Annotated in this window: 192 protein-coding genes, 3 tRNA genes and 1 pseudogene (1 of these 196 cut by a window edge); 114 read left to right on the top strand and 82 right to left on the bottom strand. The window is 71.7% G+C overall.

Annotated features, from left to right (window positions below; genetic code table 11):
- The 11 genes from AB4Z14_RS06545 to AB4Z14_RS06495 form a co-directional block, all read right to left on the bottom strand.
- Positions 1-4182, bottom strand: partial view of an FtsK/SpoIIIE domain-containing protein gene (locus AB4Z14_RS06545; RefSeq protein ID WP_442274504.1) — the 5' portion only. 219 nt of this gene lie to the left of the window's left edge; the window shows 4182 of its 4401 coding nt (coding positions 1-4182); it begins with the start codon at positions 4180-4182; its stop codon lies off the left edge, out of view.
- Positions 4179-6947 carry a transglutaminaseTgpA domain-containing protein gene (locus AB4Z14_RS06540; protein WP_442274503.1) on the bottom strand — a complete coding sequence of 923 codons (2769 nt, stop codon included), beginning with the start codon at positions 6945-6947 and terminating at the stop codon, positions 4179-4181. Before AB4Z14_RS06540 ends, AB4Z14_RS06545 begins: the two co-directional genes overlap by 4 nt.
- Positions 6944-8413, bottom strand: a complete 1470-nt coding sequence (locus AB4Z14_RS06535; RefSeq protein ID WP_442274502.1) for a DUF58 domain-containing protein — start codon at positions 8411-8413, stop codon at positions 6944-6946. Before AB4Z14_RS06535 ends, AB4Z14_RS06540 begins: the two co-directional genes overlap by 4 nt.
- Positions 8414-8444: 31 nt before the next feature.
- Positions 8445-9437 (bottom strand): AAA family ATPase, encoded by a 993-nt coding sequence (locus tag AB4Z14_RS06530; RefSeq protein ID WP_056779668.1) that lies wholly within the window; start codon positions 9435-9437, stop codon positions 8445-8447.
- A 93-nt stretch (positions 9438-9530) separates the two neighbouring features.
- Positions 9531-15851 carry an Ig-like domain-containing protein gene (locus tag AB4Z14_RS06525; protein ID WP_442274501.1) on the bottom strand — a complete coding sequence of 2107 codons (6321 nt, stop codon included), beginning with the start codon at positions 15849-15851 and terminating at the stop codon, positions 9531-9533.
- Positions 15848-16645 carry a hypothetical protein gene (locus tag AB4Z14_RS06520; RefSeq protein ID WP_442274500.1) on the bottom strand — a complete coding sequence of 266 codons (798 nt, stop codon included), beginning with the start codon at positions 16643-16645 and terminating at the stop codon, positions 15848-15850. The genes AB4Z14_RS06525 and AB4Z14_RS06520 overlap by 4 nt, the downstream gene beginning before the upstream one ends.
- 178 nt (positions 16646-16823) lie before the next feature.
- The gene (locus AB4Z14_RS06515; protein WP_442274499.1) at positions 16824-18524 is read right to left on the bottom strand and encodes a serine/threonine-protein kinase; all 1701 of its coding nucleotides are present in this window, start codon (positions 18522-18524) and stop codon (positions 16824-16826) included.
- A 46-nt stretch (positions 18525-18570) separates the two neighbouring features.
- Positions 18571-21219 (bottom strand): FHA domain-containing protein, encoded by a 2649-nt coding sequence (locus AB4Z14_RS06510; RefSeq protein ID WP_442274498.1) that lies wholly within the window; start codon positions 21217-21219, stop codon positions 18571-18573.
- A 68-nt stretch (positions 21220-21287) separates the two neighbouring features.
- Positions 21288-22100, bottom strand: coding sequence for a PP2C family protein-serine/threonine phosphatase (locus AB4Z14_RS06505; protein ID WP_442274497.1), 813 nt, complete (start codon positions 22098-22100; stop codon positions 21288-21290).
- A complete protein-coding gene (locus AB4Z14_RS06500; protein ID WP_442274496.1) occupies positions 22097-22648 on the bottom strand; it encodes a hypothetical protein in 552 nt (183 codons plus the stop codon). Before AB4Z14_RS06500 ends, AB4Z14_RS06505 begins: the two co-directional genes overlap by 4 nt.
- Positions 22649-22916: 268 nt before the next feature.
- On the bottom strand, positions 22917-24416 hold the full coding sequence (locus tag AB4Z14_RS06495; protein ID WP_442274495.1) for a CCA tRNA nucleotidyltransferase: 1500 nt from the start codon (positions 24414-24416) through the stop codon (positions 22917-22919).
- A 201-nt stretch (positions 24417-24617) separates the two neighbouring features.
- Between AB4Z14_RS06495 and AB4Z14_RS06490 the strand changes: the two genes are divergently transcribed.
- The 8 genes from AB4Z14_RS06490 (at position 24618) to AB4Z14_RS06455 (ending at position 34249) form a co-directional block, all read left to right on the top strand.
- Positions 24618-25103, top strand: coding sequence for an NUDIX hydrolase (locus tag AB4Z14_RS06490; RefSeq protein ID WP_020141640.1), 486 nt, complete (start codon positions 24618-24620; stop codon positions 25101-25103).
- 53 nt (positions 25104-25156) lie between these two features.
- Positions 25157-27541 carry a DUF6049 family protein gene (locus AB4Z14_RS06485; protein WP_442274494.1) on the top strand — a complete coding sequence of 795 codons (2385 nt, stop codon included), beginning with the start codon at positions 25157-25159 and terminating at the stop codon, positions 27539-27541.
- A gap of 55 nt (positions 27542-27596) precedes the next feature.
- Positions 27597-29555 carry a hypothetical protein gene (locus tag AB4Z14_RS06480; RefSeq protein WP_056823334.1) on the top strand — a complete coding sequence of 653 codons (1959 nt, stop codon included), beginning with the start codon at positions 27597-27599 and terminating at the stop codon, positions 29553-29555.
- Positions 29556-29557: 2 nt separating this feature from the next.
- Entirely contained in the window at positions 29558-30130 is a 573-nt protein-coding gene (gene sigM, locus AB4Z14_RS06475; RefSeq protein WP_442274493.1) for an RNA polymerase sigma factor SigM, read from the top strand.
- 210 nt (positions 30131-30340) lie between these two features.
- The gene (locus AB4Z14_RS06470; RefSeq protein ID WP_442274492.1) at positions 30341-31255 is read left to right on the top strand and encodes a hypothetical protein; all 915 of its coding nucleotides are present in this window, start codon (positions 30341-30343) and stop codon (positions 31253-31255) included.
- Between the two features lie 195 nt (positions 31256-31450).
- Entirely contained in the window at positions 31451-32497 is a 1047-nt protein-coding gene (trxB, locus tag AB4Z14_RS06465) for a thioredoxin-disulfide reductase (RefSeq protein WP_442274491.1), read from the top strand.
- A 70-nt stretch (positions 32498-32567) separates the two neighbouring features.
- Positions 32568-32891: a thioredoxin gene (gene trxA, locus AB4Z14_RS06460; RefSeq protein WP_020141635.1), complete on the top strand. Its 324-nt coding sequence runs from the start codon at positions 32568-32570 to the stop codon at positions 32889-32891.
- Positions 32892-33031: 140 nt separating this feature from the next.
- A complete protein-coding gene (locus AB4Z14_RS06455) occupies positions 33032-34249 on the top strand; it encodes an N-acetylmuramoyl-L-alanine amidase (RefSeq protein WP_056780418.1) in 1218 nt (405 codons plus the stop codon).
- Between the two features lie 23 nt (positions 34250-34272).
- Here the strand turns inward: AB4Z14_RS06455 and AB4Z14_RS06450 are convergent, their stop codons facing one another.
- Positions 34273-34929 (bottom strand): GNAT family N-acetyltransferase, encoded by a 657-nt coding sequence (locus AB4Z14_RS06450; RefSeq protein ID WP_442274490.1) that lies wholly within the window; start codon positions 34927-34929, stop codon positions 34273-34275.
- Positions 34930-35134: 205 nt separating this feature from the next.
- Between AB4Z14_RS06450 and AB4Z14_RS06445 the strand changes: the two genes are divergently transcribed.
- Positions 35135-36157 carry a glutathione S-transferase family protein gene (locus AB4Z14_RS06445; protein WP_442274489.1) on the top strand — a complete coding sequence of 341 codons (1023 nt, stop codon included), beginning with the start codon at positions 35135-35137 and terminating at the stop codon, positions 36155-36157.
- 68 nt (positions 36158-36225) lie between these two features.
- On the opposite strand, the gene AB4Z14_RS06440 is transcribed toward AB4Z14_RS06445, so the two are convergent.
- A complete protein-coding gene (locus tag AB4Z14_RS06440; RefSeq protein ID WP_442274488.1) occupies positions 36226-37029 on the bottom strand; it encodes an alpha/beta fold hydrolase in 804 nt (267 codons plus the stop codon).
- Positions 37030-37131: 102 nt separating this feature from the next.
- Positions 37132-38025 carry a metallophosphoesterase gene (locus tag AB4Z14_RS06435; protein WP_442274487.1) on the bottom strand — a complete coding sequence of 298 codons (894 nt, stop codon included), beginning with the start codon at positions 38023-38025 and terminating at the stop codon, positions 37132-37134.
- Between the two features lie 127 nt (positions 38026-38152).
- On the opposite strand from AB4Z14_RS06435, the gene AB4Z14_RS06430 reads away from it, so the two are divergent.
- The gene (locus AB4Z14_RS06430) at positions 38153-38554 is read left to right on the top strand and encodes a nitroreductase family deazaflavin-dependent oxidoreductase (protein WP_442274486.1); all 402 of its coding nucleotides are present in this window, start codon (positions 38153-38155) and stop codon (positions 38552-38554) included.
- A 12-nt stretch (positions 38555-38566) separates the two neighbouring features.
- Here the strand turns inward: AB4Z14_RS06430 and AB4Z14_RS06425 are convergent, their stop codons facing one another.
- Positions 38567-39427, bottom strand: a complete 861-nt coding sequence (locus AB4Z14_RS06425) for an Fpg/Nei family DNA glycosylase (RefSeq protein ID WP_442274485.1) — start codon at positions 39425-39427, stop codon at positions 38567-38569.
- Positions 39428-39614: 187 nt separating this feature from the next.
- Between AB4Z14_RS06425 and AB4Z14_RS06420 the strand changes: the two genes are divergently transcribed.
- A complete protein-coding gene (locus tag AB4Z14_RS06420; protein WP_442274484.1) occupies positions 39615-41054 on the top strand; it encodes a hypothetical protein in 1440 nt (479 codons plus the stop codon).
- 13 nt (positions 41055-41067) lie between these two features.
- Here AB4Z14_RS06420 and AB4Z14_RS06415 read toward each other — a convergent pair whose 3' ends face one another.
- From AB4Z14_RS06415 to rpmH, 8 genes are all read right to left on the bottom strand, one after another.
- Complete coding sequence (locus AB4Z14_RS06415; RefSeq protein ID WP_442274483.1) at positions 41068-42174, bottom strand: ParB/RepB/Spo0J family partition protein; 1107 nt, start codon at positions 42172-42174, stop codon at positions 41068-41070.
- A gap of 509 nt (positions 42175-42683) precedes the next feature.
- Positions 42684-43721, bottom strand: a complete 1038-nt coding sequence (locus AB4Z14_RS06410) for a ParA family protein (RefSeq protein ID WP_442274620.1) — start codon at positions 43719-43721, stop codon at positions 42684-42686.
- A 760-nt stretch (positions 43722-44481) separates the two neighbouring features.
- A complete protein-coding gene (gene rsmG, locus AB4Z14_RS06405; RefSeq protein WP_442274482.1) occupies positions 44482-45273 on the bottom strand; it encodes a 16S rRNA (guanine(527)-N(7))-methyltransferase RsmG in 792 nt (263 codons plus the stop codon).
- 72 nt (positions 45274-45345) lie between these two features.
- Complete coding sequence (locus AB4Z14_RS06400) at positions 45346-46083, bottom strand: Jag family protein (RefSeq protein WP_442274481.1); 738 nt, start codon at positions 46081-46083, stop codon at positions 45346-45348.
- A gap of 98 nt (positions 46084-46181) precedes the next feature.
- A complete protein-coding gene (gene yidC, locus AB4Z14_RS06395) occupies positions 46182-47174 on the bottom strand; it encodes a membrane protein insertase YidC (protein ID WP_020141622.1) in 993 nt (330 codons plus the stop codon).
- Between the two features lie 94 nt (positions 47175-47268).
- Positions 47269-47643: a membrane protein insertion efficiency factor YidD gene (gene yidD / locus AB4Z14_RS06390; protein ID WP_442274480.1), complete on the bottom strand. Its 375-nt coding sequence runs from the start codon at positions 47641-47643 to the stop codon at positions 47269-47271.
- A complete protein-coding gene (gene rnpA, locus AB4Z14_RS06385; RefSeq protein ID WP_442274479.1) occupies positions 47640-47990 on the bottom strand; it encodes a ribonuclease P protein component in 351 nt (116 codons plus the stop codon). Before rnpA ends, yidD begins: the two co-directional genes overlap by 4 nt.
- Before the next feature lie 18 nt (positions 47991-48008).
- Positions 48009-48146, bottom strand: a complete 138-nt coding sequence (gene rpmH, locus AB4Z14_RS06380; RefSeq protein WP_020141619.1) for a 50S ribosomal protein L34 — start codon at positions 48144-48146, stop codon at positions 48009-48011.
- A 541-nt stretch (positions 48147-48687) separates the two neighbouring features.
- Here rpmH and dnaA point away from each other — a divergent pair.
- Entirely contained in the window at positions 48688-50331 is a 1644-nt protein-coding gene (gene dnaA, locus AB4Z14_RS06375) for a chromosomal replication initiator protein DnaA (protein WP_442274478.1), read from the top strand.
- A 58-nt stretch (positions 50332-50389) separates the two neighbouring features.
- Here dnaA and AB4Z14_RS06370 read toward each other — a convergent pair whose 3' ends face one another.
- On the bottom strand, positions 50390-51385 hold the full coding sequence (locus AB4Z14_RS06370) for an NAD-dependent epimerase/dehydratase family protein (protein ID WP_442274477.1): 996 nt from the start codon (positions 51383-51385) through the stop codon (positions 50390-50392).
- A 118-nt stretch (positions 51386-51503) separates the two neighbouring features.
- Here AB4Z14_RS06370 and AB4Z14_RS06365 point away from each other — a divergent pair, with 118 nt between their 5' ends.
- The 5 genes from AB4Z14_RS06365 (at position 51504) to AB4Z14_RS06345 (ending at position 57238) form a co-directional block, all read left to right on the top strand.
- Positions 51504-52280, top strand: coding sequence for a TetR/AcrR family transcriptional regulator (locus AB4Z14_RS06365; protein ID WP_442274476.1), 777 nt, complete (start codon positions 51504-51506; stop codon positions 52278-52280).
- Positions 52281-52938: 658 nt separating this feature from the next.
- Positions 52939-54066, top strand: coding sequence for a DNA polymerase III subunit beta (gene dnaN / locus AB4Z14_RS06360; RefSeq protein WP_442274475.1), 1128 nt, complete (start codon positions 52939-52941; stop codon positions 54064-54066).
- 137 nt (positions 54067-54203) lie between these two features.
- Complete coding sequence (gnd, locus tag AB4Z14_RS06355) at positions 54204-55340, top strand: phosphogluconate dehydrogenase (NAD(+)-dependent, decarboxylating) (RefSeq protein ID WP_442274474.1); 1137 nt, start codon at positions 54204-54206, stop codon at positions 55338-55340.
- Between the two features lie 19 nt (positions 55341-55359).
- Positions 55360-56658 (top strand): DNA replication/repair protein RecF, encoded by a 1299-nt coding sequence (recF, locus tag AB4Z14_RS06350; RefSeq protein WP_442274473.1) that lies wholly within the window; start codon positions 55360-55362, stop codon positions 56656-56658.
- Positions 56651-57238 carry a DUF721 domain-containing protein gene (locus AB4Z14_RS06345; RefSeq protein ID WP_442274472.1) on the top strand — a complete coding sequence of 196 codons (588 nt, stop codon included), beginning with the start codon at positions 56651-56653 and terminating at the stop codon, positions 57236-57238. The genes recF and AB4Z14_RS06345 overlap by 8 nt, the downstream gene beginning before the upstream one ends.
- Positions 57239-57251: 13 nt before the next feature.
- Here the strand turns inward: AB4Z14_RS06345 and AB4Z14_RS06340 are convergent, their stop codons facing one another.
- Complete coding sequence (locus tag AB4Z14_RS06340; RefSeq protein WP_442274471.1) at positions 57252-57782, bottom strand: hypothetical protein; 531 nt, start codon at positions 57780-57782, stop codon at positions 57252-57254.
- A gap of 60 nt (positions 57783-57842) precedes the next feature.
- On the opposite strand from AB4Z14_RS06340, the gene AB4Z14_RS06335 reads away from it, so the two are divergent.
- Positions 57843-59321 carry a protealysin inhibitor emfourin gene (locus tag AB4Z14_RS06335; protein WP_442274470.1) on the top strand — a complete coding sequence of 493 codons (1479 nt, stop codon included), beginning with the start codon at positions 57843-57845 and terminating at the stop codon, positions 59319-59321.
- 8 nt (positions 59322-59329) lie between these two features.
- On the opposite strand, the gene AB4Z14_RS06330 is transcribed toward AB4Z14_RS06335, so the two are convergent.
- Positions 59330-60658, bottom strand: coding sequence for a hypothetical protein (locus AB4Z14_RS06330; RefSeq protein WP_442274469.1), 1329 nt, complete (start codon positions 60656-60658; stop codon positions 59330-59332).
- The gene (locus AB4Z14_RS06325) at positions 60655-61161 is read right to left on the bottom strand and encodes a SigE family RNA polymerase sigma factor (RefSeq protein ID WP_442274468.1); all 507 of its coding nucleotides are present in this window, start codon (positions 61159-61161) and stop codon (positions 60655-60657) included. The genes AB4Z14_RS06330 and AB4Z14_RS06325 overlap by 4 nt, the downstream gene beginning before the upstream one ends.
- A 272-nt stretch (positions 61162-61433) precedes the next feature.
- Here AB4Z14_RS06325 and AB4Z14_RS06320 point away from each other — a divergent pair, with 272 nt between their 5' ends.
- The 7 genes from AB4Z14_RS06320 (at position 61434) to AB4Z14_RS06290 (ending at position 69654) form a co-directional block, all read left to right on the top strand.
- Positions 61434-62855, top strand: a complete 1422-nt coding sequence (locus tag AB4Z14_RS06320; protein WP_442274467.1) for a M4 family metallopeptidase — start codon at positions 61434-61436, stop codon at positions 62853-62855.
- 404 nt (positions 62856-63259) lie between these two features.
- On the top strand, positions 63260-65488 hold the full coding sequence (gene gyrB, locus AB4Z14_RS06315) for a DNA topoisomerase (ATP-hydrolyzing) subunit B (RefSeq protein WP_442274466.1): 2229 nt from the start codon (positions 63260-63262) through the stop codon (positions 65486-65488).
- Between the two features lie 134 nt (positions 65489-65622).
- Positions 65623-68415 (top strand): DNA gyrase subunit A, encoded by a 2793-nt coding sequence (gene gyrA / locus AB4Z14_RS06310; RefSeq protein WP_442274465.1) that lies wholly within the window; start codon positions 65623-65625, stop codon positions 68413-68415.
- A complete protein-coding gene (locus AB4Z14_RS06305; RefSeq protein ID WP_442274464.1) occupies positions 68412-69077 on the top strand; it encodes a DUF3566 domain-containing protein in 666 nt (221 codons plus the stop codon). Before gyrA ends, AB4Z14_RS06305 begins: the two co-directional genes overlap by 4 nt.
- A 198-nt stretch (positions 69078-69275) precedes the next feature.
- Positions 69276-69352: transfer RNA gene (locus tag AB4Z14_RS06300), tRNA-Ile, on the top strand.
- Positions 69353-69381: 29 nt separating this feature from the next.
- A complete protein-coding gene (locus tag AB4Z14_RS06295) occupies positions 69382-69561 on the top strand; it encodes a DLW-39 family protein (protein WP_056780483.1) in 180 nt (59 codons plus the stop codon).
- 17 nt (positions 69562-69578) lie between these two features.
- Positions 69579-69654 (top strand) — tRNA-Ala (locus tag AB4Z14_RS06290).
- Positions 69655-69802: 148 nt separating this feature from the next.
- Here AB4Z14_RS06290 and AB4Z14_RS06285 read toward each other — a convergent pair.
- The 3 genes from AB4Z14_RS06285 to AB4Z14_RS06275 form a co-directional block, all read right to left on the bottom strand.
- Positions 69803-72196: a caspase family protein gene (locus tag AB4Z14_RS06285; protein ID WP_442274463.1), complete on the bottom strand. Its 2394-nt coding sequence runs from the start codon at positions 72194-72196 to the stop codon at positions 69803-69805.
- Positions 72193-72573 carry an effector-associated constant component EACC1 gene (locus AB4Z14_RS06280; protein ID WP_442274462.1) on the bottom strand — a complete coding sequence of 127 codons (381 nt, stop codon included), beginning with the start codon at positions 72571-72573 and terminating at the stop codon, positions 72193-72195. Before AB4Z14_RS06280 ends, AB4Z14_RS06285 begins: the two co-directional genes overlap by 4 nt.
- A gap of 122 nt (positions 72574-72695) precedes the next feature.
- Positions 72696-73136 (bottom strand): aromatic ring-opening dioxygenase LigA, encoded by a 441-nt coding sequence (locus AB4Z14_RS06275; protein WP_442274461.1) that lies wholly within the window; start codon positions 73134-73136, stop codon positions 72696-72698.
- Between the two features lie 274 nt (positions 73137-73410).
- Between AB4Z14_RS06275 and AB4Z14_RS06270 the strand changes: the two genes are divergently transcribed.
- Positions 73411-76158 (top strand): cation-translocating P-type ATPase, encoded by a 2748-nt coding sequence (locus AB4Z14_RS06270; protein WP_442274460.1) that lies wholly within the window; start codon positions 73411-73413, stop codon positions 76156-76158.
- Positions 76159-76853: 695 nt separating this feature from the next.
- On the opposite strand, the gene AB4Z14_RS06265 is transcribed toward AB4Z14_RS06270, so the two are convergent.
- Both AB4Z14_RS06265 and AB4Z14_RS06260 read right to left on the bottom strand, forming a co-directional pair.
- Positions 76854-78038, bottom strand: coding sequence for a hypothetical protein (locus tag AB4Z14_RS06265; protein WP_442274459.1), 1185 nt, complete (start codon positions 78036-78038; stop codon positions 76854-76856).
- Between the two features lie 125 nt (positions 78039-78163).
- Complete coding sequence (locus AB4Z14_RS06260; protein WP_442274458.1) at positions 78164-78829, bottom strand: antitoxin; 666 nt, start codon at positions 78827-78829, stop codon at positions 78164-78166.
- A gap of 133 nt (positions 78830-78962) precedes the next feature.
- Here AB4Z14_RS06260 and AB4Z14_RS06255 point away from each other — a divergent pair, with 133 nt between their 5' ends.
- The 3 genes from AB4Z14_RS06255 (at position 78963) to AB4Z14_RS06245 (ending at position 81103) form a co-directional block, all read left to right on the top strand.
- A complete protein-coding gene (locus AB4Z14_RS06255) occupies positions 78963-79481 on the top strand; it encodes a peptidylprolyl isomerase (RefSeq protein ID WP_435988039.1) in 519 nt (172 codons plus the stop codon).
- Positions 79482-79560: 79 nt separating this feature from the next.
- Positions 79561-80511: a rhomboid family intramembrane serine protease gene (locus tag AB4Z14_RS06250; RefSeq protein WP_442274457.1), complete on the top strand. Its 951-nt coding sequence runs from the start codon at positions 79561-79563 to the stop codon at positions 80509-80511.
- 7 nt (positions 80512-80518) lie between these two features.
- Entirely contained in the window at positions 80519-81103 is a 585-nt protein-coding gene (locus tag AB4Z14_RS06245) for a hypothetical protein (protein WP_442274456.1), read from the top strand.
- Positions 81104-81406: 303 nt separating this feature from the next.
- On the opposite strand, the gene AB4Z14_RS06240 is transcribed toward AB4Z14_RS06245, so the two are convergent.
- Both AB4Z14_RS06240 and AB4Z14_RS06235 read right to left on the bottom strand, forming a co-directional pair.
- Positions 81407-81658, bottom strand: coding sequence for a cell division protein CrgA (locus AB4Z14_RS06240; RefSeq protein WP_056780519.1), 252 nt, complete (start codon positions 81656-81658; stop codon positions 81407-81409).
- A 373-nt stretch (positions 81659-82031) separates the two neighbouring features.
- Positions 82032-82220: a hypothetical protein gene (locus AB4Z14_RS06235; RefSeq protein ID WP_442274455.1), complete on the bottom strand. Its 189-nt coding sequence runs from the start codon at positions 82218-82220 to the stop codon at positions 82032-82034.
- Between the two features lie 195 nt (positions 82221-82415).
- Between AB4Z14_RS06235 and AB4Z14_RS06230 the strand changes: the two genes are divergently transcribed.
- The gene (locus AB4Z14_RS06230) at positions 82416-83225 is read left to right on the top strand and encodes a DUF881 domain-containing protein (RefSeq protein WP_442274454.1); all 810 of its coding nucleotides are present in this window, start codon (positions 82416-82418) and stop codon (positions 83223-83225) included.
- A 31-nt stretch (positions 83226-83256) separates the two neighbouring features.
- Positions 83257-83895, top strand: a complete 639-nt coding sequence (locus AB4Z14_RS06225; RefSeq protein WP_442274453.1) for an aminodeoxychorismate/anthranilate synthase component II — start codon at positions 83257-83259, stop codon at positions 83893-83895.
- A 91-nt stretch (positions 83896-83986) separates the two neighbouring features.
- Here the strand turns inward: AB4Z14_RS06225 and pknB are convergent, their stop codons facing one another.
- From pknB to AB4Z14_RS06190, 7 genes are all read right to left on the bottom strand, one after another.
- On the bottom strand, positions 83987-85837 hold the full coding sequence (pknB, locus tag AB4Z14_RS06220) for a Stk1 family PASTA domain-containing Ser/Thr kinase (protein ID WP_442274452.1): 1851 nt from the start codon (positions 85835-85837) through the stop codon (positions 83987-83989).
- Positions 85838-85925: 88 nt separating this feature from the next.
- On the bottom strand, positions 85926-87290 hold the full coding sequence (locus tag AB4Z14_RS06215; protein ID WP_442274451.1) for a serine/threonine-protein kinase: 1365 nt from the start codon (positions 87288-87290) through the stop codon (positions 85926-85928).
- Entirely contained in the window at positions 87287-88747 is a 1461-nt protein-coding gene (locus tag AB4Z14_RS06210; protein ID WP_442274450.1) for a peptidoglycan D,D-transpeptidase FtsI family protein, read from the bottom strand. Before AB4Z14_RS06210 ends, AB4Z14_RS06215 begins: the two co-directional genes overlap by 4 nt.
- Positions 88744-90141, bottom strand: coding sequence for an FtsW/RodA/SpoVE family cell cycle protein (locus tag AB4Z14_RS06205; RefSeq protein WP_082622729.1), 1398 nt, complete (start codon positions 90139-90141; stop codon positions 88744-88746). The genes AB4Z14_RS06210 and AB4Z14_RS06205 overlap by 4 nt, the downstream gene beginning before the upstream one ends.
- Positions 90138-91574 carry a protein phosphatase 2C domain-containing protein gene (locus tag AB4Z14_RS06200; RefSeq protein ID WP_442274449.1) on the bottom strand — a complete coding sequence of 479 codons (1437 nt, stop codon included), beginning with the start codon at positions 91572-91574 and terminating at the stop codon, positions 90138-90140. Before AB4Z14_RS06200 ends, AB4Z14_RS06205 begins: the two co-directional genes overlap by 4 nt.
- Positions 91575-91578: 4 nt before the next feature.
- Positions 91579-92151 (bottom strand): FHA domain-containing protein FhaB/FipA, encoded by a 573-nt coding sequence (locus AB4Z14_RS06195; RefSeq protein ID WP_442274448.1) that lies wholly within the window; start codon positions 92149-92151, stop codon positions 91579-91581.
- Positions 92152-92200: 49 nt separating this feature from the next.
- On the bottom strand, positions 92201-92986 hold the full coding sequence (locus tag AB4Z14_RS06190) for an FhaA domain-containing protein (protein ID WP_442274447.1): 786 nt from the start codon (positions 92984-92986) through the stop codon (positions 92201-92203).
- A gap of 222 nt (positions 92987-93208) precedes the next feature.
- On the opposite strand from AB4Z14_RS06190, the gene AB4Z14_RS06185 reads away from it, so the two are divergent.
- Together AB4Z14_RS06185 and AB4Z14_RS06180 are read left to right on the top strand one after the other, a co-directional pair.
- Positions 93209-94804 (top strand): hypothetical protein, encoded by a 1596-nt coding sequence (locus AB4Z14_RS06185; protein WP_442274446.1) that lies wholly within the window; start codon positions 93209-93211, stop codon positions 94802-94804.
- 31 nt (positions 94805-94835) lie between these two features.
- Positions 94836-95660, top strand: a complete 825-nt coding sequence (locus tag AB4Z14_RS06180; protein WP_442274445.1) for an NAD-dependent epimerase/dehydratase family protein — start codon at positions 94836-94838, stop codon at positions 95658-95660.
- A 117-nt stretch (positions 95661-95777) separates the two neighbouring features.
- Here the strand turns inward: AB4Z14_RS06180 and AB4Z14_RS06175 are convergent, their stop codons facing one another.
- A complete protein-coding gene (locus AB4Z14_RS06175) occupies positions 95778-96251 on the bottom strand; it encodes a MarR family winged helix-turn-helix transcriptional regulator (RefSeq protein WP_442274444.1) in 474 nt (157 codons plus the stop codon).
- A 55-nt stretch (positions 96252-96306) separates the two neighbouring features.
- Here AB4Z14_RS06175 and AB4Z14_RS06170 point away from each other — a divergent pair, with 55 nt between their 5' ends.
- The 6 genes from AB4Z14_RS06170 to AB4Z14_RS06145 all read left to right on the top strand — a co-directional run bounded on the left by AB4Z14_RS06170 (position 96307) and on the right by AB4Z14_RS06145 (position 101368).
- A complete protein-coding gene (locus tag AB4Z14_RS06170) occupies positions 96307-97998 on the top strand; it encodes a DHA2 family efflux MFS transporter permease subunit (RefSeq protein ID WP_442274443.1) in 1692 nt (563 codons plus the stop codon).
- A gap of 63 nt (positions 97999-98061) precedes the next feature.
- Positions 98062-98144: transfer RNA gene (locus AB4Z14_RS06165), tRNA-Leu, on the top strand.
- A 317-nt stretch (positions 98145-98461) separates the two neighbouring features.
- Complete coding sequence (locus AB4Z14_RS06160; RefSeq protein ID WP_442274442.1) at positions 98462-98872, top strand: hypothetical protein; 411 nt, start codon at positions 98462-98464, stop codon at positions 98870-98872.
- 332 nt (positions 98873-99204) lie between these two features.
- Positions 99205-100206, top strand: a complete 1002-nt coding sequence (locus tag AB4Z14_RS06155; RefSeq protein ID WP_442274441.1) for a serine/threonine-protein kinase — start codon at positions 99205-99207, stop codon at positions 100204-100206.
- Between the two features lie 84 nt (positions 100207-100290).
- A complete protein-coding gene (locus tag AB4Z14_RS06150; RefSeq protein ID WP_442274440.1) occupies positions 100291-100941 on the top strand; it encodes an LON peptidase substrate-binding domain-containing protein in 651 nt (216 codons plus the stop codon).
- 52 nt (positions 100942-100993) lie between these two features.
- The gene (locus AB4Z14_RS06145; protein WP_442274439.1) at positions 100994-101368 is read left to right on the top strand and encodes a PH domain-containing protein; all 375 of its coding nucleotides are present in this window, start codon (positions 100994-100996) and stop codon (positions 101366-101368) included.
- Between the two features lie 213 nt (positions 101369-101581).
- Here AB4Z14_RS06145 and AB4Z14_RS06140 read toward each other — a convergent pair whose 3' ends face one another.
- Positions 101582-102289 (bottom strand): M50 family metallopeptidase, encoded by a 708-nt coding sequence (locus AB4Z14_RS06140; protein WP_442274438.1) that lies wholly within the window; start codon positions 102287-102289, stop codon positions 101582-101584.
- A 141-nt stretch (positions 102290-102430) separates the two neighbouring features.
- Between AB4Z14_RS06140 and AB4Z14_RS06135 the strand changes: the two genes are divergently transcribed.
- Positions 102431-103276, top strand: a complete 846-nt coding sequence (locus AB4Z14_RS06135) for a matrixin family metalloprotease (protein WP_442274437.1) — start codon at positions 102431-102433, stop codon at positions 103274-103276.
- A 57-nt stretch (positions 103277-103333) separates the two neighbouring features.
- On the opposite strand, the gene AB4Z14_RS06130 is transcribed toward AB4Z14_RS06135, so the two are convergent.
- Positions 103334-104269, bottom strand: a complete 936-nt coding sequence (locus AB4Z14_RS06130) for a 2-dehydropantoate 2-reductase (protein ID WP_442274436.1) — start codon at positions 104267-104269, stop codon at positions 103334-103336.
- Positions 104270-104420: 151 nt separating this feature from the next.
- Here AB4Z14_RS06130 and AB4Z14_RS06125 point away from each other — a divergent pair, with 151 nt between their 5' ends.
- Genes AB4Z14_RS06125 through AB4Z14_RS06115 form a run of 3 tightly spaced genes read left to right on the top strand, consistent with a single transcriptional unit; the run spans position 104421 to position 108441 of the window.
- Entirely contained in the window at positions 104421-107015 is a 2595-nt protein-coding gene (locus tag AB4Z14_RS06125; protein WP_442274435.1) for a molybdopterin-dependent oxidoreductase, read from the top strand.
- Complete coding sequence (locus AB4Z14_RS06120; protein ID WP_442274434.1) at positions 107012-107950, top strand: FAD binding domain-containing protein; 939 nt, start codon at positions 107012-107014, stop codon at positions 107948-107950. The genes AB4Z14_RS06125 and AB4Z14_RS06120 overlap by 4 nt, the downstream gene beginning before the upstream one ends.
- Positions 107947-108441, top strand: coding sequence for a metallophosphoesterase family protein (locus tag AB4Z14_RS06115; protein WP_442274433.1), 495 nt, complete (start codon positions 107947-107949; stop codon positions 108439-108441). The genes AB4Z14_RS06120 and AB4Z14_RS06115 overlap by 4 nt, the downstream gene beginning before the upstream one ends.
- 38 nt (positions 108442-108479) lie before the next feature.
- On the opposite strand, the gene AB4Z14_RS06110 is transcribed toward AB4Z14_RS06115, so the two are convergent.
- The 3 genes from AB4Z14_RS06110 to AB4Z14_RS06100 form a co-directional block, all read right to left on the bottom strand.
- Complete coding sequence (locus AB4Z14_RS06110) at positions 108480-108968, bottom strand: DUF1269 domain-containing protein (RefSeq protein WP_442274432.1); 489 nt, start codon at positions 108966-108968, stop codon at positions 108480-108482.
- A gap of 163 nt (positions 108969-109131) precedes the next feature.
- Positions 109132-109629: a DUF427 domain-containing protein gene (locus AB4Z14_RS06105; protein WP_442274431.1), complete on the bottom strand. Its 498-nt coding sequence runs from the start codon at positions 109627-109629 to the stop codon at positions 109132-109134.
- Positions 109626-110861, bottom strand: coding sequence for a cysteine desulfurase-like protein (locus tag AB4Z14_RS06100; protein WP_442274430.1), 1236 nt, complete (start codon positions 110859-110861; stop codon positions 109626-109628). The genes AB4Z14_RS06105 and AB4Z14_RS06100 overlap by 4 nt, the downstream gene beginning before the upstream one ends.
- A 124-nt stretch (positions 110862-110985) precedes the next feature.
- On the opposite strand from AB4Z14_RS06100, the gene AB4Z14_RS06095 reads away from it, so the two are divergent.
- Positions 110986-112773, top strand: coding sequence for an FAD-dependent oxidoreductase (locus AB4Z14_RS06095; protein ID WP_442274429.1), 1788 nt, complete (start codon positions 110986-110988; stop codon positions 112771-112773).
- Positions 112766-114145: an adenylate/guanylate cyclase domain-containing protein gene (locus AB4Z14_RS06090; RefSeq protein WP_442274428.1), complete on the top strand. Its 1380-nt coding sequence runs from the start codon at positions 112766-112768 to the stop codon at positions 114143-114145. Before AB4Z14_RS06095 ends, AB4Z14_RS06090 begins: the two co-directional genes overlap by 8 nt.
- A 70-nt stretch (positions 114146-114215) precedes the next feature.
- Here AB4Z14_RS06090 and AB4Z14_RS06085 read toward each other — a convergent pair whose 3' ends face one another.
- Entirely contained in the window at positions 114216-115631 is a 1416-nt protein-coding gene (locus AB4Z14_RS06085) for an FAD-binding oxidoreductase (RefSeq protein ID WP_442274427.1), read from the bottom strand.
- A 205-nt stretch (positions 115632-115836) separates the two neighbouring features.
- Here AB4Z14_RS06085 and AB4Z14_RS06080 point away from each other — a divergent pair.
- Positions 115837-116079, top strand: a pseudogene (locus AB4Z14_RS06080) (DinB family protein); the annotation flags it as partial.
- A gap of 29 nt (positions 116080-116108) precedes the next feature.
- On the top strand, positions 116109-116360 hold the full coding sequence (locus tag AB4Z14_RS06075; RefSeq protein ID WP_442274426.1) for a mycothiol transferase: 252 nt from the start codon (positions 116109-116111) through the stop codon (positions 116358-116360).
- Positions 116361-116369: 9 nt separating this feature from the next.
- Here the strand turns inward: AB4Z14_RS06075 and AB4Z14_RS06070 are convergent, their stop codons facing one another.
- A complete protein-coding gene (locus AB4Z14_RS06070) occupies positions 116370-117089 on the bottom strand; it encodes a hypothetical protein (RefSeq protein ID WP_442274425.1) in 720 nt (239 codons plus the stop codon).
- A 221-nt stretch (positions 117090-117310) separates the two neighbouring features.
- On the opposite strand from AB4Z14_RS06070, the gene AB4Z14_RS06065 reads away from it, so the two are divergent.
- Positions 117311-118135, top strand: coding sequence for a CPBP family intramembrane glutamic endopeptidase (locus AB4Z14_RS06065; RefSeq protein WP_442274424.1), 825 nt, complete (start codon positions 117311-117313; stop codon positions 118133-118135).
- 117 nt (positions 118136-118252) lie between these two features.
- Here the strand turns inward: AB4Z14_RS06065 and AB4Z14_RS06060 are convergent, their stop codons facing one another.
- Both AB4Z14_RS06060 and AB4Z14_RS06055 read right to left on the bottom strand, forming a co-directional pair.
- Positions 118253-118537, bottom strand: a complete 285-nt coding sequence (locus tag AB4Z14_RS06060; protein ID WP_442274423.1) for a hypothetical protein — start codon at positions 118535-118537, stop codon at positions 118253-118255.
- A 132-nt stretch (positions 118538-118669) separates the two neighbouring features.
- Positions 118670-119710 (bottom strand): LysR family transcriptional regulator, encoded by a 1041-nt coding sequence (locus AB4Z14_RS06055; protein ID WP_442274422.1) that lies wholly within the window; start codon positions 119708-119710, stop codon positions 118670-118672.
- Positions 119711-119947: 237 nt separating this feature from the next.
- On the opposite strand from AB4Z14_RS06055, the gene AB4Z14_RS06050 reads away from it, so the two are divergent.
- Genes AB4Z14_RS06050 through AB4Z14_RS06040 form a run of 3 tightly spaced genes read left to right on the top strand, consistent with a single transcriptional unit; the run spans position 119948 to position 122484 of the window.
- On the top strand, positions 119948-120748 hold the full coding sequence (locus AB4Z14_RS06050; protein ID WP_442274421.1) for an alpha/beta hydrolase: 801 nt from the start codon (positions 119948-119950) through the stop codon (positions 120746-120748).
- 2 nt (positions 120749-120750) lie between these two features.
- Complete coding sequence (locus tag AB4Z14_RS06045; RefSeq protein WP_442274420.1) at positions 120751-121536, top strand: SDR family NAD(P)-dependent oxidoreductase; 786 nt, start codon at positions 120751-120753, stop codon at positions 121534-121536.
- 24 nt (positions 121537-121560) lie between these two features.
- Entirely contained in the window at positions 121561-122484 is a 924-nt protein-coding gene (locus AB4Z14_RS06040; protein WP_442274419.1) for an alpha/beta hydrolase, read from the top strand.
- A gap of 65 nt (positions 122485-122549) precedes the next feature.
- Here AB4Z14_RS06040 and AB4Z14_RS06035 read toward each other — a convergent pair whose 3' ends face one another.
- Complete coding sequence (locus AB4Z14_RS06035) at positions 122550-123902, bottom strand: S53 family peptidase (RefSeq protein WP_442274418.1); 1353 nt, start codon at positions 123900-123902, stop codon at positions 122550-122552.
- Between the two features lie 149 nt (positions 123903-124051).
- Here AB4Z14_RS06035 and AB4Z14_RS06030 point away from each other — a divergent pair, with 149 nt between their 5' ends.
- Positions 124052-124567: a GNAT family N-acetyltransferase gene (locus tag AB4Z14_RS06030; protein WP_442274417.1), complete on the top strand. Its 516-nt coding sequence runs from the start codon at positions 124052-124054 to the stop codon at positions 124565-124567.
- On the opposite strand, the gene AB4Z14_RS06025 is transcribed toward AB4Z14_RS06030, so the two are convergent.
- Entirely contained in the window at positions 124534-125361 is an 828-nt protein-coding gene (locus tag AB4Z14_RS06025) for a hypothetical protein (RefSeq protein WP_442274416.1), read from the bottom strand. The two genes, AB4Z14_RS06030 and AB4Z14_RS06025, sit on opposite strands and share 34 nt — an antisense overlap.
- Before the next feature lie 233 nt (positions 125362-125594).
- Between AB4Z14_RS06025 and AB4Z14_RS06020 the strand changes: the two genes are divergently transcribed.
- Complete coding sequence (locus AB4Z14_RS06020; RefSeq protein ID WP_235509681.1) at positions 125595-125933, top strand: MmcQ/YjbR family DNA-binding protein; 339 nt, start codon at positions 125595-125597, stop codon at positions 125931-125933.
- Positions 125934-125942: 9 nt separating this feature from the next.
- On the opposite strand, the gene AB4Z14_RS06015 is transcribed toward AB4Z14_RS06020, so the two are convergent.
- Positions 125943-126518, bottom strand: coding sequence for a TetR/AcrR family transcriptional regulator (locus AB4Z14_RS06015; RefSeq protein WP_442274415.1), 576 nt, complete (start codon positions 126516-126518; stop codon positions 125943-125945).
- Between the two features lie 161 nt (positions 126519-126679).
- On the opposite strand from AB4Z14_RS06015, the gene AB4Z14_RS06010 reads away from it, so the two are divergent.
- The 5 genes from AB4Z14_RS06010 to AB4Z14_RS05990 all read left to right on the top strand — a co-directional run bounded on the left by AB4Z14_RS06010 (position 126680) and on the right by AB4Z14_RS05990 (position 130774).
- The gene (locus AB4Z14_RS06010) at positions 126680-127618 is read left to right on the top strand and encodes an alpha/beta hydrolase (protein WP_442274414.1); all 939 of its coding nucleotides are present in this window, start codon (positions 126680-126682) and stop codon (positions 127616-127618) included.
- 62 nt (positions 127619-127680) lie between these two features.
- Positions 127681-127956 carry a ferredoxin gene (locus tag AB4Z14_RS06005; RefSeq protein WP_442274413.1) on the top strand — a complete coding sequence of 92 codons (276 nt, stop codon included), beginning with the start codon at positions 127681-127683 and terminating at the stop codon, positions 127954-127956.
- 129 nt (positions 127957-128085) lie between these two features.
- The gene (locus tag AB4Z14_RS06000; RefSeq protein ID WP_442274619.1) at positions 128086-128991 is read left to right on the top strand and encodes an ROK family protein; all 906 of its coding nucleotides are present in this window, start codon (positions 128086-128088) and stop codon (positions 128989-128991) included.
- Complete coding sequence (locus AB4Z14_RS05995) at positions 128988-129944, top strand: 1-phosphofructokinase family hexose kinase (protein WP_442274412.1); 957 nt, start codon at positions 128988-128990, stop codon at positions 129942-129944. Before AB4Z14_RS06000 ends, AB4Z14_RS05995 begins: the two co-directional genes overlap by 4 nt.
- Complete coding sequence (locus AB4Z14_RS05990) at positions 129941-130774, top strand: class II fructose-bisphosphate aldolase (RefSeq protein WP_442274411.1); 834 nt, start codon at positions 129941-129943, stop codon at positions 130772-130774. Before AB4Z14_RS05995 ends, AB4Z14_RS05990 begins: the two co-directional genes overlap by 4 nt.
- Before the next feature lie 143 nt (positions 130775-130917).
- Here AB4Z14_RS05990 and AB4Z14_RS05985 read toward each other — a convergent pair whose 3' ends face one another.
- The gene (locus tag AB4Z14_RS05985; protein ID WP_056780888.1) at positions 130918-131817 is read right to left on the bottom strand and encodes an SIS domain-containing protein; all 900 of its coding nucleotides are present in this window, start codon (positions 131815-131817) and stop codon (positions 130918-130920) included.
- 130 nt (positions 131818-131947) lie between these two features.
- On the opposite strand from AB4Z14_RS05985, the gene AB4Z14_RS05980 reads away from it, so the two are divergent.
- From AB4Z14_RS05980 to AB4Z14_RS05965, 4 genes are all read left to right on the top strand, one after another.
- Positions 131948-132748 (top strand): DeoR/GlpR family DNA-binding transcription regulator, encoded by an 801-nt coding sequence (locus AB4Z14_RS05980; protein ID WP_442274410.1) that lies wholly within the window; start codon positions 131948-131950, stop codon positions 132746-132748.
- Between the two features lie 162 nt (positions 132749-132910).
- Positions 132911-134176, top strand: a complete 1266-nt coding sequence (locus tag AB4Z14_RS05975; protein WP_442274409.1) for an extracellular solute-binding protein — start codon at positions 132911-132913, stop codon at positions 134174-134176.
- Between the two features lie 13 nt (positions 134177-134189).
- Entirely contained in the window at positions 134190-135185 is a 996-nt protein-coding gene (locus AB4Z14_RS05970) for a carbohydrate ABC transporter permease (RefSeq protein WP_235508551.1), read from the top strand.
- Positions 135182-136084 carry a carbohydrate ABC transporter permease gene (locus AB4Z14_RS05965; RefSeq protein ID WP_442274408.1) on the top strand — a complete coding sequence of 301 codons (903 nt, stop codon included), beginning with the start codon at positions 135182-135184 and terminating at the stop codon, positions 136082-136084. The genes AB4Z14_RS05970 and AB4Z14_RS05965 overlap by 4 nt, the downstream gene beginning before the upstream one ends.
- Before the next feature lie 24 nt (positions 136085-136108).
- On the opposite strand, the gene AB4Z14_RS05960 is transcribed toward AB4Z14_RS05965, so the two are convergent.
- Complete coding sequence (locus tag AB4Z14_RS05960) at positions 136109-137536, bottom strand: hypothetical protein (RefSeq protein WP_442274407.1); 1428 nt, start codon at positions 137534-137536, stop codon at positions 136109-136111.
- Positions 137537-137816: 280 nt separating this feature from the next.
- On the opposite strand from AB4Z14_RS05960, the gene AB4Z14_RS05955 reads away from it, so the two are divergent.
- Positions 137817-139940, top strand: a complete 2124-nt coding sequence (locus AB4Z14_RS05955) for a hypothetical protein (RefSeq protein WP_442274406.1) — start codon at positions 137817-137819, stop codon at positions 139938-139940.
- Between the two features lie 98 nt (positions 139941-140038).
- On the opposite strand, the gene AB4Z14_RS05950 is transcribed toward AB4Z14_RS05955, so the two are convergent.
- Positions 140039-140938 carry a class I SAM-dependent methyltransferase gene (locus tag AB4Z14_RS05950; protein ID WP_442274405.1) on the bottom strand — a complete coding sequence of 300 codons (900 nt, stop codon included), beginning with the start codon at positions 140936-140938 and terminating at the stop codon, positions 140039-140041.
- Positions 140939-141150: 212 nt separating this feature from the next.
- Positions 141151-141507: a VOC family protein gene (locus tag AB4Z14_RS05945; RefSeq protein WP_442274404.1), complete on the bottom strand. Its 357-nt coding sequence runs from the start codon at positions 141505-141507 to the stop codon at positions 141151-141153.
- 191 nt (positions 141508-141698) lie between these two features.
- Here AB4Z14_RS05945 and AB4Z14_RS05940 point away from each other — a divergent pair, with 191 nt between their 5' ends.
- Entirely contained in the window at positions 141699-142382 is a 684-nt protein-coding gene (locus AB4Z14_RS05940) for an alpha/beta fold hydrolase (RefSeq protein WP_442274403.1), read from the top strand.
- 297 nt (positions 142383-142679) lie between these two features.
- The gene (locus AB4Z14_RS05935; RefSeq protein WP_442274402.1) at positions 142680-143150 is read left to right on the top strand and encodes an SRPBCC family protein; all 471 of its coding nucleotides are present in this window, start codon (positions 142680-142682) and stop codon (positions 143148-143150) included.
- 69 nt (positions 143151-143219) lie between these two features.
- Here AB4Z14_RS05935 and AB4Z14_RS05930 read toward each other — a convergent pair whose 3' ends face one another.
- Positions 143220-143633, bottom strand: coding sequence for a (R)-mandelonitrile lyase (locus AB4Z14_RS05930; protein ID WP_442274401.1), 414 nt, complete (start codon positions 143631-143633; stop codon positions 143220-143222).
- Positions 143617-144540, bottom strand: coding sequence for a helix-turn-helix transcriptional regulator (locus AB4Z14_RS05925; RefSeq protein ID WP_442274400.1), 924 nt, complete (start codon positions 144538-144540; stop codon positions 143617-143619). The genes AB4Z14_RS05930 and AB4Z14_RS05925 overlap by 17 nt, the downstream gene beginning before the upstream one ends.
- 171 nt (positions 144541-144711) lie before the next feature.
- Between AB4Z14_RS05925 and AB4Z14_RS05920 the strand changes: the two genes are divergently transcribed.
- The 7 genes from AB4Z14_RS05920 to AB4Z14_RS05890 all read left to right on the top strand — a co-directional run bounded on the left by AB4Z14_RS05920 (position 144712) and on the right by AB4Z14_RS05890 (position 153765).
- Positions 144712-145731, top strand: coding sequence for a zinc-dependent alcohol dehydrogenase family protein (locus tag AB4Z14_RS05920; RefSeq protein ID WP_442274399.1), 1020 nt, complete (start codon positions 144712-144714; stop codon positions 145729-145731).
- 203 nt (positions 145732-145934) lie between these two features.
- Positions 145935-146288 (top strand): cyclophilin-like fold protein, encoded by a 354-nt coding sequence (locus tag AB4Z14_RS05915; protein WP_442274398.1) that lies wholly within the window; start codon positions 145935-145937, stop codon positions 146286-146288.
- On the top strand, positions 146288-146869 hold the full coding sequence (locus AB4Z14_RS05910; RefSeq protein WP_442274397.1) for a DapH/DapD/GlmU-related protein: 582 nt from the start codon (positions 146288-146290) through the stop codon (positions 146867-146869). Before AB4Z14_RS05915 ends, AB4Z14_RS05910 begins: the two co-directional genes overlap by 1 nt.
- 179 nt (positions 146870-147048) lie before the next feature.
- Complete coding sequence (locus AB4Z14_RS05905; protein ID WP_442274396.1) at positions 147049-147300, top strand: hypothetical protein; 252 nt, start codon at positions 147049-147051, stop codon at positions 147298-147300.
- A gap of 385 nt (positions 147301-147685) precedes the next feature.
- Complete coding sequence (locus tag AB4Z14_RS05900; protein WP_442274395.1) at positions 147686-148348, top strand: HAD family hydrolase; 663 nt, start codon at positions 147686-147688, stop codon at positions 148346-148348.
- A gap of 576 nt (positions 148349-148924) precedes the next feature.
- Positions 148925-151585, top strand: a complete 2661-nt coding sequence (locus AB4Z14_RS05895) for a S8 family serine peptidase (protein ID WP_442274394.1) — start codon at positions 148925-148927, stop codon at positions 151583-151585.
- 272 nt (positions 151586-151857) lie between these two features.
- Positions 151858-153765, top strand: coding sequence for a CocE/NonD family hydrolase (locus AB4Z14_RS05890; protein WP_442274393.1), 1908 nt, complete (start codon positions 151858-151860; stop codon positions 153763-153765).
- A 143-nt stretch (positions 153766-153908) separates the two neighbouring features.
- Here the strand turns inward: AB4Z14_RS05890 and AB4Z14_RS05885 are convergent, their stop codons facing one another.
- The 4 genes from AB4Z14_RS05885 to AB4Z14_RS05870 form a co-directional block, all read right to left on the bottom strand.
- A complete protein-coding gene (locus AB4Z14_RS05885) occupies positions 153909-154340 on the bottom strand; it encodes a hypothetical protein (RefSeq protein ID WP_442274392.1) in 432 nt (143 codons plus the stop codon).
- Positions 154341-154472: 132 nt separating this feature from the next.
- Positions 154473-154694 carry a hypothetical protein gene (locus tag AB4Z14_RS05880; protein ID WP_442274391.1) on the bottom strand — a complete coding sequence of 74 codons (222 nt, stop codon included), beginning with the start codon at positions 154692-154694 and terminating at the stop codon, positions 154473-154475.
- The gene (locus tag AB4Z14_RS05875; RefSeq protein WP_442274390.1) at positions 154691-155017 is read right to left on the bottom strand and encodes a fibronectin type III-like domain-contianing protein; all 327 of its coding nucleotides are present in this window, start codon (positions 155015-155017) and stop codon (positions 154691-154693) included. Before AB4Z14_RS05875 ends, AB4Z14_RS05880 begins: the two co-directional genes overlap by 4 nt.
- Positions 155018-155291: 274 nt before the next feature.
- Entirely contained in the window at positions 155292-158756 is a 3465-nt protein-coding gene (locus AB4Z14_RS05870) for a GH36-type glycosyl hydrolase domain-containing protein (RefSeq protein ID WP_442274389.1), read from the bottom strand.
- A gap of 93 nt (positions 158757-158849) precedes the next feature.
- On the opposite strand from AB4Z14_RS05870, the gene AB4Z14_RS05865 reads away from it, so the two are divergent.
- The 4 genes from AB4Z14_RS05865 (at position 158850) to AB4Z14_RS05850 (ending at position 162660) form a co-directional block, all read left to right on the top strand.
- Complete coding sequence (locus AB4Z14_RS05865) at positions 158850-159326, top strand: hypothetical protein (RefSeq protein ID WP_442274388.1); 477 nt, start codon at positions 158850-158852, stop codon at positions 159324-159326.
- 153 nt (positions 159327-159479) lie between these two features.
- Positions 159480-160805, top strand: a complete 1326-nt coding sequence (locus AB4Z14_RS05860) for an ABC transporter substrate-binding protein (RefSeq protein ID WP_442274387.1) — start codon at positions 159480-159482, stop codon at positions 160803-160805.
- Positions 160806-161083: 278 nt separating this feature from the next.
- Complete coding sequence (locus tag AB4Z14_RS05855; RefSeq protein WP_082620056.1) at positions 161084-161809, top strand: carbohydrate ABC transporter permease; 726 nt, start codon at positions 161084-161086, stop codon at positions 161807-161809.
- Entirely contained in the window at positions 161809-162660 is an 852-nt protein-coding gene (locus AB4Z14_RS05850; protein ID WP_442274386.1) for a carbohydrate ABC transporter permease, read from the top strand. The genes AB4Z14_RS05855 and AB4Z14_RS05850 overlap by 1 nt, the downstream gene beginning before the upstream one ends.
- A gap of 88 nt (positions 162661-162748) precedes the next feature.
- Here AB4Z14_RS05850 and AB4Z14_RS05845 read toward each other — a convergent pair whose 3' ends face one another.
- The 3 genes from AB4Z14_RS05845 to AB4Z14_RS05835 all read right to left on the bottom strand — a co-directional run bounded on the left by AB4Z14_RS05845 (position 162749) and on the right by AB4Z14_RS05835 (position 164708).
- Complete coding sequence (locus AB4Z14_RS05845; RefSeq protein ID WP_056780721.1) at positions 162749-163081, bottom strand: cupin domain-containing protein; 333 nt, start codon at positions 163079-163081, stop codon at positions 162749-162751.
- Positions 163082-163163: 82 nt separating this feature from the next.
- A complete protein-coding gene (locus tag AB4Z14_RS05840; protein WP_442274385.1) occupies positions 163164-163553 on the bottom strand; it encodes a hypothetical protein in 390 nt (129 codons plus the stop codon).
- Positions 163554-163586: 33 nt separating this feature from the next.
- Positions 163587-164708, bottom strand: coding sequence for a carbohydrate kinase family protein (locus tag AB4Z14_RS05835; RefSeq protein ID WP_442274384.1), 1122 nt, complete (start codon positions 164706-164708; stop codon positions 163587-163589).
- 141 nt (positions 164709-164849) lie between these two features.
- On the opposite strand from AB4Z14_RS05835, the gene AB4Z14_RS05830 reads away from it, so the two are divergent.
- From AB4Z14_RS05830 to AB4Z14_RS05820, 3 genes are read left to right on the top strand one after another with little or no spacing between them, the layout of a single operon-like run.
- Positions 164850-166217, top strand: a complete 1368-nt coding sequence (locus AB4Z14_RS05830) for a 6-phospho-beta-glucosidase (protein WP_442274383.1) — start codon at positions 164850-164852, stop codon at positions 166215-166217.
- Between the two features lie 41 nt (positions 166218-166258).
- Entirely contained in the window at positions 166259-167017 is a 759-nt protein-coding gene (locus AB4Z14_RS05825) for a LamB/YcsF family protein (RefSeq protein ID WP_442274382.1), read from the top strand.
- Positions 167018-167040: 23 nt separating this feature from the next.
- A complete protein-coding gene (locus tag AB4Z14_RS05820) occupies positions 167041-168669 on the top strand; it encodes a carboxyltransferase domain-containing protein (protein WP_442274381.1) in 1629 nt (542 codons plus the stop codon).
- A gap of 4 nt (positions 168670-168673) precedes the next feature.
- Here the strand turns inward: AB4Z14_RS05820 and AB4Z14_RS05815 are convergent, their stop codons facing one another.
- Together AB4Z14_RS05815 and AB4Z14_RS05810 are read right to left on the bottom strand one after the other, a co-directional pair.
- Entirely contained in the window at positions 168674-169822 is a 1149-nt protein-coding gene (locus AB4Z14_RS05815) for a sensor histidine kinase (protein WP_442274380.1), read from the bottom strand.
- Positions 169822-170493: a response regulator transcription factor gene (locus AB4Z14_RS05810; protein ID WP_442274379.1), complete on the bottom strand. Its 672-nt coding sequence runs from the start codon at positions 170491-170493 to the stop codon at positions 169822-169824. Before AB4Z14_RS05810 ends, AB4Z14_RS05815 begins: the two co-directional genes overlap by 1 nt.
- Before the next feature lie 316 nt (positions 170494-170809).
- Here AB4Z14_RS05810 and AB4Z14_RS05805 point away from each other — a divergent pair, with 316 nt between their 5' ends.
- The 13 genes from AB4Z14_RS05805 to AB4Z14_RS05745 all read left to right on the top strand — a co-directional run bounded on the left by AB4Z14_RS05805 (position 170810) and on the right by AB4Z14_RS05745 (position 192477).
- Positions 170810-176278: an IPT/TIG domain-containing protein gene (locus tag AB4Z14_RS05805; protein WP_442274378.1), complete on the top strand. Its 5469-nt coding sequence runs from the start codon at positions 170810-170812 to the stop codon at positions 176276-176278.
- A gap of 117 nt (positions 176279-176395) precedes the next feature.
- The gene (locus tag AB4Z14_RS05800; protein WP_442274377.1) at positions 176396-177694 is read left to right on the top strand and encodes a multicopper oxidase domain-containing protein; all 1299 of its coding nucleotides are present in this window, start codon (positions 176396-176398) and stop codon (positions 177692-177694) included.
- A gap of 20 nt (positions 177695-177714) precedes the next feature.
- On the top strand, positions 177715-179064 hold the full coding sequence (locus tag AB4Z14_RS05795) for a multicopper oxidase domain-containing protein (RefSeq protein ID WP_442274376.1): 1350 nt from the start codon (positions 177715-177717) through the stop codon (positions 179062-179064).
- A gap of 11 nt (positions 179065-179075) precedes the next feature.
- Positions 179076-182231, top strand: a complete 3156-nt coding sequence (locus tag AB4Z14_RS05790; protein ID WP_442274375.1) for a multicopper oxidase domain-containing protein — start codon at positions 179076-179078, stop codon at positions 182229-182231.
- Between the two features lie 68 nt (positions 182232-182299).
- A complete protein-coding gene (locus AB4Z14_RS05785) occupies positions 182300-182824 on the top strand; it encodes a hypothetical protein (RefSeq protein ID WP_442274374.1) in 525 nt (174 codons plus the stop codon).
- A gap of 8 nt (positions 182825-182832) precedes the next feature.
- Positions 182833-184770: a copper resistance CopC/CopD family protein gene (locus AB4Z14_RS05780; protein ID WP_442274373.1), complete on the top strand. Its 1938-nt coding sequence runs from the start codon at positions 182833-182835 to the stop codon at positions 184768-184770.
- Between the two features lie 147 nt (positions 184771-184917).
- Entirely contained in the window at positions 184918-185874 is a 957-nt protein-coding gene (locus tag AB4Z14_RS05775; RefSeq protein ID WP_442274372.1) for a lytic transglycosylase domain-containing protein, read from the top strand.
- A 168-nt stretch (positions 185875-186042) separates the two neighbouring features.
- A complete protein-coding gene (locus AB4Z14_RS05770; RefSeq protein ID WP_442274371.1) occupies positions 186043-187767 on the top strand; it encodes a nitrite/sulfite reductase in 1725 nt (574 codons plus the stop codon).
- Positions 187764-188513, top strand: coding sequence for a phosphoadenylyl-sulfate reductase (locus AB4Z14_RS05765; protein ID WP_442274370.1), 750 nt, complete (start codon positions 187764-187766; stop codon positions 188511-188513). The genes AB4Z14_RS05770 and AB4Z14_RS05765 overlap by 4 nt, the downstream gene beginning before the upstream one ends.
- On the top strand, positions 188510-189502 hold the full coding sequence (cysD, locus tag AB4Z14_RS05760; RefSeq protein WP_442274369.1) for a sulfate adenylyltransferase subunit CysD: 993 nt from the start codon (positions 188510-188512) through the stop codon (positions 189500-189502). The genes AB4Z14_RS05765 and cysD overlap by 4 nt, the downstream gene beginning before the upstream one ends.
- Positions 189502-190878, top strand: coding sequence for a sulfate adenylyltransferase subunit 1 (locus tag AB4Z14_RS05755; RefSeq protein ID WP_442274368.1), 1377 nt, complete (start codon positions 189502-189504; stop codon positions 190876-190878). Before cysD ends, AB4Z14_RS05755 begins: the two co-directional genes overlap by 1 nt.
- Positions 190866-192089, top strand: coding sequence for a uroporphyrinogen-III C-methyltransferase (cobA, locus tag AB4Z14_RS05750; RefSeq protein ID WP_442274367.1), 1224 nt, complete (start codon positions 190866-190868; stop codon positions 192087-192089). Before AB4Z14_RS05755 ends, cobA begins: the two co-directional genes overlap by 13 nt.
- 214 nt (positions 192090-192303) lie before the next feature.
- Positions 192304-192477, top strand: a complete 174-nt coding sequence (locus tag AB4Z14_RS05745) for a hypothetical protein (protein ID WP_156415697.1) — start codon at positions 192304-192306, stop codon at positions 192475-192477.
- A gap of 26 nt (positions 192478-192503) precedes the next feature.
- Here the strand turns inward: AB4Z14_RS05745 and AB4Z14_RS05740 are convergent, their stop codons facing one another.
- A complete protein-coding gene (locus AB4Z14_RS05740) occupies positions 192504-193058 on the bottom strand; it encodes a hypothetical protein (protein WP_442274366.1) in 555 nt (184 codons plus the stop codon).
- Positions 193059-193156: 98 nt separating this feature from the next.
- Between AB4Z14_RS05740 and AB4Z14_RS05735 the strand changes: the two genes are divergently transcribed.
- Complete coding sequence (locus AB4Z14_RS05735) at positions 193157-196189, top strand: alpha-mannosidase (protein WP_442274365.1); 3033 nt, start codon at positions 193157-193159, stop codon at positions 196187-196189.
- A gap of 29 nt (positions 196190-196218) precedes the next feature.
- Here the strand turns inward: AB4Z14_RS05735 and AB4Z14_RS05730 are convergent, their stop codons facing one another.
- The 3 genes from AB4Z14_RS05730 to AB4Z14_RS05720 form a co-directional block, all read right to left on the bottom strand.
- The gene (locus AB4Z14_RS05730; RefSeq protein WP_442274364.1) at positions 196219-197172 is read right to left on the bottom strand and encodes a phosphotransferase enzyme family protein; all 954 of its coding nucleotides are present in this window, start codon (positions 197170-197172) and stop codon (positions 196219-196221) included.
- A gap of 30 nt (positions 197173-197202) precedes the next feature.
- The gene (locus AB4Z14_RS05725; protein ID WP_442274363.1) at positions 197203-197802 is read right to left on the bottom strand and encodes a hypothetical protein; all 600 of its coding nucleotides are present in this window, start codon (positions 197800-197802) and stop codon (positions 197203-197205) included.
- A 123-nt stretch (positions 197803-197925) separates the two neighbouring features.
- Positions 197926-198318 (bottom strand): YciI family protein, encoded by a 393-nt coding sequence (locus AB4Z14_RS05720; RefSeq protein WP_442274362.1) that lies wholly within the window; start codon positions 198316-198318, stop codon positions 197926-197928.
- Between the two features lie 167 nt (positions 198319-198485).
- Here AB4Z14_RS05720 and AB4Z14_RS05715 point away from each other — a divergent pair, with 167 nt between their 5' ends.
- Positions 198486-199019 carry an AAA family ATPase gene (locus tag AB4Z14_RS05715; protein WP_442274361.1) on the top strand — a complete coding sequence of 178 codons (534 nt, stop codon included), beginning with the start codon at positions 198486-198488 and terminating at the stop codon, positions 199017-199019.
- Positions 199020-199091: 72 nt separating this feature from the next.
- Here the strand turns inward: AB4Z14_RS05715 and AB4Z14_RS05710 are convergent, their stop codons facing one another.
- Positions 199092-200375 carry an MFS transporter gene (locus tag AB4Z14_RS05710; protein ID WP_442274360.1) on the bottom strand — a complete coding sequence of 428 codons (1284 nt, stop codon included), beginning with the start codon at positions 200373-200375 and terminating at the stop codon, positions 199092-199094.
- A 40-nt stretch (positions 200376-200415) separates the two neighbouring features.
- Positions 200416-201615, bottom strand: a complete 1200-nt coding sequence (gene argE / locus AB4Z14_RS05705; protein WP_442274359.1) for an acetylornithine deacetylase — start codon at positions 201613-201615, stop codon at positions 200416-200418.
- Positions 201616-201738: 123 nt separating this feature from the next.
- Between argE and AB4Z14_RS05700 the strand changes: the two genes are divergently transcribed.
- The gene (locus tag AB4Z14_RS05700) at positions 201739-202821 is read left to right on the top strand and encodes an Lrp/AsnC family transcriptional regulator (protein ID WP_442274358.1); all 1083 of its coding nucleotides are present in this window, start codon (positions 201739-201741) and stop codon (positions 202819-202821) included.
- 221 nt (positions 202822-203042) lie between these two features.
- Here AB4Z14_RS05700 and AB4Z14_RS05695 read toward each other — a convergent pair whose 3' ends face one another.
- Complete coding sequence (locus AB4Z14_RS05695; RefSeq protein WP_442274357.1) at positions 203043-204065, bottom strand: AAA family ATPase; 1023 nt, start codon at positions 204063-204065, stop codon at positions 203043-203045.
- Between the two features lie 215 nt (positions 204066-204280).
- Here AB4Z14_RS05695 and AB4Z14_RS05690 point away from each other — a divergent pair, with 215 nt between their 5' ends.
- Positions 204281-204760 carry a group II truncated hemoglobin gene (locus tag AB4Z14_RS05690; protein ID WP_442274356.1) on the top strand — a complete coding sequence of 160 codons (480 nt, stop codon included), beginning with the start codon at positions 204281-204283 and terminating at the stop codon, positions 204758-204760.
- Between the two features lie 120 nt (positions 204761-204880).
- Here AB4Z14_RS05690 and AB4Z14_RS05685 read toward each other — a convergent pair whose 3' ends face one another.
- The 4 genes from AB4Z14_RS05685 to AB4Z14_RS05670 form a co-directional block, all read right to left on the bottom strand.
- Positions 204881-205711, bottom strand: a complete 831-nt coding sequence (locus tag AB4Z14_RS05685; protein ID WP_442274355.1) for an anti-sigma factor — start codon at positions 205709-205711, stop codon at positions 204881-204883.
- Positions 205708-206319, bottom strand: coding sequence for an ECF RNA polymerase sigma factor SigK (sigK, locus tag AB4Z14_RS05680; RefSeq protein ID WP_442274354.1), 612 nt, complete (start codon positions 206317-206319; stop codon positions 205708-205710). The genes AB4Z14_RS05685 and sigK overlap by 4 nt, the downstream gene beginning before the upstream one ends.
- Positions 206320-206365: 46 nt before the next feature.
- On the bottom strand, positions 206366-207031 hold the full coding sequence (locus tag AB4Z14_RS05675) for a fasciclin domain-containing protein (RefSeq protein WP_442274353.1): 666 nt from the start codon (positions 207029-207031) through the stop codon (positions 206366-206368).
- A 111-nt stretch (positions 207032-207142) separates the two neighbouring features.
- Positions 207143-208711: a molybdopterin-dependent oxidoreductase gene (locus AB4Z14_RS05670; protein ID WP_442274352.1), complete on the bottom strand. Its 1569-nt coding sequence runs from the start codon at positions 208709-208711 to the stop codon at positions 207143-207145.
- A 104-nt stretch (positions 208712-208815) separates the two neighbouring features.
- Between AB4Z14_RS05670 and AB4Z14_RS05665 the strand changes: the two genes are divergently transcribed.
- Positions 208816-209832, top strand: coding sequence for an LLM class flavin-dependent oxidoreductase (locus AB4Z14_RS05665; RefSeq protein ID WP_442274351.1), 1017 nt, complete (start codon positions 208816-208818; stop codon positions 209830-209832).
- A gap of 113 nt (positions 209833-209945) precedes the next feature.
- On the opposite strand, the gene AB4Z14_RS05660 is transcribed toward AB4Z14_RS05665, so the two are convergent.
- Entirely contained in the window at positions 209946-210389 is a 444-nt protein-coding gene (locus AB4Z14_RS05660) for an SRPBCC family protein (RefSeq protein ID WP_442274350.1), read from the bottom strand.
- 100 nt (positions 210390-210489) lie between these two features.
- On the opposite strand from AB4Z14_RS05660, the gene AB4Z14_RS05655 reads away from it, so the two are divergent.
- The 5 genes from AB4Z14_RS05655 to AB4Z14_RS05635 all read left to right on the top strand — a co-directional run bounded on the left by AB4Z14_RS05655 (position 210490) and on the right by AB4Z14_RS05635 (position 214475).
- Positions 210490-211524, top strand: a complete 1035-nt coding sequence (locus AB4Z14_RS05655; protein ID WP_442274349.1) for an ABC transporter ATP-binding protein — start codon at positions 210490-210492, stop codon at positions 211522-211524.
- Positions 211521-212267 carry an ABC transporter permease gene (locus tag AB4Z14_RS05650; protein WP_056780814.1) on the top strand — a complete coding sequence of 249 codons (747 nt, stop codon included), beginning with the start codon at positions 211521-211523 and terminating at the stop codon, positions 212265-212267. Before AB4Z14_RS05655 ends, AB4Z14_RS05650 begins: the two co-directional genes overlap by 4 nt.
- Complete coding sequence (locus tag AB4Z14_RS05645) at positions 212264-213397, top strand: sensor histidine kinase (RefSeq protein ID WP_442274348.1); 1134 nt, start codon at positions 212264-212266, stop codon at positions 213395-213397. Before AB4Z14_RS05650 ends, AB4Z14_RS05645 begins: the two co-directional genes overlap by 4 nt.
- Positions 213394-214008, top strand: a complete 615-nt coding sequence (locus tag AB4Z14_RS05640) for a response regulator transcription factor (protein WP_442274347.1) — start codon at positions 213394-213396, stop codon at positions 214006-214008. Before AB4Z14_RS05645 ends, AB4Z14_RS05640 begins: the two co-directional genes overlap by 4 nt.
- Before the next feature lie 98 nt (positions 214009-214106).
- Entirely contained in the window at positions 214107-214475 is a 369-nt protein-coding gene (locus AB4Z14_RS05635) for a YciI family protein (RefSeq protein ID WP_082620062.1), read from the top strand.
- 85 nt (positions 214476-214560) lie between these two features.
- Here AB4Z14_RS05635 and AB4Z14_RS05630 read toward each other — a convergent pair whose 3' ends face one another.
- Entirely contained in the window at positions 214561-215229 is a 669-nt protein-coding gene (locus AB4Z14_RS05630) for an HdeD family acid-resistance protein (protein WP_442274346.1), read from the bottom strand.
- A gap of 161 nt (positions 215230-215390) precedes the next feature.
- Here AB4Z14_RS05630 and AB4Z14_RS05625 point away from each other — a divergent pair, with 161 nt between their 5' ends.
- The 12 genes from AB4Z14_RS05625 to AB4Z14_RS05570 all read left to right on the top strand — a co-directional run bounded on the left by AB4Z14_RS05625 (position 215391) and on the right by AB4Z14_RS05570 (position 230161).
- Positions 215391-216620: an ATP-grasp domain-containing protein gene (locus AB4Z14_RS05625; protein ID WP_442274345.1), complete on the top strand. Its 1230-nt coding sequence runs from the start codon at positions 215391-215393 to the stop codon at positions 216618-216620.
- A gap of 21 nt (positions 216621-216641) precedes the next feature.
- Positions 216642-217568 carry a hypothetical protein gene (locus tag AB4Z14_RS05620; RefSeq protein ID WP_442274344.1) on the top strand — a complete coding sequence of 309 codons (927 nt, stop codon included), beginning with the start codon at positions 216642-216644 and terminating at the stop codon, positions 217566-217568.
- Between the two features lie 5 nt (positions 217569-217573).
- Positions 217574-218716, top strand: coding sequence for an alpha/beta hydrolase-fold protein (locus AB4Z14_RS05615; protein WP_442274618.1), 1143 nt, complete (start codon positions 217574-217576; stop codon positions 218714-218716).
- Positions 218717-218744: 28 nt separating this feature from the next.
- Positions 218745-219473: an esterase family protein gene (locus tag AB4Z14_RS05610; protein ID WP_442274343.1), complete on the top strand. Its 729-nt coding sequence runs from the start codon at positions 218745-218747 to the stop codon at positions 219471-219473.
- Positions 219474-219575: 102 nt separating this feature from the next.
- Positions 219576-221978, top strand: coding sequence for an ATP-binding cassette domain-containing protein (locus AB4Z14_RS05605; RefSeq protein WP_442274342.1), 2403 nt, complete (start codon positions 219576-219578; stop codon positions 221976-221978).
- A 13-nt stretch (positions 221979-221991) separates the two neighbouring features.
- Entirely contained in the window at positions 221992-222993 is a 1002-nt protein-coding gene (locus tag AB4Z14_RS05600; protein WP_442274341.1) for a serine hydrolase domain-containing protein, read from the top strand.
- Positions 222994-223273: 280 nt separating this feature from the next.
- The gene (locus AB4Z14_RS05595) at positions 223274-224563 is read left to right on the top strand and encodes an ABC transporter substrate-binding protein (protein WP_442274340.1); all 1290 of its coding nucleotides are present in this window, start codon (positions 223274-223276) and stop codon (positions 224561-224563) included.
- Positions 224564-224565: 2 nt separating this feature from the next.
- Positions 224566-225606, top strand: coding sequence for a carbohydrate ABC transporter permease (locus AB4Z14_RS05590; protein ID WP_442274339.1), 1041 nt, complete (start codon positions 224566-224568; stop codon positions 225604-225606).
- Complete coding sequence (locus AB4Z14_RS05585; protein WP_056823666.1) at positions 225599-226462, top strand: carbohydrate ABC transporter permease; 864 nt, start codon at positions 225599-225601, stop codon at positions 226460-226462. The genes AB4Z14_RS05590 and AB4Z14_RS05585 overlap by 8 nt, the downstream gene beginning before the upstream one ends.
- A 38-nt stretch (positions 226463-226500) precedes the next feature.
- A complete protein-coding gene (locus AB4Z14_RS05580; RefSeq protein ID WP_442274338.1) occupies positions 226501-227730 on the top strand; it encodes a Gfo/Idh/MocA family protein in 1230 nt (409 codons plus the stop codon).
- Between the two features lie 81 nt (positions 227731-227811).
- On the top strand, positions 227812-228225 hold the full coding sequence (locus AB4Z14_RS05575) for a hypothetical protein (protein WP_442274337.1): 414 nt from the start codon (positions 227812-227814) through the stop codon (positions 228223-228225).
- 118 nt (positions 228226-228343) lie between these two features.
- Complete coding sequence (locus tag AB4Z14_RS05570) at positions 228344-230161, top strand: ABC transporter substrate-binding protein (RefSeq protein ID WP_442274336.1); 1818 nt, start codon at positions 228344-228346, stop codon at positions 230159-230161.
- Positions 230162-230686: the final 525 nt, after the last annotated feature.

Raw genomic sequence — 230686 nt, 5'->3', positions numbered from 1 at the left:
GACGAGCTGGTCGTTGTCGACGCAGGCCTTGGCGAGGGTCGTCAGCGAGTTCTCGGCGCCTGACGGCGCGAGGTCATCGATGCGTTCGACGAAGACGGCGATCGGCCTCGTGACGCGCCCCTCCTCGATCTCGGCAGCGAGCCGGCCCGCGAGAGCCGACGTGGCCTCGCCACCGACGGCGGTCTCGGCCCAGATGCCGAGGTCGAGCAGCTCGGACGTGCGACGCGGCGTCATGAGGTAGAGCGCCGAGCCGGAGCTGAAACGGAAGAGGCCGGCGGCGGTCGTCGCGACGGCGGTCGTGCGTCCCGACCCGGACGGCCCGGTGATGATGAACGTGCCCTTCGGGTCGAAGCCGATCGGCTCGAGCGTCGAGGACGCGACCCCGACGACTGGACGCCCAGTGAACTCCGACGGGAGGTCGCCGAGGGGGATGACCTCGGCGAGGCTCTCGATCGGCGGGGCCTGGCTGACGCCGGCCTTGCGGGTCGCGTCGGCGAAGGCCTCGATCGCAGCGGCCTGCACGGTGACGTCGGACGAGCCGCCGAGCACTGCGACCTGCACCTCGGACCCGGACATGAGCCCGCGCCCCGGGGGTGAGGCCATCGTCAGGACGTCACCCGGCACGCCGAAGACGGAGTAGTCGTCGACGTTGCTCATGCGCAGGATGATCCGGCCCTGCACGGCCGCAGCGAGGTTCGTCGGCAGGCCGGTGCGCTGGTCGGACGCGATGATGAAGTGGACCCCGACCGGTCGGCCGTCGGCGGCGAGGCCGGCGAGCAGGTCGAGCCACTGGAAGCGGCCGCCGACCTCGTAGGCCTGGCGGAACGCCGTCATGTTGTCGATGAGGACGATGACGCGCGGCTCGTCGGGGCGGCCGGCGAGGCGACGGTAGTCGGTGATCGTCGCGGCACTGACGGCCGAGTAGCGCGAGGCGCGCTCGTCGATCGTGGACCGGAGCGTGCGGAGGAGGCGGATGACGCGCTCGTGGTCGCCCCCGGGGATGATCGAGCCGACGTGCGGCAGGGCCTCGAGCATCGCGAGACCACGGTTGCCGAAGTCGAGTCCGTAGACGTGGCAGGGACCGCCGCGCACCGTGTAGCCGGCCGCGACCGCCATCGAGCGGAGGAAGACGGACTTGCCGGAGCCCGACGTGCCGTAGATCGCGATGTTGCCCTCCTTGTCGGGGCGGAACGCGATCTCGGGCTGGGCCTGGTTGTCGGGGTCGTCGGCGACGCCGAAGACGAGCTCGTCGTCGCGGCGCTGCGTCGGGAGGCTCGCGAGGTCGTAGACCGAGCGCATGTCCGGCAGCCACGGCTTGCGCGGCTTGGGCAGCTCGGCCACGCGGGCGGCCCGACCGAGCGTGCTGACGAGACGCTGGATGTCGGTGGGCCCGAGGTCCGCGGCGTCGTCGGCGCCCTCGACGCGCGGCGGCTCCCACTCGACGCCTCGGCCGAAGGTGAGCGTCTCGACCTTCATGTCGGGGGGCGGCGGGACGTCGGAGGTCCACCCACCGGCATACCCCGTCTGGAAGGGGACGAGCCGGCCGGGGCCGGTCTTGGACACGGCACGGCCGGGCAGCGCAGGGTCGAAGAAGGCGGCCTCCTTGGACCCGAGCACGTCGTCGGAGTCGTTCTCGTCGGCCATCCGCAGCGCCATGCGGAGGTTGGTGTTGGCGCGGAGGTTGTCCTTGATGACACCCGCGGGACGCTGCGTCGCGAGGATGAGGTGCAGGCCGAGCGACCGGCCGCGCTGCGCGACGTTGACGACGCCGTCGACGAACTCCGGCACCTCCTGGACGAGCGCGGCGAACTCGTCGACGACGAGGATGAGCGACGGCGGGGCGTCCACCTCTCCGCGACGCTCGAGCTCGAGGAGGTCCTTGGCCTTGTGCCGGGCGAGCAGGTGCTCGCGGTAGTGCAGCTCGGCCGCGAGCGAGGCGAGAGCACGACGGACGAGGTGCGGCGAGAGGTCGGTGACGAGACCGACGGTGTGCGGCAGCTTGACGCAGTCGCGGAAGGCCGAGCCACCCTTGTAGTCGACGAGCAGGAAGGTGACGCGCTGCGGCGAGTGGGCCGCGGCCATGCCGAGGATCCAGGCCTGGAGCAGCTCGGACTTGCCGGCACCGGTCGTGCCGCCGACGAGGGCGTGCGGGCCGTCGGAGCGGATGTCGACCGAGAAGGTGCCCTGGCTCGACTGGCCGACGATGGCGCGCAGGTTGCCGGGCTTGCGGGGCAGCACGGCGGGCGCGTAGGGACCGGTGAGGATCGAGCGCGACTCGCCCCACTTCTCGATGACGGCCTCCTCGGAGCTCGCGAGGTCGGTGCCGGCGAGGGTGAGGAGCGAGACGGCACGCGGCAGGTCGCTCGCGTCGTCGACGGGGACGCCGGCGTCGACGACCGGTGCGAGCTGGCGGGCGCAGGCCATGGCCTCGTCGTAGCCGATGCGGTCGACGGCGACGGGCTGGACCTCCTCGCCGGCGTGGACGTAGCCGGCGAGCGAGCTCTGGTCGTCGCTGACGACGAGGAAGGTGCGGCAGGCCGCCGGGAGCAGCTGCTGGGTCTCGGCGACCCAGAGCACGAGGACGCCCTGGTGGTGGCCGCGCTCGGCGATGGCGACGAGACGGCTGCGGTCGATGGGCGGGTCGCTCTCGACGAGCACGAGGACGGTCGGGCGCTCGGCGCTGGCCTGCTCGCGCTCCTTCGCGGCGCCCTTGGCCTCGATGATGTCCTCGAGGGCGTCGGCGAGCGCCGAGCAGGCCGGGGCGCTGGCGGCGAGGTGGTCGGTGCCGATCGGGCTGTGCGGCGACGTCGTGTGCGGCAGCCACTTGAGGAAGTCCCAGTCGCGGGCCGAGCTGCCCGAGGCGAAGGAGCAGACGGCGAGCTCGGCGGGCGAGTGCAGCGCCGCGGTCTGGAGCACGACCGAGCGCGCGGCACCGAGGGCGTTCGTGCGCTGCCCCGCGACACCGATGGCGCCGTCGGCGAGCGGGGTCGCGACGATCGGCACGTCGTGCACGACCTCGAGGCCGTGCAGCTGCTCGGAGACCTCGAGCCACGCCTCGGCCTTCGAGCGGCCGACGGCCGGCATCTTGATCGCCGAGCGGGACGGGCGGGTGCCGAGCCCGAGCCGGAGCTCGGCGTAGCCGTTGCCGTCGCGGCGACGGGTCCAGAGCAGGGCGCTCCGGTCGCGCACGGCGGTCAGGCAGTCGGTGCCGCTGGGGTGCTCACCGCGACGGGTGTGGCCCTCGACCTCGAGGGAGCCGCGGATGCGCTGCGAGAGGAGTGCGAGGTCCTCCGTGAAGTCCTCCATCGCCTGCGCGAAGTCCTTCTTCTGCTGGCGGCGGGCCTCGTAGTAGGTGCCCGCCATCATGACCGGCATCATGAGCATGAAGATGATCGAGAACGGGCTCTTCGTGATGGCGAAGAGCACCGCCCCCATGAGCAGCGGCACGATCATCGCGACGAGCGGCATCGGGTTGGGCTTGCCGCGCTCGGGCAGGTCCGGGACCTGGAACTCCTGGCCGGAGAAGAGCGGCGCCACGCGCGGAGAGCGCGAGAACGCCACGGTGCCGGCGTCGCCCGACAGCACGCCGCTGCCGGGTCGCGTCACCACGCCGTCGCCCTCGAGGTGCACCTCGAGCTCGGTGTCGCCGATGCGCACGACGTCACCGCTCTTGAGGTGGGCACGGGTGACCTGCTGCCCCCCGGCGGTGATGCCGTTGGCCGAGCCGAGGTCGACGACCTCGACGACCTCCTGGATGACGAGCTTGGCGTGCTTGCGCGAGACGGACTCGTCGGACAGCTGCACCTCGCTGCCGCGGCCGCGGCCGATGTATGCCGTCCCGCGGGCGAGCGGGAACTCGCGCCCGGCGTCGGGGCCCGTGCGGATGTAGGCGACGGCCGCGGGCCGGCCCCGGTCGACGAAGCCCTCACCGGCACGGGTCGTCGAGACGCGCATGCCGGACTGGAGGCCGCTCTCGGCGACGGTCGCACGGGGGTCGAGGCCACGCATGTCCTGGTCGACGAGGGCGAGCGTCATCGGGGCGTCGACGCCGAGCACGCTCGAGCGGTGCGGGTCGGCTGCCGCGAGGTAGGCGGCGAGGTCCCCGACCGTGGTGGCGGAGTCCGTCGTCGCGACGAGGTCGGTCTCACGGTCTCCCGACCGGAGGACGAACTTCAGCTTCACGCGTCACCCTTCGTGCTGTTCGAGGCGTTCGAGTTGTTCGGGCTCGATCCTGCTCCGCGCCGGCTGCCGCGACGTCCGGCGTCGCGGCCGGGCGCGCTCGTGCCGATCCCGGCCTTGGTGGTCTTGCCCCGTCGAACCGGCTGCTGCGGACCGCCGTGGCGGCGCGACGTCCGCGCGAGGGCAGGGCCGAGTCCGGCCCCGGTGGGCAGGTGGTCGCGGAAGGTGCGCAGCGACACGTCGCCCCGCAGCTTCTGCCAGAAGCCCTGCCCGCTGCGGATCCGCTTGCGCGCCGTCTCGACGTCGGCCCAGAAGGCCTCGACCTCCTCGGGCGTCGGCTCGGCGACGTCGAAGACGTGGCCGTTGGCGGCGGCCGCGAGCGGCACGAGCGCCAGGTTCGGCGCCGGGGCCCCGACCGGGGTCGCCCCCGTCTTCGAGGGCTCGCCGGGGCGGAGGGGCTCGGTGCGCCCCGGGTCGGCCGGCTCCGAGACCGAGGAGGTCACGCGGACCGGGGCGCCCATGAGGGCGCCGTCGACGACCGGGCTCGGCTTCTCGGGCGGCGGGCCGAAGACGTGCTCCTCGAGGGCGCGCGCCTGTTCGAGTCGAGTTCCCTTGACCGGCAGCGGCATCCGCAGGTCGCGGGCCGTGTCGACGACCTCGCGCCACCCGCCGCTGACACGGCTCGCGGTCTCGCCGGTCGTGCGCCGGCGACGCCGCCGCAGCCACTTGGCGAGTCGGATCGCGCCGTAGACGAGGAGCAGGACGAGCAGCGGCACGACGACGAAGAAGAAGAGCCACCGAAGCCAGTCCGGCCAGTTGTCGGGGTCGAGCGGGTTCTTGTCGTCCTTGGGCGGGTTCTTCAGCTGGGTCGCGTTCTGCGCCTGATCGGGACCCTGGAGGACGCTCGGCGGATTGTTGGCCGCGGGCGGGGGCACCTGGGCGCCGGTCTTCTTCTCCTCGGACTTCTGGATCAGCTGCTGCGGCTTCTTGTTGCGGTCTGGGACGAACTGCTTCCAGTAGATCGGCTGCCACGAGCCGTCGGTCTTGGCGATCTCGACCCAGGCGTGGACGTCCTTGCCCTTGATCGCGCCGGTGGCGTCGGGCTCGGCGCCGAGCACCACCCGGGCCGGCACGCCGAGGCGGTTGGCCGCGAGGGCGAGCGCCGACGCGTACTGCTCGTCGTTGCCGGCCAGCTGGGTGGCCTTCATGAACTGGGTCATCCGCCGGAGGCTGTGGCCGGGGAGGAAGACGTTCTGGTAGTCGCCCGGGGCGCCGCCGTCCGTGTAGGCGCCGTCCTGCATGGCCTTGGCCACGGCGACGACCTTCTGCCACTGGCCGTCGACGCGCTCGGTCCACGGCGAGATCTTGTCGTCGATGAAGGTGAGGTTCTGGCTGTCGACGACGGTGCCGTCGGCCACGTCGACGTCCTTGGGCAGCTGCGCGTCGACCTTCTGCGCCAGGGCGCTGACGGAGTACGTGTCGCCGGCCTGGAGCTTCTCGGGCAGGACGCCGGTGTCGGTGTCGACGTTGAAGCGCAGGTCGTCCGCAAGCTGGTCCCCCCGGGGTCCACCGAAGTCGAGACCCGTGACGGTGCCGAACGTCGGCAGCCAGACGTCGCTGTAGCCACCGGCCGGCACACCGACGGTCGCGGTGACCGGGTCACCGGCCCCCTCCGCGGCGATGTGGCTGCCGACCTTGCGGAAGCTCGTGCCCTCCGGGACCTCGCCCGTGCCGAGGTTGGCGTTGTTGCCCGCGCCCCACACGACGTCGTCGTAGGAGTCGAGCGCCGCGATGCGCACCGGGACACCGGGCGGCAGTCCCTTGACCGTGAGCAGCGTCTTGTCGAAGAGCTCGGAGCCGTTGGGCTCGGTGTACTGGCGGAAGCCGGCCAGCGGGGAGGCGTACTGCGTCACGTCGACTGGCGGCTGGAGGCCGGTGCGGAGCACCGTGCGGTCAGCGGGGTCGGCGCCCGGCAGCATCGGACCGACGAAGAAGCCACCCACGGTCGCGACGGCGAGCAGGGCCGCGGTGGTGACCGCGCGCGTCGCACGACCCGCGCCGTTCTGTAGCGCGGGTCGGTTGCGGTTGCTGCGCAACGCCGTCCACCCGATGGCGACGAGGGCGAAGAGGGCGCCCTGGAGCAGCACGCCTGCGGGCGTCAGCGTGCCGAGCACGATCGACGCGACAAGCAGCACCACCGGCGCGACGAGCGCCGTCACCGCGCCGGTCCACCGGCGCGCGACGCCGTAGGTCAGCGACCCACCGACGAGCGCGAAGAGGAACGGCAGGGCCATGTAGGGGCCCTCGGAGTCGACGGGCGGGAGCGCGGTGAGCAGCTCCTTCCAGCCTGGCACGGCCATGTGCACGAGGGTCGCGAACGTCTCGCCCGACGGGATGAACCCGGCGATGAGGTCCTCGCGGACCGCGAGCGGACCACCGAGGAGGAGGTATGCCGCCGCGACCGCGAGCAGCGTGAGCACCCCGGGTGCCCGGAAGGTCGCGGTCACGTGGGCGACGAGCACTCCGATGACGAGACCGGCGAGGCCGACCCAGAGCCAACCGAGGCCGAAGAACGTCGTGCGGAAGCCGACGAGGGCGAGGCCCACGAGCACGACGGTGAAGCCGGCGTCGACGAGGTGGGTGGTGGTGGGCAGCAGACGCGACAGCTGCGTGCGGACGCGCTCACCCGCGGACGGGGGCGTGACCAGTGCGGACGGGGGCGGTGCAGGGATCGAGCCGGCAGCGCCGGGAGACGTCGGAGAGCTCATCGGGCCACCCCTCCGACGAGAAGTGTGCGGAGGTCCTCGAGCGCGGCGAGCGTGAGGATGACGAGGCCACCGCCTCGACGGATGCCGTGGTCGGCCTGCGGGTCGAGGACGACGATGACGCGCGTCACCTCGGGCGGGAACTGCCCGGCCGCGCGCTGCAGCTCGATGAACGGCCGGTGCGGACCGGTGACGATGAAGCACGTGCTCGTGTCGGGCGCGAGGTCGGCGGCGTCGAGCGAGGTGGTGAAGAGGTCGACGGGCCCGGGCTCGACCCGGGACATCGCGTCGAGGCCGACCTGCGGCACCGACTTCGTGACCTTCTGCGACCCGCAGACGATGGTGCAGTCCTGCTCGTCGAGCATGACGCGGACCATGATCGAGGAGCCGACCGAGATGGCCGTCTCGACGTCGGCCTGGATCGCCGTCGGCGCGTTCGCCGCCATGACGTCCCGCTCGACGTCGCGGTCGCTCCGGCCGGTCTTGCCGTGACCCGAGCGGTACTGCTCCGGGTCGGGGTCCACGATGATCGTCACGTGCGACCGGCGCGTGTCGAGGAACTGGCGCACGAGGAGCTTGCCGGCCTTGGCCGAGCTGCGCCAGTGGATGTATCGGCGGTCGTCGCCGGGCTGGTACTCGCGCAACGCGTGGAAGGCGAGGTCGCTCATCGACACGTCCTCGGTGGTGCTGCCCTCGAGGTCGCGCAGCAGACCGGCGCCGAGCGACTCGAGCGCGACGGTGCGGGGGTGGACGAAGAGCTCGGTGCGCTCGGTCCACGTCAGGGTGCGGCGCATGAGACCCAGCGGGTCACCCTGGACCGTCGTGGCGGGCCCGACCTGGATGACGCCGCGGCGCGACGTCGGCACGACGAAGAGCTCCTCGTGGGCGTTGCCCGAGGTCAGGGCGGGGAGCACGAATCGCGCGGCCGACAGACCCACCGGCAGCTCGACGAGGATCGGCAGCATGGGGGTGCGGGCCTCGTTGGTGACGAGGATGCGCCCGGTCGCGGGGTCGCCGACGACGACACGGCGCGGGTCGACCTCGGCGAGGATGCGGACCTTGGTGCGACCGAGGGCGAGGACGAAGCAGATCGCGAAGAGGAGCAGGGCCGCCGCGGCCACCATGAGCAGCTCGGTCCAGCCCCAGCGGGCCCCCACGAACCAGCAGACGAGGCCGAGCGCGAGGATCGTCCAGCCGAGCGGTGAGATCCACCGGAGGATGCCGGCGACCGGGCGCCACACGCCCTCGGTCTGACCGGCCACCTGCTCGATGGATCGTGTGATCGGCGCGGTGATCTGGCGGATCCCACGGCTCGTCGTGCTGGTCACGGCCCGCGCCCGCGCGCCGGTGGCCGCCGTCGGGACGGGCGCCGCCACGGGGGCGCCGGCAGCCGGCGCTCCCCTGCGTGACGGCATACGGAAGCGGCCGCCGCGACGCGACGACGTGGCCCCCTGGTCCTGCTGGGTCATGCGGTCCCCTTGGTTGCTTCGACGGTCGGGGTCAGGCCGAGGCGCGCTCGGCCGGCGGCGCGATGTCGCCGAGGATCTGGTCGACGCACTGCTCGACGGTCGTTCCGGCGAACTGCGCCTCGGCGTTGAGCAGGAGGCGATGGCTGAGGATCGGCTCGGCGAGCAGCTTGATGTCGTCGGGCACGACGTAGGTGCGGCCCTGGCTCGCGGCCCACGTCTTGGCGCAGCGGACGTAGGCGAGGCAGCCACGGACCGAGAGGCCGAGCTTGAGCGACGGGTGACGGCGCGACTCCTCGGCGATCCGGCTGACGTAGCCGAGGATCGCCGGGTCGACGTGCACCTCGTCGGCGAGCTTGGACATCTCGACGATGACGTTGCTCGCGATGAGCGGGCTCAGCGTCTTGGCGCGGTCACGTGTCTTGGCGTCGGCGAGGACGGCGATCGTCGCCTCGTGGTCGGGGTAGCCGACGCTCGCCTTCATGAGGAAGCGGTCGAGCTGCGCCTCGGGCAGGCGGTAGGTGCCGGCCTGCTCGATGGGGTTCTGGGTCGCGATGACCATGAACGGCTCACCGACGGAGTGCGGCTTGCCGTCGATGGTGACCCGCCCCTCCTCCATGACCTCGAGCAGCGCCGACTGCGTCTTCGGCGAGGCGCGGTTGATCTCGTCGGCGAGCACGATGGTCGCGAAGATCGGGCCCGGGTGGAACTCGAAGCTCTGCTTCGTCGGCTCGTAGATCGTGACGCCCGTGACGTCGCTCGGGAGCAGGTCGGGCGTGAACTGGATGCGGCTGTGCGTGCCCTGCACCGTGGCCGAGAGGGCGCGGGCGAGCTGCGTCTTGCCGGTGCCCGGGAAGTCCTCGAGGAGCATGTGCCCCTCGGAGAGCAGGCAGGTCAGCGCGAGCCGCGTCACGTGCTGCTTGCCGAGGACGGCCTTCTCGATGTTGCCGACGAGCTGGTCGAAGGTGTGCGCGAACCAGGTGACCTGCTCCTGCGTGATGCGACCTGTGGTGGGGGTGGCCGTCATGGCTGTCGTTCTCCTGTCATGTGTTTCATCGATCGTGGGGTATGCCGTGTGGCTGGGTCGGGGCGCGGCAGGCTCCCTCGGGGGAGCGGGCCGTCACCCCCAGGGATTGCGTTGCGCGGAGTCGGACCCGTTCGACGACGAGCAGGTCACGCGGACCCAGCCGTTGGGGAACCCGAAGAACTTGTTGGAGTCGTTGCCGCCGTTGCTCGGGCGGTGCGACCCGCCGGAGCCGTTGTCGGGGTTGGACCAGCCGCCGTCGGAGCTGTCGACGGTGCAGCTGATGGCGCCGTTGTAGTTCGAGAGGTTGTAGCCGATGTGGTTGCAGTTGGAGCCGCACTGGGTGCCGTCCGGCTTGAGGCACCCGGTCGCGCCGCAGCCACTGCCCTTGTAGACCGAGTTCACCTTGGGCTTGGGCGCGGCGTTCGTCGTGCCCGAGATCGAGGTGTACGGACCCCAGCCCGAGTCGGTCGCGAAGGCGCGGACCCGGATGGTGCGGGTGTCGCTGTAGCCGAGGCCACCGATCGTCGTCGACTCCCGGCCGGCGCCGAACGTCTCGTTCTTGTCGCCGGTCACCTGGTACTGCGTGATCGGGCGGCCGTTGTTGGTCGGCGCGTTCCACGTGAACGTGATGCTGTTGTTGTCGTGGTTCTCGCCCGGGTTGCGGATCGCCCGGGTCGGACCGAAGGGGTGGTAGGTGACGCTGTTGGACCACGGCGAGCACCGCCCGGCGACGTTGCAGGCCTGGATCTCCATCGACTGCTGGTTGTTGCCGAGGTTGGACGCGGTGCCGCCCGAGCAGCCGCTGCCGCACGCCCACGAGCCGGTACGGCCCTCGTTGGTGCGCCAGTTGACCTTGTCGTAGCCTCGCGAGCGCGAGTCACCGAGGCTGAACGAGGCGTTCGCCGCGTAGTTCTCGGTCGGCGTCGTGACCGACGTGAGGTTGGGCGTCTCCGGGATGCCGTCGGCGGTGTAGCTGCTGAAGTTGGCCTTGTCGGAGGTCGCCGGTCCGCCGTTCGTCGCCGTGACGACGTACTGCACCGTCTGCCCCTGGTAGGGGATCGTGTCGCTCGCGACGCGCTGGTCACCCCCGGACACGGTGGCGATGAGGTTCCACGCGCCGCCACCGGTGCGACGGAAGACGTCGTACTTGGTGATGGGCGGCCCGTTCGGGTCGGTCGCGGACCACGCGATGGAGACCTGGGCGTTCGCCTCGCCGGGCACGGGCTCGCGCGGGCTCAGCGTCGGCGCCGGCACCGCGGCCGGCTTGCCGAACGACTGCGCCTTGACCTGCGCCCCGAAGGGACCCCAGCCGGCCTCGTTGTTGGCCTGGACCCGGACGTTGTAGGCGTCGTTGTTGATGAGGCCGCTGATGACCTTGGTCAGCCCCGGTGCGGCCACCTCGGCCTGGCCGGTCGCGCCCGCGCTGCCGCCGATGTTGACCCACTGGACGCGGTACTTGAGCACCTTGCTGCCCTCGTTGGGCGGCTCGCTCCAGCGCACCGTCAGCTTGCGGTCGCCCGGCGTGATGTCGGTGATCGACGTCGCCTTCGGCTTGGTGTCGGGCCGCACGGTGTTGCTCCGCGGGCTCTGGTCGGACCAGCCGACGGGGTTGCGGCTGCGGACCGTGAACGAGTAGTCCTGACCGTTGGTCAGCCCCGTGACGGTGCACGGGGAGGACGAGCAGGCCTTGGTGCCACCACCCGGTCCGATCGCGGTGACCTCGTAGGCCTGGATCGGCAGGCCGCCGTCGTAGGCCGGCGGCCGGAAGTCGACCCGCGCGCTGCTGCCGAGGATGCGGTCGGCGACCGCGGTCGGCGCGGCCATGGGGTCGGGCTTGCTGCGGACGCTGACGGAGACCTGGCCGAGCGCCGCGGGTCGACCGGGCGCGTCGACGGCCTGAACCGTGATGCGCGCGTCGCCACGGCCCTTGTCCGACGCGGACACCGTGATCTGGCAGCCGCTCTGTGTGACGCTCACTCCCGTGCCCGAGACGACCCGGGCCGACTGCACCTGGCAGCGGGGAGCGGACAGCGGGCTGTCGAGGTACTGCGACAGGTTGACGGTGCGGCTCGTCCCGGCGATGAGGCCCTCGACGCGAACGGGACGCAGCGTGGCTGCGGGTGGGGCGCTGACGACGCGGACCTTGATCTTGAAGGACTCCGCGCCGCCCTTGGCCTTGACGGTGACCTCACCGGTCGTGCCCTCCTGGGCGGCCGGCTGGGCCTTGAGGACGACCTGGCGCCCACCGGCACCGGTCTGGTTCAGGTCGACGCGGTCGATGGCGGGGTCCCACGTCGCTTCGTACTGCGCCGTGCTCGCATCCATCCCGGTGGGCAGCCAGGCGTGGCAGAGCCGCGGGATGTCGAAGGTGCGGGCCGGGCCGTCGGCGACGAGGCGGACCTCGTGGTCGGGGCAGCGGAGCACCGGCACGTCGGGTCCGATCTGGACCGGGATCGTGACGTACGCCTTCTGGGCCGCCTTGTCGGACGGGCCGGTCGCGTTCGTCACCTCGAGCATGAGGGCGGCCGGTCCGACGTAGCCGTTGGTGGAGGTGAGCTTGAGCTCGGTGCCGGACGAGAGGGCGGACTGGAGGTCCTCGTCGGGGGACGTCGAGATCGTCTCGGGCGACGTGACCGAGACCTTGCCGCCACGGGGGTCGACGACGTAGTCGGCGAGGCTGACGTCGACCGTCGAGTCGGCGCCCATCTTGATGGTCTTGCCGTCGACGACGTAGGGCGCACCGTTGGTGCCGGCCGGCACGTAGATGAGGGCCATGGCCGACGCGCCGTCGGCGTCCTCGATGAGGTAGGGCACGACGCGTGCCTGCGGACGCAGCTGGATGCGCAGCTTGCGACCCTCGCGGACGACGCCGTCGCCGATGAACTTCGTGATCTTGAGACTCGCCTGGTCACCGTCGAGGTCGCGGTCGTTGGCGAGCGCGTCGACGAGGATCGAGGTCTCGCCCTGCTTGGCGAGGCCGGTGTCGTCGACGGCGATCGGCGGGTTGTTGAAGTCCTTCTGGCCGCGGACGGTCAACGTCGACTTCGACGCGTCGAAGAGCCCGTCGGTGATGCCGTAGGTCAGCACCTTGGCCGGGCCGTCCTCGGGGGCGACGACCTTGAAGGTGTCGTCCTTCTGCTTCTGGAAGTCCTTGAGCACGTCGGCGTCGTTGAGCGTCGACAGGTCGACGAACGACACCGAGTCACCCGCGGCGATGAGGTCGTTGGACAGGACGTCGGCGTGGACCGTGCGCCCGGGGGCGGCGACGACGTCGTCCTCGACGGCGACCGGCGGCTGCGGGTCGCCCGGCTGGACGACGCCGACGCGCACGAAGCCCTCGCTCGTCAGGCCGAAGCGGTCGCGCAGCTGGTAGCGGATGACCTCCGTGCCGGCGCTGCGCGGGTAGGCCTCGTAGCGGATCGTCGCGGCACCGAAGCCGAGGACGCGACCGAGCTTGAGGTCGACGGCCTTGCCGTCCTCGCCGACGATCCCGCTGACGAAGGTGAGGTCACCGTCGGGGTCGACACCACTCGTCGGCACCGTGATGGCCAGGGTGTCACCGGCGGTCACGCTGGCCGAGAAGCTGCGCGCCGACGGGGGCTGGTTGGGGTACTTCACCGCATCGGGCAGCGGGTTGATCGTGACGTTGATGCGCCCCGTCACCGCCCGGGCGCGCAGGCCCTCGGGGTAGGTGGCGTACTCGAGGATGGCTGACTTCGGGCCCTTGAGGGTCTCCTGGTCGGGGACGTAGCGCACGACGGTGCCGGAGGCGAAGGCCTGACCGCCGCCGGAGAGCACCTTGACGCCGGCGGGGTCGAGCTTGAGCGGGATGCCCTCGCTCATGGAGTCGTTGTCCAGCGCCGGGATCGTCACGGCGTCACCGACGCGGACGGTCGCGACGTCGTCGACGACCGTCGGGAGCACCTTGTCCTTGGGCTCCGGCTTCTGCACGACCGACAGCTGTCCGACCGCGGTCTTCGTGCCGTCGCTGATCGTGTAGCCGACGGTGCCGCGGCGCGGCGTGTCACCGTCGAGCGGGGCCGTGGCCTCCGCGCGGACCCACCGGCCCTGCACGACCGAGACGCGCAGCCACGCGTCACCGGTGACGACGCGCTGGACCACGAGGACGTCGCTGCGCGGGCTGTAGTCGTTGGAGAGCACGTCGGCGATGACCGGCGTCTGACCACGGAGCACGGCGGCGTCCGGCGTCGCGACGGGCGGCAGGTCGACCGACGGGTTCGGCAGGATGTCGACGCGGATCCGGCCGACGCTGACGCCGGAACCGACCTGGGCGGCATACGTCACCGTCGAGGTGCCGGGGGTCTGCCCCGTGACGGTGAGGACGCTCGTGTCGAGGTTGGTGTCGAGCTTGAGCTGGCCCGGGCCCTTGACCGACTGCGCGAGGCGCATGCGGGCCTGCGGGTCGGTCGGGTCGGCGCCGGCGATGTCGTTGCCGAGCGGCTGGAGCTGCACCGGCTTGCCGACGACCGCGCGCACGACGTCGGGCTGCGTCTTCGGCGGGACGGCCTTGCTGTCCTGCTCGCTCAGCACGTCGAGCGTGACCGACGCCTTCTGGGTGCCGCCGCGGCCGTCGTCGACGACGTAGTCGACGACCTGGTCGCCCTTGTCGCCCTGCGCCTTGACCGTGAGCGCGCCGGAGCCGTCGACGCCCGTGGTGGTCGGGTCGACCGCCGAGACCTGGATCGGGTCGTTCTCGGCGTCGCGCCAGTCGGCGATGACGCCGATGCGCACCGAGCCGCTCGCGACGACGGGGTACTTCGCCTGGGCGAGCTTGGCCTGACCCGTACGGATCTTCGGCGGGGCGTTGGTGTCGGCGCCGACGATGCGGACGTTGACCTTGGCCGTGGCCCGGCCGTTCTTGGCGGTCGTGCCGTTGTTGACGGTGTAGTCGAAGGAGAACGAGCCGCTGGCCTCCTCCGGCACGGTCACCTGGACGGTCTGGCCGTCGGCCGAGGCGCTCGAGGAGATGCCCTCGACGCCGGGCTGGGTGACGTCCCCCGGCGAGATCGCGAGGATCGAGCCCTGCGAGTCGGAGTCGTTGTCGAGCACGTGCAGGGTCGAGGTGCGCCCCGCACGGACCTGCAGGTTGTCCGGCTGCGCCTTGGGCGGCGTGCGGCTCACCTCGTCGTCGACGAGGTTCTCGTCCTTCTTCTTGTTCTTGTCGTCGGTCTGCGGCGGCGGGATGACCGAGTTCCAGTTGTCGATCTTGACGCGGTTGCGGTCGATGTCCCAGACGTCACCGGAGTCGAGGTCGTTGAGGACGATGAGCCCACGGTTGACGCGCAGCTTGACGCCGTCGGTGCGCACGCCCTTCTTCATCGCTCCGAGGTCGACCGTGTCGGCGTCGGTGGGCGACCCGCAGTTGCGGCCGTAGTAGACGTTGGAGGCCCCGGCCCACGCCGCGTGGATGCAGCTCGCGAGACGCACGGGCGCGGAGAGGAAGAGCCGCTGGCCCGGAGCGCCCTGGCTCAGCTTCACGCCACCGGTCGTCGGGCTGTCGCCGGTCAGGGAGACCTGCCTCAGCTGCGCCTCGTCCTGGATGAGGACGGACGCCGCGTCGGGGCCAGGCTGCTGGAGGGCGGCGAAGGCGGGGTTGCCGGGCTCGGCGTTGCCGACCGAGAGCTGCTCCGGCTCGGTGAGCGCGTCGGAATAGAGCTTGCCGGTGGCGGAGTCCCAGACGATCCAGTGGCTGCCGACCGCCGTCACCTGCGCCGACTTCGACGTGAAGCCGAGCTTCGTCGTGACCGGCTTGGCGAAGGCGTTGCCCTCGGGCCTCAGCAGGGTGACCGTGCCCACCTCGGCGGACACGGCATACACCGTGCCGTCGACGCCGACGGCGACGGCGGAGTTGCCGCCCACCTTCGCGAGCGGCTTGGCCTGCGTCTGGAGGGCGTCGAGGCCCGTGATGCCGCTCCGGTCGTCGACCCGCTGCGCCCGCAGCTCGCCCTTGGCCGGGTCGATCATCGCGATCGTCCCGCCGCGCACGTCGACGAGCGGGGCGGTGAAGACGCGGTTGCCGGTGGCCGTGCTCGGCTTCGGCACGACGATCGACTGCTCAGGAGCGAGGGTGCCCTCGGCCGGGTTGATCGGGACGATCTGGTTGCTCGCCTTGGAGTAGCCGACGATCGCGGCGCCGTCCTGGAAGATGTCGAGACCCGAGCCGGTCGAGCCGTCGGACAGGACGCCGGCGTCGAGCTGCCCCGCCGGCTTGTTGATGCGGCCGTAGCGCGCCTGCTCGGAGTTGGTGACCCAGACGCCACCGTCGTTGAGGTCGGCCTTGCGCGCCACCTCGCCCTCGCTGCGGGTGGCGAGCCACACGAGCAGGCTCGCGACGAGGGCGACGACGACGGTGGAGATGACTCCGACCCGTCGCTTGGTAGCGGCGGTGCTCATGCGTTCCCCTGTTCGGCGACGACCATGCGGTCCTCGGCCCGGTTCTCTTCAGCTGGCGTGGTGTCGGTGCGGGCCGGGTCGTCGATGAGGGCGAGGTCGTCCTCGGTGACGAGCTTCGTCGAGAGCGCGTGCTCGACGAGTCGGGCCTTGCGGTTGGTCGCGAGCTTGCCGACGCCGCCGTGCAGGCCGCGCGTGCCCGCGTCGGCGAGCTTCTGGCAGACGTTGTCGAGCTTGCGGTTGAAACGGGTGATGGTCCAGCCGAGCCGGTCGGCGGCAGCTGCCGAGGAGGGTATCTGACTCGTACCCGCTTCCCGGCGGCGGAGGAACGGCTCGCAGAGCGCGACGATGAGCAGCTTCTGGTCGGGGGTGAACGAGACGCGCCCGACCGTGGCCGCGCCGACCTCCTCGTCGTCGGAGTCGGCGGGCGGGTCGGCGGGCGGGTCGGCCGTCACCGACGTGAAGGCGGGGCTCGCGACGTGGATCTCGAAGTCGTAGGTCGTGGGGCCGGCCGTGAACCAGACGATGAGCTGCTTCATCGCGAGCGGGATCTTCGCGCCCGGGTTGAGCCACGCCTGGAAGAGGCCCTGCTCGTCGGCGACCGTGGCGGTCAGCGTCGAGCCGGTGTTGCTCAGCCACCAGAAGCCGTTCTCGAAGGACACGACGAGGAAGGTGCGGTGCAGGTAGGGGTTGTCATCCACCTCGACGTCGCCGGTGCGACCGATGGTCAGGCCGGTGTCGGGTGACACGGAGTACTCCTCGCCGCAGAACACGACGGTCACCTTGCTGTGGATCACGATCAGGTCCCCTAATCCCTGTCGACACGCTCTCGCGCGGGTGCTCGCGGCCGACGATGTCCGGCCGCGCGGCGTTACGGACGTCTGTGGTGGTTTGGTGGTGTCTGCGTCGAGGTTGCCGGTCCGACCGTTTCGTGTCCACCCGCCGCCATACTCAGGCAGCTGGTGCCGGCCGCCCTCACTGCGCGGTCTCGCACTGGACATCGGCCCCCGGGGAGGCCTGGCCCGCGCGGGCCACGACGACGGTGGCACACACCTTGGTGCCCTTCGGTGCCTTGACGGTGTACGTCCTGGCCGTGACGGAGACGAGTCTGGCCCGCTCCGGGTTCCCGGCGTCGGACGGCGTCGGTCCGTAGGACACCCGGAAGGTGTCCTTCGTGGAGGGCTGCGGGTAGTTCCACGTGAAACGGACACTGCCCCGCCCCGACGTCGCCGAGATGGTGGGCTTGTCGAAGACTCCGTCGCCGATCGCGCTGTCGTCACCGGGCATCGAGATGGTGGCGCTCGGCGTGGGCGTCGCCGGAGTCGGGTCACCGGACCCGGACTGCAGCACGAGGAAGACGACGAGACCGACGAGGACGACGACCGAGGCGGCCAGACCCCAGAGCACCGCGGGCTTCGCGAGCGGGGACGTCGATGCCGGCCCGGAAGCCGGAAGTGCTTGTGTCCCTTGCGTGCTCGCGGCGCGACGGACCGTCGCCTCCTCGGCGGAGTCGCTCCCGAGCGGAGCGGTCTGGCTCCGCACCGGGTCGGTCACGGCAGCCGGACGGACCGGGGCCGCTGCGGCCGGGACGCTCGGGCTCGGCATCGGTGCGGGCGACCACCGCTGGCCGCCGGCCTCGGAGCGGCGGCGCGTCTCGTCGTCGAGCATGGTCGGCGACGGACCGACGGGTTGGGCCACCACGGTCTGCGGCGCCTTGATCCGGGTCCGGTCGTCGTCGTCACCGCCGCGGCCGGTCGGCGAGCCCTGGGTCTGGCTGACGAGCGTCGTGTGACCCTGCTCGTCGAGGACGACGATGGGCGTGCGGCCCAACCGCTGCTGCTGCTCGACCGCCTGCAGCGCCCGGGCGAACTCGAGCGCCGACGCCGGTCGGTGCGCGGGGTCCTTGGCCATCGCCTGGGCCAGCAGGCGCTCGAGGCCGGCCGGCACGTCCTGGCGGCCCGTCGCGGGCGGCGCGGTGCTCCGGATCCGCGGCATCAACGCATACGCCGAGTTGTCACCGCCCGGGATCTCGAACGGCGAACGGCCGACGAGCAGCTGCCACAGGGTCGCGGCGAGCGAGTAGACGTCGGAGCGCTCGTCGCCGTTGCTCTGGCCGTAGAGCACCTCCGGCGGGGCCCACGGCACCGAGACGCCGACGTCGTCGGTGGCCTCGGCCGGGGCGTCGCCCTCGCGGGCGCCGCGACCGGCGATGCCGAAGTCGGTCAGGCCCGGGGCGCCGTAGGCGCTGATGAGGACGTTGGCCGGCTTGATGTCGCGGTGCGTGATGTGGGCGCGGTGTGCCGTCTCGACGGCACTCGCGAGCTGGATGCCGGTGCGCAGGACGTCCTCGACCGAGAAGCGCTCGGCCCGGGCCCGCATCGCCAGGTTGGGCGGCGGGTAGTACTTCATGACGAGGTAGGGCCGGCCGTCGTCGGACGCACCCGAACGGAAGACCTGCACGATGTACGGGTGGTCGCCGAGGGCGGCCATGGTGTCGGCCTCCTCGACGAACTGCTGACGCAGCGCGTCGGTCAGGCCCTCGGACTTGAGCACCTTGACCGCGACCGGCATGCGGGGGCTCTGCTGCTCGTAGAGGAAGACGTCGGCGTAGCCGCCGGAGCCGAGCGGCTGGACGAAGACGAGGCCCGGGATCTTCGGGGGCGCACCCTTCTTCACGAGGCACCTCCGTCCGCGGCCGGCAGGTGGTGGTCGGGCGTGCGGGTCACGACGCCGCCTCGAAGGTGAAGGAGACCTCGTCGGCCATGGACACGAGCGACCCGGGCTCGAGGACCTGCTGGTCGTTGGCACGCAGGCGGAGGGGGCTCTCGCCGGGCAGCGTCACCGTCGTGCCGTTGGTCGTCCCGAGGTCACGGATGAGCACGTGCCAGCCCTCGAGGATGACCTCGACGTGGTTGCGCGAGACGTCGCGCTCGGGGCTCGGGACCTTGACCACGTGCGGTCGGTCGTGGACGGCCAGGCCGTCGCCGAGCTTCGGCGCGCGGCCGAGCAGCACGCTGCGGTCGAGGGTCACGACGTCACCCGTCGACAGGCGGAGCACGCCCAGCGGCGGTCGCGGCATCGTGAACGGCTCCTGCGGCGGGATGCTCGAGCCGCACACCCGACAGCGATCACTGTGCGGAGGCGTCGGGTGGCCCGCTGAGCAGAGGACGGCGAGGACGCTGGGTCCGGAGAAGGTCTGGTTCTGCGCGGCGTTGCGTGCCTCGAGGAGGGCGCTTCGGTCGACGGTCAGCTCCGTCTCGTCGTCGTCGGTCCCCGCGCCGATGGCGGCGGTGTGCGCGGGCGGGTCCGCGACGGATTCCGCGCCCGTAGCCGCCGGGGGGACCGGGGGGACCGGGGGCAGGGCGACGGGGAGCGAGACGGGCACGTCGAAGGTGGGCTCGGCAGGCGGCTGCGCCGCGCTGGCGTATGCCGTCGCCGCCGTCGGTGTGGATGGCGCGGTCTGCGCGGGTGCGGGGGCGGTGCTCGCCAGCGGCGGTCCGGTCGAGATGAGCGGCGTCGCCTCTGGTGCGCGGACGCCGGGGGGCGGGGTGTTCATCGGGGGGAGCAGACTCGGGGCCGGCGGCGGCGTGTGCCGCCCCGAGAAGGTCGGGACCTCCGGCTCCGGCTCGGGCTCGGGCACCTCGGCGGCCGGGGTGGACCGGGCCCACGGCACGGAGGAGATGAGGCCACCCTCGGGCACGACGGGAGCCGACAGGATGGGCCGCGCCGGCACCTCGGGCGCCGGGGCAGCGTTCGTGACCGGCGCGTCGGAGGCGTCGGCGACGGACGGGACCGACGGGGTGGGAAGGTGGTCGTCCTCGTCGTGCCCGGCCTCGTCGTCGTCGGACCGCGTCAGTGACGCAAGCACCTTGCGGTGCTCGTCGGCGGCCGTGGTGTGGCCGAAGAGGTAGTCGTAGCTCGGCGGCGCAGCGGGCTGGTCGTCGTCCGCGTCGTCCGTCTCGTCGGGGTCGTCGAGTGCGGAGGTGGTGGGCCCCGCGGCCGGACGACGGACCGCTCCGGCCACCGGGGCGGACGGAGTCGTCGACGTCGGGGACGCGTCGGGCTCGAGCACCGGGCGGCCGGCCCACGTCGAGTCGACGTCACGCGGCGCCGCCGCGGGCAGGTCGTCGGCCACGGGCGCCGGCGCTGTCGGCCCTGTGGGCGCTGTCGGCGCTGTCGGCGTTGCCGGTGTCGGTACGGGTGTCGTCGCCGGTGCCGTCATGGCGACGGGTGACGGGGACGTCGGCGCCACGGGCGCGGTGGACGGCGAGGGCGCCGGAGCGACGGCCTCGGTCGGCGAGGAGGCCGTCGGCTGAGTCGGCGGCGTCACCGGCTCGGACGGCACGGACGGCACGGACGGCACGGACGGCACGGACGTGTCGTGACCGGATGCAGCGGCGGGGGCGGGTGTCTCGCCGGACGCACCTGCCCCGTCACCCAGGAGGTCGCTCGACGGGGTGGCACGAACCGGCACGGCCGGGGTGACCGAGGTCCACGAGCGGAGCGCCGGCAGCAGAGCGGGGAGAGGCCCTGTGGCGACGACCTCCGGCGTGCGGGAGGGCTCGGCCGCACTCTGGGAATGACCTTGCGCTGCAGTCTCTTTCGCACCCGACATGTCGGACGTCGCTGCAGCAGAGGTGGATTCGTCGTTCGAGGCGCTGACGTCGGATGTCGTCGGCGGAGTGCCACCCTGGGCCCAGCTGCGTTCCCACGTCGAGCGGCCAGGCAGGCTCTGCGCGTCAGGACGGTCCGAGGACGCCCTGCCGTCCGCTGTCGATGTGGCGAAGGTCGGGATGCCGCCCGACCCCGTGGCGTCGTCACGCCCGGGCGCCGCCTCCGGCTCGGACACCGCCGCTGCGTCGGGATGGTCCACGTGCTGCCCGCTCACCACCGGCGCACCGGCCGCAGCGATGGACGCCGCCGTCTGCTGCGGGGTCGCGTCGGCGGGCTCGTCCGGCACGGTGGGCTGCGCCGACTCGCCGACGAGCGCTGCCGCGGATGCGGTGCCGGGCGACGGCGATCCGGCCGCGAGGCCCTGCCGAGGCACGGGCTGCGCCCGCTCGGACTCCTCGAGCACGCGGAGCACGATCCGGTCGGGCTGCTCTGGGAGCTCGAGGTCCGTCCAGACCTTGCTGCTCGTGGCTCGCACGTCGTGCTCGGTGCCGTCAGCGAGGGTCACGAGAGCCGAGACCGGCCCGAAGGCGACGATGCGCGTGCGGGGCTGCCAGTGCACGCCGACGAAGTGGTGCGCCTTGCGCATCCCGCCGGCCGTCAGCACCTCGACGACGTCGTCGATGTCACCGCCGTCTGCCGCGTCGCTCGCAGCGATGGTGCGCTCGTCGTCCTCGTCGAGTCCGATGAGCAGGTGCATGCCGGGGCCCCCGATGTGCGTCCACCCTTCGGGGGCCCGGTCGACAACCACGGACGGGCCACTCACGTCTACGACCTGCTCTCCCCTGATGAGCCGTTCACGTTCTCGCGCGGGGTCGTGTCCTCGTCGACGTCCGAGTCGGAGTCCTCGCCCTGTACGGCGACGACGATAGCAGTGACGTTGTCGCGGCCACCGGCTGCGACACCACGTCGCACGAGCTCCTCGGCGGCCTCGTCGGCGTCGGGGTGATCGGCGAGGACGGCCTCGATCTCCTCCCGGGTGAGCTCGTTGGACAGACCGTCGGAGCAGATGACGAACGCCTCGCCGGGGTAGGGCGGGAAGACCCACGTGTCGACGACACCCATCGGGTCGCGCCCGAGCGAGCGCGTGACGACGTTGCGCCCGGGGTGGCGGTGCGCCTGCTCCGGGGTGATGAGGCCCCGCTCGACGAGTTCCCAGACCTCCGAGTGGTCGACGGTCACCTGCGAGAGCCGGCCGTCGAGGCAGCGGTAGACGCGGGAGTCGCCGATGTTGAAGACCGCCCAGTGACGCGACCCCCCGACGGACACGAGGGCGAGGCCGGCGACGGTCGTGCCCATCCCGGTCTGCTCGGGGTGTCGCGCGGCCGACGCGAGGATGCGGCGGTTGGCCTCGCCGACCTGGGCGACGACGTCGCGCACCTGCACGACGGGCCGGTCGGCGAGCTCGGCGACGGTCTCGGCGGCGATCCGGCTCGCGACCTCGCCCGCAGCATGGCCACCCATGCCGTCGGCGACGACGTAGACGGTGCCCCGCGTGCACGCGGAGTCCTCGTTGTGCGCCCGGACCCGACCGACATCGGTGGCCAGGCCCGCCGAGATGGCCGGCAGCGTCGTGCTCATGCGTCCACGTCCAGGTCGGTGGCAGCGGTGGCAGCGCCGGCGTCCGAGCCGTCAGCGGAGCCCCACGGGGTGACGCGCGCCGTCGTCAGCACCTGGCGGATGAGCTCGTAGTCGGCCACGGCGTCGGCGCCACCCACGGCGCCGGTCAGCTGGACGAGGTGTGCCGGGGCATCGGCCGCGGCGGACGCCCCGGAGGTCACGAGGTGGAAGAGGTTGGCCTGCAGGACGGTCTCGACGTCTGCGTCCGGCCACGTCGCGTCGCAGCCGACGAACTGCGCGCCCCCGAGGTCGGCGGCATACGGCTCGGAGACGGCTCCGCCCCGCGAGGTGGCCAGGGAGGCGATCTGCTCGAGGGAGTCCTCGATGCGGAAGGACGACCCGCACTGCTCGATCGTGACGACGACGTTGGGTGCGAAGGACCCCTCGCGCGGGAGTCGCGCCGCCATCGTCGTTCCCGGCGCGTGCGCGGGCTCCCAGCCCTCCGGCACCTCGAGGGCCACCGACGGCTGGCCCGGGAAGTCGGCGCTCGGGTAGGCGAGGGTGCTCATGGGCTCGTTCCTTTCGGTCGTTCCCGCGGGGGTCGGGGACGGCGCGGTCAGTCAATCATTCACGGCATGCCGTGTCAGATCGGGTGACGCACCGTCACGGCGGCGATGGCGGCGCGGGAACGAGGTCCCGTCGAGCGTACGACCGCACCACCCGGCGCCGCGATGGGGAGAACTCCCCACCGCACGATGGGCGGCCGCTCAGGCGCAGCCCACGCGCCGCAGCCCGCTCAGGCGCGGACACAGGGCGGAGCCCGAGGGCCTCGAACCGTCAGCCCACCGACTCGCGGGCGGCCCACCAGGCGAGCAGCTTCTCGCGGGCCGCGTCCTTGCCGATGGGCCCGTCGTCGAGGCGGACCGACAGGAGGAAGTCGTAGGCCTCTCCCAGCACCGGACCGGGACGGATGGCCAGGGCCTCGGCGATCTCGTTGCCGTCGAGCTCGGGACGGACGCTCGCCAGCTCCTCCTCGGCCGCCAGGCGCTCGATGCGCTTCTCGAGGTCGTCGTAGGCCCGCGACAGCCGCTGCGCCTTGCGGGCGTTGCGCGTCGTGCAGTCCGACCGCGTCAGGCGGTGCAGGCGCGTGAGCAGTGGTCCGGCGTCGTTGACGTAGCGCCGCACGGCCGAGTCGGTCCACTGCCCGTCGCCGTAGCCGTGGAAGCGCAGGTGCAGCTCGACGAGGCGTGCGACCTGCTTGGTCGTGTCCTTGTCGAAGCGCATCGCCTTCATCCGCTTGCTCGCGAGCTTGGCGCCGACGAGCTCGTGGTGGTGGAAGGAGACGCCGCCGCCGTCCTCGAAGCGCCGGGTGGCCGGCTTGCCGATGTCGTGGAGCAGGGCGGCAAGACGCAGCACGAGGTCGGGGCCCGGCACCGACTCCGGCGGACCGTCGGCGGGGCCCTCGAGGTCGATCGCCTGCTCGAGGACGATGAGCGAGTGGTCGTAGACGTCCTTGTGCCGGTGGTGCTCGTCGAGCTCTAGGCGCAGCGCGGGCAGCTCGGGCAGGAAGACCTGGGCGAGGCCGGTGTCGACGAGGAGGGTCAGACCGAGCCGGGGCTGGGGCGACAGGAGCAGCTTGGTGAACTCGTCGCGGACCCGTTCGGCCGAGATGATCGAGAGCGTCCCGGCCCGCTCGACCATCGCGGCCCGCACCTCGGGCGCGACGTCGAAGCCGAGCTGCGAGGCGAAGCGCGCCGCCCGCATCATCCGCAGCGGGTCGTCGGCGAAGGACTCCTCGGGCGCGGCCGGTGTCATGAGGCGCTGCCGCACGAGGTCGGAGAGCCCGCCGTGGACGTCGACGAACTCGAGGCTCGGCAGCCGGATCGCCATGGCGTTGACGGTGAAGTCGCGCCGGACGAGGTCGCCCTCGAGGTGGTCGCCGAACATCACCTCGGGCTTGCGTGACGTGCGGTCGTAGGTGTCGGCGCGGTAGGTCGTGATCTCGATGACGTGCGCACCCTTGCGCAGGCCGATCGTGCCGAACTCGCGACCGATGTCCCAGTGCGCGTCGGCCCATCCGATGACGAGCGCCAGGATGTCGTCGGGACGGGCGTCGGAGGTGAGGTCGAGGTCGGGTGAGACACGCCCGAGGAAGGCGTCGCGTACCGGCCCGCCGACGAGGGCCAGCTCGTGCCCCGCGGCGGCGAACCGCTCCCCCAGCTCGGTCAGCATGGGCAGGACGGGTGCGAGCCGGGCGACGGCGGCCCGTAGGAGCGGGAGTCCGGCGTCGACCGGCTCGTGGCTGTCGGCGAGGGGCGTGTCGGAACGGTCAGGCACCCGACCAGCCTAGTGAGCGTTCGCGCTGCTCCTGACCGCGCGCGTACGCGAGGGGTGGCCCACGCATACGCGCCCGGGAGTCGACGGGGACCCGACGGGGACCCGACCGACCCCGCCCCGGACACGCCGGTCGGCACCCCTCGCGGGCGGGGTCTCCCCGACGACGAGAGCGCTCCGGGCCTTGCCCGTTATGGTGGCGATGTGAGCGCGCAGCCCGTCCCCAGCCCCGTGCCGGGGAGGCGTCTGCCCGCCGTCGAGGAGCGTTCTGCGGGCGGCATCGTCGTGGACGTGCAGGAGGGCCTGGCCCTCATCGCGATCATCGCTCGCCGCAACCGGGCCGGCCGCGTCGAGTGGTGTCTGCCCAAGGGCCACGTCGAGCCGGGCGAGACGCTCGTCGAGACGGCCGCGCGCGAGGTGGCCGAGGAGACCGGCATCGTGGGCCGCGTGCTCGTCGAGCTCGGCACCATCGACTACTGGTTCGCGACGTCCAACAAGCGCGTCCACAAGTTCGTGCACCACTACCTCCTCGAGGCCACGGGCGGCGAGCTCTCCATCGAGAACGACCCCGACCACGAGGCCATCGACGTCGCCTGGATGCGCCTCGACGAGGTGCACCGCAGGCTCACCTTCCCCAACGAGCGCCGCATCGCGCAGGCGGCGTGGAACCGGCTGGCGGGGACGGCGTGATCCTTCGAGGGTCGCGGCGTCCCGACACGAGGGGGCGCCGCGGGAGCCACCTCGTGCGCCGGCTGACCGCCACGGCAGCGACGCTCGCGGCGCTCGGCCTGTCCGTCGGCCCGGCTGCGAGCGCCGTCCCGTCCCCGGCCGGGCCGAGCACGTATGCCACCCGCCCCGGTTCGTCCCCCACCCACCGAGCCGCCGTGGTGCCCGCCAAGGACGTCGCCGTCGTCGTGCTCGACACGCTGACACCCGCCGTCGTCGGACCCGGCAAGGACGTCACGATCACGGGCACGGTCACCGCCCCGCTCACCGGACCGCTCTCGGGCCCGGAGGTCCGGGTCGTGCGCGGCGACGTGGCGGTCAACCAGCGCAGCGCCCTCGACGACTGGGCCACGGGCCGCACCGAGACGTCCGGCCGCACCGTCGACACGACGTCGCTGGCCACGGTCGCCGCCGGTCAGACGCAGCCCTTCACCGCGACGGTCCCGTGGGAGAGGCTGCGGTCCGACGATGCGTTCGCGGCGCTGCCGATCTCCGTCGAGGTCGTCCAGGAGGGCGCGAGCGAGCCCACCGGCATGACGCGCACCTTCATCGCCTGGAACGGCCGCAAGGAGTACGTCCCGCTCAAGGTCGCGACGGTCCTGCCCGTGACCCTCCCCCCCACCGTCGCGCTCGCCGCGCGCGACGACGCGGCCCGCCTGGCGGCCTGGGAGCAGGCGATCGGCCCCGACTCGCGGGTGGCCCGCATCCTCGAGGGCACGCGTGGCACGCCGGTCGACCTCGCCGTCGACCCGTCGGTGCTCGGTCCCGATCTGGGCGCCGGCTCCGGGACGACCGGTCCGACGCCGAGCGGTACGTCGACTCCCGGCGGCACCGGCACCACCGCTCCAGCGCCCTCCGGCACCTCGGGCACTCCCGCCCCGTCCGCCTCGGGAGCCACGGGCACCACGGGCACCCCGGCCCCGGCAGCCGGGACGAGCGCCCCCGCCCCCGATGGCACCACCCAGACCCCGTCGACCCCGCCGACGACGTCGACCCCGCCGCCGGCCGGCACCCCGTCCGAGGCCACGCTGGCCATCGCGCGCCTCGGCGACGACGTCGTCACGCAGCTGAGCGGGCGGAGCGTCTGGGCCCTGCCGTACGCCGACGCCGACGTCGCCGCCACGGTCGGCGTCGACCCGGTGAACTCCCTCGTGCGCGACCTCGTCAGCCGGGCGTCCACCCTCGCGGGCCGCCTCGGGCAGCCGGCCCGGGCCGACATCGTCTGGCCCGTCGACGGCCTCCTCCCCGCCGGGCGCGAGCAGGGCATCAAGACGCTGCTGTCCGGCACGACGGTCAGGAAGCCCGCCGGCATCGTCGTCAACGCCGCGGCTGTGACGAAGGAGACGGCATACACCCCGACCGCGCGGCGGGTCACGGCGAGCGGGACGCGGCTGCTCGCGTACAACACGCGTCTGTCCGCACTGCTCCCGAAGCGCACCGACCCCAGCCCCGTCCTGTCGGTGCAGCGCTACCTCGCCGAGACGCTCGTGCTGCTCGGCGAGCGCGCCGGCACGCCGCGCTCCGTGCTCGTCACCGCGCCGCGCACCTACGACCCCGACGCCGCCGACCTCGCGACCTTCCTCGCGGCCACGTCGAGCGCGCCCTGGCTCGAGACCGTCGACGCCGCGTCGCTGCTCACCGACAGCGGCAACGACAAGGCCGTGCCGCAGACGAGGCCGACCACCGCCGTGGCCTCCGCCGCCCCGAAGCCCGTGCTCAACGCGCGCCGGCTCGCCCGGATGGCCGACCAGCGCGACACGCTCCTCAGCGTCTCGTCGGTGCTGCGCGACGGCGAGGAGTTCGAGCGCACCTACCGCGAGGTGCTCGACGGGCTCGCAAGCGCCCGGTGGCGCTGGAACCCTGCCGGGTGGGTCACCCTGGCCAACTCGGTGGACGCCGACATCAAGGCCGCGACGAGCGCCATCCGGGTCGTGCCGCGCACGAGCACGATCAACCTGCTCGCCGAGAACGGCACGTTGCGCATCACGGTCGAGAACGGTCTCGACTACACCGTCGAAAACATCCGCCTGCGGCTCGTGCCCGACAACCCCCGGATCCGGATCGTCGAGCAGCCCGACCCCGTGACGATCGGGCCGTCCTCGCGCACCAACGTCCCCGTCGAGGTCGCCGCGGTGGCCGCGGGGCGCGCCGAGATCCGTGCCTTCCTCACGACCGCCGACGGCACCCAGATCGGCTCGCCCGCCACGATCCCCGTGTCGGCCAACCCGCTCGACGCCGCCATCTACTGGGTCGGCGGCATCCTCGTCGGGCTCGTCCTGCTGGCCGGCGTCATCCGCGCCGTGGTCAAGGGCACCTCGCGTGTCGACGAGATCGCCGACATCGAGGCCGTCACCGCGGCACACGAGGCGCTCGGCGATGCGGACGACCGGGATCACGACTGAGTCGGCCTAGGATGGGTGGCGAGCCACGCATCCGCGCACGACATGACGAGGGAGGGTGACGCACGTGCAGGGAGTCGGACCCGGATCCGTCCTGGGCGGCCGCTATGCGGTCACGCTGCGCACCTCCGAGGGCACCCACCACGAACGCTGGCGTGCCAACGACCACACCCTCGAGCGCGAGGTCGTTCTCGTCTGCTTCCCGGCCGGTTCGTCGGTCGCCGCCGCCGCCCTCGATGCGGCCCGCCGCGCCGCCGGCATCGAGGACTCCCGTCTCGTGCGGGTCCTCGACGTGGGCACCGACCAGGGCGTCGGCTTCATCGTCGAGGAGCCGCTGACCGGCGCCGCGCCCCTCTCGCACCTGCTGCAGAGCGGTGGCCTGTCACCCGACGAGGTGCGCCGCCTGACGGGCGAGGCCGCCACCGCCCTCGACAAGGCGACCCATCGCGGCCTGCACCACCTGGCCCTGACGCCGAGCTCGCTCCTGCGCATGTCCGACGGCGCCGTCAAGGTGCGCGGCCTCGCCACCGAGGCCGCCCTCACCGACGCCGACCGGCTCTCCGACGAGCGGGCGTCCCGCGCCGACGCGGTCGGCCTCGTCAAGATCGCGTATGCCGGCCTCACCGGTCGCTGGCCGATGGTGTCCGTCGACGACGGGCTGATCCCCGCCGGCGGGCCGGTCGGGCTCGAGGCCGCCCCGACGATCGTCGGCGGCGTGGCCGCCCCCTCGGAGATCGCCGTGGGCGTGCCCAACGACCTCGACCTCATCTGCCGGATGACCCTGGGCAGCGGCCGGCGTGGACCGGTCTCGCCCGGCGACCTCGCCCTGCAGATCGCGCCGTGGCCCAGTGAGCAGGCGTCGTCCGACGGCGCCACCGGCATCGGCCTGCGCAGTCGTGACGACCGCGAGTCCCTCGAGCCGACGCGCGTCATGCCGTCGGTGCGCGCCGGCGCCGCCGCGGTCGGCGCTGCAGGCGCAGCCGGTGTGGCCGGGGTGGCCGGGGGATCGATGGCGGGCGCTGCCGGCGACTCCGGCCCGTCCAGCACGATCTTCTTCGACAGCGTCCCCGACGCACAGTCAGGCACGACGCCCGCCCGCGGCGCCACCACCGAGCGGCTCCAGGGCGGCGTCGCCGCGGCCGGGGCGGCAGCAGCCGGCGTGGCCGGAGCCATCGGCGACAAGGTCGGCTCGTTCGCCCGCGCCGCCGCCGACAAGGCCGCCTCCCGGGCCGCCGAGCGCCGTTCAGCGCACGACGACGACTTCGACGGCGAGGACATCGGCCTCGTCGACGCGCTCGACGAGGCCCCCGCGACCCGCCTCGAGCCGCCCCTGCCCGTCTTCGGCCGCGAGGCCCCTGAGGCCCCCAGCGGTGCCCAGTCCCGCATCGCGCTCGCGATCGTCGGGGTGCTCGTGCTCATCGCGCTCTTCATCGGCATCAACAACGTCATGAAGATCGGCCAGCACGACGGCCCGGCTCCCGCCGTCACGGTGACCAAGACGCGCACCCCCGCCGCCACGCAGACGCAGGGCACGACGACCCAGGCGCCGCCGAGCACGACCCAGGCGCCGCCTGCCGCCGCGGTCAGCGTCGTCGGCGGCACGGGCTTCGACCCCGAGGACGGCACCGAGGCCGACCAGAACGTCAAGCTGACCTTCGACGGCGACCCGAGCACCCAGTGGCGCTCCCGCTGGTACGGCACTGCCTCCTTCAACGGGAACAAGGACGGCGTCGGGGTCCTGCTCGACCTCAGCGCGCCCACCGTCGTCAAGGAGGTGGAGCTCGTCCTGCCCGCCGAGCAGAACGTCACCGTCTACGCCACCGACTCCGGCTCGACGAAGTCGCTCGACGGCGCGCAGAAGATCGGCTCGATGAAGAAGGCCAACGGCACCGTCGTCATCAAGACCAGCGGCCAGCTCCAGCCGGCGAGCAAGATCCTCGTCATCGTCACCAAGGCGGCGCCCGCCGAGGCCGCGAACCACTACCGCGCGCAGATCAGCGAAGTGACGGTGCGCTGACCGTGAGCCCGGGGGTTGCCGCCCCGATCGCTGATCTGAGCGACCGGGAGTTGCTGGCACTGCACGTCGACGGCGACGACCATGCCTTCGCCGAGCTCTTCCGCCGGCACAAGGACCGGATGTGGGCCGTGGCGCTGCGTACCGTGCGTGATCCCGAGCTCGCGGCCGACTGCGTCCAGGACGGCTTCATCGCGGCCTTCCGCCGTGCCGAGTCCTACCGCGGCGAGGCTGCCGTCACGACGTGGCTGCACCGCATCATCGTCAACGCCTGCCTCGACCGGCTCCGTCGGCGCAAGCCGACCGCCGAGCTGCCCGAGTACGAGCTCGCCGACCGGCACGACCACCACGCCTCGACGGAGGTCCGCCTCGACGTCCAGGAGGCCCTCGCCAGGCTCCCCGAGGGGCAGCGGGCGGCGCTCGTGCTCGTCGACATGCACGCCGTTCCCGTGGCCGAGGCCGCCGTCATCCTCGGCGTGGCCGAGGGGACCATCAAGTCGCGCTGCGCCCGCGGACGCGCGGCCCTGGCCCAGCACCTCGGGCTCACGCCGGGCGTCCGTCCCGTCGAGCAGGACTGAGGGCGGTCCACGTCCGGCCCTCATGGGGTACGGGACGACCGGTGACCGGTCGGCCCCTGGGCTCGCCGGGTCACCGCTCGGGCACCGGCCGAAGAATGGTTGAATCCGGTGGAACCCGACGGCCACAGGGGGCCGTCGAAACCACGGCGACCGGCATACCCCTGCCCTGCCCGTACGACCACCGCACGCTCTGCCCGAAGGACCACATCCGTGGACGAGTCCGCGCACACCCCTGAGCACGACCCTCGCGTCCGCGACCCCGACGGACGTGCGACGACCGAGCCGGCGCCTCCCGCCCATCTCGACGGGCTCTACGGGTTCGACGGACTCGACGGGCTCGCTCACGAGGTCGCGGACGACGCCCCCCTGACCCGCCTCGACCCGGACGTCGAGCAGCACGTGCGCACCCTGCTCGCCGGCGCGGCCGACCCGGGACCGATGCCTGACGCCGTGTCCGAGCGCATCTCGGGCGCCCTGCTCGACGCGTCCCGGCTGCGGGTCGACCCCGGACCGCTGTCCGCCTCCCGTTCCGGCTCGGACGCCACGGGGACGAACGTCGCGGACCACGGCACCGTGCTCGCGATGCCGAGCCGCGCCGGCCGTCCCAAGCCGATCTACCTCGTGGCCGCGGTCGCCGCGGCTGCCGCCGTCGTCGCCGTGGGCGCCTCGGCCCTGCACGTGACCAAGCGGCCCAACGGCGCGGCCGTGGTCGGCGACACGTACGCCACGGGGGCCACGACGCCACCGCCCAGCCCGCCGGCGACCTCCGGTGGACTGCACATCCAGCTCAGCACGACGGCATACACCGCCGGGACGCTCGCCGCGCAGGCCCGGGCGCTGCTCGACCACCCCGGTCAGCCGATCCGCGACCTGGCGGCCGAGTCTCCGGGTATCGGGCCGATCGCGACGCCGATCGGGCTCGAGGCGTGCCTCGAGGAGATCGGCGCGGTCGGTGCAGCCGACCCGGCGCCCGATGCCGTGTCCGCAGACCTCGCCACGTTCGCCGGACGTCCAGCGGTCGTCGTCGTCGTCACGCGGGCCGGCGCCAGCACCGCCTGGGCCGTCGAGCGCAGCTGCACGACCGGGGCGCCGGGCCTGCTCGCGGGTGCCACGCCCGTCCCCTGAGCCCCACGAGCGCACTCGCACCACGCGCCGTCCCGCCACGCGGGCGCACCCGCGCAGGCTGACGGGCACGGGAACAACAACCGCCTAGGATCGGTTGAGGCCTATGCGGCTCGCGGCCTCCCGCCGTACCGGTTCCAATCGGTCACCGGGCGGGGACGAGCGGCGACGACACGAGTTTCACGAGGAGCAGCCCACATGTCCGACGTCCGCAACGTCATCATCATCGGCTCAGGCCCGGCGGGATACACCGCCGCCGTCTACGCCGCGCGCGCGAACCTCGCGCCCCTCGTCTTCGAGGGCGCTGTGACCGCCGGTGGCGCGTTGATGAACACGACCGAGGTCGAGAACTTCCCCGGCTTCAAGGACGGCATCATGGGGCCCGACCTCATGGACGGCATGCGCGCCCAGGCCGAGCGCTTCGGCGCCGAGCTCGTCACCGACGACGTCACTGCCGTCGACCTGACCGGCGAGGTCAAGACCGTCACCGACGGCGAGGGCACCGTCCACCGCGCCCGCTCGGTCATCCTCGCCATGGGCTCGGCCTACCGCGAGCTCGGCCTGCCCCGCGAGAAGGAGCTCTCGGGCCACGGCGTCTCGTGGTGCGCGACCTGCGACGGGTTCTTCTTCCGCGACCAGGACATCGCCGTCGTCGGTGGCGGCGACTCCGCCATCGAGGAGGCGACCTTCCTGACGAAGTTCGCCCGCACCGTGACGATCATCCACCGCCGCGAGGAGCTGCGCGCCAGCAAGATCATGGCTGACCGCGCCTTCGCCAACGACAAGATCCGCTTCGCCTGGAACTCCGAGGTCGCCGAGATCCACGGCGAGGGCAAGCTCTCCGGCATCACGCTGCGCGACACGGTCACCGGTGAGACCCGCGAGCTGCCCATCACCGGGCTCTTCGTCGCCATCGGTCACGATCCGCGCAACGAGCTCCTCGCGACCGGCGACGGCGTCAGGGTGTCTCTCGACGACGCCGGATACGTCGTCGTCGACGGCCGGTCGACCCGCACCAACGTGCCCGGCGTCTTCGCCTGCGGGGACCTCGTCGACCACACCTACCGCCAGGCCATCACCGCGGCCGGGTCCGGCTGCGCCGCCGCCCTCGACGCCGAGCACTACCTCGCCGCGCTCGAGGACACCACGTCACCCGCCGAGGCCGCTGCCGAGGCCGCCGTTATCGACGAGACGGACTCGGGCGAGATCCCCGACCCGCGCGTCACCGTCGGCGCCGACGCCTAACGTCGATCCCGACGCCCGAACGCACGACCCAGCCCCGCCGCCCCCGCGCCAACCACGAGAAGGAATCTCCATGGCACTGAAGAACACGACCGACGCCACCTTCGCCGACGACGTCCTCATGAGCGACAAGCCCGTGCTCGTCGACTTCTGGGCGACGTGGTGCGGCCCGTGCCGCAAGGTCGCCCCGATCCTCGAGGAGATCAACGAGCAGTACGGCGACAAGATCGAGGTCGTCAAGCTCGACACCGACGCCAACGTCGACACCGCCGCCCGCTACGGCGTCGTCTCGATCCCGACGCTCAACGTCTACGTCAAGGGCGAGGTCGTCAAGACGATCGTCGGCGCGCACCCGAAGCCGAAGCTCCTGCGTGAGCTCGAGGAGTTCATCGCCTGACCGGCAAACGTCGAAGGGGTGGTCCACCGTCACGGTGCCACCCCTTTCGCGTACTACGCTGCTGACGGCGCCCGACCGCTCCGGACTGACGCACAGCCACCCGCGACCCCCTCCGGAGCCCCTCAAGGAAAGGAGCCGAGATGACCCCACAGCAGTCAGTCGTGCTCCGGCGCGGTGACTCCGGCCCGGCCGTGGCCGCCGTGTGCGAACGCCTCGTGCTCTCGGGCGACCTCCCCGGCGGCTCGGGCCACAGCGACCGCTTCGGCGACGCGGTCTACGACGAACGCGTCGAGCAGGCCGTCAAGTCCTTCCAGCAGCGTCGTGGCCTCATCGTCGACGGCATCGTCGGCCGCTCCACGTATGCCGTCCTCGACGGCGCCCGCTGGGCGCTCGGTGACCGGGTGCTGCGCTACGTCCCCGAGCACTTCGTCGAGGGTGACGACGTCGTGGCCCTCCAGTCCCGGCTCGTCGAGCTCGGCTTCACGCCCGGCAAGGTCGACGGCCTCCACGGACCGAGCACCGACGCCGCGCTGCGCGCCTTCCAGGCCGCGGTCGGGCTCGTCCCCGACGGCACCGTCGGACCCGAGACGATGCGGGCCTTCGCCGGGCTGCGCCGCTCGGTCAGCGGCGGGTCGGCCAACGCCCTGCGCGAGCGCGAGCAGATCCGGCGCAGCGGGTACAGCCTCAGCGGGCGCACCATCGTGCTCGACCCCGGACACGGCGGCGGCGACGTCGGCGCCCAGGGCCTGCGTGGCCTGGCCGAGGGTCGGCTCGCGCTCGACCTCGCCCGACGCATCGAGGGCCGGCTCTCCGCCCACGGCGTCAGCGTCGTCTTCACCCACACCGAGGCCACCGACGGCGGCACCGACGAGGAGCGGGCGGCCTTCGCCAACTCCTGCGAGGCCGACCTCGTGCTCTCGCTGCACACCGACCACTCCGTCACGGGCTCGGCCCACGGAGCGGCCACCTACTTCTACGGCCACCCCGACAACGCTGCGCACGCGGACTGGTCGGTCATCGGCGAGAGCTTCGCCGACCTGCTCCTGCGCGAGGTCGTGGCCCGCACCGGCCTGACCGACTGCCGCGCTCACGCCCGCACGTGGCCGCTGTTGCGACGCACGCGGATGCCCGCGGTCCGCCTCGACTTCGGCTACCTCAGCCACGAGGGCGACGCCTCGGCCCTGGCCAGCGCGCAGACCCTCGACCACGTGGCCGAGGCCGTCGTCGTGGCGCTGCAGCGGGTCTACCTCGGCGAGGCCGACACGTCGCGCACCGGGGTTCTACGCCTTGACGACCTGCGTCGCCACCTCGAGACCATGCGCGCGCAGCAGGTGGGAGCCGAGCGCACGGTCGGCTGACGCGCGGCAGCCGTCTCGACGGCTCAGCGGCGGTCGGTCACGTGCGCGTGGCTCGACCCATTGGGGTGCGTCTCGGGCACCGGCCGCACCCCGGGCACCCGATCGAGGGCCCGGACGATCGCTGCCGCCGCCCCGTCGCGCAACGTGACGACCGTGCGCAGGTCGATCCGCAGCCGCGGGTATGCCGGGTGGTCGCGCTCGACGCGGAAGCCGACCTTCTCGAGGAAGGCGACGTCGAGCACGCAGGTGTGCCTCGAGACGGCGAGCGGGCGCGCCGCCACCGCCTCGAGGGAGCGCGTGCGGTGCCGCAGGGCGTCCTTCGCGGCCGACTGCACGAGGGCCTTGCGCAGTCCCCGGCCTGCGTACTCGGGCCTCGTGACCGCCGTGACGAGCATGAGCGTCGACGGGTCCTGCGGCGAGGTCGGGAAGGCTGCGAGCCGCGCGACGTGCCGCGCCGGGGCGAGGACGACGTGACCAGCCGGGGTGCCGTCGACGTAGGCGATCCGACCCGGAGGTCCCCAGTCGGCCGTCACCGTCTCGACCCACTCGGCCAGCACGTCGAGCGGGTCGCCCGCGTCGGAGTGGCCGTTGCGCGGCACCGTCTGCCAGAACGTGCACGGCGCACACGCACCGACCAGGTCGCCGACGACGTCGGGCGTCAGGGGCAAGAGCTCACGCATCCCGTCCCCTCACAGCCCTCATGCTCCCCATTCTGACCCGCCGCCCCCCCGGTCGGCAGCATGACCACGAGAACCGCCGTGTCGAGGTGGTGTCGAGGCGGTGTCGAGGTGGCTCGGGGGCGTGGCGCGTTCGCCACGGGGCCCTGTCGAGAGTTGCCGAGGCTGCTCCCCGGGCGACCCGGCATATCGAATTAGGGTGGGCAGCATGAGCGAGCCGGGCACCTACGTCGAGAAGAACTTCAAGCGCGACACGAACTACATCACGACCCGCATCACCGCCGACGGTCGGGACGGCTTCCCCGTCGAGGCGGGCCGCTACCGCCTCGTCGTATCCCGGGCCTGCCCGTGGGCCAACCGCGCGATCATCGTGCGCCGCCTCCTCGGGCTCGAGGACGCCCTGTCGATGGGGATCTGCGGCCCGACCCACGACCGGCGCAGCTGGACCTTCGACCTCGACCCCGGCGGCCTCGACCCGGTGCTGCAGATCCCCCGCATCCAGGACGCCTACTTCACGCGCGACCCCGAATACCCGCGCGGCATCACCGTTCCCGCGATCGTCGACGTGCCGACCGGCGCCGTGGTGACCAACGACTTCAAGCAGATCACCGTCGACCTCGAGACCCAGTGGCGCGACCTCCACCGCGAGGGTGCACCCGACCTCTACCCCGAGGCCCTCGCCGACGAGATCGAGTCGGTGAGCGAGCCCATCTACCGCTACGTCAACAACGGCGTCTACCGCTGCGGCTTCGCCGGCACCCAGGACGCCTACGACAAGGCCTACCGTCGGCTCTGGGAGAACCTCGACCTGCTCGAGGAGCGCCTGTCAACGCGCCGCTACCTCGTCGGCGACCACATCACCGAGGCCGACGTGCGCCTCTTCACCACGCTCGTGCGCTTCGACCCCGTCTACCACGGCCACTTCAAGTGCAACCGGAGCAAGCTCATCGAGATGCCGGCTCTGTGGGGCTACGCGCGTGACCTCTTCCAGACGCCCGGTTTCGGCGACACCGTCGACTTCACGCACATCAAGCGGCACTACTACGTCGTGCACACCGACGTGAACCCGACAGGAGTCGTGCCCCTCGGCCCGTCCCTCGAGAACTGGGCGACGCCGCACGGTCGTGAGGAGCTCGGCGGCTCGCCCTTCGGTGACGGCACGCCGCCGGGACCGCCGCGTGAGGTCGTGCCGCCGGAGCACAACCCCGTGCTCGCCCTGCTGGCTGGCTGACGAGTGCGTCGACGGCGTATGCCGTTGGGTTGCCTTGTCACACAAGGCAACCCATCGGCATGCGCACGTCAGGAGCGGTAGAAGTCCGCGAGGACCGGGGCGAGCACCGCCGCGGGGACCTGGTGGAACTCCCCGGGGAGCTCGACCGCCCGGGCGTCAGGCAGCGCGTCGGCGAGGACTACGGCCGAGTCGTGCAGGGCCGGCATCATCGTGCCGCTGCTGCAGACCGAGAGGAAGGGCACCGTCACGCGGCCCAGGGTCTCGGTGGGCAGGTTCTGGTCGTCACCCCCGAGGCAGAGGCCGTCGTACTTGACCGTGTAGGTCATCGCGAGCATCGGCTCCCACATCGGTGTGCCCTTCATGCCCTCGACCATCTCGTCCGGCATCCCGACGACGATGTTGTTGAAGTAGCGCAGGATGCCCTCGCGGTCACCGGCCGCCTCGAAGCGCTCGAGGGTGCCGATGTAGTCGTCCGGTGCCGGCCAGGCGTCGCTGCGGTAGGGCACCTCGATGGCCGACCCCTTGGCGAGCAGCGCACCCGCCGCGATGGCCTCGATGACGAGCGCGCCGCCGGACGAGGCACCGAAAGCATAGGCGGGAGAAGCGGATTCACCTGCTGCCGCGATGACGGCGTTGAGGTCCTCGACCTCGCGCGCAACCGCGTACGGCTGCGTGTCTCCACTGTCGCCGCGTCCACGACGGTCGTACGTCACGCCCGTCAGTCCCAGCTCGCCCAGCGCCTGGGCGAGGTCCCGGAACGCGCCGCGGTCACAGAAGGCGCCGCCCACGACGACCGCGACGGGTCCCGTGCCGTAAGCCTCGAAGGCGATGGTCGTGCCGTCCGCGGATGTGGCCTTCTCGACCTGGCTCATGTCTGACTCCTAGCTGCGTGCGGCCCGCGTCTCGGACCCTCACTCCCATGTCGATCGGGGATCCCCCTTCTCGACACTTCGATTCTCGAAAGGTGCATCTGGTCACGTGCGCTTCCGCGAGAAGACCTCGCGGCGGTCGGCCTCCGGCACCGTCGCCATGAACTCCGTGACGGCCTCCGAGAGCGCGGGCCACGTCTCGTGCTGCTCGATCGGCACGACGGTGGCGACGACCTGGTCGGCGTGCACCTCGATGAGGTTCCACGACTGGGGGCCGTCGACGCCCATGAGCAGCTCACGCGGCGCTCCGACGTCGTCGACGTAGCTGACGCCACCCGCGACGATGACCGGGACCGAACCGAGCGTCCCGAAGCTCGTGACGTGGAGGTGGCCGCTGAGGACCGCGCGAACGTCGCTTCCCTCCACGACCGCGCGCAGCCGGTCCACGTCGTCGAAGTCGAGCAGCTGCATCACCGGAGATCGGTAGGTGATGGGGGCGTGGTGGATGACGAGAATCGTGCCGTGCTCCGCCGGTGTGGCCAGTTCCCTTGCCAGCCAAGAATATTGGTCGTCGGAGAAGCCGCCGTGGTGATAACCCGGCACCGCGGAGTCGATGGCGATGACGCGCAGCCCGTCGCAGTCGGTCACGGTGTCCTGCGGGGCATCCGTGTCGATGCCGTGGAGGGTGCGGGCCATCGGGCGACGCTCGTCGTGGTTGCCGCCGGTCAGGACGAGGGCGCATCCGAGCCGCGTGACGACGGGGTCGACGATGTCGCGCAGCAGCTCGTACGCCGCGGGGTCGCCGCTGTCGGCGAGGTCACCCGAGAGGACGAGGGCGTCGACCCGCTCCCCCGACGACTCGACCCGCGCAAGAGCCTTGCGCAGCTGCGCCTCGGTGTCGATGTGGCCGGCGAGCAGTCCGCCGGCGGCGATGAGGTGCGTGTCGGACAGGTGGGCGAGCACGTGGGTCGGCGCCGGCCGCGATCCGGTGTAGGCCATGGCGCCAGCCTAGGCGGGCGTGCGCCCTGCAGGGACAGGTGTCGTGTCTCTCTGTCGTCAGGGCGGTGGGAGACCTTCAGGGGTGCCGGCAGGCGTCGCGGGTGCGAGGCTGGGGGCGGAGGTCCCGATGCCGATCCCTCGTGCGGTCACGCAACTGAACAAGAAGGTTCTCAACAAGGCCCTCGTCCACCTCGCCGGCCATGGCTGGTTCGTCGAGCTCGAGCACGTCGGCCGACGGTCGGGGCGCACCTTCCGGGTGCCGATGATGGCCTTCGACCGCGGCCGTGTCGTCACGGTCGCCCTGACCTACGGTCGCAGGGTCGATTGGCTCGCCAACCTCAGTGCCGCAGGCGGCGGGCGCATGCACCTGGGTGACGAGGTGCTGGCCCTGGGCGCACCCGTCGACCTCGCCGAGGACGAGGGCCGGTCCCGGATGCCCCAGCCGGCCCGGATGATGCTGCCGGTGCTCGGTTGCCACGACTACGTCGAGATCCCCGTCCTGGCGCGTGCCCCGTTCAGGGGCTGGTGAGTCGCGCGGGTCTCAGTGCCGCACCTGGCACGCCGGGCACCAGTAGAGCCGACGTCCAGCAATCTCCCTCTCCTGCAAGGGATTCGAGCACCTCGGGCACGGTTCTCCGGTGCGCTTGTAGACGAGGAACCTCCGGTCGAAGGTGTCACCGAGCCGCTCCCCCGTCAGCCGTCGGCTGACCGCCCGAGCCCGCCCCGAGCGCTTGGCGCGGGCGGCGGCCTCGACCTGGTCCGGGACGGTGAGGATCTGCGAGAACACCCGACCGAGCGGCATGAGGAGGACGAGGTCGGCCCAGATCTCGCGCCATACCTCCTCGGACACGTCGACGCCTCGCGTGAGCGGGTCCACGGCGAGACGATGGAGCACCTCACAGCGGTAGACGTTGCCGACCCCGGCCACGACGGACTGGTCCATGAGCAGCTCCGCCACGGTGCGACGGCTCCGGCGCACCCGGTCCCACCCGGCGTCTGCACGTTGACCACGCCGCAAGGGGTCGGGTCCGAGCGTCCCGACGATCTCGCGCTGTCTCGCCCGGTCGACGAGGGTGCAGATCATCGGCCCGCGGAGGTCGGCCCAGTGCTCGGGACCCACGAGCCGCAGCCGGACGGCTCCCACCGGGGCCGGTGGGACGGCGCCGTCGAGATGTTTCACGGGAAACATGCCGATCAGTCCGAGGTGGACGTGCAGCGTCGCATCCCCGATCTCGACGAAGAGGTGCTTGCCCCACGCCTGGGCCCGCTCGAACACCCGTCCGTCGAGGCGCTCGGCGTCGGCCGCGAACCGACCCTGCGGACTCGACGCCTCGACCTCGTGGCCCCGGAAGGCCCGGTCGAGGCGGTCGGCGAGCGCGTGGATGGTGTGACCCTCGGGCATCCTCGACCTCCCTGTGCCCTTCGTTGCCCCGGTGGCTCGATCCTGCAGGACGTACCCGATCCGCGACGCACCGGGTCCTGGCATCGACGTACCAGTGACCGTGCAGGTGCTGGGGCTACCGTGGTGCGGGAGAGCAGAGTCAGGGGCTCTGCCCGTACGTTCGACCCCACCAGACCCAGGGGGCCGCATGACCCACACCGCCAGCGTGACGGCGGAGCCGGCGACGAGGGAGCGCTCGTCGTGGCGCCCTCGTCGCACACTGCCCGAATGGCTCGTGGTCCTCGGCGCCCTGTGCCTCGCCCTCGTCGTCACCGGAGCGGTGCTGCAGGTGGCACACCCGTTCATCCGGCACGACGACTGGCCGTTCACCCTGGGTCGCCACGAGCCGGGATCAACGGCACAGCGCATCCGCAACCTCTACGAGGGCCGCTGGCTCAACACCGTCTACTGGTACGTCATCGGACAGCGCACCTCGATCGTCGTGGCCTCCACGGTCTTCGTCGTGGCGTACTCCGCCTTCGTGTGGGGGTTCGTCCGCGCGCTGGCGCCGCCCACTCGGCTCTCGACGTTCGTCCTGACCTTCGCCGTGTTCCTGTCGGCGACCTGGATCCGCCTCATCTACTGGCCCGGCACGCTCTCGGCCTCGATGATCGTCGCCGCCACGGCCGTGTGGACGCTCCCCTGGGCCCGGAGACGCCGCTGGATGCTCGCGGTCTGGATGGTGGTCTTCGTCGTCCTGTCGATCCTTTCCTACCCGCCGGTGGCCGCCCTCGTGTTCCTCACATTCGTCGTCACGGAACTCCGTGAGTCCACGCGCCGCCTGTTCGTCGGGGCCGTCGCCTTCGTCGCGTCGTACGGCATCGGTGTCCTGACGGTGTACGCCCTCAACTGGCTCGCGTTCGGCACGTTCGGCCTGACCATCTCGGCCTGGCGTCGGCCGAACCCCCTCAGGAGCCTCGACGACCTCACGACCAACCTCGGGCGCTACGGCACCCAGTTCGCCTCCCTCCTGGCACTTCTCGGATGGGCGGCCGTCGTCGCGGTCGTCTGCGTCGTCTGGGCGCTCGTCGACTCCACGACGCGACGCGCGGCCGTCATCGTGCTCGGCGCCCTCGTCATCGTCGTTGGACTCGAGGCGGGGCTCACCGTCTACTCCGGCGTGGTCACCGGCACGAGGGCATCGCTCTGGGCCTGGCCCGCCGTGTGTTTGCCGGCGGCCTTGCTGCTCAAAGGAATTCGGCCGTCACGGATCGCCGGCCTGGTGGCGCTGGCGCTCATCGCCGTCGTCGGCGTCGTCTCTTGGCGCACCGATCTCGGGGAGCACCGGGTGACGCGTGACCAGTACGACGTCATCGTCAGCGACACCGCAGCCCTGGTGGGCCAGCACCCCGGCGACACCGTCGTCATGTGGATGGAGCCGCGCTGGAAGGCGACGGCCCGGGGCACGATGACCGCCGTCACCGTGCGGTCCATGCTCTACGACCAGCAGGGTCTCTACCCGCGGTGGTGCGAGCCGGCCGAGTGCACGTCGATCGCCCAAGCCGTGCAGCAGGATCCCCACGCCGACGTGCTGCGCGTCGGCGGTCTCACCGTCGTGCGCATCCCCCGTCCGCCGGCTTGGCTCTGACGGACGGTGTGCGTCAGTCGCGCGTCGGGGACGACATGCCCATGAGCCCGAGGATGCGGCGCAGGTCCTCCATCGAGGCGAACTCGACCGTGATCTTGCCCTTGCGCTGACCCAGCGCGATCGCGACGCGGGTCTCGAGATGGTCCGAGAGCCCCGACGTGAAGTCGTCGAGCTGCGGGTGGCGGCTCCCCGCGCGCGGACGGCGGGGCTTGGGGGCGTCGTTGCCCTCGCCGAGCGCGACGAGCTCCTCGACGTTGCGCACGGACAGGCCCTCGGCCACGATGCGCTGGGCCATCCGCTCCATAGCCGCACCGTCGGCCATGCCGAGCAGGGCGCGGGCGTGGCCGGCACTCAGGACACCGGCCGCCAGGCGTCGCTGCACGAGTGGCGGGAGCTTCAGCAGCCGCAGGGTGTTGGAGATCTGCGGTCGGGAGCGACCGATGCGCGTGGCGAGCTCCTCGTGGGAGCACCCGAAGTCGTCGAGCAGCTGCTGGTAGGCCGCAGCCTCCTCGAGCGGGTTGAGCTGGCTGCGGTGCAGGTTCTCGAGCAGTGCGTCGCGCAGGAGGTCGTCATCGCTCGTGTCCTTGATGATGGCCGGGATGACGCCCAGGTCCGCAGCCTGCGAGGCACGCCAGCGGCGCTCACCCATGATGAGCTCGAAGGTCTTGCCCTCGGCCTCGTCGAGCTGGTCGGCGGGGATGCGCCGTACGACGATGGGCTGGAGCACACCGATCTCACGGATGGAGTGCACGAGCTCGCCCATGTGGTCCTCGTCGAAGACCGTGCGCGGCTGCTTGGGGTTCGGGCGGATCGAGTCGATGTCGAGCTCGGCGAACTCCGCGCCCGGGACGACGGCGAGTCCGCTGCTCGTCGTCTCGGCTGCCGGGACCGCAGCGTCAGCGCTGGATGTCGACATGCTCGGGGGGGCCGTGGTCGGCGGCGTGGTCGGGTCGGCGGCTCCGTCGGGGCCGGAGGACGCACCCTGCGCGTGGGGCGTGGTGGGCTCTGCCTGCTTCTGCTCGGCGAAGAAGACGTCCACGGGTCGACCGGCGCCTCCGCTCGGCGCGCTCGGGATGAGTGCCCCGAGGCCTCGACCCAGTGCTCGACGCTTCTCCGCCATTCGCCAACCCCTCGCCATCTCCGACGCGACCATCGCGTCCGTCGGTCAGTCTAGGTGCACGTGACCACTCCACCCGCGCACCCGACCTCATGTCGCGATATCGCGTCGACAGCCCAGCGGTGACGTTCCACGTGAAACGACGCCGGTCGCTCCGAGCCGAGCCGCACGGTGTTTCACGTGGAACGGCGGGTGCCCATGGCGGGCCGGCCATCCCCCGATGGCCCCTGGAGAGTGCGCCTGGATACCCGAGTCCTTCGACACTGAGCCGCGTCCCTCTCGTTTCACGTGAAACAGGCGTCGATGCGATTGCCAGTGACACGTCTCCCCACCCTGTCGAGCCGCTCCGCGATCTCTTCTCGCTTCACCTGGACTCTGCGACGTCGCGAGGTGCACCGAGCGGACGCCGGCCGCAACGGTCCTCAGATCAACGGATGCCTCTGCGCGTTTCACGTGAAACGGGGCCGTCACGACGGTGACGGCCCCGTGTCGGGACGAGGAGCGTGTCGAGGTCAGGTGCGACCGGCGGCTCCACGGTCGGCGATCTCACCCGCCGCCTCGAGGTACGCGAGAGCCCCACTGCTGGCCGGGTCGTAGGTCATCACGGTCTCGCCGAAGCTCGGCGCCTCCGACACTCGGACCGACCGGGGCACCGACGTCCGGAGCACCTCCGTGGGGAAGTGCTCGCGGACCTCGTCGGCGACCTGAGCCGACAGGCGCGTCCGGCCGTCGTACATCGTCAGCAGGATCGTGGAGACGTGCAGCGCCGGGTTGAGGTGACGCTTGACGAGGTCGATGTTCTTGAGCAGCTGCGAGAGACCCTCGAGGGCGTAGTACTCGCACTGGATGGGGATGAAGACCTCGCTGGCCGCGACCATGGCGTTGACGGTGAGCAGGCCCAGGCTCGGCGGGCAGTCGATGAGGATGTAGTCGAACTCGTGTCCGGCCTCGGCCGCGGCAGCGATCGCCTTCTGGAGGCGCGACTCCCGCGCCACGAGCGAGACCAGCTCGATCTCGGCACCGGCGAGGTCGATCGTCGCCGGCGCGCAGTAGAGGTTCTCAACCGTGGTGCACCGCTGCACGACATCGAGCAGCGGGGTCCCCTCGACGAGCACGTCGTAGATCGACGGCACCTCGGCGTGGTGGTCGATCCCCAGGGCGGTGCTGGCATTGCCCTGCGGGTCGAGGTCGATGACGAGGGCCTTGAGTCCCGACTGCGCGAGGGCGGCCGCGACGTTGACCGTCGTCGTCGTCTTGCCGACGCCGCCCTTCTGGTTGGCCACGGTGAGCACCCGTGGACCCACCGGCTTCGGGAACGGACGACCGGTCAGCTGGATGCGGCGACGGGCGTTCTCGGCGAGCTCCATCGCCAGCGGCGTGTCCTGGCCGGCGGTCGGGATGGCTGCTGCGAGGGCCTCACGATCGGCATGGTCGGCCCTGAGCTCGGAGGCGCGTCGGGCTTCGTCCACAGCGTTGTCCCCAGCCTCGTTCGACGCGATTTCCCGTTCAACAGAGGCATTTCCCGGAGCGTCATCCACCGCGTTGTCCACAGGGGGTGGCAGCTCGTCCTGCGCCGCTTCGACCCCCGGCGCCTCGACCTCGACGGGTGCAGGCCCCGAGTCCTCGACCGGCCGGTCGTCGGGTGCCGCTCCTGGAGCGGGGTCGATCACCTGACGCTCACCGAAGGCCGCGGCCTCGTCAGTGAGCGGCTGGTCGGGCGACGGCAGCGACTCGTCGGAGGCCGAAAGGTCGTGCCCGAGCTCGAGGGGATCGGGCTGGGCGCCGGGCGCCTCGGTGTCGGAGGGCGTGGGCTCGACGTGCGCTTCCACCGTCTCAGGGTCCGGCTCGCCGGCCCGGTCATCCGAAGCGATGTCGTCGCGGGGCTCCGTGTCCGCGCTGCTCTCGTCGACGCTGCTCTCGTCGACGCTGCTCTCGTCGACGCTGCTCTCGTCGACGCTGCTCTCGTCGGTCGTCCCCGCCACATCATGGGTTCCGGACGCGGCGTCCGCCTGAGACGGGGTGTCGACGACCTCGCCGGTGCCGGAGCCTCCCACCTCGGCAGCGTTCGCTGCCTGCGTCTCGTCGCCCGACGTCTCGGGTCCCGACTCTGCCTGCTGCCCGTCGCCTGTTTCACGTGAAACGCCCAACATGCGCGCCAGCCAACCGAGACGTCGGTGCTCCGGTCCCGGCTCGGGTTCGCTCGGCCAGCCCAGGTTGGTCGACATCGTCACAGGGAGTGCACCTCCGGGGTTGAGGGACGGCCCGCGGCAGGATCCGCGAGGGTCATCCATCGAAATGGTCTGGACACGATCATGGCTGATGGCGCGGACGCCCGCCCGCTTCCGGGCCGGAGCGTCGCGAACCGCGCGGCCGATCAGCCCGACGGCGGGCCGAACCGGCACTGGATGGCTGGCGCGAGCGGAACCGTCGACGGTCCACGACCGCGCCGATCGTCGCCCGGAGCACGATGGTGGGCTCACCGAGGAGGTCCCCACCGTACTCGTGCACCTCGGCGTCGACCACGCCGAGACGCGTGAGTGCCGTACGCCCTTCAGCCAGCTCGTCGACGGCGCTGCTCCCCTTCAGGGCGAGCAGGCTGCCGCCCGACTCGAGCAGGGGAAGCGTCCACTCGGCGAGCTGGACGATGCGTGACACCGCCCGGGCCGTGACCCATGGCGCGTGCAGCCGGTCCCACATGGTCTCGGCCCGGGCCGTGTGCACCGTGACGTTCGTCAGACCGAGCTGGGCGACGGTGCCCGACAGCCACCCGGTGCGCCGCGCGAGCGGCTCGACGAGGTGCAGGTCCAGGTCGGGACGCGCGATGGCCAGAGCCAGACCGGGGAGACCGGCACCCGACCCCACGTCGATGACCTGCTGCGTCTCCCCGCTCCGGGGGATCGCCTCGTGGACGACGCCGCAGTTGAGCACGTGACGGTCCCAGAGCCGCGGCGTCTCACGAGGGCCGATCAGGCCGTGGCTGATCCCGGTGTCCGCCAGGATCGCCACGAAGTGCTCCGCCAGCGCGAGCCGGTCCCCGAAGACCGCGGCCGCCGCAGCCGGCGTCGAGGGCAGCTCCGCCGGGTCGAGAGCACCGTGGGTCACGCGCTCTCACTCCTCGTGGATGCCGTCTCGGATGCAGGGGTCGATTCCCGTTTCACGTGAAACGGGAGGTGGTCACGCAGGAAGGATGACGATGTGACGGTGCGGGTCGACACCCTCGGACTCGGACACGAGACCGGCGGCCGCGACCTCGTCGTGGACGACCTTGCGCTCGAACGCGGTCATCGGCTCGAGCGCGCGCTTCGTCCCCGACTCCTGCACCTCGGCGATGGCGACCTTGGCCAGCTCGACGAGAGCCGAACGACGCTGCGCGCGGTGACCGGCGATGTCGAGCATGAGGCGGCTCCGCTCGCCGGTCTCGACCTGCACGGCCAGTCGGGTCAGCTCCTGCAGGGCCTCGAGCACCTTGCCGTCGGTCCCGACGAGGCGACGCGGGACGCGGCCCTCGTCGGAGTCGACGATGGCGATCGCAGCCCGGTCGCCGTCGACGTCGACGTCGATGTCCCCGTCGAGGTCGGCGATGTCGAGGAGAGTCTCGAGGAAGTCGGCCGCCACCTCACCCTCGCGCTCGAGCATCCGGACCCGCGACTTCTTGTCGCCCTTGTCCGCCTTGTTGCCCTGGTCCTCGACGTCGGGCTCGTCGGAGTCCGCAGTCGCGCCCGGGGTCTCGGCCGGCGAGGCAGTCTCCGCCACCTCGTCGTTCTGGGAAGCCTCGACCGAGAGGGTGGGCTCGGGCACCTCGGTGAGCTGCTCTGGGGTGTCGCTGGTGGCCTCGCTGGTGGCCTCGCCGGTGACGGGCTCGGCAGTGGCGTCAGCGGGCGTCTCGACGTCCGCGGCCTGGGTGTCGCTCATGGGAAACTCCTTCGTTCACCGGGGGCACTTCTGTGGACAACTCACGTTTCCGCAGGTCAGAGGCCCCAAGGCAGTGTGGACAAGTGTGTGGATGAACCTCAGCGGCGATTCTTGGTCGGCTGAGTGCGGGCGCGTTTCTTGCCCTTCGGCTGCTGGCGCTGGCCCGACTTGGGCGCGTCGTCGGGGACGGTCTCGGTCGACTCGAGGCCCGGCACGGTCAGCTCCTGCATGTCCTTGCCCTTGCGCTTCATCCGCTCACGGCGGGCGCGCTCGGCCTCGGACCCGGGGGCCGGCATGTTGCGGATGACGTAGAACTGCTGGCCCATGGTCCACAGGTTCGTCGTGAGCCAGTAGATCAGGACACCGATGGGGAAGTTGACGCCCGAGATCGCGAAGAAGATCGGCATCAGGTAGAGCAGGACCTTCTGCTGCTTGGCGAACGGGTTGTCCAAGGCAGCCGCCGGCATGTTCTTGCGCATCAGCTGGTACTGCGTCGTGAACGTCGTGGCCGACATGAGGATGATGAGGACGGCCGTGAGGATCTTGACGTTGAGGCTGGCACCGGGTGTCAGGAACGAGTCCGACAGCTTGGCCCCGAAGATCGTCGAGCTCTCGATCTGGGCCGCCACCTCGCGGGTGATCGGGCCGATCGCGTCGTGCCCGGGCACCCCCTCGGCCTGGGCCTTGAGGTTGTTGAGCAGCTGGAAGAGCGCGAAGAAGAAGGGGCTCTGGATGAGGATCGGCAGGCAGCTGCTGAACGGGTTGGTCCCGGTGCGCCGGTAGAGATCCATGATCTCGGCCTGCTGGGCCTTCTGGGACTCCGGGTCTCGCTTGCCCTTGTACTTCTTCTGGATCTTCTGCATCTCCGGCTGGATGAGCTGCATCCGGCGGGAGGAGTGGATCTGGCGCACGAAGAGCGGGATGAGCAGGAGGCGGACGACGACGGTGAGGCCGACGATCGACATGGCCCAGGCCCAGCCGGCCAGGTCACCGTTGAGGCCGATCTTGTCGAAGAGCCAGTGCCAGCCGTACATGACCCAGGCTTCACCGAGCTTGATCGGATAGAGCAGGGTGTTGAAGAAGTCGATCACGTGTTTCCTCTGTGGTCTGGTGGGCCGGCCGGTTCAGCTCGGGCTCGAGGTGTCTGGGCCACTCACCACTGATCGGCAACCATATGCCGGTTGGTCAGGTCGTGGGTTCGCGGTGGGAGACCGCGTGCGGGACTGCGTGCGGGGCGTGCTCGTCGTGCTGGTGGTCGTGCTCGTCCTCGGCGGTTCCGGCCGGGCGGAAGTCCTCCGGCCGCACGTCGTTTCGCGTCGCCCACGTCTGGGGAACGGGGTCGACCCCGCCCGGGTTCCACGGGTTGCAGCGGCCGAGCCGGCGGATCGCGAGCCAACCACCACGTAACGGTCCGAACCGGGTCAGCGCGGTGACGGCATACGCCGAGCAGCTGGGGTAGAAGCGGCAGCTGGGGCCGGAGAGTGGGGAGACGAACCGCTGGTACAAGCGGACCGCCAGCACCAGCGGCGCCGCGAGCACCTGGTTGACCGTGGGGCTCATGGCCGGCACGCCTTCTCGAGCTGGCGCCCGACGGCGAGGTCGAGCTCGTCCCACGTCGCCTCCGCCGCGGCCGGGTTGGCGCGCACGACGAGGTCGAGGCCGGTCGGTATGCCGGTCAGCCGGGTTGCGACGCTGGCGCGCAGCCGGCGCTTGGTCCGGTTGCGCACGACGGCGTTGCCGACGGCCTTGGACACAACAAAACCGACGCGCGGCGGAAGTTCCGCACGCGCATCGGTCCGGTTGGCATGCACGACGATGAGTCGCCCGCCTGCTCTGCTGGCGCCGGGCCCGCGTACTGCCGTCGTGAAGTCCGTCCGCTCACGCAGTCGGTGACGTGCCGGCAGCACGCCGCGGCCTCCGGCTGCTCAGGCCGAGAGCTCGGCGCGGCCCTTGCTGCGGCGGCGGGCGAGGATGGCGCGACCCGCGCGGGTGCGCATGCGCAGGCGGAAGCCGTGCGTCTTGGCGCGGCGACGGTTGTTCGGCTGGAAGGTGCGCTTGCTCACGAGGTTCTCCGTAGGTTGCAGGGGCCCGTCCGACGTCACGACGACGTCGGTCCGGCTCCCGTTGTGGGGCTGTCGGTGGCCGATGCGACCGCAATCGGCAAGCCCGTGGAGGGCCGAGGGGGCCGGCTGGGCCGGGCTCGGGGCCATGGGCATGCGAAAGAGGTCGCAGACACGCTCGGTCAACGATACGGGAGCCGTCGAGAGAGGGTCAAACCGACGGAGCCGCCCCGAGCGAGCAGACCAAAACTCACGATCTTCGAAGGTCCCACGGCGATTGCAAGCCGACACGCCGTCCGGCCGGAGATCTGTGGACGACTCGATTGTCACCGGCGAGCCCGCGGCTGTAGGTTTTCGACTCTCACGATCCTCGCCACCCCATGCACAGGCTGTGGACAAACGTGTGGACAACAGGGCATCGTTCACCAGGACACGGACGGACCCCGCAGGTCCGACCCCGGCGCACTCGAGCCCTTGCTCGAGACGAACCGAGCCGGGATCGCAACAGGCGCAACGGAATTGACTCAGGGGCAGGTGGGATCAGGTGGCCGATACAGGCGTCGATTACGCGCAGATCTGGCAGCAGACGCTCGGCACTCTCGACTCGGTGGGCCTGTCGAACCAGGAGCGCGCCTTCGTCCGGCTGTGCCGCCTCGTCGGCGTGCTCGACCAGACGGCGCTCGTGCGCGCACCCAACACGTTCACCAAGGACTTCCTCGAGCAGCGGGTGCGTGAGCAGATCCACGAGGCCCTCGCGAGCCAGCTCGGTCACCCGGTCCAGCTCGCGGTCTCGGTCGACGAGAGCCTCGAGACCGACCTCGGGATGATCAGCGACGAGCCGAGTGGGCAGGTCCACGACGGCTCGCGCAGCGGTCAGGGCGCCGGCCAGATCGGGGGCGCGGGCTCCGGCTCCCCGTCCGGCAACGGCTCCGGGGCCATCGGCGGCCACCAGAACGGCGGCTACGGCCAGGCCGCTCACAACCCGCTGCGCGACCTCGCCGAGAGCGCACCAGCACTCAACGGCGCCGACCTCGACGAGCCGCGGCAGCCGACCTACGAGGCGCAGACGCGGATGGAGCTCGGCCCCGACCCGCTCAGCGGTGGCGAGAGCGGGCCGCTGCGCCTCCAGCAGCGCCCCGAGCCCAGCTCGCCGGGCGACACCCGGCTCAACCCGAAGTACACCTTCGACACCTTCGTCATCGGCGCGAGCAACCGCTTCGCCCACGCGGCCGCGGTCGCGGTGGCCGAGGCCCCGGCCAAGGCGTACAACCCGCTCTTCGTCTACGGCGAGTCCGGGCTGGGCAAGACCCACCTGCTCCACGCGATCGGGCACTACGCCCGCACGATGTTCCCCAACGTGCGCGTGCGCTACGTGAACTCCGAGGAGTTCACCAACGACTTCATCAACAGCATCCGTGACGACAAGGCGAGCGCGTTCCAGAACCGCTACCGCAGCGTCGACGTGCTCCTCATCGACGACATCCAGTTCCTCCAGGGCAAGCTGCAGACGCAGGAGGAGTTCTTCCACACCTTCAACACGCTGCACAACGCGAACAAGCAGATCGTCATCACGAGTGACCTGCCGCCGCGCGAGCTGTCCGGCTTCGAGGACCGGATGCGCACCCGCTTCGAGTCGGGCCTGCTCACCGACGTCCAGCCGCCCGACCTCGAGACCCGCATCGCGATCCTGCGGAAGAAGGCGATCCAGGACCGGATGACGGTCCCCGACCCGGTCCTCGAGTACATCGCGACGAACTTCAGCACCAACATCCGCGAGCTCGAGGGCGCCCTCATCCGCGTCACGGCGTTCAGCAACCTCAACCGCCAGGCGGTCGACCTGCCCCTCGCGGTCATCGTGCTCAAGGACGTGCTGCCCAACGAGACGCCGAACCAGGTGACCGCGGCGACGATCATGGCGGTGACGGCGGCCTACTACGCGGTGACGCTCGAGGACCTCTGCGGCTCGAGCCGCTCGCGCCAGCTCGTGACGGCCCGGCAGATCGCGATGTACCTCTGCCGCGAGATGACCGACCTCAGCCTGCCGAAGATCGGCCAGCACTTCGGCGGCCGCGACCACACGACGGTGATGCACGCCGACCGCAAGATCCGCGAGCTCATGGGTGAGCGCCGCGCGATCTACAACCAGGTCACCGAGCTGACCAACCGGATCCGCCAGCAGTCGCACTGACACCCGAGCACGTCCGCTGACGCGGCCCGATGACGTATGCCGTCGGGCCGCGTCGGCGTCAGGCCGCGGCCCCCGCGTGGGCCGGCTTCGCAGCCTTGGCCGCGCGCCGGGCGGCCACGGTCGTCGTCAGCGCCTCGTCCCACGGGGTCGGGGCGAGCCCGAACGTGCGCTGGGTGAGCTCGGAGTCGAGGACGAAGGGCCGCTCGAACTGGTGGCGGGTCTCGCGCAGCTCTCGCATGAAGGGGACGACCGCACCGGCTGCGGTGCCGAGCGGCCGGGGCAGCACGCGTACCCTCCGCTGCTTGACGCCGGCGACACGCGCGACGTCACCGGCGGCCTCGTCGAACGTGCGGGCGGGCGCGGTCGGCACGTGCCAGGCTCGACCCCAGCCGTCGTCGCCGGCGGCGACCCGCGCTGCGAGCCGGCCGACGTCGGGGACGTAGGTCCACGAGTGCGGCGCGTCGGCGCGGCCGGCGGGCACGAAGGGCGGTCGGCCGGCGAGCAGCGCGTCGATGACCACGTCGCCCAGGTAGCTGGTCCGCGGCGTCGTGCCCGGTCCGAAGTAGTCGCTCGAGCGCAGCTCGGTGACGCGCAGCCGGCCGGCCTCGTGGCGGGCCAGCGCCTCGGTCCACATGTCGGCACGGATGCGGCCCTTGTGACCGGACGGCCGCAGCGGGTCGTCCTCGTGCATGGGCGCCTCGACCTCGCCGTAGCCGTAGAGGTTGCCGATGATGACGAGGCCGGCTCCGGACTCCTCGGCGGCGGTGAGGGTGGCGGCGGCGATCGGTGGCCAGTCGGTGTCCCAGGTCATGTAGCTGGGCGGGTTGACGGCGTTGACGATGCTCGCGGCACCGCTCGCCAGCGCGGTCAGCGCGGACGCGTCGCTCGCGTCGACGGCGACGACCTCGACCGCGTCCGGGTGGGTGTCCTGCCAGGGGCGTTCGACGACCCGCCCCGAACGGGACGCGAGGGTCACGGTGTGGCCGAGGGTGACGAGTGCGGCGGTCGTCGAGCGGCCGACGCCGCCGGCGCCGAGGACGAGGTGGTGGGTCATGGTCTGCTCCTTCGAGATTGGGGCGTGAGCACCGCTCACATTTCGATGGTGACATCAGTCGGCGACGAAAGCAAGAGCACTGCTCACATTTTTGCGCGAGATGTGGCAGGCTCGGTCCATGGACCCGTTCGACATCACACCCGCGGACGCATCCGCCCCTGCACCCGCCGCCGACACGCCTGCCGCCCCGCTGGGCAAGCGCGCCCGGAACCGGCTCGCCGTCGAGGCCGACATCCTCCGCGTGGCGCGTCAGCACCTGGCCACGGACGGGGCGGCCGCGCTCAGCCTGCGCGCCGTCGCCCGCGACCTCGGCATGGTCTCCTCCGGGATCTACCGCTACGTCGAGAGTCGCGACGAGCTCCTCACCCGCCTCATCGTCGACTCGTACTGGTCGCTCGCCGCAGCCGTCCGCAGCGCCCACGACACCGTCCCCCACGACGACCTCGAGGCACGATGGGATGCCATCGGCCGCGCCCTGCGAGCGTGGGCGGTCGACCGGCCGCACGACTTCGCGCTCATCTACGGCTCTCCGGTCCCGGACTACGAGGCCCCGTCCGAGCGCACCGAGGAGCCGGGCACGGCCGTCCTCGTCCTTCTCGTCGCCCTGCTCGACGACGTCCGGGCAGCGGGCCGGCTCGCCGACCCCCAGCGGCTCGGACTCGTGCCGGCGCGCGCCGAGGCCGGTGTCGGCGCACTGCTCGAGGCACCGATGTTCGCCGCGACACGGCTGGACGCCGTCGACCTGACCCAGGGACTGGCCGCCTGGACCTTGCTGCTCGGCGCCGTGACGAGCGAGGTCTTCGCCCAGCTCGGGCCGGTTCCGGACGGCGAGGCACTCTTCGAGTGTCTTCTCGCGGCCTCGCGACGGTGCGCCATCGCTCCGGCCGGTGACTAGTCGGCCCCGTCCGGGATGCCTGCACGCGCCCGCGCACACGGCATACGTCCACATCCGTCCACAGGTTTGTCCACACCTGTGTGCACAGCGTGACCTCTCCGTGACCCGAGGCAGCAGACGCGACGAGACCGCGGGGCGCGAGAGTTGTCCACCGCCTGTGGACAACTCTGTGGAAGCCGTGGCCCGGATCGTGCACAGGTGACTAGTCCTCAATCATTTCAAATCGGACATATCCAGACCGCTCTTCCACACGCCTCTGTGGAAACGTGTGGACGACGGTCGGAAAGCTGCGGACAACCCCCGGGCTTCCTGTGAGGACGATGTGCACGGCCGACATCCGTCCACAGGGCGGGCCTGTCGCGTCCGGCGCGACCCCACACGCCGTGCACACCCCCATCGGTGGGCTGACCTGCACCGACGCCGGTTGTCCACAGCATCCACAGCACCTATGACTATGACGAGATCCCAGTCATAGAGGGGAGCCCCGACAACGAGGGTCCGACCGGACGCCCAGGGCCGGCTCGCGAGGGTCCACGGACCCGATGGGCGATCGGGTGATTTTGCCGCCTCGGCGATTCGGGGAGTGTCTGTGGTGCCAGTCACCGGCAGGCACTAGTGTCTGAGCCCCAATGTCCTTCCCCGTCGAAGTGAGTGCACCGTGAAGTTTCGGGTTGAGCGAGACGTCCTGGCCGAGGCCGTGACCTGGGTGGCCCGTGGGCTCCCGGCGCGCCCGCCGGTTCCTGTGCTCGCTGGCGTGCTCGTCGACGCGAACGAGGACGGCACGCTGACGCTGTCCGCCTTCGACTACGAGGTGTCCGCGCGCATCACCGTGCCGGCAGACGTCGCCGAGGCCGGCCAGGTGCTCGTGCTGGGTCGCCTGCTCGCCGACATCTCGCGCAACCTGCCCAACAAGCCGATCGACGTCAGCACCGACGGCAGCAAGGTCAACGTCGCCTGCGGCTCGTCCCGCTTCGCGCTCCGCGAGATGCCGGTCGCCGACTACCCGACGCTGCCGCTCTCGCCCGAGACGAGCGGCACCATCGCCGGCGACGTCTTCACCCAGGCGGTGGCCCAGGTCTCGATCGCCGCCGACAAGGGCGACACCCTGCCGATCCTCACCGGCGTGCGGATGGAGATCGACGGCGACAAGGTGACCCTCCTCGCGACCGACCGCTACCGCCTCGCGATGCGCGAGCTGACGTGGAGCCCGTCGGCCACCGATGCGAGCCACGTCGCGCTCATCCCGGCTCGCCAGCTCTCCGACACGGCACGCGCCCTCGGTGCGTCCGGTTCCGTCGAGCTCGCGCTCGGCCAGGGCGGCGACGGCCTCATCGGCTTCGAGGCCGGCCAGCGCCGTGCGACGACGCGCCTGCTCGACGGCGAGTACCCCAAGGTCACCTCGATCTTCCCGACGTCGGTCGACACCGAGGCGGTCGTCGAGACAACGGCGCTCGAGGAGGCGGTCAAGCGTGTCGCCCTCGTCGCCGAGCGCAACACCCCGGTGCTGCTGAAGTTCACCGATGGCCAGGTCGCCATCGAGGCCGGCACCGGCGACGATGCCCAGGCCTCCGAGGCCGTCGAGGCCACGCTCAACGGACCCGAGATCCAGATCGCGTTCAACCCGCAGTTCCTCCTCGACGGCCTGCACGCCGTCGGCACAGCCTGGAGCCGTCTCTCGTTCACCCAGCCGAGCCGCCCGGCCGTGCTGACCGGCCAGGCCGAGGCCGACTCCGAGCCCGACACCAGCTACCGCTACGTCCTCATGCCGGTCCGCTTCGCCAGCTGACAACCACTCCCGCACCGCGCTCACGGCGCACTCGAGCGCCCGGTGCCGTACGCCGCCGGGCAGGCGTAGCCTCGAACCGCGCCACCCGCTCCGCCCCGCACGCTTCCCGCAGACTTCCCCGCAGAAAGGCTCGCGACATGCAGCTCGGTCTCATCGGTCTCGGCAAGATGGGCGGCAACATGCGCGAGCGCTTGCGTCGCGCGGGCCACGAGGTCATCGGCTTCGACCGCAACCCCGACGTCGCCGACGTGCGCACGCTGCCGGCGCTCGTCAAGGCCCTCGAGGCCCCGCGCGTCGTGTGGGTCATGGTGCCGGCCGGCGACCCGACCCGTGAGACCGTCGCCAAGCTCGCCGAGCTGCTCGAGCCGGGCGACCTCGTCATCGACGGTGGTAACTCGCGCTTCACCGACGACTTCGAGAACGCCAAGCTGCTCGGAGAGAAGAAGATCGGCTACGTCGACTGCGGCGTCAGCGGTGGCATCTGGGGCCTCGAGAACGGCTACGGCCTCATGTGCGGCGGCGACAAGAAGTGGGTCACCCGGGCCATGCCGATCTTCGACGCGCTGCGGCCGGAGGGCCCGCGCGAGGAGGGCTTCGTCCACGCGGGCAAGGTCGGTGCCGGGCACTACACGAAGATGGTCCACAACGGCATCGAGTACGGCCTCATGGCTGCCTATGCCGAGGGCTACGAGCTGCTCGAGAAGAAGGACATCGTCACCGACGTCCCCGGTGCCTTCAAGGCGTGGAGCCGCGGCACCGTCGTGCGGTCCTGGCTGCTCGACCTCATGGTCGACGCGCTCGAGGAGAACCCCCACCTCGACGACGTGTCCGACTACACCAACGACTCCGGCGAGGGGCGCTGGACCGTCGAGGAGGCCATCGCCCTCTCCGTGCCGATGCCGGTCATCTCGGCCTCGCTCTTCGCGCGCTTCGCCTCGCGCCAGTCGAGCTCGCCGACGATGCAGGCCGTCGCGGCGCTGCGCGGCCAGTTCGGCGGGCACCAGGTCATGACGATCGCCGAGGGCGAGAAGCTGCGCCAGGGCGACGTGCCGGCGGCCCCGGCCAAGAAGGCCGCGGCGAAGAAGGGCGCCTCGCGTCGCTCCGCGACGAAGCAGGCGAGCAAGCGCGCGTCCGCGACGGCCTCGCAGGCCAACGTCGGCGCCGCGAAGAAGGCCGCCTCCTCGGGTCGGGCGTCGGCGACGACGGCCACCGACATGGCCGACTCCGCGCGCGGCCAGAAGCGCGCGGCGAAGAAGACCGCCAAGAAGGCCTGAGCAGAGCGCCGCACCCTCCTTGCACGTCCGTCACCTGACCCTCAAGGACTTCCGCAGCTACCCGAGCGCCGAGCTCGCGCTGACGCCGGGCGTCACCACGCTCGTGGGTCTCAACGGCCAGGGCAAGACGAACCTCGTCGAGGCGGTCGGCTACCTCGCCACGCTCGGGTCGCACCGCGTGGCGACGGACCAGCCGCTCGTCCGGTTCGGCGCGGCCCAGGCGATCGTGCGTGGGGCCATCATCCGCGACGACCGCGAGACGATGGTCGAGCTCGAGATCACGCCGGGTCGCGCCAACCGCGCCCGCCTCGGGCGCTCCCCCGTCTCGCGGCCGCGCGACGTGCTCGGCACGGTGCGCACGGTGCTCTTCGCGCCCGAGGACCTCGCCCTCGTCAAGGGCGACCCGTCGGAGCGGCGGCGCTTCCTCGACGAGCTGCTCGTGCAGCGACAGCCCCGGTGGTCGGGGGTCCGGTCCGACTACGACAAGATCCTCAAGCAGCGCAACGCCCTGCTCAAGTCCGCGGCGCCGGTGCTCCGCAAGGGTGCCCGTCGCCCGCCGCGTCCGCCCCGCGACGGCGACCAGCCGGTCGACGAGGCCCGCGAGGCGGCCCTGCACACCCTCGACGTGTGGAACGACCACCTCGCCTCGGTCGGGGCTCAGCTGCTCTACGCACGGCTGCGGCTGCTGCGCGACCTCGTGCCCGACCTCTCCGAGTGCTACGACGCGGTGAGCGCGGCCGCCTCGAATGCACGCGCCACCTACAAGAGCTCCCTCCACGAGGACCTCGCCAAGCGGCTCGCCGCCGGTGAGGTCCCCGAGATCGAGGAGCTGCGCACCGGGATGCTCGACACCCTCGAGCAGGTGCGCTCCAGCGAGATCGAGCGCGGCATCTCCCTCGTCGGGCCCCACCGTGACGACCTCGTCCTCTCCCTCGGCGAGCTGCCCGCCAAGGGCTACGCCAGCCACGGCGAGTCGTGGAGCTTCGCCCTGGGACTCAAGCTCGCGGCATACCGGCTCCTGCGGCGCGACCTCGGCGACGACCCGGTGCTCGTGCTCGACGACGTCTTCGCCGAGCTCGACTCCGGCAGGCGCGAGCGGCTCGCGGCGCTCGTTTCCGACTGCGAGCAGGTGCTCATCACCGCCGCCGTCGGGGCCGACGTGCCCGACGTGCTCCGCGAGAACGGCACGACGTATGCCGTCGTGCTCGGTCAGGTCCAGGCAGCGGGCTCCGTGGGTGCGTCCGTCAGCGAGCCACCTCAGGCCCTCGCGGAGGACACCGCCGGCGAGGAGGCGGGTGGGGAGGGCGACGATGAGTGACGACGCCCCCGGGGCCGAGCCCACCGACACGGCGGCCGGTGCTGCCGAGGAGACCCCCGAACCGAACGACGAGGACACCCGGATCGCCGACGCCGCGGCCTCGGCGCTGGCGCGGGCGCGGGCGGGAGCGGCCGAGAAGGGACTGCGCCCCGGCATGCGGCCGAAGAAGCGACGCCGTCCGATCGGTGACGCGCCGGTGCTGTCCGGCTCGGCCCGCGACGGTCGCGACCCGGCCCTGCTCGGTGACCAGCTCGACCGGTTGCTGCTCGACCGCGGCTGGAAGGTCGACGTCGCGGTCGGCTCGGTCATGGGCCGCTGGCCCGAGATCGTAGGGCCCGACATCGCCGGCCACGTCGAACCGCTCACCTTCGTCGACGGGATCCTCACGGTGCGCGCCGACTCGACGGCCTGGGCCACGCAGATGCGCCTGCTCGCCTCGTCGCTGCTCGCCCGGATCGACGAGGAGATCGGAGCCGGCGCGGTCCGCGAGCTCAAGGTCGTCGGCCCGAGCGCGCCGTCGTGGAACCGCGGCGCCCGTCGCTCCCCCGACTCGCGAGGACCGCGCGACACCTACGGCTGATCGGCGGCGCCGCTCAGACCCCGCTCAGGCCGATGACGACGACGGTGGCGACGAGCAGCACGGTGCCGGCGATGACGAGCCAGGCCAGGACCCGTGGCACGCGCCGCAATCGCGCCGGCGCGGAGGCGTCGATGTCTTCGGCGTCTTCGGCGTCCTCGGCGTCCTCGGCGTCGGTCTCGACGGCCGCACGCTCGACGGCGGGCAGGCTCTCGGTTGTGGTCGGCGCCGGCGGTGCGTCCGGCTCGACCACCGGCCCTCTTCCGGCGGTCGGCGCGACCGGCCCGACGGCCCCGTGCAGCGCCGAGCCCAAGGCGTCGGCGATGGAGGACAGCACCTCGGCGACGACGGGAGGCAGGGGCGCACCATCGGGTCCGGCGACGGTGGTGCGCCGCGTGACCGAGCCATGGGCACGCGACAGGTCGACGGAGTCGAGGCGTCCGTCCGGTCCCGGGTCGACACCGGCCGCGAGCAGCTGGGCCCGCACCTCCTCGGGCAGCGCGTCCCACGAGTCGTACTCGCGCCCGCCGACGTTGATCGTGATCACGCTGCGAACTGTAGGACCGCTCGGAGGGCGGGTGTCGGTGTTCCGACGCAGACTGTCGTCATGACCTCGACGCAGCCACCGCCGCAGACCCGGACGCCGCACTGCACGATCGTGCCGCCCTACATGCTCGAGGCCCTGGCGGCCAGCGACGAGCCGGCCGTGGCCGCCCACGCCCGCGAGGCGCTCCGGCACGACGAGGAGCTGCGCTCCTCGCGGCACACGCCGACAGCCCGCCCGACGACGCGACGGGCCCCGCGCCGTGAGGACGTCACGTCGCCGACGGCCCACGGCACGGGACCGCACCGCACGATCGCCGACGCCCAGGGCAGCCAGACGACCCCGGGCACGACGGTGCGCACCGAGGGCGCGGCCGCGAGCGGCGACGTCGCGGTCAACGAGGCCTACGACGGACTCGGCGCGACCTGGGAGCTGTGGTCGACGGCCTACGACCGCGACTCGCTCGACGGCAAGGGGATGCCGTTGCTCGCCACGGTCCACTACGGCCGCAACTACGACAACGCCTTCTGGGACGGCTCGCAGATGGTGTTCGGCGACGGCGACGGGGTCGTCTTTGAGCGGTTCACCCAGAGCCTCGACGTCATCGGGCACGAGCTCGCCCACGGCGTCACCGAGCACACGGCCGGCCTGCTCTACCAGGGCCAGTCTGGCGCGCTCAACGAGTCGATCTCCGACGTGTTCGGCGTCCTCGTCAAGCAGAAGGCCCTCGGCCAGAGCGCCGCGCAGGCCGACTGGCTCGTCGGCGCCGACCTGCTCAACCCCTCGGTCCAGGGTCGCGCCCTGCGCGACATGCGCAACCCCGGCACGGCCTACGACGACCCACGGCTCGGCAAGGACCCGCAGCCCGCGCACATGGACGACTACGTCGAGACCCAGGACGACAACGGCGGCGTCCACATCAACTCGGGCATCCCCAACCGCGCCTTCGTGCTCGCGGCCGACGCGATCGGCGGCAATGCCTGGGAGGGCCCGGGCGCGATCTGGTATGCCGTCGTGTCGGGTGACGGCATCAAGGCCGACTGCGACTTCGCGACGTTCGCCGGCCTCACCGTGGCCGCCGCGGGCAGCGCCCACGGTGACGGGTCCGCCGAGCAGGCGGCCGTGCGCTCGGCGTGGGAGCAGGTCGGCGTGCTCACCGCGGCTGCCGGCGGTCCGGGCAGGCAGGCAGGCGGCGCCGTCGGCTCGACCCCGACGCCTGGTCCGGCCGGGGGCGGGCCGTCCGGACAGGTCCCGGGCGCCGACGCCCAGGTGCTCCTCCGTCGCTCTGGTGGCTTCGCCGGCCAGGTCCGCGAACGCCGCCTGGCCCTGGGCGACCTGTCCGAGCGGGACGCGAAGGACTGGCAGCACCTGCTGGCCGCACCGACTCTCCAGCGCATCGCCGCCTCGACCGAGCGCACCCACCCCGACGCGTACATCTACTCCGTCGTGTGCGACGAGGTCGGCTGCGACGTGACGCTCCAGGAGCCCCACCTGCCCGAGGCGATCCACTCCCTCTTCGAGCGCACGCTCGCCGACGACTGAGCACGCGCTCAGTTGTCGGCGAGGAAGTACGGGTCCTCCCCCTCGGGGATGTCCGTGTCCCGCGCCCGACCCGGTGCGACGACGATGCACTCGCCGTCGAGGGTGCAGCGCTGCAGGCTGCGGTCCCCGGTCGTCGCACCGACCTGCACGGTGACGGTGCCGTCGCCCCCCATGCGATAGCTGACGGGTGAGGCGCCACCACCAGGTGCGCTGCTGCTGCCGTCCTCCATCACGACAGCGCCGTCGCTGGTGCGCACGACAACCAGTCCGCCATAACGGAACGTCCGGTCGGGGCCCAGCTGCGAGTCGTCGAGCCCGTCGATGTAGCCGGTCGCGAGCAGGTAGGCGCCGTCCGTCGAGAACGCCCGAAAGACGAGCGGTCCGCAGAGCCGCCAGATCGTCCGACCTGAGGTGAGGTCCGTCAGCTCGTTGCAGACCTGCTTCGAACCCGGCCTCGGTGCCACGCCGACGAGGGCCGTCCCGCGGGCGGCATCGACGAGTGTGGGGGATCCGGCGACCGCTCGGCGTGTTCCCGTGGCGACGTCCCACGCGACCGAGCTGCCGGTGAAGCCTCGGCTGGCATAGACGACGGGCCCGACGATCCCGACGGCGTCGTACCCGGGCGACTCCGCGTCGGAGACCCCGTCGGGCGTGCAGTCGCACGTGGTGGCGTCGAGGCGACCGATGCGGGCCCCCACGGCGTCGTACGCCGTGAGCGAGCCTCGCGACTCGATGACGAAGACGCTGCCGTCGGCGTTGACCGTGCTGGACTCGCCGTCGAGCCGCACCGTGTTGGCTCCGGTCGAGTCCACGACGTAGTAGACACCGGTCTCCCCCTGGGCCACGAGCCACCCGCCACCGGCCAGCCGCGCGAGCGAGCCGCCGGTCAGCTTGCCGGTCAGCGCGACCTGCCTCGTCCCGTCGTAAATGACGCCGTCCGCGACGTAGGGGACGGTCGTGGTCCCGGTCGGCCCGCCCGTGGCGAAGCGGACCATGACCGGCGCGGGGGCACCGTCGGCCGTGAGGGTCGGGATCGACGTGGGAGTGGGGGCGCTGCTGGCGCTCCCGGTCGGCGCGGACGGTCGCCCCGTGGGAGCCGTCGTCGATGCCGACGGTCCGACGGGGAGCGGCTGGTCACCGGTCGGTCGCACGGCTGACCACCCCACCGGCAGGGCGACGGCCAGGACGAGGCCCGCGACGAGCGCGGTCCCGCCGAGCTCGCGGCGTCGGTTGGAACGGTCGCGAGCGATCGCGCGCTCCGCGAGGTCGGCCACGACGCGTACGCCCTCGCCGCGCTCGTCGAGCACCTGCTTGAGACCGGGGTCGATGGGGTTCATGCCGTGGCCTCGCTCATCCGGGAGCGCAGCGCGGAGATCGCGCGGCTCGTGTGGCTCTTGACGGTGCCGATGGAGCAGCCGAGCACCTCGGCGGTCTGGGCCTCGGTGAGGTCCTCGTAGTAGCGCAGCACGACGGCGGCGCGCTGCTGGCGCGGCAGGCTCTGCACGTGGTGCCAGAGGTCGATCGACGTCGCCGAGTCGAGCCCGGGAGCACCTGGCGGGTCGAGCACCTCCAGCACGTGGCTGCTCGGTGACTCGTGGCGGCGCAGCAGTCCGCGCCAGCGGGAGTTGTTCTCGTTGACCATGACCCGGCGCACGTAGGCGTCCGGCAGCTCGGCGACCCGCACGCGGTCCCAGTGGCGGTAGACCTTGGCGAGCGCGTTCTGCAGCAGGTCCTCGGCGGCGTCCCGGTCCCCGCTCAGCAGGTAGGCGAGTCGGGCGAGCGACTGCTCGCGCGCCCTGACGTAGGCCGTGAAGTCGGCCCTCCGCTCTGCATCGTCCATGACCCGCGTCCCCTGTTGTCGGCTCGTCCCGGCACGTGCCGGCACCCATCCAGACCGTCATCCACACGGAAAGGTTGTCCGCGCAGTGTCCCGACTCGAGCCTGCGCGCGGTGGCGCCTGACGTCACGATCAGGCACGGTGTGCCCGGGTCGTCCCGACGCCGGTGCCCACCCTGCCGAAACGAGGGGAAGTCTTTACGAATCCTTTCCGGACGCGGACCTCCCGCGCGTGGTTGCCTGTGTCGTTGGCCTCCACTCCTCGAAAGGTTCGACATGCGTCGTACGCCGCTCATCGCCACCGCCTCGGTCGTCGCCGCGGTCGGTGCCCTCCTCTCGACGGCGGCCGCCGGCTCTGTCGCCGCCCCGGCCCCCGCCACGGCCGGGGCCTCCGTGCCCGCGGACCTCACGCTCGTCCAGGTGCGCCAGAGCCTGCTCGGCTCGCACCGCTGGTACGCCCAGACCTACCGTGGCGTGCCGGTGCTCGGCGGCTGGTACGCCGTCCACGCGACGGGCGCCGCCGCCTCGGTCGACGACGGTCGTCGTGCCGTCACCGGCCTCACCTCGGTCTCACCGGGTGTCGCGCGCGCCTCCGCCGCCACCGCCGCCAAGGGCCACGGCAACGCCCGCGCCAGCCGGCTCGTCGTCGTCCCCGGAGCCGCCGGGGGCGCGGCCACGCTGGCCTGGCAGGTCACGACCGACCAGGACAAGCAGGTGCTCGTCGACGCCCGCAGCGGCCGGGTCACGAAGGTCACCGACGAGCGGGTCCTCGCAAGTGGCTCGGGCAAGGTCTTCGACCCCAACCCCGTCGTCGCCCTGCAGAACGAGTCGCTCAAGGACGCGAACAACGCCGACAGCGCCGTCCCCGCGTCGGCCTACAAGACGGTGACCCTCGCCAACCTCGACGGCTCGGGCGACCTCAAGGGCAGCTGGGCCAACGTCACGAACAGCAAGAAGGGCAAGAACGCCGCCGCCTTCTCGTCGACGCTCACCTTCCCCTACACCCGCAGCGACACACGGTTCGAGCAGGTCAACAGCTACTACGCCGTCGACCGGGTCCAGGCCTACATCCAGTCGCTCGGCTTCGCCGACGTCAACCACGAGTCCCAGGACCTCAGCGTCAACACGACGACCCAGGACAACTCCTGGTACACCCCGAGCCAGGACACCATCACCATCGGCACGGGCGGCGTCGACGACGGCGAGGACCAGGAGGTCGTGTGGCACGAGTACGGCCACGCGGTCCAGGACGACCAGGTGCCCGGCTTCGGCAGCGGCTCGGACGCGGGCGCCATCGGTGAGGGCTTCGGTGACTACCTCGCGGCCACGATGTCGCAGGGCAACTCGGCCGACACGGCCACGACGCCGTGGGTCTGCGTCATGGACTGGGACTCGACGTCCTACACCTCGACGACGCCGCACTGCATCCGCCGCCTCGACACGACCAAGACCGTCGCCAACCGCACCGGCGAGGTGCACGACGACGGCGAGATCTGGAGCCACGCGCTCTGGGACGTCAACAAGGCCTTCGGCCGGGACAAGGCGACGCGCATCATCCTCGAGGCCCAATTCTCCTACGCCCCGTCGACGACGTGGGCCGCGGCAGCGCAGAAGACCGTCGACGCCGCGACCGCGCTCTACGGTGCGACCGACGCCGCCACCGTGCGCGCGGCCTTCCACGCCCGCGGCATCCTCTGACGCGGGGATCCACCCCACCGAGGTCATATGTCGGGAGGCCGGTTCCGCTGGGACCCGGCCTCCCGGCATACCCGGCTAGGTGCCCGGTAGGTGCCTGCCTCGCGGCGCGGCGAGGCCCGGACGGCCTGTGGACGACGGCCCTCGGGCCGGCCCGGACGCAGGAGAATGGGTGCGGACGGGAGCCTCGTGGTGGCGCGGGGCGATGCGGCGGGTGAGGGTGCCTGAGGGGCGCTGGAGCCCCGGGGCGTGATCCTCCCCTCGGATCCACGGGTTCTCGGGCCGGAAAGTGCCCGTTTCGCGCGTCTGAGGGCACGGTTCACGGCCCCGGACCGTTAGACTGATGAGGTTGCGGCTCGACGTCCACGTCGAGCCGCCCGCATGAGGTCTGACCACCGAGGAGAGCCGTGTCCGACGCCGACGAGCCGATCACCACCAGCACCACCCCCAGTTCCACCGGATCCGACTCCGTGGCAGCACCCGACACAGCGACTCCCGACCCCGGCGCACCCGTGGTCCCTGCAACACCGGCGGCCCCTGCGGTCCCGGCCGACGTCCGGCCCAACGGCGTCGACTACGACGCGAGCGCGATCACCGTCCTCGAGGGTCTCGAGGCCGTGCGCAAGCGCCCAGGCATGTACATCGGCTCGACCGGTCCCCGCGGCCTGCACCACCTCGTCTACGAGATCGTCGACAACGCCGTGGACGAGTCGCTCGCCGGCTACGCCGACACCATCGACGTCACGCTCCTCGCCGATGGTGGCGTCCGGGTCAAGGACAACGGCCGCGGCATCCCCACCGACATCCACCCCGTCGAGAAGATCAGCGCCGTCGAGCTCGTCCTGACCCAGCTGCACGCCGGCGGCAAGTTCGGTGGCGGTGGCTACAAGGTCTCCGGTGGCCTGCACGGCGTCGGCAGCTCCGTCGTCAACGCCCTGTCGACCCGCCTCAAGGCCGCGGTCCGCCAGAAGGGCCATGTCTTCCGGATGAGCTTCACCGACGGCGTGCCCGACGGGCCCCTCGAGAAGCAGGAGGCCACCGACGAGACCGGCACGACGATCACCTTCTGGGCCAACGCCGACATCTTCGAGACCGTCGACTACGACTTCGAGACCATCCGGGCCCGGATGCAGCAGATGGCCTTCCTCAACAAGGGCCTGACGATCAACCTCGTCGACGAGCGCATCGAGCAGCCCGCGGGCGAGCGCGACGTCGACCTCGACGACCTCGACGAGGACCTCGAGGTCGTCGAGGAGTCGACCGAGGACGACGAGCCCCAGGCCGCCGCGGCCGACGCCGGCTCCGGCTCCGGCGAGAAGAAGACGCTCACGGCCAAGCGGGTCAGCTACCGCTACGACAACGGCCTCGTCGACTACGTCAACCACATCAACGGCAGCAAGCGCAGTGAACCGGTGCACCCCGAGGTCATCTCGATCGAGGTCGAGGACGAGGCCCGCTCGCTGAGCCTCGAGCTCGCGATGCAGTGGACCAACGCCTACAGCGAGTCGGTCCACACCTACGCCAACGCGATCAACACCCACGAGGGCGGCACCCACGAGGAGGGCTTCCGCGCGGCGATGACCAAGCTCGTCAACGACTTCGCGCGCCGCCAGAACCTCCTCAAGGAGAAGGACGAGAACCTCACCGGCGACGACGTCCGAGAGGGACTCACGGCCGTCATCTCGGTCAAGCTCGCCGAGCCGCAGTTCGAGGGCCAGACCAAGACCAAGCTCGGCAACTCCGAGGTCAAGGGCTTCGTCCAGCGCGCCATGACCGACGAGTTCGGCCACTGGCTCGAGGCGCACCCCACCGAGGGCAAGGACATCGTCCGCAAGTCGGTGCAGGCCGCGGCCGCACGCATGGCGGCCCGCAAGGCCCGCGAGGCGACCCGCCGCAAGGGCCTGCTCGAGTCGGGCGGCCTGCCGGGCAAGCTCAAGGACTGCCAGAGCAAGGACCCGAGCATCTCCGAGGTCTTCATCGTCGAGGGCGACAGCGCCGGCGGCTCGGCCACCCAGGCCCGTGACCCGCACACCCAGGCGATCCTCCCGATCCGCGGCAAGATCCTCAACGTCGAGAAGGCGCGCATCGACAAGATCCTCGCCAACAACGAGGTCCAGGCGCTCATCTCCGCCTTCGGCACCGGCATCGGCGAGGACTTCGACATCGACAAGGCGCGCTACCACAAGATCGTGCTGATGGCCGATGCCGACGTCGACGGCATGCACATCCGCACGCTGCTGCTGACGCTCCTCTTCCGCTTCATGCGCCCGCTCATCGAGGCCGGCTACGTCTATCTCGCGCAGCCGCCGCTCTTCCGCCTGCGGTGGAGCAACGCCGAGCACCAGTTCGCCTACAGCGACCGCGAGCGGGACGGTCTGCGCCTGCTCGGCGAGGGCAAGGGTTGGCGCCTGCCGAAGGACAACCCGATCCAGCGCTACAAGGGCCTCGGTGAGATGAACTACCAGGAGCTCGGCGAGACGACGATGGACCAGAGCACCCGCACCCTGCTCCAGGTGACGCTCGACGACGCCGCCAAGGCCGACGAGGTCTTCGCCGTCCTCATGGGTGAGGACGTCGAGTCCCGTCGCTCCTTCATCCAGAAGAACGCCCGCGACGTGAAGTTCCTCGACATCTAGCCGACCGAGGGCGTACGCCGTCAGGCCCGGCCCGCCGGGACGGGACGTTCCACGTGAAACGGGCGACACGGCATACGCCACCACCGGCGCCCCACGAACTGTACGAATGTGACTGAGAGACAAAGGGATCTGACGTGAGCGACGACCTGCCTCCCAACGACGGAGACGACGTCAACGAGACGCCCGGCAACGAGACACCTGGCGACGAGACGCCCGACCAGAGCATCGAGGACATCCTCGGGCCCGACCCGGGCGCCACCGAGGCGGACGACGAGGACGAGGGCGACCCGAACGCCAGCGCGGTCGTCGTGCCGGCCGACATCGGTCAGCACGATCGGGTCGAGCCGATCGACCTCAACACCGAGATGCAGCGCAGCTACATCGAGTACGCCATGTCGGTCATCGTCAGCCGCGCCCTGCCCGACGTGCGCGACGGCCTCAAGCCCGTGCACCGCCGCATCGTCTACGCGATGTACGACGGCGGCTACCGTCCCGACCGCGGCTACAACAAGTGCGCGCGCGTCGTCGGCGACGTCATGGGTCACTACCACCCGCACGGCGACTCGGCGATCTACGACGCCCTCGTGCGCCTCGTGCAGGACTGGTCGCTGCGCTACCCGCTCGTCGACGGCCAGGGCAACTTCGGCTCCCGCGGCAACGACGGCGCCGCCGCCCCGCGATACACCGAGTGCCGGATGGCCTCGATCGCGATGGAGATGGTCCGCGACATCGAGCAGGACACCGTCGACTTCGTCCCGAACTACGACGGCAAGACGATGCAGCCGGCCGTGCTGCCGAGCCGCTTCCCCAACCTGCTCGTCAACGGCTCCGCCGGCATCGCCGTCGGCATGGCCACCCAGATCCCCGCGCACAACCTGCGCGAGGTCGCGGCCGGCGCGCAGTACTACCTCGACCACCCTGACATCTCGCGCGAGGACCTCCTCGAGGCGCTGCTCGGGATCATCAAGGGCCCGGACTTCCCGACCGGCGCCCTGATCATGGGGCACAAGGGCATCGAGGACGCCTACCGCACGGGCCGCGGCTCGATCATCATGCGGGCCGTCGTCGAGGTCGAGGAGATCCAGAACCGCCAGTGCCTCGTCGTCACCGAGCTGCCCTACCAGGTCAACCCGGACATGCTCGCGCTCAAGATCGCCGACCTCGTCAAGGACGGCAAGATCTCGGGCATCGCCGACATCCGTGACGAGACCTCCGGCCGCACCGGCCAGCGCCTCGTCATCGTGCTCAAGCGCGACGCCGTCGCCAAGGTCGTGCTCAACAATCTTTACAAGCACACCCAGCTGCAGACGACGTTCGGCGCCAACATGCTCGCCCTCGTCGACGAGGTGCCGCGGACCCTGCCGCTCGACGGCTTCATCCGCCACTGGGTCGACCACCAGGTCGAGGTCATCGTCCGGCGCACGACCTTCCGCCTACGCAAGGCCGAGGCCGACATCCACATCCTGCGCGGCCTGCTCAAGGCGCTCGACCGGCTCGACGAGGTCATCGCCCTCATCCGCGGGTCGCGCACCGTCGAGATCGCCCGCGACGGCCTCATCGAGCTGCTCGAGATCGACGAGATCCAGGCCAACGCGATCCTCAACATGCAGCTGCGCCGCCTCGCGGCCCTCGAGCGCGAGAAGCTCATCGAGGCCCACGACGAGCTGCAGGCCCTCATCGACGAGTACACCGCGATCCTCGCCTCGCCGGTACGCCAGCGCGAGATCATCAGCGAGGAGCTCGCCGGGATCGTCGAGCGCTACGGCGACGAGCGGCGCACGACGATCGTGCCCTTCGACGGCGACATGTCGATGGAGGACCTCATCCCCGAGGAGGACGTCGTCGTCACGATCACCCGCGGCGGCTACGCCAAGCGCACGCGCGTCGACCAGTACCGCTCGCAGAAGCGTGGCGGCAAGGGCGTCCGTGGTGCATCGCTGCGTGGCGAGGACGTCGTCGAGCACTTCTTCACGACGACGACCCACCACTGGCTGCTCTTCTTCACCAACCTCGGCCGGGTCTACCGCGCCAAGGCCTACGAGCTGCCCGAGGGCTCGCGCGACAGCAAGGGCCAGCACGTGGCCAACCTGCTCGCGTTCCAGCCCGGTGAGCAGATCGCCCAGGTGCTCGCGGTCCGTGACTACGCGAAGGCCGACTACCTCGTCCTCGCCACCCGCGCGGGCCTCGTCAAGAAGACGCGTCTGGCCGACTACGACTCCAACCGCTCCGGCGGCCTCATCGCGGTCAACCTCCGCGAGGGTGACGAGCTCGTCGGCGCCGGCCTGGCGTCCAACCGCGACGACCTGCTCCTCGTCTCGCGCAAGGGCCAGTCGGTGCGCTTCACCGCGACCGACGAGGCGCTGCGCCCGATGGGCCGCTCGACCTCCGGTGTCACGGGCATGAAGTTCCGCGACGGCGACGACCTGCTCGCCATGTCGGTCGTCGAGGAGGGCGAGAGCCCCGACGTGTTCGTCGTCTTCGAGAACGGTCTCGCCAAGCGCACCCCGGTCTCGGAGTACCGCCTCCAGGGCCGCGGCGGCCTCGGCATCAAGGTCGCCAAGCTCTCCGAGAAGGGCGGCGACCTCGTCGGCGCCCTCACGGTCATCGACACCGACGAGGTCATGGTCGTCATGGAGAAGGGCAAGATCGTGCGCTCGCGCGTCGACGAGGTGCGCCACACCGGCCGCTCGTCGCAGGGCGTCAAGTTCGCGACGCCCGACAAGGGCGACTCGATCGTGGCCGTGGCCCGCAACGCCGAGTCCGCCATCGTCGTGGGCGAGGTCGAGGACGGCGAGGGAGCTGAGAGCGACGCGACGTCCGCTCCGGGAGCGCCCGCTACGGTTCCCGGCGCCGATGGCGTACCGTCGGACCAGACGTCGGGTGACGAGGCGAGCTCGTCGGACACCGACAACGGAGGTGACGAATGAGCGCGACCAGCCCTGAGGGCTCCCTGAGCAGCCCGGGCACGTCGACCCGGACGGGCAGTGGCTCCGGCTTCACCGACGACCAGGGCCAGAACGGCTCCTACTACGCCTCGACCGGTTCGAGCGGGTCGTCCGGCAGCACGTCGGGTGCCTCGAGCGCCGACCCGGCCACCGCACTCTCGCGCGGCGCGGTCACCAACCGCACGGCCCCGACGCAGCGGGTCGGCTCCGGCCAGTCCGGCGCAGCCTCGTCGACCGCCGCCGGTGCGCGCACCACGACCGCGCACCGCAAGCCCAAGGGCCCGCGGCGCGTCCGCCTCGCCGTCGCGCGCGTCGACCCGTGGTCGGTCATGAAGATGAGCTTCCTGCTCTCCGTCGCGCTCGGCATCGCCGGCGTCATCCTCACGGCCGTCCTGTGGATGATCCTGTCGACGATGAACGTCTTCTCCGACGTCGAGGGCGTGCTCCAGTCGCTCCAGACGACGACGTCCGACCCGTTCTCGATCAAGGACTACGTCGGCTTCGGCCGCGTCGTGTCCCTCTCGATCGTCATCGGTGTCATCGACGTCATCCTCATGACGGCGATCGCGACCGTCATGGCCTTCCTCTACAACATCTGCGCCGCCCTCGTCGGTGGCGTGCAGCTGACGCTCACCGACGACTGAGCCGGTCCGAGCCGGTCTGAGCCGGCCCCCGTCGGCTCTCGGCCGGCGTCGTGGACGCGGCCACACGGCATACGCAAGCGGCCCCCACCCTCACGGGCGGGGGCCGTTTTGTATGAGGCGAGGTGCATCGGGTAACGTTTCCCCTCGCGTCCGGTCGTCATCTCTGATGGTGTGGATCGTCCGCGCGAAGGTGACGATGGGCCTATAGCTCAGACGGTTAGAGCGCTTCCCTGATAAGGAAGAGGTCGGAGGTTCAAGTCCTCCTAGGCCCACCATCACCGCCACCACGGAGAGGATCCCTCGCATGCTGAAGCGTCTCGCCCTCGTCGGTGCAGCCGTCGCCGGCGTCGTCTTCCTTCGCAAGAAGGCGAAGCAGCAGCAGGCCGAGCAGGACCTGTGGACCCAGGCCACCGACGACGTGCAGGCGCCCGTCGCACCGGCGACCGCTCCGACGGCGACGGACGAGGCCGACACCTCGGCCTGAGGCCGCTCTCCCCACTCGGGGCCATGGCGCAATTGGTAGCGCACCTGCTTTGCAAGCAGGGGGTTAGGGGTTCGAGTCCCCTTGGCTCCACCAGCAACGACCTCGTCCATCGGACGAGGTCGTTCATGCTCTCGGGGCTGGGTCATGGCGTGATGGAGCTGGCGCTTCGGGCGCGAGATCGTGCGATCGGTGCGTCCTGACGACATCGAGCGCGCGATCTGATGCGCGACGTCACGCCCGATCAGGTGGCGGGAGGTGTCGGTCCGTCGATCGACCCGTCGCGGAGCGCCGCTGCTGCCAGCAGGAGGAGCCCGCACGCGAAGGTCAGCACCGGGACGGCGTGTGGATCGCTATCCATGCGGTTGAGGTAGACCCACTCCGACACCGAGTAGCTCAGGGCGCCCACGGCCCAGCCGCCGAGCAGCGCCCGGCCCACGGCGGCCTCGAGCAGCACCGCGGACACGGTGAATGCCAAGGTCAACAGACCCCAGACCAAGGTCACAGCCCCCCAGTACGTCGAGGCCTGATCGGCGACATGGATGGCGTAGGCGATGAAGACGGCGGTCGTCGCGATGCCGAGGCACAGGGTCACGACCGAGCGCCAGGCACGCTGGTCGAACCGTCGGAACGGCACCCGTGTCCGTGACGCCACGGCCAGCAGGGTCCCGAGGGCCGTTGCGCCGACGAGGAGCTCACCGACCAACGCCACCAGCCAGCCGATGTCGACGCGGTCGGCGCCGGACGCGTTGAACACCCCGACGAGGGTGAGCGAGCCTGCACCGCAAGCGGCGCCGGTCGAGGTGAGCAGCGCCACCGCGACCGGGTCCCGGACCCGGGGCACGAGCATCGTGACCCCGGCGGTCAGAGCCAACAGGCCGCGAATGACGGCAGCGGGGATCTGCTCGCGGGCGTTGTCGGCGTAGGTCCCGCCGTCGAACCAGGGCAGGAAGATGGTCAGGAGGACGAGAAGCCCACCGAGGAGGGTCGCTCCACCCGCGACTCGTCGCCACGCAGGCGCCGTCGTGCGGTGTGCCGCGGCGGCCGTGACGGGGTCGGGCTGCGTGGAAGGGTCGCTGGGGACGGCACGCTCGTCGGGTGTCGCGGGTGTCGCGGGTGTAGCGGGTAGAGCGGATGGTTGGGGCGGGGATACCGACTCGGCTTCCGCCGGTGCCGCGGTCGGTCCCACGACGGTGGCCGACTCCCCCGACGCAGGTGCCGACACGGACGCGTCGTCGCGTGGTGTCTCGACCGGCCGGAGGCGTCGACCGACGAACTCCTCGTCATCGGGTCCGGAGTGGGAGGCGGGGTCCGTCACGCTGGCCGCGGTCGCTGCGGGCTCGGGCGGGTGTGGAGGTGACTCGAGGAACCCCGTCCGACGTCCGACCGAGGCGGTGACCGGCACGATGACGGACCCCGTCGGACTCGTCACGGTGATGCTGCCGGCATACGGCCTGTCGGTCGGCGAGAAGGTCACGGTCACGACGGAACCGTCCACGACAGCGCTGAGCGGAGGGTCGGCCTCGACGCGAACCTCTCGTGCCAGCGGCACGCCGGCCACGTGCAGCTCGCGCTCGACAGCGACCGCAGCCCCGAAGGCGATCTCGCCGAAGTCCAGGGCCGGAGGGTTGACCCGCGGTGCCGAGGCGTCGATGACGGCGGCGGCATCGTCGGCGACGGACTTCGTGTCGGCGCGGGCGACGGCCTGGAGCGCCTCGAGTGCGCCGAGCGCCACGCCCAGGTCGGGGTGTCCGAGCCGGTCGCGGAGCTCGACGACGGCACCGCGTCGGTAGGTCGGGTCGGGCTCACGCAGGGCCGCCACGATCGCCTCCGGGATCGGCGCCGGCCGCACCTTCTTGTGGCGGCTCTTCGCGAGGTAGACGTCGCCGGACATCTCGACGTCCCTCCCCGGCGTCTGACGGGGGTTCTGCTCCCGGACCCGGTCGAAGACGTAGTCGTAGAGCTCGCCCAGCGACACGAGGCCGTCCTCGTCGCGGTCCGCCTCGCCCGTCAGCAGCCCGTGCACGACCGCCGAGGTGAAGACCGAAGGCTGGACCTCGTGGTCGGTGGTCAGGGTCGTCCCCTCGAACGCGTACTCCATCGCGCTCGAGGCACTGATCACGGCTCGCCCACGGCCGCCTCCCAACCGCCCGGCCGGGAAGCTCTCCATGACGTTCACCGGTCCGGCCGCCCGAACCGCGACGCCCTCGCCGAAGGCACCGCCGTAGCAGCAGTCGAGGAAGAGCACGATGGTGCGAGCTCGCGCGGTGCGCATGCAGCGCTGGATGAAGTCGGCTGGCACCGCCGTGGATCCCAGCCGGTCCGGCCGGGTGTTGCGTGCCGCGACGAACAGCTCGCCCGAGTCGCTCTTGAGCCCGTGGCCCGAGAAGTGCAGGAGCAGCAGGTCGTCCGGGCGACTCTCGGTGAAGAGGTCGTCGATGTGCGACTGCACCTCGTAGGAGGCGGCGTTGTGCACGATCGACACCTCGAAGCCGCCGATCTCCGGGTCGCCGAGCACGGCCGCGAGGGCACGCGCGTCGGCCTCGGGGGCGCGCAGCTGGCCGAGGCTCGCGTGGTCGTAGGTGTCGTTGGCGATGATGAGCGCCCGCCGGGCGCCGGCTGCCGTGGTGTCGTTCATGGCGTCGGTGCGCCGTGCCGCGCCATGAAGACCCTGAGCAGGTCCTCCTGCTCGGCCGAGGTGGCCCCGGACAGCTCGATGACGTCGCCGCTGATCTCGAGCCGCACCGTCCTGGTCTCCTCGGGCGCCCGCCCGAGCCACGCCCGCACCGACGAGATGAGCCCTGCCAGGCCACCGGATCCGATCACGGCCACGGCCAGTGCGTTGACCGTCTCGGGGTCCAGCCCGCGCGAGCCTGGCTCAGGGGGTTCGGCAGGCGCCGCCGCGTCTTGCACGACGTCCAGTGCGTCGACGTGTCGCAGCTCCTGACGGAACTGTCGGTGCAGCAGGTCGACACGCGCGGCATCGGCCCCACGCTCGTGGAGCACCACGCTCATGCTCGTCACCATCGGCCCACCTCAGGGCGCCGGATCCCTTCACTCGATGGTAGCGGCGCAGGGCACGAGCGATACGGAGCTTCCCGCGAGTGCGGCAGAGCAGCGAGAGACCTCCCCGTGGCTCAGGGCGACGCGAGCTCTCGGGTGGGCGTCGCGGCGAGCGACCTGAGAGCCCATCCGATCAGCACGAGCACGATGCCCAGGACGACGGCCAGGACAGCCACGCCGAAGGCGACGACCGAGGTGAAGAGCGAGGCCCGCAGGAATGACGCCTGCATGGCCGTCGTCCGCGCGGGATCGTCCTTTTCGAGCTCGGCATAGGTCTTGCCCCCGGTGGCCTCGAGGGCGTGCTTGTTGATCACCTGCGCCTGGGCGTAGGCGGTGAAGGGCCCGGTGACGTCCTGGCCAGCCAGGAAGTCGGCGTCCTGCGACACCGTGATCTTCTCGGCCGCGAGCTGGTTGTCGACGACGATCCAGGTGACGACGCCCGCCACCGCGAAGATCACCCCGACGATCGCGACGATGATGCCGATGGTTCCCGCTCGTTGTGCCCCGCGCGCCATGGGAGTCCCCTTTCGTTGTCTGATCTCGACCCGCCCAGTCTCTCGGGGGTCCACGCCCGATGGGGTCACTCCTGGGGGGTGAGAGCGCCCGGGGGCCGTGCTCTCGGGAGGGTCGGGCGCGAGCGGAGGTCGCCCCGAGGGGGTGATCCGTGGTCCGCCTCTCATCCGTAGCGTCAGACCAGCATCCATCGTCACGACGGCCAGACGGAGGGTGCCATCTTCACCACGTCGGAGAGACGCCGGGACGGTCGTCATAAGCCTGAAGGAGCCCATCGTGACCTCACAGATCCGAACAGAGACGTCGGAGGCGGATCCGGCACGCGATGGGACCGTGTGGCACGTGCTCGGCGCCGACGAAGTGCTGCGACGCATCGGTGCCGACGCGGCGAGCGGTCTCACGTCGGCCGAGGTGGACGACCGGACCCGGCGCTTCGGCCCCAACCGGTTCACGGCCGCGACGTCGGAGACCGGGCTGCACGCGTTCCTGCGCCAGTACGCCGACCCGATGCAGGTCGTCCTCCTGGTGGCGGGGATCGGGAGCCTGTATCCCCTCAAGGAGGTGGGGACCGGCGTCCTGCTGCTCCTGCTCACCGTGTTCAACGCCGTGCTCGGCCTACGCCAGGAGGGCAAGGCCGCCGCCGCGGTCGCCGCACTCCAGAAGATGATGATCATCAAGGCCAGGGTCATGCGGGACGGGCAGCTGTCGCAGCTGCCCGCCGAGCAGCTGGTGCCCGGAGACATCGTCGCGATCGAGGCAGGCGACATCGTCCCGGCCGACGGGCGGTTGCTCCGCGCTGCGACCCTCGAGGTCGCCGAGTCCGCGCTGACGGGTGAGAGCCTGCCCGTGTCGAAGGGCACGGCAGCCGTGGAGCAGCCGGAGACGCCCCTCGGGGACCGCAGCGACATGGTCTACATGAACACCAGTGTCACGCGAGGTTCCGGCGTGTTCGTCGTCGTCGCCACCGGGATGGCCACCGAGGTCGGCCACATCTCGGGCATGTTGCAGGCCACGGAGGAGGTCAAGACCCCCCTCACGCGGCAGCTCGATGCCCTGACCCGTCAGATCTTCCTCATCGCCGGCGTGGCCCTTCTCGTGTCGGTGATCCTCAACCTCGCGCGGGGCGAGACCTTCACCGCCATCTTCCACGCGGCGGTCGCCTTCGCCATCGGCGCTCTGCCCGAGAACATGCCGGCCGTGGTCACCACGATCCTCGCCTACGGCACCCAGGCGCTGGCCAAGGTCGGCGCGATCATGAAGCGTCTGCAGTCCACGGAGACCCTGGGCTCCACCTCCGCGATCAACTCCGACAAGACCGGCACGCTCACGCTCAACGAGATGACGGCCGTCCAGATGGCCCTCGTCGGTCGGCGCTACTCCATCGAGGGCTCCGGCTACTCACCTCAGGGGCAGATCACCCGTGTGGCTGGTCAACGCGAGATCGAGCTGGACCCGTTCCTGCTTCCGATGGTTCTTGCTTCCGACGCGGTCCTGGACAGCGGCGCCCTCATCGGTGACCCCACCGAGGGGGCTCTGGTCGCGCTGGCCGCCAAAGGCGGTGTGGACGCCGTGGCCACCCGTCAGGCGTACCCGCGCGTCGCCGAGCTACCGTTCGACGCCGCGTACAAGCTGATGGCCACCTTCCACCGCATGACCGACGAGTCCGGCACCGAGGTCGTCCGGTGTTTCGTCAAGGGCGCCCCCGACGAATTGCTGGCGCGAGCCGCCTTCGTCCACGACGCCGACACGGGCCCCGTACCGGTCGACGCGAATGTCCGAGACCGCTACCTCGCCGAGAACGCCCGCCTCGGTCAGGAGGGCCTCCGCGTGCTGGCCACGGCACGCAAGGACTTCGACGCCTCGACCTTCGACTCCGGTGCGGACCTGCTCCCGCTCGTGTCGGAGGGTCTGGAGCTGATGGCGCTGGTCGGGATCGTCGACCCGCCCCGGCCCACGGCGAAGGCCTCGATCGCGTCGGCTCGTGGTGCTGGCATCAGGGTGCGGATGATCACGGGAGACCACGCCGTGACGGCCGGCGCCATCGCCCGCCAGCTCGGCATCGAGGGGGGCGTCATGACGGGGGCCGAGTTCGCCGGCCTCGACGACGACCAGGTCCTCGGCCGGATCGACGAGGTCGGGGTCATCGCCCGGGTGACGCCGGAGGACAAGGTCAGACTCGTCGACCTGCTGAAGCGACAGGGACACATCGTGGCGATGACCGGTGACGGCGTCAACGACGCGCCCGCGCTGAAGAAGGCGGACATCGGCATCGCGATGGGGATCACCGGCACCGAGGTCGCCAAGGACGCGGCGGTCATGGTCCTCACCGACGACAACTTCTCCTCGATCGTCAAGGCCGTGGAGCTGGGTCGGGGGCTCTACGACAACCTCGTGAAGTACATCCGGTTCCAGATGGGCTGCCTCTTCGGCTTCATCGTCTCCTTCCTCGGTGCGGCCATCCTCAACATCGCCGGCGGGGTCCCGTTCCTCCCGCTGCAGACGCTGTGGATCAACTTCACGACGATGCTGTTCCAGGCGATCGGCCTGGGCTACGGCGAACCCGGTGCCGGACTCATGGAGCGGCGCCCGCGAGACCCGGAGGAACCCATCCTGTCCCGACCGACGATGCTCTGGCTCGTCACCATCGGCGTCGTCATGGGCGCTGCGACCTTGGCCACCATCGCGTGGGCCGAGAGCGCCTACGGCCGTCCCGTCGCGCTGACCATGGGTGTCGTGACCTTCTCGTTGGCCTGCCTGGTGTTCTCCCTCGCCACCAGGGACGAGGCCCGCACCGTCTTCAGCCTCGACACCCTGGCCGACAAGACGCTGGTTCGGTGCACCGCGGCGACGGTGGTCACCCTCCTGCTGACCACCGTCTTCGCGCCGCTGCAGACCTTCCTCGGGACCGTCGCGCTGAGCACCACGCAGTGGCTGGTCTGCGCTGGTGCCCCGCTGCTCGTGCTGGCTGCCTCCGAGCTGAGGGTCCTGGTCCGCCGCAGGCGGACCGGCGTCATCGCTGCATGACGACGTCCGGTTCGAGATCATCACGGCCGCGTTGACACGCGCGCATCACCTCGAACCGGGCCCGACCCGGCGGCGGCTAGCTCGCCGGCGCCGTCCAGCGCTGGGTCGCCGCACCGGTGTCGGTCACCTGGACGACCTTGCCGGCGCCGTCGACCGCGAGCGACAGCCCGCTGTGCTTGGCCGTCAGCTTCAGCTGGGTGCCCGATCAGTCAGCCTCTGGGGGTGGGACCGTAGAGGTGGGCGAAAAGGGGCGTCCGGAGTTCGGGGCACATCCGACAGTCCTGGACGATCTCCGTCCTGCTCGGGAGCCTACAGCGAATCCACGGGATCTTCCTCTGGCGCAACCCCGGCTCTGGTGCCATGCTCGGTGGTGCAGCAAGTCCCCGAGTCCCTTCAGGGACACCGGAGCTCGTGGGTGTGATGCGTGGAAGGAACCGAACTGACGCGCTTGATGTGATGCAATCTTCATCGAGCCCCTCGCGCAACCAGCCGGACAGGGTCTAGACTGGTGGTAGCGAAGGGTTGGGCCCGCACGAACCGCGCCCAGCCCTTCTGCATGTGCTGGCTCGCTCTGTCCCCCTGTCGGAGCGAGCCAGCTCAAGCAGAGAAGGACCCGGATGCCCACGGCATCCGGGTCCTTCTCTGTGTGCCCCCGGTCCGGCGCCGGGCCCCGAGGGGACCGGCACCGGAGGGTGTCACTTCGTGCTGTCGCCGTTCTCCTGCGCGAGCTTGGCCTTGGCCGAGCCACGCGGGGACGACTTCGTCGAGGCGCCGTTGATCGTGCCGCCCTCGACCGCATCGGACGTGATCGCGTCGGAGTCGGGCGCGGCGTCGACCGCCGTGACCTCACCCTCGGCGGTCGCGGGTGCACCCGCGAGCTCGTCCACCGCGTCGGTCGTCGCGTCGGTCGTCGCGTCGGTCACGTCGTCGACGGCCTCGCCGGAGCGGTCCTTCGCGTCGGCGATGGCGGCCTGGCCCTTGGCGGCGAGGTCGCCGGCCTTGTCCTTCGCGGCGTCGGCGAGCTCCGAACCCTTCTCCTTGGCCTTGCTCGCGGCGTCGGTGACGGCGACCTTGGCGTGGCCGACCTGCTCGGCTGCCTTGTCCTTGAGCGTCGCCGCGTCGGAAGCCAGGGCCGAGGTCGTCGAGCCACCGGCGCCGGCGCCGGCGCGCGAGTCGAGCGGCGTGGCCCACGGGTCGTCGGCCTGCTTCTGCTTGCGGAAGGCCGCGACGGCGGCGACGGTGGCGGCGGTCAGGCCGACGGCGATGAGCCACCTGCCCCTGCTCCGACGCTTCTTGGCGACCGCGTCACCCTTGAGCACGTAGTAGGCGCCGTGGGCGCGCTGGCCACCGACCGCAGCCGTCTCCTTGGCCTGGACGGCTGCCTGCTCGAGGTGCGGCTGGGCCGCCTCGCGAGCCTGCTCGGCGCCGGCCGCGAGGGCGGCTGCGGCGGTCGCGATGGCCGCGCCGACCTTGGGCAGCACCGTGTCGACGAGCGTCGACTGGGCGGCCTCCACCTTCGGCTTGGCGCGGTCGGCCGCCTCATGGAGCGCGTCGCCCGCGGCGTCCTTGGCCGTGGCCGCAGCGTCGTAGAAGCGCTCACGGGCCGTGTCGGTTGCGTCCTGGAGCGCCGGCGCCGCCGCCTCCTTGGCCGCCACGAGCCGCTCACGCGCTGCATCGGCGGCATCCTGGACAGCCGGCGTCGCAGCGTCCTTCGCGGCATACGCGCGATCCTTGGCGGCCGCGGCGGCATCGCTCGCGGTGTCAGCGGCGCTGGTTTTCAGCGTGCCGATCCGGTCACCTGCCGCCGAGCCGAGATCGGCTGCTGCGGAGCGTGCCTGGTCAACTGCAGCCTCAGTGCGGGACTGCTTGGTTCGGAACATACGTCCTCCTAAGTCCACTCGTCCTTACCCATCCTGCCAACTTCGGCCACTCACCGCACGGTTGCCTGCCGTGCGTGGACGCAATCGTCACCGATCGGGATCGCGTATGCCGTCACGCGCTCCGTTCAGCTCGTGGTGTCGTGGGGCGGTCGGGGCACGTGCGGGGCGGCGTCGGCGTCCTCGGGAGCCGGGGCGCCCGGGTGCGCGGCCGGAGCCGTCGGCGGGTGGTCGAGACCGAGGACGGTGTCCTCGAGGGTCGTGTCGGTGAGCGCCTCGCGGGTCGGGACCGGCACGTCGCCGGCGGCGGCGTCGAAGCCGCGCTCGTCGACCGGCGTCGGACGGTCGATCGGGGTCGGGGCCTCGAGCGGGCTGGCCGACACCGGGGCCGGGGCGTCGGGGTCGACCGGGAAGGGCTCGCCGCCCGTCACGTCCGTGGCTCCCGCCGCAGCGGCAGCGCCCGTGGCGGTCGACGGTCCCGAGGCGTGACCCTCGGCGACCTTGTCGACGCCGCGGCCGACGTGCTCCTTGACCTTGGCCACCTTGTCGGCGTACTTGCCCTCGGTCTTCTCGTCGATCTTCGTCGTGGCCGTCTCGACGTAGCCGTCGATCTTCTCGCGGTTCTGCGCGGTGTAGTCACCCGCCTTCTCACGCGCCTGCTTCGCCGCCTGCGTGGCCGCGTCCTGCAGTTGCTTGGCCTTGGTCTCGAGGTCGAGCTCCTCGGCCTTCTTCTTCAGCTTGTCCATGAACGACATCGGCACTCCGTCCTGCGCCGGCTCCGGGCCGGCTGTCATCGGGTCGCGTCCTCGACTGCTGTGAGGATGATCCTTCTCCTAGGCCAACGGTGGGTCCACCCCCAGCGTTCCGCCACCCTGCCGCATACCCGCCCGGACGGCATACGTGCTCGGTCGTGCGAGGATTGGGCCCATGAAGGCAACCCTGCACACGAACCACGGTGACATCGTCATCGACCTCTTCGAGCACCAGGCCCCGAAGACCGTGGAGAACTTCGTCGGTCTCGCCAAGGGCGAGAAGGAGTACAAGGACGACGCCGGTCGGACCAACCCGACCCCGTTCTACGACGGACTGATCTTCCACCGCATCATCCCGAACTTCATGATCCAGGGCGGCTGCCCGATCGGTCAGGGGTTCGGCGGTCCGGGCTACGCGTTCGACGACGAGATCAGCCCCGACAAGGACTTCACCAAGCCCTACATCCTCGCCATGGCCAACGCCGGCAAGCGCATGGGCAAGGGCACCAACGGCTCGCAGTTCTTCATCACCACCGCTGCGACGACCTGGCTCCAGGGCAAGCACACGATCTTCGGTGAGGTCGCCGACCAGGCGTCCCGCGACGTCGTCGACACGATCGGTGCCGTCGCCACCGGCGCCAACGACAAGCCCGTCGAGGACGTCGTCATCAACTCGGTCACCATCGAGGACTGAGCTTCGGCTCCACCGCACGACAGCACCACCCGCATCACCGCACCACCGCCCACGGACGTGACCGGCAGGGGGACTCCCGTTGTCTGACAACCCACCCAACGGCCAGCAGGGTCAGCCCCCGCTCGAGCCGGGGGTTCCGCAGCCCGCTGCCGGTCCGTCCGTGTGCCCGCGCCACCCCGACCGGGAGGCCTACGTCCGCTGCCAGCGCTGCGGCCGGCCGGCGTGCCCGGAGTGCCAGCGCCCGGCCGCCGTCGGTATCCAGTGCGTCGACTGCGTCCGCGAGGCCGCCCGCACGACGCCGAGCGCGCGCACCGTCTTCGGTGGGCGGGCGACCGACGGCACGCCCGTCGTCACCTACACGATCATCGCGATCTGCGCCGTCGCCTACCTCGCGCAGCGGGCCAACCCGAGCGTCACGCAGAACTTCGCGTTCGCGCCGGTCGTCGGGTGGACCGAGCCGTGGCGCTTCGTCACCGCGGCCTTCCTGCACTCGCCCGCGACGATCTTCCACATCCTGCTCAACATGTTCGCGCTGTGGAGCCTCGGGCAGTACCTCGAGCCGATGCTCGGTCGGGCCCGGTTCGCGGCGCTCTACCTCATCAGCGGCATCGGCGGACAGGTCGCCGTGACGCTCCTCGCGGGATCGCCGACGATCCCGGGTCTGCGGGCCGGCCTCGACGACGCGTGGCTCACCCCGGTCGTCGGCGCGTCCGGCGCGATCTTCGGACTCTTCGGCGCGCTCCTCGTGCTCAACCGGCACCTCGGACGCTCCTCGGCGGCGATGTACGCGACGATCGCCATCAACGCGGCCTTCGGCTTCTTCTACCCCGGCATCTCGTGGCAGGCCCACCTCGGCGGCCTCGTCACCGGCGTCGTCTGCGCCGGCGTCATCGTCGTCTTCCGACGACAGGGTGTACGCCATCTCGTGTGGGCCGCGCTCACCGCCGTCCTCGTGCTGCTCGTCGCCGTCACCGTCGTCAAGTACCTCACCGTGCCCGAGGCCATCCGCGAGCTCAGCATCTTCGGCTGAGGTCGCCGTGCACCTCGTCTGCGTCACCGGCCCGCCGGCCGTCGGCAAGATGACGGTGGGCCGTGCCGTGTGCGACCTGACGGGCTTCCGGCTCTTCCACAACCACATGTCGATCGAGCCGCTGCTCGGGGTCTACGACTTCGGCACGCCCTCGTTCCAGCGGATCAACGGCCTGATCCGCCGCGAGCTCATCGCCGAGTCGGTCGTCGCCGACCTGCCCGGCCTCGTCTTCACCTTCGCCATCGACCTCGACCACCCCGGCGACCTCGCGCAGCTGCATGAGCTCGTCGAGCCGGTCGAGCGAGCCGGCGCGCCGATCGACGTCGTCGAGCTCTACGCGCCCCAGGACGTGCGGCTGGCCCGCGAGGGTGGCACTGACCGGATGGATCACAAGCGCAGCAAGCGCGACGTCGAGTGGGCCCGTTCCCACGTCGTCGACCTCGAGTCGCGGGCCCGCCTCAACACCGACCCCGCACGGGACGGCGAGCAGCTGCTGCCGGGTCACCGTCACCTGCGCCTGGACAACGCGCACGGAGACGCCCGCGCCACCGCCGAGCGAGTCGTCGACGAGCTCGGGCTGCCGCGGCTCTGACGGCCGTCGGGTGCTTCTCCACCACGGGGAGCCGAGAGTTGTCCACCGGGTGTGGATAAGCCTGTGGATGTAGTTACACATGTGTCATTCATCCCCAGTTGGGGACAACTGTGTGGATAAGTCGGGCGATCCGCGCTGGAGGTTGTGCACGGCCGCCATCCACAGCTGTGGACGTGAAAGCCGTACGCCGGCTGTCCACAGGTGTGGACAGCCGGCGCCCAGTGGGGTGTGTGCAAAGGGCCGCTCCGTCGTGATGACAGGAGCGGCCCTCAGGATGCGGGTCGGTGCGGGCTTCGGTGGGGCTCAGCGCCACCGCATCGTCATGATGAAGCCGCCCATGAGCAGGACGAAGCCGATGCCGAGGTTCCAGACCCCGATGGATCCGATGGGGTACTTGTACTCGGTCACGTAGTAGACGACGATCCACAGCAGCCCGAGGACGAGCAGCGTGATGAAGACGGGCGCCCACCAGGTGGGGTTGGGCTCGGCGGCCTTGCTCGTGCGGGGCGGGGTGTATGCCGCCGCCTTGTGGTCGCGGCCTTTGGACTCGGGCACTGCGTTCTCCTTGCTCTGAGTTGAGGCAAGGGTAACCAATGACGCGCTCGGCGTCCCCGTGCAGGCGTGCCGGCACGGTGATCGGGGCGATGCCCTCGGACGGACCGGTCTGTCCTGTTGCCCCCTGCGCTCGGCGGTGCCCCTCGAGAACGTCTCGAGGGGCACCCCGACGGGTGCCTCGGACGTCGACGGCGAGCGGGCGGATGCGCCCCCTGTCTGCGCCCCGCCCGCCGCCGATCCACACCCGGTGACCGGGTCGAGGATGACAGGCGCAGGCCCGCGTGTCGCGTCTGCGCTTCCTCTGTTGCACGAACCTGCAGGACGGGGTGCGTCCATCGAGTTGACCTGAGTCCTGAACCGGGCATGCTGGCAGTCACGGACAGCAGATCAAGGGACGATGCGATGACCAGCCCGATGTCGGGTTCCGGGCCGAGCAGTTCGAGCGCAACCTGGCGACCGCGGTCGAGCCGCTGACCCGCCGCTCGGTCTGGTCGATCCAGCCGATCATGAACTTCGACCCGGTCGACGGCAGCCGCACGATGAACGGGGTCTCGGTGCGCACCGTCGCGGGCCGAGATCTCCCACCTCGTCACCCAGCTCGGCGCGCCCAACCGCGCCGCGGCGACGCTCGCCCTCCGCGGAGGCACCCAGACCAGCGAGCTCTCCCCCTACGCGCCCGACCTCCGGTCGGTCCACGAGCCGTGACGAGGCACAATGGAGGCGGCGCGGAGGGTCCGCGCGAGCGAGGACACGAGTCATGACGGACGCCGAGCAGCCCGAACCGGAGACGTTCGACGACGCTGTCGCTGCCGACGACGCAGCAGTGTCTCCCGCGCCCTCCCGCCGCCGACCCCGTCTGACGTGGGGGCTGGTCGTCCCGGTGGTCATGGCCTCCGCCGGCGTGATGTTCGCGATGAGCTTCCAGACCGCGCAGGGCCGAGACCTCCGCGCCGACCGCGACCTGCCCCAGCTCATCATGGAGGGTGACTCGCGCGTCGCCGAGAAGGCGAGCGTCCTCGACGGTCTCCAGAAGGAGGTCGAGGCGCTCTCGAAGACGAACGCCCCCACCGACGAGCACCTCTCGAGCCTGACCCGCGCCGCCGACGAGCTCGCCGCCCCCGCCGCGACGACGAAGGTCCGGGGCGCCGCCCTCGAGGTGACCCTCGACGACGCGAAGCGCACCGCCGACTCCCTGCCCGACGGCTTCACCGCCGACGACATCGTCGTGCACCAGCAGGACGTCCAGGCCGTCGTCAACGCGCTCTGGACCTCGGGCGCCGAGGCGATGATGATCCAGGACCAGCGGGTCATCTCGACGAGCGCCGTCCGCTGCGTCGGCAACACCCTCATCCTCCAGGGCCGCGTCTACGCCCCGCCCTACCGGATCACCGCCATCGGCGACATCGACCGCATGCAGCAGGGACTCGACGCCGACGCCTCCGTCAACATCTACAAGCAGTACGTCGACGCCGTCGGTCTCGGCTACGCCCTGCACACGCACAGCTCGATCGAGTTCCCGGCATACTCGGGCTCGGTCGACTTCCAGTACGCGTCACCGATCCGCTGAGCGCGCCCCACCACCCCTCTGAGGCCCCCGCATGACCAGCCCCACCCGCATCCTCGTCGTCGACAACTACGACAGCTTCGTCTACACGATCGTCGGCTACCTCGAGCAGCTCGGCGCCGAGTGCACCGTCGTGCGCAACGACGCCGTGCCGGCGACCGACGCCGCGACCTACGACGGCGTGCTCGTCTCGCCCGGCCCGGGCACTCCCGAGGATGCCGGGGTGTCGATGGACATCATCCGCGAGTGCGCCCGCATCGGGAAGCCGATGTTCGGCGTGTGCCTCGGGCACCAGGCGCTCGGCGTCGTGGCCGGTGCGGTCGTCGGGCGGGCACCGGAACTGCTCCACGGGAAGACGTCGCTCGTGCACCACGACGGCACCGGCGTCCTCGAGGGCCTGCCGAGCCCCTTCACCGCCACCCGCTACCACTCGCTGACCATCGACCCGGCGACCCTGCCCGACGAGCTCGTCGCCACCGGCAGCACCGACTCGGGCCTCGTCATGGCGGTGCGCCACCGCGACCTGCCGCTGCACGGGGTGCAGTTCCATCCCGAGAGCGTCCTGACCGAGGGCGGCCACCGGATGCTCGCGAACTTCCTCGCGCTCTGCGGCGACACCGGCGCCGTGCAGCGCTCTGTGGGGCTCAGCCCCCTCGTGACCGCCGCCGTCTGACGCGACGCTCGACCCGGCATACGGCACCACGTGTGACGAAGGGCCCCTCCCGCTCGGGAGGGGCCCTTCGTCGTATGCCTGGTGCTGACCGCTAGGGGGTCGGCGGCGGGGTCGTCGTCCCCGGGGCCGTCGTCGTCGTGCTGGGCGGCGGGGGCGTCACCGTGACGGTCGCCGTCTGGTTCGGGGTGCGCGCGACCTTGACGGTGATCTGGGTGCCGATCTTGACGACGTCGCCGGCCCGGTCGACGGAGAGCACCTCGTCGGGGTTCTTGTCGGAGTCGACGGTCTCCTTGACCGGGTTGAGCCCGGCGTTCTGCAGTGCCACGGCGGCGAGGGCCCAGTCCTGGCCGACGAGGTTGTCGGGCACCTTGACGTTGCCGGTCGCGTAGAAGATCTTGATCTTCGAACCCTTGGGGACGACGGACTGGGCGGCCGGCTCGGTCTTCGTCACCTTGTTCTTCGCCTGGTCCGGGGTGTTCTCCTCCTGGAAGCCCGACACGACGAAGCCCTGCTTCTCCAGCTCGGCGCGTGCGTCGTCCTTGTTGAAGCCGGTGACGTCGGTCACGGTGAGGTTGTCGGGACCGGTCGACACGAGGTACCTGACGACCGACTGCTCCGCGATCCTCGTCCCCGGCTTGGGGTCCTGGCTGATGACGTCACCCTCGGTGACCGTCGTGCTCGCTGCCGGGGACTTCTCACCGCGGAGACCGTTCGTCGCCAGGGTGCGCGCCGCGACGTCCTCCTTCATGCCCTCGATCGTCGGCACCGCGACGAGCGTCACGCTCGGCGTCTGGTTGCCGAACCACTTGACGCCGCCCCAGCCGACGAGGGCGAGGAGGGCGATGACGAGCCCGGTGATGAGCACCGCCTTGCCCGTGCCGCCCTTCCGGTCGTCCTGCTCCAGCTCGTCGTGGCCGACGGCAGGCAGGCCCGCGGTGTTCGCGTAGCGCTCGCTCCGGGAGGTGACGGGGGCCTGCACGGCGGTCGGGGTGCCCGGTGCGGCATACGCCTGCGGGAGGGTCTGGGTGGCGGCGGCGCCCACGGCGGCCGCGGTGCCGAGGGCCGCGGCGCTGATCTGGCGGCCGAGCCGGACGTTCTCGAGGTCGTCCCGGAAGGCCGTGGCGTCCTGGTAGCGGGCCTCGCGGTCCTTGGCGAGGGCGTGCAGCGTCACGGCGTCGAGGTCACCGGCGACGGCGTCGTTGAAGACGCTCGGCGGCTGCGGGAGCTCGCCGACGTGCTGGTAGGCGATCGCGACCGGCGAGTCCCCGGTGAAGGGCGGGCGGCCGGCGAGCAGCTCGAACAGGAGGCACCCGGTCGAGTAGAGGTCGGACCGCTCGTCGACCGTCTGGCCCTGGGCCTGCTCGGGCGAGAGGTACTGCGCGGTGCCGACGACCGACTGGGTCTGGGTCATCGTCGCGGCCGTGTCGGCGATCGCCCGGGCGATGCCGAAGTCCATGACCTTGACGTGGCCACCGGTCGTGATCATGACGTTGGCCGGCTTGATGTCGCGGTGGACGATGCCCATCCGGTGGCTGTAGGCCAGGGCGTCGAGGATGCCCTCGGTGACGCGGATCGCCTCGGCCGGCTGGAGCTGCTGCTGGTCGGTCAGCTGCTGGCGCAGCGTCTCGCCGTCGACGTACTCCATGACGATGTAGGGCAGGGTCGTCCGCGTGCCGTTGGGGCCCTCGACGACGCTGTCGTCCTCGCCCGAGTCGAAGATCGCGACGATCGCCGGGTGGTTGAGTCCGGCGGCCGACTGCGCCTCGCGCCGGAAACGCATGAGGAAGTTCGCGTCGCGGGCGAGGTCCGAGCGCAGCATCTTGATCGCGACCTGACGACCGAGCCGGGTGTCGTGGCCCAGGTGGACGTCGGCCATGCCGCCCCGACCGATGAGCTCGCCGACCTCGTAGCGTCCGCCGAGGACACGGGGTGCGGTGCTCACGTCGTTGGCCTCTGCTCGTTCGGGTGCTGGGTCATCCTGGTCCACTCGTCGGGCGCCTGGATCGCGCTGCTCGGGCTGGTCGGTCATGTCACTTCACCTTGCCCTTTCCCTTGCCCTTGCCGGCATGGGCATGGTGCGGCTTGGTGCTCGTCTGCTGCGTGGCGGCGGTGGCCTTCGTCGCCGTGCGGGTCGGCGCGGCCGTCGTCGTCGCCCGGGAGGCGCTCGCGGTCGGAGTCGTGGTCGGAGTCGTGGTCGGGGTCGTGGTCGGAGCCGCGGACGTGGCCGGAGTGGTGGTCGCGGGGGGCGTCTGGCGGGCCGCGGGGCTCGCGGCGGCGCCGTTCATGACGCTGCCGAGCGCGAAGGCGCCCCACGCCACGAGGGCGACGGCCGGGACGGCCAGCCAGACCCAGCGACGTCCCGCCGAAGGCTCCGTGACGGTCTCCGAGGGACGCGCGAACGGACCACGACGGTCGGCGCCGACGAGCTCCCGTGCTGCAGCGACGAGTCCGGCCGCAGCGCCACCGGCGCGGCCGGCTCCCGCAACCGGTGTCCCGGCCAGCGCGCGGGTCGGGTCGGCGGCGGGGATGACCGTCGTGGAGTCGACCGCCGCCGGGGGCGGCGTGACCCCGGGCAGGGACCCGAGCGGCACCCCGGCGGCCTCGGCCACCGCGCGCGCGTCGGCCGGGCGGTCGGACGCGGACTTCGCGAGGCACGCGTCGACGACCTCCCGCAGGTCGAGGGGCACCGTCGAGGGCAGCTCGGGCGGCGGGTCGTTGACCTGCGCGATCGCGGTCGCCACGGGCGTGCCCATGTCGAAGGGCTTGCGGCCGGTGATCATCTCGTGCGCCACGACGCCGAGGGAGTAGATGTCGCTCGAGGCCGTCGCCGGCTCGCCGAGGGCCTGCTCCGGGCTGATGTAGTCGGGAGTGCCCAGCACCTCGCCGGTCAGCGTGTGCCCCGACCCGTCACCGACCCGGGCGATCCCGAAGTCGGTGAGCTTGGCCTGCCCCTCGGGCGTGACGATGATGTTGGCGGGCTTGACGTCGCGGTGCACGACGCCGGCCTCGTGGGCCGCCGACAGGGCCAGGGCCGCCTGGCCCAGCAGCGAGCGCACCTCCTCGGCCGGCATGCCGCCGTCTCTCTCGCGGATGATCTCGCCGAGCGTGCGTCCCGGCACGAGCTCCATGACGAGGTAGGCCGTGCCGTCCTCCTCGCCGTAGTCGAAGACGGACGCGATGTTGGGGTGGTGGAGCGAGGCGCTGCCCCGGGCCTCGTCGCGGAAGCGCTCGAGGAACGCGTCGTCCTCGGGGCCCTGCGGGCGCATGACCTTGACGGCGACGGGACGCCGGAGCACCTCGTCGGTGGCCTCCCAGACGGTGCCCATGCCGCCCGAGGCGATGGCCGTGCCGAGGGTGTAGCGACCGCCGAGGGTCGCGCCGGTGGAGAGGGTCATCGGCCCAGCACCGCCTCCATGACCTGGCGGGCGATCGGGGCGGCGACGCGGCCACCGCCGATCTCGCTGCCCGTGACGCCGCCGTCCTCGACGACGACGGCGACGGCGATCTTGGCGTCGGTGGCCGGCGCGAACGAGATGAACCACGCGTGCGGGGGCTTGCCCGGGTCGTGCTGTGCGGTGCCGGTCTTGCCCGCGACCTCGACGCCGTCGATCTGCGCCCGAGCGCCGCTGCCGTGGTCGACGACGGAGACCATCATCTTGGTCAGGGTCGAGGCGGTCTGCTCGGACGTCGCCTGCGACAGCTCCACCGGGTCGGGCGTCGACTCGATGATGTCGAGGTTGGGGCTGCGCACGGAGTCGATGAGGTAGGGCGTCATGACCCGGCCCTGGTTGGCGATGCCGGCCGCGACCATGGCCATCTGGAGCGGCGTGGTGCGCACGTCGTACTGCCCGATGGCGGCCTGTGCGGCCTGCGGCGCGTTGAGGTCGGCCGGGACCGAGCTCACCGAGACGCGCATCGGGATCTGGAGGGCGTCACCGAAGCCGAACTTCGCGGCCTGGGCGCGGATCTTCTCGCCGCCGAGCTCGAGCCCCAGGGAGCCGAACGCCGTGTTGCAGGAGATCTCGAGCGCGTGGATGAGCGTCGTCTTGTCGCCCGGCCCGCAGGCGCGGCCGTCCTCGTTGGGCAGGTTGGTGCTCGTCAGCGGCAGGTCGAGCTCGGCCGGCCCGGGGACGGAGGAGTTCTCGTCGCTCACGACGCCGTTCTCGAGCGCGGCGGCTGCCGTGATGACCTTGAAGGTCGACCCGGGAGGGTAGACGCCGTTGATGGTGCGGTTGAGGTAGGACTTGTCCTTGTCGTTGGACAGCGTCTGCCAGGCCTTGGACGCCTTGGTGAGGTCGTGGCTCGAGAGCGGGTTGGGGTCGTAGGACGGGTGGCTCACCATCGCGAGGATCGCGCCGGTCTTCGGGTCGAGGGCCACGACGGCGCCCTTGTTGTCGCCGAGGGCCTTGTCGGCCGCCGCCTGCGCCTTCGGGTCGATCGTCAGCTCGAGCGTCGCGCCAGCGGTCTTGCGGCCCGTGATGAGGTCGGTGACGCGCCGCACGAAGAGGGTGTCAGCGTCGCCCGAGAGCAGGTCGTCGGAGGCGTGCTCGAGACCGTAGGGGGCGCCGACGGCATACGAGTAGAAGCCGGTCATCTGGGCGTACAGCTCGTCCTGGGGGTAGGTGCGCAGGAAGCGGTACTGGTCCTGGACGGGCACCGACTTCGCGACGGCCTGGCCGCCGACGATGATCGACCCGCGCTCGCGGGAGTAGCTGTCGAGCAGGGTGCGCTTGTTGGACGCCATGCCGTTGAGCGTCTTCGCCTGCGTGAACTGCACCATCGTCGCCGCGACGAGGAGGGCGGTGAAGAGCGCGGCGATGACCACGGACAGGCGGCGGATGGGGGTGTTCACGTCAGCCTCACCACCTGGGTCACCTCGGCCGGGGCCGGCTCGTCGGCGGCGACACCCACGGGGATCTCGGGCATCGGCCTTCGGGCCTGGTCGGAGATGCGCAGCAGCAGCGCCATGATCACCCAGTTCGCGAGCAGGGACGAGCCACCGAGCGACATGAAGGGCGTCGTGAGGCCGGTCAGCGGGATGACCCGCGTGACGCCGCCGATGACGATGAAGAGCTGGAAGGCGACGGAGAAGGACAGGCCGATGGCGAGCAGCTTGCCGAAGCCGTCACGCACGCCGAGGGCGGTGCGGATGCCGCGCTCGCAGAAGATGAGGTAGAGCACGATGATCGCGACGGACCCGAAGAGGCCGAGTTCCTCCCCGAGGCTCGGGAAGATGAAGTCGCTCTCGGCGAAGGACGTAAGGTAGGGCCGGCCCGCGCCGAGCCCGGTGCCGGTGAGACCGCCGGAGGCCATGCCCCAGAGGCCGTTGGCCAGCTGGTTGGACCGCTCGAGGTTGTCCGGCGAGAACGGGTCGAGCCACAGGTCGACGCGCTTCTGGAAGTGCGTGAAGGCCGACAGGGCGAAGGCGACGGCCGCGGCGAAGAGCAGCAGGCCGATGGCGATCCACGAGACGCGCTCGGTGGCGACGTAGAGCATCGCGACGAAGAGACCGAAGAAGAGGAGCGCCGAACCGAGGTCCTTCTGGAAGACGAGGACGAGCAGCGCGAGCACCCACGCGACGAGGATCGGGCCGAGGTCGCGCCCGCGCGGAAAGGTGAAGCCGAGGACCTTCTTGCCGGCGAGGGAGAGCACGTCACGGGTCTGCACGAGGTAGCCGGCGAAGAAGATCGCGAGGGCGATCTTGGCGAACTCCCCCGGCTGGAAGTTGAGCGGGCCGATCGAGATCCAGATCTGGGAGCCGTTGATCGTGCGGCCGATGCCGGGGACGAGCGGCAGCAGGAGCAGCACGAAGCCGACCGCCATCGTCACGTAGGTGTAGCGGCGGAGCAGTCGGTGGTCGCGCAGCACGAAGAGGACGGCCACGGCGAGGGCGACGGCGAGCGTCGTCCAGATGATCTGGCGGTAGGCGTCGCCGTCGGTGCCGAGCTTGCCGCGGGCGAGGTCGAGGCGGTGGATCATGACGAGCCCGAGCCCGTTGAGCACCGTCGTGATCGGCAGGAGCACCGGGTCGGCGTAGGCCGCCTTCCAGCGCAGCACGAGGTGGACCGCGAGCACGAGCGCGGTGAAGCCGCCGGCGATCGGGATGATGTTGGCCGGCACCGTGCCGTTGCGGTTGAGGTCGGTCGTGACCCAGGCGAGCAGCACGATGCCGATCGCGAGGATGAGGAGCATCAGCTCCGCGCCGCGGCGCGTCCGCGGGGTGAGGGGCTCGACGGTCGTCGTCACGCGAGGCTCCCCAGGGGAGCCACGAGGCGGACGGCGGACGCGGCCACGGCCGGCGGCGTCGTGATCGACGGGTTCGGGCGCGACGTCGACGGCCGCGGGATCGGCAGCGTCGTGCTCGGGCTCGGCGTCGTCGGGGGTGTCGTGGGCACCGGCGTCGGTGTCGGCGACGTGCCGCACGGCGTACCGGCGGCGGCGAGGCGCTGGCAGCGCTCCGCCTCGCCGCGCAACGCCGCGACCTTGATGAGTGCGTCGGCGAGGTCGCGGGCGGGGATCGTGTTGCCGACCGAGGCCTGGACGTCGCTCGGCAGGTCGGAGACGAGGACGTCGGACGGCGACTCGACGTGGGAGAGGCTGATCGGTCCGAGGTCCTGGGAGACGCCGCGGAAGATCGCGACGTGCGCTCCGTCGGTCGCGACGTAGTACTGCTTCTGCGACCAGGCCCAGGCGGCATACCCGCCGCCGACGAGGATCGCGGCGACGACGATGACGCCGATGGTGCGCAGCACGATCTTGGAGCGGCGCGAGCGCGTGTGGTCCTCGGCGAGCTCGAGCGAGTCGTCGTCGGGCTCGGCCCGGCCCGTGGCCTCGCGCGAGAGCGCCGCGGCCTTCTCGGCAGGGCTCGTCGGGATCGCGCGCGTCCGGTTGCGCATGCGCTTGCCGGCCGCGCCGACGACCTGGGGGACGGTGGTGGGGAGGTCATCGCCGTCGGCGTCGACGACCTCGGCGACGATGACCGTGACGTTGTCGCGGGTGCTGGCCTTGAGGGCGACCTCGATGCACCGGTCGGCGGCCTCGTCGGGCGTGCGCGCCTCACGGAGGATCTCCTCGATGACGTCGGCGCCGACGAAGTCGGACAGGCCGTCGGAGCAGAGCAGGAAGCGGTCGCCGATCTTGGCCTCGCGCAGCGAGGTGTCGGGCTCGTCGTCGGGCTGGCCGGTCATGACCCGGGTCACGACCGAGCGCTGCGGGTGGTGGCCCGCGTCCTCCTTGGAGATGCGGCCCTCGTCGATGAGCTGCTGGACGAAGGAGTGGTCCTTCGTGATCTGCGAGAACGTGTCGCCGCGGAGCATGAACGCCCGCGAGTCGCCGATGTGCGCCATGGCGAGCTTGTTGCCGGTGCGCAGCATGACGATGGTCGTGCTGCCCATGCCGGCGAGGTCGGCGTTCTCCCGCATCGCCTTGGTGAGCTTGGCGTTCGCCGCGTGGAGCGCCTCCTCGAGGAGCGGGATCGCCTGGTCGGCGGTCACGTCCTCCTCGTCGAGCGGGGCGAGCTCGCCGACGATCATCGAGCTGGCGACGTCGCCTGCGGCGTGGCCGCCCATGCCGTCGGCGAGCACGAGCAGGTTGGGCCCGGCATATCCCGAGTCCTCGTTGCGGGACTTGGGTCCCAGGCCGAGGTCGGAGCGCGCGGCATAGCGCAGAGCGATGGCCATCCGGTCAGCCTCGCAGTTCGAGGACGGTCTTGCCGATCCGCAGGGTGGTGCCGATCTCGACGGGTCGCGCCCCGGTCAGCCGGTCGCGTCCGATGAAGGTGCCGTTCGTCGAGCCGAGGTCCTCGACGACCCAGCCGTCGCGGCCCGACGGGTCGGGATGGATGCGGCAGTGGCGGCCCGAGGCGTAGTCGTCGTCGAGGACGAGGGCGCACTCGGGGTTGCGCCCGATGAGGATGCCGCCGCTGCGCAGGGGCAGCGACGTGCCGGTCAGGGGGCCCTCGGTGACGACGAGCGTCGTCGGGTTGCCCTTGCCGCGGCGACCCTTGCGAGCGGGCGGCTCGGGGGCGACGGCTGCGGCACCCGCCGCGCCGGCACCGACGGCCGCCGGGGAAGGCGTACGCCTCGGGGCGGCCTTGCGGTCCTGCTTCGCTGCCTGCTTGAGCGCCTTGCGCTGCCCGCGGCGGCTCACCGCCGTGCCGTAGATGTCGGTGCGCAGCACGCCGACGACGCTGAAGATGAAGAGCCACAGCAGCGCGAGCAGACCCAGCCGCAGCAGGGTCAGGGTGAGTTCACTCATGCGTCACCAGATGTCATCAGCGGAGGGCCGTCCAAGGGGGTCATCGCGCTCACCGGCGTCCGGCGCGGAAGGTCGCGGACGTGCGGCCGATCGTCAGGCGGTCGCCGTCCTGGAGCCGCTGGCTCGAGACGCGCTCGCCGTTGACGAAGGTGCCGTTGGTGGAGTTCAGGTCGCGGATCGAGGTCACGAGGTGCGGGCCGTCGGTCGTCACGCGGATCTCGCTGTGGCGACGGGACACCCCGGGGTCGTCGATGACGATGTCGGCGGTCTCGTCGCGGCCGAGCGTCGTGAGGCTGCCGAGGAGGGGGTAGCGGTCCCCGCCGATGTCGAGCCACGGACGGGCGGACGGGTTGGAGCGGGGTGCCGGGCGGTGGACCGGGGCCTCGTCGATGGACGTGCCGTTGGTGGTCTGCGGCCGCGGTGCGGCGGGGGCCGGCTCGCGGGCCGAGAACTCGCGCCCGGCCTGCTTGGCGGTGGCAGGGCGCACGCGGAAGACACCGGTCTCGAGCCCCTCGCCCTCGACGAGCGCGACCTCGAGCGGGCCGCCGGGCTGGTAACCCTGCGAGTCGGCGTGCTCCTGCGCCGCGGCGACGAGGTCGTCGGACAGGTCGTCCTCGTAGTCGCCGAGCCGCTCGTAGTCGGTCTGGCTCAGCTCGATCGTGTAGAGGTTGGGCACCATGGCCCGGCCGTGGCCGAGCAGCGCCGCCCGGTCGTCCATGGCGCGGCGGATCGCCGAGGCGATCTCGACGGGCTGCACCTCGGACTTGAACGCCTTGGCGAAGGCACCGTGGACAGCCTTGGCGAGACCGTGCTCGACACGGTTGATGATTCCCACGCCGTCTCCTCCTCCTTGGTGAGCGCTCCTGTCGGGCGCTTCATCGTAACCGGGTCAGCACCCCGAGCCTCCAACCGACAGTCGGCGCGGGGTGCCGCGAAACGTCCGTTTCACCCCCGTGAGCCCCGGTCGGCGGGTTTGATGTGCGACGGAAGCATGGGACGATCACCCGGGGTCCCGCGGCGGGTTCCCGCACGTGGTTAGGCCAGCAAGGAGCGCTCGATGAGCAAGGACGAGACCGGAAACACCGAGAGCCAGGGCATCCCCGGCTTCTCGGCGAACAACTCCATCCCGGGTGGTTTCGCCCTTCCCATCCCGACGGCGTCCGCCGGCGCGGCCCAGCCCGACGAGGCGCCGGCCGACCCGTGGAGCTCGACGTGGGAGGACACCTCCTGGCAGTCCGGTGACACCGGTGCCATCCCGACCGTCGCCGCCGGTGACGCCGGATCGGCGTCCGACGACTGGACCGCCTCCTATGAGTACGGCGGCGAGAGCGCCGCCGGCGACGCCCGCGAGCTCAACGGCCACGCCCAGAACGGCTCGACCCAGGGCGCCTCGGACACGTCCGGCGCCTCCGGCGCGACGAACTCGTGGACCGACTGGCAGCCCTCCGACCCCGGTACCGCCGAGTGGCCGGCCGCGAGCAGCGACGAGCCCGAGGAGACGTACACCGGGTGGACCCCCGCCGGGGCGAGCCTCGCGGACTACGCGGCGGGCACCGTGCCCGGTCCCGCGGCCGCGGCGCCGACCGACCACTCCGCAGCGCAGCAGGCGTATGCCGCCCGGCCGGCCGTCGACCCCGACGTGGCCGCCGCGGCTGCCGAGCTCGGCCACGACGTCGAGTCCCCTGCGGAGCCGTCCTACGACCTGACCCCCGCGGCGCGCACCGGCAACTCCGACCGCCCGAGCGCCGAGGACCTCATCACGGCCCGGTCGAAGGGTGAGCGCCAGAAGGTCAAGGCCAACTCCGGCCTGCGCAAGGCGTTCGGCCTCGGCCCGAGCGTCAAGGAGATGCTCGAGCGCGACCGCATCGACCGGATCGCCCGCCCGCTCAACGGCCGCAAGACGATCATGGTCATCAACACCAAGGGCGGCGGCGGCAAGACCCTCGTCACGCTGATGCTCGCGAGCTACCTCGGCCGCTACCGCTCGGGCTCGGTGCTCGCGTGGGACAACAACGAGACCGAGGGCACCCTCGGCATGCGTGCGCCCTCGCAGAGCCACCACCGCACGGTCGTGGACCTGCTCGGTGCCCTGCCGACGATCGCCAACGACCCCAACGCCGGCACGTCCGAGCTCGAGCACTGGGTGCGCGAGCAGCGGGGCCTGAGCTTCGACGTGCTGGCCTCGGCCGACGACGACGAGGCGATGCGCATCATCGGTGAGTCGGAGTTCGAGAGCCTTCACACGCAGCTCTCGCGCTTCTACCGGATGATCGTCGTCGACACCGGCAACAACCGTCTGTCGCCGAACTGGCTCGCGGCCGCCGCCCGCGCCGACATGCTCGTCTTCGCGACCTCGCTCAAGGACGACACGTCGGTCGTCGCGGCGAAGAACCTCGACGCGCTCGTCGCGATGGGCCGGGGCGACCTCGTGCGCAACGCCGTCTGCGTCATCTCGCACACGTCGGCCAAGGGCAATGACGTCGGCGCCGGCGTCCACACCCGCGAGCACTTCGAGCAGTGGGTGCGCGCGGTCGTCGACATCCCCTACGACCCGATGCTCGCACCGGGCCTGCACCTCGACCCGCTGAAGATCAGCCCCAAGACGCACCAGTCGTGCATGGAGATGGCGGCCGTCGTCGTCGACGGCCTCTGACGCTGGTCGCCCGGTCGGGGAGGCTGCTGACGTGGCCCTCATCGCGCTGACCGGAGGCGCCGGGCGCATCGCGACCGCGCTGCGCCCGCGACTGCGCGCGGCCGGCCACCGGCTCGTCCTCTGCGACGGCCTCGGGGTCGTCGTCCGCGACGTCGACGCCGCGACGGAGCGAGCCGTGGAGTGCGACCTGCGTGACGTCGACGGCCACGCGGTTGCGTTCGCCGGTGCCGACCTCGTCGTGCACCTCGGCGCGCACTCCGACGAGCGGTCCTGGGCCGAGATCCTCGCCGTCAACATCGACGGCACGCACGCCGTGTGCGAGGCGGCGCAGCGAGCGGGGGTGACGAGGATGCTCCTCGCGAGCTCGGTGCACGCGGCCGGCTACGTGCCGGTGGACTCGCCGGGTGCCGCCGAGGGCATGCCGCTGCCGGCGCCCGACACGTACTACGGCGTCAGCAAGGCGGCGCTCGAGGCGCTCGGTGGGTTGTATGCCGGCCGCTTCGGGATGACGGTCGTCAGCGCCCGGATCATGACCTTCGACGACGCGCCGGGCGGCCCGCGCTCGCTCCAGTCGTGGCTCTCCCCCGACGACATGGCGCGGCTCGTGCTCGCGACGCTGACGACGTCGGCCGGTGGTCACCACGTCGTGTGGGGCGTCTCGCGCAACACGCGGCGCCGGGTCGACCTGGCGCCCGGACTCGCGATCGGCTTCGACCCGCAGGACGACGCGGAGGCGTATGCCGCGGGTGTCGAGCAGCGCGACCCGAGCCGCCCGCCCGGGGTGCTCGGCGGAGGGTTCGCCGACACGGCATACCTCCTCGGGGTGCCGCACGGCGGCGCGACCGACCGGTCCTGAGGACTGCTGCCGGACCGCCGCCCCCGAGTCGGCAATGGTGTGCGTCATGGTGTGCGTCGTGGTGCTGCCTCCGGTGCGGTGATCACCCCACCCACTGCAGCACCATCGGGCGTTCCATCAGCCGTCGTCGGTGGCGAAGCGGTGGTAGGCCTCGGTCGCGGCCTGCAGGTAGCGGTGGATGGCGTCTCGCTCCTCGGGCGTGAACTGCGCGGTCAGGGCGTCGAGCCCGTCGAGGAGCGTGCGCAGCTGGCCGCGCACCTCCGTGGCGGCGGAGGCGGTGGGCACGAGCCGCACCCGCCGCCGGTCGGCGGTGTCGCGCTCGCGCAGCAGGTGCCCGGCGGCCTCGAGCCGGTCGACGACGTCGGTCATGGCGGCTGGAGTGATGCCGAGCCGGGTGCTCAGCTCCCGTGGTCCGAGCCGTCCGTCGGAGGCGGCGACGTGGCTCATCGCCGACAGGTCGGTGGGGTGCATCCGCATCCGGCGGGCCAGGGCGCCGGACGCCTCGGCCTCGGCGGCCCCGAGGGCGCGCAGCGCCCAGGTCTCGGGCTCGTGGACCCGCCGTGGGGTGCTCTCCGGGGGTGGGATTGCCATGAACCGATCCTACTGCTTCCATATGTTTAGGAGATCTAAAGACCTTGGAGGAGACATGACGCAAGAGGTGACTGGGGCACGCGGTGGGGAGCGGCGCCGGTGGTTCGGCCTCGTCGCGATCAGCGTCGCCGTGGCGCTCATCATCGTCGACTCGACGATCGTCAACGTCGCCGTGCCCTACATCGTCGACGACCTGGGCCTCTCGTCGTCGCAGGTGCAGTGGGTGCAGGAGTCCTACACGCTCGTCTTCGCCGCGACCCTGCTCATCTGGGGCACGGTCGCCGACCGCATCGGGCGCCGGCGCATGCTCCTCATCGGCGTCGTCGTCTTCGTCGCGGCCTCGGTGCTCGCCGCCGTCGTCGGGTCGGGCGAGGCGCTCATCGGCGCCCGCATCATCCAGGGCTTCGGCGGCGCGATGATCCTGCCGACGACGCTCTCGCTCATCAACGCCGGCTTCACCGGTCGCGAGCGGGGCATCGCCTTCGCGGTGTGGGGCTCGACCATCGGTGGCATGGTCGCGGTCGGACCGCTCCTCGGCGGCTGGCTGACGACGTCGTTCTCGTGGCGCTGGGCGTTCGGGATCAACCTGCCCATCGGCCTGCTCATCGTCGTCGGCGTCCTGCTCTTCGTCGACGAGTCGCGCTCGGGGCGGCGCGAGCGCATCGACGTCGTCGGGGCCCTTCTGTCGGCGATCACCTTCGCGACGCTCGCCTTCGGGCTCATCGAGGGCCGCAGCTACGGCTGGTGGAGCCTGACGAAGCCCTTCGAGGTCGGGCCGTGGACGTGGACGAGCGGTCTGTCGCCCGTACCGGTCGCCTTCGCGGTGACCCTCGTGGCGGGGACGGTCTTCGTCGTGCGGACCCTGCGGCGCACGGCGGCCGGACAGCCGACGCTCTTCCGCTTCGATCTCTTCGGCATCCGCTCGTTCCGCAACGGCAACATCGCCGCGATGATCGTCAGCCTCGGCGAGTTCGGCATCGTCCTGTCGTTGCCGCTCTGGCTCCAGAACGTGCTCGGCTACACCGCCTTCCAGACGGGACTCGTCCTGCTGGCGCTCGCCATCGGGTCGTTCACCGCGAGCGGCCTCGTCACGGTGCTCAGTGCCCGGCTCACGGCGGCCGCGATCGTGCGGATCGGCATCGTCGCCGAGATCGTGGGCATCGCCGGGCTCGGTCTCGCCATCAGCCCCTCGACATCGTGGACGGCCGTGGCGCCGTGCCTCTTCGTCTACGGCTTCGGCGTGGGCCTCGCCACGGCGCAGCTGACCGGTGTCGTGCTCGTCGACGTCCCCGTCGACCGCAGTGGTGAGGGGTCCGGCCTGCAGTCGACGGCGCGCCAGGTCGGCTCGGCGCTCGGTATCGCGATCCTCGGCACGGTGCTCTTCACGACCGCTGGAGCGCGGCTGGACTCAGGCCTCGCCGAGCTCGGGGTGCCCGAGGCGGGGCGCACGGCCGTCGTCAACGCGGTCGTCGAGAGCGCGGGCGGCGCCATTCCGGCCCTGGCCGCCGACCCGCGCACGGCGGCTGCCGCCCCGGTCGCGGAGCAGGCCTTCTCCGACGCGACGAGGTATGCCGCGTTCACCGCGGCCGGCTTCCTCGTCCTCGGCCTCCTGGCGACCCTCTCACTCGGTGACTCCGGCAGTGGCCGCCACCGCGACGGGTATGCCGGTGCGCGCGGACCCGCGGCCCCGCGGCGTGAGGCGGAGGCCGCAGACGTGCCCGACGCGGACGCCCCGGCGGTTCCGTAGGGCCCCCTCCCGGACCCGGTTTGGCGATAGGCGGCCTGATACAGCACACTGTCTGCTTGTCACGCGCGAGTGGCGGAATGGCAGACGCGCTGGCTTCAGGTGCCAGTGTCCGAAAGGGCGTGGGGGTTCAAATCCCCCCTCGCGCACGCGATGACGAAGGGCCCCAGTTCATGGAACTGGGGCCCTTTCGCGTGTCCGAGGCCCTTCGGCATCGCGTGCGCCGCCGGGATGTGGGAGGAGCCGGAGCGAAGCGGAGGCGACGGTTCCCCCCTCGCGCCCAGATCTGCCATAACACCAGACGAATTCGGTATCTGACCGCCACATCGCGCGTCTGTCCGCTACCCAGCTCGATCAGCTCCGGTCGCGGCCCGAAGGAATCCCCGAAGGCCCGGCGCCCCCGGGAGCGATCGCGGTCCATGGCGCGGCCGTGCGGGGTCGACTCTCCACGTGAAAGGAGCGCCACATGTCCAGTCAGTCCTCCACCAGCACTCGACTCGGTCGTCGCTCAGCCGCTGCGCTCGGCACCTCCGCTCTCGTCTGCCTGGCCGTCGCCGGGCCGGTCCTCGCTGTCGAGCGACCCGACCCGGTCTCCGGTTCGCAGCCCTCGTCCGCGTCGACGAGCTGCGGCTATGTCGGCGGCGGGTCCGTCGTGTCCTGCGCCGACAAGTCCTCTGCGTCCTCCGCTTCCGGCGCGGGATCGGCGAACTCCGCCGAGCAGGGCACCTCCGCCGTCGTCGCACCCGTGTCGCGCCGGATCGTCCTGCCCGCGCCCCAGCCGTCCGACCTGCCCGTGGTCGGTCTCGGCGTCGCCGCAGCGGTCGTCGTCGCGGGCGGCCTCCTCATCGCCTCGACGAACCGGCGCCGTCCCGCCTGACCCCGCGTGACCCTGTCTGGTCGCCTCGCCTGATCGCCTCGCGACCCGTCGTCCCATGGACCTTCCCAGGCCACGTCGACGACCGACCCGGCCCGGCGGCATACGCCATCGTGTGTCGCCGGGCCCCCGCGCACGCGCCCTAAAACGGGTGTTCGAGGCCCGGACCTCAGGGGTATGTAGGCGGGAGCCGTGCCCGGGGGCACGGTTCAGCAGAGACCCAAACCCGTAAATGCTCAATCATCCGCGGGTCCCGTACCATGACCGCTGACGAAGGCCCCTGAGATGTCATCTGACGTGCACCTTCAGTCCTTGGAGACCGAGGTGTGCCCGACATGAACCGCCTGCATGAAGGGTTCGTGCTCGGCGAGCGCTACCACCTAGAGAGCCGCATCGCCTCCGGCGGGATGGCCGACGTCTGGGCGGGCACCGACTCCGTGCTCCGGCGTGAGGTCGCGGTCAAGGTCATGCGTCCCGACGCCGACCACGAGCGGCTCTTCGCGCTCCGCTTCCGCGACGAGGCCGTGCACTCGGCCGCTCTGATGCACACGAACATCGCGACGGTCTTCGACTACGGCGAGGACCAGGGCCTCGCCTTCCTCGTCATGGAGCTCGTCTCCGGTGAGCCGCTCTCGGCCGTGCTCAACCAGCGCGGCCCCTTGGCACCCGCCGAGGTCCGCTCGATCATGGGTCAGGCCGCGCTCGCGCTCGGCGTCGCCCACGAGGCCCGTGTCGTGCACCGCGACATCAAGCCGGCCAACATCATGGTCCGCGAGGACGGCCTCGTGAAGCTCACCGACTTCGGCATCGCGCGCGCCCTCGACGCGTCCGGGCACACCCAGCACGGCGAGATGCTCGGCACGCCCAACTACATCAGCCCCGAGCAGGCCCTCGGCCACGCGGCCACGGGCGCGAGCGACCTCTACGCCCTCGGCGTCGTCGGCCACGAGATGCTCGTGGGCAAGCGCCCCTTCGACCGCGGCACCCCCATCGCCACGGCCCTGAGCCACGTCAACGAGCCGCCCCCGCCGCTGCCCGACGACGTCCCCGAGGACCTGCGCGACCTCATCGCCGAGTGTCTCGAGAAAGACCCCGAGAAGCGTCCGGCCAACGCCGCCGCCGTCGCGGTCCGCCTCGGCCTCGGCGACCAGGAGCTGCGCGGTCTGGCCCTCGGTCTCGCGACGGCCATCAACGGTTCGCCCGCCGAGATGCTCGACGAGGTCGAGGAGCTCCACGGCGAGGTCCGCGACCCGGGACAGCGCACCGGCTCGGGCCCGGCCGTGACCGCCGACCAGCTCGGCGCCACCCAGGCCATGCCGTCAGGGATCCGCGACTGAGCGTCGGGGCCGAGCGCCCCGTCGGGCACCCAGGGCTCGACAGCCCACCTGCCACGGTCGCTGTTCCGACCTACTCTGGCTTCCATGGCGACCCTGCCGCTCTTCCCGCTCGGCACCGTGCTCATGCCCGGTGCGCGGTTGCCGCTGCAGATCTTCGAACCGCGCTACGTCCAGCTGCTCAAGGACCTGCTCGACGGCCAGGACGAGCGTCTCCCCGTCTTCGGGGTCATCGCGATCCGCGAGGGCTTCGAGGTCGGTGACGACGGTGTGCGCGCCCTGCACCCCGTCGGCTGCGGCGCCCTGCTCGTCCAGGCGGCAGCTCTCGAGGGGGAGCGCTTCCTCGCCGTCTCGGAGGGCACGGACCGCTTCCGCCTCGACGCGATCGACGAGTCCGCCGGCACCCCGTACACCACCGCCCGCGTCACGTGGCTGCCCGAGCCCGACGGCGACGTCCCGGCCATCACCGTCCTCGCGGCGCGGCTGCGCGCCGAGCTCACCGCCTTCGCTGCGGCCACCGGAGCAGAGCCGGAGCTCCCCACCGAGGACCGGTCCTTGGCGTATGCCGTCCCGGACACCGTGAGCCTCGACGTGGCCGACCGCCAGCGCCTCCTTGCGAGCAGCGACACGGAGTCCCGCCTGCGCCTCGGCATTCGGCTCGTCCGGCGCGAGCGGGAGTTCGCGTCCGCGCTGGGCGCGGTGGGCCGGGCGCCGATCCCGCCCTTCAGTCTGAACTGAGGCTTCGCCGCTAGGATCACGGCTCCGTCCGCGACGAGTGCAGGGGATCCGCATGATCGACTTCCAGAACGCCAGCTACGTCAAGCTCGGTCGTATCGACTATGCCGAGGTGGCGGGACAGATCGACCCCCTCCTCATCGAGGGTGAGCAGGGCTACCTCGCTTTCAAAGGGATGCGCGACTACATCGTCTTCACGAGCAAGCGGATCATCGCTGTCAACGTCCAGGGGATCACCGGTAAGAAGAAGGACTTCACGTCGCTTCCCTACGTCAAGGTGCAGGCGTTCTCGCTCGAGACCGCCGGGACCTTCGACCTCGACGCTGAGCTCGAGCTGTGGTTCTCCGGGCTCGGCAAGGTGAAGTTCGAGTTCAAGGGCAACACCGACGTGACCTACATCAACAAGCTCATCGCCCACCACGTGCTCTAGGAAGACGCAGGAGTACGGAGCCTCCGGCGGGGTCAGCCCGACGACATACTTGGGTCCCCCTGTATATGCCGCCGGGCCGCTGCCGCGGTCATCCGTGCACCGGATGCGGCCGTCCCCCGAGGTGGTTCGGGTGGCTCCCCCTGGCCCCACCCGAGCACCGCTTACCCATTTCACGGCGCGTCGATCATCGGCGCCGCCGTGGTCGTCCACCGCTCAGCGCAGGGTGGCGACGACCTCGGCGGTGACGACCCACGTCGCAAGAGCGCACATGACGACGAACGAGAGGTTCCAGACGGAACGGGGCAGGTGGGTCAGTGAGGCGAGGACCCCGGGGTCGCTGCCGCTGCTCCGGTCCTGGAGCACGGCCATGAGGTGGCGCCAGGCGCCGATGACGAGGACGACGCCGAGTCCGACGAGGACCTGGGTCTGTAGCGCGTCGTCGCGCCACCACCACAGCGCCGCCGAGCCGGCGATGGCGACGGCCATGACGACGACGGTGAGCGCCGAGCGGACCCGGACGAGCGCGAAGAGCAGGACGGCCAAGCCGGCCGTGATGACCGGGGCCGCCCAGCCGCGCTCGGCCGCCCACACCATCGCGGCGCCGAGCAGCGCCGGCATCGGGTAGCCGGCCCACGTCGACGCGACGCGACCGGCGCCGCGCACGGGGCCCCGGGTCACGGCGTGGCCGGACATGTCGCCCCGGAGGACGAAGCCGGTGAACTGGCGGCCGACGAGCACCCCGACGACGGCGTGACCGAGCTCGTGCACGAGGGTGACGGCGAGGCGGACGACCCGCCAGAGGGGCTCGACGGCGACGAGCACGAGCGCGACGCCGAGGACGACGAGCAGGCGAGGCGCCGCCAGGGCGACGTCGCCGGTCGCCGGGACGACCCGCTCGCGCACTGCCTCGAACCACTCCACGGACGCAGAACCTAGCCGACGCCCTCGTGGGCGCCCGAGGCAGCGTCCCGTTGGGTACGGGATGAGGAGTCGCGCGTGAGGCGCCGGCTCTCGAACGCTCTCGGGGCGACAGGACGGACGGTTCACGGCACCATGCAAGACATGCGTCAGGGGTCCTTCGTCCGCGCACCCGGTCGGCACCGAGCCACCGGCGCGAGCGCGTCCCGCGGCCGTCGGCCCGTGTGGCTCGGCGCCGTGGTCCTCACCGTCCTGGCCGTCGTGGTCCCGCTGTGGCTGTGGCAGGCCCGACCGTTCGACTCGCGGCACGGCTTCGGCGTCGACTCGCCGCCCGCGGGCATCGGCGCCGCCCAGGCCCCGCTCGGCGCCCCGCCGACGATGCCCGGCGGCACGGGCGGCTACACGTTCATGCGGATGCAGGCCAACGGCACGGACCCGGTGGCCTACGACCCCTGCCGGTCGATCCACTTCACGACGAGCACCGTCGGCCTGCCGCCCGGGGGCGACGCCCTCGTGCGCGAGGCCGTGGCGACGATGTCGGAGGCGAGCGGGCTGCGCTTCGTCGACGACGGCCTGACCGACGAGGCGCCGGCGCCCGAGCGCGACCCGTACCAGCCGGACCGCTACGGCGACCGCTGGGCGCCCGTCTACATCGCGTTCGCGACGCCCGACCAGATCCCGCGGCTCGCGGGCGGCACCGTCGGGCTCGGCGGGAGCACGCCGCGCGCGGCCGGGGACGGAGCCCTCGTCTACGTCACCGGCTCCGTCTGGCTCGATGCCAAGGCCATGGACGACCTGCTCGCGGCGGGTCGCCGGGACTCCGCGCGGGCCGTCGTCGAGCACGAGATCGGTCACGTCCTCGGGCTCAACCACGTCTCCGACGGGTCACAGCTGATGTCGCTCACGGGCGGCACCGGTGCCGGACCGGCCGACGGGGACCGGCGCGGGCTCGCGATCCTCGGCCGCGGGGTGTGTCGCCCCGACCTCTGACTGTCACGCGGGTGCCCACGCCGACGGAGGGCGTACGCCATCGGCCCGGTCGCGTGGTCAGCCGAGCAGCGCTCCCGGGTGGCGTGACGTGAGCACCTCGAGGAGCAGCCGGTGCAGCGGGACGTCGACATCCGACTCCCCGGCGAGGCGCACGACGGCGCCCGTCCACGCGTCGAGCTCCGACGGCCTGCCCTCGAGCAGGTCGCGCTGGAGCGAGGTCGTCGCGTCGGCGGGCTGGTCGTCGACGAACGCCATCGTGCCCGCAACGACACGCTCGGGCAGGCGTATGCCGCGGGCCCGGGCCAGCGTCTCCACCTCCCGCATCGCGTCCTGCAGGAGCGCGCGACGGGGCGGCTGCGAGCGGAGCTCGCCGATGGTCGCGTCGAGGGCGGCACCGAGGCCACCGAAGGGCACGACGAAGAGCATCTTCGACCACAGCTCGGCCCAGATGTCGTCGGGCACGGGCGAGACGGCGCCGGACGCCGCGACGGCCTCGCGCAGCCGCGTGACCCGGTCGGAGGTGACGCCGGGAGCGGCCGACCACTCGTCGAAGGCCAGCGAGGCCGGACCGCCGGCGTGCGTGATGCGGCCGGGGCCGTCGATGAACGCGAAGATCTTGGCGATGCCGGGCAGCACGGCGGCGCGTCCGACGACGCGGGCGACCTGGTCGGGCGCCTCGACGCCGTTCTGGGTCGTGACGACGGCGGTGTCGGGGCCTACGAGGGAGGGCAGCGACGCGAGGACCGCTGGGAGCTGCCACGTCTTGACGGCGAGCAGGACCACATCGACCACCCCGATCGAGGCCACGTCGTCGGTGACCTGTGCCGGCTCGACGGTGACGTCGCCGGCGACGCTCGTCACGACGAGGCCGTGGTCGCGGATGGCCTCGAGATGGGCACCGCGCGCGACGAACGTGACGTCGTGCCCGGACGCCGCGAGCCGCCCGCCGAAGTAGCCGCCGATCCCGCCCGTGCCCAGCACCGCGATGCGCATGACCGCACCCTCCTCGTCGCCCGGATCGGCTCGTCGGGGCCGTGCATCGGCCCCGAGCACGAGCCCTCGACACCATCATCGCGCCCGGGCCGGTCCCGGAGGTAGCGTCGTGGCGCACCGTCTCGTCGAGACGCAGCCGCAGGAGGCCCTCATGGAGCTCACCACCACGGTCAACGACGAGGCGCGGGTGCTCGACGTCGACGGCACGGAGTCGGCCGTGGACGTCGTGCGCGACGGCCTCGGGCTGACCGGCACGAAGCTCGTCTGCGGGAGCGGGGTGTGTGGTGCGTGCACGATGCTCGTCGACGGCGAACCGGTGCTCGGCTGCCTCACCCCGGCCACCCGGCTGCGCGACGCGAGCGTCACGACCGTCGAGGGCCTCGCCGACGGCGACGACCTCCACCCCGTGCAACGCGCCTTCGCCCACCACGACGGGCTCCAGTGCGGCTACTGCACACCGGGGTTCGTCGTCGACGCCGTCGCCTTCCACGACCGGTGGCGGGCCGAGCACGGGGCCGGCGAGCCGGGCGGCCCGAGCCGCGAGGTCATCGCCGAGGCGCTCGCCGGACACCTGTGCCGGTGCGGCTCCTACGAGGGCATCTACCGCGCCGTCGCGGCCGCGTGCCGCGGCGAGCACGACGGCGGGGGTGACGTGGAGCGCGTCGACGCCCCGGCGAAGGTCACCGGCGCGGCGGTCTACACGACCGACGTCGTCCTGCCCGGCATGCTGCACGCCGTGATCCGTCGCTCCGACGTGGCGGCCGGGACCGTCGGCCCGATCCGCTTCCCCGACGGCGTCGTCGGCCTCGACGTCCTCGGCGACGACCGACGCGTGCGCTGGGCCGGGCAGCCGATCGCCGTCGTCGCGGCGGAGTCCCTCGCCGAGGCGCGCCGGGTCGCGCGCGAGCTCGTCGTGCCCCTGACGGCCCACGACTTCGTGCTCGACCCCGAGGTGGCCGTGCGCCCGGGTGCCCCGCTCGTCTACCCGACCCGGGGCGAGCGCAAGGCCGCCCCGTCCGCCGGTGAGGGCGGGTCGATGCCGGCACCCTGGGACGGCAACCGCCACGGACCCTCGCGCAGCCCCTTCCTCGGCACCCTCGCCAAACGCCGCGTCGGCGCCGCGCGCGCCGCCCGGAGACGCGGCCTCGTCGAGCTGGAGTTCCGCACCGCCGCCCAGCTGCACACGGCGTTCGAGCCGCACGCCTGCGTCGCCGACTGGACCGACCCACAGCATCTGCGGGTCTGGCTCAGCACCCAGGGCGTCGACCTCATGCGGCACGCCATCGCCGACCGCTTCGACCTCGACCCTGCGCAGGTGGAGGTCGTCGCCGAGCACGTCGGCGGTGGGTTCGGGGCCAAGCTCTCGCTCACGACGGAGGCCACGAGCGCGATCGCCCTGAGCCGCCTCGCGCGCCGACCGGTACGGCTCGTGCTCGACCGGCACGAGGAGCTGACCGGCACCGGCAACCGCCCGGGGAGCCGGTCGCGCGTCTCGATGCTCGTCGACGACGACACCCAGGCCGTCAAGGCGCTCGTCGTCGACACCGACAGCCACGCGGGGGTCGCGATCGGCAACAGCGTGGCCGCCCTCTCGATGCTCCTCTACGAGCGCACTCCGCGCTTGGCCCGCGACGTCGACGTCGTGACGAACGCGCCTCCCGGAGCGCCGTTCCGGGGACCCGGCGGTCCGACGAGCGCCTGGTCGCTCGAGCAGACCGTCGACGAGGTCGCGCACCGCTTCGGCCGCGACCCGATCGGGCTGCGCGCCCAGTGGGACGGCAACCAGAAGCGTCAGGCGCTCTACCGCTGGGCCAGTGCGCTCCCGACGTGGGAGCGGCGACCCGCCACGGGCAGCCAGTCCGGGCGTTTCCGGCGCGGCGTCGGCGTGGCTGCCGGCAACTGGATCTACCTCGTCGACCCCGACTGCGAGGTCGTCGTGTCGGTCCAGGCCGGTCACCTGGTCGCGTCGACGGCGGCGCAGGACATGGGGACCGGGAGCCGCACGGTCGTCGCCCGGGCGGTGGCCGGTGTCTTCGACGTCGACCCGTCCCACGTCGAGGTCCGGCTCGGCCGGTCCCACGGCGGCACGTCCCACGGCCCGGCGTCCGGGGGCAGCCGCACGACGGTGTCCCTGTGGTCCACTGCCGTCGAGGCGGCCACCAGCCTCCGGGACCGGGTCGGCACCGACCTCGGCCGTGCCCCCGACGGCGCGTCGGCGACGGCGAAGCGCGGGGGCGACCGAGGCCTGCGAGCCGTCCCGATGACGATGAACGGCATCCAGATCGGCCGCGGCTTCTCGGCGGCCCTGCACGTCACCGAGGTCGAGGTCGACACCCGCAGCGGGAAGACCCGCGTGCTCCGGGTGCACGGCGGCATCGCCGTCGGCCGCATCCACGCACCCGTCCTGGCCCGGAGCCAGTGCGAGGGATCGATCATCCAGGGCATCGGGCTCGCGCTCTACGAGAACCAGGTCCTCGACCCGCACACCGGCCTCACCCTGACCGCCAACCTCGAGGACTACCGGATCCCCCAGCTCGGCGACACCCCGGAGATCGACATCCACTTCCACGAGGAGGGCTGGGACCGCGTGCCCGGCGGTGGGGTCGGCCTCGGCGAGGTCGCCACCGTCAGTCCCGCCGCGTCCGTGGGGAACGCGATCTTCAACGCGACGGGCTGGCGACCGTTGACGCTCCCGGTGCGGCCCGACCGGCTGCTCGAGGGACTCCGTACGGAGGTCACGCGATGAGCTTCACGATCCTCACGGCATACGACGAGCGGCCCGACGGCACAGGCGATCTCGTCTACCGCGCCGGTGGCACCGACCTCCAGGAGCGGCTGCGCACGACGGGCGCCACGCCGCACGTCCTCGACCTGACGGGGGTGCCCGGCTTCGCTGCGGTCGAGCGCTCCGACGTCGGCACGACCCTCGGCGCAGGCGTCACCGTGGCCACGGTGGCCCGCGACCTCGCCGCCGACTACCCGGCGCTCGCGCTGACGGCGGCGGGCCTAGCCACGCCCCAGGTCCGTGCCACCGCGACGATCGGTGGCAACCTGCTCCAGCGCACGCGCTGCTGGTACTTCCGGCACCCGCACACGTCGTGCTTCAAGTCGGGCGGCGACGGCTGCCCCGCGCGCGACGGGCGCCACCTCTACGGCGTCGCCTTCGACACCGCCCCGTGCGTCCACCCGCACCCGTCGTCCCTCGCGATGGCCCTGCTGACGTATGCCGCCACCTTCGACACGACGCAGCGTGACGGTCTCGGGGTGGGCGACGTGCTCGGCGACGGGTCCGACCCCAGCCGTGACCACCTGCTCGCCGACGACGAGGTGCTGACCCGAGTCACGCTGCCGCCTCCTGCTCCGGGCGAGCAGGCCGCCTACTTCCGGTCGATCAGCCGGTTCGAGGCCGAGTGGCCGCTCGTCGAGGCGGTCGTCCGCGTCGTGCGCGACGACACCGGAACGGTCGCGTCGTGCGGTGTCGCGATCGGTGGCGTGGCGCCGGTTCCCTTGCGGCTCGGCGCCGTCGAGGAGCTGCTCACCGGCTCGACCCTCGACGACGACGTGCTCGCCGAGGCCGCGCACCTGGCCACCGAGGGCGCGAGCCCGCTCCCCGAGACGGGCTACAAGGTGCAGCTCGTCGAGGCCACGGTCCTCGAGGTGCTCGAGCGCGTGCGGTCGTGAGGGTCCTCGTCGTCAGCGACACGCACGCGCCGCGCCACTGGAAGGCCTGCCCGCCGGCGCTGCTCCCGCACCTCGGGTCGGCCGACGCCATCCTGCACGCCGGCGACGTCTGCACGCCCGACGTCCTCGACCTGCTGGCGTCGTTCGCGCCGGTGCACGTCGTCATGGGCAACAACGACGTCGCCGAGGTCGCCGACTGGGGTGCCCCTGAGACGCTGGAGGTCGAGCTGGAGGGGCTGCGGGTCGGGATGATCCACGACAGCGGGCAGCGCCAGGGGCGCACCGCCCGGATGCGCCGACGCTTCCCGACGGCCGACCTCGTCGTCTTCGGGCACTCGCACATCCCGCTCGACGAGACCGGCGACGGGGTCCGCATCCTCAACCCCGGGTCCCCGACCGACCGTCGGCGTCAGCCGGCCGGGACCTTCGCGTGGCTGGACGTGCGCGACGGAGCGCTCGTGGATGCCCGGATCGAGCAGCTGCCGCGCTGATCGCGCGACCGGCCCGACCGGTGCGCCCGCGGCTGGGTTCAGCGACCCCCGAAGGTCTCCAACAGGATCTGGCGCTCGCCTTCCGTGAGGTTGGTGGCGACGAGCTTGCTGTGGATCCCGCGGAGGCGCTCGCCGACGCGGTCGAGGTCGCCCTGCTCGGTGACGACGAAGAGCGCCGACGTGCCCGGGGTCAGCTCGGTGCGGATCGTCTCCAGCTGCTCCTTGGTGATGCCGGCGTCCTCCGTCATCTTGCTGATCGCCCCGATGGCCGCGCCGACGACGCCCCCGACGACCGGGACGAAGAAGAGCGCTCCGACCAGGACTCCCCAGAGCGCGCCCCAGCCGGTGCCACGCCACTTCTCGTCGTTCCCGTGGCTCATGCTGGGATGCTCGTCGCCTTCGGGCCAGGTGACGAGGGCGTGGTCGACGACCTTGAGGAACCCCTCCGCCTGACAGTCCTCGAGGACGGACTCGGCGTGCGCGGCGCCGTCGAGGTTGTCGAACTTCCAAACCGTGAAGGCAGCCATGTCCTGCTCCTTTGCGTGACGCCGCTGGCCGGATGGCCAACCGACGGTGGTCGAGGATGTGTCGTCGGAGCGTGCATGCGTCTGCGGACGAGCAGCCCCCACGAGATCCACCCTGCCGCGCGGCGCCCCCGCGATCCTCCCCCTCACAGGGTGAGGTCTGCCGTCACCAGCCCCACGAGCCGGGGCCGCCCTTGAAGGGACCGACGACGCGATCGGTGACCCACCCACCGTAGAAGCCGCCCTCCTGCGGCCGCACCTGCTCGCCGTCGACGAAGCACGCGTCGACGAGCCCCGGCATGACGGCGACGTGACCGGCGAGGACGGCATACGTCGGCACGGGGTCCGGGTAGGTCCACGCGGCCCGGGCCGCCCGCCGCCCGCCACCGACGACGTCGAAGTACGCCGCCTGGCCCTTCCACTCGCACACCGAGCTGCCCGGGGCGGCGACGAGCGCACCGTCGACGAAGGCGTCGAGCGGGAGGTAGTAGGTCGGCGGGTGGCTCGTCTCGAGCACCCGGAGCGAGGCCCGGGTGCGCGCCACGACCTCCCCGCCGAGGTGCACCTCGACGAGCTCCCCGCTCGGGTCGACGGCCGGTGGGCGCGGGTAGTCCCAGACCGACTCCTGGCCCGGTCCGGCCGGGAGCGGCACCGTGCGGCTCATCGGGCTTCCCCGCAGATCTGCTCGAGGCCGGACGCGAGCCGGTCGACGTCGTCGGCGCTGGTGTAGGGAGCGAGGCCCATCCGCAGCCCCCCGGTGGCGCCGAGCCCGAGCGCGTGGCTGGCCTCCCACGCGTAGAAGTGCCCGGCCGGCGCGTTGACGCCGCGTTCGGCGAGGGCGACGCGCAGGTCCTGCGGATCGTGGCCCTCCACGGTGACGAGCAGCGTCGGGGTCCGGCGCTGCGCGTTGCTGTGTGCCGTGAGCCCCGGGACGGCGCGCAGCCGCGCCTCCAGCGTGGCGAGGAGGCCGTCCTCGTGGGCCTCGAGCGCGGCGAAGGAGGAGACGAGTCGTTGACGGCGGGGCTGCGAGGGGTCGGTGAGGGCGAGGTCGGCGAGGAAGTCGACGGCGGCCGTCGTGCCGGCGAGCAGCTCGTAGGGCAGCGTGCCGAGCTCGAACCGCTCGGGCACGGCGTCGGACGAGGGCAGCAGCTTGGCGGGGTGCAGCGTCTCGAGCAGCGCAGGCGCGGCGGCGAGGACGCCGTGGTGCGGGCCGAGGAACTTGTAGGGGGAGCAGACCCAGAAGTCCGCACCGCTGGCCGGCACGTCGGTGAGCACGTGCGCGGTCGCGTGGACGCCGTCGACCCAGAGCAGGGCGCCCGCGGCGTGGGCGATCTCGGCGATGGTGGGGAGGTCGGGGCGCGTGCCGATGAGGTTGGATGCAGCCGTCACCGCGACGAGACGGGTGCGCTCGCCGATGACCGCGGCGACCGCGTCGGGGCTGAGCTCCCCTGTGCCCGGGTCGAACTCGGCCCAGCGCACGCTCGCGCCACGAGCCTCGGCAGCGAGCACCCAGGGCCGGATGTTGGCGTCGTGGTCGAGGCGGCTGACGACGACCTCGTCGCCGGGACCCCAGTCCGACGAGAGCGTGCGGGCGAGCTGGAAGGTCAGCTCGGTGGCCGAGCGGCCGAAGACGACGCCACCCGGGTCGACCGCCAGCAGGTCGCCCATCGCGGCACGGGCCTCGACGACGACGCGGTCGGCCCGTCGCTCGGCAGCGGTGACGGTGCCACGGTTCGAGATGGCCGAGGTGAGCGTCTCGACGACCGCGGTCGCGACGGTGTCGGGCACCTGGGACCCGCCGGGGCCGTCGAAGTGCGCGGCACCCTCGTGCAGCGCGGGGCAGTGCCAACGGATCCGGTCGACGTCGTACGCGGTGGGTGGTCCCAGTGGTGCCATGGCCCCATCTTGGCCGAGGGGCGAGCAGATCGTTCGTTCGGACCCGCAGGCGGGCGGACCGTCCTACCGTCGACAGAGGGGTGGTCGCACGTCGTCCTGCCCGCCCACTGCACGGGGGGTTTCCATGACCCGTCCTCTCCTGCTCGTCGTCGACCACGACCTCGATGCACTCGCCCGGACCGAGGCCGAGCTGGCCCGGCGCTTCGGCGCGGACTTCCGGGTGCGCGGCGAGTCCGACAGCGCCGTCGCCCTGCACCACCTCGAGCTCGCGTCCGAGCGTCGCGACCCCGTCGCGCTCGTCCTCGCCGACCCGTGGCTGCCCGTCCTCGGGGGCGCCGAGCTCCTTCGGTCGGTGCGCACCCTGCACCCGGACGCCGCCCGCGCCCTGCTCGTGCCGTGGGGCGCCTGGGCCGACGGGCGCACGGCCGAGGCGATCCTGCGTGGCATGTCGCTCGGCGACATCGACTACTACGTGCTCCAGCCGTGGACCTCGCCGGACGAGCTCTTCTGCCGCACCGTCTCGGAGTTCGTCCAGGTCTGGTCGCGCACCGTCGCGAACCGCCGCCGCGAGGTGGTCGTCGTCGGTGCGGCCCGCGACCCGCGCGGTCATGCGGTCCGGACCCTCCTGACCCGCAACGGGATCCCGCACGCGTACCTCGACCGCGGCTCGGCCGAGGCGGTGGACCTGCTCCGGGCGATCGAGGCCCCGCGCCCGGACGACGAGGACGGTCCGCTCGTCATCTGGCTCGCAGCGTTGGGCGGTCGCGTCCTGCTCGACCCGACCGACGTCGAGATCTGCCAGGCCTGGGGCATCGGGACCGACCTCTCGATGCCCCGGGGCGACGGGGGCGACGGGGCGCGCGACGAGGTGCGCGAGGTCGACCTGCTCGTCGTCGGCGCCGGGCCGGCCGGTCTCGCGGCCGCGGTCTACGGCTCGTCCGAGGGGCTGTCCGTGCTCTGCGTCGAGGAGCACGCGCTCGGCGGCCAGGCCGGCACGAGCTCGCTCATCCGCAACTACCTCGGCTTCTCGCGGGGGGTCTCCGGCGCGGAGCTGGCCCAGCGCGGCTTCCAGCAGGCGTGGGTCTTCGGCGCGCGGTTCGTCCTGACCCGGCGCGTCACGGCGATCGACCGGACCACCGACGCCGACGGCACCTCGTGGTTCGTCGTCACGGTCTCCGACGTGGGTGATGTGCGGGCGCGGGCGGTGCTGCTCGCCACCGGGGTCGCCTACCGGCGCCTCGGGGTGCCGTCGCTCGAGGCCCTGAGCGGGTCCGGCGTCTACTACGGCGCGAACGTCTCCGAGGCGCACGGACTCGCCGGAGCGCACACGGTCATCGTGGGCGGCGGCAACTCGGCCGGCCAGGCGGCCCTCCACCTGCAGCGGTATGCCGCGGACGTGACCGTCGTCATCCGCACCCCGGACCTCTCGGCGACGATGTCGCGCTACCTCATCGACGAGATCGAGGCATCGCCCACGATCACGGTCGTCCCGAACGCCGACGTCGTCGACGGGACCGGCGACGGCTGGCTGTCCGAGGTCGTCGTCGCCGACCGCACGACCGGCGAGCGGCGCTCGATCCCGGCGGACGGGCTCTTCGTCATGATCGGCGCGCAGCCCCACACGGCGTGGCTGCCCGAGGCGGTCACCCGCGACCTGTGGGGCTTCCTGCCGACCGGCGCCGACGTGCGCGAGGCCGGTGCCTGGACCCTCGAGCGGCCCCCGTGCGCCCACGAGACCTCGGTGCCGGGCCTCTTCGCGGTCGGGGACGTGCGCGCGGGGTCGGTCAAGCGTGTCGCGTCCGCGGTCGGCGAGGGGTCGGTCGTCGTGTCGGAGGTGCACCAGTACCTCTCGCTCGTCGAGGCGGCGTCGCGGTCGAGGAGCTCGGAAGCGCAGGCCGACCCCGATGGCTGACCGACCCGGCGAGGGACGTCCCGGCGCCCGGCGGCGCGCGGCCGTCGGTGCCGTCGCGCTGACGCTGCCGCTGCTCGGCCTCGCCGTCCTGCGGCTCTCCGAGCAGCTCGACATGCAGTGGCAGCACGACCCGACCCACTTCTGGATGGTCCTCGGCGCAGCCGTGCTCAGCGCGCTCACGGCATACGGCACGGGGGCGGCGGCGGTGCGACGCGGGGACGTGCGCGTCATGTATGTCTCGCTCGCGTTCCTGTCCGCCTCGGGCTTCCTCGGGCTGCACGCCCTCGCGACCCCGCACATGCTGCTCGAGACCGCCTCGGCCGGGTTCAACATCTCCACCCCCGTCGGCATCGCCATCGGCTCGCTCTTCGCGGTCGCGTCGGTGCGCGAGGTGGAGGCCGACCGGGCGGCCGCCGAGATGCGGCGGGCGCGGATGCTGCGCGTCGCCCTGCTCGTCACGATGGTCGTGTGGGGCGTCGCCTCGCTGCTGCGGCTCGGGCCGTTCGGCGCCGGGCCGGGGCTCGCCCGCGACTCCCCGCCGATGGTCGTCGCGGGCGTCGTGTCGGTCGTGCTCTTCGGGGTGGCAGCCGTGACGTACGTACGCCTCTGGTGGCAGCGCGGTGGGCTGCTGCCCGCGGCGATGGCCTCGGCGATGGTGCTCCTCGCCGAGGCGATGGTCGCGATCGTGCTGGCCCCGAACTGGCACTACTCGTGGTGGGGCTGGCACGTCCTCATGCTCGCCGCGTTCGTCCTCGTCGCATGGGGGGCGCAGCAGTCGTGGCACGAGGAGCGCTACGCCGCGCTCTACACCGCCGACACCCTCGCCGGGCGTCGCGAGATGTCGATCCTCTTCGCCGACCTCAAGGGCTTCACGACCTTCTCGGAGGCCCACGACCCGAGCGAGGTCACCGACATGCTCAACGCGTACTTCACCGTCGCGATCCCGGCGGTCGTCAAACGGCACGGCGGCACGATCGACCGCCTCATCGGCGACGCGATCATGGCGACCTTCAACCGGCTCGGCGACCAGCCGGACCACGCCCGGCGGGCCGCGCAGGCGGGCCTGGACCTCCAGGTCGAGACGGCGCGGATCGCCGACCAGCACCCGGGCTGGCCGCGTTTCCGGGTCGGGATCAACAGCGGCGAGGTGCTCGTCAGCGTGCTCGGCAGCGAGGGTGGACGCACCCACACCGTCATCGGCGACGCCGTCAACGTGGCCTCGAGGATCGAGGGCCAGGCCCCCGTCGGGCGCGTCGCCGTCACCGCCGACACCCTCGCGATGCTCCCCGGTGCCACGACCGAGCCGCTCGGCGCCCTCGCCCTCAAGGGCAAGGGCGAGCCGGTGGAGGCCTTCGTCCTCGTGACTCTCTGACTCCCGTCGAGGTGATCGCGTGGGGCCCGTGGCTCACGCGATCACCTCGAACGCGTCGTCACTCGCGTCGTCACTCGGTGACCGCACCGTCCTCGAAGAGGCGGGCGACGCGGTGGTTGGCGAGGAATCGGTCGTCGGGGTCGTAGGCAGACCGGATCCCCTTGAGCTGCAGCCACGCCGACTCCGTGTAGCCCGTGCGGGCATCGACCTCGTTCTCGGCGAAGTTGAGGTAGCTGCGGCCCGTCGACCACGGCTCGAGGGAGCCGGTGAGCGCGTGGGCGTCGAGCTGTCCCTGCATCGCGAGCTCCGGCGTCGCCGCGATCGCGACGGCGAAGACGGCGTATGCCGCGTCGATCGTCGCGAGGGCGCCGTGGCCCTCGGGCGCACGGCCCAGGGCGCCGCCGAGCTGGCGCAGCTCGGTCGAGAGCAGCGACGACGTCGAGCCGGGGCCGACCTGCTCGAGGAGGGTGTCGATCGTCGCGTCGCCGAGCTCGCCGATGAGCGTCCCGTCCGAGACGGCGGGCGTCGGGCCCTCGGGGTCCATGTGCAGCCGGGTCAGCGACCGGGCCGGGACGCGGTCGAAGGTGTCGATCTCGGGACCGAGGCCGCGCAGCATCCCGAGGACCCCGTGGGCCTCCGCGTCGCAGCCGAGCACCGCCCCGTCGATGACGACGAGGGACCGGCCGCGCAACGGCTCGGGGATCGCCGGCAGCGGCGGGAGGTCGAGGAAGCGAAACGACGTCGTCACGGCGTCGGGGGCCTCGGGCGCCCAGTCGGCCCAGCGACGCAGCACGCGCTCGGCCTGGTCGCGGTCCCAGACGAGCATGCCGGCATACGCCGTCTCGATCGGGTAGAGGCGGAACTCGAGCGCCGTGACGACACCGAAGTTGCCGCCGCCGCCGCGCAGCGCCCAGAAGAGCTCGACGTTCTGCGTCGCGTCGGCGCGCACGTGCTCGCCGTCCGCGGTGACGAGCTCGACGGCCGTGAGGCTGTTGGAGGCGAGGCCGAGCTTGCGGGCGTACCAGCCGATGCCACCACCGAGGCTGTAGCCGGCGATGCCGACGTCCGGCGAGCTGCCGTGCAGCGCCGCGAGCCGGTGGTCGGCCGCGGGCTCGGTCGCGTCGATCCACAGGGCGCCGCCCTCGACCCGGGCGATGCGGCGGGTCGCGTCGATGGTGACGCCGCGCATCCGCTCGGTGCGGACGAGGACGACGTCCTCGAGACCGCGCCCGACGAGCGGGCCGGCATTGTGGCCGGTGCTCTGGGGGGCGACCCGAAGGTCGGCGGCCGCGGCCGCGCGGACGACGGCCTGGACGTCCGCGACGGTGCGGGGCAGCGCGACGGCGGCCGGACGCTGGTCGAGCGCGACGTTCCACGGCATCCGTGCCGCGTCGTAGCCGGGGTCGCCGGGGAGGTGGACCGCACCGTCGCAGAGTCCGGCGAGGCTCGTGGCCCGTCGGGCGGTGGGGGTGAGGGTGGTCGTCATTGCTGGTCTCCTGGGTCGGGGCGCCCGGCGTCGTTGCGTGTGGTGGGCGCGGGGGTTCAGAGACCGGACGGGCCGTCCAGATACATCGGGTGGCAAAGGTCCGTTTCGTCCGGCGCGTCTCTGGTGCAAGGGATCCGGATCCGCGTGGTGCCGGCACGGCCGGATGCTGTTTCGGCGTCGGATGCATGCTGGTTAGGTGGACGACATGACGACTGACATCGCACGCGACCTGATGCTCGACGGCTTCGGCCGCATCCGAGACGCCCTGCCGGAGGTCGTCGACGGCCTCTCCATCGACGAGCTGCTCTGGCGCCCCGACGCCGACGCGAACCACATCGCGTGGCTCGTCTGGCACCTCGCGCGCCAGCAGGACGACCAGGTGGCGCAGCTGACCGACGCGAGTGAGTCGGTGTGGACGGGCGACGGCTGGGTCGAGCGCTCGGGCTGCCCTACCGGGCGGACACCCACGGCTGGAGCATGTCCTCGGCCGACGTGGGCCGCTTCACCGTCGCCGACCCGGCCCTCTTCGCGGCCTACCACGCCGCGGTGCACGAGCGCACCGTCGCGCTCGTCGAGGAGCTCGACGACACGGCATACGCCCGCGTCGTCGACGACCGCTGGGACCCGCCGGTCACGGTGGCGGTGCGCCTGGTCTCCGTCCTCGACGACGCGGTCAAGCACCTCGGTCAGGCCGAGTACGTCCGCGGCCTCGTCGAGCGGCGCCGCTGAGGCCTCCGATCAGCGGCCGCCGAGGGCGGTCCAGGCGGCGGGCGCCGTGAGGAAGATGAGGATGAAGGCCCACCCGCCGGTGAGCCGCCGTCCGGTCGGACGCGTCTCGGCAACGCCGGGCGGCGGGCCCGAGACGAGCAGGAAGAGCGGGACGGCCACGACCGCCGCCGGGGAGAAGAGCGCCCAGAACCAGGCCCAGCGGGTGGCCCACCACGGCTGCGCGCCGTTGGACACCAGGGCGACGGTGGCGAGCCAGAGCACGAACCCGACCCCGGGCAGCCACCCGGGCACCCGCCATCCGGCGAGCTTCTGCCCGGGGTCGGACCACGTCTCGGCCACGATGCGCACGCCCGGGTCGAGTGCGCGGAGCGTCTGTTCGACGTCCGCCGTCACGACCTCTCGACCGCCGACCTCGCTCGGCGACGCGGCCGCGGGGTCGCTCGCCTCGACGACCTCGGCGTAACGGCCCAGGCCGCCCTCGCGCCACGCCAGCGTCACCGTCGCGTATCCGGTCGCGCCCGGGGGCAGTCCCCCTGACACGTGCACCTCCGCGATGCGGCCGGACACGACACCCTCACGGAGGTCAGCGAGGGACGAGGGAGCCGAGCCGAGCAGGAGGCCGCACCCGAGCAGCACGAAGCAGGCCACGAGGAGTCCGTAGCGGACGCGTCGCCACGCGTCCGGACGCACCCTCGCCAGCACCGGCCCCTGTACCGGCGATGTCGTCATGCGGAGACGATAGAGCGACAGGGGCGCCGATGTGTCGGTAAACGCCCCGGGATGTCTGACGGGATGTCTGACGGGATGTCTGACGCTCTCCGGCGCCGGACGTGGCCGTGGGGTCGTCTGGGGCGCCTGTGAACCGGGTGGCGAACGGTGTCGCCGGCCCGCTTCAGCACAGGTCTCGCACAGGTTGACGTGCGAAAATCGAGGCAATGAGAAGCCCAGTCGTGAGCCCCGTTTCCGCCGTCGCATCCCCGACCGACGGCGTCGTCAAGACTTCTCCCGAGGCGCTGCACGACCGTGGTCACGACCCGGTGCGGAGGCGTCGACTGGCGCTCATCGCCCGCGGTCGTCGCGCCCGGCTGGCCGCCACGGTGGCCGTCGTCTTCGCCCTCGCCGGCGTCAACGTGGCCAACCACGTGCTCGGCTGGGACACGATGTGGCTCGGCCCGGGCGGTGCCGTCGCCCTTCTGGCGTTCGCCCGGTGGCAGGGCCTGTCCTGGCACCAGCTGGGCCTCGCGCGGCACACCCACGCCCGCGGCATCCGCTGGGGACTCGGCGTCATCGCGGTCGTCGGGCTCGTCTACCTCGTCGGCATCCTGCTCCCGATGACGCGCACGGCCTTCCTCGACGCGCGCTACCACCTGCCCCCGGCCGGTGCGCTGCTCACGGCCTTCGTCATGATCCCCGTCGGCACGATCCTGCTCGAGGAGGTCGCCTTCCGCTCCGTGCTCTGGGGCTTCCTCTCCCGGCACGCCCGGATGTGGCAGGTGCTCGCCGGGTCGTCCCTGCTCTTCGGCCTCTGGCACATCTTCCCCGCCATGGCCTCGGCCACCGGCAACGAGGCGATCGGCTCCGCCGTGTCCGGGCTGGGCCCCTTCGCCAAGGCCGCCGTCGTCGGCGGCACCGTGCTCTTCACGGCGCTCGGTGGAGTCCTCGCCGGCGAGCTGCGCCGGCGCAGCGGCAGCCTCTTCGCGAGCGTCGGCATGCACTGGGCGACGAACTCGCTCGGTGTGCTCTTCGGCGTCCTCGCCTGGCGTCTCGCCGCCTGACGCACCGGATCACCCGCTCACCGGTGCGGGCTGCACTCACGGGGTGCGCGCTCGGACGATGAGTGCGTCGTGCAGCGTGCACCACTGACGAGGGCGCGCACCGCTGGACGCCTGCGCTCAGGCGCCGCCGACCGCCCCGGCGACCTGCGGGACGTACGTCTGCTCGGCGATCTCGTCACCGCACTGCGAGCAGCACCATCCGGTCTCGCGCTTGAGGTAGCTGTGTCCGGCCGCGCGGCAGGCCCGGCCCGGGCGGGCGTCGTCCCAACGCGGCCCGGCGCCCGTCGGCCGCCCGGCGCGGACGTAGGCCGTGGCGAAGAGGGAGCCGACGAGGATGGTGAGAAGGGCGAGGGGCCAAGCCGCAGCCAGGGAGGCTGCTCCGTCGACGATGACCGAGTTCATGTCGCGAACTCTCGTCGTCGTGGTGCAAGACACCGTCGGACACACCGGCAAGAACTCCGCAAGAACGGCGCAAGCCGCAGCACGGCAGACGGAGGTCCGCGTCTGGGAGGAGACCTGGGTCCGGGATCTGGGTCAGGGGCCCGGCGCCATCTCCGCTGCCGCGCCCGTCGCCGGACCCGTCCCGTGCCCGCCCGCGTCGGCTGTGAGGACCTCCGCCCAGGCAGGGTCGTCCTCCGGCAACCAGGCAGGGGCGTGTCTGCCGTCCCGCCCTGAGGCCAGCCAGCCGAGGTCCTCGGCCGCGCCGACCGAGACCTCGATGAGACGAGTCGTCGTCGCGTCCACGTCGTCCGCGCGCCAGGCGAGCGACCACGGATAGTACGGCTGGATCTCGTCGGGCCAGGACATGTGCAGCCCCTCGGCGACGTACTTCTCCGCGTAGCTGAGGAACTCGAGGTAGTGGATGCTGTCGGGTGCCCATCGAACGTGCGAGAGGCAGTGACTGAAGGCGCCCGGTGTTCCGAGCCACTGCATCGTGAGACCGAGTCGTTGCTCCAGGGCGGTCAGGTACTGACCGTGCGCGTTGTAGGTTCCGGAGCTGGGCGGGTCCCCGAAGACGTGCAACGGCCGTTCGCCGAACGACACCCGCCCCTGGTGCCCATCCTCGTGTCGGCCCACGAGCACGAGGGGTTCGAGGCGCAGGAGCCGGTGGCGCCAGCCGGTGGGGTGTGCGACCTTCATCCGCGGCGTGACGCGCAGGATGGCGACGTCGAGCCGGCCCTGCAGGAGCGCGTTGAGCTGGGTGACGCTGTCCATGGCGTGCTCTCGCAGGGGGATCCCCGGCTCGGCGAGCCTGAAGGCGTCGGCGACGACCTGGCTCGTGGACAGCTCGAACACATGGGCGATGCTCACCCCCTCGGGTCGGGTCCGTGCGGACATCGAGTCCGCCAGCGCCAGGAGCCGACGGGCGTCCACGAGGAACCGCTCCCCTCGCGTCGTCAGGGTCACATGCCGGCTGTCCCGCACGAAGAGGGGCTCGCCGAGCTGGTCCTCGAGCTTGCGGATCTGCTTGGAGAGGGCCGGCTGGCTCACGTAGAGCCGTGCCGCTGCACGACCGAAGTGCAGCTCGTCGGCGACCGCCACGAAGTAGCGCACCAGTCGAAGCTCCAGGTCCATGCCGACGCCTCCGTGGAGGCCGTGGACTGGATGGGCGTAGCGGGGTGTCGGTCTCCGTCGCCCACGCTATCGAGCCGGCCGCTGCCGGAGGGGATCTCGCGGTTATCGATCCGTTCGGAACGGGTCTTGGACGTGTGGCGACGGCTGCGACAAGACTCGGAACCGTCGCCGTCCCCTGCGACACCCCGTGGACGGCCAGGAGGTCGCCCAGCCCGCATCTCTTTCGGAGGCACCCTCATGCAGCCAGCCCCGCGCCCCGTCGTCTTCATCCACGGACTGTGGCTCCACAGCACCAGCTGGACCCCGTGGGTCGAGCTCTTCGCGCGGTCGGGCTACTCGCCCTCCGCGCCCGGGTGGCCCCACGAGCCCGAGACCGTGTCCGAGGCGCGAGAGCAGCCGGAGGCCGTCGCCGGGCTGGGCATCGACGACGTGACGGACCACTACGCGTCCCTCTGCGACGGCTCCTCGGAGCCGCCCGTCGTCATCGGCCACTCGTTCGGCGGCCTGATCGCCGAGAAGCTGCTCGGCCAGGGGAAGGCGGCCGCAGCAGTCGCCATCGACCCTGCGCAGATCAAGGGCGTCCTGCCGCTGCCGCTCGCCCAGCTGCGCGCCGGACTGCCCGCACTGGGCAACCCGGCCAACCGCAACCGGGCGGTCTCGCTGACGGGGAAGGAGTTCCGCTACGGCTTCGGCAACGCCGTGAGCGAGGAGGAGTCGGACGCCCTCTACGAGCGGTGGAGCATCCCCTCCCCCGCGAAGCCCCTGTTCCAGGCGGCGGCCGCCAACTTCTCGCTCCACTCCGAGGCCGAGGTCGACACTCGCAACACCACGCGCGGACCGCTCCTGCTCATCTCCGGGCTGGAGGACCACACGGTGCCCGACGCCGTCACCCGATCGACGCTGAAGCAGTACCGTCACTCCACCGCTGTCACCGAGCTGCGTCAGTTCGAGGGTCGGGGCCATTCGCTGACGATCGACAACGGATGGAGCGAGATCGCCAAGGCCGTGCTGGCGTGGCTGCGCGAGCAGGGACTCTGACCATGGATCTGGGGCTGGCCGGGCAGGTCGCCATCGTCACCGGCGCGAGCAAGGGGATCGGGCTCGCCATCACGCAGGTGCTGGCCGACGAGGGAGTCACCGTGGTGGCCGGCGCGCGCGAGAGCTCGCCCGAGCTCGAGGCGCTGACTCGCACGGGAACGGTGGACTACGTCGCCGTCGACCTCGGTCAACCGGACGGGGTGGCCCATCTCGTCGACGCCGCAGCCGGACACGGGCGTCTCGACGTCCTCGTCAACAACGTCGGAGCGGTGACCCCGCGCCTGGACGGCTTCGCCGCCGTGACGGACGACCAGTGGGCCACCAGCTACACGCTCAACCTCATGGCCGCAGTGCGCACCACCCGCGCCGCCCTGCCGATGATGCTGGCTCGTGGCCGGGGTGCCATCGTCTGCACGAGCTCGGTCAACGCCGTCCTCGCCGACCCGGGCGTCATCGACTACAGCGCGGCCAAGGCGGCGTTGCGCAGCTTCTGCAAGTCCCTCTCGAAGGAGCTGGGCCCGAAGGGGATCCGGGTCAACACCGTGAGCCCCGGGCCGGTGTCCACCGACCTGTGGCTCGGCGCCGGAGGTGTCGCTGCCGCGGTGTCCGCACGGCAGGGCACGGACCCCTCCGCCGTCGCCGCCGCAGCGGCCCGTGAGTCCGCCACCGGTCGCTTCACCCGGCCCGGCGAGGTGGCCAACCTGGTCGCCTTCCTGGCCAGCGACGTCGCCGGAAACATCACCGGAGCCGACGTCGCCATCGACGGCGGCCTCATCACCACGACCTGAGCATCCGAGCCCGAGGAGAACCACATGTACGGCAACCGGTCCGGCACCGAGACCACCCCATCGACAGCTGCGCCGCCCGACCACCTCCGAGAGACCGCCCGGACGAGGAGCAGACGCAGTGCCGGGAACGTCCAGCGGTCCTCCTGGCTGACCGGTGTCGTGGTGGCGGTTCTCGCCGCGCTCGTCGCCCTCCTCGCCGGTTCCCCGGCCCTGGCCGCCCCGGCCGCTTCCGAGTCGCCGCGATCCGTCTCGACGCTGCCGACCATCGTGCTGGTGCACGGCGCCTTCGCGGGCGCGTCCTCGTGGGACGAGGTCTCGTCCGCCCTGGGGAAGGACGGCTACCGCACGGTCGCAGTGTCACTGCCACTGTCCGGCACGGTCGCCGACATCGCGACCGTCAGGGCGGCATTGGACGCGGTCGCCGGTCCCAAGGTCGTGGTCGGGCACTCCTACGGCGGGTTCGTCATCTCCGACGCGACTGCCGGGCGCGGCGACGTGACCGCGCTGGTCTACACGGCAGCGTTCGTCCCAGCGGCCGGGGAGAGCATCATCGGACTGGGTGCGGGCTACGCGCCGGCCGCGTTCCTCGCGCCCGGTCACCTCACCTTCGACAGCGCAGGTCGCGCGACGATCACGTCGACGAGCTTCCGTGACGACTTCGCACAGGACCTGAGCCCCCGGCTCGCAGCCACCCTGGACCGTGCCCAGACGCCCACGGACCTCAGCATCCTGTTCGCGCCCTCCGGAGACGTGGCCTGGCCCACCATCCCGTCCTGGTATGCCGTCTCCGGCGCCGACCGGGTCATCGACCCGGCGCTGCAGCGCTACATGGCTGCCCGGGCCGGCGCGACCACGGTCACCTTCGACGATGCAAGTCACGCCGGCGGGTTCACGCACTACTCCGCCCGGTTCACCAAGCTCGTGGAGCAGGCCGCCACGAGGCCCTGACGGCCGTGGCCACCCAGCGGGGTGCTGGGTGGCCACGACACGGCATACGTGCTCGGAGGGGTCGGTCAGTGGATGAGCTGCCCCACGAGGTTCGAGACGTCCGGTGAGCCGAGGCCGGTCGGGTCGTCGTAGCCGACCTTCGCGTCGAGGCCTGGCCCGTGCCAGGCGTTGTTGCCCGACGTCACGTCGTGGAAGGCGAGCGCGTGCGTCGCCCCGGTGCCGATCGCGTAGAGCGCCGGGTTGAGGGCGCCCAGACGGTGACCCGCCTGCTGGTCGGCGAGGGCGCCGATCGCGGCCCACTGCGGCGAGCCGGAGCTCGTGCCGCCGTAGAAGTAGAAACCGTTGTCGTCCGGGTTGGCGTTGAAGCCCTCGTAGACGAAGACCGACGTGTAGACCGATGCGTTGTAGGACACGTCCGACGTCGTGCGCATCGCGTTGCCGTTGACGCCGGCCTGATAGCCGGGCACCGGGAAGACCGTGCTCGGGGCGCCGCCCGTCGCGCCGATCGGGCCGAGCGTGCAGCCGAACGGCTGGTGCACGGCGCACGACGCCTCGTCCCCCCACACCGTCTCGCCCTGGTAGGCGCCGGTGTCGCTCGCGAAGAGGTTCGTGCCGCCGACCGCCGTGACGAGCGGGTCGGAGGCCGGGTAGCCGGCCGCGAGGGCCGGGCCGCCGTTCGAGGCGCCGTCGTCGCCCGAGGAGGCGAAGAGCGAGATCCCCTTGGCGGCGGCCGCCGCGAAGTTCGCGTGCGACTGCTGGAGCTGGAGGTTGTTGCCCCTGCCCTTGATCGCGGCCTCGTCGGCGCCGTAGCTCATCGACAGGACGTCGCCGAGGTCGTGGTCGACGGCGTACTTCACGGCGACGTTGAGCGCGTTGCCGTAGTTGTTCGGCGCGACGACGAGGTTGATCGTCGCGTCGGGTGCGATGGCGTGCGCCCACTGGACGTCGAGGCTCGTCTCCCCCGCCCAGTTGAGTGGCTGGCCCCGGTGGGCCGTGCTCGTCTGCGGAGCACCTCCGGGGTAGTAGACGTTGAGGTCGGCCTTGGGCAGGCCGAACGTCTGGCTGAAGACGTCGAGGTCCGCACGGACCGTCGGGCTGCCGTAGGCGTCGACGACGACGATGCGCTGTCCCTTGCCGGTCCACCCGTCGGGGATGTCGTACGCCTTCCGGATGAGGGCCGGCGTGTAACAGGCGAGCCCGATCCTGGCCACGCACTGCGACGGTGTCGGCAGCGCGCCCGGCTTCGTGCCCGTGGAGAACTGCTTCGTCAGTGGGTGGACGGTGTAGACGATGTCGCTGCCGTCCGTGCCGGCGGCCGACGCCGCCGACCCGGCGGCGAAGGTCGTGCCGAGCGCGAGGGCGCTCGCGGCGAGCCCGACCCCCACGACGGTCCTGCTGCGCGTGGTGTGTGTGCGCATGCTGCCCCTTCCCTGTAGCCCCCGAGGCGGCTCGCTCGAGCCATCTCGGAACGTAGGTGCGGTTTCTGCGAACCGGCTGGGTGCCCCCTGCCGGTCACATGGGAGACATCTCGGACGACGGTCGGCCCGCGGCTGCGACACTGGCGCGCATGGACGGCTTCACGATCCGGGCAGTGCGCCCGGACGACTACGAACGGCTCGGCGAGCTGACGGCCGCGGCCTACCTCGACGACGGGCTGCTCGACTACGGCGACGCGGACCCCTACCTCGCCGTGCTCCGCGATGTCGGGCGTCGGGCCGAGCACGCCGACGTCCTCGTGGCGGTCGACGACGCGGGCACGGTCCTCGGCGGCGTGGCCTTCGTCGGAGCTCCCGGCCCGTTCGCCGACGTCGCGCGCGCGGGTGAGGCCGAGTTCCGCACGCTCGCCGTCGCGCCCGAGGGCCGCGGCCGTGGCATCGGGACGGCCCTCGTCCGCGAGTGCATCGACCGGTCGCGGGCCCTCGGACGGCGCCGCGTCGTGCTCTCGACCCAGCCGATGATGCACGCCGCCCACCGCGTCTACGAGCGCTTCGGCTTCACCCGCGCCCCCGAGCGCGACTGGTCACCGATCGCCACGCTGACCCTGCTCGTCTACGAGCTCGAGCTCGAGCCCGCCCGGGACTGAGCGTCGGCCGCCGACCGGGTGATGAGGTCGCGGACGGCCGCGACGATCGTCGGGTCCAGCGCGACGTGGGCCTCGAGCAGGCGCAGGAGCGTGGCCGCCGCGTGGGCGTTGCGCTCGTAGCCGGGCACGAGGTCGGCCAGCGGCAGCAGGTCCCGGCCGAAGCGACGCTCGACACCGCGGTCTACGACGAAGACGTCCTGCTGCGCGCCGTGCCCGAGCCCCAGGTGGCCGAGCACCGTGACCCAGCGGTCGATGGCATACCCCTGGATGAAGCGGGTCGCGGTCAGGCGCTCGCCGCGCAGGTCGCGGTGCAGCCCGACGTAGAGGTTGGTGATGGCCTCGCCGACCTCGTGCTCGAGCGAGGGCGGCTGCGGCAGTGGGGCCGTGGGGACCTCGAGGCCGGCGGGTGCGTCGGCGCGGCTCCAGTGGATGCGGCCCGGCGGGTAGCCGGCGGTCGCCATGTCGGCGAGGGCGAAGACGGCGTACTCGGCGAAGAGGTCGCCCTCGAGGAGCGCCTTGCGGCCGAGGTCGCTGTTCTCGAACGACCACACGACCGGGTGCGCGGCCTCGAGCCAGTCGATGTCGGCGATGTAGCGGTCGCGGGTGGCCGCGTCGTCGACGACGACGAAGAAGTCCGCGTCGGAGTGCTCGTCGAGGCGGTGCAGGTCGCGACCGACCGAGCCCAGACCGAGCAGGGCGACGGCGTCGCCGCGGCGGTCGAGCTCGGCGCCGAGGCGGTCGAGGAAGGCGAGCAGGCGTTGCGGGACGGTGGGCGGGGTGGGGTTGGACGGCATACGTCGTCTCCTTGTCGGTGTGTCAGGGAGTCGACGTTTCAGCCCGCCCGGCCCGGGGGCCGTCGAGGTCGCGACAGGGGCAGGGTATGCCGTCGCGTGCGTCCGCGGAAGGGGTCGGGCGGGGTGCCGGGCCGGGTCCGGGCGAGGGGGGTGAGGGAGCGAGCGGTCCCTCGGAGTCAGAGGCTTCGGACGGCGTGTCGCTCCGGCGTGCATGGCAGGGTGGAGGGGTGCCCGTGACCATCGACGACGTGCGGCGCGTGGCCGAGCAGCTCCCCCGTTCGTACGAGGTGCTCGTCCGCGACCGCGTGAAGTTCCGTGTCGGCAAGATCGTGTGGCTCGCGTTCTCCGCCGACGAGACGCAGATGGGGTTCGCCTTCCCCAAGGAGGAGCGCGACGTGCTCGTCGCGAGCGAGCCCGACGTCTTCCTCATGCCGCGCCGGTCCGACCTACGCTTCAACTGGGTCGAGGTGCGCCTCGACGCGCTCGACGTCGACCGGATGCGCGAGATCGTCATCGACGCCTGGCGTCTCGTCGTGCCCAAGACCGTGGCGCTCGCCCGCGCCGGCGACTGAGCCGGACCCTCAGGCGTCGAGCCCGGCGACCTGACGCGCCGTCACGACGAACGCCGGGGCCGTGACCTCGACCCCGTCGAGATAACCCCCGACGAGCGCGGCGTCGCGGAGCAGGACGAGCGCCGCCGCCGAGGCCTCGGGGTCGGGCAGCCCTGCGGCGCGGGCCAGCTCGGACAGGGACTGTCGGAGCCAGGTCCGGTGTGCGGTGACGATGCGCCGCACCGCGCTGTCGGCGTCGGGGAACTCCGCCGCCGCGTTGACGAAGGGGCAGCCGCGCGTGTGATAGCTCGTGATGTCGAGCGCGATGGTGTCGATGATCCGGCCGAGCAGCTCCGTCGGGGTCCCGCCGTCGGCCTCGGCGTCGGCGAAGTAGCCGCGCAGCGTGGCGTCCTCGGACTCGAGGTAGGCCACGACGAGCGCCTCCTTGCCGGCGAAGTGGCGGTACATCGTGGCGCGGGTGACGCCGGCCTCCTCGAGGATGCGATCGACGCCGACGCCCTTGATGCCCTCGCGGTAGAAGAGCCGGGAGGCGGCGGCGAGCAGGCGCTCGCGGCCGGGGGTCCGCGTCCTCGTCGGCTCGTCCACGTCGCCACGCTAACGCAGGTGCTCGACCGGCTCGCGCGGTCCGTGAGCCGGGGCGAAACCGGTGCGCCCGACCTCTGGCGCACGCCGACGGGAATGGCTACTGTAGAACGATCGTTCTGCCTGCTGGACCCATCCGCCCCCTCACCGCACGGGAGAACACCATGAGCACCACGCCACCCGCCACGCCCGCCGCCACCTCCGTCATCACCGCCACCGAGCGCGCCCAGGTCGAGGCCGCCAACGCGAGCGGCCGCCAGCCCGTCGTCTTCGTCCACGGACTGTGGCTGCTCCCGAGCAGCTGGGACGCGTGGCGCGAGCACTTCGAGTCCCTCGGCTACGCCACGCTCGCCCCCGGCTGGCCCGACGACCCCGAGACCGTCGAGGAGGCCCGCGCCCACCCACAGGTCTTCGCCGGCAAGACCGTCGGCCAGGTCACTGACCACGTCGCCGACGTCATCCGCCTGCTCGACCGCGAGCCGGTCGTCATCGGTCACTCCTTCGGTGGCCTCATCACCCAGAAGCTCGCCGGTCAGGGTCTCGCCCGAGCCTCCGTCGCCGTCGACCCCGCGCCCTTCCGCGGCGTGCTGCCCCTCCCCGTCTCGGCGCTGCGCGCGAGCTCTCCCGTGCTCATCAACCCGGCCAACTACAACCGGCACGTCTCGCTGACCTTCGACCAGTACCGCTACGCCTTCGCCAACGCCGTCAGCGCTGAGGAGGCCGCCGACCTCTATCGCACGTATCCCGTCGCGGCGCCGGGCCGCCCGCTCTTCCAGGCCGCCACGGCGAACCTCAACCCGCGCACCGAGGCCAGCGTCGACACCGACAACCCCGACCGCGGCCCGCTCCTCGTCATCAGCGGCGAGAAGGACCACATCGTGCCGTGGGCCATCGCGCACGCCTCCTACAAGCGTCAGCTGAAGAACCCCGCCCCCACCGAGATCATCGAGATCCCGGGGCGTGGGCACTCGCTCGTCGTCGACAGCGGCTGGCGAGAGGTCGCCGACGCCGCCGCCGCCTTCCTCGCCCGCCACGGCGCCGGGCCCGACGCAGCCCCGGAAGCAGCCCCGGAAGCAGCACCAGACGCAGCCCCTGACGCCTGAGGCCCCGCGCGGTCAGCCGATCCGGTAGGCCGCGGACGCGCGCGGACCCCCGAAGAGGGCCGATGTCCACGCCCACCCACGTGCCCGCAGAGCGCGCGACCGAGGACGGAGCCGACCACACGCGCCGACGCCTCGGGCTCGTCCGCGAGCGGCGCCTGGCCGTCGACCGTGTCGCCTGCTCGGGGCACGGCGTCTGCGCGCAGCTGCTCGCGGGGGTGACCCTCGACGAGTGGGGCTACCCGGTCGTCGCGGGCGACCGCGTCGTCGGCGACGACGGCAGGGCGGCGGCCGACACGGCGGTGAAGCTGTGCCCGGCCCGGGCCCTCTACCTGCGGTGAGCGACTTCGCGAGCGGCGCAGGGCTGCGAGTGGGAGGCTGTGCGGCGTGCCCGCGCTGCGACTCAAGTGTCCAAATGTGCTCGATCAGGTGTTCAACCGTGCAGTAATGCTCATAGAATGCGCGTCGTGATGCGCGAAGCAGTGGTCGGGATCGACGTCGGCGGCACCCGGATCAAGTCGGCCCTCGTGACCCCCGACGGCCAGGTGCTCGCCGAGGCCGTCCGCCCGACGCCGGACAAGGTCGGCGACCAGCTCGGCGAGGTCGCCGCCGAGGCCGTCGTCGAGCTGACGGCCCGCGTCGACGAGGCCGTCGACCTGCTCGCCGTCGGGGTGGCCGTGCCCGGGCTCGTCGACGACGTGACCGGCATCGGGGTGTGGTCGGCCAACCTCGGCTGGCGCGACCTCGACCTGCGCGGCAGCGTCGCCGCCCACGTCGACGTGCCCGTCGCCATCGGCCACGACGTGCGCTCGGGGCTGCTCGCCGAGCACCGCCTCGGAGCCGCGCGCGAGGCCGACAACGTGCTCTTCGTGCCGCTCGGCACGGGTCTCGCGAGTGCCATCCTCTGCCGGGGCCAGCTCGTCACCGGCTCGCTGTGGACCGGCGAGATCGGCCACATCGTCGTCGTGCCCGACGGCCCGCTCTGCGCGTGCGGACAGCGCGGCTGCCTCGAGGCGCTCTCGAGCGCCGGCGCCATCGGGCGCCGCTGGTCCGAGGCGACCGGGCTCGTCGGTGACGCCGAGGAGGTCGCCCGCCGCGCCGAGGCCGGGGAGCCCGAGGCCCGACGCATCTGGCAGGAGGCCATCGACGCGCTCGCCATCATGGTCGCCCCTGTCGTGGCAGCCGCCGGCACCGAGCTCGTCCTCATCGGCGGCGGGCTCGTCCACGCCGGCGACACCCTGCTCCAGCCCTTGCGCACAGCCCTCACGGCCCGCCTCGGTGGTCGCGACGACGTCGCCGTCCGCGGCGCCGCCCTCGGCGACCGCGCCGGCTCGCTCGGCGCCGCGACCATCGCCCTGGACCTCGTCGGTCGATGATCGTCACCTTCACGCCCAACCCGGCGCTCGACATCACGTATGCCGTCCCCTTCGTCGCGCTCGGGGAGACCCACCGCGTCGCCTCCGTCAGCGAGCGTGCCGGCGGCAAGGGGCTCAACGTCGCTGCGGTGCTGACGTCGATGGGCTGCCGGTCCGTCGCGGTGGCGCCCGTCGGCGAGATGGACCTCGACCTCTTCGCCTCCGACCTCGGGGCCCGCCGGGTGCCGCACCGGCTCGTCCCGTCACCCTGCCCCACGCGCCGTTCGGTCGCTGTCGTCGAGGCGAGCGGCCGGGTGACCCTGCTCAACGAGCCCGGCATCGGGCAGTCGCAGCGGGTGTGGGACCGCGTCGCCGACGAGATCGAGGCGCTCGCCCCTGAGGCGTCGACACTGACGGTGTCGGGCAGCTTCCCGCCGGGCACCGCCCCCGACCTCGTCCGCCGGGTCACCCGCCTGGCCCACGAGGCCGGTCTCCGCGTCGTCCTCGACGTCAGCGGCGCTCCCCTGTCGCGCGCCCTCGCCATGCGGCCTGACCTCGTCAAGCCCAATCGGGTCGAGGCAGCCCAGACCCTCACCGGGCTGGGCCGCGGCGAGGTGCCGTCCGTGCCCGGGGCCGCCCGCGCGCTCGTGGCGGCCGGCGCCCGTGCCGCGATCATCAGCGACGGCACGAACGGCCTCGTCCTCGTCCACGACGACGTCGCCCTCCGGGCCCACCTGCCACGCCCGCTCTCGGGCAACCCGACCGGCGCGGGTGACGCCCTGACGGCCTCGCTCGCGGCCGACCTCGACGGCGACGGCGACCTGCCGGAGGGTCCCGAGGCGTGGGCCTCGGTCCTGCGCCGCGGCGTCGCCTGGTCGGCCGCGGCGGTGCTCCAACCCGTCGCCGGCGCCGTCGACCCGGCCGACGTCAGCCGTCTGCTCCCCACCGTCGAGATCGAGGAGATCCGTCTGTGACCCGCTCCGCCCTGACGCCCCTGCTCGCCGAGGCGTCAGCCGCCGGCCGTGCCGTGGCGGCCTTCAACGTCATCCAGCTCGAGCACGCCGAGGCCTACGCCGCGGCGGCCGAGCGCGTCGGGCTACCCGTCGTCATGCAGATCTCCGAGAACTGCGTGCGCTACCACGGCGCGCTCGCACCGATCGCGGCGGCGACGCTCGCCATCGCGGACGCGTGTGCGCAGCCCGTCGTCGTCCACCTCGACCACGCCGAGGACGTCTCGCTCGTCGAGGAGGCGGTCCGGCTCGGGCTGACGTCGGTGATGTTCGACGGCTCGACGCTGCCCGACGACGAGAACCGCGCCGTGACCCGTCGTGTCGTCGAGCTCTGCCGCGCGGCCGGGGTCAGCGTCGAGGCCGAGCTCGGGGAGGTCGGCGGCAAGGACGGCGTCCATGCGCCGGGCGTGCGCACCGACCCGGACGACGCGGCCCGGTTCGTCGCCGACACGGGCGTCAATGCGCTCGCGGTGGCCGTGGGCAGCAGCCACGCGATGACCGACCGCACGGCGCAGCTCGACACGGATCTCATTGCGGCACTGCGCCGCTCGGTGCCGGTGCCGCTCGTGCTGCACGGCTCGTCCGGGGTGCCCGACGGGGGGCTCGTGGCCGCGGTGCGGGCCGGGATGACCAAGGTCAACATCGCGACGCACCTCAACCAGGTCTTCACGCGGGCGATGACCGAGCGGCTCGAGGCGTCGCCGACGGTCGACACGAGGAAGTACCTCGGCGCCGCCCGCGACGCCGTCACCGACGAGGCCGCCCGCCTGATGCAGCTCCTAGCCCTCCACTAACCGTCGAAAGGCCACGTCTGGCCGCTCGTCAAACCGTCGAGAGGCCAAAGCTCGCGGGTGGGCGCACGTCGAAAGGCCAAAGTGCGTCGCGAACTTTGGCCTCTCGAGTCGCCGAGACCCGCAGACTTTGGCCTCTCGACGTGTCAGGTGAGGACGATGCTTCTCGTGAGGTTGCGGGGCGCGTCGGGGTCGAGGCCGGCGGCGTCGGCCTTGCCGAGGCACAGCCGGTGCAGGCGCACGAGGTCGGCGAGCGGGTCGATGTCGCGGTGCTCGAAGTGGGCCCCGGTCGCGCGCACCTGCTCGGGCAGCCCCTCCGGCACCTCACCGAAGGCCCACACGGCCCGCCCCGGCGCCGCGATGCTGATCGGTCCGTGGCGGTACTCCATCGCCGGGTAGGACTCCGACCAGAACTGTGCCGACTCGCGCAGCTTGAGCGCGGCCTCGTTGGCGATGCCGTTGGACCAGCCGCGCCCGAGGAAGGTGACCTGCTCCGCCAGCGCGAGGTGGCCGTATGCCGCCGACGCGTCCTCCGCGAGGACGGCTCGGGCCTGCTCGGCCACCGGACCCAGGTCGTCGCCGAGCGAGGCGCGCAGCAGCGCGAGGGTCGTCGTGGCGAAGCGGGTCTGCACGACGCTCTGCTCGTCGACGTCGTCGAGCAGCACCGTCGCGTCGGAGCGCTCGGCCACCGGGGTGCCGGCCGTCGCGACGATCGACACGTGCGGCGTGCCCGAGGCGCGCAGCTCCTCGACGACGGCCATGACCTCGGTCGTCGTGCCGGAGCGGCTGATGAGGACGACACGGTCGTAGCCGCGCGCGAGCTGGTGCTCGGAGGCGGCATACGCGTCGGTGGGGCCCTGGCCGAGCGCCTCGCGGCGGGCGGCATACGCCTGTCCCATGAACCACGAGGTGCCGCACCCGATCGTCGCGACCCGCTCACCGGGGCGCGGGAGGTGCCGCGCGACGTCGTCGAGGCGCGTGACGACGCGCTCCCAGTCGTCCGGCTGCGTGGCGATCTCCTGGGCGAGGTGCGTGGTCTGCGGCATGGTGGCTCCCGACGGTTCGACGGTCACACGGCTCTCGCCGTGACGATGGTGATTGTGTTTGCGCGAAACACAGCGTAAACGCGCAGAGATGCACATGTCCATTGCTCGAACTGCGCGGTATCGTCAGCGCGTGACCGAAGAGAGCGATCTCGCCCGCAACCGCGCCAGTCGTTGGTCGATCATGCTCGACCGCCTCGCCACGACCGGCCGCCTCGGCGTCGGCGAGGCTGCCGAGCTGCTCGGCGTCAGCGAGGCCACCATCCGGCGAGACTTCTCCGAGCTCGCCAAGCGACAGCTCGTGGCCCGCAACCACGGTGGCGTCGTCGCGACGTCGGTCGCCTACGAGCTGCCCTACCGCTACCGCAGCAGCATGGCCGACGACGACCGGACGCGGATCGCCGAGGCGGCGGCCGCGCTCGTCCTGCCCGGCCAGGTCATCGGCCTCAACGGCGGCACGACGACGACCGCGACGTCACGGGCCATCACGGCGCGAGAGGACCTCGCGGCCGACGGCGAGATCACGATCGTCACCAACGCCCTCAACATCGCGACCGAGGCGGTGCTCCGGCCGCACGTCCAGTGCGTCTCGCTCGGCGGGGTCGCGCGGCCCGAGTCCTACGAGGTGACCGGCCCACTCGCGACCCTCGTGCTCCAGCAGCTGTGGCTCGACGTCGCCATCGTCGGCGTCAACGGGCTGTCGGCCCGCGAGGGCGCCACGTGCCGGCACGAGGAGGAGGCCGCCATCATCCGCACGATGATCGAACGGTCGAAACAGGTCATCTGCGTCGCCACGGGTGACAAACTCGGAGTGCGGACCTTCGCCTCGATCTGTCCCGCCGAGCGCATCGACCACCTCGTCACTACGGTGGGCGCTGACCGCGACGAGGTGGACGCGCTGCGCGAGGCCGGTGTCGAGATTCACCAGGTCTGACCGAGCGACGCCCCCTTGCGTGATTGTGATCGAATTGATGAACATCCAGTCAGAATTGCTCTTGCGGATGGCAAAGACGCCCCTCTAGGTTGGCCTAATTGTGTGACCGGGTCGGCGCGTGATCACGTTGCCACCACGTCCGGCACCGAACCAAGGAGAGACATGAGGTCGACGAAGCAGTCTGTGGTCGTCGCGGGGCTGGCCATCGCAGGCCTCGCCCTCGGCGCATGCGGCGGAGGGACAGGTGCCGGTACGGCACCGGGGGGCACGGCCGGCGGCACCGCCGAGGAGGCCAAGACGATCAAGCTCGTCGCGGCCGAGTACTCCAAGGACCACACGAAGGCGTTCTGGGACGCCTTCGCCAAGACGTACCACGACAAGACCGGATACACCCTCGAGGTGCAGGTCGTCAGCTGGGACAACATCGACCAGCAGTCATCGACGATGATCCAGAACAACCAGGCCCCCGACATCCTCAACCTCAACGCGTACGCCAGCTACGCGAAGGACGGCCTGCTCTACGACTCCGACGCGGTGCTCCCGGCCGTCGTCAAGGACGACATCCTCGACACGTTCGTCAAGTACGGCACCTACCAGGGCAAGTTCTACGGCTTCCCCGACCTGTCCTCGGCCCGCGCCTTCTTCTACAACAAGACGCTCTTCCAGCAGGCCGGCATCGCCGCGCCGCCGAAGACGTGGACCGAGCTCGAGGCCGACGCCAAGAAGATCACCGCCCTCGGTGGCGGCAAGGTCGGCTACGCCCTCCCGCTCGGCCCCGAGGAGGCTCAGGGCGAGTTCTCCATGTGGCTGTTCAACAACGGCGGTGACTGGAAGACCGACGGCAACTGGGTCATCAACTCCGACAAGAACGTCGCGACCCTCGACTTCCTCAAGAAGCTCGCCGACGAGAAGGTCACGCAGAACAACCCGGCCCGCACCAACCGCGCCGACGCCTTCGACCTGTTCAAGTCCGGCACCGCCGGCATGGTCATCGGCTTCAGCCCGCTCGCGGCCGACCTCGACAAGGACAAGAAGGTCGACTACGCCGTCGCGCCGTTCCCGTCCAACGACGGGACCGAGAGCAAGACCTTCGGTGTCACCGACTACCTCATGGCCTTCAAGAAGCCGGGCAACGAGAAGGCGGTCAAGGCCTTCTACAACCTCTACTACACCCCCGACCAGGTCAACACCTTCATCAAGGCCGAGGGCTTCCTCCCGGTCACGAAGTCGGGCGTCGCGTACTTCTCCAACGAGAAGGCGCTGCAGGTCTACCTCAACACGCTGCCCAACGCGAAGCTCACGCCGACCGACGACCCCACGTGGGACAAGGTCAAGCTCGCCGTCCAGCAGAACCTCGGTGGCGCCATGAACGGCTCCCCGAAGGCCACCCTCGACGGTCTGCAGCGGACCGCCGAGAGCGGCGGCTGAGGCACCAGCCCCGATGAGCGACAGCACCACGGTGTCCCCCGATCCCGCCCCCGTGGCGGGGTCGGGGGACCGTCGTTCGCGTATGCCGTCCCGCGCCGGTCGTCGGCGCCGTGCGGGACGCATCGGCCAGGTCCACCCCCTCGTCGCGCTGCTGTGGCTCGCGCCGGCTCTCGCGCTCATCCTCGGCGTCGTGCTCTACCCGGCGATCAAGCTCTTCGACGCCTCGCGCGGCGAGTACTCCATCACCGGGCTGCGCAAGGGTGACGCGGGCTGGGACAACTACGTCAAGGTGCTCGAGCACCCCGATCTCGGCACCGTGCTGCGCAACACCGTCGTGTGGGTCGTCGCGGTCGTGGCGATCACGATCGTCCTGAGCCTCGCGCTCGCGCAGTTCCTCGTGAAGAGCTTCCCGGGACGACGCTTCGTCCGGTGGGCCGTCATCATCCCGTGGGCCGCCTCGCTCGTCATCACGAGCCAGCTCTTCGTCCTGCTCTACGACTACAACTACGGGATCATCAACCACATCCTCCTGAGCCTGCACGTCATCGGCACGCCCATCGACTTCCTCGGTGACGACAGCTGGACGATGTTCTCGATGGTGGTCGTCGGCGTCTTCGTGTCGCTTCCCTTCACGATCTTCGTCTTCATCGCCGGCCTCGGTGCGATCCCGGACGACGTCATGGAGGCGGCCACCGTCGACGGCGCGAGCCCGTGGCAGCGCTACTGGAACATCACGCTCCCGCTGATGCGCCCGGCGCTCATGATCGCGACGGTGCTCAACGTCATCTACGTCTTCAACAGCTTCCCGATCATCTACACCCTCAACGACCGCAACCCCGGCTACCTGCACGACACGACGATCACGTTCATGTACAAGCTGGCCTTCAAGAGCCAGGAGCACGACGTGGGCATGTCGGCAGCCGCAGGCATCTTCAACGTCCTGCTGATCCTCGTCGTCGTCGGCATCTACCTCAAGATCATCAACTGGCGCGAGGAGACGAGCCGATGAGCACGACGACGGCCCCCGCGCCGAGCGCTGCGGGCACGCCTGCGCCGCAAGGCAAGCCCACGGCATACAACCGGGATCCCAAGCGGCGCAAGCGGATCCTCATGGCGATCGGTGGCGCGCTGGTCGCGTTCGTCTTCATCGCGCCCTACCTCGTCATGGTGCTCGACTCGCTGCGCACGAGCAGCGACGTCAAGAGCACGCCGCCGAGCATCCTGCCGAAGGTCTGGCAGTGGGACACCTACGCCCAGATCCTCGGCGACGAGCGGTTCCTCAACTGGCTCAAGACCTCGCTCATCGTCGCGACCGGCTCGACGGTGATCGTCATCCTCGTCGCGATCCCCGCGGCCTTCATGACGGCCCGGCACCGTTTCCCGGGGCGCGGTCTCTTCCTGCTGCTCGTGCTCGTGACCCAGATGTTCGCGCCCACCTCGCTCGTCGTCGGCCTCTACCGGCAGTTCTTCGAGCTCAACATGATCAACACCTACGGCGCCCTCATCCTCACGAACGCGGCGTTCAACCTCGCCTTCGCGATCTGGATCCTGCACGGCTTCTTCTCCTCGATCCCGCTCGAGGTCGAGGAGGCGGCGGCCCTCGACGGCGCGAGCCGGTGGCAGATCCTGCGCCGGGTCATGCTGCCGCTGACGCTGCCGGGCCTCGTCACCGCGACGATCTTCACGTTCATCGCGGCGTGGAACGAGTACGTCGTGGCCCTGACGCTCATGATCGACGACGACAAGAAGCCGCTGACCGTCGGCATGCGGGCCTACATCACCGGCTACGAGCAGCACTGGGACCAGCTCTTCGCGGCGTCGGTCATCGCCGTCGTGCCGGTCGTCATCCTCTTCGCGATCATCGAGAAGCACCTCGTCGGCGGCCTCACCGCGGGGTCCGTCAAGTAGTCGACGCGTCCCCGCCGGCCGGTCTCAGATCCAGACCGGTGGGGGCGGGACGACGACGCCGACGACCGTCCCGAGGTCGGCGACCTGGGTCCCGGCTGCCTTGATGCGCACGCACTCCGCGGGCGCGCACCACCGCGGCACGACCCCGCCCTGGGCCTGGCGCACCATCATCCGCAGCGTGCCGGCCATGATCGAGCCCTTGCTCGTGGCTCGCTGCGCCGGGTCCTGGAAGAGCACGACGGGGCGGCGGGTGCCCGACGGCCCCGGCGCGGTCGCGCGGTCGACGAGGGCGGCATACTCGCTCCGGGTCTGTTGGTGGGCGCCGATGTCGGCCCGCCACGTCAGGACGCCGAAGACCGTGAGCGCGGCGAGGCAGGCGATCCCGATGCGGGGCGACCACCCGACGCCACCGAGCAGCAGGGCCGCCGGGACGAGGACGGCCATCCACGCCCAGAGCTCGCCGCGCGGGTCGGTGACGACGCCGGTGACCACGGTCTGCGCTGCGCTCAGCGCGACGACGACCGCGAGCCCGACCACGAGACGCAGCAGCAACGGCCGGACCGTGCGATCGAGCCACGCGGCGACGACGGCGACGATCCCGACGAGGGCGGCGATCCACAGCGCCGACCCGAGGCGGAGCACCTCGCGCGCGAACCGGCCGGCGTTGACCCGCAGGGTGTGCAGGTCGTGGAGCGGGTTGGGGTGTCGCCACGCGGCGATCTTGAGTCCGAGGTGCCCGAAGAAGATGCCGTTGAGGCCGTAGATGACGGCGACGCCCACGGCGTACGCCACGACGTAGCCACCGGCGAGCAGCAGCACGTCCTTCCACGGGCGGGCGCGCATCTGGACGACGGCAGCGAGGAAGAGGACGACGCCCACCGGCGGGTAGGTCAGAGTCGTCAGGACGGTGGCGAGCAGGAGCCACAGCGCGAGCCTCGGTCGCGTGCGCGAGGCCCACGGCAGCGTCCACACCGCGGTGGCCGCGATGAGGACGGACGGCGTCAGGGTCCCGGGCCAGTAGAGCAGCTGCACCCAGAGCGCCGACGCGAAGACCGTGAGGCCGAGGAGCGCGTCGATCGCCCAGTGCAGCTCGCGGTCGACCGGACGCAGCACGCGCCACAGGCCCGCGACGAAGACGACGTATGCCGTCACGTACGTCAGCGACGCCGTGAGCGGGGCGCTGTGCTGGCCGATGCCGACCCACCAGGCCCAGTTGAGCCAGCGGCCCTCGGAGAGGTTCTTGGCGTAGACGTTCGACGCGAAGGGGGTGTGCGGCGGCAGAAGGAAGGGCCAGTCGTCGCGGCGGATGAAGGGCACGACGGCCTGGGACACCGCGTCGGTCAGCACGACCGCGAGGACGAGCACAGCGGCGACGACGAGCCATCGGGGCGGCAGCCAGCCCGGTCGGGCGGTGCGTGCGGTGGCGGTGGCAGCCGCGGTCGGTGCCGTCATGGTTCAGACCCCTTCACGGGAGGGAGGACCGGTGCCTACACGGTACGCAGGTGCGATGGACGAACCGGGCGTCTGCGGGCTCTGCCCAGCGACTTCCCAGCGGACTCACCGCACGTCAGCTCGATCGCGCTCCGAGTCGAGCCACGGCGCCTCGACCGTTGGGGCTACGGTGTCGCTGGACGTGTGGCGGTTTGTCCGTCCGCGCCGGCCGGCGCGGTTAGCATGAGCCCGCCGCGGCGGTCGTGCCGGTGGCGCCCTTCGCCGAACAGGACCCACCGCCATGCGCCTTCTTGCGCGCGCCACCGCCGTCGCGGCGACTCTGACGATGTCCGCGACGCTCGCCGTCACACCGGCAACCGCCGATCCGGTGCCCGCGGAGCTGTCGGCGCAGATCACGTCGCCGGTCCCCGGCGTCGACGTCCTGTCCGGCCAGCAGTCGGTCGTCGTCCATGTCACCGCAGCATCGGGCGTGACTCCCACCGCTGCGACGGTTGCTGTCACCGCCCTCAACGACGCGACACGGTCACGCACGGGCACCAGCGACGTCCCCACGACGTGCGCCCCCGAGTGTGACGTCACCGTCGTGGTCGACACGGTCTCGTGGATCGACCCGGGCTCGGACCCCCTCGCCGGCGAGACGAGCCTGCCCGACGGCTACGCGACGATGGAGGCCACGGTCGACGGGACCACGGAGTCCGGATCGACCGTGCGTGCCTCCTCGTCCAGCGAGCTGATGCAGGTCGGCAACGCGCGCCCGCAGCTGTGGCCCGGCATGCAGGACCAGTACACGCGCCTGCCGGTCGTCGGCACCGACCCGATTCAGGTCTCCGCCTACGTGAGCCCGTACGGGGCCGGCGTCGACCGGCTCGAGGCCACCCTCTTCGGCCCCGACGTGCGCTGGCGCGGTTCCTTCCCGGGCACGCTTCTGGACGCCCAGCACCAGTCCCTCGTCACCGGGAGCATCCCGACGACCGGACTCACGACCGGGCACTACACGCTGCGCTTCGTGGCGTTCGACGGTGCGGGCAAGCCGTCGGACATCGTCACCCGCGAGGTCACCTACTACTCCGGGCCGGAGGCGCGCACGGACAGGCTCGTCCCCCGGACGCCCACCCAGGCCAACGGCTGGACCGGTGGGGTGGCCGAGGTCACCGTGAGTGTGGGTCCGGACTGGTCGCCGTTCGCACCGAAGCGAGTCGACGTCTACCTCGACGGGAACACCGCGTCGCCGGCCGGCACCGTCAAGTCCTTCCCCTGGGCCGACTACTGCTCCGTCAGCCCGGAGGGCTACTCGGTCTGCCCGTCGACGATCAAGGTCAAGGTGCCGCTCATTACTCCGACCGTCACCGGCGGCATCTGGGACTACGAACAGCCGCTCGCGGCGGGTGCTCACGCGGTGTCGGTCGTCTACACGGAGACGACCGGACCGCAGGACTGGCAGGGAAACTCGCGGACCGCAACTGCCACGTCGACCACCTCCGTCGCGGCGGCCGGTGTGACGGCGACGACGACGGTCAACGGGCCGGTCGTGCAGAACGCGTCCGGGACGCTCGCGTTCACGCTGACCTCTCGCGCCGGAGCGGCCACGCCGGCTCCGCAGATCCGGTCGTGGAAGGCTGCCCCCACCGGTGCCGCGACTCTCGCATCGGGCACCTGCAGTTCTTCGTGCCTCGCCGTGACCGGGACGATCCAGCTGAAGTCCCTGCCCGGGAGCTACCCGGGACTGGTCCCGGACTTCCACGTCGTCCCCGTGACCCTGACCTTCACCGACAGCGACGGGGTGACCCGCACCAAGACGGTGAACATCGGGGTCGACCCCGCTGTCCGGACAGCCCTGAGTGTGCCCACGACAGGAACGTCGGGTGCGACGGCATACGTGACGATGAGCGTGCAGCAGCTGAACAACGAGATGCTCCCGGGGGTGCCCGTCGCCCTGCAGACGCGGACGGCCGGGTCCACGACCTGGCGGACCGTCACGTCGACGCGGACGACGTCCACGGGCAGCGTGCGAGTCCCGGTGGTGCTGAAGTACAACGCCTACTGGCGCACGGTGGTCGCGGCCCGGCCAGGCTGGAACGGCTCGGCCACGTCTGCGCAGCTCTACAGCAAGGTCGCGGCGAAGGTCACCGCATCAGGCGTACCCACGACGGGGGTCGCCGGCCGGATCTACCCTGTCAAGGCGACTCTCTACCCGGTGAGTGCCGGTCGACGGGTCTCGGTACAGGTCAGGGCCTCGGGCACAGCGACGTGGCGAACCGTCACGAGACCTGCCACGAACACGCTCGGTCAGGTCTCGGCCGGCGTGAAGTATGCACGCGGCACGTGGCAGGTGCGCGTCGTCGCTGATGCGACCACCGCCAGCGCGTCCGGCACCTCGAAGATCCTGACGATCAAGGTCAGCTGACGAGGGCTCAGGACCGCCGTGGCCTCCACGGCAGGAGGGGCCGACGAACCGGGCCTTCGGGGTCGGCCCAGCGACCTCCCGGCCGGCTCGCCGCTTTGTCAGATGGCTCGCGTTCTGGCACGAGCAACGGCGACTCGACCGTTGGCGAGTGACCCGGCACTGCCGTACGGGGTGTCGTAGCGAGCCGTGCTCGCGAGGAGGTTGACATCGCTGTTGACGGCCCAGCCGCGCTCGGACAGGAGCCGGGCGATCTGTCGCTCGGACCACAGGGACCGCCAGGGCTCGCCGGCCAAGGGTGACGAGGCACCCGACAGGCGGGAGGCCAGTCCGGCCACGCGCCGCCCGACCTGTGCCGACACCGAGCGTGACTGGTACTGCGCGACAAGGACGCTGCCCGTGGCGGAGACTTCGGTGAGGGCGTCGACGGTGGCCGTGACCTGCGCGCGCGAGAGATAGGGAATGACGCCTTCCCAGATCCACACCGTAGGCCGGAGCGGGTCGTGCCCGGCGGCGGCCAACCGCGGACCGAGCGGCTCGTGGGTCAGATCGACGGCGGCGAAGCGCAGGTCGCAGAGCGGCGAGGAAAGGGGCTCGGCACGCCGGCGCAGGTCGGCCTGGGATGCCGGGTGGTCCACTGAGAACACCGTGATCCCCCGCAACGCGGCCAGGCGCCACGGCCGGCCGTCGAGCCCGGCACCCAGAAGGACGACCTGCCAGTTCCCGCTCTGCGCGAGCGTCCTGCTCACCGCGGCGTCGATGAGCACGGTGCGCGGCGCCATCACCGCGGCGCAGGCGCTGACCGACTGCACCGCTAACCGGGCGTTGCCGTCGTCGGGGAGCTCACCGCGTCGAGCCAGCCGGACGGGTTCGAGCTCCGCATCAGACAACAGCCGCTCGGCGACGGGGTCGGCGAACGGCTCGACCCCGGCTCGCCCGTCGGCCACGGCGCGGCCCTGACAGACGAAGACGGCCGTCCGACTCGGTTGTCCCGGTTCCACGCTCCGACCCTACGACGGCTGCCTGGCGGCCTTGCGCCGCGGAGCTTCGCCTCGGCAGCTGGACCTGCTCGTGCCGACGCCGACCCGGTGACGAGCCCACGTTCCGGTGCTTCCGGTGCACCCGGAAGTCGTGGACCGACCGTGTCCAGCCGCGTCAGGGTCTGGCCCCGCAATCACCCAGGCGTCGGCGCGACGCTCGGGTCGCAGAACGCTCAGGACTGCAGGGAGAGGTTGTTGCCGTCGGGGTCGTGGAACCAGGCGATCCGGGCGCCGTCGGGTGCGGTCCAGATAGCGCGGTCGTCTTGGGACATGCCGTCGTAGCGGTTGAAGGTGACGCCGGCCGCGGTGAGTCGGTCTATCTCGCCGTCCAGGTCGGCGACGATCCACCCCAGAACCGTGTAGGGCGCCGTGCGGACCTCCTCCACCGCTGTGATGCGAAGCTGGCCGGTGGGCGTGTCGTGGACCAACGCAAACGGTCGCGCGTCGACGAGATCGAGGCCGAGAACGCCACCGTAGAACCGCTCGGCGGCATCCAGGTCGCTGACGCCGACGAATCCGACCTGCTTCACATGTGCGAACACTCATCTGCTCCTTCCCGACGCGCGAATCATGGTGGAGCGTCCAGGAAACAGTTGCACCACCCAGGGATCAAGCGCCAGCGTTCAACTGCCACTCATTGCGGCATGCCCGCCATAGGCGGCGGTTGGACGCAGTCGTGCGACGGTCACGCGAAGACCTATCGGTCTAGTTACAGTCAGGTGTGCCTACCTTCGTTCTCATTCCGGGAGCAGGCGGGTCGGCGTGGGTCTGGAGTCGAGTCGCGAGGTTCCTGTTCGAGGCCGGGCACGAAGTGATCGCGGTCGATCTGCCCGGCGACGACGAAGCCGCCGGCCTGCACCGCTACGCAGAGCTGGTGGTGGACGCGGTCGGTTCACGCTCGGACGTCGTGCTCGTCGCGGGGTCGCTCGGAGGCTTCACCGTGCCGCTCGTCTGCGAGCGGGTGCCCGTCCGTGAGGTGGTGCTGGTCAACGCGATGATCCCTGATCCGGGCGAGACGGCTCGCGACTGGTGGGCGCACACCGGGGCGTTCGAAGCCCAAGAGGAGGCAGCCCGCGCTGGTGGCTACGGTCCCTTCGACGTAGCGACGTACTTTCTGCACGATGTCGATCCCGAGGTCGCCGCCGAAGGTGAGCCGTATCAGCGCGCCGAGGCCGACGTCGGGTTTGAATCGGTGTGTGACTTCACGGCCTGGCCAGCGGTCAAGATCCGTGTCCTCGTGGGCGCTGACGACCGTTTCTTCCCGGTTGGCTTGCAGCGCCGGATCGCTCGCGACCGTCTGGGCGTCGAGGTCGACGTCCTTCCGGGTGGGCACTTGCTGCCACTCGTGCAGCCTCGGTCGGTGGCCGACTACGTGCTGCAGACAACCCGCTCTGGCGACTTCTGATGAGTCCGTCGCGTGCGCTACCGGCGAGCCCTCGCATTCGCTGGCCGATATCGCCGGCGGCCCATGAGCGGGTTCGCTACAGGCCCGCACCAACTCATCAGAAAGGGTCACAGCGCCGGCAGTCAGGATGGGCAGCTGCCGGCGGTAAGACGCACCGCCGCAAACGGCAGTCCTGACCCTGCCCGGCAACCGCAGCCGCGTCAGGGACGTGCCGTCAGCTGTGGCACCTGATGATGTAGGCAGATCACCTCGACCTGCCTAGGCTTGAGTGGTCGCCGCACCGATCGAGGAGGCTTCATGGCTGGGAGCGTGATTCGGTTCGAGGCGCGGACGGTGATCCGTCGGCCGGCGAGCGAGGTGTTCGAGCGGCTGGCCGATCTCCCCGGCTATCGGCAGTGGATGCACCGCGACGGCGTGTTCGGCGGCACGGAGCTGACGTCCGCGCTGCCGGTGCGGTCGGGCACGACGTATGTCGACCGGACGCGGATGGGCCGCTTCGTCGGGGAGGTGACCGAGCACGTGCCGTCGACGCGCCTCGCCTTCAGCGAGACGTTCAGCATCTTCGGCCACCCGCTCACCCAGGCGCGTCCGCGCTACGTGCTCGAGGTCGACGGCGACTCCACGGTCGTCCACCACACCGCCGAGGCGGAGCTCTACGGCGTGGCTCGCGTGTTCAAGCCGGTGGCCGCGCGAATGGTGACGAGGGAGCGGTCACACACCCTGGCCTCCCTCGAGCGCTCCTTCGAGGGCTCTCCCGAGACCGTCTAACAGACCGCCTCCGCAGGCCTGCGGGCGTCCCGGGCCGGGCCGCTCGTGTCGACGGCAGGGCTGGGTCGGTCAGTCGGAGAGGGAGGGGGCGGCGGCATACTCCTCGTCGGAGACGGGGGTCAGCCAGTGCACGACGTCGTGGTCGTCGTCGCCCTCGTTGATGGCGACGTGCACCATGAGCCGGGTGGGCGCGGCGCCGTGCCAGTGCTCCTCGTCGGCCTCGAAGAGGACGCGGTCGCCGGGGCGGATGACCTCGATCGGGCCGCCGCGGCGCTGGCAGAGGCCGACGCCCTCGGTGACGAAGACGGTCTGGCTCAGGGGGTGACGGTGCCAGTGGGTGCGGGCGCCGGGCATGAAGTGCACGAGGTTGGCCGAGACGCGCGACGGTGCGGGCGCGGCGGCGACCGCGTCGATGTAGACGTCGCCGGTGAACCAGTCGCTCGGGCCCTGGACGGTGTCGACGGAGCTACGGGTGATCTGCATGGGTTTCCTTCTGACTGTTGGGGATCGCAGTGTCAGTGGTCGCGGTGGGGCCCGGTGTGTCGGCGGCCCAGGAGGCGAGCAGCTGGAGTCGCTCGGCCGAGGGCGAGCCGGGCTCGGCGGTGTAGACCATGAGGACGAGACCGGGCTCGGCGGTGATGGCGAGCTCCTCGTAGGCGAGGGTCAGCTCGCCGACGACGGGGTGGGTGAAGCGCTTGGTGCCGGTGCCGTGGGTGCGCACGTCGTGGGCGCTCCAGAGCCGCCGGAAGACCTCGCTCTGCGTGGAGAGCTCGCCGACGAGGTCCTGCAGGCCGCGGTCGTGCGGGTCGCGGCCGGCCTCGGTGCGCATGATGCCGACGCACATCCCGGCGAAGAGCTCCCAGTCGGGGTAGAAGTCGCGGCTGGCCGGGTCGAGGAACTGGAAGCGGGCGAGGTTGGGCAGGCGGCCGCCCTCGCCGATGACCGGCGAGTAGAAGGCGCGGCCGAGCGCGTTGGTCGCGAGCAGGTTCTGGTGGGGGTCGCGCACGAAGGCGACGGCGTCGCGGATCGACTCGAGGGCCCACTGCAGGCTGGGCCGGGACGCAGGCTTGCCGGCCGCGCGTCGGCGCGGACGCCCGGACGTGGGTATGCCGTCCGCTGCCCTCGCGAGGTCGAGCAGGTGCGCGCGCTCGGTGTCGTCGAGCTGCAGGGCGCGAGCGAGCGCGTCGAGGACGCCGGCCGAGGCGCCGGCGATCTGGCCTCGCTCGAGGCGGGCGTAGTACTCGACGCTGAGCCCGGCGATGGTCGCGACCTCGCTGCGACGCAGGCCGGGCACGCGTCGGCCGCGGCTGACGGGCAGGCCGACCTGGTCGGGGGTGATGCGGGCGCGGCGGGTCATGAGGAACTCGCGCACCTCTTGGCGGTTGTCCACGCCTTCGAGACTAGGCCGCGTCGAGGGGTGGGCCGAGCCGTGAGAGGTGCCCTGTCAGTACGTGCCTCGACAGGGACTTCCTCGGTCTCTCGCCGGCGGCTTCACTCGTGTGGTGGGCCGTCGGGCCCGGCGGGCCGTGGGCTCGCGACGAGACGATGGAAGGAACACGCGATGCGTGGAGTGGTCATGTACGAGCCCGGCGACGTGCGGGTGGAGGAGCGCGCGGATCCACAGATCATCGAGCCGACCGATGCGATCATCCGCCTGACGGCGACGTGCATCTGCGGCAGCGACCTGTGGCCCTACCGCGGTGCGGAACCGGTCGACCACCAGGTCATGGGGCACGAGTACGTCGGCGTCGTCGAGCAGGTCGGCTCGGAGGTGCGCACCGTCACGGTCGGCGACTTCGTCGTCGGGTCGTTCTGGGCGTCGGACAACACGTGCGAGATCTGCCGGGCCGGCTACCAGGCGTACTGCGTGCACCGCGTCCTCATGGGCACGATCGGCACCCAGTCCGAGCTGACGCGGATCCCCCTCGCGGACGGCACCCTCGTGGCGACGCCGGGGCAGCCGGACGCCGACCTGATCCCCTCGCTCATGGCGGCCTCCGACGTGCTCGGCACCGGGTGGTTCGCCGCGGTGGCCGCCGATGCGGGCCCGGGCAAGACGGTGGCCGTCGTCGGCGACGGCGCGGTGGGACTGATGGGCGTTCTGGCCGCCCGGGAACTGGGGGCCGAGCGGATCATCGCCTTCAGCCGCCACGCGGACCGTCAGGCGCTCGCGCGCGAGTTCGGTGCCACCGACATCGTCGAGGAGCGCGGCGAGGCCGGCGTGGCGCGGGTCAAGGAGCTGACCGACGGGCTCGGGGCGCACTCGGTCATCGAGGCCGTCGGGACGCAGGAGGCGATGATGCAGGCGATCCACTCGACGCGGGCCGGTGGGCACGTCGGCTTCGTCGGGGTGTCGCACGACGTCGCGATCCCCGGCGACGAGCTGTTCATGGCCGGCGTCCACCTCCACGGCGGACCGGCACCGGTTCGGGAGTACCTGCCGCACCTGATCCAGCTCATCTGGGACCGGAAGATCAACCCCGGCAAGGTCTTCGACCTCACCCTGCCGCTCTCGGAGGCTGCCGCTGGCTATGCGGCGATGGACGAGCGTCGGGCGACCAAGGTGTTGCTGACGTTGTGAGTGTGGGCTTGCTCTCGAGAAGGACGCACGGCCCGATGGTGGCCCTCGGGCTGACGACGGTCCTGACCGCGGGCTGTGGCTCGACGGTTGAGACCGTCGACGCCCGGGAGGCGCCCGGCCGCGCGCAGACCATCGCGACCGCCACCACACGGCATACGCCATCCACACCACTTCCGTCGACCGACCACGCAAAGGACCAACAGGTGAAGATCGTCATCACGCTCGGGGGCCGGCGCCTCGGCGCCACCCTCGACGACAGCGCCGCGGCGCGTGACCTGCTCGCACAGCTACCGTTCACGATCGACATGGTCGACCACGGCGGGGTGGAGAAGACGGGACCGCTGCCGTCACCGCTCTCGCTCGACGGACAGCCGGAGGGGGCGGACCCGGACGTCGGAGACGTGGGCTACTACGCCCCGGGCAACGACCTCGTCCTCTACTACGGCGACCAGTCCTACTTCCCCGGCATCGTCGTCCTCGGCCGCCTGGACGAGGGCGCCGCTGCGCAGGTCGCGGACCTGCGGGGTCCCGTCACGGTGACCGTCGAGGCCGGGTGATGGCGGTGCAGCTGCAGGAGTTCCTCGATCACGTGAACGCCGGACGCCTCATCGAGGGCGGCTCCGCGGCGCACGCGTTCATGCACGAGGCGTCGCAGGAGGCGCTGCGGACGCTCGCCGAGCTGAACGGCGCCTACCGCTCGCCGGACGAGGTGCGGGCGTTGCTCTCCCGGCTGACCGGTCGGGAGGTGGCTGAGTCGGTGACGGTCTTCCCGCCGTTCTACTCCGAGTTCGGCAAGAACCTCACGCTCGGCGAGGGCGTCTTCATCAACATGGGCTGCCGCTTCCAGGACACCGGCGGCATCTCCATCGGAGACGGGTCGCTGATCGGCCACGGCAGCACGCTCACGACGCTGAACCACTCGATGGACCCGGCGCGGCGCGCCGACATGGAGCCGGCCCCCGTGACGATCGGCCGCAACGTGTGGCTGGGAGCAAACGTCACGGTCGTGCCCGGCGTGACCATCGGCGACGGCGCCGTGGTCGGCGCCGGAGCGGTCGTGACCAAGGACGTCCCCGCCGACACCATCGCCGCCGGAGTCCCGGCCCGGGTCATCCGACCCACCGGTTTCGAGGCCTGAGGCGCGGCCTTCAGGGCCCATCGTCTCTCGACGGTCAGGGGTGGGATGTCGCCCTTCGGACGGTGGTGACGCTCGACCCCAGCCATGCCAATCGCCTGCTGCGGCGCACCTGTCGACCTGGACGCGGTGACGTGTGCGATTCGCCTGCGCGCGCTCTGCTCGCGCCCTACCGTCGAGGAATGGCTGAGTCCAACTCTCAGACGGCGGTGACCTTCTTCAGCGCGCCGATAGGCGGTGGAGTGCTCGCCCTCCTGCTGTGGTTCGTCCTGAAGGGCCCGTGTCAGCTGGCTGGGTTCGAGACGGAATGTGTCAGCGTGGGCGATCAGACGTTCTACAACCCCGGCGGTCTCATGGCGATCGGCGGCTTCCTGGGTTTGCTGCTCGCCGTCGGCATCGAGCTCGTCCGTCATCTGGGCGCGTCCAACGACTGATTCCGTATGCCGTCAACCGCGTCGGTGTCTGGCACCGTCGCCGGGCCAGCGGGGGTCGCGGCAGACGTCCCGAGCTTCTCCGGCCGAGAGAGGGCGTTTGCAGCACGCGACAGCGGGCATGGTGGAGGCATGCGTCTGCGGGATCACCACAAGGGAGACCTGGCACTGACGGCACTGACGCTGGCGGTCGCCGCGGCGGCTGCTGCCAACGAAGCAGCCCGCTGGGCAGCTCGCCGTCATCGTCGACACCACGGCTCCGGGCCGTCGACGCGTCCCACGGGGACGTAGGCCGGCAGCGCTGAGCCGACGGTCTCCGGCCGGCCCCGCGTCCATCGTCAACCGCGCGCGGGCTGGTCACTGCTGCCCTGCGGGGTATGAGGATGGCATGGCGGATACGGCGATCTTCGATGTCGACGGCACTCTCGTGGACACCAACTACCAGCATGCGCTGGCGTGGTTCCGCGCCCTGCGCCGCTACGACATCACTCGGCCGATGTGGCGCATCCATCGCGGCATCGGGATGGGTGGCGACCAGTTCGTCTCGGCGGTCGCCGGTCGTGAGGCCGAGGAAGCCCACGGGGACGACCTGCGCGAGGCGTGGGCGGAGGAGTTCGACGAGCTGATCGGCGAGATCCAGCCTTTCGAGGGCGCGCACGAGCTGTTGGCCGAGGTCAAGGAGCGCGGCTTCCGGCTGGTGCTCGCCAGCTCGGGCAAGACCCAGCACGTCGAGGCCTTCCTCGACCTCATCGACGGCAAGTCCCTCGCCGATGCCTGGACGACCTCGGACGACGTGGAGAAGAGCAAGCCTGAGCCGGACATCGTGTCAGCGGCGCTCGCCAAGGTCGATGGCGCCAGCGCCATCATGGTGGGCGACTCGATCTACGACGCCCAGGCAGCGGCCAAGCTCAGCATCCCGACCCTCGGGGTCCGCACCGGCGGCTTCTCCGTCGGTGAGCTGCAGGAAGCCGGGGTCTTGCAGGTCTTCGACTCGCTGGTTGCGTTCCGTTACGCCCTGGATGGCACCCCCTTGGCCCGCCCCAGCCGCTGAGCCCGGCGGGCGAAACCGTGTGAGTGTGGGCTGAGCTCCCGGTCCACTCGCCTCTGCCGAGGCCGGCGCCGCTGGCGCGTCCCCGGGGCTCCCCCCACAAGCAGCGGGATGCCGGCGCCCGAGTTTTGCGATTCGTCCCTCGGAGGGACAAATCCGCCGATACATTCCGATCTCGGCCCGCTGCAGTCCTGCGCGGGAGATCAATGCCGCGTGTCAGCCCACCGGGCCGCGCGGGCCATACAGGGGAGTTCTTCTATGGGCGCTCGTCGCCGATGCTTCGTTGCTGCCACCGTCGCGATAGGCCTGTTCGTCCCGACGGGATCAGCAGCAACCGCGGCTGATGGCAGCCCTTCGCCGACCACGAAGCGAGAGCGGCTGGAGGAGCTGCACGGCCAGCCCGTCAGAACGCCGGCGCCGACGGGACGCGGAGCAGGCGGTCGGTTGGGCGGCCTTGCGGCGCAGCGTGACTCCGACCGGGTCGTGTTGTCGGTGAAGGTCCGAGGCGGTGCTGGCGCAGCCAAGGCCCTGACCGAGGTCTCACGTTCAGCCACAGCGCAAGGTGGTGTCCAGCGGCGCATGATGCGCCAGCTGGCCACCGTGTCCGTGGAGGTCCCGAAGGCTGATGCGGCATCCATGGCCGCCGCCCTGCGTCAACGCCCTGACGTCGAGCACGTCGACATCGTCAGCCGCAGAACGCTGACGTTCGTGCCCAACGACGAGAAGTACTCGGCCAGCGCCCCCTATCTCGAGGCGGTCAACGCGCCGTCCGCGTGGGACGTGCAGCATGGTGACGCTGCCGTGCGCATCGCCGTCATCGACAGCGGCCTCGACGTGAACCACCCCGACCTGACCGACCGAGTGGTCGGTACCTACAACGCGTTCGACGGCAGCAGCGACGTCGTCGACGAGATCGGCCACGGCACCTTCGTCGCGGGCGTCGCAGCCGCCACCGCCGACAACGAGATCGGCGTCGCCGGCGCGTCGATGGGCGCAAGCGTGATGGCCGTCAAGGTCGCAGACCCGTACGGTCAGGTGTTCACTGACACCGAAGCCGCCGGCATCATCTGGGCTGCCGACCACGGCGCGAACGTCATCAACATGAGCTTCTCCGGCGACACGCCCGACCAGGTCGAGTCCGACGCGGTCGCGTACGCCGTGAGCAAGGGCGTCCTCGTCGTTGCCGCCGCCGGCAATGATGCCGACACGCTCCCCGCGTACCCCGCTGCCTACCCCAGCGTCGTCGCCGTGGGAGCCACCGATGCCGCCGGCCACCGGGCGTCGTTCTCCCAGTACGGCTCTTGGGTGACCGTGGCCGCCCCAGGCACTTCCATCACGAGCACCTCGCCCACCAGCGCCAGCTCCGGCTTCCAGCTCGACTACGACACCGCGGACGGCACCTCGTTCTCCGCACCGCTCGTGGCCGCTGAGGCGGCACTGCTGTGGTCGCGAAGCCCCAGCGCGAAGGCCGCCGACATCCGTGCAGCCATCGTGACGACCGCGCACGGTTACACCGGTCTCGGGCTCGGCACAGGACAGGTCGACTTCCGCGCCGCTCTCGACGCGGTCGCGCCGAACACCGTGCCTGCGCTGACCAACCCCGCCGACGCGTCGTCCGTCACAGGCGTCGTCACCCTGACCGCAGCCTCCACCGCACCCAAGGTCCGCTTCTTCGTCGACGGCGCTCCCCTGGGTGCGCCCGTGGCCAGCAACAGCGGCACCGCCACGACCACCTGGTCGACGTGGGGGCTGGCCAACGGCGCCCACACCCTGCGCGCTGTCGACTGCAGCCTTAAAGACCTGTGCAACACGGCGGGCACCCAGGTCGCCGTCGCGCTGGGCAACGCGGCGCCCGTCATCACCTCGCCGCGGCCGTCGCAGCTCGTCTCCGGGTCCGCGACGTTCACCGCCACCGCGCCGGGCGGCGCCGTGGCCTTCTTCATCGACGGTGTACGCCGCGGGCAGGACACCAGCGCGCCGTACGCCCTGACCTACCCGGTGAGCGCGCTCACCGATGGAACCCACACCGTGAAGGCCGTCAGCTGCACAACTGGCGGCACCTGCAGTGGCCCCACCTCGACCGCGGTGTCGTTCAAGAACCAGTCACTGCACCCCACGTTCACGGGGGTCAGCCCGAGCGTGTTCAGCCCCAACGGTGACGGTCGCTCCGACAGCACGAAGCTCACGTACTACCTGCCCGACAGCGAGACGGTGAAGTACCAGGTCCGCAACGCTGCCGGCACTGTGGTTCGCGGCCCCGGAAGCCTCGGCACGCTTGCCGCGGGCACCCGCAGCTTCGTCTGGAACGGTCTGCTCAACGGCGGCGCACGCGCCACGAGCGGCGCCTACAAGGTCGAGCTCGTCACGACGCGGACGACGAGTGCCGGCACGTTGCGCGGCCTCGCCACGATCAACGTCCGCGTGGACCAGCTTGCCCCGACGATGAGCTCCATCACGGGTAGCGGTTCCGGGTTCTACCCGTACCCGGACACCTACCGTGACACGTTCGCGCCGGCCTTCACGTTGAGCGAGGCGGCGACGATCACGCTGACGGTCCGGACCAGCGGCGGGACCCTTGTTCGATCCGTCAGCGGCACTCGAGGCACCGGCCGGGCGAGCATCATCTGGAACGGTCGTAACAACGCAGGTTCCCTCGTCGCTGGCGGCACGTACTACTGGACGTTGACCGCTCAGGACCCAGCCGGCAACCGGCGCTCCAGCGCCAAGTACTCCGTCACCGTGAGCAGCAAGCGGCTCGTGACGAAGACGGCCACGCTCGACAAGCGAGGCAGCCAGTTCTACAGCGCCGGCGGCAGCGACGACTACTGCGCCGGAGCGAGCCTGAGTCTGTCGTACTTCAACCCCTACGGTCTGTGGCTGGCCAACACGTGCAGCGCGTCCTACGACGGCTACCAGATTGCCGGAGCCGTGTACCGCTTCTCGGTACCCTCCGCGGTCAGCTACAGCTCGCTGAAGGTGCAGACCTACGGGTTCTCGATGGATACGTCGACGCTCGGCGCCGGCTTCACGAAGTGGGGCACCTCGAACTACGCGTTCACCCCCGAGATCTACACCGGCACGGCGAGCGCGTGGCGCACCATCGGTTCAGTGTCCGCGTCCGGGCTGGTGAACTCCTCACGGGCCGTCGAGACGACTCTGTATGTGCCGAACGACTTCTACGACAACGACTACGACATCAGCTACGTGCGACTCGTCGTCACCTACGAGGTGCTCGCCTGACGGAGCGGGCGTCGCACGCGGACATCTGATCTGCACTCTGGAGCCGGTACGGCATCACCTGCTGTGCCGGCTCCGGCGTGCCGACCAGCCGGGTTGTTGCGGGGCCGCTGGCCCCGTCAGGAGCGAGACGGTGGAGTGACAGTCGGACAGGAAAGCGGACAGGGAAGCATCTGGTTCGTCGTGCCCTCCTTTTCCCGGCATTTGCTCGCTACGTTGTGAAAGCCCCTCACCCTCAAGGGACGTCGCCGGTCCCGGGGGCAGGAAGGACTCACATGAAAGCCAGGATCCTTGCCCTCGCCAGCTCGCTCGCCGTGGCCGCACCGTTGGCCATGGGGACTGTCGGGGAGGCCAACGCCGCACCGACCAGCGCCACCGACGCCCCGCCCGTCACTCTGGTCGACGGGATGACCTCGCCGAGGTACGACTACACGACCGCCATCCGCGAGACCGTCTGGGTCGACACGCCCGACTTGGACGGGGATGGCAAGGCAGAACGCATCGCGACCGACATCATCCGGCCGCGCGAGCTCGACGGCACTGCGCGGGTGCCGGTCATCATGGACGCCAGCCCCTACTACCTCAGCCTCGGCCGCGGCAACGACGGCGAGTTCAAGGAGTACGCGGCTGACGGCAGCCCGACGAAGTTCCCGCTCTACTACGACAACTACTTCGTCCCACGCGGCTACGCGTTCGTCGCTGTCGACATGGCCGGCACGGCCCGATCGACCGGGTGCACCGACGAGGGTGGCCGCTCCGACGTCGAGTCGGCCAAGGCGGTCGTCGAGTGGCTCAACGGCAAGGGCAGCGCCCACGACTCGAGCGGCGCCGTCGTCCAGGCGTCCTGGAGCAACGGCAGCACCGGGATGATCGGCAAGTCCTACGACGGCACGCTCGCCAACGGCGTCGCCGCCACCGGCGTGGACGGGCTCAAGACCGTCGTTCCGATCAGCGCGATCAGCTCGTGGTACGACTACAACCGCTGGCAGGGCGCCGTGAAGTCGCGCCACTACGCCAGCAGCCTCTCGCGCACCATCGCCCAGCGCCGCACCATCCCCACGGACTGCTCGGCGCGGTTGGCATACATGGACGCCAACGACGCCGACTCCACCGGCGCCTACACGGACTTCTGGGCCGAGCGGGACTATCGCGACGGCACCTTCTACGACGCGTCCAACGTCAAGGCCAGCGTCTTCATCGTCCACGGGCTCCAGGACACCAACGTCAAGACGATGAACGCCTCCAAGTGGTGGGAAGCGCTGGGGCAGAGTGGAGTCGAGCGCAAGATGTGGCTCAGCCGGCTCGGCCACGTCGACCCGTTCGACCACGACCGGCAGGAGTGGGTCACCACCCTCAACCGGTGGTTCGACCACGAGCTCATGGGGATCGACAACGGCATCGACCGCGAGCCGGCCGTCCGCGTCGAGACCGCCCCGAACCAGTGGGAGACGTCGAAGACGTGGCCCATCCAGTCCGCGCGCACGATGTCGCTCAACCCGCGCGAGGACGGCACGCTGGCCCTGGGCAAGCAGGACACGGCTACAGCGTCCTACGTCAACAACTCCCGCCTGTCCGAGACGAACGCCGTCTCGCTGGCCGCCAACCCGAACCGGGTGCAGTTCCTCGCCGGAGGGCTGACGAAGGACGTCCGGATCTCCGGGACGCCGACGGTCGACCTCACCGTGACCCACTCGGCTCCGGTCGGGCAGGTGTCGGTCATGCTCGTCGACTACGGCGCCATGGACCGGGTCAGCACCACCGGTGACGGTGCCCTGACCTTGGCCACCGAGACCTGCTGGGGCGAGTCCATCGCCACCGACGACGCCTGCTACAAGGACGTCACGCGTCGCCTGCAGACCACCCAGCTGCAGGTGCTGGCCCGCGGTTGGGCCCGTCTCGACGGCGCCGGCAAGCACCAGGTCACCGTCGAGCTGGCCGCGAACGACATCGTCGTCCCGGCCGGACACCAGCTGGGACTCGTCGTGAGTGGAGCGAGCAACGGCGTCATCGCTGTCGACACCAGTTCAGGCACGTATGCCGTCGACCTGCGCTCCACGCGGCTGAACCTGCCCGTCTCCGGCTCGATGAGTGGCTTCGCTCCCGGACGCCTGACCGCCAAGGACACCGACAACCTGGCGAAGGGCACCCTGGCCAACCTCGACGAGACGCTCTGGCCCCGGTGACCCGGCCGGCACGGGGGTTCGTCAGCCCCTAGCGCCGTCTTCCAGTACGAGCGGCCCCCACTCCTGAACCTCAGGGGTGGGGGCCGCTCCACGCCCGGGAAGCAAGAAGGCCGGGCCCAAGCGCACAGTCCTGCAGCGGCGTGTCAGGAGACGGCCCGCTTCACCAAAGCGATGATCTTCTCCTCCTCAGCAGGTCCAATCTTCAGCAGGGCGAAGGAGGTCGGCCACATGTTGCCGTCGTCAAGGTTCGCAGTCGGATCGAAGCCGATCGTGCAGTACCGGACCTTGAACTTCGTCGCCGGCTGCATGAAGACGCAGATCTTGCCGTCGCGTGCCCATCCGGGCATGCCGTAGTACGTCTTGGACGCGAGCTCCGGAGCGTGCTCGCGCACGATCGCATCGATCTTCTCTGCCATCGCTCGTTCATCCTCCGGGAGCTGGGCAATCACATCTGCGAGGGCCTTGTCCAGGTCCTGCTGCTTCTGTGACGCCTTGCGCTCAGCGGCGGCCGCTTTCATCGCGGCGCGTTCCTCCGCGCTGAACTCGCTCTTCGCGTTCTTCTTGGTCTCAGCCATACTCCCAACGCTGCCCGACATCGGGCTGGGTTGTCGAGCGCCCGAACCCTTCGTGCAGCTGACGTGTGTCGAACCCCGTCCGTGCGGACATGTGTGCGGGTCGGGGCGGGGTCAACTCGCGGCGGAATGGGGCTACTCGCGGTCGGTCCGTTGGTCAGCAGCAGAGCGGCTGGGGTGCGAACTCTTGTCGCGCCCCCGGCCGTTCTCCGCGCCGTCGCTCTCGGGGGCGGAGCGCCCGCTCCCCTGGGCCAATTCGATCGGGAGGGCGTCGACGATGACTGTTGTTGATGACGCGCACGGCGCCATGACGGGCTCGCCGTCGATGCGGATCGGGCGCTGGACGGTCTCGATCATGAGGAGGCCTTCGGGGACGTGATGGTCACCGACACGTACTGGAGGCGGGCCGCGTCGGGCCCGGTGAGCAGGACGATCTCGCCCTCGTCGACACGCGTCGTGAGGTCACGGCCTGCGTATGCGAATCGCGAGGCCTGCACGTCGAAGGTGACCTCGCGTGCCTGGCCGGGCTCGAGGTCGACGAGCGCCCAGTCGGTCAGCTCGACGAGGGAACGGGTCACCTGGGCGACGGGGTCGCGGAAGTAGAGCTGGACGACCTCGCGGCAGGGTCGCTCGCCGGCCGAAGAGGAGCGGGATGCCGAGGCGGCTGCCCTCGACGGCATGCCTCTGGGCGGCGTCGATGTTGCCGACGAGGACGCCCTCGTCGCGCTCGTTGCCGGCCGTCGCGCCCGAGGCGTAGAGGCTCGAGCTGATCCGGCCCGACGCGATCTCGGCGGCGTCGTCGTCCGGGTTGATGTTGGCGACCTGGTGGGTCTGGCCGACCTTCTCGGCCAGGGTCATCTCGGCCATGAGAAGGTCGATGCGCTCCTCGACGGGCAGGGTGGCATCGAGCCACGGCCGCTGCTGGGTGGGCGGCGTGGCGGTACGTCGGTCATGTCAGTGGGTCTCCACGAGGATCTCGCTGGTCGGGGCCGTGGCGTCGGTGGCCTCGGCAGTCCGGGCAGTCTGGGCAGTCTGGAGCCCGAGCAGGTCGGCGGTCCGGACGGCCGCACCCGCTCGCCGGTAGGGGTTGGTCAGCGGTCGCAGGCTCAGCTCGCGCCCGTTCACGGTGACGCGGCGGACGCCGTGGCCGACGGGCCCGACGACGTAGCGGACCGTGAGGTCGGTCCCGGCCAGCGGCAGCCGCGCGGTCAGCTCGGAGGCGCCGGCGTCGCCGCTCGGTGGCAGGACCGGGTCGATCTCGACGTCGTCGCCGCGCTGGCGGATGCCGAGGAGCACCTCGGTGACGAGCCGCAGCACGATGCCGGGGCCGGAGGAGTAGACGCGCCACCCGCCCTCGAGGGGCACGTCGCCGGCCATGAGCGCGGCATACCGCTCCGACGCGTCGTAGCGGTCGGTGAAGGCGCCGTCGGACGAGGAGTAGTAGCACGTCGTCTGGCGCGGGCGGGCCTGTGGCACGAGCGAGTCCAGGCCCACGGGGCTCGCCTTTGCGAGAGCGGTGAGCAGGGCTGCGCCGTCACCGACACGGGCCAATGCCTCGGCGTAGCGCAGGTGGGCGTGCATGTACATGAGCCCGATCTCGCGACCCCAGAAGGTGCTCGCCTCGGCCCGCTGGAAGACGGCCATCGGGCCACCGACGTAGCTGACCGGCCGGTCGAAGAGCCGCGCCCCGTCGGGTCCGAGGAGGTGCTCCTCGATGAGGTCGAGGTGGTGGCGGGCCTGCTCGGGCGTCAGCAGGTCGGCGCCGATCGCGTGGATCCACGGCAGCACGCCGTAGTGCAGCGCGGTGCGCTCGTCGCTCGGGTGGACGAGCGGCTCGAAGTGCCCGTCCTCGTGCTGCAGCAGGTAGCCGGGAAGCACCGACGCCACGGCCGCGAGCTGGTCGAGGAGCGCGTCGTGGGTGCGCTCGGCGAGCTCGTCCGCGTCGGCGGCCAGGGCCGAGGCGCCGTTGGGCGCACCGACCGCGTGGAGGCCCTCGGCGAGGGTGCGCAGCGACTGCGTCTGGAGCACCGCCGTCCACGTGGAGACGAGGTGGGCCGCGAGGTGCGGGTCGGCCGGCTGGAGCGAGTCGTTCCAGTCGCCGTGGCCGTATGCCGGCAGCGGGCTCCCGGGGACCGTGCACTCCGCGATGCGCGCGACCGCACGACGCAGGTGCTCGGCCACGCTGGCCGGCTCGCCGAGTGCGTCGTCGCCGACGAAGGCGACCGTCTCGTCGAGCAGGCTCGCGTCACCGGTCGTGCGCAGGTAGTCGCCGGCCGCGAGGACGGGCCAGAAGATGACGTCGCCGTGTGAGTCCTGCTGGCCGGTCTCGGGCAGCGGCGGGAGGAACTCGAAGGCCTGCGGCCAGTCACCCCGGGCGTTCTGGGCGCGGAAGACGCGCAGCAGCACGTCGCGGACGGCGTCCTGACGGCCGAGCGCCGTGAGCAGACCGACCGGACCCTGGCAGACGTCTCGGGTGCCCCACGCGCCGCCCGAGAACTGCTCGAGCCCGCGCGGCGAGAGGTAGTGGACGAAGGCGTTGTGCGTGAACCACGGCAGCGCCGCCGAGAGGTTCGCGGCCTGGTAACCGGCCTCGCCGAGCGCGGAGCCGTCGAGGGCGACGGCGTGACCGGCCTTGTCCCAGAACGATGCTCCGAGGTGCTCACCCGAGGGCACGACCTCGCCGGCCGCGGCCTCACCGGCGCCCGGGGCGGAGCGGACGACGACCTCGAGCTGATCGCTCGGGTCGAAGAGAACGGTGAGCCAGCCCGGTCCGCGGCCGACGCCGTCGGCCTGGAGCCGGGCGTCGCCGACCTCCGGGTCTCCGGGTCCGGTCCACGAGACGCGCCACGGCCGTGGGTCGTTCGCCGTCGTGACGTCGAGGTGGTCGTCGGCCGTCGCCACCGACGGGGCGTCGGACAGGTCGTCGGCGACCTGCAGCGCGAGCAGCACCCGTCGCGGAGCCGCGCCGTGCTGCCCGACCGAGAGCGTCAGGGCGTGCTCGTCGGCAGGCGCGCTCGAGGTCACGGTGAGCACGGGACCCGACGCGGCGGCATACCACCACGTGCAGTGGTCGAGGCCGGTGAACCACGCGCTCGGGGTCTCGAGGAGGCTCCACGTGCCGTTGGCGTCCTCGACGAAGAGGCGCACGCCGTGGGCGCGCTGGAGGCCGAGGTAGGTGCGGCGGCCCGTCACGACCGGGTCGCGGCCGACGTGGCCGCGGGTGATCTGCGAGTGGAAGGTGCCGGCCATCCACACCGTCGACGCGAGCGAGCGCGAGTCGGGCGTGAAGGTGTCACCGGTGCGGAGCAGGTGGCCGTGCGGGCGCAGGACCGCGAGCTCCTTGGCGAGGGTGACGAGCTGCCCGCCGCGGACGGTCCACGCGAGCTCGGTGCCGTCGTCGGCCGTCTCGACGTCGGTGCGGTGCTCGAGCAGGCCGGCGTCGCCGAGCTCGGCGCGGTCGAGTGGCCGTGACGCGAAGGCCGGGCTGGACGACCACAGCGTCGCAGGCGTCGCGGCGTCGTCTGCACCGCCGAGGGCCTGGCCGTGGGCGCCGTCGCCCGCCGGCGCCCACGGGGTCGGGGTGGCCGCGATCGCGGCGTCGGCCCAGCGGGCGTCGGCGTCGGACGTGGCCTCGGGGTGGTCCTCGAGGGCGATGCCCCAGAAGCCGGTGCGGTGGGTGTCGGCGGGTGCGATCTCGACCGGGGCGTCCTGCAGGGCGATGAGCGAGTGCTCGTGCTGGAGGCGCGCGCTCGGCAGGTCGACGGCGTCGAGCCCGGCCCAGTCGACACCGTGCGCGGTGCGGCGGGCGAGCTGGAGGGCGTCGGTCGCCCAGCCGGTGCCCGTGCCGGTCGTCCCGACCATGAGCCACGGGACGCGCTCACCGGGCATGTTCTGGCGAACGGCGACCGCGGTGCCGTGGCCGTCCGTCGCGACCGGGGTGAGGTCGAGGTACTGGCTGACGTAGTACTCGTTGACCCGGACGTTGCCGAGGGGCGCCAGAGCGGGGTCGTGGGTCAGCACCGCATCGGCGGTGACGGGCTCGCCCGTCGTGTTCGTCAGCTCGAGGTCCCAGTGCCACGTCGGCGTCTCGGGTGACCCGTCGCCGAGCGTGAGGACGAGGCGGTAGTCGAGGCCTTCGTGGCGGCCGGTGACGACGACGGCGCCGTCGACCGAGGTGACGACCGAGCCGCTGCCGGGGCCCAGCAGGGCCCGACGACGGATGCCGTCCGGCCGGTGCACGCGCAGGTGGACGTTCGTCAGACCTGCCTCTGCGACGGTCGCGGGGTGCAGCAGCAGGCTGGTGCCGAAGGCCTCGAGACGGCGCAGGGCGCCGTGGGCGAGGACCTCGGCGGACAGCCCTGAGCTGCCCACCAGGGTGAGGACCGTGGGGGCGGTCAGGACGGCGTTGTCGTCGAGCACGGTTCCTGTCTACCAGCGGTGGACTCCGCGACCTGACGGGCGGGGCGGTCGTACGCTGGAGGGGCCCCGAGCGCGTGAGAGGCGGTGGCGGTCGTGTCGCAGTGGCGTGAGCAGTGGTCGGAGCAGGAGTGGTTCACGCTCCGGCTCGCCCCCGTGTGGGTGCTGAGCGCCCTGGCCGGCCGCATCCGCTTCGACGACGACGAGCGCGGCGCCTTCTGGGACGCCGTGACCGACGCGGCCCTGCGCAGCGAGGGTCCCGGGCGCGAGCTGCTCGGCACCGCTGCAGCAGAGCGCCTCTGGCTCTTCGACGAGTTCGAGCTCGACGGCCGACCGGTCGTCTCCGGACTGCTCTCCGTGAGCCGGCTGCTCGAACGCATGGACCCCGACACGCGGACCGACGTCCGGTCGAGCATCCTGCGCGTCGGTGCGGGCGTGGCCCTGGCCCGCGGCCACTTCGGCCGCCGCATGACCCTCGAGGACGAGCAGACCCTGCTCCTCGTCGAGCAGCTGCTCCAGACGGCCCCCGAGACCCTGAGCGACAACCCGCTCAACTCCCCGGCCACCATCTGAGCCGCGCTGACCTCCGGGGGTGGCCCATCCGGCATACGCGGAGGTAACGGGCATACGATCGGCGGGTGGGCGAGGTCGAGCAGACTGGCCGAGCGCCCGCCCCGTCGTGAACGGTGCCCGCACACCCGGGCAGGAAGGACGCAGGGGAACCCTATGTCTGACAAGCAGATCGGTCGCGAGATCGGCCAGGCCCTCGGGGCCAACCTCACCCGGCGCTCGCTCTTCGCGCTCGGCGGTGCCGCTGCGGTCACGGGTGCGCTCGCCGCGTGCGGCAGCAACACGGGACGCGAGCCGGCAGCCACCGGTGGCGCGACCGGAGGCGGCAGCGGGACCACGCTCAACCAGTGGTACCACCAGTACGGCGAGGCCGGCACGCAGCAGGCTGTCGAGAAGTACGCCGCCGCCTACAAGGACGCCACGGTCAAGGTCAGCTGGAAGCCCGGCGACTACGACCAGTCCACCGCGGCCTCGCTGCTCACGGACGCCGGGCCCGACGTCTTCGAGTACGGCAACGGCCCGACCATCGACATGATCAAGGGCGGACAGGTCGTCGACCTCACCGACCTCATCGGCGACACGAAGTCCGACTTCAACCCGAGCATCCTCGAGCGGATGACCTACGAGGGCAAGACGTATGCGATCCCACAGGTCGTCGACATGCAGCTGCTCGTCTATCGCAAGTCGATGCTCGACAAGGCCGGCATCACGCCACCCCAGACCATCGACGAGCTCATCGACGCGGCGAAGAAGCTGACGCAGGGCAACGTCAAGGGCCTCTTCCTCGGCAACGACGGTGGTGCCGGCCTCATGGGTGGCCCGATGCTGTGGTCGGCCGGGCTCGACTACCTCACCAAGGACAACCAGTTCGGCTTCGACGACCCGCGCGCGGCGACCGCCCTCGGCAAGCTCCGCGAGATGTGGGACGCCAAGGTGCTGCTCCTCGGGGCGCCCAAGGACTGGTTCGACCCCTCGGCCCTGACCGCCGGCCTCACGGCGATGCAGTTCACCGGCCTCTGGACCTTCCCCGACCTCAAGAAGGGCCTCGGTGACGACTTCGGCGTCATGGCCTGGCCCGCCCTCGACGGCCAGGGCAAGGCGTCGGTCCCCGTCGGCGCCTACGGCTCGTGCGTCAGCGCCAAGAGCAAGGACGTCGAGGCCGCCAAGAAGTTCGCGAAGTGGCTGTGGATCGACCAGACCGCCTACCAGCTCGACTTCGCAACGGCCTACGGCTTCCACATCCCGTCGCGCACGAGCCTCATCGGCCAGGCCTCGACGCTTACGAGCGGGCAGGCGGCCGAGGCGGCCAAGCTCGCCACCGACGTCGGCCACGCGCAGAGCCCGATCCTGTGGACGCCCAAGTGCGCCACGGCCTTCGGTGACGCGATGAACCGCATCGTCAAGGAGGGCGCCGACCCGGCCGGTGAGATCGCCAAGGTCAAGACCGTGGCCGACGCCGAGCTGAAGCGGGTCCTCGCCTGACAGCGCAGGCCGACCCGGCGGCATACGACAGCGCCGCGCAGCGGAAGGCAGCCGACCGGGCGACGCCGCCCCCCACCGCGGGGAGGCCGTCGCTCGGTCGGCGCCTGCGCGGGCGCCAGGACCGCAACCTGTGGTTCTGGGTCTTCGTCGGGCCGTTCGTCATCGGGCTGATCGTCTTCGTCTACATCCCGATCGCCTGGTCGATCTACCTGTCGTTCTTCGAGTCCTACAACACCGTCACGCCCACGAAGTTCGTCGGCGTCGGCAACTACCTCGACATGCTGCGCGACCCGGCCTTCCGCAGCAGCCTCGTCACGTTCCTCGCCTTCGCCGTCTTCATCGTGCCGACGACCTTCGTCATCTCGCTCGGGGCGGCGCTGCTCGTCGCGCGCACCCGGGTCATGCAGTCGTTCTTCCGGTCGGTCTTCTTCCTGCCGACCGCGTGCTCCTACGTCGTCGCCGCGCTCGTCTGGAAGATGTCGATCTTCAGCGGCATCCGCTCGGGCCTGGCCAACGCGGTGCTCGGCTGGTTCGGCGCCGACTCGATCCCGTGGCTCAGCCTCGCCGACCCGCCGTGGTACTGGCTCGTCATCGTCACCGCGCGGCTCTGGCTGCAGGTCGGCTTCTACATGATCCTCTTCCTCGCCGGCATCCAGCGGATCAGCCCGACGCTCTACGAGGCGGCTGCGATCGACGGCGCCGAGGGGTGGAAGGTCTTCCGGCACATCACCCTGCCGCAGCTGCGCGCGACGTCGACGGCGGTGCTGCTGCTCCTGCTCATCAACGCGTTCCAGGCGTTCGACGAGTTCTACAACATCCTGTCGACGTTCGGCACCTACCCGCCGTACGCCCGGCCGCCGCTCGTCTACCTCTACTACACGGCGCTCGGCTCGGGCCAGGACTTCGGCCACGGGTCGGCGGGGGCCGTCATCCTCACCCTCATCATCGCGATCGTCGCCGTGGTGCAGGGCCGCATCCTCCGACTCGGCGACAGGGGCGACTGATGGCGATCGTCCGCAGCAAGCGGCAGTCCCGGATCACGGGGTGGGCCCGCTACAGCGCCCTCGTCGCGGCGGCGCTGCTCTTCCTCGTCCCCTTCTACCTGCTCGTGCGCAGCGCGTTCATGCGCGAGCAGGACCTCGGGTCGCCGGACTTCCACTGGCTGCCGCCGGTCTGGGAGACCTCCAACCTCACCGGACTCTTCGACAACCCGGCGATCCCGATGGCGCGCAGCCTGCTCAACTCGGGGCTCATCGCCGTCACCCAGACGGTCGGCGTGCTCGTCGTCTCGGGGCTCGCCGGCTACGGTCTCGCCCGCATCCCCTATCGCTGGTCCAACGCCGTCTTCTACACGATCACTGCCACGCTGCTCATCCCGGCGGCCGTGACGTTCGTGCCGAGCTTCGTCCTCGTGTCGACGCTCGGGTGGATCTCGACGCTGCGTGGCCTCATCATCCCCGGGCTCTTCCAGGCGCTCGCGACGTTCCTCTTCCGGCAGTTCTTCCTCGGCTTCCCCAAGGAGATCGAGGAGGCCGCCTTCATCGACGGGCTCGGCTACTGGGGCACGTTCTGGAAGATCGTCGTCCCCAACTCGTTCGGCTTCGTCGCGGCCATCGGCACCATCACCTTCATCGGCTCGTGGAACGCCTTCCTCTGGCCGCTCGTCATCGGCCGCGACCAGGAGTCGTGGACGGTGCAGATCGCGCTGTCGACCTTCCTCACCGCCCAGTCGGTGCAGGTGAGCCAGCTCTTCATGGCCGCGCTCGTCGCGATCGTGCCGCTGCTGCTGATGTTTCTCTTCCTCCAGCGCTGGATCGTCGAGGGCGTCGAGCGCACCGGCATCGGCGGCGACTGAGTGCGGTGGATCGCCGGCGTGTGCTGCCGGTGATCCACCGCGCACCGCCGCGTGACGGCCACCCACGGCGTGGGCCGTGCAGCCCGGGTCAGGGCAGCTTGGCGACGGTGAGCAGCACGGCAGAGTCCTCGAGTGCCTCGAGCGAGTGGCGCGCCTGCGGGACGACGAGCAGGTCACCCGGCGCGCCCTCCCAGGCCGCGTCGGCGGTGCTGATGCGCACCCGTCCGCGCAACACCTGCACCGTCGCCTCGCCGGGGTTCTCGTGCTCGGTCATCGACCGACCTGCCGCCAGCGCGACGACGGTCTGGCGCAGCACGTGCTCGTGGCCCCCGTAGACCGTGTCGGCGCCGCGACCGCTCGAGGTCGTCCTGGCGTGCTCGAGCAGCTCCCGGGCGAGGGCGGTCAACGACGACTTCTCCATCCACTCACCATGGCACCCCGGGGCCCGGTCGTCGATGGTGCCGTCGCCCCTATGGCGTATGCCGGGTGGCGCGGTCTCCGGGTCAGCGCAGGCGCCGCAGGTGATCGGGTGCCGGCATCCGACGCACCTCGACGCTCCAGAAGCGGACGACGAGCGGGTAGGCCGGCACGAGCGTGACCCGGTGCTCGAAGCCGCCGTCGGTGGTGGGCACGACCTCGGACCGCTCGATCTCCGCGGCGGCCGCGACGGCACGGTCGAGGTCGCGGCGGTTGGTGTGGAGCACGACCGCGCCGACGTAGGTGATGGTGGCGAGCTCGTGTCCCCGGTCGGCGTCACCGGCGAGCAGGATCCACGTGAAGGAGTCGCCGGCGATCGACCAGTGCTGCACCTGCGCCGCACGCAGGTCAAGGGCCGCCAGGTCGCTGACGTCAACGGGCAGCTCCGCTGGGAGCTCGGCGGGCAGGTCGGTCACGTCACCATGGTGCCGCGTGGCAGCGGACGACGGTCAGTCGAGGTCCTGCACATCGGCGCGCCTGGCGATCGTCGCGGTCGCGCGACGGCACGCCGTGACCGGGACGCGCGGCACGATCTCGTCGAGGAAGCCGAACCGGCGCCGGAGCGAGCGGTGGTAGGCGTCGCCGCTCGTGTCGGAGACGAGGGCCGTCCACCAGTCGGCGAGGTCGCCCCAGCCGGGTGCCGCGAGGGAGCCGCCGTACTGCTGGAGCGCGAGGCCCGCGCAGAGGCTGGCGAAGGTCATCCGCTGCTCGAGCGGCCACTCCGCGAGCGTGCCGACGAGCAGGGCGGCCCCGAAGACGTCGCCGGCGCCGGTCGGGTCGACCTCCTGCACCCGCAGCGACGGGACCTGGGACTCCTCGCCCGTGCGGGCGTCGATGCCGAGCGCCCCGTTGGCGCCGTCGGTGACGATGGCGACGGGCACGCGGTCGGCGAGGGCGTAGACGGCCTCGACGGGCGACCGGGTGCCCGTGTAGGCCATCGCCTCGACGGCGTTGGGCATGAAGACGTCACAGCGCTCGAGCCGGTCGAGCACGTGCGGCGACCACTCCTCCTTGGGGTCCCAGCCGACGTCGGCGAAGACGAGCGCGCCGTCGTCGCGCGCCCGGTCGACCCAGGTCCGGCCGCTCGCACCGAAGGCCTCGTCCTCGCCGAGGTCGACCATGACCGCGCGAGACCGCGGGGGTGTCCCGATGAGCTCGGCGGCGGCGACGGGTGACGGGTGACCGTGCGACACCATGCTGCGGTCGCGGTCGACCGACATCGAGACGGTGACGGGGCTGTGCCACTCGGCGAAGCGGCGGCTCCGGGCGAGGTCGATGCCCTCCTGCTCCTCGAGGGTGCGCCAGCAGAAGTCGCCGTAGTCGTCGTCGCTGAAGGCGGCCGCGAGACCCGTGCGCAGGCCGAGGCGACGGGTGGCGACGGCGAGGTTGGCGATGCCGCCGGGGCACGAGGCGAGCCCCTCGGCCCACACCTCGGTGCCCGGCTTCGGCGCGCTCGGCAGCCCCGCGAAGATCATGTCGAGGAAGACGGTGCCCCAGACGAACACGTCGAGAGCCGGCTCGTCGGCGGTGCGACGAGCCGCGAGCGGGTCGAACGTGTGGTGGGGCGGCACGCCCCCATGATCCCGCACTGCCGTCCGCGACTCGCCGGGTTTTTCCACGGTCGTATGCCGTGTCGGCGCAGTTCGTCCCATGTCGCCTGCGTCGAGTGGCCCCGCCGTCACACCTTGGTACGGTCCGAGGGTGGTGCTGCCATGAAGCTGGTCATCCTCGGCGGGGGCGGGTTCCGCGTGCCGCTCGTCCACGGCGCGCTGCTGCGCGACACCGCGGACCGGCGCGTCACCGAGGTCCTCCTGCACGACACGGACGGCGCGCGGCTCGACGTCATGCGCCGGGTGCTTGCCGCCCAGGCCGCGCTTGCCCGGGATTCCGGCGCGGCGACCGCGCCGCCGACGGTCACGGCGACGACCGACCTCGACACGGCGCTCGCGGGGGCCGACTTCGTCTTCTCCGCGATGCGGGTCGGAGGCCTCGAGGGCCGCACCGCCGACGAGCGGATCGCGCTCGACCTCGGCCTCCTCGGACAGGAGACGACCGGCCCCGGGGGTGTCGGCTACGGCCTGCGCACCGTGCCGGTCGCGCTCGACGTCGCCGAACGCGTACGCCGTCTGGCGCCCGACGCGTGGGTCATCAACTTCACCAACCCGGCCGGGCTCGTGACCCAGGCCATGCAGTCGGTGCTCGGTGAGCGGGTCGTCGGCATCTGCGACTCCCCGCTGGGCCTCGCCAAGCGCGCAGCCGGGGCCCTCGGGCACGACCTCGACGACCTCGAGATCGACTACGCCGGGCTCAACCACCTCGGCTGGCTCACCGGGCTGCGCCACGAGGGCCGCGACCTGCTCCCCGACCTCCTCGCCGACGACGTCGCCCTCGGAGCCATCGAGGAGGGCCAGCTCTTCGGCACCGAATGGCTGCGGACGCTCGGTTCCCTGCCGAACGAGTACCTCTTCTACTACTACTTCACCCGTGACGCGATCGCCCAGATCACCGGGGCGCCGCAGACGCGCGGGGAGTACCTCGTCGGTCAGCAGGCCGACTTCTACGCCGGGGTGACCGACGAGCCCGAGCAGGCTTGGCAGCGTTGGGACTCCGTGCGACGTGACCGCAACGCGACCTACATGCAGGAGACCCGCGAGAGCGACGACGGGCACACCCAGGAGCGCGCCGAGGCCGATGTCGAGGGAGGGGGCTACGAGGGCGTGGCGCTCGCGCTCATGGCCGCGATCGCGCGCGACGAGCCGGCGCGCCTCATCCTCAACGTCCGCAACGGCGGCGCCGTCGTGGGGCTCCCGGACGACGCCGTCGTCGAGGTGCCGTGCCGGGTCGACGCGGCCGGCCCGGTTCCGGTCACCGTGAGCCCGCTCCCCGGCCACGCTCTCGGGCTCGTGCAGCAGGTCAAGGCCGTCGACGAGCTCGTGATCCGGGCAACCGTCGAGCAGTCGAGATCGCTTGCGGTGCAAGCCTTTGCGCTTCACCCGCTCGTCGACTCCGTCACCGTCGCGCGCGAGCTGCTCACGGCATACTCGGCGCGTCTACCCGAGCACTACGCAGGCCTGCGGTGAACGCCGCGGCGGAGCCGGCCGGCGTGCGGGAGGATCGGGTCGTGCGACTCGACCTCAATGCCGACGTCGGCGAGTCCTACGGGGCCTGGACGCTCGGCGACGACGCCGCCGTGCTCGACGTCGTGACGAGCGCCAACGTCGCCTGCGGCTTCCACGCCGGCGACCCGCTCACCCTCCGCACGACGTGCCGGTATGCCGCCGAGCGGGGTGTCGTCGTCGGCGCGCAGGTGGCCTACCGCGACCTGGTCGGCTTCGGGCGCCGCTTCATGGACGTCCCTCCGGACGAGCTGACCGCCGACGTCATCTACCAGCTGGGCGCCCTCTCCGCGATCGCCCAGGTGGAGGGCACCGACGTCGCCTACGTGAAGCCGCACGGCGCCCTGTACAACGCGGTCGTCCACCACGAGGCGCAGGCCCGGGCGCTCGTCGACGCCGTCGTGGCCGTCGACACGTCGCTGCCCGTCCTCGGCCTGCCCGGCAGCCTCGTGCTCGAGCTCGCGTCGGACGCGGGGCTGCGCGCCGTCACCGAGGCGTTCGCCGACCGCGGGTACACGCCGGACGGCCGTCTCGTCCCGCGGACCGAGCCCGGAGCCGTGCTCCACGACCCGGGGGAGGTGGCCGCCCGCGTCGTGCGGCTCGGGCAGGAGGGCCTCGTGACCGCCGTCGACGGCACTGACGTCGAGGTGCGGGCCGAGTCGGTGTGCATCCACGGCGACACCCCCGGCGCGGTGGCGATGGCGCGGGCCGTGCGCGCTGCGCTCGAGCAGTCCGGCGTCGAGATCCGCCCCTTCGCGGGCTGAGCGTGGAGGCGAGGCTGCTGCCGATGGGCGGCGCAGCCCTGCTCGTCGAGGTGGCCGACACCGATGCCGCGCTCGCCCTGCGTGCCCAATTGGGGCCCCTCGCCGAGCGCGCCACAGGTGTGTGGGAGGCCGTCGACCACCTCGTGGCCGGGGCGCGCACCGTCCTCGTCGTGCTCCGGGACCCCGGGCGGCGGTCGGACGTCGGCCGGGAGTGCCTCGACGAGGCGACCCGCCTGACCGTGGCGGTCGCCTCGCCGGCCGACGCGGCTGAGGTCGTGATCGAGGTCCTCGTGCGCTACGACGGGCCCGACCTCGACGAGGTTGCCCACCTCACCGGACTGACCCGCGACGAGGTGGTCCGCGCCCACACCGGCACGACGTGGCGGGTCGGGTTCGGGGGCTTCGCACCCGGCTTCGCCTACCTCGTCGACGGCGACCCGCGCCTGCACGTGCCGCGTCGCGGCGAGCCACGCACACGTGTCCCAGCCGGATCCGTCGCTCTCGCAGGCGATTTCAGTGGCATCTACCCCCAGGACTCCCCCGGCGGGTGGCAGCTCATCGGCACGACCGACGCCGTGCTGTGGGACGTCGACCGCGACCCGCCCGCGCTGCTCGCGCCGGGCACGTCGGTCCGCTTCGTCGACGCCGACCAGACCTCCTCGAGTAGCAACCTGGCACCTGCCGCCCCACCCGTCACGGGGATGGGTGGGACGACGGGGCCACTCGACTCCGGGGGGTCTCGGGTGGGAGGGGACATCGGGCAGCGGGGGCTCGAGGTGCTGGCCACCGGGCCGCTCACCCTCGTCGAGGACCTCGGCCGCCCGGGCCTCGCCGACGCGGGGGTGGGCCGTTCCGGGGCGGCCGACCCGACGGCATACCTCCTCGGTCTGCGGCTCGTCGGGCACCTGCTCGACCCCCACGAGCCGAGCGAGCCGGCGCCCGCGTCCCTGGAGGTCACCCTGGGCGGGCTCTCGGTGCGCGCCCACGGTGACCTGCTCGTCGCGCTCACCGGCGCGCCCTGCCCCGCTGACGTCGACGGACGGCCGGTCCCGCACGGCGCCCCCGTCGCGCTGGTCGACGGGGCCGTGCTCACCCTCGGGGTGCCTGCTGCCGGCCTGCGCACATGGCTCGCGGTGCGTGGCGGCGTCACGGTCACGCCGGTGCTGGGCTCACGCGCAACCGACACCCTGGCGCGCGTGGGTCCGCCGCTGCCTGGCGCCGGTGACCTGCTCCCGATCGGGCCGCCACCGGCGACGTTCCCCGTCGTCGAGGTGGCACCGCAACCGAACCTCACCGACGGCGAGGTGGTGCTCGACGTCGGGCCCGGCCCCCGTGCCGGCTGGTGCGACCTCACCGGCGTCGACGAGACCTCCTGGGCGGTCTCCTCGCGCAGCAACCGGGTGGGAATTCGCTTGGAGGGCAACACGATCCAACGATTGCCCGCGTATGCTGACCGCGAGCTCCCGAGCGAGGGGATGGTCCCCGGGGCGGTGCAGGTGCCCCCCGGTGGCGAGCCCGTCGTCTTCCTCGCCGACCATCCCGTGACCGGCGGCTACCCCGTCGTCGCCGTGCTCACCTCACGAGCCATCGCGCTCGCCGCGCAGCTGCGCCCCGGCCAGCGGGTGCGGCTGCGGTGGTCGCGCGGGGACTGAACCCTCAGGCGCTGCGTGCCCCGGTCCCGGTGTCCGGCTCTCGCCGCACTCCGGAGCGCCAGAACGACATCTGCTCGGCGGCCTCCGGGGCGATGACCGTTGTCGGGCGCGCGACGGGCAGGGCCGGCACCGCGGGACGCACCGGGAGGATCATCGCGACGTCCGCACCGCCCCACGCGGACACCCCGAGCTGGACCCACCCGCCGCGTCGCGTCGCGACATCACGCACGAGGGACAGGCCGAGCCCGGTCTGGGAGAGGTCGTCACGCACCCCGTCGAGCACGCCGCCCAGGAGATCCTGACCGGCGGCCGAGCGCAGCATCTCGGTGGTGAAGCCGCGCCCCGAGTCGGCCACCCCGAGAGCGATGGCGTCGCGCATCGGTCGGGCGTAGAGCAGCACGGTGTCGTCGTCGTGCGCGGTGTAGCGCAAGGCGTTCTCGATGAGGGTGTCGAGGCAGGCCCGCAGCCGCTCGCTCGAGCAGTGGAGCGTGAGCGCCGACGACTCGACCTTCCAGTTCCGCTGGGCGACCGCCGACCACCGCTCGGCCGTCTGGTGGAGCACCGAGTCGAGCTCGACCTCGGTGACCTCGAGATCGGACCCGACGCGCATGCTCCGCACGAGCCGCTCGCACACGCGGGTGAGCCGCTCGAGCTCCTCGTCGACGACCTGGAGGTCGGCGAGGTCCTCACCGGGCGGGGTCCGGTCCATGAGCATCTCGAGGTAGCCGCGGGAGATCATGAGCGGTGACCGCATCTCGTGCGACGTGCGCAGCGTGAGCAGCTCACGCATCGTCGAGTCGGCGCGCTCCCGGGCCGCGTTGACCGTGAGATCCGAGAGCGCCTGCTGACGACGGCGCACGTGCCAGATCATGAGGGCCATGAGCAGGAGCATGAGCGGGATCTCGGTGGTCTCCTGCCACTCGAGGACGTTCGTCATGACGCGGTAGACGAGGATCGCGCCGGTCACGAAGGTGAAGACGCCGAGGCCGACCCACGTGGACCGCGGGCTCCACTGCTCGAGTCCGAAGCAGAGCGCGAAGGCCGCCCAGGCGATGTGGTACGGCACGGTCTCGCTGCCCGGCAGCGCGATCATCGCGGCCGAGCAGAGCGCCGCGATGACACTCCAGACGAGGACCATCCGGTGCCGTCCCATCAGGCGTCCTCGTAGAGCCCGTACCCGACGCCGCGCAGCGTCTCGACCGGGATGTCCTGGCCGAGCTTGGCGCGGAGCCTGCCGACGCACACCTCGACGACGTTGCTGCCCGGGTCGAAGTCGAGGTGCCAGACGTCGTGGAGCAGCTCCTCCTTGTGGCACACCTGGCCGGCGCGCCGCATGAGGTGTGCGAGCAGGCTCAGCTCGCGCTCGGTGAGGGCGGCGCTGCGCGCCCTGAACGTCGCCCGGCGGCGCCCGACGTCGAGGCGTATGCCGGCCACCTCGAGGAAGCCGTCGTCAGCGGGAGCGCGCGCCGCCCCGACGTTGCGTCGGACGCGAGCCATGAGCTCGGTCAGGCTGAATGGCTTGGACACGACGTCGACGGCTCCGCGGTCGAGCGCCTCGACCCGGGCTCCCACGTCGGTGACGCCCGACAGCACGATCACCGGCGTCGTCTGCTTGCGCTCCTTGATCGCGTTGAGCACGGCCAGGCCGTTGAGCCCGGGCATCACGAGGTCGAGCACGACGAGATCGACGTCCCTCGACGCGAGCCGGTCTATCGCGGCGTTGGCCGAGGCAGCGGTCACCACCGAGTGTCCTTGGGACGACAACGACTTCGCCAGCAACGTGCGCACGCGTTCCTCGTCGTCGACCACCATGACAGTTGCCATGAAAGTCCCCCCTCCCCGATCTGTCGCCAAGTATGGATCCGAGCGTGTGACGGCGGAGTGGGAAAGGTCACAGAGCTGGGAAATCCGTGGTCGAGACCCGGATCTATCAGCGCAAATCGGGCGCCAACATGACAGGAACATGACGGCGGGCTGGCAACGGCATGACGGGTCCCTGAGCCGAGACCAACCCCGTCGATGACAGTTGCCTGAGCCGTCGACCCATCTCGGCAGAGCGCCATGACGGCGCGTGCGACGTTCTCGGGACGACGGGCTCGCACCGAGCCCTGCAGAGCATCACGTGGGGGTTGCCGTGGACATGCCAAGGCTGCGTAGGCGTTGCGTCCCGATCATCGCCGGACTGACCGCACTCGCGATCGCGGGGGTGGCCCAGGTCGGTGGACCGCTGGCTGCAGCGGCAGCCGCGCCGAGACCGGCGGTCGCGCCCGCGGCGCCCGCCGCGGCAAAGACGGCGGCACCGGCGGTGACCACCCCGACGGGTGGACCCTGCCCGTCGACCACCGCGTCAGGCAAGGGCTGCATCACGCTGACGGTGGCGAGCGCACGCTCGGTCGGCAAGGGCGAGGGCTTCATCCACCAGGGCGACCCCGTCACGGCCTACCAGTGGATGGTCAACGAGGACAGCACCGGCGACCCGGGCACGGCTGACGCGCCGCTCCTCGACCGGTGCCTGCCGTCGCGGGCGCCCGGCGGCAGCACGAAGCCGGCCAACCCGCAGGCGGGCGACCCGACCGAGCCCTATGCCGACAGCTGCCCGTGGCCGTCGGTGCGGCCCACGTCCGGACACTCGAAGATCGTCGCGCAGGGCTCCGAGGCCGACCTCGACTCCGCGAAGGTCCTCGAGGGTCTGGCTCCCGGCAAGTACCTCATCTCCGTCACGGCCGACGGCTACAAGATCGACGGCGCGCACTTCACCGTCACGGCGGGGCTCAAGGGCCTCGTCGACGTCAGGATGCAGCCGCTGCCCCTGCCGCTCGCCACGATCAAGATCCAGGTCTTCAACGACAACGTCCCCGCGGACGGCACCTACGAGGCCGACGCCGAGCGAGGGCTGTCGGGCTTCACCGGCAACCTCTCCGACGTGCTCGGGCCGGTGACCGTCGACTACTACGGCAACGCCCTGTGCACTGCCTACCTGCACGACGCTGCCGGCCGGATCCGCTTCAGCGCCGGCAAGCCGCTCGTCGACACGACCCGCTCCACCGGCAAGTGCACGAGCGACGCCTCGGGCGTCATCACCATCCCCAACCTCGGCCCGAACCGTTACGGCGCCACCGTGTCCCCGCCTGCCAGCCAGACGGGCTGGGTCCAGACGACGACCCTCGAGGGCGGGCACGACCACGACATCTGGGTGCAGGAGGGTGACACCGGCCTCGACACCGAGTTCATCAAGGGCGCGGAGCCCGTGCCGGCGACCCAGTTCGGCTTCGTCCGCGTCAAGGCCATGCCCAGGTCCACCGCGACCGGTGAGGTCAAGGGCGTCGCCGTCGCCGGCCTGCCCTACGTCGGTGGCCAGAACGGCCAGGTCGTCCCCGAGACCGGCTGGGCCGGCTCGAAGTATGCCGGCCCGATCGCGTCACCGTGGGTGGCGCTCTCGGACCTCACCGGTGGGGACGCGGCCGTCTACGTCGGGCGGGGCGCGGCCAACGGCTCCTTCGACATCAAGAACGTCCCTGACGGCACCTACCAGCTGACCCTCTGGGACGACGCGCAGGACTACATCCTCTGGAGCTTCAACGTCGAGGTGTCCGGCGGCGACCTCGTCGACGTCGGCAACAAGATGCTCGTCGGCTGGTTCACGCACGTGCGCGGCACCGTCTTCGTCGACGACAACGGCAACGGCAAGCGCGACCCGGGCGAGGCTCCGGTCCCCGGCTTCACGCTGACCGTCCGCGAGCGGGACAACTCGCTCATGGACCAGTACACGAACCTCGTCAACACCGGCGACGACGGCGTCTACGACATCAAGGAGGGGTACCCGCTCAGCAAGTGGCTCGTCCTCGAGGCGTTCAACACCCGCTACCGGACCACCGGCGTGACCTACCAGGCGGACAACGAGGACTCCCCGACGACCATCCTCGGCGGGCTCGTCGACATCGACTTCCTGCCCGTCATCGGCCTCTCGGGCCGCATCGACTGGGGCGTCGAGCCGTACGCGACGAACGAGAACGGCGGCATCGCCGCCACCGTGTCGTACGACGTGACGCGCAACGAGCTCGACCCGGCCGACGCCGTGAGCGAGGACTACCAGCCGGGCATCCCCGACGTGAACGTCCACGTCTACGCCTCCGTGCCCTGCACGGCCGCGACGGCCGAGGAGAAGGCGAACGCGTGCCGCCAGGGCAAGGCGATCGTGCCGCTGTCGGTGCCCAACCCGGCCCACGAGACCGACCCGACCGCCCCGGCGACCATCGCGAACCCCGATCCCGAGCGCGGCGCGCTCGTCAAGGGCGCCGAGGTGCAGGACCACTACCCGAGCGAGGAGTGGGCCCCGCCGCGGGGCTGCACCGCTCGCCAGTGGGACGGCACCGAGCTGACCGACCAGCTCGCCCTGCCCGAGTCCGGGCCCGACGCGAACAACCTCTGCGTCGAGGCGCCGATGATGGGAGTGCAGGTCGGTCCGTCCGACAACACCCCCGGCGCCGCCGGCCAGACGGTCAACGGCAACTACGGCTTCGGCGGCCTCGACGCCGGTGACTACATCGTCGCCGTGGACGTGCCGAAGGACCCGGTCGACGGCAAGCCGATGTACCAGGTCACCCGTGAGGAGGACGTCAACGTCTTCGACGGAGACACCTACCTCTCCCAGGAGAACTTCCCGCCGACCGTGGCCGAGGCGGCCTCCGACGGCCCCGGCACCGGCAACGACCCGCTGCCCCCGACCCAGCCCCCGTCGCAGGGAGCCGGCATCATCTCGGGCTGCGCGGGCGCCCTCCACACCGTGCGCGTCACGAACCCGGCCTTCCTCGACGGCGGCGGCAGCCCCTTCGAGGGCCAGGACCGGCCCCTGTGCGACTCGAAGCTCATCACCGTCCGCAGCGGCCAGACCGTCGCCCCGAACTTCAACCTCTACACGCCCGTCCCGATCCCCACGCACTTCTGGGGCCTGACGATCAACGACCTCGGCCTGTCCCTCGACAAGCGGAGCGCCAACTACGGCGAGGCCCAGGGCCTGCCCAACGTCCCCGTCGGCCTCTACGACTGGAGCGGCCGTCTCGTCGACACGACGCACACCGACTTCAACGGCTTCTACGAGGCCCTCGAGCCCTCGACCGGGACGTACAACTGCCCGGTCCCGGCCGGTCCCTGCCCGAACATGTATCGCTTCACGGGCAACGACCCCGGAGGACCGGGTGACCCGAACCCGGACTACAACCCGGCCTACCGGACGATCAGCACGAACTTCCAGGGCTGGCCCGGTCTCTACACCGTGACCGACACGGCGCCCACCCAGGCCGCCGCGACGGTGCTCGCGCCCGGGACCACCGCGTCGAACCCGGCGCGCTGCAACCTCGGCACGACGGACCCGCAGCTGCTCGCCGTGAGCCGGCCGTATGTGCGTCCCTCGTCGGCGGCCGCCGACCGCACCGTGACCATCACGGGCACGGGCTTCGGGGCGACCCGTGGAACCGGCACCGTGACGCTGACGAACAGCGCCGGCACGAACGTCCCCGTGACGACGTACGGGCCGTGGTCCGACACGAGCATCACCTTCACCGTCCCGTCCTTCACGGCGACGGCCACGGCCGCCCGCGGCCCCCTCAAGGTCAGCGTCACGAACGCGGCGAAGCGCTCGACGTACAACGGCCTGACCGTCTGGAACCTCGCGGCGGCCCCCGCCTCGGGAGCCTCGACGACCTACAACCCGAACGTCGTCGAGGTGGGCCCCCACAAGCCGTACGCCACCGTCCAGGCCGCGCTCGAGGCGGCCACGCCGTCCTCGACGAGGCGGCACTGGCTCGTCGTCGTGTGGCCGGGCGCCACGACCGCGCTCAACCCGCGCGGTGAGTACAACGAGAACCTCCTCGTCCACCACCGCGTCGCCATCCAGGGCGTCGGCCCGGGCGGCTTCACGACCAACGCCGACGGCTCCCAGCGGTGGGTGCCCGGCTCGATCATCGACGGGTCCGGCTTCAGCCCCGACCTGCCCGGTGGCACGGCGTGGATCACCCGACTCGGCACGCTGACCTACAGCGGCGAGCTCGACGTGCCCGACGCCGCGACGATCACCGTGCTCGACGACCCGCGTGCCCCCGTCAACGACCCGTCCTTCCCTGTCGCCATCGACGGGCTGCAGGTCACCGGCGGCGCCCAGTCCGACTTCCCCGGCAACGTCAACGTGCTGACCGGCGGCGTCACGACGCCGTACGGCGCGTCGGGTGCGCTCGTCACCCAGGGTGGCGGCATCTACCTGCACAACAACAACCGCAGTGTGCGCATCACCGACAACGTCATCGTCGGCAACAGCGGCAGCTACGGCGGCGGCATCCGCGTGGGCACGCCCTACACCGGCGACAACCGCAACTACGACACCCTCATCGCCGACAACCAGGTGCTCAACAACGGCGGGACCAACCTCGCCGGCGGCATCGGGCTCTTCACCGGCAGCGACGGCTACAAGGTGCAGCACAACGCCATCTGCGGCAACTTCTCCGCGGAGTACGGCGGCGCGATGACGGCCTTCGGCTACATGTCGAACACGGGTGGCAGCGACGGCGGCACCATCACCGGCAACACCATCTGGTTCAACAGCTCCTACGACGAGGGTGGCGCCGTGATGCTCGCAGGCGAGCTGCCGTCGAGCCCCAGCGGCCTCAGCCCCGGCACGGGCGAGGCGACGATCGACGCCAACGTCATCGACGCCAACCTCGCGAGTGACGACGGCGGCGGGATCCGACTGCTCCAGGTGGCCGGCACGCACGTCACCCGGTCCGACCCGCAGCCGATCACCATCACGAACAACACGGTCACCAACAACGTGTCGGCCCACGAGGGCGGCGGCATCGCCCTCGACGACGCGCCGTTCGTCAACCTCGTCGACAACACCGTCGCGGGCAACATGACGACGGCGACCGCGGTCACCTCGGACGGTCTCCCGGCCCCGGCAGGCCTCGCGACCGGGCCGAACAGCGACCCGCTCATGGCGAGGCTCAACAGCGGCGGCCCAGGTGCCTTCGCGATCGTCAAGGTCACCGGCCAGTCGACGTTCAGCAAGCCGGTGCTCCTCGACAACGTCTTCAACGACAACCGTGCCGGCACCTACGTCGGCGGCTACGTCTACGGCATCGGTGGCACCCTGCCCGACGGTGCGACCAACTCGGTCGACACCTGGGACATGGCGGTCGTCGGCGGGCCGGGCACGCTCCACCCGGTGGGTGGCGTCATCCAGACGACGACGGGCACCGACGGCGGAGTGGGCGTCACCGTCAGTGACACCCCCGGGTTCAAGGACCCGACGCCCGACCTCACGGTCACCGTCCTGGCCGCACGCACCTTCCCGGCCTTCCGGGAGGCGGCCATCGTCACGGCCCTGCTGCCCCCGCGCCTGCGGGCGGACTACCACCTCTCGGGGACGGCAGCCACGGCATACGCCAAGGGACGCGGGACGACGACCGTCACCTACGGCACCCAGACGGTCATCCGGACCACTGTCCCGTGGACCGCGACCGTCAAGGCCGCAGCGCGCGACATCGACAACCAGGCGAGGCCGACCGGATCCGGGACTGCCGCACGGTACGACTCCGGCTCCGACCAGTACTACCCGTAACCCCCAGTCCGGCCCCCGGGGCACCCCAGTCACTCCCACTGGATCCCCCGGGCCCCGGGGGCCAACCCACTCACCACCCGTCCGGCCCAGGAGCCGGACCGACCTCAGGAGCACCTCATGACCGACGAATCACGCTCAGACGCCGCACGGCGCACGGCGGGCTCAGGTCTCGGCCGGCGAGCCGTCATGCTCGGTGGGGCGGGCGCCGTGGGCAGCGTCTTCCTCGGCACGCGCCTCAGCTTCGGACAGCAGGCCGCCCGCCCGACCGTCGTGCAGGCCGCCGCAACCGGCCCCGCCAAGACGGTGCACCTGGCCGGCACCGACGGCTGGGTCAGCATGCCGGCCGGTTCGCCCGACGACCTGCCCTTCTTCCCGGACTCGCTCGCGCCGTCGCCCTTCGACACGTACGTCTTCGGCTTCCGTGACGTCACGGGGATGTCGGCGACGCAGGTGGCGGCCACGCGCGGCAAGGCGCAGATCTCGGCGCCCATGCTCGCCTTCGACGAGCAGGACGAGGTGACGATCACGCTGTCCAACCTCGGACTCGTCATGCGGCCCGACCTCTTCGACGGCCACACGCTGCACTGGCACGGCTTCGTCAACGCCATCCCGCTCTTCGACGGCGTGCCGGAGCTCTCCCTCGCCGTGCCGATCGGGCGCGACCTGTCCTACTTCTACCGCCCTCGCGACGCCGGCACGTACATGTACCACTGCCACTTCGAGGACGTCGAGCACGTGCAGATGGGCATGACCGGCATGGTCTTCGTGCGGCCGAAGCAGAACGGCACGCGCGTTGGCACGGTTCCCGTCGGCAAACGTCTCACGTACGCGTACAACGACGGCGACGGCAGCACGCGCTACGACCGCGAGTTCGCCTTCATGATCACCGAGCTGTGGTCGGCCGCCCACTACCGCGACGCCCACATCCAGGTCAGCGACTGGACCGACTACGCGCCCAGCTTCTGGCTGCTCAACGGCCGCGGCTACCCCGACACCATCGCGCCAGGGGGCAACCCGACGTCGACGGCGGCGGGCCGGCTGCAGTACCAGCCGATCAGCTCTCTCATCACCTGCAACGTCAACGAGACGGTGCTGCTGCGAATGTCGAACCTCGGCTACCAGAACCACGCCCTGACGCTCGACAACGTCGACATGCAGGTCATCGCCAAGGACGCGACCCTGCTCCGCGGTCGCGACGGCTACACGAACTACCTCGAGACCAACACCGTCGACGTGGGGCCCGGCGAGAGCCGGGATGTGCTCGTCACACCCCACCAGCCCGGCGAGTACCTGCTCTACGACCGCAACTACGCCTATCTGGGCAACGGCGGGGGACCCGGCTGGGGCGGCATGATGACCGTCCTCCGCGTCGGCGCGCCCGGCACCTACGGGCCCCAGACCCAGCCCAACACCTGACGAGCCGACGGAGGACGATCATGCGACTCAACCGATCACGACGCCACCCGGGCGACGCGGCGAGTGCCGCGCGCACCCGACGGCGCACGGGCATCCTCGCGGCCGTCGGCGCCCTCGTCGCCGCCGTGGCCGTCGGCTCGACCGCCGGTGCCCAGGCCGCGACGTCCGAGGGGCTGCTCTGCCAGACGGACCCGCAGCAGACCTTCTCGCTCACCGCGCGGCCGGGCTACGTGTCGACGCCGGACGGCAACTCGATCTACATGTGGGGCTACGGGATGAGCTCCGGACAGTTCCAGCTGCCCGGGCCGGTCCTCTGCGTCACGTCGGGCCAGCCGGTCACCGTCATCCTGCACAACGACCTGCCGGAGGCGACCTCGATCCTCTTCCCGGGCCAGAAGGCGGTCAAGGCGAACGGCAACCCGGCCCAGCCCCAGTTCGACGCCCCCGCTCCGGCCGGCTCCCTCACCTCGATGGTCCAGCCGGCCGGTGCCTCTGGCGGCTCCGTCACGTACACCTTCACGGCGGGCTCGCCCGGGACGTACCTGTACTCGAGCGGCACCGACGTGACGAAGCAGCAGCAGATGGGCCTCTACGGAGCGCTCGTCGTGCGCCCCGCCGGGGCGGCTGGGCAGGTCAACGCCCGCGCCGACTCGGCCTTCAACCCACAGCACGAGTACGTCTTCCTCCTCTCGGAGATCGACCCCGAGGTGCACCTGGCCGTCGAGCGCTCGCAGCCGGTCGACTGGAGCGCCTACAACGCGCGCTACTACCTCATCAACGGCCGCAGCATGCCCGACACCCTGGCGCCCAACAACGCCTCGTGGCTGCCGAGCCAGCCCTACGGCGCCCTCGTGCACATCAAGCCGTACGACCCGACCAGCAACCCGCTCCCCGCGGTCATCCGCTACCTCAACGCGGGACGCGGCAACTACCCCTTCCACCCGCACGGGAGTGACGAACGCGTCGTCAACAAGGACGGCCATGCCCTCCAGGGCACGAGCACCACTGCGCCACAGGATCTCTCGTACCTCAAGTACGACATCGACGTCATGCCCGGCCAGACCGTCGACGCGCTGATGGACTGGCGCGACGTCGAGCACTGGAACGCGACGACGAACCCGATCCCGACGCAGCTGCCCGTCATCACCGACCAGCTGCTCGTGGGCGCCGACACGTGGTTCAGCGAGAGCCCCTACCTCGGCAACAAGGGCACCTTCCCGTCGAACATCACCGTGAACAACGAGTGCGGCGAGTACTACCACGTGGCCCACAGCCACGCGCTCCAGCAGGCGACCAACTACGGCGCAGCCTTCGGCGGCATGATGACGGTCTTCCGCATCGACCCGCCCGCCGGCTGCCCGACGAGCTGAGGACGACAACGATGACCTCTCGACCCAGCCTCCGGCACCGCCTCGGCGTCTCCGCCGTCGCCGCCGCGCTCGCGACCGTCCCCTTCGCCGCCACGACTGCGTATGCCGTCTCGCCGGCCTCCGTGGCCACGTCGGCCTCCGCGGTCGGCTCCTCCGTCACCACGGCTGTCGCACCCGCGGTTGCGCCGGCGGCGCCGGTCGGCAAGCTGACCCCGAACACGCCCGGCTGCACCGTCACGCCGGCGTCCGCGCCTGACCCGGAGATCGTCGCGTGCGACCTCTGGGCCAAGCCCGGCACGAACCAGGTTCTCGGACAACCGATCCCGATCTGGGGCTACTCGACGACCTCGGCCGGTGCGGCCACCGCGCCCGGCCCGGCCATCATCGCCCGCCAGGGCGACCGGGTCGTGCTGACGCTGCACAACGGCCTCGACGAGCCGACCTCGCTCGCCCTGCCCGGGCAGCCCGCGGCGTCCATCACCGAGGGGCTGCCCAGCGCAGCCGCGACGACGGGCATCGCGCCGGGAGCCACCGCACGCTACGTCTTCACCGCCGGCCGGCCCGGCACGTTCCTCTACGAGGCCGGCCACACCTCGGGCGGAGCCCGTCAGGTGGCGATGGGTCTTGCCGGTGCGCTCGTCGTCCTCGGCGACGGCACGGCATACGGCCAGGCGTACAACGACGAGGCGGTGCTCGTGCTCAGCGAGATCGACCCCGCCCTCAACGCGCACCCGACCACCTTCGACATGCGCGAGTTCCACCCGGCCTACCGGCTCATCAACGGCAAACCCTTCCCGTCGAGTGACCCCGTGCCGACCGACCAGGGCCACACCGTGCTGCTGCGCTACGTCAACGTCGGGTCCGAGCTGCACTCGATGAGCACGCTCGGCGCCGACCAGGTGGTGCTGTCGCACGACGGGCACGGCCTCGCGTTCCCGGAGCCGTCCGTCGTCGTGCCGGTCGACCCCGGCGTCAGCGTCGATGCGCTCGTCACCGTGCCCACCGGACCCGAGTCGAAGGTCGCGGTCTACGAGTCCTCGGCTCGTCTCGACAACGCCGGCCAGAGCACGAACGACCCCCTGTCGGTGGCCTTCGGCGGGATGATGACCTTCTTGGACACGAACGCCCCCGCGCCCTCGAGCGACGGCGTCGGCCCTGTCTCGACCGGCATCAAGGCAGACCCGAACCCGTCGGATGCCACCGGCCCCGTCACCATCACCGCGACGGTGAGTGACGCGACCACGGGTCACGGCACCGTCAGCCAGGCCGAGTTCGTCGTCGACGACGCGGTCACCGTCGGTGTCGGCAGCGGCGTCCCGATGACCGGGACCTGGGGGGTCGAGACCACCACGGTCACCGGCACGATCCCGGCCGTGGCGAGCGCCGCAGACTGCGGGGCGCCCGTGCCTCCCGTCGACCTGCACTGCCTGACGTCGACGAAGCACACGGTGTTCGTGCGCGGTCTCGACGCCGCCGGCAACTGGGGCGTCGTCGGGTCGGTGATCCTCAACGTCGCCAAGTCCGGCCCGCAGACCGTCGCACTCTCGGTGAGCCCGTCGCCCGCCAGCGGCAAGGGCACCGTCACGGTCAACGCGACCGGTGACGACACCGCGGCCGGGGGCACGATCACCGGAGCCGAGTACTTCCTCGGTGCGGCCGCCGGCGCCAACGGCACCGGCCACGCGATGACCCTCAACCGGGTCGCGACGAAGGTCGCCGAGACCGGGACCATCCCGGCCGCGGACGTCCTCGCGCTCGGCGAGGGGACCGCGCAGGTGTGGGTCCACAGCCGCAACTCCCAGAACATCTGGGGCCCGGCCGTGCCCGTCGACCTCACCGTCGACCTCACCGCGCCGGCCGTCAACGCCGCCACCGTCGGGCCCAACCCGACCAATGCGGTGCTCAGCTCGAAGTCCTACCCCGGCTACCTCGTGATCTCTGCCGAGCTGCAGGACCGCGACGCCGGCAACGGGCTCCAGAGCCCGGTGCTCGCCGGCGAGGCCTTCGTCGACCCGACGAGCACGACCCCGACCTTCGGCAAGGGCCTCAGTCTCATCGCCGTCGACGGCGCGTTCGACTCGCCGACGGAGCAGGTCTACGGCCTCATCCCGCTGACCCAGGTTAAGGCGATGACGCCGGGCGAGCACAAGGTCTACGTGCACGGCAAGGACGCCGCCGGCAACTGGGGCAGCCTCACCGCGAGCAACGCCCTCGTGCGCCTCTTCGTCGACAAGACGGCACCGGTGCTCGGCGCCGTGACGGCCTCGCCGAACCCGACCAACGGCTCGGCCACGGTCACGCTCGCCGCGCCGGTGACGGAGGCCCCGGTCGCGACCTACGTCGGGCCGCGCTTCCAGGGCGCCGAGTTCTGGACCGGCACGACCGACCCCGGCGCCGGCAAGGCGACGCGGGTCCAGGTGACCGACTCGGGGAGCGGCGTCACCGCGGCGATCCCGCTGGCCGGCATCCAGCAGGGCACCGTCTCGTTCAACCTCCGCGTCCAGGACGCGGCGGGCAACTGGAGCAACGCGTCCTCGGTCACGGTCCAGGTGACCCGACCCAACGCGATCTTCAGCGACACGTTCAACTCGCTGTCGAGCTGGTCGGCACGCAACGGTGCGGTCTCGACGAGCCTGGTTGCCGGCATACCGACCGTCACCGGCAACTACGGCATGGTCGCAACAGGCTCGGGCACCCCTGCGTACGTCACCGACAACACACCGTCGGCCGAGACGACCTACCGCGCGCAGTTCTCCTTCAACGCCAACACGCTCTCGTCGGGCAACGGCACGACGACGTGGCTCACGGTGTTCGAGGGTCGCAGCGCCACGGGTCAGTCGTTCGCGCTGCAGTACCACCGCGGCGGCGCGGGGGCGGTGACGCTCCGCACCGTGATGAACCGCGCTGCGTTCGGCGCCACGACGAGCAACGCGCTCAGCCTCGCCACGGGCGCACACACGATCCGCGTGGACTGGGTGCAGGGGACGGGCGGGTCGCTGACCCTCCGCGTCGACGGCACCCTGCGTGACACCCGGAGCGGAAACAACACCGGCACGGCCCTGCAGATCGAGACGGCTCGTCTCGGGGTCATCGCCGGCACCACGTCGACCACGGCGGGCACGGCCTGGTTCGACAGCTTCGTCTCCACCCGGAACAGCATCCCCTGATCCGGTCCCACCTCGTGCCGGGGTCACCTGCCCGTGACCCCGGCCGGCAGCATCGGAGGGCAGTCCGAATGAGCACCACCACAGCAGTTCCGCCGGTCCAGCCGGCCGGTCCCTCCGGCCCCGCCGCCCCGTCCACCCGGACGGGTCGGCAGGGTCGGGCCAGGGTCGCGCTCGCCGTCGTCGCCGTCCTCGTCGTCGCGGTCCTCGGTCTCCTCGGGGCCCGTGCGCTGCGAGGCGGCGACGACCCGGGGCGACCGGTCCCGCACTCCGCCGCGATGGAGACGGCCCTCGGCGTCCGCATCTCGCGGGTCGCGGTCGTCGGCGACGGTGGCCTCGTCACCGTCAGCTACGTCGTCCTCGACGTGGACAAGGCGAGCCGCTTCCAGGCCGATGTCAGGCACCCACCGGTGCTGCGCAGCGAGTCCCGCGACGGTTCGACGAACCGCGTCTCGGTCATGCGTCAGGGGCACATCAACCGCGCGGGCGCGACGTACTACTTCGTCTACCAGAACACCGGGGGCGCGCTCCGCGCCGGTGAGGACGTGACGATCGAGTACGGCGGCCTCCGCCTCGAGCACGTCCCGGTGCTCTGATGGGCCTGGTGGGACTGCGACGGGCCCTGCTGGCCCTCGCGGTGACGCTCGGCACGGCCCTGCTCGTCGCTCTCGGCGCCGGCCCCGCCTCGGCCCACGCCTACCTCGCGTCGAGCAACCCGGCCGACGGGGCCAGCCTCGCGGCCGCCCCACGCACCATCGAGCTGCGCTTCACCGAGCACGTCGTCCTCGCCTCGACCGAGATCGTCGTCACCGAGCCGGACGGCCACCGCGTGGCGCCGACGGCGATGACGCTCGTCGAGAGCGACGAGGACCAGGAGGCCCCGGCGACGGTCGTGGCCACGATCCCCGCGCTCGGCGTCGGCGCCTACCACGTGTCCTGGCGGACCCTGTCGAGCGACGACCTCCACGAGTCCGCGGGCATCTTCGCCTTCGGCGTGCAGAGCGAGGTGCAGGCGGCCGGTCCGAGCGAGACGAACCCGGACCTCTTCGAGCTCGTCGGCCGGTGGGCCGTCCTCGCGGGGATCGGGGCCGGGCTCGGCGCCGTCGTCGTCGGGCGCCTGCTGCGCCGCGTGCCGGAGGCGACGAGTGGTATGCCGCGGGCCTGGCTGCGCCGTCAGGCGTTCCGTCTCCTCGTCGTCGGGGCGACCGCGGCCCTGGCGGTTGCGCTCGTCGATCTCGTCCGCTTCGGCGGCGGGGCCTTGACCCCCGGCTACGTGCTGCGGTGGGGGCTGCGCGAGGTGGCCCTGCTCGGAGCGGCGCTCGCCCTCCGACCCGCCCGGCCGGCACCGGGGAGGGTGTCGCGCGACCTCGCAGCCACGACCGCGCTCGTCGGCGCGGGTCTGCTCACCGTGAGCATCGGTCACTTCGGGGTCCGCGGCGGCCCGACGTGGGTCGTCACCTCGACGGCGCACCTCGTCGCCGCCCTCCTGTGGGCGGGCTCGGTGGCCGCCCTCGCGCTGCTCGGCGTGCGCCCCGCGCGGCTGGGACTCTCCCGTTCGGACGTCCGCGCGGTCCTGCGGGGCTTCCGCACTCCCGCGACGGTCTCTGTCGTCGTCGTCGCCGTCACCGGTGTCTACCTCGCGAGCGACGTCGTCGTCTCGGTCGATGCCGTGCTGCTCACCACCTACGGTCGCGTCCTGCTGGCCAAGGTCGCCCTGGCCGGTCTCGTCGGTCTCGTCGCCCTCGCGACCACCCGTGCCCTGCACCCTCGGGGGTTGCAGGACGGTCGGGTCCGCCGGCGGCTCATCGCAGCGGAGGCCCTTGGACTGCTCGTCGTCGCCGCCCTCGGTGGTCTCCTCGCCACGGGGCAGCCCGCCGTCTCTCCCCGTCTCGTCAGCGCGCAGGCACCGAGCGTCATCGACGACCGACCGGTTGCCGACCTCCAGCAGACCGTCGCCCTGCGGCCGAACCGTCCCGGCGCCAGCGTGGCCCTCATCGACGTGCTCGACACCCGTCGCCCGTCCCCCGGGCCGGTCACGGGTGTCTCCCTCACGGTCCGCGGCGGTTCGTCCGGTGGTGTCGAGGCTCGTCCCGCCGCGGCCGAGGCCCCGGTGACGGCGACCGCCGTGACGCCGTCGCGCTGGTCGGCGGCGCTCGAGCTGCCGGCCGGTGGACCTGTCGACGTCGACGTCGTCGTGCACCGGCGCGGTCTCGACGACGTGCGCAGCACCGTGCACTGGGTCGTCGGCCCGAGCTCCTCAGACCCGGCCCCGGTCGTGTCGCGGGCGCCCGTCTCGGGGCTGCTGGCCTCGGCGTCCGCCGCGCTCGCCGTGGCCGCCGTGTTCGGGGCCGCCTGGCTGCTCTGGAGGCGCCGCCGCCGTCCGGCTCCGGCACCGAGTCGTACGCGCGCGGTGGCCGAGCACGGGGCCGCCCGGCCCGCGGCGTCCGCTGCCGGGCCCGCGGCGTCCGCCGGCCCCGGCAGCACCGACGCGGCTCAGGACGAGACCGGTGCTGTCGCCCCACGATCCGCCGCGAGTCGGTGACGGCCGTGGAGCCCTCCCGTCGCGACGAGTCGGGCCGGAGGGCAGGATGGCCCGTGGTCCTGTGGGACTCGGCGTTCGTCGCCGCGGTCGAGGATTTCGCGCTGTACTGGTGAGTGGGCGGCCACGCGCCCGAGGAAGGACACGGACATGTCAGGGGCGACCAGGCGACGACTGACCGCGGCACGAGCCGTGGCCGCCTCCGTCGTCGTGGCGACGGCCCTGGTCGGGTCCGCAGCCCGGGCCGTGGCCGACACCGCGCCGGCCGTGCCGACACCGACCCCGGCGCCCTTGCTCTCACCGCTGGTCCCGGGAGGCGCTGCGGCCACGTCCAGCAGTGATGGCTCGACGCCACCGGCGCCGCAGCTCTTCGACAGCGGGTTCGGCTCTGTCGCAGGCGATCTCGTGCTTCCCGTCTTCGACGAGATCCGCGTCGCGGCTGCGACCCTCGCGCAGGAGGCGCCTCCGGTCATCGCCGCGACCCTCGAGCCGGGGGGCGGGTCGAGCGCCAACCCCACACCGTGGCGACCCAAGGCGGTCATCAAGATCCCCGTCGTCGTCACCGTGCCGCCCAAGGGCGCCACGCGGCCGACCGCGCGCACCCAGGACGAGATCATCTGGGCGGCATACGCCTCCGCCGCGGAGCGGCAGCGTGCCTGCCACATCCCCGTCATGCTGCTCGCCGCCATCGGCGAGGTGGAGTCGTCCTCGCTCCGTGGCCGGACGCTCGACGCGTCGCACGACGCCGTCCCGCCGGTCCGGGGTCCGGCGCTCTCGGGCGGCTCCTTCTCGGCGATCCGCGACACTGACGGGGGCCGCTACGACGGCGACCCGGTCTGGGACCGCGCCGTCGGCCCGATGCAGTTCATCCCCGGCACGTGGCGCATCTGGGGCGCCGACGGCAACGGCGACGGCGTCAAGGACCCGCAGAACATCGAGGACGCGGCGCTCGCGGCCGCTAACTACCTCTGCGCCGGTGGTCGCGACCTCTCGCGCCCGGCCGACCTCACGGCGGCGGTGCTCTCCTACAACCACTCGCAGGCGTATCTCTCGACCGTGGTCGGCATCGTCCAGGCCGTCGACTCCGGCCAGCTCGCCGGCCCCTGACCGCGCCACCCCGTCAACCGTCGAAAGGCCACGAACCGGGACCCGGTTCGTGGCCTTTCGACCGTTGACGGGTCGCGAGGTGCCCGGCATTCCCACCGGTTCGGTGGGAAAGGGCCGCACTCTGGACCCGTTTGGGCGACGATAATCGATGGTTATACATTCGATTACATGACCGTCACCGACTCCGCGACCGGCACGGCCCCGGTGCGCCCCGGCACCCGCCCGCCCCGCGCCGGCCGCTCCAACGGGCAGTGGAAGGTCGACGGCGCCGAGCCGCTCAACGCCAACGAGACCTGGAAGCAGGAGGACGGCGGGCTCAACGTCCGCGAGCGGATCGAGCAGATCTACTCGCGCGAGGGCTTCGCCTCGATCCCGCCCCAGGACCTCTCGGGGCGCTTCCGCTGGTGGGGTCTCTACACGCAGCGCCGCCCCGGCATCGACGGCGGCCGCACCGCTCAGCTCGACGACACCGAGCTGTCCGACGAGTACTTCATGCTCCGCGTCCGCCTCGACGGCGGCGCGATCAGCCTCGCCCAGCTGCGCGTCCTCGCGGAGATCAGCCACGAGTTCGCCCGCGGCACCGCCGACATCAGCGACCGGCAGAACATCCAGTACCACTGGATCCGCGTCGAGGACGTCCCCGAGATCTGGCGTCGCCTCGAGGCGGTCGGTCTCCAGACGACCGAGGCGTGCGGCGACACCCCCCGCGTCATCCTCGGCAGCCCGCTCGCCGGGGTGGCGCAGGACGAGATCATCGACCCGACGCCCGTCATCGACGAGATCCTCGACCGCTACATCGGCGACCCCGAGCTCGCCAACCTGCCGCGCAAGTTCAAGTCGGCCATCACCGGCCACCCGAGCCTCGACGTCGTGCACGAGATCAACGACATCTCCCTCGTCGGGGCCATCCACCCCGAGCTCGGCGCCGGCTACGACCTCTGGGTCGGCGGTGGCCTCTCGACGAGCCCCCGCCTCGCCGAGCGAGTCGGGGTCTTCGTGCGGCCCGAGGAGGCCGCCGAGGTCTGGCACGGCGTCATCCGGATCTTCCGTGACTACGGCTACCGCCGGCTGCGCAACAAGGCCCGCCTCAAGTTCCTCCTCGCCGAGTGGGGCCCCGAGAAGTTCCGCCAGGTGCTCCAGGACGAGTACCTCGGTCGCGAGCTCCCCGACGGCCCGCCGCCGGCGCCCGCCAGCGGCCCCGGCGACCACGTCGGGGTGCACCTGCAGAAGGACGGCAAGCGCTACATCGGCGCGGCGCCGACCGTCGGGCGCATCAGCGGCGACGTGCTCACCGGGCTCGCCGACCTCATGGAGCACGTCGGCTCCGACCGGCTGCGCCTGACCCCGCACCAGAAGCTCGTTGTCCTCGACGTCCCGGGCCGCCTCGTCCGGGGCGCCGTCACCCGCCTGGACAAGCTCGGCCTCAGCACCGCGCCGAGCCCCTTCCGGCGGCACACGATGGCGTGCACCGGCATCGAGTTCTGCAAGCTCGCCATCGTCGAGACCAAGGCGACGGCGGCGACGACGATCGCCGCGCTCGAGCAGCGTCTCGCCGACGTCACCGAGCAGCTCGACACCCCGATCAGCCTCAACGTCAACGGCTGCCCGAACTCGTGCGCCCGCATCCAGGTCGCCGACATCGGTCTCAAGGGCCAGCTCGTGACGATCGACGGTGAGCAGGTGCCCGGCTTTCAGGTGCACCTCGGCGGCGGCCTCGCCTCCGTCGACCGCGACGAGGCCGGCCTCGGACGCACCGTCCGCGGCCTCAAGGTGACGGCCGACGACCTGCCCGACTACGTCGAGCGCGTCGTGCGGACCTTCCTCGACCAGCGCGAGTCCGGCGAGAGCTTCTCGTCGTGGACCCGCCGAGCAGACGAAGGAGCACTCCTGTGACCGCAGTTCCCCTCGCGACGCCCAAGGTCCCGCGCAGGCGGCGCAGCGACGCCGAGCTCAAGGCGATCGTCGACGACTTCAGCGCCACGCTCGGCGCCGACCCCGAGCGCGAGCCGACCGCCGACGAGGTGGCGGCGTGGGCGGCGTTCCACTTCGACGGCACCCTCGCGGTGGCCTGCTCGATGGCCGATGCCGTGCTGCCCCACGTCGTCTCGCGTTTCGCGCCGGGCGTCGACGTCCTCTTCCTCGAGACCGGCTACCACTTCTCCGACACGATCGTCACCCGCGACATCGTCGCCGAGGACCTGCCGATCACGCTCGTCAACGTCATGCCCGAGCTGACCGTCGCCGAGCAGGACGAGAAGTACGGCGCCCGCCTCTACGAGCGCGACCCGGCACTGTGCTGCCAGATGCGCAAGGTCGAGCCGCTCGCGCGGACCCTGCCGCTCTACGAGGCCTGGGTCACCGGCGTCCGCCGCGAGGAGGGCCCGACCCGGGCCGACACCCCCCTCGTGACGTGGGACGCCAAGAACGGCCTCGTCAAGATCAACCCGCTCGCGGCATGGACCTTCGACGAGCTCCTCGCGTATGCCGGTGAGCACCAGGTCGAGGTCAACTCCCTCCTCTCCGACGGCTACCCGTCGATCGGCTGCGAGCCGTGCACCCGCCGGGTCGAGCCCGGCGAGGACCCCCGCGCCGGCCGCTGGGCCGGCTTCTCCAAGACCGAGTGCGGACTCCACACATGACGACGACCAGCACCCCCGCCACCCGCGTGACCGCTGACGAGCGCGCCACGGGCGACACGGCATTCGCAAGCGTCCCCGCGGGGGACTCCGACGACCGCCGCCTCACCCACCTCGACGCCCTTGAGGCCGAGGCGATCCTCGTCATCCGCGAGATGGCCGGCGAGCTCGAGCGTCCGGCGCTGCTCTTCAGCGGCGGCAAGGATTCCGTCGTCATGCTCCACCTCGCGACGAAGGCCTTCTGGCCCGCGCCGATCCCCTTCCCGGTGCTGCACGTCGACACGGGCCACAACTTCCCCGAGGTCCTCGCCTACCGCGACGAGACCGTCGAGCGCCTCGGCCTGCGGCTCGTCGTCGCGAGCGTGCAGGACTACATCGACGACGGCCGGCTGCGTGAGCGCGCCGACGGCACCCGCAACCCGCTCCAGACGTTGCCGCTGCTCGACGCCATCAACGACCACCGTTTCGACGGTGTCTTCGGTGGTGGGCGACGCGACGAGGAGAAGGCGCGCGCCAAGGAGCGCATCGTCAGCCTCCGCGACGAGTTCGGCCAGTGGGACCCGAAGAACCAGCGGCCCGAGCTGTGGAACCTCTTCAACCCCAGGCACCGACCGGGCGAGCACGTGCGCGTCTTCCCGATCAGCAACTGGACCGAGGTCGACATCTGGCGCTACATCGACCGCGAGGACATCCCGCTCGCGCCGCTCTACTACGCCCACGAGCGCGAGGTCTTCCAGCGCGACGGCATGTGGCTCGCCGTCGGTCCGGTGAGCCGGCCGCGAGACGACGAGCCCGTCGAGACGCGCCTCGTGCGCTACCGCACCGTCGGCGACATGTCGTGCACCGGGGCCGTCGAGTCCCCGGCGCGCACGAACGCCGAGATCGTCGTCGAGGTGGCCGCCTCGACCCTGACCGAGCGCGGCGCCACGCGCGCTGACGACCGGATCTCCGAGGCCGCCATGGAGGACCGCAAGAAGGAGGGTTACTTCTAGTGACCGCCCCCACCCAGACGACCCCCGTCCTCGACCCGGCCGCCGTTGCCGGTGCCGCCCGCGGCACCCTGCTCCGGCTCGCCACGGCCGGCTCGGTCGACGACGGCAAGTCGACCCTCGTCGGCCGCCTGCTCCACGACACGAAGTCGGTGCTCTCCGACCAGCTCGCCGCCGTCGAGCGGGTCAGCCGCGACCGTGGCCTCACCGCCGCCGACCTCGCGCTGCTCACCGACGGCCTCCGCGCCGAGCGCGAGCAGGGCATCACCATCGACGTCGCCTACCGCTACTTCGCGACGGCCAACCGCTCGTTCGTCCTCGCCGACTGCCCCGGCCACGTGCAGTACACGCGCAACACCGTCACCGGCAGCTCGACGGCCGACGTCGTGGTGCTCCTCGTCGACGCGCGCAAGGGCGTCCTCGAGCAGACCCGCCGCCACCTCGCGGTCACAGCGCTGCTCCGGGTGCCGCACGTCGTCGTCGCCGTCAACAAGATCGACCTCGTCGACTTCTCGCAGGAGGTCTACGACCGCGTCGAGTCCGAGGTGCAGGCCGTGGCCCGCGAGCTCGGGGTCGTCGACGCCATCGCCATCCCGGTCAGCGCCCTCGACGGCGACAACGTCGCCGAGCGCTCACCACGCACCCCCTGGTACGCCGGCCCGAGCCTGCTCGAGCTGCTCGAGGCGCTCCCGCCGTCGGACGACCCGGGGGGCGAGTCCTTCCGGCTGCCGGTCCAGCTCGTCATCCGGCCCCAGGGTGCGGCCCGTGACGAGGCGCACCGCGACTACCGGGGGTATGCCGGCCAGGTGGCCTCGGGCGTCGTGCGGGTCGGTGACGAGGTGGTGGCCCTCCCGTCCGGCCGCCGCACGACCGTCGCCGGCATCGACCTCGGTGACCGTGAGCTCCAGGAGGCCTTCGCGCCGCAGTCGGTGACGCTCCGGCTCACCGACGAGATCGACATCTCGCGCGGCGACGTCATCGCCGCGGCCGCCGACGCCCCGGAGCCGACGCAGGACATCAAGGCCGTCGTCTGCTGGCTCGGCGACGCGCCGCTGCGTCCGGCCCAGCGCCTGCTGCTCAAGCACGGCTCGCGCACGGTGCAGACGGCCGTCCGATCGCTCGACGGCGCCCTCGACCTCGACGGACTCCACACCGTCCCCGCAGAATCCCTGTCGCTCAACGACATCGGCCTCGTGACGCTCCGGCTGGCGGCGCCGGTCCCCGTCGAGAACTACTCGACCTCGCGCCGCGGCGGGTCGTTCCTGCTCATCGACGCGCACGACGGACGCACCGTCGCCGCCGGCATGGTGGGCGCGACGCTGCCCACGGCCGCCGACGCCCCGACGCAGCCCGAGGGTGACGAGGAATGGGAGATCTGAAACCGGCCCTGCCGGTCGTCCTCGACCTGACCGGTCGGCTCGTCGTCGCCGTCGGTGGCGGGCCCGTGTCCGCGCGCCGGGTCCGGGCCTTCCTCGACGAGGGCGCGGTCGTACGGGTCGTCGCCCCCTGGCTGTGCGAGGACCTGCACGACCTGGCCGACGCCGGCAGCGTCGAGTGGCTCGAGCGCGACTACGCCGGACCGGCCGACCTCGCCGGCGCGTGGTTCGCCCACACGGCGACGGGCGAGCCGTCCGTCGACCGCGAGGTCGCCGCCGACGCCGAGGCGCTGCGCGTCTGGTGCGTCGACGCCACGGACGCCGTCGGCACGACCGCGAGCGTCGCTGCCCGCGCCGACGTGACGACCCCCGACGGTCGGGTCACCGTGGCTGCGTATGCCGCCGGCGACCCCGGTCTCGCCGTGACGGTCCGCGACGGGGTGGAGCGGGCGCTCGTCTCGGGCACCCTCGACCTGCGCCGCACCCGCACGCACGGCCGTCGCGGCTGGGTGGCGCTCGTCGGCGGCGGCCCGGGCGTCGACGGCCTCCTGACCGCACGCGGCCACGAGCTGCTCGCCTCGGCCGACGTCGTCGTCGTCGACCGTCTCGCGCCCCGCGCCGTCGTCGACCGGCTGCCGGCCTCTGTACGCGTCATCGACGTCGGCAAGACCCCCGGCAACCACCCGGTGCCGCAGTCGCGCATCAACGACATCCTCGTCGAGGAGGCCCAGCGCGGCCTCGGCGTCGTGCGTCTCAAGGGCGGTGACCCCTACGTCCTCGGACGCGGCGGCGAGGAGCGCGACGCCTGCGAGGCACACGGCATTCGGGTCGAGGTGGTGCCCGGCGTGACGAGCGCTGTCAGCGTGCCCGCGGCGGCCGGCATACCGGTGACCCACCGCGGCGTCGCGCGCGGCTTCACCGTCGTCACGGGCCACGAGGACATCCCGGTGCTCCCGACGGGCGGCGACCACACGCTCGTCCTGCTCATGGGTGTCACCCAGCTCGCCCGCACGACCGAGCTGCTCGCCCGGCACGGCCGGTCGGCCGACTGCCCCGTCGCGGTCGTCGAGCGCGGCTTCGGGCCCGACCAGCGCACCACGGTCGGCACGGTCGGCACCATCGCCGAGCTCGCCCGCGAGCGTGGCGTGCGGTCCCCCGCAGTCGTCGTCGTGGGCGACGTCGTGCGCCTCGGCCCCGACTGGCAGCAGCGCTGACCCGTCCCAGCAGCGCCGCTCCCGCTCACCGACCCCGCAGCGCTCCGGCGCTGCTGAGCCGTACCCCGGCCTCTGAGCCGTCCGCCGGCTGCTGGGCACGCCCCGGCCCCGAGCCGCACCCCGCCGCCGAGCGGGCTTGGACGCGCGCCCGCTCTCGGCTATCGTGGTCGTGAACGCATACCCCCATGGGTATATATCGACCAAGGAGATCGACATGTGCCGAGCGGCCACCTGCAAGACCTGCGGCAAGACGACGTGGGCCGGCTGCGGCCAGCACGTCGACCAGGTCATGCGCAACGTACCCGCGGGCCAGCGCTGCCCGGGCCACGCGGAGTCCGAGAAGGCGTCGGGTCCCGGCTTCCTCAGCCGCATCCTCGGTCGCGGCTGACGCACGCCTCGGCAGGCGCGACCCGCTCAGCCGAGCGCGGCCGCCTGCGCCTCGACGATCGCCGCGAGCTGCGGCCAGCGGACCGCCTCGGGCCGCCCGCCGAGCGCCGCCACGACGACCGTGCTGCCGACGACGCACCACACCGTGAGCGTGCGCGAGTGCTCACCGTCGAGGACGAACGCCTGCTCGGCCGCCTCCACGTGCGTCGTGCCGGCGACCTCGGGCGCCGCGATCGCCCGCAGCTCGCCGACGTCGGAGAGGCCCTTGCTCTGCGGCATCGTCCTCGGGAGCGCGCGCAGCTCGGTGAGGGCCGCACGGGCGTCCTCCGGTGACGCGAAGGGGATGACCTGGATGAAGAGGTCGGCCCGGCCGACCTCCTGGTAGCCGCGCACGCTCGTGACCGAGCGGATCGCGCGTGCCCGGGTGATGGCCTCGCTCGTGCTGCCGCTCGCCCCGGTGCGATAGGTCCGTCCACCGCGTGCGACCCACGGGCCGCCGGGCACGTCGCCCGCCGACAGGCAGGCGTTGCGCGAGCCGATCGACCTGACCTGCGCGAGCATGAGGCGTCCGATGTTCGTCACGCGGTCACGATATGCCGGGGGTCGCCACTCGTGCGGGCATCCGTCGGGGTCGTGTCGACGGACCGACCCCCGTGGACCCGCACTCCCGAGAGGCAGCCATGCACGACGACATCCCCCTGACCGTGGGGCGCGTGACGCGCGTCCTCACGGAGCGCATCCTCCCGGCCGTCCATGCCGAGTCCGTGCCGCTCACGGCCCAGTGGCACGAGCTGCCCGGCGAGCCGGTGTCGCCGGCCGAGGGCCTCGCCCTCGACTACACGCCGTATGCCGTCGGGACCCCGTGGGGCGCCGCCTGGGGCACGACGTGGTTCCGGCTCACCGGGGAGGTGCCGGCGCACTGGGCCGGACGCCGCGTCGAGGTCGTCGCCGACCTCGGCTTCGACCGCGACATGACGGGCTTCCAGTGCGAGGGACTCGTCTACCGCGCCGACGGCACGCCGGTGAAGTCGCTCAACCCGCGCAACCAGTGGGTCCTCGTCGCCGAGGAGGCGGAGGCGGGGCGGGCCGTCGAGCTCTACGTCGAGGCCGCCTCGAACCCGATCCTCGTCGCGGGCAACCCCTTCGTGCCGACTCGCGAGGGCGACATCGTCACGAGCTCGTCGACGCGCCTCTACACGACGGGTCGCCTCGACCTCGCGGTCTTCGAGCGCGACGTCTTCGAGCTCGCGCTCGACGTCCAGGTGCTCCTTGAGCTGCAGGCCGAGCTGCCGCCCGGACCGCGGCGCATGCAGGTGCTCCAGGCCCTCGACGAGGCCATGGACCGTCTCGACCTCCAGCACGTGGCGTCGACCGCCGGGGACGCGCGCGCCGCCCTCGTCGACGTGCTCGCCCGCCCCGCCGAGGCGAGCGCGCACGAGATCTCCGCCGTCGGCCACGCCCACATCGACAGCGCCTGGCTGTGGCCCTTGCGCGAGACGATCCGCAAGGTCGCCCGGACGACCGCGTCGATGACGACGCTCATCGACGAGACCGACGACTTCGTCTACGGCATGTCGAGCGCCCAGCAGTACGCGTGGATCAAGGAGCACCGACCCGAGGTCTGGGATCGGGTCAAGGCAGCCGTCGACGCTGGCCGCTTCGTGCCGCTCGGCGGCATGTGGGTCGAGAGCGACACGGTCATGCCGTCCGGCGAGTCGCTGGTGCGCCAGTTCCTCCACGGCCAGCGCTTCTTCGAGACCGAGCTCGGCATCCGGTGCCGCGGCGTCTGGCTGCCCGACAGCTTCGGCTACTCGCCCGCCCTGCCACAGCTGATGCGCCGGGCCGGCTTCGAGTGGTTCTTCACCCAGAAGATCTCGTGGAACCAGGTCAACACCTTCCCGCACCACACCTTCCTCTGGGAGGGCATCGACGGCTCCCGCGTCCTCAGCCACTTCCCGCCGATGGACACCTACAACGCGCAGCTGTCCGGCGCGGAGGTCGCCCTGGCCTCGCGCCAGTTCCGCGAGAGCCGCGTCGCCACCGGCTCGATCGCGCCCGTCGGCTGGGGCGACGGCGGAGGCGGCACGACCCGCGAGATGACGGGCAAGGCAAGCCGCCTCGCCGACCTCGAGGGCAGCCCGAGGGTGCGCTGGGAGCACCCCGACGCCTTCTTCGACCGCACCCGTGAGCAGCTGCCGCAGGCGCCCGTCTGGGTCGGGGAGCTCTACCTCGAGCTGCACCGGGCGACGCTGACGTCGCAGCACCGCACGAAGCAGGGCAACCGCCGCACCGAGCACCTGCTCGTCGAGGCGGAGCTGTGGGCGGCCACGGCCGCCGTGCGGACGGGGACGGCATACCCCCACGACGAGCTCGACGCGCTGTGGCAGCAGGTGCTGCTCCAGCAGTTCCACGACATCCTGCCCGGGACGTCGATCGCGTGGGTGCACCGCGAGGCGGTCGAGCAGTACGCCCGTGTCACCGAGGCGGCCGAGGCGATCATCGCGCGCTCCCTCGCGGCGCTCGTCGGTGAGGGCGACACGGCCCTCGAGGCCAACGCCGCGCCCTTCGAGCGTGCCGGGGTGCCGGCCGGCGGCGCCGTCGAGCGGGAGTCGCGGACCGACGAGCCGGGGGCGTATGCCGTGTCGCTGAGCGAGCGCGACGGCGGCTGGGTGCTCGACAACGGCGTCGTCGCGGTGACCGTGTCGGCCGAGGGACTCGTCACCTCGGCCGTCGACCTCGCGACGGCACGCGACGCCATCGCACCGGGGCGCGAGGGCAACCTCCTCCAGCTGCACGAGGACGTCCCGAACCGCTGGGACGCGTGGGACGTCGACCGCTACTACCGCAACCGGGTCACCGACCTGCGCGACGTGAGCGTGCTGTCGGCGGCGGTCGATGACGAGGGCGTGGCGCGGGTCGTCGTCGAGCGTCACATCTCAGCGGACTCGACCGTGCGACAGGAGCTCTCGCTCGCACCGGGAGCCCGGCTGCTCGAGATCTCGCAGGAGACCGACTGGCATGAGACGGAGACGTTCCTCAAGGTCGCCTTCCGGCTCGACGTGCGCGCCGAGCACGTCGCCGCCGAGACGCAGTTCGGCTTCCACCGCCGGGTCACGCACACGAACACGAGCTGGGAGGCGGCGAAGTTCGAGACGTCCATGCACCGCTTCGTGCTCGCCGAGGAGCGCGGCTTCGGGGTCGCGCTCGTCAACGACTCGACCTACGGCCACGACGTGACCCGCGACGTCGTCGGTGACGACGTCGTCACGACGGTGCGGCTGTCGCTGCTGCGCGCCCCGCGCTTCCCCGACCCCGAGACCGACCAGGGCGTGCAGACCCACCGCTACGGGCTCGTCATCGGCGCCGACGCCGAGGTCGCCACGCGCGAGGGCGCGCTCATGGGGACGCCACCCCGGCGGCTGACAGGCGCTCGCCGTGTCGCTCCGCTCGTCACCGCTACGGGTGAGGGCATCGTCGTGTCGAGCGTCAAGGAGGCCGCCGACCGCTCCGGCGACCTCGTCGTCCGGGTCTACGAGTCGCTCGGGGGCCGCGCCCGGGGCACGCTGCGGCTCGACCTCCCGGTGGCCGCGGTGACGACCGTGTCCCTGCTGGAGGAGCCGCTCGACGACGGCGAGGTGGTGGTCGTCGACGGCGAGGTGCCCGTCGTGCTGAGCGCGTTCGAGGTGCGGACCTTCAGGGTCGCTCGCGCCTGAGCCCAGCCGCGCAGCGGTGCTCTCCGACGTCAGGTGACGGCGGCGAGCACCCGGTCGATGCGCGGCAGCGTCACCGGGTCGTCGGGGATCTCGAGGAACCAGGCGGCGAGGCGCTCGCGTTCCGGCTCGCTGCTCGCACCGACCCAGCGCGAGCAGGCGAGCTGGCCGATGTGGGCCTGCTCGGCGACGAGCATGGTGAAGTGGCCGCGGCGGGTGACCCGCCCCGGTCCTCCGGCCGCGCGGTATGCCGTGTGCAGCCGCCGGGCGCGGGCCGGGTCGTCGTCGCCGAACTCGAAGAGAACCATGGCGAGCTCCTGGCTCGGGTCGGCCGGGCCGAGGTTCTCGAAGTCGATGACGCAGACCTCACCGCCGGACGTGGCGAGCACGTTGTCGGCCCAGAGGTCGCGGTGGCAGACGATGGGCGACTCGTGCGGCTCGACGACCGACTCGACGGCGACGAGCTCGTCGACGAGCGCGCCGAGCTGCCCGGCGAACGGTGCACCCTCCTCGAGGACCCGCTGGTGCAGGTCGCGCCACCGCTGCTCGCCGAAGCCCGTCGCGAACCAGTTGTCGACGGCCTCGTCCGACGGCTCGCCCGCCCGGTGCAGCCCCGCGAGCGTGCGCCCGACCGCGACCGGGTCGAGCCGACGGGTCCGCGGCTGCAGGTCGACCCACTCGAAGACCCGGACGGCCGTCTCGCCGTCCGCGGTGGCGACGGTCGTGGCCACGTCCCCGGTGGTCGTGCGCAGGATCCGCGGCGTGACGACACCCTGCTCTCGGGCGGCCGCGACGAGGTCGGCGTCCCTCGAGGCCTCGCCGAGGTCGGGCGTGGCGAACCACTCCTTGACGGCGTGACTGCCGTGACCGGTGTCGAGCCGCCACACCTGGCCGAGCTGGCCGCGCGCGACCGGGCCGGTCAGGCTCGCGGTCCCGTCGAGACCGTAGGCGTCGGCGACCTCTCGGGCCGCTGAGGGGGTGAGCATCGGATCCCGTTCGCGCTCAGGCGATCCCGGTCACGGCAGGAGGCGCCAGACGGCGACGCCCACCGTGACGACGGCGAGTGCGAGGGAGGCCCAGCCGAGGGGTGATCGGCCGGACCGCCCGCGACCGAGGAGGAGCAGCAGCGCCGCGAGGACCGACAGGACGGCTGCGACGACCGTCTCCTCGGCGCCGAGGTCGATGGTCCGGATGAGGATCGTGTCGGTGACGCCGTGACGGGTCAGGAAGCCGAGGATGCGGATGACAACGAAGAGCCACCAGCCGACCGTGATCCAGAAGAGCGCCACACCGATCTGCCCGAGCAGCGGGTCGACGGTCTCGTCGGTGACCCGGCTGGGAGCAGAGGTGGCCGGCCAAACCGGCTGTCCGGCATACGGATTCGGCGGCACGGGGGGAGCAGGCGGCTGTGGGGAGGGCCACGACGGATCGGCCGTCGGCAGCTCACGCGTCGGCTCGAAGACGGGGATGGCCTGCGTCGGCGCCGCAGCCGCAGGTGTCGTGGGTCCGGCCGCGCCGGCGCCCGGACCGCGCGGCACGTTGGGCACGGGGACGGTGAACTGCTCGTCCGGGCCCGTCGGCCCGGTGGACCCGCCTGACACGGGGGTGTCGCTCATGGCGACAACGTACCTCGCGACCCGGCGCCCCGGCGGGATCGTCAGCGCCCGGAAAGCACGGAGGACTGCCCGACCGTCAGTGCGGGAAGGACGTCCACGTGTCGTCCGTGGTCCGCCCGTCGGTCAGGCGTCGACGGGCGGAGGCCCGGCGAGCGGACGCACCTCGATGGGGAGGTCCGTCGGCACCCCACCCGGCCCGGGCGACGACGACGCCTTCGCCGCGATGGCATACGCCCGTTCCTCGCTGTCGCACTCGACGACCCAGAAGCCGATGAGGAACTCCCGACCGTCGGGGAACGGCCCGTCGCTGACGGCGGGCGCCCCGTCGGCGTGGCGCACGATCCGTGCCTGGTCGGGCCACGCGAGCCCGGCGTTGAAGACCATCTCGCCGTTCTCCTCGAGCTCCCGGTCGAACGACCGCTGGAACTCGATCATGTTCGCGATGTCTGTCTGGCTCCACTCCAGCACCTCGCGACCGTCGTCGTGCCCCACGTGCATCATCAGCATGAACCTCATCGCGGCCTCCTTCGACGCTGCCGGTGCTCCGATGTCGACACTAGCCATGGGTCGCTGCTCGCGGAGGGAGAGACGTCGTCGGCGTCGTCGGCGACTGACCGGACAGGGCCGACCCCCGGCGAGGCGTCGACGATGATGGGACGAAACGCTCGCACGGAAGGTGATCGATGAGCCCCCCGACCCTGTTCCTGACCGTGGGACTGCCCGGCACCGGCAAGACCACCGCCGCCCGGCGCCTCGAGGTCGAGCAGCGGGCCCTCCGACTGACGAAGGACGAGTGGGTCAAGGCGCTCTACGGGCAGGACAACCCGCCGTCGGCCCAGGACGTCATCGAGGGCCGGCTCATCGAGGTCGGCCTGCGCGCCCTCGAGCTCGGCACCAACGTCGTCATCGACTACGGACTGTGGGCCCGGGACGAGCGCTCCGCCCTGCGGCAGGCTGCAGCCGACCGGGCTGCGGGGGTGGAGATCCACTACTTCGAGCTGACCCGGGCCGAGCAGCGTCGTCGTCTGGAGCTGCGCCTGGCCGAGGCGTCGCACACGACGTGGCACATGTCCGACGAGGAGCTCGACGCGTGGGCCTCGAGCATCGAGGTCCCGACGTCCGGTGAGCTCGACGGCAGCGAACCCGTCGACGACCCTCCGGCGGGGTTCGCCTCCTGGGCGGACTGGCGCGCCCGTCGCTGGCCGGCCTCCGTCTGAGACACGCCAGAGCGGGGGCGTATGCCGTCCGCGACGTCGCGCGAGCACGCCGACGCCGCGGACGGCGGGCGCTCAGGCGGCGCCGTAGCGTCGGCGGGCCACCGTCAGGCCGACGAGCGAGATCACGGCGACCACCATGTAGTAGACGCTCGGGGCGTTGAGCGAGCCGGTGAGGCCGATGAGCCAGGTCAGCACGAGCGGGGCGATGCCGCCCATGACCGTGACGCCGACGTTGTAGGCGACGGAGACGCCGGTGGCCCGCACGTCGCTCGGGAAGAGCGTGGTCAGCAGGGCCGGCAGAGGGCCGAAGTAGAAGGCCATGATGACGCCGAGGAGCCCGATCGACACGACGAGGACCGGGACGGTCGGCGAGGCGATGACGATCGCGAAGAGCGGCCACGCGAGCACGAGCGCGCCCACGGCTGCCCACACCATGACCCGGGCCGGTCCGACGCGGTCGGCCAGCCGGCCCACGAGCGGCACCCCGACCATCGTCACGACGCCCGCGACCACGCCGCCGAGGTAGGCGGCGCTCGCGGGGACGCCGAGGTTCTTCACGGCATACGTCGGCATGAAGAGGATGAGGTAGACCGAGATGGTGGCGACGCCGACGCAGGCCGAGCCGGTGACCACCCGTCCCAGGTGCTCGGTGAAGGTCGCGCGGATCGGCGCCTCGTTCGGGGTGTTCTCGGTGAACTCCTTGGGCTCCGTGAGGTGCGCACGGATGTAGAGGCCGACGGGCCCGATGAGGCACCCGATGACGAACGGGATGCGCCAGCCCCAGGAGTAGAGGTCCTCCTTGGACAGCTGGGTGAAGAGCACGTAGCCGAACGCCGACGCGAGGAACATCGAGATGCCCTGGCTCGCCACCTGCCAGGAGGCGTAGTAGGCCTTGCGGTGGGGTGCGGTCTCGACGAGGAACGTCGTCGCCGAGCCGAACTCGCCGCCCGCCGAGAAGCCCTGGACGAGCCGTGAGACGAGGATGATGACCCCGGCCCAGGCGCCGACCATGGCGTGGGTGGGCGCTGCGGCCATGAGGACGGTGCCGACCATCATGAGCAGGAGGGTCAGGGTCAGCGCCTTCTTGCGTCCGTGCCGGTCGCCGTAGCCCCCGATGAGCATCCCACCGAGCGGCCGGACGAGGTAGGAGATGGCGAACGTCGCGAACGTCAGGATCAGGCCCAGGGTCTGGTCGCCCTCGGGGAAGAAGTTCTCGGCGATGACGATGGCGAACGAGGCGTAGACGATGATGTCGAACCACTCGAGCGCGGCGCCGATGGAGCTGCTCAGCACCGCCTTGCGGGCTTCGGCCAGGCGTTCGGGAGTCACGTCTGTCGGTGTGGCGGTCAGGGTCATGGTGCTCCTTCGGGACGGCGTGGGAGGTCGGGCGCGCAGGTCAGGCGCTGAGGTGGTTCAGGAGGTTGGCGAGGAACGCGTCGCAGCGCTCGATCTGGTCGATCGCGACGAACTCGTCGGGCGCGTGGGCCTGCGCGATGTCGCCGGGTCCGCAGACGACGGTCGGGATGCCGGCCCCCTGGAAGAGTCCGGCCTCGGTGCCGTAGGCCACCTTCTCGGTGGAGGCCTCGCCGCCGAGCCGGGTCACGAGGTCGATGACCTCCTCGTCGTCCGGGGTGTCGAGGCCGGGGGCCTGGGCGCCGATCGACACCTCGACGCGGGCGTCGGGGTGCTCGCGCCGCATCTCGGCCTCGATGCGACGCGCCTCGGCCCGGAACGTCTCGACGGTCGCGTCGACGTCCACGGCGCCGACGGCGCGGAACTCGAAGGTGAGTGCGCACTCGGCCGGGACGGTGTTGACGGCGATCCCGCCCTCGATCTGGTTCACGGTCGCCGTCGTGAACGGCACGTCGTAGTGCTCGTCGAACGGGCCGTCGGTGCGGAAGCCGTCGGCGACGCCACGGACGAAGCGGACGAGCTGGGCGGCATACTCGATCGCGTTGACGCCGAAGGGCGTCCGCGAGGAGTGGGCCGCGACGCCGTGGAAGGTCACCTGCAGCATCGTCAGCGACTTGTGGCCGCGGATCACCCGCATGCTCGTCGGCTCTCCGACGATGCAGGCGCGGGGGCTCAGCCCGCGCTCGACGATCGCGCCGACGAGCGAGACGGCGCCGACGCAGCCGACCTCCTCGTCGTAGGACAGGGCCAGGTGCACCGGCTCACGGAGCGGCGTCGTGCTCAGGGCCGGAACGGTGGCGAGGACGGAACCGATGAAGGCCTTCATGTCGCAGGAGCCGCGGCCGTAGAGACGGCCGTCGCGGATCTCGGGGACGAACGGCTCACTGGCCCAGTCCTGCCCGTCGACCGGCACGACGTCGGTGTGGCCCGACAGGGCCACGCCCCCGGTGGTCGTGCCGTCCGCCGCCGGGATGGTGGCGAGCAGGTTGGCCTTGGTCCCGTCGTCGTTCGTGATGAGGATGGGCTCGACGCCGTGCTCCCGCAGGTGCGCGGCGACGAGGCCGATGAGCGGCAGGTTGCTGTCGCGGCTCGTCGTGTCGATCTCCATGAGCCGCGTGGTCCAGTCGAGACCGGACGGCTGGGTCGGTCGCGTCATCTCGCGGGTCGCGCCTTCGGGCGGCATGCGTCGCTCCTGTGTCGGTCGTGCGTGCTGAGGACGGTGTGGCGTCGGGAAGCCTTGAGCGGGCCGCACCAGTGACCGAGAATGGCAGCCATGCCACGAAGAGCCCCGAATGCGCAGGATCTCGTGACGAGTGCTGAGATTCCGCAGGATTCCGCCGCACGCGCCGACGAGCTGGACCTGGCGATCGTCAATTGCCTCCAGCTGCAGCCTCGCGCGTCGTGGACGCTCGTCGGCGAGGCGCTCGACGTCGACCCGGTGACGGTGGCCCGGCGCTGGCAGCGACTCTCGTCGGCGGGCATCGCCTGGGTGTCCGGGCGGGCGACCGGGCAGGGGCGCCCCGAGTCGTGCCTCGCCGTCGTCGAGCTGAGCTGCAGCGCTGCCCAGACACTGGCCATTGCGCGGCAGGTCACCGAGCTGCCCCACGTGCTCAGCGTCGAGCACACGAGCGGTCCCCGGTCGCTGACGATCCTCGTCGAGGTGCGCGACCTCGCGTTCCTCTCCCGCTTCCTCCTCGAGTCGGTCGGCACGATCCCCGGCGTCGTCGCGACGAGCAGCCACGCGGTGACGAAGGTCTACTCGATGGGCGACCACTGGCAGTTGCACGTGCTCGACGCCTCGCAGCGCGCCGTCATGATGCGGGCGCCGCAGCCGCGTCTCGACGGCCTGACGTCCGAGCAGACAGACCTCGCCCGCGGCTACGACGCCGTCGAGCGGCAGCTGATCCTGCTGCTCGGCGAGGACGGCCGGATGCCGGTGGCCGCCATGGCCGCACGCGCCGGCCTCAGCGAGAGCACGGTCCGGCGCCGGCTCGCCGATCTTGTCGGCAACGGTCGTGTCGTCCTCCGCTGCGACATGGCGCTGCCCGACTCGGGCTGGCCCGTCATCAGCTGGCTCTGGGCCTACGCCGACGCCGGCGACATCGAGGCCGTGGCGACGACGCTCCGGCGCCTGCCGGGGATCCGGGTGTGCTGGCGCATCTCCGGCGGGCGCCCCAACCTCATGATCGCCCTGACGACCCACTCGCTGACCGAGCTGTCGCACGTCGAGGCGCGGCTCGCCGCGGAGGTGCCGCAGATGACGATCCACGACCGGTCCATGGTGCTCCGGTCGATCAAGAGGATGGGCCGCGAGCTCGACCTCGACGGCCGCAGCGTCCGCTCGGTGCCGCTCGACATCTGGGCCGACGCGGCCGGCCGGCCGCACTGACGCTCGTCGACCGATGGCGTATGCCGTCCGCGACCTCGGGTGGGCGAGTCGCCACAGGTGGCCGTCGCGAACCGCCGCGGCTTGCCCGGACCGAGGGCGGCCGCATCGGGCACCGACTCGACGACGACGTGCTGGCTCGAGACGTGGCCGAGCCCCGTGCGTGCCTGCTCCCCTGACGTGGGCACGCACGCGATTCTGCCAGCCGGGTCGCGACCGGTCCGTCAGCCCACCGGGTCGGCGAGGTCCCAGCCCTCGGCGACGACCTCGTCGACGGCGGCGGTGGCCGCGGCCAGTCGCTCGTCGCGCGTGCCCCGCACCTCGACCCACGGCACGCGGCGGCCCGCGAGCTCCTCGCGGAACCGACCCTGCATCCACGCGCCCCCGTGCTCGCCGTCGCGCATCCCGTCCGGGACGAAGGGGATCTCGTCGCCGGTCAGGAGGTAGAGGGCCGGAGTCGGGCGGGCGTCGGCGAGGGCCCGCACCCTGGGCGACGGGGCGCCGACGTGGCGCTCGTGCAGGAGCGTCGTCGCGAAGGCGTCGCTGTCGCAGACGAGCAGTGGTCGCGGTGCGGCGGCGGCCGCCGCGTCCTCGAGGGCGGCCTGCTCGCGGGCCACGAGCTCGAACTCGGCGGCGTGCCACGGCCCGGTCAGCCCGCCGGCTCGCCGCTCGCTCCACTCACGCCAGAACTCGGGGACGACCGTCGTGCCGTAGTGCGCGCCCAAGGCGTCGGCCAGCGTCGTCGCGCCCGTCGATCCGGCGCCCACGACGACGATGCGCTTGGCGAACCACGCCCGGACCGGCGACGGCAGCGCCCACCAGGAGCCCGCGACGTCCGCGCGCACGGCGGTGCCCGAGATCGGGGTCGAGGCCCGCCCCGGGTCGACCTGCACCCACGTCGCGCCGAGCCGGCGGGCCATCTCCGCGCCGTACGCGTCGCTCGTGAAGACCGCGTCCACGGGAGCGTCGAGGTGCGACTCGATGACGTCCATGTGCAGGTCCCAGACCTCCGGCGAGTCGAAGTCGACGTCGTGGTCGTCCGGGGCCGCGACGACGCGCGCCGTCGGGTGCTCGGCCTGCACCCAGCCCACGCGGACGTCGACGGGGATCGACTCGACGGTGTGCGCCATGACCTCGACGGTGACGCGGTCGCACGAGCTCGTCGCCGCCCGCACGAGCGCCTGGTGGCCGGCGTGGAAGGGGTAGAACTTCCCGATGACGAGCCCGTGCCCGTGACGCCCGGTCATCGTCCGCGCACGACGAGGGCCACGCATACGGCACCCGTGGGGAAGCCCGCCACCTCGATCCGGTCCATGGCAGGAGAACGTACCGGGACGACCAGCCCGAAGTCGCCGACGGAGCCGGCTGCTCACGTCGACCGACGTCCCGACATCGCGGCAACCGACGGCTCACGATCATCAATCCGGGTGCGGCAGGCCGCCGGGTGGGGTGCACTGGCGTCATGGGTGGAGTCCACGAACCGGAGCTTCCGACGCTGTACGAGTGGGCGGGCGGTCTCGCGCCGCTGCGCCGGATGATCGACTGCTTCTACGACCGGGTCGAGCTCGACGAGACCCTGTCGGGTTTCTTCCCGGGCGGGGTGTCGGAGGATCATCGAGCGCACGTCGCGGACTGGTGGGCCGAGGTGCTCGGCGGTCCTGCGACCTACACGGAGCGGCACGGGGGGTACGAGTCGATGCTCCGCCACCACCTCGGACTGGCCATCACGCCAGCGCAACGGCACCGGTTCGCAGCCACGATGAGTCTGGCGGCCGACGACGCCGAGCTGCCCGCCGACCCGGAGTTCCGGGCCGCGATCATCGGCTACCTCAAGTGGGGCACCCGGCTCGCCATGGAGAACTCCCAGCCCGGCGCCGAACCGGTCGAACGCGCTCCCACTCCACAGTGGGGCTGGGGCGTCGCGCCGCCGTACCAGGGGTGACCGATCCGGGAGCGGTAGGCGCGAATCCCGCCGGACTGCGGACGTCGGGCGGTCACGAGCTCCAGCTGGGGAAGCCGGGAGCGAGCTCGTGACCGCCTGACGTGCGAGCGACCGGTCGTCTCAGGCGAAGGCGATGAAGGCCACGGGGTCGGAGGTCGGCTGGTCGGAGCCGCCCTCGGGCTCGACCGTGATGCCGGCGCCCTTCGAGTGGCTGGCGTCGCCGCTCAGCACGACTACCTGGTCGCCGCCGCCGGGCATGAGGCCCGCCGAGGTCATGTGACCCGTCGCGTCCTGGAGCCACAGCTGGAAGACCTTGCCCGAGGGGGGCTGCGACATGCCGGAGGTGACGATGACGGCCTTCTGGAGCGCGTTGGAGCGGACGACCGTGGCCGTCGCGCCGCCGGCGAGCCGCTGCCCGTAGCGCGTGGCGTCGGGGGCCGCGAGCACCTGGTCGGCGATGGCCCGGGACGGGTCCTTGTCGATCTGCTTCCAGACCGTGAAACCGCCGATGGCGAGCACGGCCACCGTGGCGGCAGCGACGACGACCCGCCAGCCGCGGGCCAGCCCACGGGCGGAGCGGGACCGGCGACGCTCGGTGAGGTCGTCGGCGTGCTCGGCCTGGGTGGCGGGGGCTGCGGTGGCGGCCGGAGCCTGCGCCGGCTCCGGGGGCGTCGGCGACGTGGCGTCCTCGTCGGCGGAGTCGTGCTGCGGTGCCGTGAGGGGCGGCAGTGGGCGGACGGTCGCGATCTCGGCGAGCACCTTGGCCCGGAGCGAGGCCGGCGGAGCGGCCTCGGTCAGCACCGACAGCTCCGACGCCGCGGCGACGAGGCTCTCGACCTCGGCCTGGCAGGCGGTGCAGCCGGCGAGGTGGCGCTCGAAGCGCGCTCGCTCGACGTCGTCGAGGGCGTCCACGGCGTAGGCACCCGAGAGTGCGTGGATGTCTTCGCTCACAGTGTCACCCCCAACGTGTCTCGTAGTCTGATCAGTCCATCACGGATGCGTGTCTTGGCGGTCCCGAGTGGCAGGTCGAGCATGGTGGCCACCTCCGTATGGGTGTATCCCGAGAGGTAGGCCAGCTCGAGGGCCTGCCGCTGGACCGGTGTGAGCGTCTCCAACGCCCGATGAACCCGCTCCGCATCGAGCCGTTCGACGACGGCCTCCGCTGTGGAGTCGTGGGTGACGTCCTGGTTGCTGGCGCCGTATCCCTCGTCGCGGTGGCGGGCTGCCTCCGCCGACCGGACCCGGTCGACGGCCTTGCGGTGAGCGATGGTGAGCATCCACGAGAGAGCGCCACCCTTGCTCGGGTCGAACCGTGCGCTGTGCCGCCAGATCTCGAGGAAGACCTCCTGGGTGACTTCCTCGGACTGGGCCGGGTCGCGCACGACCCGGCGGACGAGACCGAAGAGCCGGGAGGAGACGGCGTCGTAGAGCTCTGCGAAGGCCGTCTCGTCTCCCGTCGCTGCTCGGCGGAGCAGCTGCTCCAGGGTGACTGGGCGGGCGGGTCCCTCCGGCGACTCATCGCCGGAGGGAACCACCGAGAACCGTGACATGGGGTCCATTGTGTCGCCCGTCGTCGTGGTCTGCGTCAGCCTGGTCAGGTGACGATCAGGGCATCAGGACGCCGTCGATGATGTACACCGTGGCGTTGGCGGTCGGGACGTTGCCGCAGATGACCTTGGCGTCGGCCTTGCCGACGGTGAAGTTCTCGCCAGAGCCCTTGACCGTGATCGTGGTGCCGGCGAGCGTCTTGTGGTCGCCCGCGAGCTGGTCCGGCGAGAGCTTGCCGGCCACGACGTGGTTCGTGAGGATCTTGGTGAGGGTCGGCTTGTCGGCGAGGACCTTCTTGAGGTCCGCGGCCGGGATCTTGGCGAACGCGTCGTTGACGGGCGCGAAGACGGTGATCTCGGGAGCCGAGTTGAGGGTGTCGACGAGGCCGGCGGTCTTGACGGCGGTGACGAGCGTCGACAGGAGCGGGTTGGCGCTCGCGGCGGTCGCGACCGGCGCGGTGGCCATGCCGTTGAACGAGCCGGCGCCGTCCTTCGGCACCGCGGCGCAGCCCTCACCGAAGACGGCCGCAGCGGCGTCCATCGACTCGGACGAGGTCATCGTGTCGGACGGCGTGCTCGTCATGGCGTCCGAGGACGTCGCGGCGGGCGTGCTGCCACCAGCGGCGGCGGCGGTGTTGTCGCTGGAGCTGCCGCAGGCCGCGAGGCTCAGGGGCAGGGCGATGGCGAGGGCGACGAGGCCGGTACGGGTCTTCATGCTCTTCATGTCAGTCACTCCTTGTGGCTGTGTGGTGCACGGTCATCTGGGATTCGGTGCCGCTGTGGCTCCGGATTGCTTGTCGGAGAGGTTTTCTCGCGGGTTCTTGGCCGTATGCGTTCACGCGACGGTCACCACCACCTCCTGGATGCCGCTCGACCCGCTGGGGAACGGGGTGGCGCGTTCGGTGATCTGCGCCTGCCCCTCGAGGTCGGTCGCGCGCACCGCGATGCGGTGCAGTCCGGGCTTGGCGTCCCACGGGAGGTACCACTGGCGCCAGTAGTCGATGCCGACGTCGGGGCCGAGCTTGGTCTTCTGCCACTGGCCGTCGTCGATCCTGACCTCGACCGTGCCGACGCCGCGGTGCTGGGCCCAGGCGACGCCGGCGATGGCGGTCGTGCCGGCCTTGATCGTCGACAGGGGTGCGGGCGTGTCGATGCGCGCGCTCGTCTTGATCGGGGCGTCGGTCGCCCACTGCCGCTTCGTCCAGTAGGACTGGTCGGCGGCATACGTCGTCAGGGTGAGCTTGGTCAGCCACTTCGTCGCGCCGACGAAGCCGTAGAGGCCGGGCGTGATGAGGCGCGCGGGGAAGCCGTGGGTGTCGCTGAGCTGGGCGCCGTTCATGCCGATGGCGATCATCGCGTCGCGTCCGTCGCGGACGACGGCCAGCGGGGTGCTGATGGTGAAGCCGTCGACGGCGGTGCTCAGCACCTGGTCGGGGCTGCCGGTGATGCCGGCTCGGTCGAGGACGTCGGTCAGCTTGACGCCGAGCCAGCGGGCGGAGCCGATGTAGCCGCCGCCGACCTCGTTGGAGACGCACGTCATGGTGATGTCGCGCTCGATGAGCGGCATGGCGGCGAGCTCGGCGAAGGTCATCGTGAAGGGCTTCTCGACCATGCCGTCGACCTCGAGCGTCCACGTGTCGACGTCGACCTGGGGCACGACGAGGTTGGTGTCGACGCGGTAGAACGTGTCGGTCGGGGTGCGCAGCGGCGAGATGCCGGAGACGGTCGTCTCGAGCCCCTTCGGCAGCGCCTTCGCCTGGTCGGCGGCGGCCGGCAGGACGACCTTCTTGACCGACTGGGCGCCGGCGCGCAGCTGGCCGCCGGCGGCGGCGAGCGCGGCGAGGGCCGTGACGCCGAGTGCGCCGAAGACGAAGCCTCGGCGTCCGGCCTTCGAGCCGGCCGTCGAGCTGTCGGGCCCGGTGGCGTTCGTCATGACCGAGCCACGCGGGCCCGTGGTCTCCCGGACGACGTCGCCGGAGGCGGTCCGGGCGAGGCGGACGAGCCAGACGAGCGTGGCGACACCGGCCGTCATCGCTGCGACGGCGGGCAGCGCGTCGAGCGGGCGGGTCGCGGGCCGCAGCAGCGCGGCGGCGCCGGCGAGGCCGGTGAGCAGCACGATGAAGCCGACGGCGAGGGGCATGCGGCGGCGGGCGAGCAGGCCGGCCACGGCGGCGAGGACGAGCGTCACGACGAGCACCGACCCCTGGAGGATCAGCTTGTCGTTCGTGCCGAAGGTCGCGATCGCCCACTCCTTGACGGGCGTGGGGGTCAGGTCGATCACGGTCGACCCGATGGCGAGCACCGGCGACGATGCGGGAGCGAGGAAGCCCGCGACGAGGTGGCCGGCAGCGATCCCGGCGACCGCGGCGAGGATCCCGCTGAGGGCAAATCGTAGGCGCGTCATGACTCGTGGTTCGGCGCGAGAGGGCGATCCGGATTGTCGGTCGCCCGGCGGCGGCGCGTGTGCGGCGGTGGGAAGAGCACGGGCGCCGCCGTTGTTGACCGCACGTGAAGAACATCGGATTCCTCTCGTTCGGCCACTGGAACCCGTCGCCGCACTCGGGCACGCAGTCGGCGTCGGACGCCCTGCTCCAGTCCATCGACCTCGCGGTGGCCGCCGAGGAGCTCGGCGCGGACGGCGCCTACTTCCGGATCCACCACTTCGCGCGCCAGCTCGCGTCGCCGTTCCCCCTGCTCGCCGCGGTCGGGGCGCGCACGAGACGGATCGAGATCGGGACGGGCGTCATCGACATGCGCTACGAGAACCCGCTCTACATGGCGGAGGACGCCGGCGCGGCCGACCTCATCTCCGGCGGGCGGCTCCAGCTCGGCATCAGCCGTGGGTCACCCGAGCAGGTCGTCGACGGCTTCCGCTACTTCGGCTACGAGCCCACCGACGGCGACCACGCCGCGATGGCACGCCAGCACACCGAGGTCTTCCTCGACGTCCTGTCCGGCCGGGGCTTCGCCGAGCCGAACCCGCGCCCGATGTTCCCCAACCCGCCCGGGCTGCTCCGCATCGAGCCGCACGCGCCGGGGCTGCGCGACCGCATCTGGTGGGGCGCCGGCAGCCGGGCCACCGCCGAGTGGACGGCTCAGCAGGGGATGAACCTCATGAGCTCGACCCTGCTCACCGAGGACACCGGCGTGCCCTTCCACCAGCTGCAGGCCGAGCAGATCCAGCGCTTCCGCGACGCGTGGACGGCAGCGGGGCACGAGCGCGAGCCGCGGGTCTCCGTGAGCCGCAGCGTCTTCCCCATCGTCGACGACCGGGACCGCGCGTACTTCGGCCGCGAGTCGGCGAGCCAGGATCAGGTGGGCCACATCGACGGCGGGACGGCCCGCTTCGGCAAGACGTATGCCGGTGAGCCCGACCAGCTCGTCCGTGACCTCGCAGAGGACGAGGCGATCGCCGCCGCCGACACGCTGCTCCTCACCGTGCCCAACCAGCTCGGCGTCGACTACAACGCGCACGTCATCGAGAGCCTCCTGACGCACGTCGCTCCGGAGCTCGGCTGGCGCTGACCGCCGCGGTCCCGCACGGTCCCCCACGACGCACGACGTCCGTCCGGCGTGGAGTGGCCACGCACGGGAGCAGATCCGCGCGGCACTTCGTGTGTCGCGCGGGCCCGCGCCCCTCAGCCGCGCGCGAGCAGCTTGCGGAGGGTCGAGCCGTATGCCGCCCCGGCCACCTTCGCGACGAGGGGGTCGAGGAGCGCGGGCACGCCTCGCACCCCGATGCGCTGCGTCCACCGGACCGTCGACCCGGCGGCCGTGGGGGTCACGAGCAGGTCGATGCGTCCGCGGACGACCTTGCCCTCCTTGCGGATCCGGGCGCTTCCGGCCGAATGTGCCGTCGGCTGGACCACCGACTGCACGACCATGACGTCGTCGAAACCCACCGGCCCGACGCCCGTCCGCGCGACGAAGCGCGACCCCTCGACGAGCTCGCTCGCGCCCATCGCCTCGCCCGTCACGGTCGTGAGCGGGATGACGGCGGTGTGCGCGCGCAGGTCGAGGATCCGCCGCCACGCCTCGGGTGCGGGCAGGGGTGAGTCGAGGTGCACCTCGAAGTCGGCCATGGGGTCAGTCTGTCCGGTCCGGCGCCCCGTGACACCTGTCACGCGCAGGACGTGACGCCTGCTGCTGACGCGGAGCATCGCCGAGCGGGAGAGTTGGACCATGACCACCACACCTCGTCCGGTCTACGGCGCCTCGGGGGCGCCGGCGATCGAGCTGCGTTCGCTCGTCAAGAGCTTCCCCTCCCGACGCGGGTCCCAGGATGCCGAGGTCCGTGCCGTCGACGGCATCGACCTGCGCATCGAGCCCGGCGAGGTCGTCGCCTTCCTCGGACCCAACGGTGCCGGCAAGACGACGACACTCGACATGGTGCTCGGCCTCACCGAGCCGACGAGCGGCACGGCCGAGGTCTTCGGCCGGCGTCCTCGCGAGGCCGTCGTCGGCGGGCACGTGTCCGCCGTTCTCCAGACGGGTGGGCTCCTGCGCGACCTCACCGTCCGCGAGACGGTCCGGATGATCGCGTCGACGTATGCCGTCCACTCCCTGGTCGACGAGGTCATCGACCGTGCCGGGCTGAGGTCGCTCGCCGACCGTCGCGTCTCCAAGTGCTCGGGCGGCGAGCAGCAACGGCTGCGCTTCGCCCTCGCCCTCCTGCCCGACCCCCGGCTGCTCGTCCTCGACGAGCCGACGGCGGGCATGGACGTCACGGCCCGGCGCGACTTCTGGGACACGATGCACGCGGACGCCAGTGCGGGCCGCACCGTCGTCTTCGCCACGCACTACCTCGAGGAGGCCGACGCCTTCGCCGACCGCATCGTCCTCATCGCCGGCGGCCGCATCGTCGCCGACGGCACGACGGCCGAGATCCGGTCGCAGGCGAGCGGACGCACCGTCTCCGCGACGCTGCCGCCGGGCTCGGTCGCCGAGTCCGTCGCGAGGCTGCGGACGGTCGGCGGCGTGCACGAGGTCGAGGAGCGCGGCAACCGGGTCGTCGTCACGGCCGGCGACTCCGACACCGTCGCGCGGCTGCTCCTGCTCGAGCTCGGCGGCACCGACCTCGAGATCGTCACCGCCGGCCTCGAGCAGGCATTCATGACCCTGACCGGTGACGGCCGCGACTCCCGTGACGCCCGCGACACCGGCAACGCCCGCGACGCCCGCGACGCCACGACCCCCGACGAGGAGCTCGTCCGATGAACGCCACCTTCACCCTGCTCGAGATGCGCCGAATCACGCGCGACTGGGCGGGCATGTTCTTCACCGCGGTGCTGCCCGCCTTCTTCTACCTCATCTTCGGCGCGACGGTCGACGCCAAGGACGCGACCATCGGCAACGGCAACGTCGCGATGTACGTCATGATCAGCATGGCCGCCTACGGCGCCGTCACCGCGACGACGAGCATCGGCGGCAACGCGGCCGTCGAGCGACAGCAGGGCTGGGGCCGCCAGCTCGGGCTCACCCCGCTCGCCGACTCGTCCTACATCGCCATGAAGGCGCTCATCGCCATGACCGTGGCGGCCGTGCCGATCCTGCTGACCTTCGCCCTCGGAGCTGCGACCGGCGCTCGCGGTTCGGCGCAGGCCTGGGTGCTCAGCGCGGTGCTCTGCCTCGTCGGGTCCGCCGTCTTCGCCGTCTACGGCCTGCTCGTCGGCACGGCGTTCCGCTCCGAGGCCGCGGTCGGCGCCGCGAGCGGCACCATGGTGATCTTCGCCTTCCTCGGCAACGTCTTCATCCCGCTGTCCGGTGCGCTGCTGGCGTTCGCGAAGTTCACGCCGCTCTACGGGTACGCCGCCCTGGCGCGCTATCCGCTCACCGAGGGCTACCTGCCCGACGGGTCGCAGGACCCGCTGTGGGTGCCGATCGTCAACGTGCTCGCCTGGCTCGCGATCTTCGGGACCGCTGCCGTGCTCCTCGTGCGCCGCGGCCGGGAGCGCCAGTGACCCAGCGGGCGTCGGTCTCCGGCGTCCCGGGCGCCCCGGCCGCCGCCCCGGCGCCGGGGCGCAACCCGTGGGAACGCTTCGGCTGGGTCGTCCAGTCGGTGTGGCTGGTCTTCCTCGTCTTCCCCGTCATCGCGATCGTCTCGAGCGGTCTGCCGGCCTGGCAGGTCGTGCTCGGGCTGGCGCTCGTGCTGACCTTCGCGGTCGTCTACGGCCTCGGCGCGCAGCACCTCCAGCGCCTGCACCGCAGGTGCGCGCCGACGCAGCGTCGGGGTGTCGGCTACCTGGTCGTGCTCGTCGGCTGCGCGGTCGGGCTCGTTCCGCTCATCGGCGCCGGCAGCCTCAGCTTCCTGCCCTTCATCGTGTCGTTCGGGATGTTCGCGCTGCCGCTCGCGTGGTCGATCGCCCTCGGCATCGCGTGCGTGGCGGTCGCGACGGCGGTCGCGGTCTTCGTCGACCCGGACGAGGGCACCTGGGTCGTGGCCATCATCGTCTTCGCCGTCGGTGCGATGACCGGGGCGGTCCGGCTCATGACCGACCGAGGGGAGGACTACGAGCGGATCTCGCGCGACCTCGCCATCGTCGAGGAGCGCGAGCGCGTGGCCCGCGACGTCCACGACGTGCTCGGTCACTCGCTCACGGTCGTCACGGTCAAGGCCGAGCTGGCCGAACGTCTCGTCGACCTCGACCCCGAGCGGGCCAAGGGCGAGCTCGCCGAGATCCAGGCCCTGAGCCGTCAGGCGCTCGCCGAGATCCGGGCGACCGTCGGGGGCCTGCGGGTGGCCCGCCTCGGCGACGAGCTGGCCTCGGCTCGCACGGCGCTCGCCGGCGCCGGCATCGAGGGCAACGTGCCCGACGACCCGAGCGCGGTCGATCCCCGCCACCGCACGGTCCTCGCCTGGGTGCTGCGCGAGGCGACGACCAACGTCGTGCGCCACAGCGACGCCGACGCCTGCTGGGTCGAGCTCGACTCGAACCGTCTGACCGTCCGCGACGACGGACGCGGCCTCGGCGAGCGGCCGGAGGGGAACGGCATACGCGGGCTGCGTGAGAGGGTCGAGGCCGCGGGAGGTCGGCTCTCGATCGAGACGGGCCCCGAGGGCCACGGGACCGTGCTGGAGGTGGTGCTGTGAGCACGACGATCAAGGTGCTGCTCGCCGACGACCAGGCCCTCGTGCGTGGGGCGCTCGCGGCGCTGCTCGCGCTCGAGCCCGACCTCGAGGTCGTGGCCGAGGTGGGGCGCGGTGACGAGGTCGTCGACGCCGCCCGTGCCTCAGACGCCGACGTCTGCCTCCTCGACATCGAGATGCCGGGCGTCGACGGCATCGCCGCCGCGGCCGCCGTGCGCGATGCGCTCCCCGGCGTACGCACGCTCGTCGTCACGACCTTCGGCCGCCCGGGCTACCTACGTCGGGCGCTCGAGGCCGGCGCGTCCGGGTTCGTCGTCAAGGACACTCCTGCCCGCCAGCTCGCCGAGGCCGTGCGGCGCGTGCACGCCGGGCTCCGCGTCGTCGACCCGTCACTCGCCACCGAGTCGCTCGTCGACGGTGCCAACCCCCTGACCGAGCGCGAGCGCGAGGTGCTCGGGGTCGCGCTGCGCGGTGGCACCGTCGCCGCCATCGCCGGGGTCGTCCACCTGTCGCCGGGCACGGTCCGCAACCACCTCAGCGCGGCCATCGGCAAGACCGGCACGTCGACGCGCGCCGAGGCCGCCCGCGTGGCCCAGGAGCGTGGCTGGCTCTGACCGGCCTTTCGAGGATCGAAGTGTCGAGTCGGGTCGCCCCCGTTCGACGTCGTGGTGGAGGCTGGGACGGACCCGGCACGAGACGCAAGGAGAGACCGATGCGCTACCTCATGATCCACAAGATCGACGAGTCCCGCCCCGAGGCCTGGAACCCGAGCCAGGAGTTCCAGGACGCGATGGGCGCGCTCATGTCGGAGTACGCCGAGTCGGGCATCCTGCTCGCCGCCGAGGGCGTGACGCAGAGCAAGGACGGCGCGATCCTCCGCAAGACCGAGGGCGCCGGCGTCACGGTGACCGACGGCCCGTTCAGCGAGGCGCGCGAGGTCATCGGCGGCTTTGCCCTCGTCAACGTCGAGAGCAAGGAGCAGGCACTCGAGCTGGCCGGGAGGTTCGCCTCGCTCTTCGACGAGGTGTCGGTCGAGGTCCGCCGGGTCTACGAGTTCGAGGACCTGCCGCAGCCGTCCTGAGCCGACCGACGTCGTGGAGGTTCGCACCCCTCGGACGGGGTGCGAACCTCCACGCTGTCGTATGCCGTCCGGTGCACCGAGCGGGTCAGGCCGTGGCCGGCGCCGGGGTGCTGCTGCTGCTGCCGGCGGTCCGACGCGCCATGAGGGCCGCGACGAGCTCGACGATGCCGATGACGATGAGCGCGATGCCGGCGATGCGGGTGAGCACGACGAGCGACGAGCCGGGGAAGATCGCGACGACGAGACCGCCGAGGATCGAGACGACGCCGCTGACGATGAGGAAGACGCGGGTGCCGGTCGTCCGGTCGGAGCCGAAGCCCTGGACGAGCGCGGCGATGCCCTCGGCGATCCAGCCGATCGCGATGAAGATGGCGATGACGGCGAGCGAGGTCCCGGGCCGGAAGAGGCAGATGATGCCGGCGATGATCGAGAGCACGCCGAGCCCGATGGAGACGGGCTTGAGCCAGCCCGGGTCGCTCGGCAGGTCGCGCGTCACCGACAGGCGGACGGCCCCGGCGACGATGAGCTGCAGCCCGAACAGGATGGCCACGATGAGCAGGGTCGCCTTGGGCCAGACGAGCACCATGATGCCGAGGATGACGGACAGGATGCCCATGGCGATGAGGGCGCCCGACCATCCGGAGGAGGTGGCCGGGGACGCCCACGTGGCGGCGGCCTCGCGGCGCGTCCTCGGTGCGTCGGGTGCGGGGTCGGTCGGGTCGGGTGACGCTGCGTTCGGGACGGTGCTCGACATGGCTTCCTCCGTAAGGGGTGAGTGCTGCCCGAGGTGCGGCACCACCAGTCTCGTCCTCGTCAGCCCCCGGCGCGCGCTTTTGCCCCGCGACCCGCGCGGCGGCACACGGGGCGAGCGGCCGTCCGTGGCGGGCCTCCCGGTGGACCGATAGCGTCGACGCCGTGAACATCATCTTCGTGGAGCCGTCGTTCCCGGCGAACCAGCGTCGCTTCGTGCACGCCCTCGCCTCGGTCGGCGCGAACGTCTACGGCATCGGTGAGTCCGACGAGGCGCACCTCGGCGACGAGGTGCTGGGCGCGCTCCGCGGCTACTACCGCGTCGGCTCGGTGACGAACGTCGACCAGATGGTCGAGGCGGTCCGCTACTTCCAGGACAAGGTCTGGATCGACGCGCTCGAGGCGACCGTCGAGGCGCACACGATGCCGGCGGCGCAGGTCCGCGAGGCGTGCGGCATCCCCGGCACGAGCGTCCGCACGACCTGGCTGTGCCGCGACAAGCCGTCGATGAAGGAGGCGCTGCGCCAGGCGGGCGTGCCCACCGCGGCGAGCGCGGCCGTCGACTCGGCCGCCGAGGCGCGCGCGTTCGCCGAGCGCGAGGGCTACCCGCTCATCCTCAAGCCGCGCGCGGGCGCCGGCGCCCAGGGCACGGTGCGCGTCGACTCCGACCACGAGCTCGAGCAGGCGCTCCAGGGCTACGCCCGCGAGGGTGCGAGCTCGATCGCCATCGAGGAGTTCGTCGAGGGTCACGAGGGCTTCTACGACACGATCAGCCTCGACGGCCAGGTCGTGCACGACTGGGCGACGCACTACTACCCCAACGTCCTCGAGGCGATGCGCCAGCGCTGGATCTCCCCGCAGTTCATCACGACGAACCGCATCGACGAGCCGGGCAATGCCTTCTACACCGAGGTGCGTGAGCTCGGGCGCCGCGTCATCGAGGCGCTCGGCATCGAGACGTCGGCCACGCACATGGAGTGGTTCTACGGCCCCAAGGGCCTGAAGTTCAGCGAGATCGGCGCCCGCCCCCCGGGTGTCGGCGCCTGGGACGTCTACTCCGCGGCCAACGAGGTCGACGTCTACCGCGAGTGGGCGCACGTCATCACCCACCGCGCGCCCGAGCGCCAGATGCAGCGCACGTATGCCGCCGGCATCGTCGCGCTCCGCCCCGACCACGACGGGTCGATCACCGGCTACACCGGCATCGAGGAGATCCAGTCGCGCTACGGCGAGTGGGTCATCGACGGCCACTTCCCGCCGGTCGGGCACGGCACCCAGGGCGTCGAGGCCGGCTACATGGCCAACGCGTGGGTGCGACTGCGCCACCCCGACTTCGACACGGCGCGCGCCATGCTCGACGACGTCGGCCGCACGATCCACGTGCACGCGGGCTGAGCGCGGCTGAGCCCTGTCCTGATGTCGACGACGATCCTGCTCGGCCCCCAGCGGTTCACGACGACCGTGGGCGCCACCGTGCGCTCCCTCGGCGTGACCGGCCGCATCGCCATGGTCAACTCCGGCTGGGAGGAGCGCGAGTCCGACGACGCCGAGCTCGCCGGCCACCTCGCCGGGCGCGGCGTCAACCTGCGCCTGCACCACCGGATGATGGACGTGCTGGCCAAGGACCAGCACTTCGCGGCGGCGGCGGTCGCGTTCCGCGACCGGATGGACGAGCTTCGGGCCTTCTACGGCATACGCCTCCAGGCGGCGATCGACGCCGTGCACGCCGTCGCGCACCGCACCTCGATCCACGCCGTCGGCCCCATCGCCGAGGAGTCCGCGATGGAGGCCGTGCGCGAGGTCGACCGGTGGTATGCCGCCGAGCTCGAGGAGCTGTACGGCTCGGTCCGCGCCACCGCGCCGCTCGACGAGAGCGGCACCATCGGCTGGCACCGGGGCGAGATCGGTGCGCTCCTCGACGAGTGCGAAGCGGTCGTCATCGCGGGTGGCAACGTGCGCACCCTGCTGCGGACGCTGCGCGTCTTCGACGTCACCCTCCGGCCGGAGCAGTCCGTGGTCGCGTGGTCGGCCGGTGCGATGGCCCTGACCGACGAGGTCGTCCTCTTCCACGACTTCACGCCCCACGGCGTCGCCGCGGCCGAGCTCCACGACCGGGGGCTGGGTCGGCTGCCCGGGATCGTCGCGCTCCCGCACGCCAAGAGGCGGCTGCTCCTCGACGACCACGAGCGCATGTCGGTGCTGGCCCGGCGCTTCGCCGAGCACCGGCTGCTCCTGCTCGACGACGGGGCCGTGGTGCGCTTCCCCGACGGCGCGACCGAGCTGCCGGTCGGTGCGCGCGTCATCGACCGCACCGGTCACGTCTCGGTGGTGGGGGTCGCGTGAGCGCCATGGAACGCCTCGCCGTCAACCGCCTCCGCGAGCGACTGCCGCTCGACGGCCCGACGATCGACCGCTTCGTCGAGCGCTACGGGTGCCCGATCATCGAGGGCGAGCGCGCGACCTTCCTCTACCGGGGCGACGTCGACGAGGTGTGGGTGCGCCACCGCGTCGTCGGTCTGCCGGATCCCCTGCCGCTCAAGCGGATCGGCGAGTCCGACCTCTGGGCCGTCACGACCGTGCTGCCCGAGGGGTCGCGGGTCGAGTACCAGATCGAGATCCGCAAGGGCGAGCACTACGAGCGCTTCAACGACCCGCTCAACCCGCGCCTGGCGCACAGCCCGATGGGGTCGTCGTCGGTGTGCGCGGCCATCGGCTACCGCGTGCCCGACTGGGTCGCCCACGACCCCGAGGCCCGCCCGGGCACCCTCGTCGAGGAGCAGGTCCACAGCAAGGCCCTGCGGCGCGACCAGCCGGTGCAGATCTACCTGCCGGCGCGCTTCAACCGGGCGCAGCGCTATCCGCTCCTCGTCGTCCACGACGGCACCGACTACCTCCAGTTCGCCGCGATGAAGACCGTCCTCGACAACCTCATCCACCGGCTCGACGTCGACCCGCTCGTCGCGGTCTTCGTGCCGCCCCGGGACCGGCTCAAGGAGTACCCCAACCACGCGCCGCACGCCCGGTTCATCGCGCGCGAGCTCGTGCCGCTGCTCACCGAGCGACTCCCCCTCATCGACACCCCGGAGGCGCGCTGCCTCATGGGCAGCTCCTTCGGCGGCATCGCGTCGCTGTCGACGGCGGTGCGCTACCCCGGCTTCTTCGGCTCGCTCATGCTCCAGTCCGCCTCGCTCGTCTTCACCGACATCGGCTTCGACCACGGCGGCGGCCCGGCCTTCGACCCGGTCGTGAAGTTCGTCAACCGCTTCCGGGAGAAGCCGTCCGCGGTCGTCGACCGTCTCTTCATGTCGTGCGGCGTCTACGAGCCGCTCATCACCCCGAACCGGTCGATGGTCCCGGTCTTCCGCCACGCTGGCATGACGGTGCGCTACACGGAGTCGCGCGACGGCCACAACTGGGAGAACTGGCGCGACCGTCTCGGTGACGGACTCGCGTGGCTCTTCCCCGGACCCCAGAAGTTCGTCTACGAGTGACGAGCGCAAGTGAGAAGGCAGGTCACCCATGAAGGTCACCGACCGGTGGTACTCCGACCGTCTGGGCCAGGACATCAGCGTCGCGAGGTGGGGCTCCTACGGCGCGCCCGTGCTGCTCTTCCCGACGGCGGGGGGCGACGCGGAGGAGGTCGAGCGGCACAAGATGATCGCGCACCTCGAGCCGCTCATCGCGGCCGGCCGCGCCAAGGTCTACTCCGTCGACAGCGTCGCGGGGCGGGCCCTGGCCGAGGGGCGCGGCACGCCCGACCACCAGCTCGCCCTCTTCAACGGCTTCCACGAGGCCATCGCCCGCGAGGTCATCCCGGCGATCCACTCCGACCTCGGCGGCCAGCCGATCCCGGTCACCGTCGCGGGCGCCTCGATCGGCGCCTTCAACGCCCTCGCCATCACGTGCCGCTACCCCGAGCTCGTGCAGTCGGCCGTGTGCATGAGCGGCACGTACGCCATCGAGCAGTTCCTCGGCGGGCACGTCAACGACGACCTCTACTTCAGCTCGCCGCTACGCTTCCTGCCCGGTCTCGAGGGTCCGGCGCTCGACGTGCTCCGCACGCGGATGATCGTGCTCGCCTCGGGCAGCGGCCGCTGGGAGGACGTCGGCGAGTCCCGTGCCGTCGCGCACGTCCTCGGCAGCAAGGGCATCCCCAACCGCGTCGACGACTGGGGCACGGCCTACGACCACGACTGGCCGACGTGGTGGGCGATGCTCCCGCTCTACCTCGACGACCTCCTCCCCTGACGGCATACGCCCTCTCTCCCGGTCGAGGGCCGCTCGGTCACGCGGTGAGGTCGTCGGGAATCGGGAGGCCAGGCGTGGGCGCGGGGCCGTAGCGTACGTCGCATGGAGTCGAAGAGCACCGCTGCGAAGACCGCGTCGCGCCCCTCCGCCGGGTCCCACCCGGCCGACGTCCACGACATGATCCGCGTCCAGGGCGCGCGCGAGAACAACCTCAAGGACGTCAGCCTCGACCTGCCGAAGCGCCGGCTCACGGCGTTCACCGGCGTCTCCGGCTCGGGCAAGAGCTCGCTCGTCTTCGCGACGATCGCCGCCGAGTCGCAGCGGATGATCAACGAGACCTACAGCGCCTTCGTCCAGGGCTTCATGCCGTCGCTCGCGCGCCCCGACGTCGACTACCTCGACGGCCTGACGACGGCCATCATCGTCGACCAGGAGCGGATGGGCGCCAACCCGCGCTCGACGGTCGGTACTGCGACCGACGCCAACGCGATGCTGCGGATCCTCTTCTCCCGCATCGGGACCCCCCACATCGGGCCGCCGACCGCCTTCGCCTTCAACGTGCCGACGCGGGTCGCGAGCGGCGTCATGAAGACCGACAAGGGCAACCGCCAGGAGACCTCGATCGTCCGCGAGGCGGTCTACCAGGGCGGCATGTGCGCGCGCTGCGAGGGGATGGGGTCGGTCAACGACTTCGACCTCACCGCGATCTACGACGAGAGCAAGTCGCTCGCCGACGGCGCGCTGCTCGTCCCCGGCTACAGCATGGACGGGTGGTACGGCCGGATCTTCAGCGGCGCCGGCCTGCCCATGGACAAGCCGGTCGGCAGGTTCACCGAGCGCCAGCTCCAGAAGCTGCTCTACGGACAGCCCGAGAAGATCAAGGTCGAGGGCGTCAACCTCACCTACGAGGGCGTCCTGTCGAAGGTGCAGAAGTCGATGCTGTCCAAGGACCTCGACGCGATGCAGCCGCACGTGCGCCGCTTCGTCGAGCGGGCGGTCACGTTCACGACCTGCCCCGAGTGCAAGGGCACGCGCCTGTCGCAGGAGGCGCTGAGCTCGAAGATCAAGGGCAAGAACATCGCCGAGCTGTGCACCATGCAGATCAGCGACCTCGCCGAGTGGCTCCGCGACGTCGACGACCCGTCGGTCGCACCACTCCTGCGGGGGCTGCAGCACCTGCTCGACTCCTTCGCCGAGATCGGACTCGGCTACCTCTCGCTCGACCGGCCCGCGGGCACGCTGTCCGGTGGTGAGGCCCAGCGCACCAAGATGATCCGTCACCTCGGCTCATCGCTCACCGACGTCACCTACGTCTTCGACGAACCGACGATCGGGCTCCACCCCCACGACATCGCGCGGATGAACCAGCTGCTGCTCCAGCTGCGCGACAAGGGCAACACCGTCCTCGTCGTCGAGCACAAGCCCGAGACGATCGCCATCGCCGACCACGTCGTCGACCTCGGCCCGGGCGCGGGTACCGCGGGCGGTGAGGTCGTCTTCGAGGGCACCGTCGAGGGACTGCGCAAGAGCGACACGACGACGGGCCACCACCTCGACGACCGGGTCAGCCTCAAGGACTCGCTGCGCGAGGCGACCGGGGCGCTCGAGGTCCGCGGCGCGTCGACCCACAACCTGCGCGACGTCGACGTCGACATCCCGCTCGGGGTGCTGTGCGTCGTCACCGGGGTCGCCGGGTCGGGCAAGAGCTCGCTCATCCACGGGTCCGTCGCCAAGCGCGACGGTGTCGTCGTCGTCGACCAGGGCGCCATCCGCGGCTCGCGCCGGAGCAACCCCGCGACCTACACCGGACTGCTCGAGCCCATCCGCAAGGCCTTCGCCAAGGCCAACGGCGTCAAGCCCGCGCTCTTCAGCTCCAACTCCGAGGGGGCCTGCCCGGCCTGCAACGGCGCGGGCGTCATCTACACCGAGCTCGGCGTCATGGCGACGGTCGAGTCGACGTGTGAGGAGTGCGAGGGCCGGCGCTTCCAGGCTGCGGTGCTCGAGTACGAGCTCGGCGGGCGCAACATCGCCGACGTGCTCGCCATGCCGGTGGCCGAGGCGCTCGACTTCTTCGACGCCGGGGAGGCACGCACCCCCGCCGCCCACACGATCCTCGAGCGGCTCGACGACGTCGGCCTCGGCTACCTCACGCTCGGCCAGCCGCTCACGACGCTGTCCGGTGGGGAGCGCCAGCGCCTCAAGCTGGCCACGCAGATGGCCGAGAAGGGCGACGTCTACGTCCTCGACGAGCCGACGACCGGCCTGCACCTCGCCGACGTCGAGAACCTGCTCGGCCTGCTCGACCGGCTCGTCGAGTCGGGCAAGTCGGTGCTCGTCATCGAGCACCACCAGGCCGTCATGGCGCACGCCGACTGGATCATCGACCTCGGACCGGGGGCCGGTCACGACGGCGGCAACGTCGTCTTCGAGGGGACACCGGCCGACCTCGTCGCCGACCGCCCGACGCTGACCGGCGAGCACCTCGCCGCCTACGTCGGGGCCTGACCGGGGGCGCGCCGTGGACCTCGACGCCGCGGTCGCCGATGTCGTGCGTGAGCACGGGTTCTCGGGCGTCGTCCGCGTCGACCGCGGCGGCGAGGTCGTGCACGCCTCGGCACACGGTCTCGCCGACCGTGCCCACGGCCTGCCCAACACGCTCGACACGCAGTTCGGGACCGCCAGCGTCTGCAAGGGCCTGACGGCGCTCACCGTGGTGAGCCTCGTGGCCGAGGGTCGCGTCGCCCTCGAGACCCCTGTGCGCGCGGTCGTCGGCGACGACCTGCCCGACATCGGGGAGGACGTCACGATCGAGCACCTGCTCTCGCACCGTTCGGGCATCGGCGACTACCTCGACGAGGACACCGACTTCGACGCCTCCGACTACGTCATGACCCTGCCGGTGCACCGGCTCGCCACGACCGAGGGCTACCTGCCGGCCCTCCGCGGACGACCGGCGAAGTTCTCTGCGGGAGAACGCTTCTCGTACTGCAACAGCGGCTTCGTGGTGCTCGCCCTCGTCGTGGAACGGCTGACCGGCACGAGCTTCCACGAGGCGGTCGAGGAGCGAGTCTGCGCCCGCGCCGGGACGGTCGACACGGCATACCTCCGCTCCGACGAGCTGCCGGGGCGCGCCGCGCTCGGCTACCTCGACGCCGTGGGGCTGCGCACCAACGTGCTGCACCTTCCCGTCCGTGGCAGCGGTGACGGTGGGATGTACACGACGGCCGACGACCTCCACGCGCTGTGGGACGCGTTCCTCGGCGGTCGCATCGTCGACCCGCCCTGGGTCGCCGAGATCCTGCGCCCGCGCACCGACGTCATGGACGACGGCCGGCGCTACGGCCTCGGTGTCTGGCTCGACGGGACGGGTGACGGGGTCGTGCTCAATGGCTACGACGCCGGCGTCTCGGCGGTGACCCGGCACGAGCCGTCGCGGTCCCTGACCTGGTCGGTCCTGGCCAACCGGAGCGACGTCGCACGGCCGGTGTCGCAGCGCCTCCGCGAGGTCCTGGCGGGCTGACGCCCACCCCTCGGGGAGTCCGCATCGCGGACCTCCGGGCGCGACGCCCCACGCCGTCAGTGATGCCTCCGGGCAACACACAGGGACCCGCGGCGGTCTGCTCTGCAGGCCTGTCCGGGGCCGGGATCCGACCTGTCCTACGGATTGACAGGTGATCGAATGTGATCGATTGTAGTCCCGCCCAAGCACAAACGAGCGATCAGGCTTGGGTTGCCCGATGACGTGCACCGGACCGCAGCGGCCTCCCGCCAGCCGCGGACCCCCACCCAAGGAGTCGCGAATGCGCAGAACGTCCACGCTGGCCGCCACGGCCGTGCTCACCCCGCTGCTCGTGCTCGGCCTCGCCGCGTGCGGCCAGTCCACCGGCGGCGCCACGGCCGACGCCCAGCCCGAGTCGGGGCCGGTCACGATCTCCTACGGCATCTGGGACAAGAACCAGATGCCGGCCATGCAGAAGATCGCCGACGAGTTCCACGCCGCGAACCCGAACGTCACGGTCAAGATCCAGGTGACGCCGTTCAAGCAGTACTTCACGACCCTGCAGACGGCCGCCGCCGGCGGTGGTGCCCCCGACGTCTTCTGGATGAACGGCCCCAACGTCAAGCTGTACGCCGCGAACCAGCAGCTGCTGCCCCTCGACCAGACGATCAGCCGCGCCAAGCTCGACCTCGCGAAGTACCCCGAGGCCCTCGTCGACCTCTACACCTACGACGGCAAGAGGTACGGCATCCCGAAGGACTTCGACACGATCGGCGTCTGGTACAACAAGGCGCTCTTCGACGCGAAGAAGCTCGCCTACCCCAAGGACGACTGGACCTGGGCCGACTTCCAGTCCGCCGCCCGCACGCTCACCGACAAGACCAAGGGCGTCTACGGCGCCGCGGCTCCCGTCGAGGACCAGGCCGGCTTCTACGACACGATCCCCTCGGCCGGTGGCCAGGTCATCGACGCCGCCGGCACCAAGAGCGGCTTCGACTCCCCCGAGGCGCTCCAGGGCATCGAGTTCTGGACCTCGCTCGTCAAGGACGGGGCGTCGCCGACGGTCCAGCAGATGACCGACACGAGCCCCGGCGACATGTTCAAGGCCGGCAAGGTCGCGATGTACTGGAACGGCTCGTGGGCCGCGGTCGAGTACAACGGCGTCCCCGAGCTCAAGGACGCCGTCAACGTCGCGCCGGTCCCCGCCGGGCCCAAGGGCCAGGTCTCGGTCATCCACGGCCTCGGCAACGTCATCTACGCCAAGACGAAGCACCAGGACGCCGCGCAGAAGTTCGTCGGCTTCCTCGGCGGTGAGCGCGCCGCGCAGATCCAGGCCGACGCGGGCGCGGTCATCCCCGCCTACGAGGGCACCCAGGAGGCGTGGGTCAGGGCGATGCCACAGTTCAACCTCAAGGCCTACGTCGACGAGGTCGCGACGGCCGTGCCCTACCCGGCGTCGAAGAACACCAAGGCGTGGACGACCCTCCAGACCGACCTCCTCACGAAGGTGTGGAACGGCGAGGTCGACGCGGCGACGGGCCTCAAGGACCTCGCCACGCAGATGAACGCGGCGCTCGCCAAGGAGAAGTGACCGTGGCGGGCGTGCTCACCGACCGGGAGCAGGCGTCGGGATCCGTCGGCGCGACCGCGCCGGGCGGCGCCCCGTGGGGGTCGGGGAGCCGGGGCGACACCCCGGCCCCCGGCCGCCGGCCCGGTCGATCCGGTCGATCCGGCGGAGCCGGTCGTGGCATGTCGCGGATGGCGCGCAACGACCTCTTCTGGGCGGCGGTCTTCATCCTCCCGACCCTGCTCGGCCTCGTCGTCTTCTACCTGTGGCCGGTCGTGCGCACGCTGCTCATCTCCTTCACGGAGACGGGGCCGTTCGGCGGGTCGGAGTTCGTCGGGCTCGCCAACTACGGCGCGCTGTTCGGCGACGCGCGCCTCTGGGAGACGATGCTCAACACCCTGACGTTCACGGTCGTCGCCCTGCTCGGCATCCCCGTCGCGCTCGTCGTCGCGGCGCTGCTCAGCACCGAGGGTCTGCGGGGGGTGCGCATCTACCGCGTCCTCTACTTCCTGCCCGTCGTGACGATGCCGGCAGCGGTCGGCCTCATCTGGCGCACGCTCTACAACGGCGACGTCGGCGTCATCAACGCCCTGCTCGGTCTCGTCGGCATCGAAGGCACGAACTGGCTCTCCAATCCCGCGACGGCGCTGTATGCCATTGCCGCAGTGGGCATCTGGCTCAGCCTGGGCACGCAGATCGTCATCTTCCTCGCCGCGATCCAGGGCGTGCCGAAGGACCTCTACGAGGCGGCCGCGCTCGACGGCGCGGGCCGCATCCGGCAGTTCTGGTCGATCACGCTCCCGCAGATCAGCCCGAGCGTCTTCTTCATCTCGGTGCTTGCCGTCATCGGCGCGCTGCAGACGTTCGACCTCATCTTCGTCATGACCGGGCCGACGAACCCGGCCTACCCGCAGACCGAGACGATCGTGGCGCAGTTCTACCAGCGGGGCTTCGTCGAGAACCAGCAGGGGTATGCCGCCGCGATCGCCCTGGTCATCCTCGTCGTCATCGTCGCGGTGACCGCCCTGCAGTTCCGGCTCCAGAAGAAGTGGGTGCACTATGTCTGAGCTCGCGACCCGCCTCCCTCGCGCCAGGGGGCGAAAGCGTCTGCGCCGCAACCACCTCGGCGTGCACGCCGTCCTCATCCTCGGCTCGGTCGTCATGGTCGGCCCGTTCTTCTGGGAGGTCATGACCTCTCTAAAGACGCTCGGCGAGACGCTGACCGTGCCGCCGACGGTCTTCCCCCGCTCGCCCCGGTGGAGCAACTACGGCGACGTCTTCGACACGCTCCCCTTCGGCCAGATGTTCTGGAACAGCACGATCCAGACGCTCGGGCGGGTGCTCGGCCAGCTCGTGCTGTGCTCGATGGCCGGTTACGCCTTCGCGCGCTTCGAGTTCCGCGGCCGGGGCCTGCTCTTCGGCCTCTTCCTGTCGGTCCTCATGGTCCCGAGCCAGCTCTTCCTGCTGCCGCAGTACGAGATCGTGTCGGGCCTCGGCTGGCTCAACTCGCTCCAGGCGCTCATCGTCCCCGGCCTCTTCAGCGCCTTCGGCACGTTCCTGCTGCGCCAGTTCTTCCTCAGCCTGCCGCGCGAGCTCGAGGAGGCCGCCAAGCTCGACGGCGCGAACCACTGGCAGATCTTCACCCGGATCATGCTGCCGCTCGCCAAGCCGGGTCTCATCGCGCTCGCCGTGCTCGACGTGCTGTGGTCGTGGAACGACCTCATGTGGCCTCTCGTGGTCAACAACGACCCGACGAAGATGCCGCTGTCGGTCGGGCTCGCCTCGCTGATCGGCCAGTTCTCCGTCGACACGACGACGCTCATGGCCGGCTCGGTCCTCGCGACGCTGCCGGTGCTCCTCCTCTTCGTCGTGCTCCAGAAGCAGTTCATCCAGGGGATCGCGTTCAGCGGCTCCAAGGGCTGAGACCCTCGAACCACCACCACCCGGAAGGTGCCCCACCCATGACCGAGCAGCCCCACCAGCCCGACCGGCCCGACCGGCCCGACCAGCCGGACCTCCGCATCGCGATCATCGGCTTCGGCCTGCGGGCCAGCCTCGCGAGGTACGCCCACCGTCCCGGTGAGGGCAGCCGCGTCACGGTCGTCTGCGACCCGGCCGAGCGGGGCCGCGCGGACGCCGCGGAGCGCATCGAGGGCGTACGCCTCGTCGACGGGCTCGACGAGCTGCTCGCTCCCGACGTGCGCGCCGACATCGACGCGGTGCTCGTCCTGACACCCGACCACGCGCACGCCGAGCACGCCGTGCGCACCCTGGAGGCCGGCATACCGACGTTCGTCGAGAAGCCGCTCGCGACGAGCGTCGCCGACGCCGACGCCGTGCTCGAGGCCGCGCACCGCACGGGCACGCGTCTCTACGTCGGGCACAACATGCGGCACATGCCGGTCGTCCGCGCGATGCGCGACGTCATCGAGGCGGGCACGATCGGCGAGGTCAAGGCGGTGTGGTGCCGGCACTTCGTCTCGGCGGGTGGCGACTACTACTTCAAGGACTGGCACGCCGACCGGCGCAACACGACAGGCCTGCTGCTGCAGAAGGGCGCCCACGACATCGACGTCATCCACTGGCTCGCCGGCGCCTACACGCGGCGGGTCAGCGCGGTCGGCGCCCTCGCGGTCTACGGCGACGTCACCGACCACCGCGACAACTCCGACCGGCGGATGGCCGACTGGTACTCCCTCGACAACTGGCCGCCCACCGAGCAGCGCGAGCTCAACCCGGTCGTCGACATCGAGGACATCTCGATGGCCAACCTCGTCCTCGAGGGCGGGGTGCTCGCCAGCTACCAGCAGTGCCACTTCACGCCGGACTACTGGCGCAACTACACCGTCATCGGCACGAGGGGCCGGCTCGAGAACTTCGGCGACGGCCCCGGCGCGCTCGTCAAGGTGTGGACCCGCCGCACCGACACCTACCGCGACGACGCCGACGAGGTCATCGAGATCCCGACGGCCGACACGACGGGTCACGGCGGCGCCGACCCGCTGCTCATCGCCGAGTTCGTCCGCTTCGCCCGCGACGGCGGCCCGACGATGACCTCGCCCGTCGCGGCGCGTGAGGCCGTGGCGGCCGGGGCCTCGGCGACGACGTCGCTGCGCACCGGCGGTGGCGCGGTCGACGTGCCGGCACTCGACCCCGCCCTCGTCGCCTGGTTCGAGGGCGGCCAGGCCTGAGGGGTATCAGCGGCGGGACCGGCGCCCTCTGAGGCGTAGGGGTCCGTGGCTCGAGCGGGCCCGTTCCCCGAAGGACGACCCATGAGCGTCACCGACGTCTTCCCGCTGATCAAGGCACCAGATGCCTGGCCCGTGCCGGTCGTCGCGACGGTCGCCATGGTCTGCCTCGCAGGGCTCGACCTGCTCGGGGCGGTCCTCGCCAAGGAGTGGGCCGAGAACGGCAGCGTGCGGGCGCTCGTGCTCGGTGCAGGCGCCTTCCTCGTCCTCTTCTGGGTGTATGCATCGTCGCTGCGGTACGCAGAGCTGGCCCTCGTGACGATGGGCTGGGTCGTCATGCTCCAGGTCGGGCTCGTCCTCATCGACCGCTGGCGCTACGGGGTGGAGCTGCCCACGGGCAAGTGGGTGGCCATCGGGGTCGTGCTCGTCGCGCAGGCCTATCTCGTGCTCGCGCCGGCGGCCGAGCAGGCGGGCGCCGCGGCGGCCTCCGGCAGCTAGACTTCCGACCACGGACAGGGGTGCTCCGGGTCGCCGTCGGTGCCACCTGCCACCGTGCTCTCCGTGCCCGCCGAAGTCCCGGGTCCGGTCTCCGGTCCGGGCGCCCCGAAGGAAGTCCATGCGTCGACGTCTCGTCCGCCCCACCGCGGTGGCGGCCCTCGGCGTGCTCGCGCTTGGCTCGGGTGCCGCATGCACGACGAGCACCGCGACGCCCGCCCCCACGCGAGGCACGACGGCGAGCACGACCCCCACCGCGGCGCCGACGAGCGCGGTCGCGCCGCTCGTCGTCGGGGCCGTCTTCGACCACACGACGCTCGACCCGACGCGGCAGTTCGACCGCAGCGGGGCGATGCTGACGCACGCGCTCTACGAGACCCTGACGACGCTCGACCCCGACGACCCGACCAAGGTCGTGCCCGGGATGGCGGAATACACCCTGTCCCCCGAGGGCCGGTGGCTGACGCTGCGGCTGCGCAAGGGCCTCGTCTTCTCCGACGGCACACCGGTGACGACCGACGACGTCCTCTTCACCCTCCAGCGCGCGCGAGGGCTGTCCGGTCCGGCCGGCTCGATCCTCGGCACCGTCTCGGCGGTCAAGGTGGACGACCGCACCTTCACGCTCAGCTCTCCCGGCTCGAACTTCGCCCTGCCAGCGATCCTCGCCAACCCTGCCTTCGGCATCCTCAACGCGACCGCGGTCAGGGCGCACGGCGGCACCATCGGCCCCGGTGACGAGGCGAGCTCCTACCTCTCGCAGCACTCGGCGGGCTCGGGCCCCTACGTCATCAAGAGCGTCAGCGGCACCTCCGAGGTGCGGCTCGCGGCCAACCCGATGTGGTCGGGGCCGACCCCTGCCTTCCCCGAGATCGTCGTGCGCAACCTCGACGCGCGGCGGCAGCTGGCCGCCATCGGGTCCGGCAGTGCCGACCTCGTGCTCGACCTCTCGCCGAGCCAGGCCGATGCGGCCACCGGCCGGCCGCAACGGTCGGCCGTCACGGTGACGACGATGCGGTCGAGCTCGCTCGTCTACCTCGCCCTCGGGCGCGACAGGGCCCTCAACCCGTGGACCGCCGACCCCGACTTCACCGAGGCGGTTCGCCGGGGCCTCGACCGTGAGGCGCTCGGCAGGGCTGCCGCGCCCGGGTCCATGCCCGCGGCGGGTCTCATCCCCGCGGGCATCGTCGGTGCCCTCGAGGACCTCGCGCCCTCGCCCGCGCCGACACCCACTGACGGCACCGGCACCGGCACCGACGGCACCGGGACCCCGACGCCCACGACGTCGACGACCTCGGTCACGCCGGCCCCGTCCTCGTCGGGCACCACGGCGACCCCCGACAGCATCCTCACGACCGGGGCGGACGGCATACCCACGCCTGTGGTGACGCTGCCCGTCGTGCCCCAGCGCGATCTCGCCGCGGCCAGGGCGGCGCTGCGTCGCTCCGGCTACAAGGGCCAGCCGATCCCGCTCTCGTATGCCGCCGACCTGCCCATCCAGGGCATCCCGACGAGCGCCCTGGCGGTGGCCGTGCGTGCGCAGCTCGCGCAGGTCGGCATCAAGGTGCAGCTCAACCCGGCGCCCGCGGCCCAGGCTGTCGCCGCCTACCGCAGCGGGCGCACCGCGTTCAGCCTGTGGAGCTGGAACCCCGACTACCCGGATCCCGAGAACTACCTCGCCTTCGCGCCGGGCGAGCTCGTCGGGTCGCGCGCCGGGTGGGAACGTGGCACCGACACGCTCGTCGACGACCTCACCGAGGCGGCGCGTTCGTCGGTGGGTGACAACCGGGCGGCTGCGTATGCCGCCTGGCAGCTCGCGATGAACCTGCGCAGCCCGTTCGTCCCCCTTCTCCAGCCGTCGACGCGCTTCGCGAGCGGCGAGCGGGTCAAGGTCCTGCCGGGCAACCCGGTCTGGACCGTCGACCTCGCCCGGCTCGGCTGACGAGCCGACCCACGGCGGCTCTCCTCAGGGGGTGCTCTCCAGGCTCTCGGTGGGCTCTGGGCGGCTTCTCCGTGGGCTCGTATGGGTGTCCGGACGGGCCTCCGGACGGCTCAGTGGAGAGCCTCGGGAGGGGGTCCGGAGGCCCGATTATGAGATCTCGGGGGAGGCCCTGTAACGTTCTCTTCGTCAGCCCGACAGGGAGCACCGGACGCCACCGCTGAGCGATACTTCGCTCGCGAAGTAGGCCGGTCCCGGGGTTGGCACCACAGAGAGAAGGACCGATCGTTCGGCCTGATCGACGTGGCAGCCCGCGTGTCTGGCGTGGCCGGTTGGGTCTGCTCCTCGGAGCCGGCGCCGATTTGGACCATCGCATCAAGGCGGGTAAGTTTGAAGGGTTGCCCCGGAGGCCTCCTCGTTGAGGTGGTTGATGGTGTGTGTCCGATTCTTGAGAACTCAACAGCGTGTCAAAAATCGATGCCAATTACCTCGTCCCGAGGCCTGGTTCGGTCCATCGTCTGGTGGTCT

This window comes from Terrabacter sp. 2TAF16, from assembly GCF_052115065.1.
GTDB lineage: Bacteria > Actinomycetota > Actinomycetes > Actinomycetales > Dermatophilaceae > Terrabacter.
This window is presented reverse-complemented; position numbering and strand designations above follow the sequence as displayed.

Bases quoted from the DNA above. Each gene is read 5' to 3' on its own strand.
- AB4Z14_RS06540 (WP_442274503.1), bottom strand. From the start codon at position 6,947: ATGAGCTCTCCGACGTCTCCCGGCGCTGCCGGCTCGATCCCTGCACCG.
- AB4Z14_RS06535 (WP_442274502.1), bottom strand. From the start codon at position 8,413: ATGACCCAGCAGGACCAGGGGGCCACGTCGTCGCGTCGCGGCGGCCGC.
- AB4Z14_RS06530 (WP_056779668.1), bottom strand. From the start codon at position 9,437: ATGACGGCCACCCCCACCACAGGTCGCATCACGCAGGAGCAGGTCACC.
- AB4Z14_RS06525 (WP_442274501.1), bottom strand. From the start codon at position 15,851: ATGAGCACCGCCGCTACCAAGCGACGGGTCGGAGTCATCTCCACCGTC.
- AB4Z14_RS06510 (WP_442274498.1), bottom strand. From the start codon at position 21,219: ATGCACCTGCTCATCGGACTCGACGAGGACGACGAGCGCACCATCGCT.
- AB4Z14_RS06505 (WP_442274497.1), bottom strand. From the start codon at position 22,100: ATGAGCACGACGCTGCCGGCCATCTCGGCGGGCCTGGCCACCGATGTC.
- AB4Z14_RS06500 (WP_442274496.1), bottom strand. From the start codon at position 22,648: ATGAGCACCCTCGCCTACCCGAGCGCCGACTTCCCGGGCCAGCCGTCG.
- trxB (WP_442274491.1), top strand. From the start codon at position 31,451: ATGTCCGACGTCCGCAACGTCATCATCATCGGCTCAGGCCCGGCGGGA.
- trxA (WP_020141635.1), top strand. From the start codon at position 32,568: ATGGCACTGAAGAACACGACCGACGCCACCTTCGCCGACGACGTCCTC.
- AB4Z14_RS06455 (WP_056780418.1), top strand. From the start codon at position 33,032: ATGACCCCACAGCAGTCAGTCGTGCTCCGGCGCGGTGACTCCGGCCCG.
- AB4Z14_RS06450 (WP_442274490.1), bottom strand. From the start codon at position 34,929: ATGCGTGAGCTCTTGCCCCTGACGCCCGACGTCGTCGGCGACCTGGTC.
- AB4Z14_RS06445 (WP_442274489.1), top strand. From the start codon at position 35,135: ATGAGCGAGCCGGGCACCTACGTCGAGAAGAACTTCAAGCGCGACACG.
- AB4Z14_RS06440 (WP_442274488.1), bottom strand. From the start codon at position 37,029: ATGAGCCAGGTCGAGAAGGCCACATCCGCGGACGGCACGACCATCGCC.
- AB4Z14_RS06435 (WP_442274487.1), bottom strand. From the start codon at position 38,025: ATGGCCTACACCGGATCGCGGCCGGCGCCGACCCACGTGCTCGCCCAC.
- AB4Z14_RS06430 (WP_442274486.1), top strand. From the start codon at position 38,153: ATGCCGATCCCTCGTGCGGTCACGCAACTGAACAAGAAGGTTCTCAAC.
- AB4Z14_RS06425 (WP_442274485.1), bottom strand. From the start codon at position 39,427: ATGCCCGAGGGTCACACCATCCACGCGCTCGCCGACCGCCTCGACCGG.
- AB4Z14_RS06420 (WP_442274484.1), top strand. From the start codon at position 39,615: ATGACCCACACCGCCAGCGTGACGGCGGAGCCGGCGACGAGGGAGCGC.
- AB4Z14_RS06415 (WP_442274483.1), bottom strand. From the start codon at position 42,174: ATGGCGGAGAAGCGTCGAGCACTGGGTCGAGGCCTCGGGGCACTCATC.
- AB4Z14_RS06400 (WP_442274481.1), bottom strand. From the start codon at position 46,083: ATGAGCGACACCCAGGCCGCGGACGTCGAGACGCCCGCTGACGCCACT.
- yidD (WP_442274480.1), bottom strand. From the start codon at position 47,643: ATGAGCCCCACGGTCAACCAGGTGCTCGCGGCGCCGCTGGTGCTGGCG.
- AB4Z14_RS06370 (WP_442274477.1), bottom strand. From the start codon at position 51,385: ATGACCCACCACCTCGTCCTCGGCGCCGGCGGCGTCGGCCGCTCGACG.
- AB4Z14_RS06365 (WP_442274476.1), top strand. From the start codon at position 51,504: ATGGACCCGTTCGACATCACACCCGCGGACGCATCCGCCCCTGCACCC.
- gnd (WP_442274474.1), top strand. From the start codon at position 54,204: ATGCAGCTCGGTCTCATCGGTCTCGGCAAGATGGGCGGCAACATGCGC.
- AB4Z14_RS06345 (WP_442274472.1), top strand. From the start codon at position 56,651: ATGAGTGACGACGCCCCCGGGGCCGAGCCCACCGACACGGCGGCCGGT.
- AB4Z14_RS06335 (WP_442274470.1), top strand. From the start codon at position 57,843: ATGACCTCGACGCAGCCACCGCCGCAGACCCGGACGCCGCACTGCACG.
- AB4Z14_RS06330 (WP_442274469.1), bottom strand. From the start codon at position 60,658: ATGAACCCCATCGACCCCGGTCTCAAGCAGGTGCTCGACGAGCGCGGC.
- AB4Z14_RS06325 (WP_442274468.1), bottom strand. From the start codon at position 61,161: ATGGACGATGCAGAGCGGAGGGCCGACTTCACGGCCTACGTCAGGGCG.
- AB4Z14_RS06320 (WP_442274467.1), top strand. From the start codon at position 61,434: ATGCGTCGTACGCCGCTCATCGCCACCGCCTCGGTCGTCGCCGCGGTC.
- AB4Z14_RS06305 (WP_442274464.1), top strand. From the start codon at position 68,412: ATGAGCGCGACCAGCCCTGAGGGCTCCCTGAGCAGCCCGGGCACGTCG.
- AB4Z14_RS06295 (WP_056780483.1), top strand. From the start codon at position 69,382: ATGCTGAAGCGTCTCGCCCTCGTCGGTGCAGCCGTCGCCGGCGTCGTC.
- AB4Z14_RS06285 (WP_442274463.1), bottom strand. From the start codon at position 72,196: ATGAACGACACCACGGCAGCCGGCGCCCGGCGGGCGCTCATCATCGCC.
- AB4Z14_RS06280 (WP_442274462.1), bottom strand. From the start codon at position 72,573: ATGAGCGTGGTGCTCCACGAGCGTGGGGCCGATGCCGCGCGTGTCGAC.
- AB4Z14_RS06275 (WP_442274461.1), bottom strand. From the start codon at position 73,136: ATGGCGCGCGGGGCACAACGAGCGGGAACCATCGGCATCATCGTCGCG.
- AB4Z14_RS06265 (WP_442274459.1), bottom strand. From the start codon at position 78,038: ATGTTCCGAACCAAGCAGTCCCGCACTGAGGCTGCAGTTGACCAGGCA.
- AB4Z14_RS06260 (WP_442274458.1), bottom strand. From the start codon at position 78,829: ATGACAGCCGGCCCGGAGCCGGCGCAGGACGGAGTGCCGATGTCGTTC.
- AB4Z14_RS06255 (WP_435988039.1), top strand. From the start codon at position 78,963: ATGAAGGCAACCCTGCACACGAACCACGGTGACATCGTCATCGACCTC.
- AB4Z14_RS06230 (WP_442274454.1), top strand. From the start codon at position 82,416: ATGACGGACGCCGAGCAGCCCGAACCGGAGACGTTCGACGACGCTGTC.
- AB4Z14_RS06225 (WP_442274453.1), top strand. From the start codon at position 83,257: ATGACCAGCCCCACCCGCATCCTCGTCGTCGACAACTACGACAGCTTC.
- AB4Z14_RS06215 (WP_442274451.1), bottom strand. From the start codon at position 87,290: ATGACCCTCTCCACCGGCGCGACCCTCGGCGGTCGCTACACCCTCGGC.
- AB4Z14_RS06200 (WP_442274449.1), bottom strand. From the start codon at position 91,574: ATGGCCATCGCTCTGCGCTATGCCGCGCGCTCCGACCTCGGCCTGGGA.
- AB4Z14_RS06195 (WP_442274448.1), bottom strand. From the start codon at position 92,151: ATGAGTGAACTCACCCTGACCCTGCTGCGGCTGGGTCTGCTCGCGCTG.
- AB4Z14_RS06185 (WP_442274446.1), top strand. From the start codon at position 93,209: ATGAGCAAGGACGAGACCGGAAACACCGAGAGCCAGGGCATCCCCGGC.
- AB4Z14_RS06175 (WP_442274444.1), bottom strand. From the start codon at position 96,251: ATGGCAATCCCACCCCCGGAGAGCACCCCACGGCGGGTCCACGAGCCC.
- AB4Z14_RS06170 (WP_442274443.1), top strand. From the start codon at position 96,307: ATGACGCAAGAGGTGACTGGGGCACGCGGTGGGGAGCGGCGCCGGTGG.
- AB4Z14_RS06160 (WP_442274442.1), top strand. From the start codon at position 98,462: ATGTCCAGTCAGTCCTCCACCAGCACTCGACTCGGTCGTCGCTCAGCC.
- AB4Z14_RS06155 (WP_442274441.1), top strand. From the start codon at position 99,205: ATGAACCGCCTGCATGAAGGGTTCGTGCTCGGCGAGCGCTACCACCTA.
- AB4Z14_RS06150 (WP_442274440.1), top strand. From the start codon at position 100,291: ATGGCGACCCTGCCGCTCTTCCCGCTCGGCACCGTGCTCATGCCCGGT.
- AB4Z14_RS06145 (WP_442274439.1), top strand. From the start codon at position 100,994: ATGATCGACTTCCAGAACGCCAGCTACGTCAAGCTCGGTCGTATCGAC.
- AB4Z14_RS06135 (WP_442274437.1), top strand. From the start codon at position 102,431: ATGCGTCAGGGGTCCTTCGTCCGCGCACCCGGTCGGCACCGAGCCACC.
- AB4Z14_RS06130 (WP_442274436.1), bottom strand. From the start codon at position 104,269: ATGCGCATCGCGGTGCTGGGCACGGGCGGGATCGGCGGCTACTTCGGC.
- AB4Z14_RS06125 (WP_442274435.1), top strand. From the start codon at position 104,421: ATGGAGCTCACCACCACGGTCAACGACGAGGCGCGGGTGCTCGACGTC.
- AB4Z14_RS06120 (WP_442274434.1), top strand. From the start codon at position 107,012: ATGAGCTTCACGATCCTCACGGCATACGACGAGCGGCCCGACGGCACA.
- AB4Z14_RS06110 (WP_442274432.1), bottom strand. From the start codon at position 108,968: ATGGCTGCCTTCACGGTTTGGAAGTTCGACAACCTCGACGGCGCCGCG.
- AB4Z14_RS06105 (WP_442274431.1), bottom strand. From the start codon at position 109,629: ATGAGCCGCACGGTGCCGCTCCCGGCCGGACCGGGCCAGGAGTCGGTC.
- AB4Z14_RS06100 (WP_442274430.1), bottom strand. From the start codon at position 110,861: ATGGCACCACTGGGACCACCCACCGCGTACGACGTCGACCGGATCCGT.
- AB4Z14_RS06095 (WP_442274429.1), top strand. From the start codon at position 110,986: ATGACCCGTCCTCTCCTGCTCGTCGTCGACCACGACCTCGATGCACTC.
- AB4Z14_RS06090 (WP_442274428.1), top strand. From the start codon at position 112,766: ATGGCTGACCGACCCGGCGAGGGACGTCCCGGCGCCCGGCGGCGCGCG.
- AB4Z14_RS06085 (WP_442274427.1), bottom strand. From the start codon at position 115,631: ATGACGACCACCCTCACCCCCACCGCCCGACGGGCCACGAGCCTCGCC.
- AB4Z14_RS06075 (WP_442274426.1), top strand. From the start codon at position 116,109: ATGTCCTCGGCCGACGTGGGCCGCTTCACCGTCGCCGACCCGGCCCTC.
- AB4Z14_RS06070 (WP_442274425.1), bottom strand. From the start codon at position 117,089: ATGACGACATCGCCGGTACAGGGGCCGGTGCTGGCGAGGGTGCGTCCG.
- AB4Z14_RS06060 (WP_442274423.1), bottom strand. From the start codon at position 118,537: ATGAACTCGGTCATCGTCGACGGAGCAGCCTCCCTGGCTGCGGCTTGG.
- AB4Z14_RS06055 (WP_442274422.1), bottom strand. From the start codon at position 119,710: ATGGACCTGGAGCTTCGACTGGTGCGCTACTTCGTGGCGGTCGCCGAC.
- AB4Z14_RS06050 (WP_442274421.1), top strand. From the start codon at position 119,948: ATGCAGCCAGCCCCGCGCCCCGTCGTCTTCATCCACGGACTGTGGCTC.
- AB4Z14_RS06045 (WP_442274420.1), top strand. From the start codon at position 120,751: ATGGATCTGGGGCTGGCCGGGCAGGTCGCCATCGTCACCGGCGCGAGC.
- AB4Z14_RS06040 (WP_442274419.1), top strand. From the start codon at position 121,561: ATGTACGGCAACCGGTCCGGCACCGAGACCACCCCATCGACAGCTGCG.
- AB4Z14_RS06035 (WP_442274418.1), bottom strand. From the start codon at position 123,902: ATGCGCACACACACCACGCGCAGCAGGACCGTCGTGGGGGTCGGGCTC.
- AB4Z14_RS06030 (WP_442274417.1), top strand. From the start codon at position 124,052: ATGGACGGCTTCACGATCCGGGCAGTGCGCCCGGACGACTACGAACGG.
- AB4Z14_RS06025 (WP_442274416.1), bottom strand. From the start codon at position 125,361: ATGCCGTCCAACCCCACCCCGCCCACCGTCCCGCAACGCCTGCTCGCC.
- AB4Z14_RS06010 (WP_442274414.1), top strand. From the start codon at position 126,680: ATGAGCACCACGCCACCCGCCACGCCCGCCGCCACCTCCGTCATCACC.
- AB4Z14_RS06005 (WP_442274413.1), top strand. From the start codon at position 127,681: ATGTCCACGCCCACCCACGTGCCCGCAGAGCGCGCGACCGAGGACGGA.
- AB4Z14_RS06000 (WP_442274619.1), top strand. From the start codon at position 128,086: ATGCGCGAAGCAGTGGTCGGGATCGACGTCGGCGGCACCCGGATCAAG.
- AB4Z14_RS05995 (WP_442274412.1), top strand. From the start codon at position 128,988: ATGATCGTCACCTTCACGCCCAACCCGGCGCTCGACATCACGTATGCC.
- AB4Z14_RS05985 (WP_056780888.1), bottom strand. From the start codon at position 131,817: ATGCCGCAGACCACGCACCTCGCCCAGGAGATCGCCACGCAGCCGGAC.
- AB4Z14_RS05975 (WP_442274409.1), top strand. From the start codon at position 132,911: ATGAGGTCGACGAAGCAGTCTGTGGTCGTCGCGGGGCTGGCCATCGCA.
- AB4Z14_RS05970 (WP_235508551.1), top strand. From the start codon at position 134,190: ATGAGCGACAGCACCACGGTGTCCCCCGATCCCGCCCCCGTGGCGGGG.
- AB4Z14_RS05965 (WP_442274408.1), top strand. From the start codon at position 135,182: ATGAGCACGACGACGGCCCCCGCGCCGAGCGCTGCGGGCACGCCTGCG.
- AB4Z14_RS05960 (WP_442274407.1), bottom strand. From the start codon at position 137,536: ATGACGGCACCGACCGCGGCTGCCACCGCCACCGCACGCACCGCCCGA.
- AB4Z14_RS05955 (WP_442274406.1), top strand. From the start codon at position 137,817: ATGCGCCTTCTTGCGCGCGCCACCGCCGTCGCGGCGACTCTGACGATG.
- AB4Z14_RS05935 (WP_442274402.1), top strand. From the start codon at position 142,680: ATGGCTGGGAGCGTGATTCGGTTCGAGGCGCGGACGGTGATCCGTCGG.
- AB4Z14_RS05930 (WP_442274401.1), bottom strand. From the start codon at position 143,633: ATGCAGATCACCCGTAGCTCCGTCGACACCGTCCAGGGCCCGAGCGAC.
- AB4Z14_RS05920 (WP_442274399.1), top strand. From the start codon at position 144,712: ATGCGTGGAGTGGTCATGTACGAGCCCGGCGACGTGCGGGTGGAGGAG.
- AB4Z14_RS05910 (WP_442274397.1), top strand. From the start codon at position 146,288: ATGGCGGTGCAGCTGCAGGAGTTCCTCGATCACGTGAACGCCGGACGC.
- AB4Z14_RS05905 (WP_442274396.1), top strand. From the start codon at position 147,049: ATGGCTGAGTCCAACTCTCAGACGGCGGTGACCTTCTTCAGCGCGCCG.
- AB4Z14_RS05900 (WP_442274395.1), top strand. From the start codon at position 147,686: ATGGCGGATACGGCGATCTTCGATGTCGACGGCACTCTCGTGGACACC.
- AB4Z14_RS05895 (WP_442274394.1), top strand. From the start codon at position 148,925: ATGATGCGCCAGCTGGCCACCGTGTCCGTGGAGGTCCCGAAGGCTGAT.
- AB4Z14_RS05890 (WP_442274393.1), top strand. From the start codon at position 151,858: ATGAAAGCCAGGATCCTTGCCCTCGCCAGCTCGCTCGCCGTGGCCGCA.
- AB4Z14_RS05885 (WP_442274392.1), bottom strand. From the start codon at position 154,340: ATGGCTGAGACCAAGAAGAACGCGAAGAGCGAGTTCAGCGCGGAGGAA.
- AB4Z14_RS05880 (WP_442274391.1), bottom strand. From the start codon at position 154,694: ATGATCGAGACCGTCCAGCGCCCGATCCGCATCGACGGCGAGCCCGTC.
- AB4Z14_RS05875 (WP_442274390.1), bottom strand. From the start codon at position 155,017: ATGCCGTCGAGGGCAGCCGCCTCGGCATCCCGCTCCTCTTCGGCCGGC.
- AB4Z14_RS05860 (WP_442274387.1), top strand. From the start codon at position 159,480: ATGTCTGACAAGCAGATCGGTCGCGAGATCGGCCAGGCCCTCGGGGCC.
- AB4Z14_RS05855 (WP_082620056.1), top strand. From the start codon at position 161,084: ATGCTGCGCGACCCGGCCTTCCGCAGCAGCCTCGTCACGTTCCTCGCC.
- AB4Z14_RS05850 (WP_442274386.1), top strand. From the start codon at position 161,809: ATGGCGATCGTCCGCAGCAAGCGGCAGTCCCGGATCACGGGGTGGGCC.
- AB4Z14_RS05845 (WP_056780721.1), bottom strand. From the start codon at position 163,081: ATGGAGAAGTCGTCGTTGACCGCCCTCGCCCGGGAGCTGCTCGAGCAC.
- AB4Z14_RS05830 (WP_442274383.1), top strand. From the start codon at position 164,850: ATGAAGCTGGTCATCCTCGGCGGGGGCGGGTTCCGCGTGCCGCTCGTC.
- AB4Z14_RS05820 (WP_442274381.1), top strand. From the start codon at position 167,041: ATGGGCGGCGCAGCCCTGCTCGTCGAGGTGGCCGACACCGATGCCGCG.
- AB4Z14_RS05815 (WP_442274380.1), bottom strand. From the start codon at position 169,822: ATGGGACGGCACCGGATGGTCCTCGTCTGGAGTGTCATCGCGGCGCTC.
- AB4Z14_RS05810 (WP_442274379.1), bottom strand. From the start codon at position 170,493: ATGGCAACTGTCATGGTGGTCGACGACGAGGAACGCGTGCGCACGTTG.
- AB4Z14_RS05805 (WP_442274378.1), top strand. From the start codon at position 170,810: ATGCCAAGGCTGCGTAGGCGTTGCGTCCCGATCATCGCCGGACTGACC.
- AB4Z14_RS05800 (WP_442274377.1), top strand. From the start codon at position 176,396: ATGACCGACGAATCACGCTCAGACGCCGCACGGCGCACGGCGGGCTCA.
- AB4Z14_RS05795 (WP_442274376.1), top strand. From the start codon at position 177,715: ATGCGACTCAACCGATCACGACGCCACCCGGGCGACGCGGCGAGTGCC.
- AB4Z14_RS05790 (WP_442274375.1), top strand. From the start codon at position 179,076: ATGACCTCTCGACCCAGCCTCCGGCACCGCCTCGGCGTCTCCGCCGTC.
- AB4Z14_RS05785 (WP_442274374.1), top strand. From the start codon at position 182,300: ATGAGCACCACCACAGCAGTTCCGCCGGTCCAGCCGGCCGGTCCCTCC.
- AB4Z14_RS05775 (WP_442274372.1), top strand. From the start codon at position 184,918: ATGTCAGGGGCGACCAGGCGACGACTGACCGCGGCACGAGCCGTGGCC.
- AB4Z14_RS05770 (WP_442274371.1), top strand. From the start codon at position 186,043: ATGACCGTCACCGACTCCGCGACCGGCACGGCCCCGGTGCGCCCCGGC.
- cysD (WP_442274369.1), top strand. From the start codon at position 188,510: ATGACGACGACCAGCACCCCCGCCACCCGCGTGACCGCTGACGAGCGC.
- cobA (WP_442274367.1), top strand. From the start codon at position 190,866: ATGGGAGATCTGAAACCGGCCCTGCCGGTCGTCCTCGACCTGACCGGT.
- AB4Z14_RS05745 (WP_156415697.1), top strand. From the start codon at position 192,304: ATGTGCCGAGCGGCCACCTGCAAGACCTGCGGCAAGACGACGTGGGCC.
- AB4Z14_RS05735 (WP_442274365.1), top strand. From the start codon at position 193,157: ATGCACGACGACATCCCCCTGACCGTGGGGCGCGTGACGCGCGTCCTC.
- AB4Z14_RS05730 (WP_442274364.1), bottom strand. From the start codon at position 197,172: ATGCTCACCCCCTCAGCGGCCCGAGAGGTCGCCGACGCCTACGGTCTC.
- AB4Z14_RS05725 (WP_442274363.1), bottom strand. From the start codon at position 197,802: ATGAGCGACACCCCCGTGTCAGGCGGGTCCACCGGGCCGACGGGCCCG.
- AB4Z14_RS05720 (WP_442274362.1), bottom strand. From the start codon at position 198,318: ATGAGGTTCATGCTGATGATGCACGTGGGGCACGACGACGGTCGCGAG.
- AB4Z14_RS05715 (WP_442274361.1), top strand. From the start codon at position 198,486: ATGAGCCCCCCGACCCTGTTCCTGACCGTGGGACTGCCCGGCACCGGC.
- AB4Z14_RS05710 (WP_442274360.1), bottom strand. From the start codon at position 200,375: ATGACCCTGACCGCCACACCGACAGACGTGACTCCCGAACGCCTGGCC.
- argE (WP_442274359.1), bottom strand. From the start codon at position 201,615: ATGCCGCCCGAAGGCGCGACCCGCGAGATGACGCGACCGACCCAGCCG.
- AB4Z14_RS05695 (WP_442274357.1), bottom strand. From the start codon at position 204,065: ATGACCGGGCGTCACGGGCACGGGCTCGTCATCGGGAAGTTCTACCCC.
- AB4Z14_RS05690 (WP_442274356.1), top strand. From the start codon at position 204,281: ATGGGTGGAGTCCACGAACCGGAGCTTCCGACGCTGTACGAGTGGGCG.
- sigK (WP_442274354.1), bottom strand. From the start codon at position 206,319: ATGGACCCCATGTCACGGTTCTCGGTGGTTCCCTCCGGCGATGAGTCG.
- AB4Z14_RS05675 (WP_442274353.1), bottom strand. From the start codon at position 207,031: ATGAAGAGCATGAAGACCCGTACCGGCCTCGTCGCCCTCGCCATCGCC.
- AB4Z14_RS05670 (WP_442274352.1), bottom strand. From the start codon at position 208,711: ATGACGCGCCTACGATTTGCCCTCAGCGGGATCCTCGCCGCGGTCGCC.
- AB4Z14_RS05660 (WP_442274350.1), bottom strand. From the start codon at position 210,389: ATGGCCGACTTCGAGGTGCACCTCGACTCACCCCTGCCCGCACCCGAG.
- AB4Z14_RS05655 (WP_442274349.1), top strand. From the start codon at position 210,490: ATGACCACCACACCTCGTCCGGTCTACGGCGCCTCGGGGGCGCCGGCG.
- AB4Z14_RS05650 (WP_056780814.1), top strand. From the start codon at position 211,521: ATGAACGCCACCTTCACCCTGCTCGAGATGCGCCGAATCACGCGCGAC.
- AB4Z14_RS05635 (WP_082620062.1), top strand. From the start codon at position 214,107: ATGCGCTACCTCATGATCCACAAGATCGACGAGTCCCGCCCCGAGGCC.
- AB4Z14_RS05630 (WP_442274346.1), bottom strand. From the start codon at position 215,229: ATGTCGAGCACCGTCCCGAACGCAGCGTCACCCGACCCGACCGACCCC.
- AB4Z14_RS05620 (WP_442274344.1), top strand. From the start codon at position 216,642: ATGTCGACGACGATCCTGCTCGGCCCCCAGCGGTTCACGACGACCGTG.
- AB4Z14_RS05615 (WP_442274618.1), top strand. From the start codon at position 217,574: ATGGAACGCCTCGCCGTCAACCGCCTCCGCGAGCGACTGCCGCTCGAC.
- AB4Z14_RS05610 (WP_442274343.1), top strand. From the start codon at position 218,745: ATGAAGGTCACCGACCGGTGGTACTCCGACCGTCTGGGCCAGGACATC.
- AB4Z14_RS05605 (WP_442274342.1), top strand. From the start codon at position 219,576: ATGGAGTCGAAGAGCACCGCTGCGAAGACCGCGTCGCGCCCCTCCGCC.
- AB4Z14_RS05595 (WP_442274340.1), top strand. From the start codon at position 223,274: ATGCGCAGAACGTCCACGCTGGCCGCCACGGCCGTGCTCACCCCGCTG.
- AB4Z14_RS05585 (WP_056823666.1), top strand. From the start codon at position 225,599: ATGTCTGAGCTCGCGACCCGCCTCCCTCGCGCCAGGGGGCGAAAGCGT.
- AB4Z14_RS05580 (WP_442274338.1), top strand. From the start codon at position 226,501: ATGACCGAGCAGCCCCACCAGCCCGACCGGCCCGACCGGCCCGACCAG.
- AB4Z14_RS05575 (WP_442274337.1), top strand. From the start codon at position 227,812: ATGAGCGTCACCGACGTCTTCCCGCTGATCAAGGCACCAGATGCCTGG.
- AB4Z14_RS05570 (WP_442274336.1), top strand. From the start codon at position 228,344: ATGCGTCGACGTCTCGTCCGCCCCACCGCGGTGGCGGCCCTCGGCGTG.